The following is a 230686-nucleotide window of genomic DNA, read 5'->3' as shown; positions in this document are numbered from 1 at the left end:
CCCACCCGGAACTGGCTGCCGAGTTCAAGCGCCGCGTCGCCGGTGAACTGCCGTCGGATTGGTCGTCCAAGGTCGATTCGTTCGTCGGCCAGTGCAACGAAGAAGCCAAGTCGCCGGCAACCCGCCAGGCCTCGCTGGCTTCGATCGAAGCCTACGCCGCTGCGCTGCCGGAACTGTTCGGTGGTTCGGCCGACCTGGGTTGCTCTAACCTGACGGAGTGGTCGGGCTACAAGCCGATGCGTGGTGACATGCCGGCGGCCAACTATGTGAACTACGGCGTGCGCGAATTCGGCATGTCGGCCATCATGAACGGCATCGCCCTGCACGGTGGCTTCATTCCGTTCGGCGCGACCTTCCTGATGTTCTCGGAATATGCACGTAACGCCATCCGCATGGCGGCACTGATGAAGATCCGCTCGATCTTCGTATTCACCCACGACTCGATCGGTCTGGGCGAAGACGGTCCGACCCACCAGGCGGTCGAGCAGATCCCGACGCTGCGCATGATCCCGCGTATGGATGTCTGGCGCCCCTGCGACACGGTCGAAACGGCCGTTGCCTGGAGCAAGGCGGTCGAGAAACAGGAAGGCCCGACCTGCCTGATCTTCTCGCGCCAGGGTCTGCCGTTCCAGAACCGCAGCAACGATCAGATCGCCGCGATCTCGCGCGGTGGTTACGTGCTGCGCGACTGCGACGGTACGCCGGACGTGATCGTGATCGCGACTGGTTCGGAAGTCGGCATCGCGGTTGAAGCCGCCGAGGCCAGCAGCAAGAAGGTGCGTGTCGTCTCGATGCCATGCACCAGCGTCTTCGACGCACAGGATGCTGCGTATAAGGAATCGGTATTGCCTGCTGCGGTCACCGCACGTGTCGCCGTCGAAGCCGCCTGCACCGGCGGCTGGTGGAAGTACGTCGGCAGCAACGGCAAGGTCATCGGTATCGATACCTTTGGGGAGTCGGCGCCGGCCGGCGAACTGTTCAAACTGTTCGGATTCACGGCGGAAAACGTCGGCAAGGCTATCGACGAAGTCGCGGCTTGATCGAATCCCGCGGCGGACCGGCTATTGCAAATGCATGGCCGGTCCCGCCGTACCTACATTTAGAAAGCATCGCTAACGCTCTGAGGAGAATTCAACTATGGCAATCAAAGTAGGCATCAACGGCTTTGGTCGTATCGGTCGTATGGCCTTCCGCGCAATCGCCAAGGACTTCGCCAACGATTTCGAAGTCGTTGCAATCAACGACCTGCTCGACGCCGACTACCTGGCATACATGCTCAAGTACGACTCGGTACACGGTAACTTCCCTGGCGATGTCAGCGGTGAAGGCAACACCATGACCGTCAACGGCAAGAATATCCGCCTGACCGCCGAAACCGATCCGGCCAAGCTGGCTTGGGGCGACGTCGGTGTCGATCTGGTCCTCGAGTGCACCGGTTTCTTCCTGACCGCAGAAGGCTGCCAAAAACACATCGACGCTGGCGCACCGAAGGTCGTCATGTCGGCTCCGTCAAAAGACGGCACCCCGATGTTCGTTTACGGCGTCAACCACGAAACCTATGCCGGTCAGAACATCGTTTCGGCTGCATCGTGCACCACCAACTGCCTGGCGCCGGTTGCCAAGGTTCTGAACGACAACTGGGGTATCAAGCGCGGCTTGATGACCACCGTGCACGCTGCCACCGCTACCCAGAAGACCGTTGACGGCCCGTCGAAGAAAGACTGGCGCGGCGGCCGCGGCATCCTTGAAAACATCATCCCGTCGTCGACCGGTGCAGCCAAGGCCGTCGGCGTCGTGCTGCCGGAACTCAACGGCAAGCTGACCGGTATGGCTTTCCGTGTGCCTACCTCCGACGTGTCGGTCGTCGACCTGACGGTTGAGCTGGAGAAAGCAGCCAAGTACGAAGACATCTGTGCTGCGATGAAGAAGGCATCCCAGCAGCCGGGTATCGGTGAGACGCTGGCCTACACCGATGAGAAGGTCGTTGCGACCGACTTCCGCGGTAACAGCAACTCGTCGATCTTCGATGCCGAAGCCGGTATCGCACTGGACGGCACCTTCGTGAAGGTCGTCTCGTGGTACGACAACGAATACGGTTATACCTGCAACATGATGCGCTTTGCCAAGCATGTAGCCGGCTAAAACCGCTCAGCGATTGCTCGGGCATGCGTCGCATGGCGCATGCCCGACAGCGCTGCCTCGCGATGGACACCGCAACTGTTCACGCTGTGGCGAGAGCGTTCAGGCAAGGCCAGCTTTGGCTGAACGTTTTTGCATCAATTCCAGTTAGGAGACCCTCATGGCTTTCATCAAGCTGACGGATCTTGATCTTTCCGGTAAGCGCGTACTGATTCGCGCCGACCTCAACGTGCCGGTCAAAGACGGCAAAGTGACTTCCGACGCGCGCATCACCGCCTCAATGCCAACCGTAGAGCACTGCGTCAAAGCGGGTGCCAAAGTGATGGTCATGTCGCACCGTGGCCGTCCCGAAGAAGGCACGGTCGACGAAGAAAACTCGATGCAGCCGATTGCCGAAGACATGTCGGCCAAGCTGGGCAAGAACGTACGCCTGATCAAGAACTACCTCGATGGCGGCTTCGAGGTCGCTGAAGGTGAAGTCGTACTGCTCGAAAACGTGCGCTTCAACAGCGGCGAGAAGAAGGACAACGAAGACCTGGCCAAGAAATACGCCGCGCTGTGCGATGTATTCGTCATGGATGCCTTCGGTACGGCGCACCGTGCCCAGGCGTCGACCCACGGCGTTGGCAAGTTCGCTCCCGTCGCCTGCGCCGGTCTGCTGCTGGCCGAAGAACTCGACGCGCTGGGCAAGGCTTTGGCCAATCCGGCACGCCCGATGGTCGCGATCGTCGGCGGTTCCAAGGTGTCGACCAAGCTGACCGTGCTCGAAGCACTGTCTGAGAAGGTCGATCAACTGGTTGTCGGCGGCGGCATCGCCAACACCTTCCTCAAAGCTGCTGGCCACAATGTCGGCAAATCGCTGTGTGAGGATGATCTGGTACCCACCGCGCAGGCGCTGATGAAAAAGATGCAGGAGCGAGGCGCGAATATCCCGATCGCAACCGATGTCGTTGTCGGCAAGAACTTCGCTGAAGACGAGCCGGCGGTACTGAAAAGCGCCGACGAGGTCGCGGACGACGAGATGATCTTTGACATCGGTCCGAAATCGGCTGGCGAGTTGGCAGAAATCATTGGCAGAGCCGGTACGATCGTGTGGAACGGCCCGGTCGGCGTGTTCGAATTCGACCAGTTCGGCGAGGGCACCAAGACCGTATCGATGGCCATCGCCGGCGCCCCGGGTTTCAGCCTTGCTGGTGGCGGGGACACTATCGCTGCAATTCAGAAGTACGATATCTACGACAAAGTGTCGTATATCTCGACCGCGGGCGGTGCCTTCCTCGAGTACCTCGAGGGCAAGACGCTGCCGGCGGTGGCGATGCTCGAAGAAGCGGCAAGCAAGTAATTACAACAGCGGGAAGGCGTAGGCTATCCCGCGAGAAGGGCAGATGCTTAGACGCACGAAAATCGTAGCGACGCTAGGTCCGGCCACCGATGATCCGAAGGTGTTGGACGAGGTAATCGCCGCCGGCGTGGATGTCGTGCGGCTGAATATGTCGCATGGCACCCACGAGGATCACGAGCGCCGCGCCGATTGGGTGCGCAATCGCGCCCGTGCCTGTGGTCGCCAGGTCGGCGTGCTGATCGACCTGCAGGGACCGAAGATTCGCTGCGGCAAGTTCACCGACGGCAAGATCGAACTCGCACCCGACGACCGGTTCGTGCTCGATACGGCTTGGGATGTCGACAAGGGTAACCAGGAGCGTGTCGGCGTCACTTACCCGACGCTGCATGAAGAGGTCTCGCGCGGCGACACCTTGTTGCTCAACGATGGCCTGATCGTGTTGTGGGTCGACGAAGTGCAGGGCACCGAGGTGCGTTGCAAAGTGGTCGTCGGCGGAACCTTGTCCAACAACAAGGGTATCAACAAGCTCGGCGGCGGCCTGTCGGCGCCGGCACTGACCGACAAAGACAAGGCGGACATCAAGTTCGCCGCACGCATCGAGGCCGACTATGTCGCGGTGTCGTTCGTGCGCTCGGCCGAAGATGTTCACATCGCGCGCCAGTTGCTGCAGGAAGCCGGCGGCGACGGCGGCATCGTGTCCAAGATCGAACGCGCCGAGGCATTGGATGTGATCGAAGAGATCATCGATGCGTCGGATGTGATCATGGTTGCGCGTGGCGACCTCGGTGTCGAGATCGGCGATGCGGAATTGCCGGCGGCGCAAAAGCGCCTGATCAGCCTGGCGCGATCGATGAACTGCGTGGTGATCACCGCCACCCAGATGATGGAATCGATGATTCAGAATCCGATCCCGACCCGCGCCGAGGTGTTCGACGTGGCCAACGCGGTCATCGACGGCACCGATGCGGTCATGTTGTCGGCCGAATCGGCAGCCGGTAAGTACCCGGCGAAGGCGGTCGAGGCGATGGACCGGGTGTGCAAAGAGGCCGAGAAGCAGTCGCAGACGCGGCGTTCCGATCACCGCCTGCACTCGGTGTTCGGTCGTATCGACGAGGCGATCGCGATGTCGACGATGTACACCGCGAACCACCTTGGCGTGACCGCGATTGCCGCGCTGACCGAGTCGGGCGCCACCTGTAAATGGATGTCACGCATTTCGTCTGGCATCCCGATCTACGCCTTGACGGGGCAGGTGGCCACGCGTAGAAAAGTCACGCTGTATCGCGGGGTCTACCCCGTCAGCTTCGATCTCGAAGCCGGTATCGATTCGCGTCAGGCGAATACCGAGGTTATCGAAGAACTTCAGCGCCGCGGGGCGGTGCGTGATGACGACCTGGTCATCATTACCAAGGGTGACCTGAACGGCGTCTCGGGCGGAACCAACGTGATGAAAATCCTGCGCGTTGGCGAACATATCATGCCCAGCCACGATTGATTAATTTGATTGAGACTCTCAGAACAAGGAGCAGACCATGGCACTGATTTCCCTGCGTCAAATGCTGGATCACGCCGCCGAACACGGCTACGGCGTACCCGCTTTCAACGTCAACAACCTCGAACAGATGCGCGCGATTATGGAAGCCGCCGACGAAACCGACTCGCCGGTTATCGTTCAGGCCTCGGCCGGTGCGCGTAGCTACGCCGGTGCGCCTTTCCTGCGCCACCTGATCCTGGCGGCGATCGAAGAATTCCCGCATATCCCGGTGTGCATGCACCAGGACCACGGCACCTCGCCGGCTGTCTGCCAGCGTTCGATCCAGCTGGGCTTCAGCTCGGTGATGATGGACGGCTCGCTGGGTGAAGACGGCAAGACGCCGGCTTCGTACGAGTACAACGTCGACGTTACCCGTCGCACCGTCGAGATGGCGCATGCCTGCGGCGTTTCGGTTGAAGGCGAGCTGGGTTGCCTGGGTTCGCTCGAAACCGGTATGGCCGGCGAGGAAGACGGCATCGGTGCAGAAGGCAAGCTCGATCACAGCCAGCTGCTGACCGATCCGGAAGAAGCGGCCGACTTCGTTAAGAAGACTGGTGTCGACGCCCTCGCGATCGCCATCGGCACCTCGCACGGCGCCTACAAGTTCACCCGCCCACCGACCGGCGACATCCTGGCGATCGAGCGCATTAAAGAGATCCATGCGCGCATCCCGAACACCCACCTAGTCATGCACGGTTCTTCTTCCGTGCCGCAGGATTGGCTGGCGATCATCAACGAGTACGGCGGCGACATGGGTGAGACCTATGGCGTGCCGGTTGAAGAGATCGTTGAAGGCATCAAGCACGGCGTACGCAAGGTCAACATCGATACCGACCTGCGCATGGCGTCGACCGGTGCGATCCGCAAGCACCTGCACGACAATCCGTCGAACTTCGACCCGCGCAAGTTCCTGATTGCCGCAACCAAGGGCATGAAGGACATCTGCAAGGCGCGCTACGAAGCCTTCGGCACCGCCGGCAACGCATCGAAGATCAAGGCGCTGAGCCTGGATGCGATGACCGAGCGTTACCTGTCGGGTGAGCTCGATCCCAAAGTCAACTGATCGTCTTTTCAGTTGATCGAAAAAGGGCGCTACGGCGCCCTTTTTCGTTGTTCGCTGCGAACGCAGTACAGCGTTCAGTTATGTATTCTCTGGCGACGGTTGCCAACACCCTACATATGTCGATCGCTCATTCCGCCGGTAGCGACAACAACGGCAGTTTCAATTCGCGCAACACGAGGTCGACGATGCTGTCGCGCACCCGTGTCAGTACGCCGCGCGGTTTGCGGGTAACGATGGCGACGAGTTCGGCTTTGCTTTCACGAACGCCTTCGCTGATGCGTTGCCGGATGTCGCCACTCGATTGCGCGTAGCGCCAGTACTGTCCCGGCGGTTCCGGCAGCACGGCCGTCATTTCATGGTTGTCGTTCATCGCGATAACGATCACGTCGACTTCGCGTCCGCCGAGCGTCGGCAGCCATTGCGTCAGGTAGGCGAACGCGTGACGCGGATCGGTCGCAGGGTCTACCAGGCACAACACGCGTTCCAGGCTCGATTTGCCCGTTGCGCTATCAACCAGGCCGCTACCACGCTTCGGCAGCATCAGGGTATGACTGCGAGTGCGCCGACATACCGTCTCGGCAACCGAAGAACTGAATAGACGCCCCAGGCCACGTCGACCTTCACTCGCCATGACCAGCAAATCGGTCGGATGGCGTCGCAGGTAATCGGTGATGCCTTCGCGCGGGTTGTCGTCGCGCATCGCCATCTTGGCGACGTCGAGATTGAGTTGCTCGATAACGGCGGTGCGTGATGCGTCGGCCGAAAGCAGGCCCCACTTGCACAAGGTATCGCGCACGCCGGGAAACCGTTCCCACGGCACACTGTTGCGGCTTTCTGCGCCGGTGTGCAGCAGCGTCAGGCGCGCCTGTTTGGCGACCGCAAACGACAGCGCGTGATAAAACGCCCGTTCGCTTTCTTCGCTGAAGTCCGTCGTCACCAGAATTCGTGGGGTCAACATTTGCGGCTCTTGCACTATGCTCTCCTGCTATCGACCGGTTCCATGGAATCGCGGCGAGGACAGCGAAATTTTCCGGCGCTTTCCCTAAATCGTTATAGTGGATGCGTCACGAATCAGGGAGATGCCGGTGTATTCCAACAAGTTTCCTTGTCCATGCTGTGGACACAGGGTGTTCGATTACCAACCGGGCTTTAATCAAGAGTGCCCGATCTGTGGTTGGGAAGACAGCCTGGATCAGCTGCGGTTCCCGAACATGCCGGGTAGCGCAAATCATGTCAGCCTGGTGGAAGGGCAGAAGAACTATGTTGCGCACGGCTCGTGCGAACGGCGCAAACGTGGGCTGACGCGCGAGCCGTTCGATGGTGAACCCAGGGACGAGCAATGGCGTCCGATCGACGTCAAGCGCGACAATATCGAAGAGCCGCAACGCGGCACCAAATACGCCGATTCATACCCCTACGAAGATACCACCGTGCTGTACTACTGGCGGTCCACCTATTGGCGGCGGGTCGTTGGCTGAAGGTGTCGGTCAGTACAGCACCAACGGCGGCTGGTCGAGTTCGTGGAGTTGATTGCGCAGATCCTGGATATGTTGCGACCAGTAGTGCGGTGACGTCGCCCAGGTAAAGGCGGCGGGAAAGGCCGGGTCGTCCCAACGCCTGGCCAACCAGCCGGCGTAGTGAATCATGCGTAACGCGCGCAGCGGTTCGATCAGCGCCAGCTCGCGCGTATCGAAATCACAGAACATGCGATAGCCATCGAGCATCGCACTCAGTTGGATCGTTCGTTCGGTGCGGTCGCCGGACAGCAGCATCCATAGATCCTGTATCGCGGGGCCATTGCGGCAGTCATCCAGATCGACGAAATGCGGGCCGTCGTCGGTCCACAGAATGTTACCGTGGTGACAATCGCCGTGGAGTCGCAGCTTGCGATAGGTTGTATCGGCGAGGTGGCGTTCTATCTCGCGGAGCAACTGTTCGCTGGTCTCGGAGTAGGCGGTTTGCTCGTGCGCGGGCAGTAGAGGGCTTTGCAAGACATTGTCGCGCGCGGGCCAGCCCATGTCGGCGACGTCGACCGGTGGGCGGTCGGTGAATGGCTGGGCTGCGCCGACCATATGGATGCGACCGATGAATCTGCCGATCCATTCCAGCTGGTCCAGATCGCCGGGCTCCGGTGCGCGCCCGCCGCGCCGCGGAAACAGGGCGAAGCGAAAACCTTCGTGGCTCAGCAGGGTGGCGTCATCGCCGAACTGCAGTGGCGCTACAACCGGAATTTCGTCTGCCGCCAGGGCCAGCGAAAACCTGTGCTCCTCGATGATCGCCGCATCGCTCCAGCGCTCCGGCCGGTAAAACTTGGCGATGATCGGGGTTTGTTCATCGATGCCGATCTGGAACACCCGGTTCTCATAACTGTTGAGCGTCAGCAGGTGGCCGTCGGGCTGCAAGCCCTGGGCGGCCACGGCATCGAGTATCAGATCGGGCGTCAGGCGTTCATACGGATGGCTCAAGGGCGATCGACCTTCGCCAGGGCCTGATCGAGGCGTTTGCGATCGAAACCGTCGATCCGCGTTTCGCCGACCATGATCACCGGCACGCCGCGCGCCCCGAGTCGGCTGAATGCCTTCTGTGCGCGGGCGTTCTGTTGCACGTCCAGCTCCTGAAAGCGCACGCCTTTGTTCTGCAGGTAGGCCTTTGCCTGCCGGCAATGCGGGCAGTTGCGGGTGCTGTACAGCGTGATGCGTGTCATGGAGTTCAGCTGCCCGTCAGGCGTGACTCGGCCTCGCGGTATTTCTCAGCGGTTTTGTCGATGATCTCTTGCGGCAGTGTCGGGCCGGGAGGCGTCTTGTCCCAATCGAGCGTTTCCAGATAGTCGCGCACGAACTGCTTGTCGAAGCTCGGCGGACTGGAACCGGGTTGATATTGATCCGCCGGCCAGAAGCGCGATGAATCAGGCGTCAGCACCTCGTCGATCAGGTGCAACTGCCCGTCGTCGTCGAGACCGAACTCAAACTTGGTGTCGGCGATGATGATGCCGCGCTGCAGAGCGTATTCGGCACACTCACTATAGATACGCAGGCTGGCGTCGCGCACCTGTTCGGCAAGGTCTTTGCCGAGCAGGTCGACGGTCTGTGCGAAATCGATATTGATGTCGTGATCGCCGACGTCGGCCTTGGTCGACGGGGTGAAGATCGGCTGCGGCAGCTTGTCCGCCATACGCAGGCCCGCGGGCAATTGGATGCCGCATACACCGCCGGTGGCCTGGTAGTCCTTCCAGCCCGAGCCGATCAGGTAACCGCGCACGATCGCCTCGACCGGCAGCGGTTTGAGTTTGCGCACGATCATCGCCCGGTCGCCGAGCGTTGCGCGTTCGGTGGCATCGGGTACCACTTTGTTGAGTGCCAGATCGCTCAGGTGGTTGGGGATTATTCCGCGCGTGCGATCGAACCAGAAGTTTGCCACCCGGGTAAGCACTTCGCCCTTGCCGGGGATCGGTTGCGGCAGAACCACGTCGAAGGCAGAAAGCCGATCCGTGGTGACGATCAGTAGGTGATCGGCGTCCACCTCGTAGATGTCACGGACCTTGCCGCGATTGATCAGTTTGAGTCCCGACAGTTCGGACTGATGCAGGGCTTTCATACGGGAGCAACCTACCATTCGGAAAACGCGCAAGTATAGCGTTGCGCCTCCTATGATGGCATCTTTCACCGAACGCTTTGCAGGGAACCCGATCTTGAGCAGTCCAGCCGTAGAACAACCGCCTTATCTTGCCGCATTCCGCGGCAGCTTCACCTCCGCCCTGCGGTGGCCGCAGCTCGATGCGCTGTGGGAGCGATTGCGTGCGGCGCCGGATGGCTGGTTCGTATACGCAATCGGTGAGCCTCCGCCCGACACCGTTGTCGATGCCGATGCCCTGCTCAGGTTCATCGATGAGATCGATCAGCTGTTGCGAAAGGAGCACGACGAAGACTATTGCGGCATCGTTTATGCCGACAGACCGGACGCGCCGACCATGGTCAAGATCTACGATCCAAACAACCTCGGCGTGTCGTGCGGTTACAGCGACAATCCGCCGTTGCCTGGCTGGGTGCTCAGCCGGATTGCGCCGGTAGACCTCGAGGCCGCGCGCCAGCCGGCCGGCCGTCGGCGCTGGTGGCAGCGCCTGTTCGGTTGAAAAGCCCGGGAGCGAAAGGGGTAAAGCCTGCCGGGCCCCGGTGTTAATATCCGAGTAATTTACAAGGTTTCGACACCCGGTCGACGCCCACCGACGGCGGGAAGCCTCCCCGCGGAGCAGGAAATATGAGCGAACAGCAACAGCAGCAAGCCCTCGGCGACATAACGCAAGCCGTCATGGGGCTGCTCGATTCCTGGGGGCTGGACAGCAAGGAGATCCAGGGCGTGCTGTGCCTGCCGGAAAAAATGCGTGCCCGCGCGCTGAACAAATTTCGCGAAGGAACCGACGTTTTCCCCGACGATCCCGTGATTCTGCGCCGTGCCAGCTACCTGCTGCGTATCTCGGACGCGCTGCGCACTACCTACCCGCGAAACCCCCGTATGGCGGGGCGCTGGGTGCGACAGGGACACCGCCGTTTTGGTCGGCGCTCGCCGCTGTCGATCATCCTGCGAGACGGTGAGAGCGGCCTGATTGCCGTGCTGTCTGAACTCGACTGCACCTTCTCCTGGGACCTGACCGGCTCTCAATCGATGGGCTACCGTTCTCCTAGTTCCTGATTCCCGAAGGCGGTTACTCAAGCCGCCCGCCATTTGGTCGCTACACCCCGGTAAGGCCGACAAGAGCCCGAAATTCTGATACGGGATGGTGTGACAATGAAAAAATTGATGGATGCCCTGTCCATTAAGCAGAAGCTGGGGGCGGCGTTCGGCGTCGTGCTGGCGGCGCTGTTGGCGGTCTCGCTGGCGGGCTTGCGTGGGGCAGCAAATACCGAAGAAAACACACACCGGGTGGTCGAACAGATCCAGCCCGCGGTTTTTGCCTTGATGTCGCTCGAAAACCAGGTGCACAGCACTGCGGCGTCGATGGGCTTTTACCTCAAAAGTGGTGAAGAAGGCCACAAGCAACGTTATCAGCAGGACAACGACGCGCTGAAAACCGCCACCGACCGGGCGCGCGAGACGCTGCAGGTACTGGGCGATCAAGCGGCGTTGACGGCATTCGATACCGTCGCCGGCAAGGTCGAGACCTTCCGCGGCTACGAGCAGAAAATCCTCGATCTCACCAGCTCGAACGTGAAGAACATGCCGGCCATGTTGATCGCTGAGCAGTCGCTCAATCCGCGCCACATGGAGATTCTGCAGGCCCTGGGCGAGATGCTCAGCTCCGAGAACGACGCCCAGTCGGAGGCGATCGACGATCTCGAAGCCCTGGTAACCGCCGATCCGCAATACGACGCCTTCGGCAACGCATCGGCCAACCCGGAGAGCGCGGAGGGCGTGGAGGCGCTGCGCGGCCGTATCGATGTGCTGCGCGCGATCCAGGACCTGCGTTACTCGTGGGGCCAGGTCATCAACGGCATGCGCGGCTTCCTGGCCTTCCGTGACGCAGCGCTGAACGAAAACACGATGCTGTATCTCGAACAAAACACCGGTGCCCTGCAACGCCTGCAGGCGGCTGCTGAAGCCGATCAGTTGACCTTTGAACAGTCTGACGCCCTGGAGCGGCTGGTTGTGGCGCGCGAATCGTATGTCGAGGCGCTGCACAACATGTTCGAAGTACACGGCAGCGAACGCGCCTACACCGACGTCTACCTCATTCGTACCGAGGTCGGCCCCCTGATGAGCGACCTGTCGCGCGAAGCGGACAAGCTGGTCACCATGCTGCGTGAGCAGATCGCCAGCCAGAGCGCCGCATTGGTCGAGTCGGCCGTCGACACGCAAAGCGTCGTCTGGACCCTGCTGATCGCCGGTTTCAGTATCGGATTGGTGGTTTCCTGGCTGATCGCCAGCAGTATCAGCTGCAAGTTGAACGCCGCGGTCGGTGCGATGGAAGAGATCGCCAACGGTGATGGCGACCTGACCCGCGAGCTGACTTTCCAGGGCAGAGACGAAGTTGCCAAGCTGGCGACCGCCTTCAACAGCTTCCTGGCGAAGATCAGGCACACGATCTCCGAGGTGGCCGAGACCGCGCAGCGTGTCACTGCCGCCGCCGACCAGCTCTCTCTGGTCAGTCAGCAGGCGAGTTCCGGGACCATGCGCCAGGCCGAGGAAACCGAGCGTGTCGCCGCTGCCACCACCGAACTGCGCGCGACCGCGCACGAAGTGCAGGGCATGGCGCAGACCGGTGCCGATGCGGCCCTGTCGGCGCAACAATCGGCCGAACGTGGCCAGACGGTACTCACCGCCACGCAGTCGGAAATCGACCGTTTGGCCGCAGACGTCGAGCAGGCGTCGACCGTCATCCACGAACTCGAACAAGACAGCGACCGCATCGGCGGCGTACTCGACGTGATCCGCGGCATCGCCGAGCAGACCAACCTGCTGGCGCTCAATGCCGCGATCGAGGCCGCCCGTGCCGGTGAACAGGGGCGTGGCTTTGCCGTGGTTGCCGATGAGGTTCGCAGTCTGGCCAGTCGTACCCAGGAGTCGACCGAAGAGATCAACGGCATGATCGAGCGCCTGCAGACGGCATCGCGACAGGCCGTAACCGTGATGGAGACCGGGCGCACCCAGGCTCGCGGTACTGTCGAACGTGCCGACGAGGCCCGTCAGAGCCTCGAAGCGATCATTTCGAGCATCTCGACGATCACCAATACGTCGACCAGCATTGCGGCCGCAGCCGGCGAGCAGAGCGTCAGCGTCGACGAGATCAATCGCACCATGGTGGCGATCAGCGAGATCGCCGAACAGACCAGCCAGGGTGCCGGCGATCTGCAGGCATCGACCGCCGACCTCGGCTCGATCTCGACGCACCTGCAGCAGATGATCAGCACCTTCAAGACCAATTGATAGACGCCGCCCTGGCGGGCGGGTCTTGCAGAACGGAGTTTGCTCTAATAGAGCGAACTCCGTTTGTTTTTTTAAGCTGGCGGTCGCGGTATGTTCTGTCTGACCATGCTTTAGACAGTCCACGTGACTGCAAGAATCGACACTCAAGGGAATGCAATGACCAAAGAAAACCGGGACTACCTCGAAATGACTTTCCGCTCAATCCAGTGTTTTGCCGACGACGGCGTGTTGCAGGTCGACGAACTGGACCGACTGGTAGCGATTGCGCTGCGCGATGGTGTGGTCGACGCCAACGAGCAGCGTGTCCTCAAGAATATCTTCGGTCGTCTGCGTCCGACCGATCTGACTGACGAGTTGCGTGCCAGGATCGAGCAGATTCGCGCCCAGCACGGCTTCTGAACACTTCCGGCGGCGTGCTTCGGGCATGCTTGCCGAGCGCGCCCTCCCGCTTGCGCAGTGGGCCGGATGAAGGGCGGCACGCGCAAAGTTATTCACAGTCTGGAGCGGTGCAGCCGTCTGCCAAATCTGCACCAACGCGGTGAGAATTTTGTTCGTTTCGCGTTAATTTATTGAAATTAAAAGCTAAATCTGCGGATATTTGTTGAGAACAATGAATTGTCGGCGTGCAATCTGGCGGTCATGAAGTCATCCACAAAGTTTTCCACAGGTTTTGCAGGCTGCCTGTCCAGCGCTCGTCGGCGTGTGGTTGCCGGTGCGGCGCTATGGCTGCTGTGCTGGGTGGGTGGGGCGGTGGCTGAAACGGCGAATGCCGAGCCAGAGGGGCGTCTGCAGGCACGTGCCGAGGCCGGTGAGCCCTGGGCGCAGCTCAATCTCGGTGCGGCTTACGATCACGGCATCGGCGGATATCCGCGCGACCCGGCCAGAGCCGTGGCCTGGTACCGGCGGGCCGCTGAGGCCGGCGTGGCGCAGGCGCAGTTCAATCTCGCGCATTGCCTGGCAACCGGGCATGGCGCAGCGCCGGATGGGGTTGAAGCTCGCCATTGGATGGCGGCGGCAGCGCGCCAGGGGCTGGCCGATGCCCAGTTTCTGTTGGGCGTGATGTTGGCCGAAGGCATGGGCGGGGCGGCCGACCGCCGGGCGGCGATCGATTGGTTGGCGCGGGCCGCGGCTCAGGGGCATGCCGAGGCCGGGCGGCTGCATCAGGCGTTGAGCCGGTCGGCGCCGCAAGAGTGACGCGCGCATTCTCGCGGCCATATCGCACGGCCGCATCGATAGGTATAATTCCGCGCCTTTTCCTTACCTGCGGTGCAGTTCCGTGATCCAGAATCTTCGCAACGTGGCGATCATCGCCCACGTCGACCATGGCAAAACCACGTTGGTCGACGAACTTCTCAAGCAATCGGGTACGCTCGGCGAGCGTTTTGGCGCGGTCGAGCGGGTCATGGACTCGAACGACCAGGAAAAGGAGCGCGGCATCACGATCCTGTCGAAGAACACCGCGATCCGCTGGAACGACTACCGCATCAATATCGTCGATACGCCCGGACACGCCGATTTCGGTGGCGAGGTCGAGCGCGTGTTGTCGATGGTCGATTCGGTGCTGTTGCTGGTCGATGCGCAGGAAGGCCCGATGCCGCAGACGCGCTTCGTCACGCAAAAGGCATTCAAACACGGGCTGCGTCCGATCGTGGTCATCAACAAGGTCGACAAGCCCGGTGCGCGTCCGAGTTGGGTCATCGATCAGGTGTTCGACCTGTTCGACAACCTCGGCGCGACCGACGAGCAGCTCGATTTCCCGATCATCTACGCGTCTTCGCTGAACGGCTATGCCTCGCTTGAGGAAGGCGTCAATGAAGGCAACATGACGCCGTTGTTCGAGGCCATCGTCAAGCATTGCCCGGTGCCGGATGTCGATCCCGACGGTCCACTGCAGATGCAGGTATCCAATCTCGACTACAACAGCTACGTCGGCGCGATTGCGGTCGGACGCGTCAAACGCGGCACGATCAGGCCGAATCAGCAGGTCACCGTGGTGCGTCGGGATCATACCTTCAAGGCGCGAGTGGGCCTGGTGTACGGCTATCTCGGTCTGGAGCGTCACGAAGTCAGCAGCGCATCGGCCGGCGATATCATCGCGATCACCGGTATCGAGGCACCGATGGTGTCGGATGTGTTGTGTGATCCGGAAAACGTTGAAAACCTGCCTGCACTGACGGTCGACGAACCGACCGTCTCGATGACCTTCCAAGTGAACTCCTCGCCGTTTGCCGGCAAGGAAGGCAAGTACCTGACGTCGCGCCAGATCAAGGACCGCCTCGAACGCGAGTTGATCCACAACGTGGCACTGCGTGTCGAAGAGGGTACCGATCCGGAGAAGTTTAAGGTGTCGGGGCGCGGCGAACTGCACCTGTCGGTGTTGATCGAGAACATGCGCCGCGAAGGCTTTGAGCTGGCGGTGTCGCGACCCGAGGTCATCTTCCGCGAGATCGATGGCGAGGTCTGCGAACCTTACGAACAGGTCACGATCGACATCGAGGAACAGCACCAAGGCTCGTTGATGGAGGCGCTCGGCGAGCGTCGCGGCGAGATGAAGAACATGGTGCCGGATGGCAAGGGGCGTGTCCGTCTCGACTACATGATGCCTTCGCGCGGCCTGATCGGTTTTCAGACCGAGTTCATGACCATGACCTCGGGTACCGGTTTGATGTACCACGTGTTCGATCACTATGGGCCCGCGCAGAGCGGTGGCATCGCCTCGCGTAAGAACGGCGTATTGATCTCCAATGGACAGGGCAAGGCGCTGGGTTATGCGCTGTTCAACCTGCAGGAGCGCGGTCGCCTGTTCAGCTCGCACGGTGACGATGTCTATGAAGGTCAGATCATCGGTATTCACTCGCGCGCCAACGACCTGGTCGTTAACCCGCTCAAAGGCAAGCAGCTGACCAACATTCGCGCCGCGGGCAAGGACGATGCGATTGCGTTGACTCCACCGATCAAGCTCACCCTGGAATACGCGCTCGAGTTCATCGAAGACGATGAGTTGGTGGAGATCACGCCGGCGGCGATCCGCCTGCGCAAGAAGTTCTTGAAGGAACACGAGCGCAAGCGTTCTGCGCGCGGCTGATCGTAGGTCGGGTCCGGAGGCAAGGCTTTCGGTCTGGTCTAGAAGGCAACCCGGCCGCGAGCAGACCGGGTTGCCTAGGTTGGCTGTCATCGCTGCGGCTCGATGTTGCTGCTGCAACACCTACGGGCGTCGACCCTGCGTGTCGTCCTGTCGATGACGGTGTTCAGTGTGCACGCGATCCTAATTCCGGGTTAGGGGCAAACTCGACCGGCCATGTAGGACAAATCCGATGGCCGCGTCCCGATACGCCACGGCGGCTTGGCGAATTTCGCGTTAGACTCTTTCACCATGAAAGACTTGTACCCCGAGATCCGGCCTTATCGCAGCGAGATGTTCGCTGTCGACGACGTCCATACGCTCTACATCGAAGAGGTCGGCAACCCGGAGGGTGTGCCGGCCCTGTTTCTGCACGGCGGGCCGGGTGCTGGTTGCGAACCGTATCATCGGCGCTTCTTCAATCCTGAGGTATACCGCGTGGTGCTGTTCGACCAGCGCGGCGCCGGCAAGTCGACGCCGCATGCGGATCTGAACAACAACACGACCTGGGACCTGGTCAGCGATATCGAGAAGATCCGCGAACGCCTCGGCATCGACAGGTGGTTGGTTTTCGGCGGCTCGTGGGGTTCGACGCTGGCATTGGCTTACGCACAGACGCATCCGGAGCGCGTCAGGGCGATGGTGTTGCGCGGGATCTTTTTGTGCCGCCCGCACGAGATCCTGTGGTTTTACCAGGAAGGTGCCAGCCGGCTGTTCCCGGATTACTGGGACGACTTCGTCGCACCGATCGACCCCAACGATCGCCACGCTATGCTCTCGGCCTACCATCGGCTGTTGACCGGCCAGGATGAACTGCGCCGTCTTGCTGCGGCCAAGGCGTGGTCCATTTGGGAAGGGCGTACGGCCACCCTGCTGCCGGACGAACGCGTTGCCGCACACTTCGCCGACCCACACGTGGCGTTGAGCATGGCGCGCATCGAGTGCCACTACTTCAATAACGATTCCTTTCTGCGTCCCAATCAGCTGTTGGAAGACGCGGCCAAACTTGAAGGCATCCCCGGCGTGATCGTACACGGACGCTACGATGTGATCTGTCCACTGGAGAACGCCTGGGCCTTGCACGAAGCCTGGCCGGGTAGCGAGCTTTCGATCATCGCCGACGCCGGTCATTCGGCGGCTGAGGCGGGAACCCGCCGGCGCTTGGTGGAAGCAACGGATTATTTCGCCGGGGCCGACGACTAGGCAATGCCGGCTGCCGATCCCGCAGGGATCGTCATCTGCTCGGAAACAGCGCCGCCGCCATCTCCTGTGTCCGTTTGCTCGTCTGCTGCAGGTGTTCGAAACCGGCCGCTTGCGTGCTTTCGTCCATACCCAGTGAGAGCAGGGCATCGATCGGTGCATCGAACGCCTGGCCGCGGCGCAGCGCGCCGGCCATATGCGCGGCGGAGTGCACGATAAGGCTGAGAATGTCGGCATCGGCTGCCGGTGACACCAGGTTACCGATGGCAGTGCACAGGGCTTGTGGCAGCTTCCAGGCCTCGGCGAGCAACTGGCCGGCTTCGTCATAGCCCATGCCGCAGGTCTGCTTGAGTATCTCGTTGAGTTGCCCGAATTCGCCCTCTGCCGATTCGTTCAGGGCGGTTGCCGTTTCCTGCGGCAGCGTCTCGGCCATCCACAACAGCCCGAGGTTGCTGATCAATCCGCCGGTTCGCGCCGCCGACACCCGATCGCTCGCAAGATGACCTGCCAGCCAGGTGCCGCTCTCGGCGCACAGCAAGGCGGTGTGCCAGAACAAGGGGGCGTCGAATGGCGGGCAACGCTGGGGGTTGAACGGTTGCGACACGACCAGCGCCACACCTGCCGTACGCACCACGCCAAGGCCGAGGCGGCTGCAGGCATGCTCGATCGACATGATCGGGCTGGCCGGTGACGACCACGCCGAATTGGCCAGCGACAACAGGCGAGCGGCGACCGTCGGTACGCGCTCCACCACACGGGCCACTTCGGAAAAATTCAGACTTTCGTCGTTCAGCGCCTGCAGCAGAAACGGCGCCCCGGGCGGCAGCACCGGCACACGGTCTTTTTCCAGCGGCTTGCGCGTGGCGGATGCGCCGGGCGTCGGCATCGCGTCAGGTCTCCCCGTTGCCGACGCGTGCTGCCGGGCTGGGTTCGGTAGCGTCTGCGGCGGTTGTGAAGAAGGGCGGTTCATTCAGCAGCGCCGGAACCTCTGCCGCCGGCGCCGGCCGGGAGAAGAAATAGCCCTGTGCCTGGTCGCAGAACAGGCCGGCCAACACGACCGCCTGGTCGCGCACCTCGACACCTTCGGCGACGACCGTGTAGTTCAGTGCATGCGCCAGGGAGATGATCGTACCGAGCATAACCGCGTCTTCGCTGCTGTTGAGCACATCGGCGACGAACAGGCGGTCGATCTTCAGCGTATCGATCGGCAGGTGCTTGAGCGAACCCAGCGACGAGTAACCCGTGCCGAAATCGTCGATCGCAATACGTACGCCCAGCTTGCGCAACTCATCCAGAACACCAAGGGCCTGGCTGTCGGATTGCACGCAGCTTTCGGTAATCTCCAGTTCCAACAAGCGCGGCTCAAGCCCGGTATCTCGAAGCACCTCGGCAACCGCGTCGACGATCAGCGGGTTGCGGAAGTGCAGCGGCGAAATGTTGACCGCCACCTGCATCTCGGGCACGCCGGCGTTCATCCAGTCTACGAGTTGCTGGCACGCGGTATGTGTGACCCAGTTGCCGAGTTGTTCGATCAGGCCGATGCGCTCGAGCGTTGGGATGAACTCGCCGGGCGAGATCACGCCGCGCTCCGGATGGTGCCAGCGGGCGAGGGCCTCTACGCCGATGACCAGCCCGGTCTGCAGATCGACCTGGGTCTGGTAGTACACCTCGAACTGATGCTGTTCGATGGCGTCGCGCAGCATCTGCTCATCCGCCAAGCGACGCTCTGCCTCGTCGGTCATTTCCGGACGATAGAACGCGTAGCGATGTTTGCCGGCCTTCTTCGCCGCGTACATCGCGCTGTCGGCCGCCTTCAGCAAGGCGTTGCCGGTAGTCCCATCATCCGGGAAGCGCGCCAGGCCGATACTCACGTGCGGCCGCCAGCCCTGTGTGCCGAATTCGATGGGTTGATTGATCGCGCCCAGGCAGCGCGTGGCGACTTCGGCGGCATCGACTTCGTCGCCGTTGTCATTGAGCAGGATGCAGAACTCGTCGCCGCCGAGGCGAGCGACGAAGTCGACGTCGCGGATCACGCTTTGCAGGCGACGCGCAACACTGACCAGCATGAAGTCGCCGACATCGTGGCCGAGGCTGTCATTGACGTCCTTGAAACCGTCGAGGTCGAGGAACAGCACGGTGAAGCTCTCTTCCCGCCGACGTGCCACCTTGATGGTGTCTTCGAGGTGTTGCATGAGATGGCTGCGACTGGCGAGCCCGGTAAGCTCGTCGAAGTAAGCCATCTTGCGGATACGATCGTCGGATTGGCGCTGGCGGGTCACATCCTGCACGGTACCCAGCACATTCAGCCCGCTGTTGCTCGTGACCAGTTCGAGATCCTGGCTGACAACGATGGCGTCTTTGCGCTTGCCGATGATGCGGTAGTCGAACAGCTCCGGCTGACGCTCGTGCAGTGCGCCCATGATGCGTGCCTTTACCTTGTCCCGGTCATCTTCGGCGATCAGTGCGATAAACGCATCGAGCGTGGTATCGAACGTCGATGTGTCGATGCCACACATCTCAGCGAGGTTGTCGGAAATCTCGAAGCGGCCGCCGGCAGGATCCCAGCGCCAGTAGCCGAGGCGCGCCACGCGCTGCGCCGTCTGCAACATCTGTTTGTGGCTGCGCAGTTCGGCCTCGTTGTCGCTGGCGCGCAAAATGAAGCGCACACGTTGCAGCAGGTAGGCGTAGTTGACCGGCTTGGTCGTGAAACCGGTCGCACCGGCATCGAACGCCTTGTCGATCGATTCGGTGTCATCCAGGCCGGTGACCATGATGACCGGTATGTCGTGTGTGTTGGCGTCGGCGCGCAGTCGGCGGCAGGTCTCGAAACCATCCGCGCCGTGCATCACGGCGTCCAGTAGGATCAGGTCGGGTTGGCGCCGTTGCGCCAGCACCAGTGCCTGTTCGCTGTTGGCAGCCTCGGTCGCGGCAAAACCCTCGGCACGCAAGACTTCGGCGGTAGTCAGGCGGAATCCCGGATCGTCGTCGACGACCAGTATGTGCTTGTCGTTGTGCCCGACAGGATCGCTGTCGCTGGGTGCCGCCATCGCCGCGGTGCCCGCAACCAGGTATTCGATGGCGCTGATCGCGTCGTTCGCTGACGTTTCAAGATTCGCAAACAGGGTGTCTATCAGTTCGCCGCGGTTGTTGTGTGCGGCTGCCTCCAACTCGGTGCAGGCTTGGGAAAGCTGGGTGGCCCCGAGATTGGCACTGGCCGACTTGAGCGCATGGGCCTTTTGACGAACAGCCTCGAGTTCTTTCTGCTGGGTGAGCTGTCGCAGCTGCGTCAACGCCAATGCAGCGTCTTCGAGGAACAGGGTGGCCACTTTGCCGAGCATGTCCTTGTTGCGCGCTTTGCCGAGCGCGCGCAGCCGTTCGATCACATCGCGATCGATCACGACTGGCCAGTCTGTCTCCGCCGGCGACTCAAAGGATGCATTCAGGTGTGGCGACGATGTTGCCAGCCATTGCTGCATTACCTCGGCCAGCTTCTCCTGGCGGAAGGGTTTGCTCAGGTAGTCGTCCATACCGACCGAGCGGCATTGCGCATCGGTACCCTTTTGCACATCGGCGGTCAGCGCGATGATAGGCGTACGCTCGCGGTTAAGGCGTTGTTCGAGTTCGCGTATCCCCTTGGTCGCCGCAAAGCCGTCAACCACCGGCATGTGGCAGTCCATCAGTATCAGGTCGTATTCCTGCTCTTTGAACGCCTCTATCGCCTGCTCGCCGTTTTCCGCCACGTCGACCTCGCAGTCCATGAGTTCGAGCATGCCCAAGGCGACTTCCTGGTTGACGTAGTTGTCTTCGGCAAGCAGCACGCGCCGGCCGCCCAGTTGCGGCACATTGGCGGTTTCGGTTGGCGTAGCGGAAAGCTGACCAAGACCGCGTTGTGCGTTCAGCAGGCAGGCAAGCAGCCGGTCCTGGCGGGCGGGTTTGGTCAGGTAGCACTCCACGCCGGCGTCTTTCGCCTGCGTAGCGATATCGTCGTCCCCGGCAGAACTCAACATGATGAGCGACAGCGGCGGTATCAGCGGGTCTGCCTGCAGGCGTTTCACCAGTTCTATGCCGTCGACTTCGGGCATCTGCCAATCGATGATGGCGATACGGTAGGGGTCACCCTCGCTGGCCGCTTTGCGCGCCAGGGCCAGTGCCTCCGCTGCGTCGGCCGCTGCATCGCTGCGCAACGACCATACGTTGGCCTGACCGGACAGGATGTCTCGATTGACCGGGTGATCGTCGACGATCAGGATGCGTAGCCCGCTGATCGTGCGCAGCGACATGTCGTCGTCGTTGTCGGACTGTGCCAATTCGACCATGACCGTCACTTTGAAGGTCGTACCCTCACCCGGCACGCTGTGTAGCGTGATCTCGCCACCCATCAGTTGTACCAACCGCTGGGTGATGGTCAGACCGAGCCCACTGCCGCCGAAGCGACGCGACGATGAGCTGTCGGCCTGTACGAATGCGTCGAAGATGTACTGGCACTGTTCTTCGTTGATGCCCGGCCCCGTATCGGCAACGTCGATGTGCAGTTTCAGTCGGCCGTCTTGTGCCGGCTCGGTGGCAACACGCACCGTGACTTCGCCATGCTCGGTGAACTTCACGGCGTTGCCGATCAGGTTGATCAATATCTGCGGCAGGCGGGTGACGTCGCAGCGCACCCGCGGCGGCAGGTCGGGGGGGATGTCGGCGATGATCTCCAGACCCTTGCGGTGGGCCTGGTCGGCGAAGATCTCCAGGGTGTCGTCGAACAAGGTGCGCAGGTCGGCATCGTCGAGTTGCAGATCGAGCTTTCCTGCCTCGATCTTGGAGAAGTCCAGAATGTTGTTGATCACGCCGAGCAAGCGTTCCGCCGATCGATAGGCCGTTTCGGCCAATCGTTGCTGGCGCGGTACCAGGCCGCTGCCGAGCAACAGTTCGGTCATGCCGAGTACGCCGTTCATCGGTGTGCGTATCTCGTGGCTCATCGTCGCGAGAAACTCGCTCTTTGCCCGGCTGGCGGCCTCGGCGAGAGTCTTGGCTTCTTCGAGGTCGTGGGTGCGCGCGTTGACCTTGGATTCGAGTTCTTCGTGGTGTGCCTGGATCTCGCGGTCGCGTTCTTCGATCTGATGCAACATGTCGTTGAAGCCGTTGATCAGGTCGCCGATCTCGTCGCCGGAGTGTTGCGGCAAGCGCAGCTGAAAGTTCTGCTCTTCGGTTACCCGCCGCATACCCTTGGCGAGGTCGCGCAGCGGTGTGGTGATGCTGCGTTGCAGCCTGCCGACCAGTCCGGCCACGATCAGCATCACGACCAGAAAGACCAGCAGGGAGAATGCGAAATACCACTTGAACTGGTCGTACATCGGACCAAGGTCCGTTTCGACGTGCAGATATCCGATCACGTCGTCGCCGCGATGGATGGGTACGAGCAAGTCGAGGTCTTCGGCATCGAAGCGGCTGGTAGCCTTACCGTCAGCGATCGCCTGCTTTATCCAGCCGTCGTCGTTTTCGGCGGGCTCATCTTTCTCGACCCAGTCCTCTTCAACGAACAGGCTCCCGTCCGTGAGGTAAACGGCGGCGCTGTGTGCGTCGCCTTCGGCCCTCAAGGCCTCGAGTACGCGTGTCGCGGTTTCGGGATTATCCAGCTCGATCGCGGCTGCGGAGCCGTGCGCCACGACGGAGGCCAGTTTGTCGACATGGTTGACCAATGAGCGGCGCGTGTCGGCGTATTCGAGCAGGGCATAGGCGACGAACGAGGCCAGCAGTGCCACCGCGGTGACAGCCATTACCAGCATGCGTATCTTGGTGCTGACGCTGCATCGCTTGTTGCTGACGATGGGCACGCTCAATCGGCTCCAGCGTGGCGGCGAGTCGTCGATTCGGCGGCATGCAACGAGGCATCCGCCCGACGATAGCGCCGCGGCAGAAACCGATCCCTGCAGATGTAAAGCGGATGCATTTTCATGATTTGCCTGGAAGCGTCCTGCATCAACAGTGCGCACCGACCATGGTTGATCGACGATGCCGCCGGAATACAGACGCCCTTCAGAGGTTGTCGGCGGCGGGTGTCAATCATTTAGTGCCTGAAACGGCGGTGAAACCTTTCGGCGAGGGCGGGATTGCCGCCGATGGAAACGCTCGGCTCAGCTGTTGGCTGCGAGGAAGGCGAGCAGTTTTTGAATAGCCTTGCGGCCGGTATCGCTGATATCGATGATTTCCAGCCCGACCCAGAATTCATTCGGCGAGTTGGCGGGTGTGCACCACAGTACCTTGGCGCCGACGCTGATCGATGGCTCGTTCAGGTACTGCGGCATGTCGACACGCATTTGGAGAATGCCGTTCGCGAACAACTCCCGATGGGTGATCAGCATCAGGCCTTCGTCGCACAGGTTGCCGACGAGACCGAGGGGCTGGTCGTCGATCACATTGAAGACACGCAGGCCCTCGTTATGTGCGTCGACACGATCGCTTTTGCGGCGTTCGTCCACGGTAGATTGATTCTCCAGTTCAGCCATTCACTGTCTCTTCCAACGCGCGGCGGATGCGCCTGAGCGAACGCGCCACAAAACTCGATGTTTCCTGGCGCATCGGACGGACACTGCCGCTCCGGATCTTGCGCGCCACTGCGACAGCAGGCATCAGTGCGATCTTTGCACCGTGTTGGTCAACGAACAGGACATTCTTGGTATGCGGGTTGACCCACAAGAGCTTCACTGCCTGTTCGTCTTTTCCATCCTGGTCCTGCATCACAAACCAGCTGCCGGCCTCGCGCATCAGTTTCTCGGAGATCCTGATGTCTTCCATGGTCGGCTCGACTTCATCGTGGTCGTGCGCCGCCTGCGATACGGAGGCGGTTGCGGCGACCTTCGGTTTAGCCGGTTGTGCTGCTGCCGTCGATTTCTTAGCGGCCACGACCGTGGTTTCTGGAGTTTTATCCAGTGCTTCGATAACCCGTCGGATGTTCTGTTCGTGATGCGGGATCAGGCTTCCCACCGTGGTTTCGAGACGGGTGGTCAGGTCCTTGCGGATGTCGGCACCCAGCGGCTGGCCTTTGGCGGCGTAAACAGCGGCTGCGACCAGCGCCTCGCCCACGCTGTAGGCGTTGCTCCACGCGCGTGATTCGGTATCGAGGTCATTGCGCAATAACAGCAGGGTGAGATAGTCGGCATAGGTGGTCGACAGGAAGGTGATGACTGCCGGCGCAACCTCGATGTCGCCACTGATGTCGTCGATGGTGTTCTTGACGATATCTTTCGCCTGTTCCAGGCGCGCGCGTCCACGCTCGCTCTCGAGGGTGCGCTCTTCGGCCGCCGTAGTCTGTTGTTCGAGTTTCTTTTCGGCGGCTTCGAGTTCGGCAATCTGTGTGTTGAAGAACGGCTCGTCGAGCGTCTCGCGTTCGAGAATGCGGGTGACGATCTCCTGCAACTGCGGATAGATGCCTGCGCGCAGGTTTTCTTCGCGCACCCAACGCATCCCGGCATCGACCATGCGCTCGAACAGGCGCCGCGCCGGGTGCTTGTTATTGTCGAGGAAGTGTGGATCCTGCACCGCTATCTTCAGATAGCGTGTATGCAGGTGGCTGAGCAGGGTCTTGACCGAGTTCGGCAGCAGTTTCTCGTTCAGCATGGCCTCGAACAGCATGCCGACGATATCGATGACGTCCTCGTCCTTGCTTTCGAGTCGATCGCGACCGACCAGGCCCTTGATGATCTGGCGTTGTTTCTCCAGCGCGCCCTTGACCTTCAACAGCAGAGCGGCATCGACCGATACCTTGGTGCCGATCGGTCCGGTGGGTATCGGCACCGGGTGCGGTGCTTCCTGCAGGACGCGCACATCCGCAATCGCCTCGCCGACATTCGCAGCACTCGGCGTGATCGGTACCGAGGTCTGCAGCGGAGGCGGCGGCGACTGGCGCCGGCGCTTCTCCATCAGCAGCGAGCTGATCGCGGCCAGTGTTTCCGCCGAGGTCGGGGTTGCCGGGCGCAGGCGTTGCGCAGGTTCGGTATATCCCCAGTCGGAGTCTTCGTCGGCTGCGTATGCCGCAGGATCGTATTCGGGGGTGCGCTCGCGCGATTCGTCGATCTGCTCGTCCGCGGCGGAGCCGGCAGCGCTGCTCGACGGTCCGAACTTCTGGTAGTCGTACTTGACGTTGGGCAGGATGCCCATCTCGACCAGACGCTCGTTGAACTCGTTATACAAGCCGCCCAGGCGCCCGACGACGTAGCGATCGAACAGGGTGTAGAAGACCAGCCTTACTTCTTTCTCGACCTCCAGTTTGCGACTGGCTGGGTCGAATGCGCGGATCACCTGCATTGGATTGCCGGGCACGTGTTCGGCGTCTATCGGGCGACCGCCGAGCAGTACCGACAGGCGTTGTGCCAGACCGTGAAGCTGACTTTGCTGTTTGTCGACCGCGCGCTTGGCGATGGTTTCGAGAGCCAGTGAGCGCTCGTAGTCTTCGACGTCCACCAGGCTGAGCGTGTCGGCGCCGAGCTGTTTGCTGGTGTCGGTGATTTTGGAGAAAGAACGCATGCGTTCGAGCAGCTGGTTCTGAAACTCGGTAACGATGATTTCTTCTTTGAGGTAGAACTCTCGTTGCGCGTCGAAGAACAGACGCTGCAGCCGATTGTTTTCGGCAGCGTCAGCGAACTCGAGCAGCACTTGGCTGGAAGAATCGAACAGTTGACGCAGGCCTTCGATGAGCGATTTGCTGACGTCTTCTTCCCACTCGGAGAGGGTCTTCTGAATCGTTGTTTGCATATTTTTCCGGTTCAGCGGGGCACTGGGGAGCGGCGCTAAAAGGTAGAATACTAACCGTTAATTCGACGTGCCAGCGATTATATTGAGGGAATTCGCTTCGAAATCGCCCACTTCAGCCGGGAGGATCGGGTATTGATCGGACTGCTTCAGCGCGTGTCTCATGCCTTTGTAGAGGTCAATGGCGAACGTATTGCGGAGATCGGTCGCGGCCTGCTGGTGTTGGTCGGTGTGCAGAAAAACGATAGCGAGGCGGAGGCGGATCGTTTGCTGCAGCGCCTGCTGGGTTACCGGGTGTTTGCCGACAGCGAAGACAAAATGAACCTCAGTGTTGCCGATATCGGCGGTGGGCTGTTGTTGGTGCCGCAGTTCACCTTGGCGGCGGATACCCGCAAGGGACGTCGGCCGAGTTTTTCGGGTGCAGCGCCACCGGATGAGGGAGCGCGCCTGTTTGCCTATCTGTTGGCACACGCCGCAGCGCAGGCCAAGGGCGTGCAGAGCGGGCGATTCGGCGCCGATATGCAGGTCGGGCTGGTCAATGACGGGCCGGTCACGTTCTGGCTGGAGACCTGATCGGTCCCGCACTGCGAATTTGCCCCGATGCGTGCTATTTGGCGTAGAATTCCCACGAATACAGCGGCATATCTTTTGGAGCATGAAAGTGGCTCGTAGCGCCAGCATCAAGCGCGACACTCTGGAAACTCAGATATCGGTAAGCATTGCCCTCGATGGCACCGGCAAGGCGTGTTTCGACACCGGCGTGCCGTTTCTCGAGCATATGCTCGACCAAATCGCACGCCATGGTCTGGTCGATATTGAGATCGTCGCCAAGGGCGATCTACACATCGACGCGCACCACACGGTGGAAGATATCGGTATCACTCTCGGTCAGGCGTTCAGCCAGGCGGTGGGTGACAAAAAGGGTATCCGGCGATACGGCCATGCCTATGTGCCGCTCGACGAAGCCCTGTCGCGCGTGGTGCTCGATCTTTCCGGCCGGCCGGGCCTGGTATTCGATGTCGATTTCACCCGCGGCATGATCGGCGGTTTCGATGTCGACCTGTTTCACGAGTTCTTCCAGGGATTCGTCAACCATGCGGGTGTCACCTTGCACGTCGACAACCTGCGCGGCAGCAACGCCCACCACCAGGCCGAGACCATATTCAAGGCTTTCGGGCGCGCCCTGCGCATGGCGATCGAACCGGATGAGCGTCTCGGCGATGTGATTCCGTCCACCAAGGGCAGTCTGTAGGGGATTACGCTCGTGGTTCAGAAGATTGCCGTGATCGATTACGGCATGGGAAACCTGCGTTCGGTATCGAAGGCGGTCGAGTACGTTGCCGATGGCGCCGAGGTGCAGGTAAGCAGCGACCCACGCTATATCGGCGAGGCCGACCGCGTGGTGTTCCCCGGTCAGGGTGCGGCGCGCGATTGTATGTTGGCGATCAGCGATCACCACCTCAACCAGGCGGTTCTAAGCGCCGCCGCGAACAAGCCGTTTCTCGGTATCTGCATGGGCATGCAGGTACTGCTGCGCCGTTCCGAGGAGAATGGCGGCACTGAGCTGCTGGGCCTGTTCGACGGCGAAGTGCGCCGCTTCGACAACCTGCCGCTCGGTGACAACGGCCTGCCGCTGAAGATTCCGCACATGGGGTGGAGCCAGGTACGACAGGAGCAGGAACATCCGCTGTGGAACGGTATCGACGACGGCAGCCGGTTTTATTTCGTGCACAGCTACCGGGTGATGCCTGAAGATGCGTCGTTGGTCGCGGCGACCACCGACTACGGCGTGCGTTTCACCTGTGCGATCGCGCGCGACAATGTGTTCGCAACCCAGTTTCACCCAGAGAAGAGCGCGGACGCGGGACTGCAACTGCTACGCAATTTTGTGAACTGGCAACCCTAAGGTTATGAGTGGCCGGCCATCGCCGGCGATGAGCGCTGAGTAGAGACACGACGATGATTTTGATCCCCGCTATCGACCTTAAAGACGGCAAGTGTGTTCGCCTGCGCCAAGGCGTTATGGAAGACGACACGGTGTTCTCCGACGATCCGCTGGAGATCGCCCAGCGCTGGGTCGACGCCGGCGCGCGTCGCTTGCACATGGTTGACCTCAATGGCGCATTCGAAGGCAAGCCGGTCAACGCCGAACCGGTGCGGCGCATCGCCGATGCCTTCCCCGACCTGCCGATCCAGGTGGGTGGCGGTATTCGCAATGCTGAAACGGTCGAGGCCTATCTGGATGCCGGTGTGAAATGGTGCATCCTGGGTACCAAGGCGGTCCGCGAACCGCATTTCGTGTCGGAGATCTGCCTGGCTTTCCCCGGTCACATCATCGTCGGCCTGGATGCCAAAGACGGCAAGGTGGCGGTTGAGGGCTGGTCGAAGCTGTCGCGCCACGACGTGATCGACATGGCGCAACATTTCGAGAACGACGGTGTGGATTCGATCGTGTACACCGATATCAGCCGTGATGGCATGATGCAGGGCGTCAATGTCGAAGCCACGGCAAAGCTCGCCAATGCGGTGCGCATCCCGGTCATCGCATCGGGCGGTATCACCAATATCGACGATGTGCGCCGCCTGTGTGAAGTCGAGAGCGACAACATCATCGGCGCCATCACCGGCCGGGCGATCTACGAAGGCACGCTCGACCTGGCCGAAGGGCAGAAGCTGGCCGACGAACTCAGCGCCTGACGGGGCCAGCGAGGCGAATACGATGGGACTGGCAAAACGCATTATCCCCTGCCTGGATGTCGATGCCGGGCGCGTCGTCAAGGGCGTCAAGTTCGTCGATATCCGCGATGCCGGCGACCCGGTCGAAGTCGCCCGACGGTACAACGAAGAAGGCGCCGACGAGATCACCTTTCTCGACATCACCGCGACCGCGCACGAGCGCGACACCATTGTGCACGTGGTCGAGCAGGTGGCCTCCGAGGTCTTCATTCCGCTGACCGTGGGCGGCGGTATCCGCAAGGCGGAAGACGTGTTGCGCATGCTGAACGCCGGCGCTGACAAGGTGGCGATCAACTCGGCTGCGGTGTTCAACCCGGAGTTCGTCAAAGAGGTGACGGACCGCTTCGGTTCGCAGTGTATCGTGGTGGCGATCGATGCCAAGCGGGTCGACGATCACTGGGAGATCTTCACCCACGGCGGGCGCAAGCCGACCGGAATCGATGCCCTCGAGTGGGCGCGCAAGATGGCCGACTTCGGTGCCGGCGAGATCCTGTTGACCAGCATGGACCGTGACGGTACGAAGATCGGTTTCGACAATGAACTGACCCACGCGGTAGCCGCGGCGGTGCCGATCCCGGTCATTGCCTCCGGCGGCGTAGGCAACCTGCAACACCTGGTCGACGGCGTCAAAGTCGGCGGCGCCGATGCGGTGCTGGCTGCGTCGATCTTTCACTTCGCCGAGTATTCGATCGGCGAGGCCAAGCAATTCATGGCCGAGCAGGGCGTCGAGGTCCGTCTGTAAGCGCGGTTTGCCGGCGCCCGGGCCGAATGTTAAGTCGGTCGATTACTTCAACAGCCTTTGAGCGAGCCTTTCATGAGTGACACCCTGAGCCAATTGGCCGACGTGCTTGAGCAACGCAAACAGGCAGACCCGGGCGAGTCCTATGTCGCCAAACTGTACAGCAAGGGTCTCGATGCGATCCTGAAGAAGATCGGTGAAGAGGCTACTGAGACGGTAATGGCCGCGAAAGACGGCGATCGAGACAAGATCGTGTACGAAGTGGCCGACTTATGGTTTCACTGCATGGTGCTGCTGGCCGACCAGGGGCTGCATCCCGACGATGTCGAGAAAGAGCTGCAACGGCGTTTCGGCCTGTCGGGACTGGAAGAAAAGGCCCAGCGCGGCCAATAAAACCTTTTTCTGCAACCAAATTATGCGCTTACTGCCTAACCGTGGTGGGCGTCGACAGGATGTCGGCAAAACACAGCCGTGCGGGCTTGAGGTATCATGCCCGCTTGAATTTTTAACCCGCCCCTCCAGTGGTCGGGCAAATACCGGAGAGAGAGATGGGTATTGGTGGAATCAGTATCTGGCAGCTGCTAATCATCCTGGTGATCGTGTTGTTGCTGTTCGGTACCAAGCGTTTGCGCAACCTGGGCGGTGATCTGGGCAACGCAGTCAAAGGCTTCAAGAAAGCCATGGGCGACGAAGAAAAGAACGCCGAAAAGAATCCCGAAAAACTCGAGCAGGCCGACGAGAAAGTCATCAACGGCGAAGCCACGCGCGAAAAAGAAAAGCAGTAACGCTCACAAGGTCGTAACCAGCCATGTTCGATGTCGGTCTACTCGAGCTGTTGCTTGTCGGCGTCGTGGCGCTGTTGGTCGTTGGGCCGGAAAGACTGCCCAAGCTGGCACGCACCGCCGGCATGTGGCTGGGTCGCGGCAGGCGATTCATCAACTCAGTCAAAGACGACATCGATCGTGAAATGAAGGCCGACGAACTGCGCCAGATCCTGGAGAAGCAGAAGCAGAGCAATCCGCTGCATGAGATCGTCGACGACACCAAGAAGACCTTCGACCAGATCAAATCGGATACCGAGGCGGCGGTGAATGTGAGCGACAAGCCGAAGACCTCCGACGCCAAACATGAGTGACGACTCGAACCTTTCCGAACAACCTTTTGTCAGCCATCTGATCGAACTGCGCGACCGCCTGCTGCGCATGGTGTTGGCGGTGGTGGTTCTGTTGCTGATCCTGTTTCCGTTCGGCAACGATATCTTCCACGTGCTCGCTCAACCGGTGATGAATGCCTTGCCCGAAGGCAACTCAATGGTCGCCACCAAGGTGCTGTCGCCGTTCCTGACGCCGTTGAAGCTGGCCTTCGTTGCCGCCGTGTTTATCGCGATGCCTTATCTGCTCTACCAGCTGTGGAGCTTTATCGCGCCCGGCCTCTACCAGCACGAGAAGCGCCTGGCGTTTCCATTGCTCGCGTCGAGTATCGTGTTGTTCTATGTCGGCGCGACCTTTGCCTATTTCGTCGTCTTGCCGCTGCTGTTCCCGTTCCTGGTCGGCGTGACACCGGACGATGTCATGGTCATGCCCGATATCGCCGACTTCCTCGATATCGCCATTCGTTTCTTCTTCGCCTTCGGTATGGCGTTCGAGGTACCGGTGGCGACCATTCTGCTGGTGATGGCCGGCATCTCGACGCCGCAATCGCTGGCGGAGAAGCGGCCCTACGTGATCGTCGGTTCGTTTGTCATCGGCATGCTGCTGACGCCGCCGGACATCATTTCGCAGACCTTGCTGGCCGTGCCGATGTGGCTGTTGTTCGAAGTGGGATTGCTGCTATCGAAGATGCTGCTGCGCAAGCGCCGTCAGCGTGGAGAGCAGGGCGCCGAATCGACGTCGGATACCCCGCCCTTCGTCGGCACCATGCCGGTTGCCGCAGGTGCGGCCTCGGCGGGCGCAGCGTCGGCAACGCCATCGGACCCGTCTCCATCGGGCGCACCGGCGGCCGCCAGTGAGCCATCGGGTGAGTCGTCGGACGATGAGTCGAGCGAGGCGATGACCGAACAGCAGATGGAGGACGAGTTCGACCGGATCGAGGCCGAATTCGAGGCGTTGAACGAAACGCCGGCCGAAGGTGTGCCCGACGTCGACGCAGACGACTATGACGAGTCGGAAGACAACGAAGCGGTCAACGGCGTCGATGAACTCGTGACCTCGTCCGCCGATGATGACGCGGCCAACATGCTCGATGAAGAGGAGACCTTCCCGCAGCGTTCCGCAACCGAAGCCCTGGTCGATGCCAAGATCGAACAGATCGCGGCGTTGTATGCGACCGAGGCCTATAGCGAGGCGCGTCGCCTGCTGTACGAGGTGCTCGAAGACGGCAACGAGCAGCAGAAGAAGGTGGCGCGCAACATCCTCGGCCAGTTGGATAGCTGAGGCAGGGTTTTACGCCCGTGGCCAGATTCTTCTGTTTGTTGCTCCTGACGGCGATCCTTTCGCCCGCCTCGGCACTGCACAATCAATTGGCCGGACATGCGTCGCCCTATCTCGCGATGCACGGCGAAGACCCGGTGGCGTGGCAGGACTGGAACGCCGATGCGGTGGCGCTGGCACGTGAGCAGGACAAACTGCTGTTCATCTCGAGCGGGTACTTCTCGTGTCATTGGTGCCACGTGATGCAGCGCGAGAGCTACCGCAATTCCGAGATTGCAGCACTGCTCAACGATCACTTCATTCCGGTCAAGCTCGACCGCGAACTGCACGGCGCGCTCGATGCGCACCTGATCGACTTCGTCGAACAAACCCAGGGGCAGGCAGGCTGGCCGCTGAACGTCTTTCTGACTCCCGAAGGTTATCCGCTGATCGGCGCAACCTATCTGCCGCCGGAGCGTTTCAGCGAGTTGCTCAAGCGGCTCGATGCCACCTGGAAGAAAGAACCCGGGCGCATGCGCAACCTGGCGCGCCGCACCCTGCTTAAGCTTTCGATGCAGGATACCGAGTCGCTAGATGAGCCTTTGTCGGCAGATGCCTTGCGACAGGCGCTGCTGGAGCAGGCGTTTACCATCGCCGACATGCTTGAAGGCGGATTCGGCAATCAAAACAAGTTTCCGATGGTGCCGCAGCTGATGGTGCTGCTGGAGCAGCAGGCCTCGCATCCTGACCCACGCCTGGCCGAGTTCCTGACACTGACACTCGACAAGATGGCCAACGAGGGACTGCGCGATCACCTCGCAGGCGGTTTCTTCCGCTACACGGTCGATCCATCGTGGCAGGTGCCGCATTTCGAGAAGATGCTGTACACGCAGGCCATGCTTGGCGAACTCTATCTGCGCGCTGCCGACGTCTTCGAACGCGACGACTATGCCGAACTCGCCTTGCAGACCTTACGCTTCGCCATCCGCGAGATGCAGAACGAACAAGGCGGTTTCGTGGCCAGCTTCTCCGCGGTCGATGGCGAGGGCGTGGAAGGTGGTGTGTATCTATGGCATGTCGACACACTGCAGCAGGTGTTGGGAAAAGACGATGCGGCGCTGGCACAGCGCTATTGGCGGATGTCCGGCCACGCCGCGTTCGATGATGGCCATCTGCCGCGCCGTGGCGAATCGGCGGCCGATATCGCAGCCGAACTGAACCTGCCGGTCGATTCGGTCGAGGCAAGGATCGACAAGATCCGGTCGACTCTGCTTGCGGCGCGCCATCAACGCGACCTGCCGATCGACGACAAGGTGTTGGCGGGATGGAACGGCTTGATGCTGGCGGCGTTGGCGCAGGCGGCTGCGCGCACTCACGACCCGCTGTTCGAACAGGCCGCGCAGCGGGTGAACGATTACCTGCGCGAACGTCTGTGGGATGGTCAGCGGTTGTTGCGTGCCGCAGACAATGGCCGGGAACTGGGCAGGGCGTCGTTTGAAGACTATGCCTATGTTGCCTACGGCCTGTCATGGTATGCGCGTACCCGCCAGGACAAAACCGCCGCATCACTCGCCGATCAGCTGTTGCAGTCGGCGTGGGAACGGTTTCACGGCCCTGCCGGCTGGCGCCTCGACGATCAGCCACTGATCCCGGGCATGGGGGATGAAGCCGCCGTAACGGAAGGCGCATTGCCGTCTCCGTCGGCGACCTGGATCAACATCGCTGCGCGCAGCGGCGAGGCGGATATCCGCGGCCAAGGGGCGCAATCCGCGCTGCTGGCGCGCAACAAGGTGCAGGCGGAGCCTTTCTGGTACGCTGGCCACGTTCAGGCACTGTTGCAGGTGCCGCGTCAAAGCCGGACCGAAAAGGCCGTGAAGAAATCCGATGAATAATAACAGCGTGCCCCTCAAATCCTTGCGCGATCCGTTTGGACGTAGCGTGACCTACCTGCGCCTGTCGGTCACCGATCGCTGCAACTATCGCTGCAATTACTGCATGGCGGAAGACATGACCTTTCTGCCACGCAAGGATCTGCTGACACTCGAAGAATTGCAGCGGATCACAGCGGTGTTTATCGGGCTCGGGGTCGACAAGGTGCGCATTACCGGTGGCGAACCGCTGGTACGGCGCGATGTTATGTCGCTGTTCGAAGGTCTGTCTCCCTATGTTGCGGAGGGCAGTCTCAAGGAACTGACGCTAACGACCAACGGCACCCTGTTGGAGAAGTATGCGCACGAGTTGTATGCCAACGGCGTACGTCGCATCAATGTGTCGCTGGATTCGATGGATGCCTATACTTTCGGCGAGGTCACCCGTGGCGGCGATCTGCAGACCGTACTCACAGGGATCGAAACGGCCAGTGCCGCGGGCCTTGCGGTAAAGATCAACGCGGTGGCCCTGCGCGGGATCAACGACGGCGAACTGTCATCCATGCTCGGCTGGGCCGGTGAACGTGGTTACGACCTGACGCTGATCGAATCGATGCCGATGGGCGAGATCGGCGATTGTCGCCAATCGCATTTCATGTCGCTGGATGAGGCACGCGCCGTGCTGCAGAAAGACTGGACGCTGACCGCCAGTGAGCATACGACCGGTGGACCGGCGCGCTACATGCAGGTCGCCGAGACAGGCACGCGCGTTGGTTTCATCACACCCTACAGCCATAACTTCTGCGAATCGTGCAACCGCGTGCGACTGACGTGTACCGGTACCTTGTACATGTGCCTGGGCCAGGACGATGCGACCGATCTCCGCCAGCCGTTGCGTGACGGTGCGAGTGACGATCAACTGCGCGACGTGATCGTCGAGGCGATCACCCGCAAACCCAAGGGTCACGATTTCGATGAAACCCGCCTGCAGGATGGGGCGCAGGTGATTCGATTCATGAGTACCACCGGCGGGTGAGTGGTTCGGACGATCGACCCGGCATCGCTACCGGATCGGTCGTCAGCAACGCAGTGGTTGATCAGGTGGTGCGATTGGCGTCGACAGTCGCCTGGATCTGTTGTGCCAACCCCGGCTGCAGGCCGAGTGCCCCGGCCAGCGTATCCAGATAGATCTTCTCCGGCGGGGTCGGTGAGTCCAGCATCAGGGCCGACGCCGCATACACCTCGGCTGCGTGCTCCGGCGAATCGACGGATTTTGCGAGACCGTCGATGTCCAGCGGCTTGCCGTATTCTTCGAACAGGAAGGCCTTGTCGTCTGCCGGCAGATCGAGCCCGTTGATCTGGTTCATGATCGCCTGGCTCTCTGCCGTATCGATCTGGCCATCGGCCTTTGCCGCCATGATCATCGAGCGCGCCAGCAACATGCTCAGGGCCTGTGCGCCGGCAGCGTCGTTTTGCCTTGGGAGGAAGGCGCCGTCTTCCGGCGGTACATCGACCCCGGCCTGCGGCATCACGTTGCCGTTGGCCTGGTAGTTCTGCCAGGCCTTGTAGGCGAGGCCGCCAACCAGCGCCAAGCCGCCGAGCTTCAACGCATTGCCGGCCATCTTCGATGCCTTCTTGCCGGCCAGCAGGTTGCCCAAGACACCGCCCGCCAAACCGCCGGCGAACCCACCGGCTGCGCCACTGCCTACGAATTGGTCGAGTAGTCGTTTCGCGTCAAACATCGTCTTCCCCGTTGATTGCCTGACACGTTACGACCGCAGCCGATGGTCGCGGGTTCCCCGTCGGGTTCAGCGTTTGCGGTGCTTGTGCATCGCCGCTGCTCCGATGGCGAGCAGCACCAGCGTTGCCGGCAACGGCACAGCAGAAACCGCGTAAAGCGTGGTGGTACCCGAGACCTCGTTGGATACGACCACATATCCCGCACCACCCGTGTTGGTTTGGTTGAGCAACGCAAACGCGATGCCTTCCGGGCTGATGTCGTCGGTATTGAAGATATAGTCCTGGTACACGGGATTGTTCGGATCGGTCACGTCGAACACCATGAGGCCGCTGGTGCGCTCAAGACCGACCAGGGCATAGAACCAGCCGTTGATCTCGGCGATTGTGATGGCTTCGGGCTCCGGGCCTTTGTTGTCCGAGCGGCCTTCCTGCCATAGCTCCGGGTATTGCTCGGCGATGATGCGCTCGATCAGGTCGCCACTGTCGTACACCTGCTCGCCGGTCGCTGCATCCCAGATTGAGAAAGAGCGCGCGCCGAATGCATAGATTTCTTCATAGGCGCCGTTGTTGTCGGCGTCACCCAAAGTTGTCGTTGCATTCAAGCGACCGAGGTCGTCATTGCCGTCGGTGCCCGCGACCGCGCCCTCGAGGTTGAGGTCTTTCACGCGCGATTCTTCGTTGTATTCGATCGCGCCGAGGTTACCGGCGTTGTATGCGTCTGCCCCGGCGTCTTCGTAGTCGCGTGCATCACCTTCGTTGGCAGTAACGTAATAGGTTTTGCCACCGACGGCATAGCTGCTGATGGCGTCCGGTTGATACATGCCTTTCAGGCCGTTCCAGGTTTCGATCTCGCCGTCGCTGTCGCGATCGGAGGCATCCAGGCCGTTGCCGGCAATACTATGGTCTTTGAAGCCCAATGCGTCGACGCGGGTCACGCTGTTGCTGGCGATATCGATTACCGCGACGGCGTTGTTTTCCTGCAAGGTAACGTAAGCGGTGTTGCCGTCGGGTGAGACACTGATGTATTCCGGCTCGATATCCTGTGCCTGGCTCGCGCCCGGTCCGAAGATACGGACATCGCCCGGCAATGCGACCGACGCGAAGTCGATCGCGGTGGCGGCGGTCTTCGAGGCGACATCGACGACGGAGACCGAACCTACCGGGTCGGTATTACCGGCTCCATAGAAGTCGGGTTCGCCTTCATTGGCGACGATCACCTTGCTGCCGTCCGGGGTGAACGTCAGCATATCGGGCAGGGCGCCGACGCCGACCCGCGATACTGTGGGCGCGGCAAAGTTGGTTTCGTTGGCATCGAAAAACCACACCTCGCCGGTGTCCTGCTTGTTCGCACCGTTCTCGACCGCGATGGCGACAACGCCGTTGCTCACCGCGACGCTGTTCGGTGAGCCAAAGCCTCCGACATCGAATGATCCCAGCAAGGTGCCTTGTCCACTGCCTGACAGCTGCAGCACGTCGACGCGGTCATTCTCGGCATTGGTGACGAAGGCGCGATTCGACGCAGTGTCGACAGCGACGATTTCGGCACCACCTTCGAGATCGGTGCCTTGTATGCCGCTCGACCAATAGGTCCAGACGGAGGTGAATTCGAGCTTAGGTGCGGCATACGCCGACGAACCCATGAGCGACAATGCGCACACAGCGGCGGCTGCGGTTTTGATTCGGGGAAACGACATCAGAGACTCCGGCAAGTGTTGTTATTGCTTACTCAGCATGCCGTGGACGGATGCGATGCGTTTCGGCATCGCGTCGGGCGCCACGAAGGCGCCCGACCGCTACATGCTAGAGGTCGGCAAATGCTAAGCAGGGTCTATGACAATGACGTGACGCCAGCATGACCGCGTCGGGCCTTACCGCTTGTGCTGTGGTGGATTGATTTTGCACTGGCCGTCGGCACAGCCGTCGTCGAACCAGTGGCCAATCCGTTTGGATATCACGTAGCGCCGAGCAGCAAATGCCTGGTAGCAGAGCTCTGCCAGGCTCTTGGGCAGTACGGACAAGGGCAGGTGAAGCCACCACCATCCCGCTGCTCGGTAGCTGGCAAGCACGGTGTCGAATCCAATCAACATCCGGCCGTCATCGGTGACGGCATGCAGCGAACCCATCAAGGCCTTCATCGTTGTGCCATAGCGCGACGGATCGAAGCCATGCGCCTGAATGTCGATGAACGCGAGTTTGCCTTTGTGATCGGCATGGGCGAGCTTGTTCTTCTCCCATCGGCAGATCGGGCAATTACCGTCGTAAAGCAGGGTGATTTTTTGATTCGGCATCGGGGTTGTCCTCAAAAGGGTTTGGCCACCATCAGGAAGAACACAACGATCATGGCGCTGAATGCGGGTATGCCGAGCAGCGTCCAGGTGCGTGCGTACGACCAGTAGATGGGTGGAAGGGGTGATTGTGTGGTTTGTGCCTCGGCGGCAAGTTTATGCATGCGGATCTGCAGCCAGACGACCGGTAGCCAACATAGCCCGGCAAGGGCAAACAGCCCGAGGCTCCAGGCAATCCAGCCGGTCAGTGGCAGGCCGGCAAGAATCATCAGGGCATAGCCGCTCGCCGGCTGTATGACGACTGTCGGCAAGGTGAATAGCCAATCCGCCAGCACTACGCGTTTGGCGGTGTGCGCGATGGCCGCGACGTCTTTGCTGCGGTTGGCCTGCCACATGAAAAAGGCCGTGCCCAGGCCGGTGCCGAACAGCAGCGTGGACGACACGATATGCAGTGTCTTGATGATCGCGTAGTCCATGTCACGCCTCGCTTGCCGAAGCCGACAGCAACAGCAACATCGCGACGATCGGCAGGTTCTTCACCAGGCTGCCGAAGGGGTCGGTCCACAGCTGCGGTGCGACGATCGTCAGCGCAGCGGTATAAAAGCCGATGACGGCGATCTGTGCCAGCCACAGACGGCGACCGGGGCGCAGCAGTGTCAGCATGCCGAGCATCACGTCGGTGATGCAGGCAGCGGCGAACGCCGGCTGCGCCGCGTTGGCCGGTAGGCCGAGATCGCGCAGCAGCGCCACGCCGCTGTCTTGCGCATACAGCCAGCTCACAACACCGGCCGAAACCCACATCGCTGCCAGTGCCAGCAACAGTACCGGCTGCGTCCAACTCCTTACCGCTTGCTCGCGCAATCGGACGACGTTAGCGGGCGAAAAGAACTGCGGCAGTGCGCGCGGCGGTCTGCCGAGCACGCAGCGCGTATCGTGTGCATCGGCGCTATTGCCTTTGAGCAGCATTCCAAGTGTCTCGCCACTCAAGGCCCCCATGCCGCTGATGTCGCCGGCCCATGCCACGAGGCGAATCACCGGAACGGGTATAGGAATCACCAGCCCGTCGCGCATGCGCATGCTGCGACGCAACTGCATGAGCAGCGTGCGCAGCGTCACCGGTTCGGCGCCGACCGCGGTTACGATCTGTTGCATGGCCCGGTCGGACTCGACCATGCCGACGATCATCTCGACCAGGTCGTCGCGATGTATCGGTTGCAGTTGCTGATTGCCGCGACCGACCAGCGGGATTAGCGGCAGGCTGGCGAGGGTAGCGAACAACTGCGTGCTGGGGCTCTCCGGCGCCATCACCAGCGACGGCTGAACGATGGTCCAGCCGGCGTTGCTGCATCCCTGCAAAACTTTGTCGGCCGCGTGTTTGCTCTGATGGTAGGCGCTGCTCGCATCGGCATCTGCCCCCAGCGCAGAGATCTGGATACAGCGCGCCACGCCCGCCTTGTCGCAGGCACGAAACAGCGCTGCGGGTGCACGGTAGTGCAATGCCTCGAACGATTGTGTGCGCGTCTCGCGCAGGATGCCCACGGCGTTGATCACGACATCGACGTTCAACAGCCGCGGCAACCAGGTTTGCTCGTCCTGGTCCTGCATGAAATCGACTTCAAGGTGGCGGAGCGAGCCGACACCGGGCACAACCGGCTTGCGGTGAACGCAGGCGACGACGTCATGGCCGCGTGCCGCCAGGGCGTCGACCACGGCGCTGCCGATGAATCCGCTGGCTCCGGTGACGAGTACGCGCATCATGCCACCTCTTTGGGCAGGTTGAACGGCTTGAGTCGAACCGCTTTGAGCAGGCTGCGGCCGATCAGCGCGAAGCCGATGAAGTTGCCGAGCAACACGGCGAGCACGATCTGGCGGATGGCGTCGGCGATGCCCACGGTGGACGATGGGCTGAAGATAACGGCAAGCGATAGCGGCGCGATCAACAACATCAGGAAGGTGTAGCGCGACCAGAACTCGGTGCTGCCTCCCCGGTCGCACAGTTGATCGAGCAGGGCGTTCAAGGCGGATTTCATCCATGCCCACATCGACAGACTCACTGTAACGCTGGCTGCCATGCTGAATATCATCAGGTTCAATTCGCTCATCGTGTTGCTTCCTTCTTTACTTTCCAATATTTCTGTAATGACAGAAATTAAAGTGCAAAAAAACGCCGGCGCTCAGCTCAGCAGTTTTTTGGCCTTCAAACTGGTTTTCAGCCATTGCGTCAATCCGGCGTTCGGCAATGCCTTGACCTCTTCAAACACGTTGGCCATCAGTTCCATGAAGTCCAGCGTATCTTTCATCCGGCCGCGGGCGACCTTGGGCGTTTCGCCGCCGGCCTCCGACACACAGGCGCGCAATGTGGTCAGCGTCGGATCGATCTCGCGGCGTTTACGGCCTTCGGCGACGGTGCGGAAGATCTCGCGCACGTCGTGCTGCGCCTCGAAGTGGTCGCGCCGGTCGCCTTTCATATGCACGATGTGCACAAGCTCCCAGCTTTGCAGTTCGCGCAGGCTGGTGCTGACGTTCGACCGCGCCACGCCGAGCGTTTCCGATATCTCTTCGGCATGCAGCGGCGCCTCGCTGAGGAACAGCAGGGCATGGATCTGCGCCACGGTGCGGTTGACGCCCCAGCGGCTGCCCATTTCACCCCAGTGCATGACGAAGCGTTCCATGGTGGACGAGAGTTTCATCGTCTAAATTCGATCTTTCGGTAATTTCTGTTATTACAGAAATAGCCGTTTTGCCAGGCTCAGTCAAGAAGATTTTCGTGCGTACTTCGGCGGGCCGTGTCTGAATCGCCGAATATCAAGCCTGGTTTCGCGAAGTAGAAGCGACGCCGGGGAAGACAAGGCGCGCTGAGACATGCAGCGCCACCGGGGGCGTGGAGGCTTGCGGCAATGGTCGCCGGCAAGAGGAAGGCCGACGCGATACGTGTAGTCGCCTGACCTCGGTGATCCCGGCAGCGTTGGCCGCACTCAGAACCTGACCGAGATCGACAGGCCGATGATATGTTGATCGTAGCTCGGGTTATCTTCGTCGAGCAGCAGTACCTCGGGAATCGAATCGGCGTTCACACCGTCGATCGACCAGTCGTCCGCGTCGTACTTTTCATAGCGGTAGTCGAGCCGCAGCTTGGTGTTCTTGCGAATCTCGCGTTCGGCATACAACCGCAGGCTTTGTTGCTTGGCCTTGAGATCGGGAAATAGTGTGACGGGAGGCAGCGTATTGTTGCTTCGGATATCGATCTTGCCGGTCGAGTCGCTCAGTACATAGTCGGCGCCGATCTCGGTGCGGTAATCCTTCTTCCAGCGCACGCCCAGCCCGATGGAGTCGACCGTATCCTCGTTGCGCACGAACCAATCCGGTTCGTCGGGCACCTGGCTGCCGGCCTGACGCGATTCATAGATCTCGCGACCGATGAAGGCGTAGGTGGTCAGATCCTGGTTAGGGTTGTACGCGGCATCCAGGGTCAAGGATGTCGATTGTGCATCCCGCAGACCTACCCGGGTATCGTCGTAGTCGTCGTCAGACAGTGACAGGTTGGCGCTGAGCGCGAGTCGATCGGTGGGTTGCCACGAGATGTCGAGTCCCTGGGTTTTGCGATCGCGGTCCGAGATATTGTATTTGCGCAGCAAGGGGTTTTCGCCTGCGATCGGCTCGTAATCCGAGCCGATGCGCGCGGACAGGCCGCCGCTGAGCGAGACGTGCAGGTTGTCGAGGGCGGACAGACGTAGCTTGAGTTTTCCCTGATCTTCCGTGGTCTTGTCGACCTCGGACGGTGAGCGCTCCATGGTTTCACGACTGACTTCGCCGCTGAGACGCGCCTTGCGGTGTAACCGATAGCCGGCATGCAGTTTGGCGGTGCGCTTATCGTAGCTGTACGGTTGATTGGTGCTCGTCTGCGGCGAATTGGTCAATCCGCCGAAACTGTCGTTGACATAGTAGGTGTAGCTGTCGCTGGATGTCTGGTTGTCGCGCTTCTGCATGCGGTAAGAGGCTTTCAGGTCCAGGCCGCGTAGCGGTCGCGATGTTACCGCCAGGCTGGCGTTGTACAGGTAGATTTCGCCGTCCAGCGAGCTGCGCGGCAAGTTGTGGGCGGTGAGTGCGGGATCGACGGTATCCGGCAGAAAATCTTCATCCTGCAACATGACGCCGACCGAGGCGATGCCCGTAACATGCGTGGTGTTCGAGAGCGCATGGACACCGGATACGGAGAGCTGATGAAACTGGTTGTCGGGCGGCAGGGCAATCGCGCCGTCAGTGCCGCGCGGCCCGGTGGCATCGAACGGGCTCTCCCATTTGAGCGTCTCGAGGCTGTCGTAGAAGAACGAGCCGTGGTATGCAAAGCTCATCTGCGTCTGCTCGCCGTTGAAGCCGAGTGAGGCATCCAGCGTGTTGGTCGTGTAGTCGACCGGCTCGGGCAACAACACCGATCGACCGTTGCCGGGCGAGGTGCCGATCATCCCTGAGGTCTGACGCAATCCCTCCTGGCTCTCGGTCTGGTACGACAGTTTGGCGGTCCAGCGGTTGTCGCTGGCGTACACCTTGGTACCGGCCGCCAGTCGTTTACGCATGGTGCCGATCTCCACCTCTTTGAGACTCGATGTCAGGTTGGTCATGTCGGCCGTGCTGTCGCCGCTTACCCACAGGTCGGGCAGCGAAAGCTGATCGCTGTCGATGCCGTCGAATATGCTGCGGCCCGAAAACTGTCTGAACGGTATCTGCCGATAGTTGATGGATGTGTCGTACGCGCCCTGCGAGCCCCAGCCGATCTCCAGCGAGCGGTTGTCCAGCCCCAGGTTCTCGCCCTTGAAGCGGGCATAGCCGCTCTCGCCGTCGGTGCTGCGGATATCCACATCGCCGTTCAGCTCAACGCCTTCATCCCCGAGGCCGTTGTAGCGACCGAAGAACAACGCATCGTCGCTCAGTGACAGCACGCCTACGTCGATCTCGCCTTCGGTGCGGTACTTGGATATGTAGGGCTCGAACAGAGGGTAGCCTTGCGTGGCGAACGTCAGGAACAGCGTGTTCTTGGTGAAATCGTTGCTACCCGAAACGCGATCGGCGTCGTTGGAATCCCTTGCATAGTGACGCACACCGGTCACGAGATAGGTGTTGCGGGTCAGGAAATACTTGAGACCCGCTTCGGCCGACAACGAATCGTCGTCGCGCGCCGATTGCAGGTAGTCGGCAACTTCGTAGGCAACTGAGGCGTAGGGAATGAAGCGCGGCGTTACACGGTACTCGATCTTACCGGCCAAGCTGGTGCTGAGATAACCGGGACTGCCGGTTAGCGTGGTCTCGTTGAGTGCTCGTTGAAGATTAGCGGTGATCTTGGTGGCAGGAGTCGGGCGCAACGTCAGCTTGCCGCCGAAGTCCGGTTTGCGCACTGTGTCGAAGCGATCGTCTTCATAGTTCTGTTCGAGTACGCCGACATAGGCCTCCGCCTTGTTGCCGCCGCCGAACTTGCTGATGAAACCGACCGCCGCGCGATAGCCGTCGGAATCTCTGTCGAAACCGGCGATGTCTTCACCCAGGTCGTAATCGCGTCGATCATAGAGCGCCTGAAGAAAGACCTGATCCTGCTCGGTCAATGCGTAACTCAGACGAGCACCCAAGCCGAACAGATCGCGGTCGCGGTCGTCATTGATCAACAGGCCGGTCGCTGCCGGCACGTTGTCGAAATCAACGCGTTCAAACGTGGCGCCCGTGCGTAACGTCAGTGCATCGAATACGGTTTTGACGCCGGCGTGGGCGCTCAACGTCGAATAAGTGGTCGGGCTTTGTCCAGCGATCTCTGCCTCGGGCGAGTCGCGTCCTTCATGGTCTGACGCCATGCCCAGCCCGCCGAATAGCTCTATCGTGTCGGTCGCGTTGTATCGCCCTTCCAGGTTGACCCAGTAGTCCTGGTAGTTTTCGGCATCGTATTCTTTGTAGCGGCCGATCTCGGCACCCGCATTGAATTTCAGCGAGTGCTCGGGCCAGGTTGAATCGACGCGAAGCTGGGGCGACAGCACGCTTATCCAATCGGACGTCTCGCCGGTATCGGTGGCAAAGATGTTGTCGTCATAGGTTTCGGTCAGGCTGAGCGACGGTCTGAAGCGGAAGTTCGTTGTGTGGTACCCGGGTTTCTTTGCTTGTGTGCTGACCTCATTCGCATCGTCCGCTTCGACGAGGGTGTCAACTCCCGTGTCTGTCGCGAGGGCAGGCGCAGATAGCAATATCAGTGACAACAAGCCGGATCGCCATTGCTGGGTTGGCCTTGGTGAGCGCGTTGCTGTTTTCTTCATTGTGCTGGCCCCGTCAACCTGTTGTTCAGTGTTTCGGGTTGTGGTTGTTCTTATTGTTCTTTCATTGCAAGCTCGCGTACTACCGTCTACTCCGATTGTGAACCTCCCAGTCGAACAATATTTGTTCAACGTCAAAACAGTTGGCAATTTGTTTCAGTAGGAAATAGCGCCCCGTACGCAGCCAACGCTCAAATGTTTCCAATTGTTTCAGCCGTTTTTTTTGGCGTTGTGAAGTGCGTGCATCAGGCATATGGTTTTAATAGAAGTACATAACGACATGACGCCGAGGGCGACATGCATAGCCGAAAGTCATCTACCCACGAACTGGCCTTGCTGGGCCTTGTGATGGCGTTGAGCGGTTTTGCTTCAGGTGATGAGCAGGGCGCGGCACAACAACCGCGACCCATCATCGAAGAGCATGCGCAGATAGAAGGTCCTTTTGCCGATGGTCCGGATGTGACGGATACCTGTCTGGATTGTCATGAGCAGGCTGCGCACGACGTGATGCAGACGTCTCACTGGACCTGGTCGGTCAATCAGGAGGTTTACGGGCGGGGCAGCATCGCGGCCGGCAAGCGTCACGCAATCAACAATTTCTGTTATGGCGTGGCATCCAATCTCAGTAAATGCACTGAATGCCATATCGGCTACGGATGGAAAGACGACGCGTTCGACTTCGACGACCCGTCGCGTATCGATTGCCTCGTCTGCCATGATACGACCGGCACCTACAAACGCATCGGCGGCGATGGCGGGATGGCCGACCCGGCGACCGACTTTGAATTCGTCGCGCGCAATGTCGGATCGCCGGGTCGGGCCAACTGCGGCGCCTGCCACTTCTACGGTGGAGGTGCGCATGCGGTGAAACACGGCGATCTCGAGAAACTCCTGATCGACGCTGATGCAGCCATCGATGTGCACATGGCGTCTGACGGCCTCAACTTTCGCTGCCAGCAATGCCATAAGACCGAACGGCATGAGATCCCCGGTCGCAGCATGGCGGTCTCGCCCGGTGGTACCAACGCGGTGGCGTGCACCGACTGCCACCAGGGCAAACCGCTGCACAAGCATGCCTTGCTGGATCAGCATGCGTTGAGCGTGGCATGCCAGACATGCCATATACCGATCTTCGCCAAGGGCGAGGCGACCAAGACATACTGGGACTGGTCCGCAGCCGGCACCAAACCTGAATCCGAGGTGCGGGATGACGGCAAGCCCCTGTATGTGCCGGTCAAAGGGCGTTTCAGATGGGAAAGAAATATTGTTCCGGCCTATCGCTGGTTCAATGGCAAAACCGGCGTGCATCGTTGGGGTGAAGATATCCCCCAAGGCGACGAATTGGTGTTGAATTGGCCGGTCGGCGACAGGTCGGATCCGGAGGCGAAAATCTATCCTTTCAAGCTCAACCGAGGCAGACAGATCTTCGATAAGGTACATCGCTACCTCATAAACCCGCATCTCGTTGGTGATGACGGGTTTGTCTACACACTGGATTGGGATACCGCATCGCGGCTCGGTATGCAGGCACGCGGTTTGGACTACAGCGGGCAATATGGCTTTATCGACAGCCTGATGTATATCCGCATCAATCACATGGTGGCGCCTGCCGACAACGCCTTGGGTTGCAGGGATTGCCACGGTCCGACGCAGAAGCGTCTGCCTTGGAAAGAGCTCGGCTATGATGCAGACCCGCTATACGTACCAGGACAGGCGCGTTTCCCGTTGGACCGGTGATCTCGGAGGCAAGTCATGAAACTGTTGGCGAGAGGTGAAGGCAAGTGACCAGGTCTGCTTGGTGGGTGTTGATTGCGGCGTGCCTGTGGGTTCAGCCCTCGCTGGCGCAAAGCGCCGAAGGGATGAGCGAGAAACAACAACAGCGAATCCGGCTGGAGGTCTGCCTCGGGTGTCACCGCGCGCAGTACGACGCGATCCGCAATACGCCGCATTGGATGTCGGGTGATCCGCGAACGCCAGCCAGCGTACACGAGTGCTCGACCTGTCATGGTGAGCTGGAAGAACATGTGCTGTCGGCCGGCAAACAGGGTGGGCAGGACGGGGCGCAGACCTTTGGCAAGGTCACGACCCTGTCTGTTGCTGAACAGAATGCGGTGTGCCTGGGGTGCCACAAGACCAGTGAGATGATTCATTGGCCCGGGAGCGGTCACGATCTCGAAGAGGTCGGATGTGTGGGATGTCACCGCATACACTCGCCCGATGATGTCGTCGAGCGGTCGTCGCAGCAGCAGGTGTGCTTCGACTGCCACGCGGAGATGCGTGCCAAGAGTCATAAACCCTATGGCCATCCGTTACGCGAGGGCGAGATGGCGTGTACCGATTGTCATGGCGCTCACGGCGGCCCGGGAGATGCCGGCCTGAAGGCATTCTCGGTGAACGAGGTGTGTTATGAATGCCATGCCGAGAAGCGCGGCCCGTTTTTGTGGGAGCATCAGCCCGCCAGTGAAGATTGCCTGTTGTGTCACGATGCGCACGGGTCGATCCATCAAGGTATGCTCAGCCGGCGTGAACCACATCTGTGCCAGTCGTGTCACGAGCCGACCGCGCTGGCCAACAATCCCTTGGGGCCGCATGCCCGGCATTCACGCCTTGCCTTGAGTTTCCGCGAACCGGGTCAAGCCGACCAGGGACCGGACCCGGCGCCGGGCTCGCGCGGCATATCGCGGTTTGTGTTGGGCGAAGCCTGCTCGAACTGTCATAACCAGGTGCACGGCAGTAATCACCCGGCGGGCGCCAAGCTCATGCGCTAGGTGCTGAAACGAATACAGGCGCCGTGCTGCGCCTGTTTCCATCCGGTCGGGCTGTCGGTGGTGTCAACGCTGCCCGCGTTGCAATGACCCATTCGTCGGTGTCTCGCTGACACGCGCATCGCTGTCGATCGCGAAGCGATTGACAGACCGCGCATCACTTCCCATACGTACGAATTCGACGAAGTCGTCATTGTCATCCATCGTGTCGAGACGTGTGTTGTGGATGTCGCTGGGCATGTTGGCCCAGCCTTCGCCCCAAACACTGTTGTGGTCGGCGAGTGCGCCCGTTGAAGCGCACAGCGAAGCGATCAATGTGAATGGTAGGCCGATTCGTAAGGTCATCGGATGCGCTCCCGGTCGATAGCTGACTTTGATTGGTTTGGGAATGAATTGATTGGCGTTTGAAAGGCCAGGATACCGATCGGGAGTTTCACGAGGATTTCGCGACGGTTTCATCAATAAACGGATATGTAACCAATTGTTTCGAGCGTTTCACCGAGCGCAATACATGCAACATGCTGAACCGATTCGGTAGTCATCCGCGCCATACACTGAACGTGAGAGGAGGACGTTGAGAAACCTCCGCTTGCAGGCGCCGGGAGGTGACGCTTGGTCAAAACACGACTGAAGGGAGTTGCAATTAAGGGAGTAGCGGCCATGAAAAACACAAGGCGTTTATTCAACAAGACAGCGTTGGCTGCGGCCATGGCTGTCGCAATCGGTGGCATCGTGTCGATCGATCAATCCGTTGATTTATCGAGCGGTGTGTCGTTGTTCGTATCGACTGCCTATGCGCAAGATGATGGCGGTCATGGCGGCGGAAAACACGGCGCGATGGGCCAAAAAGGCGGTGGCCAAGGTGACCGGGGTGCCGGTGGCCAGGGTTACCGTGGTGGCAAATCCATGCGTGACGTGTTGTCGGATTCCGACGAAGGTGAAGAAGACTCAGACCGGCCGGAGTGGGCCGGAACGCCGGGCCGAGACGGCAAGCCGGGCGGCGGTAACGCCGGTGGCGATCGCAAGAAAGGCGGCGACTACGGTGACCTGTTCGTGGTCCTGCGTGACGCCGACGGTAACCCGGTTATGGCAGGTGATGAGTACTACATCCTGTTGTCGGACGGCACTGTCGTGAAAACCGTCGACGGCGAAGTGCCTTCTGCCTATCTCGATCTGGCAGTACCGGTCGAGTTCGGTCGCATGAACATCGCACGTTCGCCGGCCAGCGTGCTTGAGCACGCGCTGACCGAGGCATTGAGCAAACTGGTGACCCTGCCGGCCAATGAAGACGGTCTGGTCGTCATCGACGCCAGCAACCTTGCTGCCGTCACTGATGCCTCCGGCAGGTTCGTTATCGGCGATGCATCCATCGACTCGCCGCTGGAGAACCTGGCGATCTACGAAGCATTGCTGACCGCGAAGGAAGTCACCGTCGACGATCGTACCTTGCTTGAACTGAGCGTGACCGCGTCGAAAGACGGAGCCGACTCGGTCTACACGATCTATGTCGACCCCGCAGTTCGGCTTGATCTCGCTGCGTCCGCTATCGCGGCCAGTTCCGACAAGACCGGTGAGCTGACGGCCGATGAGATTATGCTGATCAGCAGCTTCCTGGGTGTCGACGACGAGCTGGCTTCGTTGATGGAGTCTTACACCTACGACAAGGCGGCTGCGTTCGATGGTGAGATCGTTTCGGTGTTGGTCGACCCGGAAGGTGATGGCACCTACTTCACTGCAACGGGCGACGTGCTGAGCCTGATCGATCAGTACGCCGGCGACATCTGGAACACGGTGTCTCAGCCGGAGGTAATGGCTTACACCGACGAGCAGTCCGTTCAATATGAGGATGCGCTGAGCGGCATCTACCTGTTCACGCAAGCCGCAGACGATGCGGTTCAGGTACTTGAGTTCGTACACGATTACGAACCGCCTGAGTAACAGGTGAGTCCTAGCCAGGCGGTCGCCACGCTGTCAGTAGAAGGCGGCGTGGCGGCCAGATCGAAGAGGAGCGAAGAGATGCTGCGAATCAAGAAGCGTTCGCTGCTGTGGGTCTCTGCCGCCGTGGTGGTGTGCGTATTCGGCACTTGGCCGGCACAGCCGCCAATCGTTGCCGGTTTGAATATGCCGTCGGTGGCCTATGCCGCCGGCGGCAAAGGCGGACACGCCGGGGGTGGCTCGAGTCACGATTACACCAGTAGCGATCACACGGGCCATGACTCAGACAGCCATGATCACGACACGGATAGCCATGACGACGGCGACCATGCATCCGGTGGGCACGAGTCCGGGGGCGCTAAAGGCAAAGGTCGGGCTGATCGTGGTGGTCGTGCGCTCAGCGGCAAGGGCCGGGGCGGTCCGAGTCGTACCGTGGTCGAGGTCATCTTCGAGCACGAATGAGGTCGAGTCCGTGACGAACGGTGTTGTTTTCACCGTGCAAGGTGGACAGTGAACTCACTGCCGCCTTGCGCGCGGTTGCGATGCGTTACCCGCCAACCGTTCGAGTCGCATAACTGTTGAACGATCGCGAGCCCCAGGCCGCTGCCTCCGGTGCGGCGGTTGCGTGAACCTTCGACGCGATGAAACGGTTGAAAGATGGCATCGCGCTCACTTGCCGGAATCCCAGGCCCCTGATCGAGTATCTGCACCTGCAGGTTGCCGCCCGCTTGTGTGCAGACAATCGCTACCGGCTTGCCTTCCCCATAGGCGATCGCGTTTTCGATCAGGTTGCCGATGACGCGTCGCAGCGCGTTCGCACGCAGCGTGATGACGCACGAGGTGACAGCCGAGCTGTCGAGCGTGATCGATCCCCCGCGCAGACTGTATCCGCCTGCGACGTCGTTGAGCAGAGCGACAACGTCGGTTGCGACCGGATCTTCTCCGCCGCTGCCACGCGCCAGTAGCAGGGTCTGCGCGATCAGGTGTTCCATCTCGTCGATGTCCTGACGCAGGCCGTCGACCAGGGCCTGGTCGTCGGCCGTGTGCAACAGTTCCAGTTCCACCTGCATACGCGCCAAAGGGGTTCGCAGATCATGCGAGATGCCGGCAAGCAGCGTCGTGCGATTCTCGACCAACTGCCTGATCTGCGATTCCATCTGGTTGAGTCGTTGCGCCAGGTTGGCGATCTCTCGCGGACCGGACTCGGGCAGGCTGACGGTGAAGTCGCCTTCACCGATGCGATGCGTTGCCTCTGCCATTTTTGCCAGGGGGCGGGTGATGCGGCCAACGAGAACCACCGACACCACGAAGGCGATGAACAGCGCAATGGTTGCCAGGAGCGGCAAAATCACATGCAGGCTGTTGCGCACACGGTCCGCCTTGAAGCCCAATCGCATGACACGCCCACCCATCGGAAAGTCGGCCCACAGCCACTCGGGGTGATTGGGGTGGGCATGAATCAACACCGGTTCGCCGATGTGTCTGCTCAACGCGGATGTCAGGTACTCGAGATACGGACTCGGATCGGAATCCGTCGGATGCGGTGCTTCACTGGCGATCACCTTGATCGAGTGACGTTCGAGCAGCTCTTTCTCGTAGTCGGCGCGGGTGTCGGGTGGGAGTTCCACCCAGATCTGTGCGACCAATACCAGGAATGATGCAAGATCGTCGGCGGCCTGCTTGGTATGCGGTTTGATCAGTGAATAGTGAAGCAGCGATACGGCCACGATCGCGAACAACAAGAACGCGACGGCCAGGGCCATCGCGGTCCGGCCGAGCAGGGTGGAGGGCAATGGCGAAATCTTCACTGCGGCGCCGGGTTACCCTGCGGCGTGAACATGTAGCCCTTGCCCCACACGGTACGGATGAACTGCGGATGCTCCGGGTTGGGTTCGATCTTCTTGCGCAGACGCGTCACGCGGACGTCGATGCTGCGATCGAAGGGTGAACGCTCGTAGCCTTTGAGGTTCTCGATCAGCGAATCGCGGCTGAGCACCCGGTTGGGCTTGGTGACCATCGCTTCCAGAAGTGCCGAGTCGCCCGGCGTCAGTTCGATCACCGTGTCCTCGCGGATCAGGCTGTGTGCCAGCAGATCGAACGTGAAGCCACCGAATCGGTAAAGGTGGCTTTCGTGCAGTGTTTCCTGGTTGGCGGCGTGCATATCGCTGCGACGCAGCACGGCGCGAATGCGCGCCAGCAGCTCGCGTGGATTGAACGGTTTCGCCAGGTAGTCGTCGGCGCCAACTTCCAGGCCGACGATGCGATCGACTTCATCGCCGCGCGCAGACAATATAACGATCGGTATATTGACCGAACCGCGCAGCCGCCGGGCGATCGACAATCCATCTTCCCCGGGCAGCATCAGGTCGAGCACGACCAGGTCGACGTCATGATCGGCGAGGTAGGTGTCCATCTGCTCTCCATCGCCGGCGCCGGCAACGCTAAAGCCTTCGCCGCCGAGGTAGCGGATCACCAGGTCACGCAGTTTGTCGTCGTCGTCGACAATAAGGATGTTTTTTGCGGTGTTGTCCATGTTCGTCGAAATCGCTCCATCTGCCGGAGAAACACATCGAAACAATTTCAAGGTCAGCGGGAAACAGGGGGGAAACAGGTTTCGGCCATGCTTGCGTTGAACAACTCAACATCACGGTGGTGATATGACCAATTCGTCCAGCATGCGTTTTACCCTTCTCTCGCTGATCGCAGCGGTAGTCGTTTTTCCAACCTTGACCATCGCGGAGACTTCTTCATCTCCTAGAATAGAGTCTTCGGCGACACAAAGTGTTGTGCGAACGCAAGAAGAGTCACGATACCGCTACCAGACCGACAGGCAACTGCCGTCGGAGTATTATGGCGGCGGTGGGCAACAGCAGCGTCTGCGTAAACAGGAGCGTAATCGCTACCAAAACCGGCTGCATAGCGGCGATGGTTTTGGCGGGGCATCCCGCGGCGGCTCTGCAAATAGCAGCGGCCGGGGCGGTTTCGGTGGTGGATCGGCCGGACGCGGTTCAGGCGGTGGTGGTCGCCGATAATCCCACCATCTGCATGTAACGTCGGAGGGGCAGGTGAGGTATTTCGGTTTGTTGATTGCGATGGTTTGTGTCGGTCTGCTCGGCCTGCCTGCTGCCGTCGTCGCCGAACCTGCCGGTCAGACAGAACCCCAGGCGTCGCCGAATGGCGACGTTTGGGGCGATCCGGAAGACAATGAAGGGGAATCGTCGGACGAATCCTGGACGTGGTTCGGTATGGGATATGAACGCCGAAGAGCGATCAAGGATGTCACCGCCGATGGAACACCCGCGGGCGATAGTGGTTCGCCCGGCAACAACCCGGGCAAACCGGGTAAATAACCCGCTATGCCGCCAGCAGCCGCGAGTCGGCCGGATCGGGGCGTCTGAGACTACCGATTACCTGACCAACCCAAGCATCCGTCAGGCTGCCCTGCTGCAAACAGCGTAGGCCGTTAGTTCCTGTAAATTTCCCCGTGTGTGCCTGTCGCCGAATACGGTGTGTGCGATAAGCGTGTTGTATCGACAACGGTTGTGCTATCAGTTCAGCTTGTCCAGAATCCGACCAAGGCCAAAACGGAACCGCGAAGTTCCGCGACTGATTCCCCGCTTGTCGTTGTATAGCCGCAAGGGCAGTCGATCCACGAGGGCGTGATTGTCCGGCTTCGCGTGGCCTGCCGGTTTTGGTTGTCCCAAGGTCGTAGAGCAATAAGGACGGAGCGCTGTGGATCCACGGCTGAGCAAGGATATCGAGGAACAATTGTTGGCGGCGAAGCTGCCGACCCTGCCGGCTGTTGCCATTCAATTGGTGGCATTGGCGCGTTCAGCGACTGCTGATGTACGTGATCTCGTCGATATCGTCGCCTCCGATCCGGCGATCTGCGTGGCCTTGGTTCGGCGCGCGAACGCCGCTTCGAGCGCACGTGCGGCACAGGCTGAAACGGTTTCTCAGGCAGTCACCTATCTGGGATTTGAGCCCGCGCGCACCCTGGCGCTGTCTGCCTCCCTGGTGCCGGAGCTCGCCCGCACCGGGCAACCCGCCTTCTGCTATCGCCCCTATTGGCGACGCTCGTTGATCGCGGGCGTTTGCGCGCGCGCCATCGCCAAGCGTCTGTGGCCCGACCAGATCGAGCAACTCGGCCTCGCTGCGCTGGTGCAGGATATCGGTATCCTGGCGCTGGCGCAGACGACACTGCCGATCTATCACACGCTCGACTATTCGAGCTTTACCCACAAACGCGCAATTCAACACGAACGCCACGCGATTCACGATGACCACGCCGCCGTGGGCGGCTGGTTGCTCGAACGTTGGGGATTTCCGCCGGAGATGGTGCGTGCCATACGCCTGTCGAACAATCTCGCTTGGTGGAAGGCCGTCAGCGATGAAGGGGCCGACTTTGCAGCCGGCGTGATGGCGTCGGGACTACTGGCCGACCTGTGGACGACCCAGGGCACGACCGAGGTGCAGGAAAAGCAAGGCGACGTGATCGCTTTGTTACGTCTGCCCTGGTCGGACATCATCGAGATCTTCACCGACGCTGCCACCGATATTCCACGCATGGAGGCACTGGCCGGTATGCGGATCGAAGACATCGGGCAGTTGCAGTTGACGCTGGCAATGCTGTCGAAGTCGGATTATTGATCGCTCGATTCAACCAGCCAGCCATTGCGTTTCGTTTGGTGTGCCGACATGCAGCGCGTTTCCGTATAGCTAGATAGTTTCCGATGGCATGCGTTGCGGCAAAACTCAAAAAATTGTCAAAAGAAAACGCGAGTCAGCGGATATCGCGCCATTATTCTGGACGTGTCGTCGCTGATGTGCTTTTTTTGGTAGGAACAAACCATAACGGCTGCAACAACAATAATTGAATCCCACCATAGGCTGATGATGGCGTGGTTTCTGAAAAATTCTACAAACAGGTACTTGATGCGATTGCCGAACGTCTCGTCGTAATCGATAAGCAAGGCAATATCGTTTTTGCCAACAAGGCATGGTCGGACTACGACAGAGCGTACGGCGAAGGCTCACCTACCGATTGGGCGAAACAGAACTACATCGAGGTCTGTGACCGCGCTGCAGCAGACGGTGACCCGCATGGTGCCGAGGTCGCGGCAGGCATACGCCGCACGATCAGCGGTGAACTCGATTCTTTCTACTACGAATACCCATGCCATACGGCGACGGCAGAGTTTTGGTACATGATGCGCATTGTTGCATCGGACGAGAACCGGTTCGTCATTTCGCACCATGATATTACGGAAAGAAAACGTGCCGAGCAGGAGGCATTGCGCCTGTCCCGTGTGGATGGATTGACCGGTGTGTCCAATCGGCGTTGTTTCGACGATTTCGTGCAAACAGAATGGAAGCGCTGTTCCCGATTTGCCATGCCATTGTCGTTGGCGCTCCTCGATATCGATCACTTCAAGCTGATCAACGATACCTACGGTCATCAGGTCGGCGACGATAGTCTGCGTGCTGTTGGCGGAGTACTGGGTGGTCTGGCGAAACGCCCGACAGACCTGTGTGCACGCTACGGCGGTGAGGAATTTGCCTTGGTATTCGGCGGTACGCACCTGCACGAGTCGAAAACAATGATCTCGAACGCCGTCGCAAGGATCTGCGACTTGAAGATTCCCAATCAGCACAGTCCTATCGAGGGAAGACTGACGGTTAGCGTAGGGGTCGCATCGATTAGCCCCAACAAGAACGATGATCTACATGCCTTCATCGGCGCGGTTGATGCTTTGCTCTACCAAGCCAAGTGCGACGGTCGAAATTGCGTCGTCGCGCGTCATCTCGACGATTGTGAACCTGCCTGACAACAGCATGCTTCGAAAAATTCGAAGCGTTGCCTGCTGAATCCCGAACTTCGATCTCCCGCCTTGTTGCTAGCATTTGATGCAACTACGTAGGGAGCGCAGCGCATTGCATTCCTGGATTAACCTTCCGCGCTATGGGGAACGCACAGGTGAAAAACGACGAGAGCATATCGAGAAACGAGAAAGTTGCGGTCGATGAGGGTAACCCGACTGCATGGGGGTTTCTGAAGACCAGCGCCGCTTACCTGGGTGTGGATTGGTGCCATGCTACACCGTTGGCCGTTACGCCCGCTGCGGCCTATGGCAGGGGTTTGCCAAGGCAGGAGTACGCGCTGATCGATAAGCCGTACGCTGCGTGTACTTAGTCATCGATAGCGGCCAGACGTTGTCCTTGGGCCACACCTGCCGCTTCGATCAAGGTTTGTCGATCCGGCTTGTGCGGCGGTAAACCCGGATAAACCGCGGGATATGTCGAAGACGCGCAGTTCGGCTTTTGCCAACCCACATAGCTTGTCGCTTCGTGATGCGTCGTTGGACAAGAAGTGCCGTCAATGACACTCGCGGGCGAGACTGAATGGGTGAGTGCAAGTGCAATGCATTGCGTGATGCCAGAGCATACGTGACTTGCGTCGAGTATTTCGCGTGAGTCTCAAGCTGATCCGGCTCAGGTCACGAACAATTGTTTGCGCGCTGCTTCGGTCACCACGGTGACCGCTGGATTCTTGATGCGGCGTTCCGGCGAAATAATGAAAAACTGTTCTTTGATCTCGGTCGTTCGACCGATGACGTCGACGCCGTACTTATCCATTACATCCTGATCGACCGCGGTGGGCGAGGTAAAGATGCCGGTGCCGCGTTCACCGAACGCCTTCATCAGCGCGCGATCGTCGAACTCGGCAACCACCATCGGTTTGATACCCTGGTGTTCGAACCAGGACTCCAGATTGCGGCGCAGACTGCTACCGCCGGTCGGCATCAACATGCGCTCGTTATCGAGGCTTTGCGGAAAACCTTCGCGCAACGCCGCGGCTTTCTCGGGCGTGCCGAAGAAACTGATACCGGAATCGCCCAGCGAGTGATTGTAAGCGCGGATGTTGAGCGTCGGACTGACCGGCACATCGGCCAACACGGCATCGAGCTTGTGCACTGACAGATCGGCAAGCAGATCGACCAGCGGTGCCTCCTGGCAGATCAGCGTTACCGGTTCAGCCATCTGCAAAACAGGCTCCAACACGCGATAGGCGAGCAGCTTCGGCACCACCATCGCTACGCCGACGCGTACCGTGATCGAAGCGCCTGCGGTGTTACCATCCAGCGTATCTTGCAGTTCAAGACCGAGGCGAAACATCTCGTCGGTATACGAGAACACCAGCCGGCCGGTGTCGGTCAGCACCAACTGACGACCGTCACGCGAGAACAGCTTGGCGCCGAGTTGTTGTTCGAGTTCGTGTAGTTGACCGCTGATCGTCTGTGGCGTGACGTACAGGGCCTCGGCGGCGCGTGCGATGGTGCCGTGGCTGGCTACCGTCCAGAAATAGCGCAGGTGTTTCAGGTTGAGTTTGAAGTTCTGCATATTGCCTGGTGTTCTTGTTGTTTATCGCCCAATCGTCGGTCGGTCACTCGACCGGCGATACGAATCCTGCCGGTTTCACTGCAAGCACCGACGCATGAGTCTTTTGTAGCACCTCCTCGGCGGTGTTTCCTATGAAAAGTCCGGGGATACCCGTGCGCCCGACCGTGCCCATGACGATCACGTCCGCATCGATCTGTGTTGCGACATCCAATATGGCCGGTGCAGCCGCGCCTTTCACCAGATGGATGCAAGGATCGCCGGACGCGAGCTGATAATGCTGCAACAACCCGGTCAGCGCGTCGTCGTGCTGCTGTTGCGTGGTTTCCAACAGGTTGTCGAGTTCAACCTGCGGCAGTCGGAAGCGCCCGTTCCTCAAGATCGACTCACCGTCGAGACGCCAGGCATGCACGATCGCCAGCTCGGCCGATTCGCGTACCGCCAGGCTGTGCGCCAGGTCCATCACCTGTTTGGCGCAGCCGTCACAGGCCTGTGCCCGCGGATCGACTGCGGCGAGCACATGGCGGTAGGGTGATGCAGCTTGCGGATGGTCTATCCATACCGGGCAGGGACACTTGCGCAACAGGTGCATGTCGATACTGCCGAACAGGTGGTCGCCGACGTCCAGATCGCCCTGCGCGGTCTTGATCAACAGGTCGTAATCACGACGTATGACCGCGCGTATGGCTTCGACGAAGGGGTTGCCGGTCAGTACCTCGGTATACAGCAGCGTGTCGTCGCGCCGGAACGGTTCGGCCAGTTGGTCGAGGGCGGCTTGGCGGCGGTCGCGCAACACTTCGTCGAGTTCGACGTCCAGATGCTCGCGCACCTGTGCAGGGGTTTCGATCGACGGCAATACGTCGATGATGGTCAGGCGTGCGTCGTTGCTCTCGGCCAGGGCGACTGCGCGCCGCAATGCGGGCGAGGGTTGTGTTTCACCCGCGGCGAAAAACACGATGTTCTTGAAGCGATGCATGATGTCCTCCTTTGGAATCACCCGGATGCTGCGCCGGCGATCAACAAGACCACGAACACGGCGAGCCAGCGCAGACCGGCGACGAACAGGCTGTTGCCCTCGTTGGCCGGCGTGGCACGTGGCGCCGGTAGCGAAAATTCGGGGAACGCGACCGGTCGAAGCAGGGTGCGTAGTCGGGTAACGAACAACTGTGCGGTACGCACCGCACCCGGCAACATGTCGCCCGGTGCGATGTACGGCGAAGCCAGATTGAGGCTGCGGACGATGCCGGCGGCCAACACCGCAATCACCAGCGCGGCCAGCAGGGGCAGCATCTCCGACAGTTTTGGTGTGATCTGCCACGGCAGCCAAGGCGCCCACAGGGCCATGGCGACCAGGGTCAGCCAGGCGGCAGGTGCGGCCGTGCTGCGCTGGTCGTGCGCGGTGGGCTGTGTATGCAGCAGCCACATCAGGCGCAGCATCAACAGGGCAGTGCCCAATGCCGCACCGATGAGCAACACGCCGAGTTGGTTGTTCAGAGCGGCGGCTGTCAGCGCTTGCTTGGCCGCTGCGCCACCGCTCAGCGGTGCACCGAGCAACGCCAGGGCCAACAGGCCGGTGCCGCCAAGCACGACCCAGGGCGGCGCGCGCCCGTGCCGGCGCAGATCCACACCGAGGAACAACGCCGGTTTGACCAGCAGGTGGTGCACGGCAAACAACACGATGGCGGTGAGCAACGCGGTAGCCGGTACCAGCCCGGCCAGCGCCGCGCCGAACAAGGCCGTCATCAGTCCCATCTTGGCGATGCTGGAATAGGCGAGCAGTGCGCGCGGTTCGCGTTGCGCAAGCCCGAGCAGGCTGCCGAAGACGACGCCGACGCTGCCGATGATCAACAACGCGTCGCCCCAAGCCGGGTCGACCGAACCCGGTGGTAGAAAGCGCAGCCAGCCGAGCAGGCCCGCCTTCATCATCGGACCGCTGAGCACCGCGACGGCGACCACCGGCGCGAACCGATAGGCACCCGGCAGCCACAGGTGAAGGCCGGGTAGGCCGAGCTTGATGCCAAAGCCCAGCAACAACAGGCCGACCGCGGTTGCAGGCAGCGCATGTCCATGCAGGTCGGCGAACAGGGTCGAGCCCAGGCTCGTGGCGACGATGACCAGCGCCGCGAACAGCGCCAGTTCGCCAACCAGGGTAAACACGAGATAGACGCGACCTGCATGCCGAGCACGTTGGCTGCGTGGTGCGATCAACATGCCGTAGGCGGCAATACCCATGACCGCGAAGCCGAGGTAGAAGCTCACCATGTCGGCGGCGAGCAGCAGCAGGAAGTTGCCTGCCATGGCAACCAGGAAGCACACACCGAACTGACGGTAAGAACGCGCGGCGAACTTTGTCGTGGCGGCGTACACGCCGGCGGTGAACCAGATAAACGCACTGAACGGCAGCAGTAGCGACGTGGTCGCGTCATAGCCGAGATAGGTGCCTAGCAACAGCCAATCGAGGTGCAGGGTGCTGCCGGTCTCGACCACCAATGGTGCCGCCAACGCCGGCAGGGTGCCCAGCGGCAGCCACCAGTGGTTCGGCCGTATCGTGCTCAATACCGCCGCCAGCCACGGCCAGCCTGCAATCGCGATCAACCAGGCAGCGTCCATCAACGATACTCCCGCGCAGCGATCAACTCGGCCCAGGTGAGCGGGCTGTATGGCGCGGCGGCGAACAGACCGGCAGCCAGCGCCAAACCGGCAGTTACCAGCGGTGGCCACAGCAGGGCCGCCGGCATCTCCCAACGACCCTTATGCGGGTGTTCTTCAGGCCATGCCGCCGGCGCCGGTCGGAACCAGGCGCGGTATAGGATCGGTAGAAAATAGGCGGCGTTGAGCAGGCTGCTGGCGATCAGTACCGGCAGCACCCAGGCCGCGACACCGGCCTCGACCGCACCCTGGCCGAGATACCACTTGCTGACGAAGCCGGCCACCGGCGGTATGCCGATCATGCCGAGGGCGCCGATCGTGAAGGCCAGCGTGGTGCCCGGCATGCGTTTGCCTACGCCGTTCATCTGGCTGACCCGGTGAATACCGAGTGTCTCGGCGTAGTTACCGGCGGCAAAGAATAGCGTGATCTTCATGATGCCCTGGTGAACCAGGTGGACGACGCCGCCGATGGTTGCCAGCGGTCCGAGGATAGCGGCGCCGAGCGCGATGTATGACACCTGGCTGACCGTCGAGTAGGCGAGGCGCTTCTTCAGATGATCCTGGGTCAGTGCCTTCATTGAGCCGTACACGATCGTGATCGCCGCCAGCCCACCGAGCAGCGGCAGCAGACCGAGCGATGCGGTGAACTCGATGCCGAACACGTCGTATACCACGCGTACGATGCCGAAGGCGCCAGCCTTGACGACGGCGACAGCATGCAGCAAGGCGCTCACCGGTGCCGGCGCCACCATCGCCTGCGGCAGCCAGCCATGCAGTGGTACCAGTGCGGCTTTGACGCCGAGGCCGATGATCAGCAGGATGAAGATGCTGCGCAGCGCCCACGGGTCGAGCTGTGGCAACTCGGAAAGGATGCCGCCCTGCACGAACTCCAGCGGGCCGGCCAACGTGCGCAGCCATACCGCACCGATCAGCAACAACACGCCGCCACCCAGTGTGTACGCAAGATAGATGCGTGCACCGCGCACCGCCTGCGGCGTGCCCTTGTGGGCGACCAGCGGATAGGTCGCGAGTGTCAGCAGTTCGTAGAAGATCACGAAGGTGAACAGGTTGCCGGCCAGGGCAAGGCCGACCGTTGCCGTCACACACAGGCTGAAAAAGCCGAAGAAACGGCTGCGGTGCGGTGAGTCCTCCAGGTAGCCGATCGCGTAGATGGTCGTCACCAGCCACAGCAGCGTCGATAGCGAGACGAACAACACCGACAGGGCATCGGCGTGCAGCACCAGATCGAGCCCGGGCATCAGCGTCCAGCGCGTCTCGAAAACCCGCTCGTGGAACACGCCCCAGATCAGCACCGTGACCAGCACCAGTTTGAGCACGGCGCCGAACAGGTTCAACGCGGTACGCAGTCGATGGCTTTGTTCATGCAGCAGAAAGATCACCAGGCCGGGCAACAATGAACTGGCAAGGATCAGCAGCAACAGACTGTTGGATGCGTTCATGTCGCACCCCAGACCATTGGCCCGGTACGACCGAGGAAGGTCCACACGCCGTTGCCGGCCAATCCCAATCCCAGCGTGGAGACCAGCGCGAGCAGCAGGGCCGGTACTTCCTGGCGTCCCCATCGCAAGGTCGGACCGAGGCGCTCGCCGGGTCCGAAGGCATGGCCGAGTACGCGAAACACATAGGCGGCCGCGAGCAGACTGCCGACGCCGACCACCGGAATCCAGAGCCATTGGCCGCTGCTCACCGCGGCCGCCAGCAACTGCCACTTGGCCAGAAACGTGCCGCTCGGCGGCAGGCCGATCAACGCGACACCGGCCAGCGCCAACACGAAGGTGGTCACCGGCAGGGCGCGTGCGGTACCGCCCAGGTCGGTGATCCTGTCGTGTCCGGCGCGTTGCTGGATGATACCGGCGGCGAGGAAAAACGCGCTCTTGGCGAAGCCGTGGGTCAGCGCGAGCACGACCAGCGCGCCGAACACGATGTCGCGTTGTAGCCCAGCCGGCGTCGCCAAAAGCAGCGGGAGGAAAACGAACAGGTAACCGAGTTGGGCGACCGTTGAATACGCGGCCATCAGTTTCAGACGGGTCGCACGCAGCGCTAGCCAAGAACCCCAAACCACGGCAATGGCACCGAGTACGCCAAGCACGCCGGCGTGCGCCGGTGTGAGTACCGGCGCGAACAGGTCAAGCCACAGGCGTACGATCAGGTATACCGCGACCTTGACCACCAGCGCAGACAACGCCGCGCTAACCGGTGCCGGCGCATTGGCGTGCGCTGCCGGCAGCCAGAAGTGCAACGGGAACAGGGCGGCCTTGACCAGCACGCCGGCCGTCATCAAAGACAGAGCAACCCAGGCGGCCGGCTGCTGGTCGAGACGCGTCGCCAGTGTCGGAATATCGAGTGTTCCATAGGCGGCGTACAGCAATGCAACGCCGGCCAGATAAGACATCGAGCCGAGCAGGCCGACCGTGAGGTAACGCAATGCGGCCTCGACCGCTGCACGCTTGCCGCCGAGCGATGCCAGCGCCACGGCGCTCAAGCCGAGCAGTTCGAGGGTGACGTACAGGTTGAATACATCGCCGGACAGCAACAGCGCCTGGACAGCCGCACCCATCAGCAACCACAGCGGCCAGAAGTGCGTCTTGATCTGCGGTTCGGCGAAGTATGAAGTTGCATACAGACTGGCGGCCAACATCACCAAGGCGCTCATGATCAGCAGCAGGGTCGACAGCGCATCTGCGCGCAGCGCGATGCCGAGCCCCGGCTGCCAGCCGCCGAGCGCGAGCTGCAGTTGCCCGCCATGCAGCACCTGCCATCCGATCGCCAGGGTCGCCACCACGCCGCCTGCCGTGGCCAACAGGCCGATGTGTTCGGCGCGTCGCGGAAGGGCCAGCGCGATGATGCTGCCGAGCAGGGGCAGGGCTACCGGCATGATCAAGAGCACGTCATTCATCGTCGTTGCTCTCTCGCAGGCGACGCGCCAGCGCGAGTGCCAGGGCGGTTGCGCTGATCGCGACGACGATGCCGGTCAATACCAGGGCATGCGGCACCGGGTCGGTCGGTTCGTTGCGTCCCTGGTAAGCGGTCGCGACGAACATCAGGAACACGCCGGCGCCGCAGACGTTGAGTGCCAGGATGCGCGCCAGCAAGGTGGTGTGCAGCAGCGTGCCGCGCAGCCCCAAGGCGAACAGGCCGACACCGGTCAATGCAAAGATGAGCTCGGTCGAGATCACGCTGTATCCCCGCGCGAGGTTGAAGGCATCTGCGCTGTGGTTTGGTCCCAGCCTTGCGGGCGACCGCCGAGATAGGCGAGGGCGAGCGCCGCGGCGATCGACAAGGTGGCCGCGGTTTCGATGAGCAGGATCAAGCCACCCGCCCAGGCCGGCGGATACTGCAACACGTTATGGCCGGCCAATACGACCAGCAGGCCGACTGCGCAGAACACCGCAATGCCAAGGCCGAGTACGCCACGCAACATCGCGTTGCCCGGCAGACCGGCGCGCGACATGCCGCCAAGGCGCAGCAACACTGCCGCTGCGGCGAGTGTGGCGCCGGCCTGAAACGCGCCGCCGGGCGCATGCCCGCCGACCCACAACAGGTAGCCCGAGGTAACGATAAGCAGCGGTACCAGCCAGCGGACCAGGCTGGACAACACGGGGCCGGCGGGGCGGAATGCGGCTTGTGCCGGTGCCAGCGACAACACGCCGAGCACCGCGGCAAGGATCACCGCCAGCTCGAGCAAGGTATCGTAGGCGCGGTAGTTGAGCAGTACAGCGGTAACCGGGTTGCTGACACCGCTGGTATCCAAAGCTGCATAGGCCTGGGATGCGAGACGTGCCGGGTCGGCAGCGCGGAAGGATTCAAGTAGCGCCCATGCCATGGTCGCGCCCAATACCAGGATCAGCATATCCAGCGCGCGTGGCGGCACAGCTACCGGCGACGGTCGCGGCTGCTCGATGGCAACCTCGTTGCGCAGCGCCGCCAGCAGCAGCGCGCCGGCCACGCCGGCACCAATCGCGGCCTCGGCCAATGCCAGATCGGGCGCCCGCAGGCGTGCCCATACCACGGCCAGCAGCAGGCCGAAGGCAATAAACAGCACCACGCCGCGTTTGAGGTCGCGGGTCAGCGTTGCTGCCGCGGCGAGGCCGAGCAGCAGGCTGGCGAGGGTTAGATCGACCAGTAGCCACAGCGTGTTCATTCGCTTTCCCCGCGTGGCCGCGCGTGCTGTGCGATCAGGTGCGCCGATGCCGCACTGGCCGCCAGTACCAGCAACCAGACCAACAGCAACTGCAAGGCCTCCACCACGCTGCGTTCGAGCAGCGCCACGCCGGCGACGAGCAGGCCGAGACCTAGGTTGTCGGCCTTGGTGAGTGCATGCAGACGCGAATGCAGATCAGGCAGCCGCAGCAAGCCGACGCTGCCGGCGATGAAGAACACGAGCCCCAGCATGATCAGCGCGATCGCGACGGCATCAATCATGTTTTACCTCGCGGCGTGTCATTGCTGCGGCGAGTACTGCGGCAAGCAGGGCGAACACAAGGGCGACGTCATATAACGCACGGTTTGCCAGCAATTGCCCAAGCAGCAGCATCGTGGCAACCCCGCCGGTGCCCAGCAACAGCACCGACATCAGGCGGTCTTCGACACTCGGCCCGCGCATAGCGCGCAGCAGGCCGAGCAGCACACTCGCTACCAGCACCAGCAGGCAGCCGAGCAACAGCATGTCGTGGGTGACGGTCGGCAATAGCTCGCTCACGGCTGCTCCTCGTCGAACAGGCGGGCAACCGCCGACTCCAGGTGCCGCAACTCGTCGTCACAACCCTGGTTTGTGTCGAGCGCGTGTATGTCCAACCGGTCGCCGACCATGTCGACCGCAAGCGTGCCCGGCAACAGGCTGACGCTATTGGCGAACAACAGGCGCGCGGCCGGTTGTTGCAGCCGAATACGGTAATGCGTGAAGCCGGGCGCTACGCGTAGTTGCGGCAGCAGCACGCGACGTGCGACGTCGATACCGCCACGCATCGATTCCCAGGCAAAGAAGAACGCAAAACGCGGTAGCCTGGACCACACCAAAGTGGTCGGTCCGTCGGAGCCGAGACGTCTTGCGGCCCAATATGCTGCCAGTACGGTGGGTATGCCGATCAACCAGGATGCCATCATGTCGTCGGTCAGCACTCCCCAGCCAATCGCCAGTGCCAGCAACAACAGCATCGGGCTTACGTAGCTGTTGGCAGATTCAGTGCGCACGACGGCAACGCACATTGCGTAGATAAACGCAACGCGTGCTGTGGCTTAAAAGCCGATGATTGTTAGGGCTGAATGCTGTCGATAGCGCCAGTGCTTCTTTAGGGTTGAACATCGTTCCCTCCGGGTGATGCGTTCGTTGCGTCGTTAGCAACAGATTGTCGGGGTGCCATCGGCAAAACAAAATTCGAATAAAGAAGACGCAATGCTCGGTTTTTTCGAAGCATCGCCGGCGACTCGCAAGTCGCTACGCTTGTCAGGCGTTGAATACGATGCTGCACACCTGTTTCCGGATGGCGACAGGTGAGAATTCATTCAGAGAGTGTTGAAGGCCTGGGAGGCGAATCGCACAAAGCGGGATCGATTGGTGCGGTGTAGGCGCAGGGCGGCGTCGCGAATGACAGGCGTGATCGCTCAACCTGTGACGCTACCGCTTACGCAAAGGGAATCAACGCAGACGTTGTCGTGCCGCCCAATGGGAACGGCGGTGCACGGTGCGTACCGTACGGTCGAGAAGCCGGGTGACGACCAGCGTGAGATCGGCCTGGATCTCGTCGACAACGATGGTTTCACCATCCGTGCAGAGCACCTCGGCGCGACATCGGTACAAATCGTTGTCGAGGCTGTCGCGCACGCTGTCTACGCTGATCGTCAAGGTTGCGACATTGCGTTCCAGGTCGCCGAGGTAGTAGCTCAGCAACCTGTCCGTCTGCTCGCGAAGTTCAGCTTGATCGCTGACGACGAGGGTCTGCATAACGGCGAACGCTATGTTCAGGCGACCAGGTCCAACTGGCCGTATCGGGGGATCGGCAGAGAAGGATTCTGCACGCTTTCAACCTGCTGATGCAGCAGGCAAGCTATCCCGCCGCAGTCGTTCAAAGCGGCACTGTCGGCCTGCACGATGCGTACGCCCTGACGGCGTGCGATCCGGCTGAGCTCGATCTTGGGGTTCCACAATGCCTGATCATCGAGCGGTTTATCCTGCGCGATGATCAGCGTGTCGACCATCGAGCGGTGCAAGGCAACCAGCGTCGGTGCTTCGCCGATCAGTGCGTTCAGATGGGCATGGCCTGCGCCCAGGGCGCGCGAGGCCATTTTGGCGGCGTCGAGCCTGACATTGGCGATCAGCGCCGCGCGTGCATACCCGGCCGCTGCATGATGGGTTACCGCGAAAGGAATCGGCAGGGTCTGTGCAATACGGCACAGGGCTCGTTGTGGCAGCGCTTCATGCAGTGCAGTGAGCGAGTCGGGGTTGCCGACGAGGGCCAGCGGTACGTTGGACCCCATCACCACCTTGCGGATCAGGCGTTCCCACTGGTTCAGCCTCACCACCGCTCGTGAATCGTCGGCTCGACCAAACGGAGCTGCTGATGTCAGGTCAGCGCGCTTGATCCATGCGTGGTGCTTCGCATGACCAAGGTTGTGCTCGCTGATATCGATGCCCTGTTCAGTGGCATGCAACAGCATGTAGGTGACTTCGTGCTGCAACATGTTGAGAAGCGGAAGTGTGTCGGGCACCCGATATGCAGTCAGACGATTTTCGAATGGCACTGTGGTGGGTAAGCACAGAGTAAATCTGTCGGCGCCAAAGCCCCGCGCATATACGGCCAGACCTTTCACCCGTGCCGTGTCGGCTATGCGTAACTGGCAGCGTATCGTACGCAGTGCATGATCGAACTCGAACCTTGCCGTGGGGCTGAGCCCCAACCTGGCCTTTTCCGCACTCGATTGCAGAAATGCTTCGCAGGCGGATTCTCCGGCGCTGAGGTCGACGAAGAAACTGATCAACACCTGGCCGTTGTCTTCGATGGTCGACAGTAGGTCGATCGCGTCGTTGAGGCCTTGGGTTGTCATCGAGTCTGAAGAGAGGTTCGCTTGCATGTCAACGCTCCTACGTGTGCATGACGTTATCGTGGTCGATCTTGCGGAAGCGGACCATTCGGATAACGCCGACGGGATGTTCGGTTTTTTCGAAGAGCGGTGTTTGCTGGGTTCGGATAAATCGAGGTGTTCGTTGCCGAAATCCGAATGACCCGGGCTGTCCGCAGCGAATGTTGCTTGCCACAATGGTGTCGGCTATGAATCAAGTCGGATCAGAGGAGGTCGCCATGTTTGCCTTTATTTCCACCGTTGAACCGCGCGCTTTATTCAATTGGACGCGAGCCGGAGAGAGGGCTTGTCTGATCGATGTGCGCGATCGAGAAGAATTCGCTGCGGCTCATGCCGTAGGTGCGCTATCCATGCCCGCTCATACCGTCGATGCAGACGGCATTGCTCGGCTATTGGATCGCGAGGCCGGTTGCGACAGGCCGATCTATCTGCTCAGCGAGAGCGGCGTGCGTGCCGAACAGGTCGCCTATCGTTTGCATCGCCAGGGCTTGCTGAACGCAATGCCCGTGGAGGGAGGATTTGCCCGATGGCGAGCGGAAGGGCTGCCGCATCGCCGGGTTGAGCGTATACCGTCGATAGAGCGTCAGGTATGGATAGCAGTTGGTGCCGTGCTGCTGATCGTGTTGGCAAAGGCCGCACTGCTCACCCCTTGGTTCGCCTTGTTGATTGGTGTTCTCGGCGTCGGGCTTGTCGTTGCGGGTGTTGATCGTAGCCAGTGGTTGGCGAAGTGGTTCTGTCGCATGCCGTGGAACCGCACGCGCTCGCCGACATTTGGTTATTGAAAGCGCGGGTGTCGCAGGTGCCGGTCGAAAAGCAGGGGGTATGCGGTCGGCTGCCGGAAGGTTCCGTTTCAACTGGCGCGAGAAACTTGCCTGCTCGTGCGTATAGGCGCGAGGTCGGAAATTGGTGGGCCCACCTGGACTCGAACCAGGGACCAAGGGATTATGAGTCCCCTGCTCTAACCAACTGAGCTATAGGCCCAAACTGTGTTTACGTCGCATTCAACCCATCCATGGGGTCGAGGACCAGCTCGGTCGTCCTGACCTCGCGTTCGGCCCGCTGCGTTATGCCACTGGCATAACGGTCGGGCCTCACCCAACTGAGCTATAGGCCCAAACGTTGAATACGACGTATACCCGCAAAACAGCGGAGACGGATAATAGCAAAAAGGCCGGCAATGCCGGCCTTTTTCGTTCGGCTTAGTTGTCGCCGTCGAGGAAGCTGCGCAGCTTGTCGGAGCGTGACGGGTGACGCAGTTTACGCAGTGCCTTGGCTTCGATCTGACGAATACGCTCACGGGTGACGTCGAACTGTTTGCCGACCTCTTCGAGGGTGTGGTCGGTGTTCATGTCAATGCCGAAGCGCATGCGCAGCACCTTGGCTTCGCGCGAGGTCAGGCCGGCCAGCATGTTCTGCGTCGCTTCGGCCAGGCCTTCCATCGTGGCCGAATCGATCGGCGATACGGCCTGCTGGTCTTCGATGAAGTCGCCGAGGTGCGAGTCTTCGTCGTCACCGATTGGGGTTTCCATCGAGATCGGCTCTTTGGCGATCTTCAGCACTTTACGTACTTTGTCTTCCGGCATCTCCATACGCTCGGCCAGTTCTTCAGGCGTGGGCTCGCGACCCATCTCCTGGATCATCTGGCGCGAGATGCGGTTGAGCTTGTTGATCGTCTCGATCATGTGCACCGGGATACGAATGGTGCGCGCCTGGTCGGCGATCGAGCGGGTGATTGCCTGCCGAATCCACCAAGTCGCATAGGTCGAGAACTTGTATCCGCGACGGTATTCGAATTTGTCGACTGCCTTCATCAGGCCGATGTTGCCTTCCTGGATCAGGTCGAGGAACTGCAGGCCGCGGTTGGTGTACTTCTTGGCAATCGAGATAACCAGACGCAGGTTGGCCTCAACCATCTCTTTCTTGGCGCGGCGTGCCTTGGCTTCGCCGATCGACATGCGACGGTTGATCTCTTTGATGTCGCTGATCGACATGCCGCACAGTTCTTCGATCTCTGCCAGCTTGCGCTGACCACGAATGATGTCTTCGCTGCGCGATTCGAGATTGCCTGCGTAGGCCTTCTTGCTACCGATCTGCTCGGCGACCCAGTCGAGATTGGTCTCGTTCTTCGGGAACGAGGCGATGAAATCGCGGCGTGGCATGCCACATTCGTTCACGCAGATATCGAGAACGGTGCGTTCCTGTTCGCGGATGCGGTTGACCACGCTGCGCAGCACGTCGGTGAGGTCGGCGAACAGCTGCGGCACCAAGCGGAACTCGAGGAACGCGGAAACCGTCTTGTCGCAGCACTTCTGCGACTTGTCGCTGGTGCCGTTCTTTTCGAGTTCGCGTTTCCATGCCTTGTACTGCTTGCGCAGATCGTTGGCCTTTTCGGCGACCAGCTCGAGATCGAGCCCGGTGTCTTCCGGCTCTTCGTCGCTGGAATCGTCGTCGTCCGAGTCGCCGTCTGAATCGTCGTCGTCTTTTGACGTCGCATCGGCAACGGTTTTGGCCGGTTTCGGAATCGTGTCGCCGATATCGGGCAGGGCGAAGCCGACGATGACGTCATTCAGACGGGCATCACCGGCATCGACCAGATCGAATTGTTCGATCAGTTTTTCGACCGCCGGCGGAAATGCGGCAAGTGCCGCGCTGACCTGGTTCAGGCCGTCTTCGATACGGCGGGCGATGCGCAGCTCGCCTTCGCGGGTCAGCAGCTCGACCGTGCCCATTTCGCGCATGTACATGCGCACAGGATCGGTGGTGCGGCCAAATTCGCTGTCGACGGTGGCCAGCGCCGCGGCGGCGGCTTCGGCGGCGTCGTCGTCGGTCGACACGGCATTGTCGGACAGGGTCTGGTCGTCGGATTCAGGCGCCGTCTCATGGACAGAGATGCCCATGTCGTTGATCATGCGAACAATATCTTCGATCTGCTCCGGATCGACGATCGAGTCGGGGAGGTGATCGTTGACCTCGGCGTAGGTGAGGAAACCTTGTTCTTTGCCTTTGGCGATCAGGTCTTTAATACTGGATTGCTGCTCTTGGCGGTCCATCTGATCCTCAGTGTTCGACACAGAAATCCCTGCACCCAGCCGCGTGGCGGGTGAAGGGAAGAAAAATTGAATCGGGCATAATAGCAGTGATTGTCATTTGATGCTAGCTGAACATGGTTGCCCTATTGGGCACCCGGCGCACGATAGAGTTCCCTAAGTCGTTGTTTTTCCTCTTCCGTGAGCTCGGAGGCACGACTCTTCGTGAGCAGCGCTTCGCGTTCTGCGCGGGTTTTCTCGGCCCCCAGCATGCGCAGCGTGCCGAGGAACTGTTCGGCGGCGTCGTCGAGAATGCCGAGCTCCAATACGGCCAGTTTTGCCAGAGTCTGTCGGGTCTGCGCGTCGTCGGCCCGTTCCACCAGCGCGCCGGTAGACATCTGCGGGCTGGTGCGCAGGGTGCTCAGCAGCTCGGCCAGCAGCGCGATGCCCGGCGATTCGAAGCTCTGCCAACCTTCCGGCAGGTCGAGCTGGGCGAGTTCCGGGTTCTGAATCAGCAGGGCCACAGCGCGTCGAACCGGCGGAACACTGCCCTGCGGCCGGCGAATCGGAGCGCGCCGGGCCGGTTTGGGGGCTGCAGCCGCCTGCACCGGAGCTGCCTGCAGTCCGATACGTTCATTGAGCGCTTGAAACATCATGTCGCGATAGAGGCCCGCCGGCAGCCGTTCGAGTAAGGGTTTGGCGAGCTCGCCGAGGCGTGCGCGACCATCTAGAGTACCCATATCGGTCTGGGTGCCGATTTTTTCAAATAAAAACTCCGACAATGGCTGTGCTTGGGCGATTCGTTCCAGAAATGCCTCGCGGCCGATGCTGCGCACCAGCGAATCGGGGTCTTCACCGTCCGGCAGGAACAAGAATCTGGCCTGGCGGCCGTCACGCATCAGGGGCAGCGCGGTCTGCAGCGCCTTCCATGCGGCATCACGTCCGGCGCGGTCGCCGTCGAAACAGAAAACCACTTCGGGGGTTGCGCGATACAGCTTTTCGAGATGATCGCTGGTGGTTGCGGTGCCGAGCGTGGCGACGGCGTTGTCGATGCCGTATTGCGCCAGGGCGACGACGTCCATATAGCCCTCGACGACCAGCAGGCGCGCGGGGTTGGCGTCGGCCTGGCGTGCCTCGTATAGGCCATACAGCTCGCGCCCTTTGTGGAAAACCGGGGTTTCGGGGGAGTTCAGGTACTTGGGTTTGCCGTCGCCGAGCAGGCGGCCGCCGAAGCCGACAACCCGCCCACGGGTGTCGCGGATTGGGAAGATGATGCGCTCGCGCAGCCGGTCGTAGCGCTTGTTGTCCTGCTCGGTGATCAGGCCGGCGTCGCGCAGCCAGCCGATGTGTTTGTCGTCTGTGCCCAGTGCCTGCAGCAGATTATCCCAGCCGGGTGGGGCATAGCCCATGCGGAAGCGGGCGGCGACCTCGCCGCTGACGCCACGGCCGCGCAGGTAGTCGATCGCCGTGGGGGCGTCCGGGTGCTGGCGCAGATTGTTGGCGAACAGCTGGGCCGCGCGTTCGAGCATGTCGTACAGCGGGCGGTTGTCAGGACCCTGTTCGAAGCCGACTTCGCGCGGTACTTCCAGCCCCATCGAGGTCGCCAGTTCCTCGATCGCCTCGGGGAAGCTCAGGCGGTCGTATTCCATCAGGAAGCCGATGGCAGTGCCGTGCGCTCCACAGCCGAAGCAATGGTAGAACTGCTTGGTCGGGCTGACGGTGAACGAAGGGGTTTTTTCGGTATGGAACGGACAACAGGCCTGAAACTCGCGCCCGGCCTTTTTCAGTGGTACGCGGCGGCCGATGATCTCGACGATATCGGCGCGCGATAACAATTCATCGATGAAATGCTGGGGGATGGCACCGGGCATGGTGCAAGCCTAGCACGCGGCGTTCGGGGAGAATCAGCCGAGCTTCTGCTTGACCAGCGCGCTGACCTGGCCGACATCGGCGCGGCCCTGCACCTGGGGTTTGACGATGCCCATGACCTTGCCCATGTCGCGCATGGATTCGGCGCCGGTCTCGGCGATAGCGGCATCGATGATCGAGGCGATTTCCGCCTCGGACAGGGCTTCGGGCATGAAGTCCTGGATGACGTCGATCTCAGCGGCTTCCTGGTCGGCCAGCTCGGTACGGCCGGCGTCGGTGTATTGCTGAATCGAGTCGCGGCGTTGCTTGACCATTTTGTCGAGCACCGCCAGCACCTGTGCGTCGTCGAGCTCGATGCGCTCATCGACCTCGCGCTGTTTTACTGCGGCCAGCATCAACCGGATGACGGCCAAGCGTGGCTTGTCGCCACCTTTCATGGCCGCCTTCATCGCGTCGGTAAGCTGTTGCTTCAGCACAGGGGAAATGCCTGCGATCAGTAAAGGCGTTCGAAGCGGCGGCTGTCGCGGCCAACCTTCTTCTGCCAGCGCTTAACAGCGGCAGCGGCCTTGCGCTTGCGCTCCCAGGTGGGCTTTTCGTAGAACTCGCGGCGACGGACTTCGGCCAGAACACCGGCTTTCTCGCAGGAGCGTTTGAAGCGGCGCATGGCTACTTCGAAGGGTTCGTTTTCTTTGACGCGGACGTGCGGCATTGCTTCCTCGAATCGACAAACAGTTAAAATGGGCTTTTCGCGGACACGGAAAAATCAAGCCGGAGCCCACAAAGGCGCGGAATTTTAAAGCGTCCTCATCACAAATGCAAAGGTTTCAATGAGATGAATGTGCTGGGTATCGAAACCTCGTGCGACGAGACCGGTGTGGCGGTCTACAGCACCGATCAGGGCCTGCTCGACCACGCGGTCTACAGCCAGATCGCGCTGCATGCCGACTACGGCGGCGTGGTGCCGGAGCTGGCCTCGCGCGACCACGTGCGCAAGCTGGCGCCGATGGTGCGCGAGCTGCTCGCCGACCTGGGCCTGTCGGCGCAGGATTTCGGCGGCGTCGCCTATACGGCCGGCCCCGGCCTGGCTGGCGCGCTGCTGGTCGGCGCGGCGTTTGCGCGCAGTCTGGCCTGGGCCTGGCAGGTACCGGCGGTCGGTGTTCACCATATGGAAGGGCACCTGCTGGCGCCGATGCTCGAGCAGGATGTGCCGCAGTTCCCGTTCGTTGCGCTGCTGGTGTCTGGCGGGCATACCCAGCTGGTGCGGGTTGCCGCGGTCGGCGAATACGAGCTGTTGGGCGAGTCGGTGGATGACGCCGCCGGCGAGGCCTTCGACAAAACCGCCAAACTGTTGGGCCTGGGTTATCCGGGTGGCCCTGCGCTTGCCGCGCTGGCCGAGCAGGGTGATCCGGCACGATTTTCGTTCCCACGGCCGATGACCGACCGGCCGGGGCTGGATTTCAGCTTCTCAGGACTCAAGACCTTCGCCCTGACGACCTTGCGACAGCAGGAGGCCGAGGTCCCGTCCGCCGAGCACGGGCAATTGCATGCCGACATCGCACGTGCCTTCGAGGACGCCGTGGTCGACACGCTGGCGATCAAGTGCCGGCGCGCCGTCGAACAGACCGGTAGTAAGGCGCTGGTGATGGCCGGCGGCGTGAGTGCCAACCGACGGTTACGCGATCGTGTCGATCGTTTGATGCAGGACCTCGGCGGCCGCGCCTATTACCCGCGCGCCGAGCTGTGTACCGACAACGGCGCCATGATCGCGTATGCCGGCTGGCAGCGTCTGCGCGCCGGTCAGCACGAGCAGCTGGAGTTCGCGATCCGCCCGCGCTGGCCGATGCAGGATCTGGTCGCCGGGGGGTGAGGTGGCTTAGTCGCCGGACTGTTTCGAGATGCGCCCTTCGCTGCCGTCGAGCAGCTTGCGGATGTTGCTGCGGTGCCGCCAGAACAGCACCACGCTGACGAAGATCTGCATCGCCAGCAGTTCGTTGGATGGCCACAGAAACCACAGGTAGACCGGGGCGAGCGCCATCGAGATCAACGCCGCCAGCGACGACACGTTGGCCACCTTGGCCATGAACAGCCAGGTGGCGCCGACCGCGGCGCCGAAGGCCCAGTAGAGTCCGAACTGCACGCCGAGTGCCGTCGCAACGCCCTTGCCACCGCGGAAGCCGAAGAACACTGGGTATAAATGGCCTAGAAACGCCGCCACTGCGGTTAGCGCAAACACCGATTCGCTGCGATCGAACAGGTGGCAGGCGAGCATCGGAATCACCCCTTTCAGACTGTCGCCGAGCAGCGTTATCGCCGCGGCCTTTTTGCCGCCGATGCGCAGCACGTTGGTCGCGCCGGGGTTGTTCGAGCCCTCGGTACGCGGATCCGGCAGTCCCATCAGGCGACATACGATGATCGCGCTCGAGATCGAGCCGAGCAGGTAGGCGCCAACGATGATGACGGGATCGAGCATGGTCACGTGTGTTTGCCGAATGAGCGCGCATTAGGCGACAGCTGTCTGTCACGGTCAAGGAAACGACCTGATAACATCCCAACCTTCAGACTACATCCGATGCAACTGCCACTATGGATATCGTTTTTCTGCGTGACCTGCGTATAGATACCGTGATCGGCATCTATGGCTGGGAGCGTCGCACCCGCCAGACGCTGATTTTCGATCTCGAAATGAGCGCGGATATCGCGCGGGCAGCCCAAACCGACGACATCAAGGACACGCTGAACTACAAGTCGGTCGCCAAGCGCCTGATCCAGTTCGTCAGCGAGAGTGAGTTCCAGTTGGTCGAAACATTGGCCGAACGCTGCACCGAGATCATCCGCGAAGAGTACGGCGTGCGCTGGGTACGCCTCACGCTCAACAAGAAGGGCGCGGTACGCAGTGCCACCGACGTCGGGGTGATTATCGAGCGTGGAGAACGCTACTAGTGCCGAGAGTGTGGGTCAGCATCGGCAGCAACATCGATCGTGAGAATAACATTCGTGGTGCGCTGACCGAATTGCGGCATAGTTTCGGTGATGTGATCGTGTCTCCGGTGTACGAGACACCTGCGGTTGGTTTTTGCGGCGACGCGTTCTTTAATCTGGTAGTGGGGTTCGACACCGAGCTGCCGCCCGCCAGGCTGCATCAGCTGATGCGCGAGATCGAGGCGCGTCACGGACGCGAACGCAGCAGCCCGAAGTTTTCGTCGCGAACGCTGGATCTGGATCTGCTGACCTATGGCGATGCAGTGACGAACGAGGGCGGCAAGGTGCTGCCGCGCGACGAGATCACGCGCTATGCCTTCGTGCTGGCACCGCTGGTCGATGTGGCGGGTGACGAATTGCATCCCGAACTCAGGGAAACTTATCGCTCCTTATGGGAGCGGATGTCGATGGAAAACAAGGAAGGTTTGCAGCAGCTGGATGATCCAGCATGGCTGTTCAAAACCGGCTAGGAGGCGGATTGAGCCACGATGATGGTGCGGATCGAAAAACGGTCTTGATAACCGGCCTGAATCGGGTCGGGCTTTTTATCGTATTTATCGGCGGATACTACCTGCTCGGTATGGCCGGCTTGCAGTTGCAGTCGGCGCAAACCGGTATCAGCCCCGTGTGGCCGGCATCCGGGTTCGCATTCGCGATGGTGTACTGGTTCGGCTGGTCGCTGCTGGCGGCGATCCTGCCGGCCATGCTGTTGCTCGGCTGGCAACTGGGCGTGCCACTGGAGATTGCGGCGATCTCGGCGGTGGCCAGTATGCTTGAAGCCGGTGTGCCGAATTACCTGATGCGGCGGGTGAACGTCGACCCTGGTCTGCGTCACCTGCGCGATGCGCTGATGTTCGTCGCGGTCGGCCCCGTGCTCGGGCCGGTATTCAGTGCGACCGCCGGCAGCATCGCGTTCGTGCTGCTCGGCGGCAGCGATCTCGACCTGGTGCGTTTGTGGCTGTTGTGGTGGCTGGGCAACAGCGTCGGCATTCTGCTGGTCGGTGGCTTCGGTCTGGTGGCTGTCGCGCGGCGTTCGCTGCGCGTGACCGGCCGGCGATTGATCGAGCTGTTGGCCGGTCTCTCCCTGGTCGTGATCGTCAGCACCTTGGGGTTGCTGCAGGTCGTCGATATCACATCCCCATTGGTGCTGTTTCTGTTGATCCCGGTTTTTGTCCTGATCGCCCAGCGCGGCGATCAGTTGCCGGTGTTGACCCTGGGTATGGCGGCGCTGGTTGTGATCCTGCTGTCGTCCTTGTGGCTGCCACGGGAGAGCCTCGCACAGACCAAGCTGGGTATCATCTATCTGGATATCAGCCTGCTGTGGGTCGTGACCTTCACCGGCATGATCGTCAGCAGTGCCCGCCAGGAGATGAACGCGCGCGAGCACGTTACCTGGCTCGCAAGGCATGATCCGTTGACCCGGCTGGTGAACCGTCATGCGTTCATGGAGCGATTGGAAAAGATCCTGCCACGCGTCAAGCAGAAGCGCGCGTCGTGCATCCTGCTGTTTCTCGACCTCGATCGTTTCAAGGATCTCAATGATGCCGAGGGCCATCGCGCCGGCGATCGCGTTCTGCGCGATGTCGGTGTGTTGCTGAGCGAGGAGGTGCGCGCGGTGGATACCGTCGCGCGGATCGGCGGCGACGAGTTCGCGGTGATCCTCGAAGACTGTCAGCTTCTGGATGCCTGCGCGATTGCCGAAAACATACGCACCGTGGTCGAGCGCTACGAATACACGGGTTCACGCGGACTGCATCGCATCGAGGTGAGTGTCGGGCTGGTCGCTATCTCGCCCGAGCACGGCTCGCCCGAAGACGTGCTGCATGCCGCAGACAGCGCCTGTTACGAGGCCAAGCGCGGTGGCCGTAACCGGGTATGGGTGGGCTCTCAGGACGCTGCAACCGAGCCTCTCGGCGGCACCAAGCGCTGACGTCTCTGCGTGCCGCTATTGCTGCACGCTGCGACCGCCGTCGACGGCGAGAATCTGGCCGGTGATGTAGTGCGGCCCGGTCACCATGAACATGACCGCCTCGGCGATCTGCTCGGCGCCTGCCGGCTCGCCCATTGGGATGCGTTTGAGGATTTCCTGTTTGTCGGCATCGGCGAGGTAGCCTTCCGGCCACAGCGCCGCGCCGGGTGCAATCCCGTTGACCCGCACGTCCGGCGCAAGGTCGCGTGCCAGTGCCTTGACCATCATCGCATTGGCCGCTTTGGCCATGCAGTAGATCGGATGGTCGGCGTTCGGCCGGTCGGCATGGATGTCGACCATATTGACGATGCAGCCGCGCCGCTCGCGCAACGCCTCGGCTGCTGCCTGGGCGAGAAAGAACGGTGCGCGTGCATTGCTGCCGACCAGGTCGTCCCATTGCTCGGGGGTGGCTTCACCGATCGGCGTCGGGTAGTAACTCGAGGCGTTGTTGATCAGGATGTCGAGATGGCCGTTGATGGTCTTGCTCTCTGCAACCAACTTTGCCCAGCTTTGCGGTTCATTGAGATCGCCCTGCGCGACGATCGCGGACCCGGCCCGCACCGCGAGCAGTTCGTCGCGCAGTGCCGCCGCCTTGTCCGCCGAGTTGCGATAGTGGATCACGACATTGGCGCCGGCCGCGTGCAGGTAGCGCGTCGTGGTCGCACCAAGGCGTGCTGCTGCGCCGGTAATCAACGCCGTCTTGCCCTTCAGACTGTCGGAAACCTGCACTCGCTGCCTCCCTTGTGGACCCAAGCGCACACTACACCAGATCGCGCCTGGAACGTCACGCCGCCCGGAATTCGACCGCGTGCCGTGCGCGCTCCTGCGGTTTTTCTTAAACTGCGCGCAGTATCCCGCCACGCAACCCGTATCCATCGCGACAACAAGTTGAGTTGTCGCCTGCTTCAGAGAGCCGACGACTTGCAGTTACCGACGCTGAGCGACGACGAACAATCGGTATTCCAGGCGATGCACGCACATTTGAGTGCGGCGATCGAGACAAACAGCGGCAGCCTGCCGTTCGATCGCTTCATGGAACTTGCGCTCTATGCCCCCGGACTCGGTTACTACGTCAACGGGCGGCAGAAGTTTGGCGAGCAGGGTGACTTCATCACGGCGCCGGAGGCCTCGCCGCTGTTTGCACGCTGCCTGGCGAACCAGGTGGCCGAATGTCTGCACAAGCTCGACGGTGGTGATGTGCTGGAGTTCGGCGCCGGCTCCGGCATCATGGCGGCCGGACTGCTGGCAGCGTTGCAGGATCTGGATTGCCTGCCCAATCGCTACCTGATTCTCGAGTTGAGTGCCGAGCTTCAGCAGCGGCAGCAGGAGACGCTGCAGCGCGAAGTGCCTGAATTGGTGTCACGCGTGCATTGGCTCGACGCGCTGCCGGCCAGCGGCTTCAACGGTGTTGTCATCGGCAATGAGCTGCTCGATGCGATGCCGGTGCATCGTTTCCGCCGACAGGATGACGCATGGCAGGAGTTATCGGTCGTGGTCGATGGCGCCGGCTTTGCGGACGACTGGCATGCGTTGCGCAGCAGCGGTCTTGGCGAAGCCCTGCAGTCGATCTGGCCCGACGGGCAACTGCCGGGCGATGGCTATGAGTCGGAGATCAATCTGCGTCTGCGACCGTGGTTGGATGCCGTCGGGCATCGCATGCAGCGCGGGTATGTGTTGCTGATCGACTATGGTTATACGCGGCACGAGTATTACCATCCGGAACGCAACAAGGGCACCTTGATCTGTCACTACCGACACCGCGCCTACGCCGATCCTTACCTGCTGCCCGGATTGCAGGACATCACCGCGAACGTGGATTTCACGGCGCTGGCACGCGCTGCGCTCGCCACGGGCTTTGACGTCGCCGGCTACACGACCCAGGCGCACTTTTTGATCGATGCGGGTCTGGACCGTCATCTCGGCGCGTCTGATCCGAACGATCTGCAGCGGCATCTGGAGCTGATGCAGGGCGTCAAAAAGCTTACGCTGCCGACGGAGATGGGCGAACGATTTAAAGTCATGGCGCTGGCGCGCGATACCGATAGTCAGTTGCTGGGTTTTCGCACGAGGGATCTGCGTGATCGTTTGTAAACGGGTTTGCTTGATGGTCTTGGTGCTCACGTTGGCGGGCTGCCAGTCGTATTCGGGGCGCGATGAGCCGGTGCGCGGCCGCGGTTTCGAGTTTAGCGACATCGCCAAGGCCGACGTCGACATGGTCGCCGAGGTCAATGTGCGTCACAGCATGAAGTACCTGCGCGAGCTGGCACGCAAGCTGTACGTGCGCAATCCGAATGAATGGCGGCGCGCCGGTCATGCGTCGCCCGCCGCTGCGCTCAAGACCCTGTTCGGCCCGGCGCGCAAAAATCCCTATCCCGGTCTGCAGAACAAGCGCTCGTCGGATGCGATCAGCCTGGCCTTCGACGAGACATTTCACGGTGACCGGGTCGCCGCCTTCACCTACGGCATGTACACGATGTTGCTCGACGGCTACGGCGGCAAGAGCCGTTTCTACCTGCCGGACAGGCTCGACCCGCAGAAGCTGCACTACCTGGCTCGAAACTTCGAGATCGCCTTCTGGAAGCTCGGCCACGACCGGCGCGTCGACGGCCGACTGTTCCTGCTGAGCAATTCTTTTGAAGGCAGCGGCAATCTGAGTTTTGAGCGCATTGCCGGCAAGCTGATCGGCCTGCAGGACCACATGGCCCAGGTGGTCGCCGAGAGCAGTAATCGCAAGATCAAGAACGTGATCCAGAGCGTCGCATCGGCGGTGTTCTTCCCGATCTGACATGGCGTGGCCACGATGCCTCTTGATCGTACTGCTGCTCGCGACCGGCGGTTGCAGCAGCGTTTCGTATTACGCCCAGACCATAAGCGGGCAGATGGGCGTGATGTCCGCTTCGCGTCCGACTCCGGACGTTATCGCCGACCCGCAAACTGACGCCGGCTTGCGTGAGCGCCTTGCCGAGATCGGCCCGCTGCGCCGCTTCGCCATTGATCAATTGGCGCTGCCGGAGAGCGGTAGTTTTCGCCACTACGCCGATGTGCACCGCGAAGCCATGGTGTGGAGCCTGGTGGCGGCGCCGGTCGACGACCTGCAGCCGTACGAGTGGTGTTTTCCGTTCGTTGGCTGTACCGCCTATCGCGGTTATTTCGACAAGCTGGATGCGACCGAGCATGCCGAGCAGATGCGAGCTGAGGGGTGGGATACCGCGGTCGAACCGGTGCCTGCCTATTCGACGCTCGGCTGGTTCGACGATCCGCTGCCCAGCACCGTGATCCACTGGCCGTTACCGGATATCGCCGGCCTGATGTTTCACGAGTGGGCGCACGAGGCCGTATATGTCATGGACGACAGTGCCTTCAACGAGGCGTACGCGACAGTTGTCGAGAAGGAGGGCGTGCGCCGCTGGTTGGCATCGCGCAACGATGCGGCGGCACTGGCCGAGTACCAGGAACACGAACAGCGCCGCCTGGCTTTCCTCGATCTGCTCGCCGGTGCGCGCGAACAACTTGGCGAGCTGTATGCCTCACGTCAGGTAAACAGTGAGTTGCTGGTGAACAAGCAGGCTGCGTTTGACCAACTGCGCTCCGACTACGAGCTGCTGAAACAACGTTGGGGCGGCTACAGCGGCTATGATCGTTGGTTCTCACAACCGCTCAACAATGCCCGGCTGGCCAGCGTGAACACCTATTATCGCCTGGAGCCCGCGTTTCGCCGCCTGCTGCATGTCGCGAGTGGTGATATGGCGCGTTTTCATGCCGCCAGTCGACAGTTGGGGGCTGAAGCGCCGGAAAGGCGTGAGCGTTGCCTGCAAAGCCTGCTCGCGGCAACGAACTCGTCCGGTCATGCCGACCTTGACTGCTCGCCGGCGGTGCTGGAGATCGCTAGCGGCCGCTGAACATGCGCCGATGGATTCGGCTGCGGTTCTTGTCCTCGCCGCGCAGAAAGCGTGCGCCGGCGTTCGCCAACGATGTGGCGTCGATACCCAGTTCGGAAAGGCCGTCGGAGGTGCACACGCTGGGCGTTTGCAGTGACTGGTAGTTGTCCGGGGTGAATGGCTTACCGGGCGCAAACTGCAAGACTGCTGCCTGCAGGCGTGACAGCCAGTCGGGGAGTCCGATGATCATTTTGCGGCGACCACTGTGCTGCGCGATGAACGCCACCAGCTGTTTCAGCGTGTAGCTTTCGGGACCGCACAATTCGTAACGCTTGCCGTAGGTGGCCGGGTCTTCGAGGGCATTGGCGAATGCCTGCACGACATCGCCGACGTAAACCGGCGCCATAAGTGCTTCGGGGCAGGCCAGGGGCAGGGGGCCAGGGATGCGCAGCAGTTGCGCGAATCGATTCAAAAAGCTGTCGTCCGGGCCAAAGATCACCGAGGGGCGGAAGCTGGTCACCGCCATCTGCGATTGCCCCAGGGTGTGCGCACGATTCTCGCCTTCGCCTTTGGTTCGCAGGTATTGGCTGCTGCCGCTTGCCTGGTCGGCGTTGAGTGCGCTCATGTGCAGAAAACGCTTGATACCTGCGGTTTGGCACGCGCCGACCACGTTCTCAACGAGTTCGACATGCACCCGGCGGAAATCCTGTTTTCGCCCGGCGTTCAGTATTCCCACCAGATGGACCACGGCGTCGCAACCGCGCAGTGCGGAGCTCAAGGCTCTTGCGTCGAAAGGGTTTACTTCGACCAGGTCGGCGACCGGTTGCAGCTCTTTGTGGCGGTGGGCGTGCCGTGTGACGACCGTGCAGCGATAGCCGCGATTGTGCAGGTGATGTACCAGGTGCCGGCCGACGAATCCGGAGCCACCGATCAGGGCAATGCGTTCAATCCTCATGGGTGCGTGTTCAACCTTTCGTCTTGATCCTGATTCGGGCCTTGGGGTATCGAATATCGGCGAAGCGCGCCCGTCAGCTCATTTGCGGCGACGCAGCAGCAGGTAGTTGCCGTCTGCATCACGCATCACCATGCGCCCGTCGCGCATCTCGTATTGATAGGTATTGGCCGTGCCACCCTGGTAGGGCTTCCACCACAGATGCGACCGATCATAGCCGAGCGTGAAGTCCTGATATTGTTCGCGGTCGAGGTAAAGCCGCGCAAGGTTGCCGCGAATGATGACCACGCCACCCTTGTCGGTCTCCCAGGCTCCATCGAGGTAGGCGCGTGCGGTCGGCGCCTGTTGGCCGTAGCTGCCGAAATTTCCATAACCGGTCATCGGATAGGACGGCATCGGGTAGCCGCCACCCGGCCACCCGCCGGGGAAACCGCTCATGCCGGGATAACCGGACATTCCCGGGATCCCCGTCATTCCCGGAACTCCCGTCATCCCCGGGAACCCTGTCATGCCGGGGAAACCCGACATGCCCGGATAACCGCCGAACGCGCTTGGGCCGTAGCCGCTCATGCCGTACATCATCGGCGTGCCGTAGCTCGGCAGGTAGGGAACGCCGAGCGGCAGCCGGCTGCGGTCGATCAGGCCGAACACCTCCATCATTCTGAGCATGGCTTCGACGAAGGGGTTGTCTTCGGTGTAGCCCGAGTAAGCCAGTGCCGTGCCTTGGATCGACGACATCGACGAGACCAGAACAACGATCGGGAGGAGCTTTTTCACAACCAAAATATTCCGTACGGCGGCCGCATCGAAAGCCTTCCGACCACAGCTTGGTGTGACTGCTTTCAGGGCCCGGTTTACGCCGATGCGTTTCAGGGTAAACTAAGGCTGCGGGAGAGAATAGGGTAAAGACGAGCAAAAACAATGACCGTGAGTGAGCCAAAAGAATCAGATCGTCGTGGCGGCACACATGAAATGGTGCGTAAGCTGCTCGATGAGCGCCAGGAAATGTTGATGATGTTCTGTCGGGTTGCGGGGCTGGAACCTTTTTCCGATTCGACGCCCAACCCTAATGTTTTGCAGGAGTTCTGCCAGGTTCTGGTCGATTATTCTGCATTCGGGCACTTTGAAATCTACGAACGCATCGTCGCCGGCCGCGAAAGACGGCTGCGCGTGGTCGAGGTCGCCCGCGAGGTCTACCCGCGCATCGCCGAGGCCTCCGAGGTCGCTGTGGAATTCAACGACAAGTACGACGCCTCCGATCACGAACTGAACCTGCATCAGCTCGACCGGGATCTCGGCAAGCTCGGCGAAGAGATTGCCGTGCGGATCGAAATGGAAGATCGGATTATCCAGGCACTGACCGCGCGCTGATCGCGCCCGGCCCCTAAACCATGTTCTCAGCCGACCGCGACGCGTATCGCGACCCCGAACGCCGGCGGTCGCCATGATACGGCCCTTCGCGCGACCGCTGCCCAAACCGGACGAGATCAAATCCGGTTTCGATCGCCCGAAATTCCGGCGCCTGCGTCTTGAGCGCTTTCCGCGCGGTGCCGACGGCTTCCACATCGATGTCACCCTCAATCCCTTGCTCGAAGAGGCGATTGCCACGTTCGCCCGGGCCTTGGTGCGCGAACGCGTCAATCGCCTATGGAAGCGCCCGGAGACCCCGTTCAGCGACGCCATCGTCGAAACGTTCGACCGAGTCGTCGTCGATCAACATGCGCTGGTCGTGAAGAAGTCGCGCGAGTCGCATGGCATCGAGCGCGTTCAGCTGTTCCAGGTGGCGGTCACCAAGGTGCTGCTGCAGGCGGTCGATGACGAAATGGATGCCTTGCGCGACGAGTTGGAGAACACGCGCAACGATACCGTCACCCAATCGGCCGGCCGCAGCCTGAAACTGCACGAGCTGTCGGTGACGCTGGCACGCCATGCGTCCACGGTACGCTTCGAGGTGGCGCGCAAGCTGTTCGCCGAGCTGATGCGGCTCGAACGCGGCGAGATGAAGAATATCCGCAAGGCGGTGCTCGGCGTGTCCTGGCCGATTGCGGATCAGATGTTGGCCAATCCGGTGTTGCAGCTCGACGGTGTCGGCGGAATCCGCGACTTCAATCGCGTGTATCCGATCCTGCTGTTCGACACCGAGACCATGTGCAAGGTCAACCGTTGCCTGCTCGAACTGTTCGAACCCTGGCTGCCGGAGAACGTCGAGCTGGCCAACGCCAACCAGCAGATCGATCGCCTGGTGGTCGCTGTACGTCGCGATCGGGGCATGGCCAAGGGATTCGTCGAAACGGAGAATCGGGTGCGTTGCCTGGTGGGACCGAGCGAACTGAGCGACGTATCGGGTAACTGGCTCGACCTGCCGGATAATGCCGTGGCTTTGCTCGGCGGCAGCGATGCGGTATGGCCGCGATCGGATCGCTGGCACCACCGCGCGGTGGATTCGCTGCAGCGCAAACTCAACAGACAACTCAGCACGGCACTGACCAATGCGGGATTGATCGACGCGGTGTACGCGGCATATGAGCTTTCCGCGATCTACCCGACACTCGGCCTGAGCGATGCCGAGACACCGGTCTTCGATTTCCTCAAAGGCGCGATCAACCGACGCGACCTGCTGCGCCGGTTGGCTGCGCTCGAAGGTAACGCCGACCCGCAGGCCGTCATTCGCCAGATCGAAACGTTGCGTCGCAAGTATCGGCGCAAGGCCACAGCCGGCAAGCAACAGGTGCTGGCGCGCTTCGTCGGTGACTTTCTGAGACTGCGCCGCGATCTGAAACTTGCCTGGCGATTCATGGTGGGGGCCGATGCGCTGCGCCTGCTGCACGATGAGCAGGAAAAGGCCCTGTCGCGCGCCAACAATACGCTGCAGAGCTTCGTGCCCTCGACCGAGCCGGTCGATGCGCGTGGCAGCGTGGTCGGGCATGTGACGATCCATGTCGACGTTCGCGGTGTGTCCCGACTGGTCGGCGATCTGCGTGAGCGCAATCTCAACCCTGCGGCGCATTTCAGCCGGCACTACTACGACCCGGTTTCGACGCTGGCCCACCGCTTCGGCGCGCTCAAGGTACTGATCGAGAGCGATTCCCTGCTGTTTTCGATCGACGAGCACGGTGGCGGCGGTGGCGCGTTTCCTTCCGTTGCCCGTGCCTGCTGTTTCGCGCGCGCACTGCTGGACCTGGTCGACCTGATGAATTCGACCAACGACCGCCTGGGCCTGTCGCCACTCGAATTGGGCATCGGTATTTCCTACGTTGATCAGCCGCCGACCTACCTTTTCGACGAAGGGCATCGCGTGATGATCTCGCCGGCAATCCTGCGCGCGAAGCACCTGGCGCAGTGCCACGTGCCCCTGCGCAAGGCGTGTCGCACACCGAGCGGGCGAGGTCTGTGCGTGGCCATGCCGGTCACCGGTGAGGACGCTGACCGCCTCGGCGAGAGTGTGGTGCGCTACAACGTCAACGGTATCGAGTTGGATGCCGCGTCGTTCGCCCAACTGCATGTGGAGGTCTCGCTGCACAAGGCGCGGTTGAAGCGTAAGGGCAGCAAGGCGCCGGAAACGCTATGGGTTGGGCAATGCGCCGAGGTCGACGGTGACAGTCATTGGCTGGTCATCCGCGAGCAATTGGTCAAGCTGTGGATGGGGCGTCGCCTGCTGGATACCGACGACCAGGGACGTCGTTTCTATGAAGTGGTCTCCGAGCGCAAGCTGATCGATGCGATCAGCGCCCAGTTCACCCGCCGCACCGCCAAAACCCCGCAAAAAAAGGTGTCTTCGGCCTAGCTCGCAAACCCGGCGGCGCGAAATGCCGGCTGGGTGTGGGGCTGAGTTATACGACGTTTCATTCAAGGCTGGCGAGATGGGCGAAAGCGAAGTCTGCGGCATACGTTGCTGTGTCAAAGGCCTCGCGGTCTCCTGTAGGTCGAGGCCGGGTTGGCGTTTTACCTCAATCCCACATCGCGGTTACGGCAAAACGCCCAGGTGCTGCGACAAGCGGCGCAACATGTGGACTATTCGCGCCCATGTGGGCGACATGCGAAGATGTTGCGCATGTCAGATCAAGAACACATCGCAACCTTCAATCCCGACCAGCTACGCGCCGAGGCGGCAATCCGTAAGGCGGCCAAGGCGGGCAATCCCGAGGCCCAGTTTCGCTTGGGTGTTATGTACGGCAACGGAGACGGCGTAGGGCTCGACTACGACCAGGCGCGCGCCTGGTTCGAGAAGGCGGCGGTGCAGGGCCATGAAAATGCCCTGATCACGCTGGCCTGGATGTATGCCAACGGCACCGGCGTCGAGGCCGACGAGGGGCGCGCCCGCGATTTCTATCTGAAAGCCGCCGAATGCGGTTCGGCAAAGGCGCAATACGTGGTCGGCACCATGTATCGCTTTGCGCAATTCGGCGTAAAAAAAGATATCGCCAAGGCGGTTGACTGGTACATGAAGGCCGCCGATCAGGGTATGCCGACGGCGCAGTTCGCGCTGGGCAAGATGCTGATGGAGGGCAAGGGCGTTGCACAGGACGATGTGACCGCCCTGCAGTGGTTGACGCTGGCCCACATCAACGGCAGCAAACGCGCCGAAGACTACGTGACCCACCTCATCAAACGCATGGACCCCGCCGAGGTCAAGGCCGTGCGCGATCGTATGCTCGGCACGGCCGGAGACGGATCGTCAGCCGGCTGAATCACCGTTGCGTTTGGCGGTCTGCGAAGATCCCAAGCGGTTTAACGACGGCGGAACCGGATGTAGCCGGTCGTTCAGGCGCGTCGGGTTCTTGCCCATGCGACTTTCGTAGATGACCGTGTAGGCCAATACCCGGCGCAGATAGCCGCGCGTTTCGCTAAACGGCACCAGTTCGATCCAGATATCCGCAGGTAACGTACGTTGCGGCAACCAGCGGTTCACGCGATGAGGTCCGGCGTTGTATGCCGCCGTCGCCAGCATGGCGCTGTCGCCCAACTCGCTTTTGACGTGCTTGAGATAGGCGCTGCCGAGTTCGATATTGGTATCCGGCTGGAGCAATTCGTAGCGGCTCGGCGGCGTGCGATTGAGGATCTTGCGCGATACCGTGCGTGCGGTCGCCGGCATCAACTGCATCAGGCCCATGGCGCCGACGGGTGAACGGGCATTGCTCATGAAGGCGCTTTCCTGGCGCATCACCGCGTAGATCCATGCCTTGTCGATACCCTGACGTGCGGCGTTTTGGTCGACCAAGCCGGTGTGTTCGAGCGGGAAACGCAGCTCGAGGTCATCCCAATAGTCGGTGCGTGCCAGGGTGAAGATCGCGCGGTCGTGCCAGCCGTTGACCTTGGCCAGTTTGGCGGCCGCCTTCAACTGATCGGAATCGAGGTCTTTGGTCGCGATCTGCCATTCCGCGCGGGCATCGCTCCAGCGCTCCAGCGCAAACAGTTCGCGCGCACGTTTGACCCCGGGCATGGCCTCGATCATCTTCAACAGTTGCGGCGATGCCGGCGTATCCGCGTGAAACAGGTGGTAGGCCACGCCGATGCGGTCGGCCGCGAGGAAGCCGTAATAGCTGCGCTCTTTCGCCACCCGCTGATACAGCGCGTGGGCCACGTCGTTGTCACCTTTGCCTTCCAATGCGCGTGCCAGCCAGTACAACCAACCTTCCTGGTTGCGCTCGTCCTGCGGCAGAGCGGCGATCCACTCGATTACCTGTGGCCAGTCTTCACGCAACAGCGCGGAACGGATGCGCGCCTCGTGTGCCGGAAGGTCCTGTTTGCCGACGTCGACGCTGTGAATGAACTCATACGCCTCGTCGCCCGGCACCCTGACCAGGTTGCGCACGATGTATTGCTCGGTTTCGCGGACCTGTTCCGGCGTGAAATCGTAGCGCGCCTTCAGCGTTTCCCAGGCGTGCATCGCCTCGGGGCCGTCCCAGCGCGCCAGGCGACGAATTGCCGCCGGGAACATGGCCTCGCGATATGGATGTTTCTCGCTGAAGGTCACTTTCGTGACTGTGCGTGGCTGTTGATACAGCTTTGACCAACGCTGCACCCAGACCTGATCACTCTTCGGCAACGATTTGCCCAGATACTCAGCCAGGCGCCACTGGCCCGCATCCATCGCGAGCTTGATGCGCTGCCAGGTCATGTCATGCGTGCGCTTACCGGCCTTGGTCCAAGCGTTGAACACCGGGTCGCAGGATTCAGGGCGCGACTTGCCGTACAGCCACAATGCCGGCACTCCCGCGAACCCGGCTTTCGTATTGCCGGTCGCGATCAGCGCATTGGCGTAATAACACTCTCGGTTTTCGTTGGCGCTCGATGACTCGTAGAACGCGAGGTATTCGTTCCACCGCTTCTGTTTGCCGAGCTCGTTGAGCCACAGCATGCGCAGCAGGCGGGACAGGCGGGTGCCTTCGTGTTTCTTCAGGAAGCGCGACACGTCGCCGGCCTTTGCCTTCGACAGCTTCTCCCGTAGCAGGCGATATTCAAGGTAGGGATGCAGCGGATAGTCGCGCAGTTGCTTTTCCAGCTTCGCGAAGGTGTGATGATCGTTGCGTGCGAGCGCCTGTTCGGCGGCGAGGAACAGCTCGCGTTGTTCTGCGAGGCTCGCGGCGGTGGCTGCACCGGCGAATACGCAGACAAAGGCCAATACCAAAGCGGATACGGGGCGCTGAAGCACCATGGCGTCTTCCTGATTGACTGGAAGTCTTCAGCGTAGGTCGCGCAGCAGTCGATAGCAATAGGGGGTTTCCCTTTTTGCTCATTGGGTTATGCGGCGCAAGGGCAGTAAAATATAAAGTTAATACCTAAGTTTTGAGATTCATTTGGTTCAGATGTTGGATGTAAACGACCTCGAGCGCATAAGGCAGATGGTTCGCACCGCGGCGATCGACGAATTGATGTCACGTTTCAACGACGTGAGCGCAGCGACCAAGGCCGATGGATCGGTGATTACCGAAGCCGACTACGCCATGCAGCACCGACTGCAAGACGAACTGGCGTCGCAATGGCCGGACTTTCAGTTGTTGGGCGAAGAGATGTCCGCCGCCGAACACCAGCGCCTGTTGGCGAATCCCGGTGCGGGCCTGTGGTGTCTCGACCCGCTCGACGGCACCAGCAACTTCGCTGCCGGCATCCCGTTCTTCGGCGTCTCGCTGGCCTTGATCCGCCAGGGACAGGTGTTGGCCGCCGTGGTCTATGATCCGGCGCGCGACGAGTGTTTCAGTGCCCTGCAAGGCCAGGGTGCCTGGTTGGACGGCGAACCCCTGGTCGCGCAGGCGATGCCCGAGACCTTGAAGGCGTCGATGGCGATGGTGGATCTCAAGCGGCTACCGGAATCGCTGATCACGGCACTCGCCCGGCGCGCCCCTTATCGCTCGCAGCGCAGTTTCGGTTCGGTCGCGCTCGACTGGTGTTGGGTCGCAGCGGGACGGTGTCAGATCTATCTGCATGGCGGGCAAAAGTTGTGGGATTACGCGGCGGGTTACCTGATTCTGCGCGAGGCCGGCGCAGCCGGCGGCCTGGTCGACGACTATCACGGGGATTGGTTGCCGGCCGATTCGTTGACGCCGCGCATCGCGATTGCCGCAACCCATGAGCCTTTGCTGGCGCAGTGGCGTGAGTGGATTACGCAGCACCTGGAAGACTAGCGTCCGCGTTCAGTCGAGATGCAGATCCTCGGCCACGATGGTCAGCCAATGACGCACCGGCACGCCGCCGCTCTCGCCGAGGTGCAGCAGGCAACCGATGTTGGCCGTGGCGATCACGTCCGGGTGGTCGATCTTGAGTGCCTGCAGCTTGCGCGCCCGTAAGCGTTGCGACAGTTCGGGTTGCAGCATCGAGTAGGTGCCGGCCGAACCGCAGCATAGGTGGCTCTCGGCCACCGTACACAGCGAGTAGCCCAAGCGGGTCAACACCTGCTCGGCCAGGCCGCCGAGTTTCAAGGCGTGTTGCAGCGTGCAGGGCGTATGCACGGCAACGCGCTCGCTGCGCGGGTGCAGTTTCAGATCTTCCAGCGGCTCGGCGGCGAGCAGTTGCAGCGGATCGCGTGTGGCGCTCACCAAGCGCTGTGCCTTTTCGGCATACGCCGGGTCGTCGGCCAGCAGGCTGGGGTAGTCATGGATGTGCGCACCGCAACCGCTGGCGGTCACGATCAATGCCTCGGCGCCCTTGTCGAGCGGCGGCAGCCAGGCATCGATGTTGCGCTTGGCCATTTCGCGCGCACGCTGCTCGTCGCTCAGATGATGCGCCACGGCGCCGCAACAGCCGGCCTGCGGTGTGCGCTCGATGGCGATGCCGAGCGCCGCGAGCACGGCCTCCAGCGCCTGGTTGATCTCCGGCGCCAGCCCGGGTTGTACACAGCCGTCGAGCATCAGTACCCGTCGGTCCGCCGACTTCGGTACGACCAACGGTGCGTCGAGCGTCTGTGCGACCGGCACTTTGGCGCGCAGGTTCTGCGGCAGCATCGGCCGCAGCCAGCGCCCAAGACCGATCAGTGGCGTGAAACGGCTGCGATACGACAGGGTTTCGATCAGCACGCGGCGCATCAGGCGTTGTGTGAATGGTCGCGGCGCCTGGCGCTCGACCTGTACGCGGCCGATGTCGAGCAGCCGGTGGTAGTTGACGCCGGACGGGCAGGTCGTCTCGCACGACCGGCAGGTCAGGCAGCGATCGAGATGTTCACGCGTCGTCTCGTTGGCCGGTGCACCTTCGAGGACTTGCTTGATCTGGTAGATTCGTCCTCTCGGGCCGTCGAGTTCGTCCCCCAGAAGCTGGTATGTTGGACAGGTCGCTGTACAAAAACCGCAGTGCACGCAGGCGCGCAGAATCTGGTCGGCTTCCTTGCCGGCGGCGGTATCGCGGATGAAATCAGCTAGCGCGGTCTGCATCGATCTTTGGTGTTGTTGGTAGGGCCCGGCAGTTTAACCGGCGTTGCAATCGCTTGCGCGGTGCCAGGCGGCGATATTTCCCGCCGCTTTGCGACGTTGGTTGGAGCGGGCGCGATGGTATAAGTCTATGCGTATCCCGGAAAAGATTCGACGGCTGTTGCCCGCGCACAAGCGCCTGGAATGGTATCCGCCGTTTCGCGCCTTGCGGGTGAAGGTCGTCGACCTGAGCGATGACTGGCGCACGGTGCGCTTGTTGTTGCCGCTGGCGGCAAATCGCAACCCCGGCGGTGGTATGTTCGGCGGGTCGATGGCCTGCTTGGCGGATCCAATCGCCGCGCTGGTGTGCAACCGGCATTTTCCAGGGCACCAGTTGTGGACGCGCGACCTGTCGCTGGATTTTCAGCACGAGAGCCGAACCGACATGGAACTGCGTTTCGTGCTCGATCCGGCGCACGAGGCTGCGATTCGAACTGAATTGAGCGAACGCGGGCGGGCGACGCCGCGTTTCGAATACGGGTTTTACGACGCGCAAGAGCAGCTATGTGTGAAGGTGCACTGTCGCGTCGCGATCCGACCGCACGATTACCGGCCGGCCGCCGGCCTGAAGAGGAGTACAAGAGCCGAATGACTGACAACGATGATGGCCTGGACATGGATTTGAGCAGCGGCATCGCTGCGTTCGAATCGAAACATTTCAGTACTGCGACCCGCCTGCTGGCGCCGAAGGCCGAGGAAGGCAACCCGGAAGCCCAGTACCGCATGGCGATCATGGCGCAGAACGGACTCGGCATGGTGGAGAACCAGCTGATGGCCTATCGCTACATGAAAGCCGCTGCCGAATCGGGCATGGGCTTGGCGCAGCACGGGCTTGCCTTTATGTACATGCAGGGCGAATGCGTCGAGCAGAACGGCGAGAAGGCGCTCGAGTGGTTCAAGAAGGCGGCCGACCAGGGTCTGCAAGGCGCCATGACCACGATCGGCATGATGTATCGCGAAGGCAACGGGGTCGAACGCGACGAAGAAAAGGCCAAGGAATGGTTTCGCAAGGCGGGCTTTGACGACTTCTGATCGCCGGTCGCCGGGAAAAGGCGGCGCTCCGGCCGCCTTCGCCCTAGTGTGCCTTGCTCAATCGGTGGATTCGGTTTTGGCCGTTTCGCGACGCTTGCGAACGGCTTCGGCCAGCTTCTCCAACAGCGGCACGCTGTCTTCCCAGGCCAGACAGGCATCGGTGACGCTCTGGCCATAGGTCAGATCGCCTTCGCCCAGGTCCTGACGGCCGCCGATCAGGTGGCTCTCGATCATCACGCCGACGATGTTGTGGTTGCCGCGCCGGATCTGGCGGGCAACGTCTTCGCCCACGTCGATCTGTTTTTCGTGCTGTTTGCGGCTGTTGGCGTGGCTGAAGTCGATCATCAGGTTCGGCGTTACGCCGCCCTTGGTCATCTCCTGCACGGCTTCAGCGACCGATTCCGTATCGTAATTGGGGCGCTTGCCGCCACGCAGGATGATGTGCGTATCGGCGTTGCCGCGCGTATTGAAGATCGCCGAACGCCCGTCTTTGGTCAGCGACAGGAACACGTGCGGCCGTTCGGCGGCGCGCATGGCGTCGACCGCGATACGCATTGTGCCGTCGGTTCCGTTCTTGAAGCCGACCGGGCACGACAGGCCCGACGCCAGCTCGCGGTGGCCCTGGCTTTCCGTGGTGCGCGCACCGATCGCGCCCCAACTGATCAGGTCGGCGACGTACTGCGGGCTGATCAGGTCGAGAAACTCGGTACCGGCCGGCAATCCCATGTTGTTGATCTTGAGCAGCAGCTCGCGCGCCAGGTTCAAGCCCTTGTTGATCTGGAAGCTCTCGTTCAGATCCGGGTCGTTGATCAGGCCTTTCCAACCGACGGTGGTGCGCGGCTTTTCGAAATAGACGCGCATGACGACGATCAGGTCGTCTTTGAGGCGGTCGCGAACAGGGATCAATCGATTGGCGTACTCGATCGCGGCTTCCGGATCGTGCACCGAGCAGGGGCCGATCACCACCAGCAAGCGGTCGTCTTCACCGGATAGGATGCGGTGGATGGCGTTACGCGCATTGAGCACCGTCTGCGCGGCTTCTTCCGTTAATGGGTGGCGTTCGTGCACTGAGGCCGGTGGTTCGACCTGATGAATGGCCTCGATACGAAGGTCGTCGGTTTGTTGCATGTTTTGTCGGTGTTTTGTGCTTGTGGGACGAAATTATAGCGGGGCCGGGCGTTCTGTCCGGCGTTCGGCATCGTGAAACGACGCAAAGCGCCCAACTATGCGCGTTTTTTGGCCCGCCTGACAAGCCAGACGGCAAGTCCTTGGGCGTTCAGATCGATGTCGGAGGCGAAAATCGAACGGACCTCTTCCTCGCTCAGGTTGCTATGGGCGCAACCGGCGCTGACCAGCACGTTGTACACGGCACCGTGCAGGCGCTCCGAACGCCCCTCGAGGGGCAGCGCTTCTTCGTCGAGCGCGATCTTCACATGTGCCTCGATGCTGGCGCGCAACTGTGCGACGCGTTCCCCGGGTTTGTCGATCTTGCCGAAATGGGTCAGGCAACAGGCCTGCGGATTCATGGCCATCATGTGATCGAGGCTGTCGAACCAGGCCTCTGGATCGAATGCCACGGGTGTGGTTGTGGCGACCAGCAGCGGTTCACCGTTGTTTCGAAACTCGGTGTAGCCGAGGCCGAAGGTGTCGCCGGTGTACAGGTAGCCGCTCTGTTGATCGAAGATACAGCCGTGGTGGTTGGCATGACCCGGCGTGTGCAGGAACTGCAGGCGGCGGTTGCCGAGCTCGAAGGTCTGCAGGTCGTTGGCGGCCACCGTGCGTTGCTCATCGGTCGGCATCAGGGTGCCGAAATCGCGTCGGAAGGCGTCTTCACCATAGACCTCGGTCGCGCCGGCCTGCAGCTTCGACGGATCGATCATGTGTTGTTGACCTTTAGGATGGACCACCAGCGTTGCGTTCGAGCAGGCCTCCATCAATTGCCCGGCGCCGCCGGCGTGGTCGAGGTGCACATGCGTCGGCATCACGTAGCGCACCTGCTCGGGCGTGGCCCCCAGCGATTCGATGGCGTTCAGTACCCGTGGCAGCGAGTGCTGGGTACCGGTATCGATCAGCGCGAGTTCGCCGGCGTCTTCGATCAGATAGCAGGCAGCGTGGTTGGGGCGGTACAGCCCCGTGTCGATCAGATAGCTGTTTTCACCGATTGCCTGTTTCATGTGCCTGCCCCGATGCGATCAAGGTATGTGGAACGACGCATGGCGGTCGCGGCGGAGATGCGCCTGCGACCGTCGCGCTATCTATCCACCTTAACAGTTGGCGCGAGCCGAACCTAAGGCGTGGATCAAGCCCAAGCCTTGGAAAGCTAAATGGTGAAAATCGTAGCGGCGACGTGCGACGACATATTCAGGCGTTGCTGTCGGGCTCGGCAGGAGCTTCGGGCTGTTCGATGCGTGACTTGAGCTCTTTCAGACCGCGATCGTACGAGGTGCCGATCATCGTATCGAGCATCAGGCCCACGTAGCGGCCGAACAGGTCCCAGCCAAACTCGGTTTCGAACTCCCAGCGGATACGGGTGCCCTGTCCCTCGGGTTCGAGCACGAAGCGTGCATCGCCTTCGCCCTCGTCGCCGAACACCAGGTGGGTATCGACGCTCTGGTTGGGGGCGCTGGCGGTGATCTCCTGGCTTCCCTGGCCGACACGCTCATCGCCGCTGCTCCAGGTCATGCGCGATCCGACACCCTGTTCGGGGCCTTCGAAGGTGTAGCTGGTGTCCGGATCGACCTGTGTCCACGGCGACCAGGCGTGAAACGCCCGCATGCTGTTCAGGTGGGGGAAGATCTTGTCGGCCGGTGCATTGATCACAATGCTGCGCTCGACCTGCGCGGTATCCGGCAGAAACATGCCGATCACCGCCAGCAGAATCAGGGTTCCGAGCAAAACGCGAAATATCAAGCGGGCAAACGCCATCTGTCAGGCTCCTGGTTCCGTCTGGGCAATCTGAGCGCGCAGTTTACAGGCTCGGGCGCCAATTGTGATGGATCAGGCGGGCGCCGGCCCCATCGACGGCGAAGCGCGACAATGCCGCATAGTCGACCTGTGCCTGGTACCAATGGGTCGCCGGCGCCTGCAATACGTGGCCGACGGTCGCACGGATCACGCCGGCATGGGCGACGATCAGCACGTGCCGCCCTGCATGTGCTGCGAGTACGCGCTCGAAGGCCTCGCTGATCCGCCGCCCGAAGTCAGCGAGCGGTTCGGCACCGGCCGGCCGGTTGTTGACCGGGTCGCGGTAGAACGCGAGATACTCCTCGGCCCGGTCGCGTCGCAGGGTCTCGCGGTTCTGCCCCTCCCAGGCGCCGAAGCCCACCTCGCGGAAGGCCGGTTCGATCGCCAGCGCCAGCTTGCGTTCGGCAGCGAGATGCGAAGCAAATGCCTGACAGCGCTGCATGGGCGAACTGATGATCAGGTCCCAGCCGGTTAAGGCGTTGGTCGTTTGTTGCATCTGCTGCCAGCCGTCCTCCGACAAGGGGTCGTCGACGCCATTGCCGCGAAACCGGCTGCCGCCGACCGGTTCGCCGTGGCGCAACAGGTCGACGATGGTTAGATTGTCTTGATTCATGAAGGGGCGGGGGTCAATGCGGTGTTTGCTAGAATATCGAATCTGCAATATCCAGTGAGCTGAACCGGCATGCAAGTCAAGAAATACATGGGCATCGACAAGGACCCGAAAGGCGCGATGAATCCGACCGGAAATGTCATCCGCGATGCCTGGTTGTTCGGCCTGATCCCTGAGACCGAGACCTGTGAAGGCTGGACGGTGCAAGGGATCGATTCCCTGTACGACAAAGTGACCATCGAGTGGAACAAGTACGGTCATCTGGTTTCCAACCTGCCGCCCGAACTGCGCGAGCGTCACCAGGCGATCTACGATGCAGCCGTTGCGCGGGCGCGCGAACTGGGTTGGGACCCGGAACTGGGCGACGACGACTGAGTTCCACCCCTGCGGCCTGGGCAACCTTGTGACAGAGACATTCTTCAAACCCAACGAGATCGCGCGCGAGCGACTGACGATTCCGGCAACGTTGTACAACCGTTGTCGCCTGATGCTCAGCCGCTGTCAGTACGAGCACGTGTTCGTACCGATTCGCAGCATGCAGATGCAATCGGTGATCGACGAGGAAGAGGTGATCTTTGTCGATAACCAGGCCTACGCCGTGCGCGGCGGGCAGGGTGGGCGTTTGATCATGTTGGCGTGGGTGTTCCGTTACGACCAGCATCGCGACGACCTGACCGAGCCCGCGCAGATCGAGCTGGTCTACTATCACAACGACGCACGCGACCTGCACCAGCGCCTGATCGGCGAATTCGGCAAGGCCTTGGAACTGGCCGAGAAGCGTCAGCGTGAAAACGGTTGCGATCCCAAGGGCAAGAAGGTGTTGCCGTTCAGGGACTAGCTGTCGTTTGACGATTTGCGATCAGTGGGTGTAATCGCTACCCATGATGAATCGACGAGATGCTGCACCCGGTTGCTGAGATGCTTGAAATCCTTGTGTTGGCGTAGATCACGAAACATCGGGTCGGTGTTCAGCAGGCCGATATTGGTGAAACCGCTGTCTTGCAGTGCGGCCAACATTGTCATGGCCGATGTCCGGTGGCCGCGGCAATACTCCAAGCGGGCGGCCATGTAGCGCAGTCCGATCGTGTTCCAGCCGTGATTGACGGCGAACCGGTAGCTTTGCGTGCATTGGTTCAGCCAGCGTTTGCTTTCGCTGTCGTCCTTCTCGCTGCGGTAGGCATCGACCAGCGCAGTACACAAGAACAGGTCGAAATCGGTGCGCTCGATCGGGTAGGTGCGCCCTTCCAGCGCACGTTTTAGATGGGTCTTCGTCTGTTCGATATCGCCGGCGAAATAGGCATTGAGGCCGGCCCTTGCGTGTGCCTGCCGCCATTCGATCTCTGGTGTCGCCAGTTTGTCCTGCAGTGCGACAACCCGTGATGGATCGATCAGCGTGCCGAGGATGCGCGGGGCTGCAATCGCAGCCCGATCGAGATAACGCTGCACGGCATGTGATGGCGTAGGGCTCTCGGCGAGAATGCTGGTGGCGAGACGTTCGGCCGCATCGGCCTGTTGCAGGTAGGCCAGTATCATCACGTGGCCGGCACGTATCAGCTGCGATTCCGGGGTAAGCGACATGGCTTTTTCGGATTCGCGGTAGGCGTTCGCCAGCTGTCCCGATTCAAGAAAGAGATCCGACATCGCCCTGTTGACGCGCGCATCGGGTGGAGTCAGCGCGGCAAACTTCTGAAGTTGTGTTAAACCGGTTTTGACCTCACCGCTGAATGCCAGCGCGTTGGCCAGGTTGACGGCAGCCGTGGGCATCAGCGGCTCCAGCCTGGTCGCTTCGCTGAACGCGGGTAGCGCCTCATCGAGGCGACCTTGTTGGCGTAGCGCCAATCCAAGCCACATCCAGGCCTCGGCAAAGTTGTGTTCCCTATCCAATGCCTTGCGCAGCTGCTCTTCGGCCGCGCCGTAGTTGCCCTGAAGATAATGCGACAGCCCCACCGCTGCGCTCAGTCTTGCCGCAAAGAGTTGATCGCCTTCGGCTTTTTTGAGGTGCGGCTCGGCCTTTTTCATCGCTTCGGACAATGGCAGATCGGCGTAGAAAGATAGCAGCAGGTACGACTTCGCGAGCCCGACGTGGGCGCCGGCAAAGTCCGGTTCGGCTTCGACCGCTTTCTCGAAGTGTTCCGCAGCCTTCCAGAGGTCTTTGGGCGACCGCTGAAAGCGGTAGTAGCGTGCCGCAAGAAATTCTTCGTAAGCGCCATCCAGGTGCGCTACCGTCGCATCATTGCCGCCGATTCGCTGGGTGTAGCCAAGGCGTTCGAGATTGTCGGCCAGGGTTTCGCTGACGGTCATCTGCAGGCGGAAAACGTCGCGATCGTCCCGTTCGAATGCCTGGCTCCACACCTGCTCCTGGGTGCGCAGATCGGTAAGAACCGCGACGGCACGCAGTTTCCCGCCGGCATGGCGCAGGCTGCCGGTTACCAGCATGTCCGCACCGAGCAATGTCTGCATGTCGCCGATGGCCAGGTTTTTCTTGCTCACGAGACTCGCCGATTGCGGCCCCAGCACGCGCAGGTCTTCGAGTTGTCCGAGCCTGTTCGCCATCTCTATGGCGAATCCGGCGGCAATCACGTCATTGTCCTGGGTCGTGGACACATTGCTGAACGGCAGGACGAGCACGGACAGGCGGTCGTCTTGCGGTGGGCGGCTGGCTAAGAACAGCAGCGCGGCGGCCGCCGCCAGTATCAGCGACGTGGCGATCCACGCGACTTTGCGATGGCGCACCGGCGGTGCCGCCGTTGCGGGCGGCGCGGTTTCCGGCCGGGCTGTGTCGGCGATTTGCTCATCGGTTTGCTCGTCGGTCTGGTCCGGGGGCACATGGCGGACCTCGCAGATCAGACGATAGCCGCGCTTGGGCACGGTCTCGATGAACGCCGGGGAGACGGCATTGTCGCCCAGTGTGCGCCGAAGCCGGGCGATCGCCTGATATACCGAGTGATCGCCGACGAACTCGCGATTCCAGACCTTATCGATGATGTCGTCGGTTGCGACGACTTCGCCCTTGTGCTCGGCAAGGTAAACCAGCAGGTCGACGTAACGCGGCTCGAGGCGCGTGATCTCGTCGCCCAGCTTCAGGGAATTGAGCCGTGGCAGCAGCTCCCAGCGGCCGATCCAGTAGCGGTTTTGCGTGTCCATCTGCTCCAAGAGACAATCCGTAAATTATTGTTTTATAAAGTAAAAAATAACGACAGGAAAAGCTTAGATAAAGATTAGACGTTGCTGAGAACTTTGTCTTTGGTGCATGACAAGCTGTTTGCGATACATCAGCAAACTCTGCACAAGGAACTCTACGATGGCCACTCTCAGCGATGAGGACAAGACTGCGAACGGCGGCGACTTCGAGCGCTTGATGCGCCGTCGTCTCGACGAGATCGCATCGCTTCCGCCGATACCTCGGCGTTCGCAGGAACTCATCATGTTGCTGGCCGATCCGGACATGAGCATGGTTCAGCTGATTGAACTGATCGAGCAGACGCCGTCCCTGGCAGGGCGGGTGTTTGGTGTTGCCAACTCGGCGTACTTCGCTGCCGCTCAGCAGGTGAGAAGCATCTCGGATGCCGTGATACGGGTGATGGGGCTGCACCTCGTCCGCGATCTGTGCATGTCGCTGGTGCTGAGTCAGCCATTTACGACGAGCGCCAGCCCGTCGTTCCTCCCGCTTCGGTTTTGGCGGCACGCGATGTTCTCGGCCGCCCTGGTCCATGAGTTGTCGAGAGTCGTGGACGACGCCGGCCGGGGGAAGCTGCCGAATGCTTACCTGGCGGGCTTGTTGCACTCACTTGGCATGTTGGCACTGGTGCACATCGCGCCTGTCGGCATGGAGCGGGTGTTTGCCGGGTTGAACGAGGATCAACAAGCCAAGTTGTCGTACCTGCAGGCTCGAATTCTTGGTATCGACTATGCGCAGGCAGGCGGCGAGCTCGCCCGTGCGTGGAAGCTGCCGGCACCGATCGTCAATGTGCTTTCTCACCACCGCAATTCCGGCTACCGGGGAAGCGACTGGCAACTCGTTGCCTTGGTCGGCTTCGCCGATCAGATGAGCAAACAGCACATCGATGGCGAAGACAGCGCCGCGTGCGTCGATCGGCATCGTAGTTTGCTCGACGAATTGGCGATCGGCGAAGAAAACCTGGCGCTCGCGGTTACCACCTGGCAGGCACGACTGCAGAACATCGAGCAACTGGCGATGACATTTCAGAGGCGGCCGTCATGACTCTGAACACCGATGTATACGCGGTCGGGGAAGGCGCCGGCGTCGTGATGTTGGTCGAGTCGCTCAGTCTCATCCGTCAGTTGGCTTCGAGTTGTGTCGCGGTGCCCGCCGAGGGCATTCCGCAATTGGTCTCCGGGATCGTCACCGGACACGCCGCGTTCCACGGCTGCGCGGTATTCCTCGCCGGCGACTTGCAATCACCGTCAGGTGGGATCCAACCCTTGACCGTCGCGAGTTCTCCACACTCTTTCGTCGAAGAGATCAGCCTGCCTAAGGTCGTGGACGTTATCCAAACCGGTGGTGCGTATCGGTGGCCGGGCGCGCGTGAACGCGCAGGCAAATCGCAGTCCGGTTTGTTGATTCAGTCGATATCGGTCGGTGGCCGGGCGGTGGGTGCGATAGCCGTTCACCATCCTGATCCTCGCGTGTTTCAGGTTTGGCACGAAAACCTGTTGGGTTTGATCGCCGACATACTGGGGCTTGCCTTGTGTCGGTGCGATGTTGGTCAGCCGGCCTTGACCGGACCGTCCGAAGAGACACCGGTCGAGCATGTGATGCCACAGACGGGGGAGTTCGCCGATATGCCCGTAGATCTGGACGCGTTGACCGGCTTGGCGACTCCCGAGACTTTCCAGCGGTGTCTGGAAAAGTCGCGCGAGTTGACCGGGCCGATGCCCTACCTGTTCTTTCTGGACATCGATCGGTTTCGCATGATCCGTGAGTGCGGCGGTACCACGCTCTCTGATCATGTTATCGAGGTCCTCTCCGGTGTGCTGTTGCGTCTTGCCGGAAGAGACTGTGCGGTTAGCCGCATCGGCGTCGATCAGTTCGGCATGATTATGCGTCTGGCGGGGCGCGAGCAAGCCCTCGAAAAGGCAACGATGCTGCTGGAGAGTGTCGAGGCCTTGCGCTTCAGTCATGACGGCGAGCGCTACGAACTGACCGCCAGTGTCGGTATCGTGCGCCCCAATCGCTACCAGGACACGCCTGAAGAAAGTATCCGCAAGGCGCGCGATGCCTGCCGAGAGGCCAAGCACCTGGGCGGTGGGCATGTCCAGTTCTACCAGGATCAACTGGTCGCCACGGCGCGCCTGGAAGAAGATGGGCGGATACTCAATCAGTTGATTCGGGCTTTCAAAGACAACGACCTGTTGCTCTACGCTCAAGAGATTCAACCCTTGGAGCAACCGAAGAACCCTGCAGCCAGTCGCTTCGAGATACTGCTGCGCGCGCAAGGCCACAAGGGCAGCATCTACAGCGCCGGTATGTTTCTGCCGGTTGCGGAACGCTACGGCTTGTCGGCCAAGCTCGATCGCTGGGTCGTCGGTGAGGCGCTGCGTCAATTGTCGGAGTTGCCCCGGGAGCTGCTCGCGAACCGCTCGTTTGCGATCAATCTGTCCGGCCACTCGGTCGATAGTGCCTGCTTCCTCGATTTTGTACTCGACGCATTCGCGGTTACCGGTTTGCCACCACAGCATGTCTGTTTCGAGATAACTGAAACTGCGGCGATATCGGATATCCAGGCTGCACGTGCGTTCGTTGACGCGCTGCAGGCAATCGGGTGTGAATTCGCGCTCGACGACTTCGGCAGTGGACATACGTCCTTTCTCTATCTGCGAGACCTGCCGGTCGACTACCTAAAGATCGACGGCAACCTGGTGCGCGATATCGCCAACGATGCGTTCAGCCGGTCCATTGTCCGATCGATCCACGACATCGCCAAGACGATGGGCAAGTGCACTATCGCCGAGTACATCGAAACCGATTCGATACTGAATACGGTAAAGGAGATCGGCATAGACTTCGGTCAGGGCTACACGCTGGCCGTGCCGAAACCTTTGATGGAGGCGATCGGCTGAGCTTTGCCTGTGGTCAGAAGGCAGGCGCGGGTATCTGCAAACGCGCGGAAGCCGCGCAGAGGATGACTACCCGGTGAGTGCGGCGAATACGTTGGGGTGAGTATCGACCGTTATGCCGGTGGCATAACGCAGCGATGCGAACGCCCCGCCATGGAGGGCGGGGCTGGGGATTAATCAGTGCGCGGACGTCGCGCCAGGGAAGGCTACCCCGTTAGTGCAGCGAATACATTGGAGTGAGTGTCGACCGTTATGCCGGGGGCATAACGCAGCGATGCGAACGCCCTGCCATGGAGGGCGGGGCTGGGGGTTAATCAGTGCGCGGAAGTCGCGCCAGGGATGGCTACCCCGTTAGTGCAGCAAATACATTAGGGTGAGTGCCGACCGTTATGCCGGTGGCATAACGCAGCGAAGTGAACGCCCCGCCATGGAGGGCGGGGCTGGGATCAAATCAGCGCGCCGAAGTCGCGCCAGGGACGGCTACCCGGTGAGCGCTGCAAACACGTTGGGCAATCTCTCCGGCAACCGCTCCACATCATCCACGATCGAATAGTTGTTCTCACCAAAGATACGTGCAACGTATCGATCGGCATTCGGATCGAGTGTCAGGCAATAGGTGTACACGCCCTGCATTGCCAGATCTTCGACTGCCTTCTTCGCGTCGTGCCGCAGGTATTGCGGGTCGCGCTCGTCGATATCGGCAGGCTCACCGTCGGTGACCAGCAACACAAGGCGCTTTTGCGCATTCTGCTGGGTCAGGTGCCAGCCGGCGTGGCGCAATGCCGCACCCATGCGGGTGGAAAGGTTGCCCTTCATGCCGGCCATGCGTGACTTGGCTTCTTCGTCATAGTGCTGATCGAAGTCTTTGAAGCGGTAGTACTGCACATCGTGGCGGCCATCCGAGGCAAAGCCATGGACCGCGTAGTTGTCACCGATCGAATCGATTGCCCAGGCGAGCAGGCCGGCAGACTCACGCGTAAGGTCGAGGATGCTCGGTTGATCTTCGTAACCTTCTTCGCCCTCGGCGATGTCGCCGATCTTGTCGTTGGTCGATTCGGACAAATCGAGCAGCAGCACGATGGACAGATCGCGGATGTGTCGCGTAATACGAATGTTGATGCGCGGGTCGGGCATGATGCCGCGACGAATATCGATCATCGCGCGCACGGCAGCATTCAGGTCGAGTTCTTCGCCTTCTTCGTAGCCGCGTCGACGCACAATACCCTGCGGTTGCAATGCGTCGATGATGTGTCGAATACGCGATGCGACCGGCTTGTGCTTGGTCAGGATCTCGTCCATGACATCCGGGTCGCCACGCCCTTGTTTGCGTTCGAGCACAGTTGCCCAGTCAGGACGCGACAGCTGAACGTGGTAGTCCCATTCGCTGTAATGGTAAGGGTCGGAGACTGGCTCGACGCCTTCCATTTCGTTGTAGCTGATACCCATGTCTTCGTACGGGAACAGCTCGGTATCCAGTACCCAGACTTCCTGCGGGTTGTCGTCCTTCATCTCGGAGTCGATCTCGTTGACGAACTCCATCAGGCTGACATTCTTGCGCACCGTCTGCTGCGAAGAAGGAAGGTAGTCGACGCCCTGGGTCTCGAACATGTTCTCCGAGAAGTCCCAGAAGTAACGGTTGTCGTCACGATAGGGAATCGGCCATTCAGAGAGGATGCGCACGCTTGGGATCTTCGCGATCTCGACCATCTTGTTGTAGAAGTCGACGCCGGCCATCCATGACAGGCGGGGCGCATAGGGATCTTCTTCGAGTTTGGCAACGAAGTCGTCGGCAATCTCGTTGATCGCCTGAATCTCATCACGGTATTCACGGTCCATGATGGCGCGCGTGGCGCGCATCATCAGGTCCATGGTCTCGTGCGGTTTGCCGTAGGCGTCGTCTTTGTCGGGCTCCGACGTGAAGAACTGCAGCCACAGTTTGCGTAGACCGGGGAACTCGCTGTAGGCGAGGTATTCCACGCGCGCATCTTCGAACAGTTCAATCATGCGCATCTGCGCCTGAGACAGCTGCTCAGCCGAGATGGGGTCGCGCGTATAAACCATGTGCGCCGCACAGTGAGCAGCGGTGGCACGGTACAGGTCCATACCATCGATGCCGCGGAACGGGTCGAACGCGTCCGGGACGTGGATTTGGAAGTTCTCGATGTACGGACGAATACCCTGGCGCGATTCAAAGTCGCCGGCCGTCGGTCGCATGTAGAACGAACGGGCCCACAACGCGCGCAGGTAGAAGTTGAGCTTGCGCTGGTTGTTGACGAACAGGGTGCCGCGACGCTCGGACTTGAGAATCGCTTTCGATGATTCGGTCTTCAGGGCGAAGTAGGCCAGCTGGCCATCGAGGTCGCGCTGATGCGCCTGTGCGCCGAACATCACCCAGCGACGCAGGCCACCCAGCGTCAGCTTGGATAGCAGCTCGTCCAGGTTCTCCATCATCGGGCGCAGACCACGTGGTGCCTTACCCGTCATCTGGTGCAACAGCTTGAGGAAGCCGCGCAATACTTCGGCATCACCCAGTCGCTGCGCTGCCATCGGCAGGTTGGCAACGATCAAGGTGATGACGCTGCCAGAGGTGTGCGACGACAGCTTCATCATCGCTTCGACAACATCCGGAATGATGTCTTCGCCGACTTCTTTGACGACGCCGGGAATCTCCTGCACGTAAGTCAAGACCAAATCTTGGCCGCGTCCCAACGTGCAGAACGCGCGCATGCCTTCCAGATAGTTCTGCAGGCCGCGCGGCGACATGACGCGCTGCGCTTCATGGTAAGACGTTTCGAGCGCTTCGACGTGCTCGTGATCTTCGTCGTTCAGGCAGGTGACGTATTCCGAGAAATCGACTGACATACAGGATTCCGAATCAGTGCTTTTGGTTCATGCGATCAACCAGGGCCATGCCGAGCGCCGACAAGACGAAGGTGATGTGGATGATCACGTACCACATCAGCAAGGTATCGTCTCTGTTGTCGCCGTTACCCAGCAGTTGCGGTGCATTCATGAACGCTTTGAGAAGATGGATCGACGAGATCGCGACGATCGATGCGGCGACCTTCTGCTTGAGTGAACCCGCGTCCAGCTTGCCGAGCCAGCTCAGCTTCTCTTCGCCTTCCTTGATGTCGATCGCCGAGACGAAGTTTTCGTAACCACTGAGCATAACCATGACGATCAGGCCGCCGACCAGCGCGATATCCACGAGACTGAGGACGACCAATACCAGGTCGGCCTCGTTCATCGCCAGGATGCCGGGCAGGATATGGAAGACCTCCTGGAAGAACTTGATGCCAAGCGCGACCAGGGCAAGGCTCAGGCCGATATAGATCGGTGCCAGCAGCCATCGGCTCGCGTACAACAGGTTTTCAAGTGTGCGTTCCACAGTGTCTATGCTCGGCTCGCTCAGAAGTACGTGTTGACGGCGGCACTCAGGGTGTCGCGCATATCCGGATCGTCCGTGAGCGGGGTGACCAATGCCATTTGGCAGGCCGCTTGTGCATCGATGCCCTTCGAAACCAGCTGTGCCGCGTAAACCAGCAGGCGGGTGGACATGCCTTCGTCGAGGCCGTGACCCTTCAGGTTACGCGAACGCTGTGCGATCTGAACGAGCTTGTGTGCGGTCTCTTTGTCGACGCCGCCTTCGTGCGAAACGATCTCGGTTTCGATATCGGTTTCCGGGTAGTCGAAGTCCAGGCCACCGAAACGCTGCTTGGTGGACTGCTTGAGATCCTTCATCAGCGACTGGTAGCCCGGGTTGTATGAGATAACGATCTGGAAGTCGTTGTGCGCCTTCACCAGTTCGCCTTTCTTTTCCAGCGGCAGTTCGCGGCGGTGGTCGGTCAGCGGGTGGATAACAACGGTCGTGTCCTGACGTGCTTCAACAACTTCGTCGAGGTAGCAGATGGCGCCAATGCGTGCAGCCACGGTCAGCGGGCCGTCCTGCCACTTGGTGCCATTGATATCGAGCAGGAAGCGACCGACCAGGTCGGAAGCGGTCATGTCTTCGTTACAGGCAACGGTGATCAGCGGCTTTTGCAGCTTCCACGCCATGTATTCGACAAAGCGCGATTTACCACAACCGGTCGGGCCTTTGAGCATGACGGGCATGCGCGCGTCGTAGGCGGCCTTGTACATGTCGACCTCGTTGTGCACGGGACGGTAGTAAGGCTCATTGCTGATCAGGTACTGGTCGCGGTCGATATCGCTCATGCTCGTGATCCTTTTTATCTGGACGGCTACGGGAATCGGATCCCGGTTCGAATGTTCAGGCCGGAATGGCGATCGCACATCGTTGGGCGCTCGCCACTCGGGGCTGAAAACTCGGTTGCCCGAAACGAAAAGCCCCCGCCCCGTGAAGGGCGGGGGCTTCCCATACTGATTGTGGCAATCAGTACTTAGACGGCTTTACCACGGTAGATAACCATGGATGCACCGGCGCACTGGGCATAGTTGTCCAGGCCGAGCAGGCGCACGTGGTTTTCCGGGTGAGCCTTGTGGCATGCCTCGCACTCGGCCAGGATGGCGTCGACGTCGGTCTCACCGAACATCGGCAGCTTCCACATGTACCAGTAAGAGCCACTGGCGTTCTGCGGCTCGGTGTGCTCAATCGAAGGGTTCCAGCCCTTGGAAACGATGAACTCGATCTGCTTGCGGATCTGTCCAGCGTCCATCGACGGCAGGTAAGAGAAGGTCTCGAACTTGCGGCTGCCGGCATCGGCAAGGCTCGAAGCGTAGTCCTGCATATCACTCATTGGTATATACCTCTAAAAAATTCGAATTCGTTGCTCGAGGCCCCCGCCACGTAAGGCGAGGGCAGGTGGACATTACTTGTGCGAAACGTCCAGCTTGTCGACGGTGTCGAACTCGAACTTGATTTCTTTCCAGGTCTCCATTGCAGCTTTCAGCTCCGGGCTGGACTTGGCTGCGTTGGTCAGGATGTCTTTGCCTTCCTTCTCGATCTCGCGACCCTGGTTGCGTGCCTCGACACAGGCCTCGACCGCTACGCGGTTGGCTGCTGCGCCAGCGGCGTTGCCCCATGGGTGACCCAGCGTGCCACCGCCGAACTGCAGGACGGAGTCGTCGCCGAAGATCGAAACCAGCGCCGGCATGTGCCATACGTGGATACCACCGGAGGCAACCGGCAGAACGCCCGGCATTGCGCCCCAGTCCTGGTCGAAGAAGATACCGCGCGAACGGTCTTCTTTGATGTAGCTGTCACGCATGATGTCGATCCAGCCCAGGGTTGCATCGCGGTCGCCTTCCAGCTTGCCGACGACGGTGCCGGAGTGCAGGTGGTCACCGCCGGACAGACGCAGGATCTTGGTCAGTACGCGGAAGTGGATACCGTGGTGCGGGTTACGGTCGAGTACGGCGTGCATAGCACGGTGGATGTGCAGCAGCATGCCGTTGTTCTGACACCACTGTGCCAGCTGGGTGTTCGCTGCCCAACCGCCGGTGATGTAGTCGTGCATGATGATCGGCGCGCCGATTTCTTTGGCGTATTCCGCACGACGCATCATTTCGTCAGCGGTCGGAGCGGTAACGTTCAGGTAGTGACCCTTGCGCTCGCCGGTCTCGGCTTCAGCCTTCTGGATGGCTTCCATGACGAAGTCGAAACGGTGACGCCAGCGCATGAACGGCTGCGAGTTGACGTTCTCGTCGTCTTTGGTGAAGTCCAGACCGCCGCGCAGGCCTTCGTAGCACGCACGACCGTAGTTTTTGGCCGACAGACCCAGTTTCGGCTTGATGGTGCAGCCCAGCAGCGGACGACCGTACTTGTTCAGCAGGTCGCGTTCGACCTGGATACCCTGGGGCGGGCCATTACAGGTCATGACGTAGGCGACCGGGAAGCGGATGTCTTCCAGACGCAGTGCGCGCAGTGCCTTGAAGCCGAACACGTTGCCGACCAGCGAGGTCATGACGTTGACTACGGAGCCTTCCTCGAACAGGTCGATCGGGTAGGCAACAAAGGCGTAGAAGCAGGTGTCGTCACCCGGTACGTCTTCGATCGCGTAGGCGCGGCCTTTGTAGTAGTCGAGGTCGGTCAGCAGGTCGGTCCACACGGTGGTCCAGGTGCCGGTCGAAGACTCAGCTGCCACGGCGGCGGCGACTTCCTCGCGCGGCACGCCCGGCTGCGGGGTAACTTTGAAGCACGCCAGGATGTCGGTGTCCTTCGGCGTGTAATCGGGCATCCAATATGTTTCGCGGTACTCTTTTACGCCCGCGTCGTATTTCTTGGCCATTACCTAAAACCCTCTGTTTTGGAGTTGATCCATTTCCGGTTGGACCGGAGCTTTCGGCCCCTGATGGCCGCGCTTTATTAGCCGGTCCTGTTATGGGGTTGGACGAGTATAGAGGGCCAACCTATAATTAACAGTCAATAATACTGATAGATCGCATAATATAGGTCTTATGCATCTGACCCTGAGACAATTAGAGGTTTTCGAGGCCGTGGCGCGTCATTTGAGCTATACGCGGGCGGCCGAAGAGCTGCATCTCAGCCAACCGGCGGTGTCGATGCAGATCCGCCAACTGGAGGAGGCCGCGGGCCTGCCGCTGTTCGAAAAGCTCGGGAAGCAAATTCGTCTGACCGAGGCCGGCGAAGAGTTTTTCCACTACAGCCAGGCCATCGGCCGGCAGCTCGAAGAGCTCGACGAGGTGATCGAGGCGCTCAAGGGCGTGCAGACCGGCCACCTGCGGATCAGCGTGGCGACCACCGCCAACTATTTCGCTACCCGCCTGCTGGCGGCGTTCTCGCAACGCTATCCCGGCACGACCTTCTCGCTGGACGTGACCAACCGCAAGACGCTGCTCGAACAGCTGACCCGCAATGAGACCGACCTGGTCATCATGGGCAAGCCGCCGGAAGACCTCGACCTGGACGCGACCGCGTTCATGGAGAACCCGCTGGTCATCATCGCGCCGGCCCGTCACCCTTTGGCGGGGCGCAAAAACATCCCGCTCGCCGAGTTGCGCGACGAGGTGTTCGTCGCCCGCGAGCAACAGTCGGGCACGCGCATCGCGATGGAGCGTTTCTTTCAGGAACGCGGATTCCATCTCAAAACGGGCATGGAGATGACGTCGAATTCGGCGATCAAGCATGCGGTCGAGGCCGGGCTGGGCCTGGGGATCGTGTCGATCCACACGCTCGAGCTCGAGCTGGAGGCCGGCCGCCTGGTGGTGCTTGATGTCGAGGGTTTCCCGATCGAACGCCATTGGTACCTGGTGACCACCAAAGACAAACGCCTGCCGCCGGTGGCGCGGGCGTTCTTCGATTTCCTGATGGGTGACGACGCGGCCGGGCTGATGCTGCCGGGTGTGGCCGCCTGACCGGGGCCGCGCCAGTCTGTCGTCGGGGCCTTTCGATCGATTGTCCGTTGCGGCGTGTCTGCGACGCGGTACCTAATCGATAGGAATGACGATCCAACCGGGCCGTCATGACTGTCATATGATCCATCCATCTATATAGAGAGTGATCCGGCATCGTCGGGCTCGACCCGGTCTCGGCAGGGGGGGTTGCAAAAGCCGTCGTGTCGTCGGGTTCTGTGTTGCCGTCAACGGGAGTGCGTCCTGGAGCAAGTTTCGCCGACCGCTGCTTGTAGAACGAAGCGACATCGCTGGCTGTCCGCGGTGCTGGGCCTGCTGTGTCTCGTCCATGCGACCGCATCTGCTGCGGGCGTGGATGGTCAATGGCGGCTGCAGCTAACCGGTCACCAGGACTTCTTCCTCGGCGAAGGCGGATTCGGCGGCGGTATTCGCATGCCGTGGGAAGTCATCATCCAGTTCACCATCGCGAACGGCGAGTTTCTGGTCGGCAGCGGTAGCGCGCGATGGGTCGACAAGGTGTCGGGGCTGTCGGGGCCGCAGAACTGGTTCGATTGCCACCTGGTGGCCGGCACCTATCTCGACAGCAACCTCACGATGCACGAAACGCCGCGGGTACGATTCGCCGGATTCCCGTTGGCCGGCGAACTCGAGGGTGATCGTGTCCGGCTGCAGCCGGGTTACCGCGCGCCCGGCAACTACTTGGCGTTGACCTACGAATGCGAGACTGACAATCAGGTCGCCGACAACTGGCTGGCGCGCGCCGAACTCGGCAAGCAGATCCTGGGCAAGCGCCAGGATGTCGAGACCCGGCATAGCGGGATGCAGCGCATCGCGCGGGTCCGCGAGGTGGTCAGCCTGCCACCCGAAAACAGTGTCGATCTACCGCTGCAGGACGGCTGGACCTTCTCCCAGGGCAGTGAGGACAGCAGCAGCCAGGTCACCTACCGGTTAGATCGCGTCGACTGAGCCCGTCGATGGCTGAGCACGCCGCACCAGGTACAACCAGGGACCGGGCGATTGCAAGATCTCGATCTCGTAGCCGTCGTTCAAACCCTCGATCCATTGCGTGACGGCGGCAATCTCGGCCTCGGCGCCGGGGTGTCCGCGGTACAGCATCAGCGACAGCAGTCCACCGGGGCGTAGCATGTCGAGTGACTGCTCGAGCGCGCTCACGGTGGTGTGCGGTTGCGTGATGATCGACTTGTCGCCGCCGGGCAGATAGCCGAGATTGAACATCACGACATCGGCGTTGCCGACCCAGTCGTCGCCCAGCAGATCGCGCATACGCTCGTGTCCTGCATCGATCAATTCGACGTGTTGCTCCAAACCGGCAGCGTGCAGGCGTTGCCGGGTGTGATCGAGCGCCGATGGCTGAATATCGAAACCGGCCACATGGCCGTCGGGTGCCACGCAACGCGCGAGCAACAGGGTGTCGTGACCATTACCTACCGTGGCATCGATTGCACGCCCGTGTGCACGGCATGCTCGACTTACCGCTTGTTGCGCGATCTTTGTGAGTGGTCGGCGATTCATTTGAGGCGGGCGATATCGGCTTCCGCTGGTAACGGCGCATCTTCAATCAGATGGTTGACCAAGGCATCGGCGTACCAGGGGATGCTCAACGCGCCGCGTGCACCGAAGCCGTTGAATACCCATAGCTGCGGAAACTCAGGGTGTCGGCCAAGGAACGGGTAGCGATCGGGTGTGCCTGGGCGCAGGCCCGCCTGGTGGTCGACGACCTCGTTGTGTGGGTTGTTCTTGCACATGGCTGTAAAGCCCTGCAGCAAGGTGGCGCGACCCTCGGCCGTTGCTTGCACATCGAAGTGCTTGTGATCGTGCGTGGCGCCGAAGCGAACGGTGCCGTTGGCCAGCGGCACCAACCAGTGCGCTCCGTTGACGATGTGTTTGGGGTGCCGGTCGGCCAGCTGCAGGTTCAATATCTCGCCTTTTTCCGGTTGCAGCGGCAGATAGCTGAACCAGGGGTTGTCGCGCAGCTGAGCGCCTTCGCAGAACACCACGCGGCGCGCACGTAGGTCGCCGATCTCGACGTCTTGCGGTGATATCCGAAGGCTGGAAGCATCAAACGAGGCCTCCAGCAGTGCACGATCCTGCTGCAGCCAATCCCTGATCATCGACAACAGCGACGGCAGGTCGACATAACCGGTGCGATGCTGCATGAATCCGCCGAACGGTGCGTCGACCGGCTCCGGTGGCTGCGCCGCATCGAATGCTGCGCCGATCAGGTCTGCGGATTCGTCGTCTTGCGTGCGTTTGTCGTAGAAGCGTTTCTGCTGCTCTGAGCGGAACAAACGCATCATGGGTATCGGATGAAAAAACGGCCGGTCGAAGTGCTGCGCGAGCTGCGCATACCAGCGGTCGGCGGCGCTTAGCCAGTCGCGCAATTCCGGGCGGCGGTTGAAGCGCATGCCGGCCAAAGGATTGATCAGGCCGGCGGCCACGCGCGATGACGAGGTTTTGTGGCCGTCGTCGATCACGCACACGCGTTCACCGGCGGCGCGCAGTTTCCAGGCGAGCGCGCTACCGGCCAGCCCCTGGCCGACGATCAAGGTATCGATTGGGTGTTGCGGCATGAGCGCATTGTCTCATGCCGACGAAACGCAGCGCAGTCGCTCAGACCAGCGGCAGAAAGCTCAGCCAGGCCATGCCGCCGCCGATCACGGCACCGACGATCACGTCGCTCGGATAGTGCAGGCCCAACACCAGGCGCGACGAGGCGATCAACAATGCCATCGGTACGATGAAGATGCCGATCTCGGGGAAATGACCGAGGACGACAGCGGTGAATCCGACCGCATGCATCGTGTGGCCCGACGGAAAGCTGTATAAGTCGAGCATGGGGGCATGGCGGCGGATGTCGGGGAAGGCCTCGCACGGGCGCTCGCGTACGGTCAGCGTCTTGAGCGTCTTGTAGATCAACAGCGAACTGATGCCGACCAGCAACATCTGCAGCGATACCTGTAGGCCTTCGTTGCCGTACAGTGCCGGCAGCAACAGCATGATCAGGTACCAGAAGACGCCGTCGCCCAGGCGGCTGATGATGCCGAAGAAACGCTGGGTTTCGAGGTTTTCGCCGCGCTGGCTGGCAACCCGGCAGATCGGTGCTTCAAGGACGCTCAGTTGATGTAGCAGTGTTCTCACGGTCATCGACGGTTGCCTCGCGCTGGACTGCCAAAAACAGTTTTTCCAACCTGTCGATGAGTTTCGGCCAGTCCTGTTGCAGCGCGGTTTCACGTGCGTGAACTTTTAGTGTCTGCCGGAGCGCGGCGTCGCCGGCACAATCGAGCGAATGCTGTATGAAGGCCGCCTTGTCGTCCGCCGGCGCGAGCAGGCCGTTGTGACCATGATTTATCAGTTCGTGCGCGGCCGCCAGGTCGTACGACACCACCGCGAGGCCGCTGGCCATGGCCTCCAGCGTGACGTTGCCGAAGGTCTCGGTCACGCTGCTGAACAGAAACATATCGCCGCTGGCATAGTACTCGGCCAGTTCGACACCGGTTCTCGGTCCCGCAAAGATCGCCTCGGGGTGCGTGGCCCTGAGTCGCTTCTCGGCCGGGCCGTTGCCTACCAGCACCATGCGCGCGGTTGGATGCCGTTCGCGAATGGCCGAAAAGGCCTCGAAGGTGGTGTCGATGTTTTTCTCGGGTGCCAGCCGCCCGACATAGACCACAACGATGTCGTCGCTGCCGATGCCCCAGCGGGCACGCAGTTCTTCATTGCGCCTGTCCGGGCTGAACAGATTGGCATGCACGCCGCGCGGCCAGACATGCAGATTGCGAAACCCGCTGTCTTCTAACTCGTCGGCCATGGCGCCGGTCGGTACCAGCGTACCGGCCAACTTGTTGTGGAAGCCACGCAGATAGCGCCACAGGGCGGGCGCCAGCATGCCGGCGTTGTAGTGACCACTGTATTGATGAAAGTTGGTGTGCATCCCCGAGAGGCACGGCACGCCGGCCCGATGGCAGGCGCGCATTGCCGAGTGGCCGAGCGGTCCTTCGGTGGCGATATAGCAGGCGTCGATCTGTTTGTGCGCGATCAGTCGTTTGATCAGGCCGCCGGCCGGCATGCCGAATTGCAGGCCCGGATAACCGGGCAGTGGTAGCCCGCGCACCGGATGGATTTCGGCCGGCTCGTCATCCGACGGGCGTTGTTTCTGCTTCGGACACACCAGCGTGATGCGGTGGCCGAGCTTGCTCAGTCCGCTGACCATCTGTGCCAGGGTGCGGGCAACGCCGTTGATCTCGGGCGGGTAGGTTTCGGTAACGATCAGGATGTTCATGCCGGTTTCGCTGTCAGGGGGAGGGTGGCCGGCCGGGAATACAGTCGCAAGTCGCTATCCTGCTGCCGGCGCCGGAACGCGTTCACCGAGGGGTGTCTGTTCGTGGCTGTGCAGCGCCATGATGATGGCATTGCGTGCCTCATCGGCGACCTGTTTGCGGCTGTGTCCGCTCAAGGTGATCGGCTCGCCAAAGATCACCATGACCTCGGTCTTGGCCCGCGTGATCAAGCCGCGCAGGTTCTCGCCGAGTGATTGATCGTCGGTATAGGGCGCGACGGGATCATGGTGGCCGTTGATGTGGTAGCGGACCGCAACCGGCACGACATCGGTGCGCGTATCGATCGGTGCAGCGAACAGTCGCGAGAAGAACGGCCGCACCAGGGTGCCGTCGGTGGTGGTGCCTTCGGGGAATACGGTCAGCATGCCGTTGTCGCGCAGTCGCTTGGAGATCTGCTCGGTGATCTGTGCAGCTTCGCCGTTGCCGCGGCGGATAAACAGCGTGCCGGCGCGCGCCGCCAACCAGCCGATCAGCGGCCAGCGTCTTACCTCGTACTTGGACAGGAAATCGGTCGGTGTCAGCGCGCCGAGCACGATGACATCGAGCCACGAGATATGGTTGGCAACCAGGAACGCCGGTGCTTGCGGGCGGTAGCCGGCCACCGTGATGCGTACTCCCAAGATGTCGGCCACGCGGTTGTGCCACCACGACTCGATCCGCGGGTGGGTGCGCAACACGCCGCCCGGATGCCGTGACAGCACCAGGGGGGTCAGGATCAGACCCAACAGAATGTGCAGGGACAGCAGCAGTGTTCGCAGCGCTATCCGCCAGGTACTTATCAATGTCAGCCCTTCATCACCCGATCGAGAAAGTGTCGGGTATAAGATGCGTCGATCTCGTTGACGTTCACCATGACCAGGATATCAGCGCAGTTGAACGCCGGATCGTAACAGGGTTCACCACATGCCCGAGCACCGAGCCGGAAGTAGGCCTTCAGCAACGGCGGCAACGGCGCGGCGACCGTTTCGTGTGTCCCGGCCGGCAGCGGCGGCAGCGGATTGCGCGGCGTGACCCGGCAATCGGGTTTGGTCATCGCATGCTGGCGAACGCGGTTCATGATCGCCTGCGCGACGGTGCCGCCATCTTCCATCTCGACGCTGGCACAGCCGAACAGCATGTCGATGCGGTTTTCCTTGATGTAGTCGGCCAGTCCCGACCACAACACGGCGATGGCAGCGCCCTGGCGGTAGGTCGGGTCGATGCAGGTGCGACCGACTTCCAGGCGGCGGCCGGGCAGCGTCAGCAGCGGGCCGAGATCGAATTCGCTCGACGAATAAAAGCCGCCGGCCTTTTCGGCCTGCCGGTCGAGCAGCAGACGGGTTGAGCCGACCACCCGGTCGGTGGCGGCGTCGCGCACCAGCAGGTGTTGGCAATAAGGGTCGAAACGGTCTTCGTCGATCCCACGATCGGCGCCTTCGACCTGTGCACCCAGTTCTTCGCCGAAGATGCGGTAGCGCAGCGCCTGCGAGGCGTGGATATCGTCCATGGTTGTAGCGAGTTCGACGTAGAGTCGGCTTTTCGATCGCCGGGCGTCGAGATCTGGAACAACGGCACTCATTGACTTGTTTCCTTGGCGTCAGGTTCACGATCAGCCTAAGTCGGCTGCGTGACACGTCCTTGTCATCGCGATGACAGATAAATTGCGGAAATCCGCCATATCGCGACCCGATTGCGCAGCGCGCTACCGGGTTTGCGCCCTGGGTAGCGTGTTCTGCGTCTCGCCGTAGGTGCGGTTGAACAGTGAAATTTTCAAGAGTGACTGGCGCACAATGTTTATCGCGCCACGACAAATATCGATCTGAACTTGCAGCGGGTGCGTTAGAATAAGTGTCCGTTTGTGGATCAGGTTTGCAGCAATGCCTCACAGCCAGTCAGGCGCCCCGTACCGACTGCTCGACGAAATCGATTCGCCGGGTGGTTTGCGCGCGTTGCCGGCAACTGAGCTGCCTGCCCTGGCAGCCGAGGTGCGGCGGTGCCTGGTGAATGCGGTGTCGCAGACCGGTGGGCATCTTGCGGCTGGCCTCGGCGTGGTCGAGCTGACGGTGGCGCTGCATTATGTGTTCGACACGCCGAGCGATCGGCTGGTCTGGGATGTCGGGCACCAGGCCTATCCACACAAGATTCTGACCGGTCGGCGCGATCGCATGACGACGCTGCGCAAGAAGGACGGTCTGTCCGGTTTTCTGAAACGCGACGAATCCGAATACGACCCGTTCGGTGCCGGTCATTCGAGTACCTCGATCAGTGCCGCCCTCGGCATGGCGGTGGCTGCCCAGGCTGCAGGCGAGCAGCGCGAACATATCGCGGTAATTGGCGATGGCGCCCTGTCTGCCGGTATGGCCTTCGAGGCGCTGAATCACGCCGGTGCCTTGGACCTCGATCTGCTGGTGGTGCTCAACGACAACGACATGTCGATCTCGCAGCCGGTCGGCGCGATCAGCAACTACCTGGCGCGGGTGCTGTCGAGCCGTTTCTATAACCGGGTTCGAGAGGGCGGCAAACACGTGCTGAGCGGTCTGCCCGGCATGAAAGACCTGGTGCACCGCTGGGAAGAGCACATGAAGGGCATGGTGATGCCCGGCACCTTGTTCGAAGAACTCGGCTTCAACTACATCGGCCCGATCGACGGCCACGACCTGCCGCTGCTGGTCAATACGCTGCGCAATATGAAGCGCATGCGCGGTCCGCGTTTTCTGCACGTGGTTACGCAGAAGGGCCGGGGCTATGCGCCGGCCGAGGGCGATCCGTGCGTTTATCACGGGGTGACGCCGTTCAACCCGTCGACCGGCCAGATGCAGAAGAAGGCTGGCGGCAAGAGCTTCACCAGCGTGTTCTCCGATTGGATCTGCGATGCGGCCGAGCAGGATCGGCGGCTGATGGCCGTGACGCCGGCGATGTGCGAGGGATCGGGCCTGGTCGACTTCGCTGCGCGCTTCCCGCGACGCTATTTCGATGTTGGCATCGCTGAACAACACGCTGTTACCTTTGCTGCCGGTATGGCCTGCGACGGCCTGAAACCGGTGGTCGCAATCTATTCGACCTTCCTGCAGCGCGCCTACGATCAGTTGTTGCACGATGTGGCCTTGCAGAACCTGGATGTGACCTTCGCTGTCGATCGTGCCGGCCTGGTCGGTGCCGATGGCGCCACCCACGCCGGTGCCTATGATCTGAGTTACGCCCGCTGCATCCCCAATATCGCAATCCTGGCGCCGGCCGATGAGGCCGAATGTCGGCGCATGTTGCAGGCCGCCTATGAGCACCAAGGTCCGGCCATGGTGCGCTACCCGCGCGGCTCGGGTATCGGCACGCAGCCGTCGTCGGAGCTTGAGACGTTGCCGTGGGGGCGCGGCGAGATCATGCGCGAAGGCAAAGACATCGCGATCCTGGCCTTCGGCACACTGTTGGCATCCGCACTGAAGGCGGCGCAGAATCTCGATGCGTCGGTCGCCAATATGCGCTTCGTCAAGCCGCTCGATGAGGCCCTGGTCCTGCGACTTGCCGGCAGCCATCGATTGGTCGTCACGCTCGAGGAAAACGCGGTATCCGGCGGCGCCGGTTCGGCGGTTAACGAGTTGCTATTGGCCTCCGGCGTGCAGGTAAAGGTGCTGAATCTCGGCCTGCCCGACGAGTTCATCGAGCAGGGCACCCAGGCGGAACAGTTGGAGATCGCCGGTCTTTCGGTCGCTCAGATCGAAGCGCGCATCCGCGAAGCCTTGCACGGCGCCCAGCCTGGTTCGAAAGCGGTTCACGCAGGCTGAATCTCAGCCGCTATTCAACTGAACAGCGTCAGCACACCGGTATAGCCGTACAGGCGGTGATGTGAAATCTCGCCGTTGGCGTAGAAGCCGGCCAATGGGACGTCGCCAAGCAACTCGCCGATCAACTTGAGTTCCTCGGAATCGTCGCCGAACTGGTTGCGGCCACGACCCAGGCATGAGTGATACAAAGCACCGCGTGGTGGCGACGGCAGACGTTGCAGCAATCCTTCGATCATCTGCTGCAGATCGTCGCGCGCGGTATTGGCGTCGCGCCTGGCAAACTGGATCTCCATACCGGGTTTTACGTAGTCGCCGATCGCCAGCAGGCCCTGGTCGGGGTCGATACCGATCAGATTGCGCACCAGGTAGTCGCCGGTATCCGAGCCGGCGATGGGCAGGGCGACGAAGATATAGCCCCCCACACGGCGCAGATCGCGCGCCAGGACTTCGCCGATCTCTTCCTTGAACACGTCCAACGCCGGCTGCCCGTCGATGCTCTCGATGATGTTGCGTTGACCGGCATCGATCTGGTGACGGTCGCCGATCAGGCTGCAGCCCTGGCTGAGCCCGGTGTTGACGGTGATGTTGCCGCTGAACAGCACCCCGGACAGACCGCCGCTGACCGCCTTGTCGGCAATCTGAACGGGCAGCTTGTCGGCCGAGGCAATGCCGCCGACCAGAAAACCACCCTGCAGCCCGTCACTGATGCGCACCAAAAGGTCGGGCAACTCGGAGCTCGAGGGATCACCGTGAACCACGGCAACCGACGCCAATGATTGGTTGCGCCAGCGCTCGGTTGCACTCAACCATTCGGCCGGAGAGTGTTCGATCGGTGGCATCAGGCGGAAGTCGTCTGTGGCGAACGGCGTTACGAGCACACTGGCGGCCGTTTCACCGTAGGTTTCGCGGCCGTTGCTGCACAGTCCCATACCGACGCAGCCCACCCAATGGGTGATGCCGGATTGCTCGCGCAGTTCATCGATGATGCGATCGGTGTCGGCTGCCAGGTCTTCCGACAGATAGATAAAGGCCAGATCGCCGGCATTGTCGCCATCGATCCGGTCGAGCACGCCCGCACACACCGACTGCCAATCGGCACCGGTGACATGTGCGCTGCTAAAGGTTTTCATGGCGGGACGAGGTGGCGGACGGTCGCCGCCACCTCAAAGGCCTTACAGGCCGCGGTCGTCCATCATCTGATCGATGATCGGGCCGAAGATGACTTCCATCGCGAAGCCCATCTTGCCGCCCGGCACCACGATGCTGTTGCGACGAGACATGAACGAGTCATTGATCATCGACAGCAGGTAGGGGAAGTCGGTGTTGAACTTCTTCGGGTCGGCGAAACGAATGACGACGAAGCTTTCGTCCGGCGTCGGGATGTCGCGCGCGATGAACGGGTTCGACGTGTCGACCAGCGAGACGCGCTGGAAGTTGATGTCGGTACGCGAAAACTGCGGCGTGATGTGATTGATGTAGTCGGGCATGCGACGCATGATCGTGTCGACGACCGCTTCGGGCGAGTAGCCACGCTCGGCGTTATCGCGGTGGATCTTCTGAATCCATTCCAGGTTGACGATCGGCACCACGCCGATACCCAGGTCCACGTGCTGCGCCACGTCGTGTTCACCGTCCTGCGCCAAGCCATGCAGGCCTTCGTAGAACAGCAGGTCGGTTCCTTCAGGAATCGGTTCCCAAGGGGTGAATTCGCCGGGCTTTTTGTCGATGCCCAGGCGTGCGTTGTGCTCTGCGGCCTCTTCTTCGCTGTGCAGGTAGTAACGCTTCTCGCCGGTGCCCGATTCGCCGTAGGTTTTGAACAGTTCGGCCAGTTTGTCGAAACGGTTGGCCCCCGGGCCGAAGTGGCTGAGGCCTTTCTCCGACATCTTGACCTTCATCTCGGCGCGTTCGTAGCGGTGGAAGCTGTCCCCCTCGACCACCGCGGCATTGATGCCTTCGCGGATGAAAATGTGCTCGAAAGCGCGTTTCACGGTGGTGGTTCCAGCGCCGGACGAGCCGGTTACCGCGACGACAGGATGCTGTTTGGACATAGTGTCCCCCCTGGAATTTTGCGTTTTAGTCTTTGGTTAGCGATGAGGAAACTGCTGGATGGTGTGGGCTATCCATGATCAGGACGATCAAGCTGCCAGAGCGCCCGCGACAGGTTGAAGGTGTTTGATGCAAGGCTATCCAGATCTGAAATGATCATTCAAGAATTGCGGCAACGCCTTCAGAATCAGCACTTCCTAATTTAAAGCTGCGCGCGACTATAGCACAGCCTTTGTAAAGCTCCGCAGCCGTCCGATTTCGCCCCAACGGGGGCTGACCGGCGTTGCAGATGCCGGGTAAACACCGCAAACCCAATGCGCATCAGGCTATCCGAAGGCGTCGCCGGGGGCATTGACGCCGGCCAAGAAGTGGAAGGATTGCGATGCAAATCCGGGAAATTGGGGCACACTTTGCAAATCCGCGGTATCCTTACGCGCTTGCGGGTTTGTGCGAATCGGCCGTCGGCGGTGAAACGCCAGGACGATCCGGTTGGCGCGGCCAGGAGAGTTTGCTCCATTTCGGCCACCCGTTTCCTCAGCGAGGCATGGAATGATAGACCTGGGTTCGCCTGGCGGTGGGCCTGTGGTTTTTTTTTTGTTCGGCGACAGCGATGGAAGATTCTTACCCTTTTCCGGTTGCGCGTATCGGCCTAATCGGCGGTGGCCAACTCGGGCGCATGATGGTTAAGGCGGCCAAGCGCCTCGGGTGTACCTGCGTAGTGCTCGATCCTCTGCAGGGTTCGCCGGCGGGCCAGGTGGCGGGGCACCAGATCGTCGGTGACTACAGCGATCCGGCAAAGCTGCGCGAGCTGGCCGAATCCTGCGATATCGTCACCTTCGAACTCGAAGATATCGAAACCGAAACCCTGCTGGCGCTCGAAGGCGAGGGTCACACCATCTTTCCGCGCCCGGCGCTCCTGAAAATGATTCAGGATAAGTTCACCCAGAAAGAATTTCTGCGCGATGCCGGCATCCCGACATCCGCGTTTCTCGACATGCCGGCACCGGATGCGGCGGCATTCGAATCCTTCGGTTACCCCTTGGTGCAGAAGGCGCGCCGTGGCGGTTACGACGGCCGCGGGGTCGTCGTTATGAAAGATGCCGGGGCCTTTGCACGCAACCTGCCGGTGCCCAGCTACATCGAACGTTTCGTCGAGGCGGACAAGGAACTGGCGGTGATGGTGGCGCGTAATGTCGGCGGCGAGTGCCGTGCCTATCCGACCGTCGAGATGCGTTTTCACGAAGACGACAACGTGCTCGATTTTCTCGTTGCACCGGCCAATGTCAGCGACGACATCGCGCGTCAGGCCGAGGCATTGGCGGTACGTACCGTCGAGGCGATGGACGGTGTCGGCGTGTTCGGCGTCGAGATGTTTCTGACCACCGACGGCGAACTGTTGGTCAACGAGGTGGCGCCGCGCACACACAACTCGGGGCACCACACGATCGAGGCCTGTGTGACCGATCAGTTCGAACAACACCTGCGGGCGATTCTCGGTCTGCCGCTGGGCGAGACGCGACAGTTGTCGCCGGCCACCATGGTCAACCTGCTGGGCGAAGAGGGCTATCACGGGCGACCGATCATTTCAGGCTTGCGTGCGGCGCTGGCGATTCCCGGTGTCTGCGTGCACGTATATGGCAAGGCGGTTACCAAGCCTGGCCGCAAAATGGGGCATGTCACGGTCATCGATGACACGATCGAGGCCGCTTGTGACAAGGCCAGGCAGGTCAAGACGCTTATCAAGATTCTCGGAGACAAGAAGTTATGACGGATGCAAAAGTCGGCATCATTATGGGCAGCGATTCCGATCTGCCGGTGATGCAGGATGCGGCAGCGATGCTGAAAGAGTTGGGAATTCCTTTCGAGATGACGATCGTGTCGGCACACCGTACCCCCGGTCGTCTGTACGACTATGCGCAGAACGCCCGCGGCCGCGGCATTCGCGTGATCATTGCCGGTGCCGGCGGTGCCGCCCACCTGCCGGGCATGGTGGCTGCCGTCTCGCCGTTGCCTGTTATCGGGGTACCGGTGAAAACGTCGACCCTCAACGGCCAGGATTCGCTGCTGTCGATCGTGCAGATGCCCGGTGGCGTGCCGGTGGCGACCGTGGCGATCAATGGCGCGAAGAATGCCGGCATCCTCGCGGCGCAGATCCTGGGTACCAGCGACGACTCGGTAATGGATCGCGTGCAGCAATATAAGGATGATCTCGAGGCCATGGTGCTCGAGAAAGCCGAGAAGATGGAGAACGATCACCGTTGATCGTGCCGTCTCGACTGGCTCGCGGTTTATGATGCCGAGTCTGGCGTTCGCCGAAAGGCTTTGACAGAATACCGGCACTTAGGGAGCTATTTGGACAGGAAGTCCGTGGACAAAACACATCACCGGCATCGATTGCCGGGGCGCCGACATGCAGCGCGGGAGATGTGTTCGTTGACTTGAGGGTCTGACATGGATCTGTTGTTTAGCGCGGAGACGCGCTTGTACGAGCTTGAGTGGCCATCGGGTGCACCGGGCTCGTTGCTGGTGGAAGCCTGGTGGGGGCGCGAGGCGCTGTCCGCCGGTTTCGAAATCGTGATCGACGGCCTGTCGACCGATGCCTTTCTCGAGCTCAAAGCCTTCATGGGCCAGCCGGTTACGCTGGTCACGACCCTGGCCGACGGCACCCTGTCACGCCGCAGCGCCCTGGTGCGCGCCGCCGACAAGCTCGGCGCCGACGGCGGCTTCACCCGCTACCGCCTGACCCTGGTGCCCTGGACCTGGCTGCTTGGGCGCGGCCGCCACAACCGGGTGTTCCAGGACAAGAGCGTGGTCGAGATCATCGACCTCGTGTTCGGCGACTATGCCGCCCACGCCGCCTGGCAGTGGTCCGACGAGGTCGGTGAGTTTCTCGCCGACACCCGCCCGCGCAGCTTCTGCGTGCAGTACCGCGAAAGCGACTACGCCTTCGTCTCGCGCCTGCTCGCCGAAGAGGGCCTGGCCTGGTGCGTCGAAGAGGATGAGGCCGCCCCGGCCGGCCACCGCATCCGCCTGTTCGCCGACAGCGTCGCCTGCCCCAGCGATGAGCAATCCGATACCCAAGGCGCAATCCGCTTCCACCGCGTCGACTCGCAAGAGACCGAAGATGCCATCACCGCGCTGGGCAGCCGCCGTCAGCTCGATACCACCGTCATGACGGTGCTTAGCTACGACTACAAGGCCAAGCGCGCCGTCACCGCCCAGGTGCCGACCCACCACAGCTTCGGTGGCGAGCATGCCCCGGTCCTCGAGCACTACGAGCCCGCCGGTCAATACGCCCATGCCACCCGTGGCGAGGCCGACCGCTACCTGCGCCTGGCGATGCAGGCCCGCGAGGCCCGCTACAAGTCCTTCTTCGGCCGCGGCAGCGTGCGCACCTTCCGCCCCGGCTTCGCCTTCGACCTGAGCGAATCACCGCTGGACCTGCTCGAAGAGGGTGAGCAAGCCGGGCAGGACACCGGCGACAACCGCCGCTTCCTGCTGACCGAGCTGACCCATGTAGGCATCAACAACCTGTCCGGCGAGTCGATCGACAAGGTCGCCAAGCGCCTGGCCGGTCCGCTCGGCGGCGACGACCTGCCGACCGGCGACACCCTGGCACCGCTCAGTGCCCCAACCCAGCTTCCAGCCGAGCTGCTCGACCTGGCCCGTCAGCGCGGCTACGGCAACCGCTTCGAGACCCTGCGTGCCAAGGTGCCGTGGCGCCCGCGCCTGCGCGACGACACCGGGGTACGGATCAATCCGCGACCCTTGGCCCCCGGCCCGATGACCGCGATCGTCGTCGGTCCGCACGGCGAAGACCGGCCCAACGGTGTCGACGAGATCTGGTGCGATGCGCTCGGGCGCATCAAGGTGCGCTTCCACTGGCAGCGCGGTGAGCGTGCCGACGACCGCCTGACCTGCTGGCTGCGGGTTGCCAGCCGTCAAGCCGGCAACGGCATGGGCTGGCAGTGGCTGCCGCGCATCGGCCAGGAGGTGCTGGTCGACTTCCTCGAGGGCGATATCGACCGACCGCTGGTGATCGGCGCCCTGTACAACGGCCAGGGTGAAGGTGGCGTGATCCCGACCCCGGGCGGCGACAACCACAAAACCGCCGATACCAGCGTTTTTAACGAGGCCACCGACCACAGCCCGAGCGGCCAAGGGAACCTCGCCGCCGGCCACAGCCCAGCGTGGCACGGTGCTGCATCCACCAGCCATGCGCATGCCGCGGCCCTCAGCGGCTTCAAGACCAAGGCCTTTGGCGGCGAGGGCTACAACCAGCTGGTCTTCGACGACACCGACGATCAGCAGCGGGTGCAGCTCAAGACCACCCAGCACCACACCGAGCTCAACTTAGGTCACCTGGTCCACCAGGCCGACAACTACCGCGGCAGCTTCCGTGGCGCCGGGGCCGAGCTGCGCACCGATGCCTACGGCGCACTGAGAGGGGGGCAAGGCGTGCTGATGAGTACCTGGGCACGACGCACTCCCGCCGAGCCGGCCGGGGACCTGACCGCCGGTATGGCCCTGCTCAATCAGGCCAAGACCCTGGCCAGCACCCTCTCAAAGGCCGCCAAGACGCACCAGACGGTCGAACTGGCCAACAGTGTCGGCAGCAGCCAAGCCAACGGCAGCTTTGTCGACCCCAAACTCGCACCCATCCCGGCGATGCACCAGACCGCCAGCGGCATGGTCGAGCACAGCGCCCTTAACCCGGCCGAGAGCGACGCCAACAACAAGAACACCCAGGTCTCAAGCGACAAGGTGCCGCACTTTACCGACCCGGCGATCATCCAGGCGGCCAAGGCCGGCCTGGCCAATGTCGCCGGACAACACCTGCAGTTTGCCAACGGTGAGACCTTCACCGCGATGAGCGGACAGGACACCGACATTGCCGTCGGCGGCAAGGCACGTGTCCACACCGGGCAGGCGATCGGCCTGCTCGCCGGCGCGATCCAACCCGGCGAGGGCAACACCGGTATCACCCTGATCGCGGCCAAAGACCCGGTCGACATGCAGGCGCAGAGCGACCAACTCAAGCTCCAGGCCAAGCAAGACCTCAAACTGGTCTCGGCAAGAGCCGACATCGACTTTGCCGCGGCAAAGAAGGTCCACCTGGCCGTCGCCGGCGGGGCCAGCATCACGATCGATGGCGGGATCACCGTGGAGTGTCCCGGGACCATTACCGTGCATGCGAGTAAGAAGAGTTTCAGCGGGCCGGTGCAGGGCGGTTACTCGTTACCGAACTTCCCGCGCAGCGATTTCCGCATCAAAAAACGTTTCTCTTTTTCGAGCTGAGCGTCTGGGCGCTCACCACGGAAGGTAACAACACGATCAGCAGCCGATCTCCAAGATGATAATTAGTCCTCCTTTTCTGCTACCACGGAATCAGAACGAAACTGACGCCGAATATGTGGCTCGATGCATGCCCAACACCGACGTCACTGTAAAGAATACAGGTGTGCCGGAAGGCTCATATCCGGTATCTCTTAAGCTGGGCTGGCATGGCGGTCTGCATTTAAGAGCCCCGCAAGGCGCGGATAGTGTTAGAGCGATTGCCGACGGTGAGATTGTCTATGCGCGAAAGCCCACGGCACGCAACGACAACGTGACGGATTGGCTTAACTACAACCCCGATGGTGGTAGCGATCCAGCCTGGACTGACGATGGTTGTGTAATTATCAAGCACACCACCGAGATCGGTGCCGGTGCACAGAATAAACCTGTGGAAGTGACGTTTCTATCGATCTACATGCACCTGAGCAAACTATTGGGTGTCGCCAGCCGAGTAGCCGGAGGTGCCAAAGACCGCGCGGTTTATCGCAAAGACAAGATCGGCATGCCGGGTATTGTCTACGGCAAGAACGATCAATTGCATCTTGAGATCGTGTGTGACGACGAGAACCTCAAAACCCTAATGGGTCGTAATACCGGCGAGTTGTCGACCGCAAGCGACGGTCGTACCGATGTCTTGTATGGCGATGTATATTTTCAACTGCCTGCTGGTACCCAATTTTTTGCCGACAAGCCGGGCGCAACTGAGGTCACGCCTAAAGCCAAGCCGGCCTACACCCTCAAAGGAACATTGGACGAGATTGCGCCCTTTATTTCCGCAAAACCCGATTGGGGCAAACTGGAAGAAGCCTGGAAGACTGGAAAAGCACAGATGCCTGCCGCTGAATTCCCACTCTACGTTGGATTGCGTTATCGCGCAGGCGATGGCCCGACGAACGAACGAGGGGACGCATACTTGCATTCCTATGTAATGCAGGGCCATGAACTTGGCAAACCGATTGTAGAGCGTGACACAGAATATGAGCTTTACCAGGCGGCGACCGAAATCAGCAAGGCCTATCCGGCAGGTTCCCGTCCTGCGCCGAGTGCAGTCTACGAATTGTTACGATTCGGCCGCGTTGTTGGTCCTGACCCGCTTGTTCCAGCAGACGTGCCGCATTGGCGCGAGGCCCGCTATCCGGGCGGTACAGGTTGGGTAAACTTGAATGCTACCGGCGTCAAGAAATTCAGCGACGCGGACTTTCCCCAGTGGCGTGGATGGCAGTTGGTGGATGATGACGGTGACGTAGATAGTCGATGCGAGTCTGCATCCATCATCGGAACCATCGAAGACCCGCATAGCTGGGAGCGCATACATAATCGATTAGGCTTGCCGGCACTGCGGATGGACAGTAAAACTTTCCCGACGCTTCAAGGTGCGGAACGCACCCTCAAACGCCAAGAACTCGAGCGTCGATTAGCCGGTGCGGACGTGCGCAAAACGCTTGAACGAGCCGTCTGCAAGTTTCCCTCGGAATGGGATCAAGCGACGATTCGTGCGCGTTGGTCATGGCTAAAAAGTGACCCCGAGTTCAAACTGGAGCCAATCGATTGGGAGGATTTTGTCTCGCATGGCACCGCATTGGCAATCGATTGGGGTGCGGCTAATACAGGTATCCCGGCGAAGCATTGGCATTTTCATCCAAGAGCGTTTGTTGCTCATTTCCGGTCTAACAGATGGTTGTCGACTGACGAGCTTGAACGAATTTACCCTAATGCGGCATCGGTGAAAGTCACAAAGTATCATGTGCATCTGAATTTGTGCACACGAAAGTATGGCCTAACCGCACCACTACGAATGGCTCATTTTTACGGGCAGGCAGGAGTGGAAACATTGGAGCTCAAATATATGAGCGAATTATATAACGGAAATCCGCACAACTATTTTCGACATTATGCCAAAGCTCTTAACTATAAAGGTTGGCTAGGGAATGTCGAGTGGAATGATGGTGGAGATTTTCGTGGACGAGGGTTTAAGCAACTAACAGGGCGCGCAAATTATGCAAACTATTGGGTGTATCGCGGCTGGCTTGATCCCGCGTCGTTTAACGACAGATGGTGGAGAGATCTTGGTTGGTGGGGCTTGTCAGGAACTTCTTTGCCTAAAAGCAGTATCAACAACCTTCCAATTACCAATGCTAGCGTGGTTTCGCAGCTGAAAATGAAAATGAAACCCCCTGCCATAAGCAATGCCGATGTTGTTGCGAATGACGAGTATACATCTATTGATACAGCGGGATGGTTCTGGGCTAGTAATACTATTGCAGAAATAGCAGATACCGATGATGTGGCGGAGGTTACGCGAGTTATTCGCGGTGATTCGAGAAGTGTTGGTGTCACTCGTCCTTGGCCTAAGCAGGCTCATTTTCCAGAGCGACAAAAAAAGACCCAAACTGTCAAATCTATAATTGACGACACGATCTAAGGGATAAGCTAGTGAGACGCAGTCGGGCCAACAAGTTGATGGTGGTGCTCCATGCTTTCTCCATTTCCTGTCTGGCATCAAACTCGGGAGTCGCTGAACTCCAGCACGACGAGAATGCTCCGTCGCCAATTCATTGCGAGTCAGTTGATAGCCATGTCTTTATGGTGTGGAAATCCGCTGGCACTCAGAAGAAGGTGATGGTGAGTGGCGTAGAATCGTGCGCCAGCATCTCCGATTATGTTGCCGACCAAGAGGAGTCAGGCTGTTGGTATATTATCGTTGAGCCAGATGTAATTGGGCTGAATGCTCATTCGCGTGTCTACTACTATTGCGTAGGGAGCAGAGGTATAACACCGATTGGTGACTTGCCTATTGCTGCCGAGCCGTCAGGCAGTTTTGGTGAGTATAAGGAGATCTATCAAGAGCGAGGATCCATTTGGTTGAATCGTTATCTGTTGACGCCAAATCGTGTTGAATTAGGCGAGTCATCTATTGAAATGGTGATCGACGGTGATATCTGTGTCGACGATTGTAATGACCCTTGGGACTTGAGTGTCGCTGACGGGAGAACATGTCATTCTTCAATTAAAGCGAGTTATGAATCGCCTGTGTGTATTGTGCACAAGAGAAACACTGCAAGCTTAGGCCGCCAAGGTGAATGTGATTTTCTTCGGAGTAATGTGGAAAACTGGTCAAAGGATTGAAGTTTAGCAGATTCAATTGTCGTGATGCTTCCCCATAGTAAGCAACGGGGACAGATATATTTATCTTCGTATAAGGGCCTTCTAAGCTGTATTCGGGCGTGATAAAACTCCATCGGCGTCCTTGCCAGCGGGGTTCTACGGATTTGACAGCACCCCTTTAATCCGAGCCATGTGTGATCTGGAAATTCCTTTTTTTGGTCCCTGGGAGGTCCAAATATGAAGCGTATGCGCTACACAGAAGAACAAATCTTCTCGATCCTCAAGGAACACCCGGCCGGTGCCTCAGTGCCCGACTTGGCCCGCCGCCACGACATCGTCGAGAACACGATCTATCGCTGGAAGTCGAAGTACGGCGGCTTGGAGGTCTCGGAAGCCAAGCGGCTGCGTGATCTAGAAAAGGAAAATGCCCGGTTCAAGCGCCTGCAGGCTGAGCTCGAGTTCGACAAGGCTGCGCTCAAGGAGTTGGTTGAGGGAGAGTGGTGATGGCCGCGCAACGGCGGTGAACTGCAGAACACCTCAAGGATCGCCGTTTCAGTGAGCGCCGGGCCTGCCGGCTCTCAGGCTTCAGCCGTTCTACCACCTGGTCACCGCTAAAGGGCCACGATGATGCGGGGGGTACGCGAGAGGCTTAAGATGCTGGCCGAGCAATACCCGCGCCATGGTTGCCCGACGCTGCATGACATGCTGCGGGCCGCGGGGCACGTGAGGAATTACAAGCGCACCTACCGGATCTGCTGCGAGGAAGGGCTCCAGGTACGCACCAAGCGCCGTAAGAAGCTGACGCGGCCGCGCGTGCCGATGCCGGTGCCAGACAAGGTGTATCAGCGTTGTTCGATGGATTTCGTTTCGGGCCAATTGTCCAATGGACGACGTTTCCGCGTCCTCAATGTCGTCGGCGATTGCTCATGGGAGTATGTGCTGCAAGTCGTCGATACATCGATTGCCAGCCAACGGGTTGCTCGCGCTCTTGATCGGCTGAACAAGCCGCTACCGAAATCCATCGTCGTCGACAATGGCCCGGAGTTTACGTCGAAGGCAAAGTTCTTTTGGGCGAAGCGTGCCAAGGTGAAGTTGAGTTTCATCCAACCCGGCAAGCCGACGCAAAATGCTTACGTTGAGAGCTTCAACGGTAAGTTTCGAGATTGCTGTCTCGATCTGAGCTGGTTCACCGGCTTGGCGGATGCGCGCGAAAACATCGACACCTGGCGAGACCATTGCAACCATGTCGGCCCACACCGATCGCCGGGCAAGAATCCGCCCGCCGTGTTCGCGTGGGAAGTGGCCTGATATGCTCAGATTCCCACATCAAACGTGGCTCACGTCAAGGGGTGTGGTCAAATAGCAACGGGCGGGTGGCGGCTGCCCGACCTGGCGTTTTGACCGACTTGTAGTTGCTTGGTCGGAGGAGCCTAACTGAGGTTAAGGTGGTCGACGCGAGACTACGATTCAACGTTGCCAGCAGGCACTTAACTAATTTGAGTTAATAAAGTGTCGAGCGTCAAAATTAAATCCTGCTGTTCGATTGATAAATATCAATTTGTAAACGCGTTCAGTCAGAAATTTATTTTCCGTTTGCTAGCTTGCTCGTAGAAATCCCATGTCGGCACAGGGGGCTGCGCATATGTCACGGTCGAGCGGACGTTTCTCTGTTTTCCTTTCTATTGCTGTCGTTCTTGTCGCCTTGGGACTATTCGGTATGCCGAGCGACCACCCGGGCCCGCATGCTGCGGAGATGGAGAGCGACGAGTCTCCCGGCGGTAGTGGTGCAGGCGGGGATGGCAACGGCGACGTTGACGGAAACGGTGGCGGTAATGGAAATGGCGAAGGTGATGGCGATGGGAGCGGAGGCGGTGGCGGTGACCACAGCCAAGTGCATGTCAATTACTTCACGGCCAACCCCTACTTGGGTACGGAATCGTGCATCGAATGCCATGCGGACGAGGCGGCCGAGGTGCTCGATAGCGGGCACTGGAACTGGCAGGGGATTGCGGCCAATGTGGTCAGCGTCGAAAGCGAGTTCCACGGCAAACGCGACTTCATGAATAACTTCTGCGTTGCCGTACCGACCAACGAGGGGCGGTGTGCGCAGTGCCACATCGGCTATGGCTATGTCGATGACACCTTCGATTTCACCAACCCGAACAATATTGACTGCCTGGTTTGTCACGATCAGACCGGCACCTATCAGAAGGCGCCGACGACTGCCGGTGCACCCGATCCGTCTGTCGATCTGCAAGCGGTGGCAATGAGCGTTGCCGACAATGGCGGCACTCCCGGTCGCGCCAATTGTATCTTTTGTCACGCCAATGCCGGCGGCGGCGACAACGTGAAACACGGCGACTTATCGATGGCGTTGGCTGATACGACCCGTGAGTACGATGTGCATATGGGTACCGATGGTGCCGACATGGCATGCGTCGCCTGTCACGATGTCGATCGCAACAACGGCGGCAAACCTATATCGCATGGCATCGGGGGTATGCCCTTCCATTCGGTGGAAGAGGGCGAGATGAAGCAGTGCACGGACTGCCACGCCGAAGATGGCTTGCACTCCGGGCGCGTTGCTCAGATGGTCAACACACACGATCGGTTGGCTTGCCAGGTCTGTCATATACCGGCGATTGCCCGGCAGGTGTCGACCAAGGTGGAATGGTACTGGTCAGACGCCGGCCAGGATATTGATCCGATCCCGGTCGATCCGGTGACGCAGCGGCCGACTTATGACAAAAAGAAGGGTACGTTCGTCTGGTCGTACGACGTCAGGCCGACGCTGCGATTCCACAACGGCAAGTGGAACAAGGTGATGATCAACGTCAACGATCAATACACCTCGGTCCCGGTTGACATGGGTTCACCGGCGGCCGACCGTTCCGACCCTGAAGCCAAGATCTATCCGTTCAAGAAGATGATCGGCAACCAAGTGGCCGATGCCTACAACTACACCATGCTGGTTCCGCACCTGTTCGGTCTGGCAGGCGGGCCGTATCCGTACTGGGTTTTCTATGACTGGCATCTCGCCCTCGAAGATGGCGCCGCCTACACGGGCCAGGCTTATTCAGGCGAGTTCGAGTTCGTCGACACGGAGATGCTGTTGGCCGTCAATCACGAGATCGCGCCGAAAGAGCAGGCACTCGGTGCGGGCGGCAATTGTCGGGACTGTCACGCCGAGGGCGTGATCGATTGGTCGGCCCTGGGTTGGGAGAAAGATCCGTATCGCGGCGGGCAGGGACGGCATCACCACAAGCGTCGGCACGGTCATCATCGCGGGCATCAGCATGCCTCGAAGCGGCGGTGGTGGGATAGAAGCGGTCGTGATGATGGCTAGAGGGCGGCGACGCGGATAGTTACCGTATTCAACCTTATGGAAAAAGCCACATGCGCTGTTTGCAACCGACGCATGTGGCCGTACCTGATCGGGCTAGAACGCGCTGCCGTTGATCCACATGTGAGTCGCGATGCTCGCCGCATAACCCAACGCGATTACCGGCGCCCACTTCAGGTGACCGAAGAAGGTGTACTTGCCGCGCGCCTGTCCCATCAATGCGACGCCGGCCGCCGAGCCGATCGACAGCAGCGAACCACCCACACCGGCGGTCAGCGTTACCAGCAGCCACTGGCCCATCGACATATCGGGCATCATGGTTAGCACCGCAAACATCACGGGGATGTTGTCGACGATGGCCGAGAGTATGCCGACCGCGATGTTGGCGTTGGTGGCGCCCCAATCCACGTACATCAGCTCGGATGCCACCGCCAAGTAGCCGATAAAGCCAAGGCCGCCCACGCACAGCACCACGCCGTAGAAGAACAGCAGCGTATCCCACTCGGCACGCGCGACTTTGTTGAAGATATCGAACGCCACCGGGTCGCCGAATTTCTCTTCGTCGGTGCCGTTTTCGTTCTTGCGATGGGTCTTCTTCAGGTAGTAGCCGAAGAACTGCAGATAGGCCAGACCAGTCAGCATGCCGATGACGGGCGGCATATGCATGAAGTTGTGATAGCCCACTGCAGTCGCGATGGTCAGCAGGAACAGGCCAATGATGCGCTTGGCGCCGCGCTTCATCTTGACGGCATCGCCACCGGCCTGTGGCTTCTCGTTTGGCACGGCCATGACCATGATCGCTGCCGGCACCAGCCAGTTGACCAACGATGGAATGAACAGGTTGAAGAATGCCCAGAAGTCCACCATGCCTTGCGCTGTCTGTACCTGCTTTTGCCAGACCATCAGGGTCGTGATGTCGCCGAACGGGCTGAAGGCACCGCCGGCGTTGGCTGCGACGACGATGTTGATGCAGGCGATCAATACGAACTTGGTGTTCTCGCCGCCGACGGCGAGCACCACCGCGCACATCAGCAGGGCGGTAGTCAGGTTGTCGGCAATCGGTGAGATGAAGAAGGCGAGTACGCCGGTGATCCAGAACAATTGGCGAAAGCCAAAGCCTTTCTTCACCAGCCAGGAGCGTAATGCCTCGAAAACGTTGCGTTCGTCCATCGCGTTGATGTACGTCATCGCCACCAACAGGAACAGCATCAACTCGGCGTATTCGAGCAGGTTGTGTCTTACTTGGACTTCGGCCGCATGGTCGATGCCGTTGGTGTGGTACACGATCGCGATCAGCGCCCAGATGATGCCGGCCGCAAGAATCACAGGCTTGGACTTGCGCAGGTGGGTGAACTCTTCCGCCATCACCAACAGGTACGATACAGCGAAAATCGCGATGGCTGCGTAACCAACCCAATGGTCGGTCAGATCCAGCACTTCTCCTTCTCCGGTCGCGGCCAACAGCACGCTAGGGAAAAAACACAGTATCGGAACGAACAGACGCGATAAATTCGTCATTGCTTTCTCCAGGTACCAAGACGCACGGTCATCCCGTCTTTATCGGTCAAGAAATTGGATTGTTGAACGGGCTTTATCGAAAATGCCGGCCGCCAGATGGTCGGCATTTTCGTTTGACGACGGCGGCGTCAGGCGTCGGGGAATCCCACGCCAGGATTTAGAATACCATCCGGATCGAACTGGCGCTTCACCGCAGACATCAGCTGTAGGCTGGTGGCGTCCAACTCGCGGTCGACAAAGGTGCGTTTCACCAATCCGATACCGTGTTCACCGGACAGGCTACCGTCGAGTGACAGTACCAGGTCGAACACGTCGTTGAGGCACGGTTCGGCCGCGGCCATCTGTTGCGGATCGTCGGGGTCGACGAGCAGGTTGACGTGGATGTTGCCGTTGCCCGCATGGCCGAAGTTGACGATGGTGACGCCGTACTGCTTCGCCAGCCCTTCCAGCCCGCTGATCAGGTCGGGTATACGTGAGACCGGCACCACGACGTCTTCGTTGATCTTCTTCGGCGCGACGTTGCGCAACGCCGGTGACAGCGCCTTGCGGGTACGCCACAGGCGTGCCACATCCTCGTCGCTGTTGGCGACATCGATCTCGATACAGCCGTCGCCGTTGGCAGCGGTGGATATGCGGTCGACTGCATCGCCGAGCCCGGCGTGCGTGCCGTCGACCTCGATCATCAGCAGGGCACCCGCCTCGGCCGGTAGTCCGAGGTCGGAGAAATTGCGCACCATCTCGATGGCGGTGCCGTCCATGAACTCGAGCGCGCAGGGAATGACCGGCTGCGCCATGATGCGTGACACGGCGGCCGCCGCGCTGTGCATGTCGCGGTAGATCGCCTGCAAGGTGCGTTTGGATTCAGCGATCGGCGTCAGTTTCAGCGTCGCTTCGGTAATGATCGCCAGCGTGCCTTCCGAGCCGATCAGCAGCCGTGTGAGGTCGTAGCCGACGACGCCCTTGGTGGTCGATACGCCAGTTTTCAACACATCGCCCGCGCCGGTAACGGCACGCAGGCCCAGGGTGTTCTCACGCGGCGTGCCGTATTTGACCGCGCGCGGGCCGGCCGAGTTGTACGCCAGATTGCCGCCGATGGTGCACACGGCGGCGCTGGTTGGGTCCGGCGGCCAGAAAAAGCCATGTTGCCTTGCGGCATCCTGCAGTTCCTGGTTGGTGTATCCGGGTGAGACGAACGCGATACGGTTTGCAGGATCGATCTCTAGCCGCGTGCGCAGTCGTTCCATCGACAACACGATGCCACCGTTTATCGGCACCGTCGCGCCCGTGGTGCCGGTGCCCCGTCCCCGGGTGATCAGCGGGAGCCGGTGTTCGCGGCACAGGTGCACCAGCTTGACGATCTGATCGACGTTGCGCGCGAAACAAACCGCCTGCGGTACCGCATGCTGCCGGCTGTTGTCGTAGCCGTAAGACCAGCAATCACCGGGCTCGGTAAACAGGTCTTCCTTGTCGAAGATCTGCGATAGCGAACTGACCAGTGCCGCCGCTAGTGGCGGCACCGGCGCGGCGTCACTCTTCGAGATATTCAAACAGTTTCACCACGCGCTTCACACCGCTGACGAAACGAACCTCTTCGGTCACTGCGTCGGCTTCGGTGGGTGTCAGCAGGCCCATCAGGTAGACCGAGCCCAACGAGCTGGTCACCTTTACGCGCGTTGGGTCGAACCCGTCGAGCTTGACGTTGAACAACGCGACTTTGACCTTCGACGTGAGATAGGCGTCGCCGGTCGCCTCACCCCAGGTGGATTCGGCGCCGATCAACACCTCGTTGAACACCGTGCGTACCCGCGCGATCGTTGCAACGCGCTGGCGGAACGCTTCAACGATCTCTGCGTTCTCCGCCTGGCCGGTCAGCAGCACCTGCATGTTGAACACATCGATGTTGATGTTGGCTTTCTGTCTCAGTTCTTCGTCCTGTTGGCGCATGGTGATGGCGCGCAGCAGGATTTCCTGATCTTCGACGAACGTGCCCGTTGTGCGTCGATCATGTGCGACCGCTGCACCGGTGACGGCGCCGCCGACAACCACAGCGCCGCAGCCGCTCAGTCCGGCTGCCAGCAGTCCAATAAGCAGGTTACGCGCTAACTTGGCGTTTCGTTTCATTGTTGGTTAACCACCCATAAGTTGAAGGTCGATCAGGTCGCACAGGCAATGCAGCACCAGACGATGATTCTCCAGCGTGCGTGCCACGGAGGTCGCGGGCGCACGGATCTCGATCACGTTGTCGCCGGGCAGGCCACTGAGGCCGCTGTGCACACCGGTCAGCAGAATGACCGGCATCTGGCGTTCTTGCGCCGCCGCCGCGGCACGCACAAAGCTCTCCGCAGTATCGCGTGCGGTCAGCGCCAACAATACATCACCGGGATGGCCCAGTGTGCTGATCTGCTTGGCAAAAACCGCGTCGAATCCCTCGTCGCAGGCAACTGTGGCGAGGGTTGTCGTATCCCCGTTGAGGGCGATCGCCGGCAGGCCGGGGCGTTCGCGTTCGAAGCGATGCTGCATCAGGGTTGCAAAGTACTGGGCATCGACACCGCTGATACTGTTACCGCAGCTCAGCACCTTGCCACCGCCGAGCAGGCTGCTGACGATGCAGTTGGCAGCGGCTGCAATAGCCTCTGCCTGAATTTGCAGCGCGTCGCTCTGCACCTGAGCGTTCTCGGCGAAGATCGATGCCACGCGATCAATGGTTTCCACGACGGCACACTTTAGTGTTCTGAACCCGGCGATTAGTTTCGCATGCCTGAGGGTGGCGGTCGATGTCAGGCGCTGAATGCGTCCTTGATCCAGTTGGCTTCGTGACTGCCGTCGAAGCCGACCACATCGAAACGACAGGGGCCTTGCCACCGCTGCCGCTGCAGGTAGTGCTGGGCGGCGATGATCAGGCGGCGTTGCTTGCGCTGATCGATGCTCGACAGTGATCCGCCGAAGTCTTTATGGCGGCGCAAGCGTACCTCGACGAACACCAGCGAATCGCCATCGCGCATGATCAGGTCGATCTCGCCGCCTTTGCAGCGATAGTTGCGGTCGACGGTAGTCAAACCGCGACCGGTCAAGAGGGTTTCTGCGCGACGCTCGGCCGCGTCGCCGCTTTGCTGCTTGGGGCTCTTCAAATGGTCGGTGCGCTTGAGGCGGTGTTGTCGGCACGCGGCTCGTTGTTGTTCTGCAGGTCCAGGCGCGGCGAGTATCCCAACACCTTTGGTTCGGTATCCAGCGTCACCCAGATCATCTGCCGATGAACGGTGTTGGAATCATCCATGTACAGATTGCCGGTGCTGCCGTCGAGCGACTCCAGCGGACTCGCCTGCAATCGTCCGAGGTGTGGGGCCAGGCGCAGCGCATCCATGCCCATGGCATACAGCCGCGAGTAGGCCGAGCCCGAGCCGGGCAGGTATTGCTGCACCGACGGTTGTGCCATCAGCTCTGGGTCGGGCGGGGTTACCAGCCACGGGATCTCCGGCAACATCACGCCGCGCAGGTCTTCCAGCTGTGAGCGGGTGACCCTGCCGGTCCAGGCGTGCGACGTGGCGTAGATCGGTAGGTTGGCGGCTTGGTGGTAGCGCAGTTGCGGGCGGATGCTCTGTACCTGCGCGGGACGCGCCGCGAGAAAGATCGTGTCGATGTCGTCGCGGCGATTGGGCTCGAACTCGACATTGCGGCCAAGCCAGGTCTGCATCTCCTGGCGGCGGGCCTCGCTGCGATCGAGATGCAGCAACTGGGTGATCGTCGCGGTGTAGTCGTGCGCTTTCGGGTCGTAACGGCCGATGCCGGCGAGGTTGCCGCCCAGCGATCGCCAGCGCGACTCGAAGGCGAACGCGAGGCGGTCGCCCCAGCCGTCCTGCGGCGCGAGGATGATCGGGCGGCGTTTGCCGTCAAGCCAGATGCGCTCGGCTGCCTGGCGGGCCTCGTCTTCAGGCGACAAAGAGTACATATAGAGATTGGTGGGCGGTGCCGAGTCGATAGCCACCTGATTGAGTGCAAGCACCGGGACCGGCAATTCACCGGCACGCATCAGCTGCGCGACACTCTCTTTCTGCAACGGGCCAATAACCAGTTGCGCACCGTCGGCGACCGCTTGGTTGTACTGCGGCCACAGACCGGCCGGATCGGAGGCGTCATAGAAGCGCAGCTCCGGGCGTTTGTCTTCGGGAAATTGGAAACGGCTGATGACGATACCGTCGCGAATCGCCGCGGCGACGTTGGCGTAAACACCGGATTGCGGCAGCAGTACGGCGATACGCTCGACGTAACGCACCTGGTTCAGCAGTTGGTCGCGGTAGTCGGTCAGCAGTTCGGGCAGCGCCGGATGGTTGGGGAATTGCTGCCGCCAGGCCGACATGGCCTGGTCCAGCTCATCCGGCTGGGTGCCATGGCGCTTGACCAGCAAGGCCAGCTCCATCCAGCCGCCGGTGTTGCCCGGCGGCGACGGCTGCAGATTGGTCAGCGCCGAGTCGGTCAACAGCGTCAGCGTGCGCAGGATTTCGATCTGCGTGCGCAGGCGCCCATCATTGTCGCTCTGCAGCGCATCGACCTGCTGCAGGGCGTTGGCCGCTTCGAGTGGATTGCCCATCTGCCGGTAGGCATCGGCCAGCGCGGTGTAGTAACGCAGCTGCAGTCGGCTTGGAACACGTTGCCCGTCTGCATTCAGGAACTCGATGGCCTGTGTCGGCCGCTTTGACTGCAGGGCATACTCAGCCTGCAGCAGGCCGTACTCGAAGGTCTGCTCACCGGATTTCGGCAAAGTCGCCAGCTGTTCGAGCGCCGATTGCACATTGGCCCAGTCGCCACCCAGGCGCGAGGCGTTGGCAGCGGCGAGCAGCATTGCCGAGCGCCGTTCCGGCAGTGGGGTGCGGACGGCCATCTGCCGGTAGAGTTCTGCTGCCTGCAGGTATTGTTCGGCCTGCATCATCTGTGCGGCCCGCGCGATGTCCGGATCGTTGCCGGTCAGGCCTCCCCGGGTCTGCCGGGTTTCACAACCGATCGCCAGCACAAGCCAGGCAATAACGAACAATAGGCGATAGAACGGGGCAACTTGCATGGAATACGGTGTGCAGTCAGGATGGGACGACGAGTATCAGAGGTGGGCCTAGAGGTGTCAAACGCAGCCGGCCGGTTGTTTGTGATCGCGACCCCAATCGGCAATCGTGATGACATCACGTTGCGTGCGATCAACGTTCTGCGCGAGGTCGACCGTATCCTGGCCGAAGACACCCGGCATAGCCGTCGCCTGCTCGATCACCTCGGCATCCAGCGGCCGATGCTGGCGTTGCACGAGCACAACGAGGACGAGGCGTCGCAGCGCATCATCGACCTGCTGTTGCAGGGTGAATCGCTGGCGCTGATCTCGGATGCCGGCACCCCGCTGATCAGCGATCCCGGTTTTCCTTTGGTTAGACAGTGTCGCGAGCACGGCATCGCGGTGATTCCGATACCCGGTGCAAGCGCGGTGATAGCGGCCCTGTCGGTGTCGGGTCTGCCGACCGATCGGTTCCGTTTTGAGGGCTTTCTGCCGCGCAAGCAGCAGGCTCGATTGACCTATCTGCAGACCCTGCGCCGCGAAACGGCGACCGTGGTGTTTTACGAATCTTCGCATCGCATTGAAGAATCGTTGAAGGATATCGCCGAGGTGATGGGCGCGCAGCGTCACGTGGTGGTGGCGCGGGAGTTGACCAAGGTCCACGAGACGGTCCTTGCCGGCGCGGTCGACGATGTCTATGCGCGGGTTTGTGACGACGAAAATCAGCGCAAAGGCGAGTTCGTGGTCGTGATGGCCGGCATGCCGGCGGACGACGGTGATTCACCGGGCGACGCCGATGCGCTGTTGAGCGTTCTTCTCGAAGAACTGCCGGTCAAGCAGGCAGCCGGTCTGGCGGCGCGTATCACCGGCCTGAAGAAGAATGCCCTTTATCAGCGCGCACTGGCGCTGAGCAAGGGGTAAGCGGCTTGCCAATCTGCCGGCGCTGGCCTAGGGTGTGCGCCGGAGTCGGCCAGACGATCGCGGTCGCCATCGGCGGCGGAGGAAAGTCCGGGCTCCACAGGGCAAGAGGCCAGGTAATGCCTGGGCGGCGCGAGTCGACGGAAAGTGCCACAGAAAGTAAACCGCCGATGTCGCCGAACCCGTTTCGGCGGCAGGTAAGGGTGAAAGGGTGCGGTAAGAGCGCACCGCGTCTGCGGTAACGTGGACGGCACGGTAAACCCCCTCTGGAGCAAGACCAAATAGGGAGGCACGCCTTCGGGCAGCCTGCGGCCCGCAGGTGTCTCCGGGTAGGTCGCTCGAGGCGTCCGGTGACGGGCGTCCCAGATGAATGATCGTCCAAGACAGAACCCGGCTTATCGGCCGACTCCTTTTCCCCACCTCGCTGCCGCTGCCGAAGTCGATCCACCACTTTCCACCACACCGCCAATCGCGCGGCTCGTGATCGGAATCACAATCGTTTTTCAGGCGTCTCTTTCCTCTCGATCTTGATAATCCACTTTAAGTCGCTGTTTTAGCTGACTGTTTTCCGGCTGTTTCTTTGAATTTTGGAATCTTTCCTAAGTCACTGAGGCATAAGCATTTTTTTCGCATATCCAGCTTGACCGAGTGGGGTGATCAACCTAATATTGAACTTCAGGTGGATGATTGTGGGGAAATGGGGGGAATCGTCCACCCCAATGGAGGAGGCGGCACAGCCGTGTTTTTGGGGGTTAGTACACTCAATTTGGATGCCAAGGGGCGCATGGCGATTCCGGCCAAGCACCGGGAGACGCTTGCGCAGTGCTGTGCATCGCGCCTGGTCGTCACGATCAATCCGAATCGCGACGACCGTTGCCTTTGGCTGTACCCCGAGAACGAGTGGCGCGAGATCGCGCGCAAACTTTCCCGCCTGCCGACGATGAATCGTCAGAATCAATTGATCCAGCGTTTGATGCTGGGTCATGCACAGGAGATGGAGCTGGATAGTCAGGGACGCATCCTTCTGCCGCCGGAGCTGCGCAGCTTTGCCGGGCTCGGCAAGCGTGTCGCGCTGATCGGGCAGGTACACAAGTTCGAGATCTGGGACGAAGAGGTCTGGACCGGCAACCGCGAGAAGTGGCTGGACGAGGCGCTTGGCGAGGGTTCTGATCTGTCCGACGAGCTCGGGGGTATGTCACTGTGACCCAAGCGGTGGCACACGCCCCGGTGATGCTGGACGAGGCGGTTGCTGCACTGAACATCCGGCCCGACGGCATCTATATAGATGGCACCTTCGGTCGCGGTGGTCACAGCGCGCGCATTCTGCAGGCGCTCGGTGAGCAGGGCGCGCTGCTGGCGTTCGACAAGGATGCGCAGGCGGTGGAAGTTGCCGCACAGCGTTTCGGTGCCGACCAGCGTTTCTCGATCGTGCATGCCAGCTTTGCCGAGCTGGCCGAGGTGGCCGCGCAGCGTGGCTTGTCGGGCAAGGTCGATGGCCTGCTGCTCGACTTGGGCGTGTCCTCGCCGCAGCTCGACGATCCTGAGCGCGGTTTCAGCTTCATGAACGATGGCCCGCTCGATATGCGCATGGATACCACACGCGGGCAGAGTGCCGCCGACTGGCTGGCGACCGCCGAGGATCAGGAAATCGCCGACGTGCTGCGTGAATACGGCGAAGAGCGTTTCGCCTTTCGCATTGCGCGCGCTATCGTCGAGCGCCGCCAGACCCGGCCGTTCACGCGTACGCGCGATCTCGCCGATCTGGTTGCACAGTCGTGCCCGTTCAAAGAGAAGTTCAAGCACCCGGCAACGCGCACCTTCCAGGCGATCCGCATCTTCATCAACCGCGAGCTCGAAGACCTGCAAGTCTGCCTGCGTGATTCGTTGAACGTGTTGGCCCGCGGGGCACGCCTTGTCGTCATCAGTTTCCATTCGCTGGAAGACCGCATCGTCAAGCGCTTCATGCGTGATCAGGCCAAGGGGCCGAAGTTGCCCAAGGGCCTGCCGGTAACCCATGTCGAGACCCAGGGTGCGCTGCGCCTGGTCGGCAAATCACAACGTGCATCCGAGGCCGAGATCGAAAACAACCCGCGTGCACGCAGCGCGGTGCTGCGTATCGCAGAGGTGCCGGCATGACGCGTGGGCAGTTGTTCATGGTCAGTTTCCTGGGTGTCGCAGTCGTGCTCAGTGGCATCGGCGTGGTGTATGCCAAGTACGAGTCGCGCGCGATGTTTGTCGAATTGCAGGATCTGCGCGCCGAGCGCGACCAAGTCGACATGGAGTGGGGCCGTCTGCAGCTCGAACTGGCGACCCGTGGTGCGCTCGGTCGGGTGATGTCGATCGCGCACGAGCGTTTGGAGATGCGCGTGCCCCCGGCAGAACAGATTGTGGTGGTGAAGTAGATGGCCGCAAAAAGGGACAAGCGGGCGCGCCAGGCGCGACGCCAGGAAAAGGCGCTGCCGAGTTACGCCGGGCGGCGCTACACGGTACTCGGTATCTTCGTTTTGGCCGGTGCTGCGCTGATCTGGCGCGCCGTCGACCAACAGATTCTCGAAAAAGATTTTCTGCAATCGGAAGGTGCAGACCGCTACATCGCGCGCGTCGACGTGCCGGCCCATCGGGGTCTGATCACCGATCGTCGCGGCGATGTGCTCGCCCTGAGCACGCCGGTCGATTCGATCGCCGCCAACCCGCGCGTGCTGGGCAGCGATACCCGGCAGTTGGTTGTGCTCGCCAAGGCATTGCGGATCGACCCTGAAGGTCTGCGGGCGCGCCTGGCGCGTTACAGCCAACGTCACTTTGTCTACCTCAAGCGGCGTATGCCGCCGGCCGAGGCCGCGCATGTTCTGCAGGTCGCCAAGGCGAACGATATCAACGGTGTGCACGTAGAGCGCGAATACAAGCGCTACTACCCGGCAGGCGAGGTGTTTGCACATGTGCTGGGCTTCACCGACGTCGATGATTTCGGCCAGGAAGGCCTCGAACTGGCATTCGACCCGGATCTGCGTGGTGAGCCAGGTGCCAAGCGTGTGATGCGCGATGGTCGTCGCCAGGTAGTGGACGACATCGAAAACATCAAGAGCCCGCGCGCCGGCAACCATCTGGCCCTGAGCATCGATCAGCGACTGCAATTCATCGCGTATCGCGAGCTCAAGACGGCGGTCAAACGCAATCGCGCCAAGTCCGGTTCGGCGGTGCTGCTCGATGCACAGACCGGTGAGATCCTGGCATTGGTGAACCAGCCGTCATTCAATCCCAACGGCGACCGCTCGAACCGTGCCGGTCGTCTGCGCAACCGCGCCTTGACCGACGTGTTCGAGCCGGGCTCGACGATGAAGCCTTTTACCGTCGCCGCAGCGCTCGACAAAGGCACTATTCACGCCGACTCGATGATCGATACCGCGCCGGGTTACTACTATCTGGGCCGTTCGCAGGTCAAGGATTCGAAGAATCTGGGCATGATCGACGTTGCGACCGTGCTGCGCCGGTCGAGCAACGTGGGTGCCAGCCGGATCGCGCTTGGCTTGGAAAAACGCGACCTGTGGCGAGTGATGCAACAGCTCGGTTTCGGTAGCCAGGTCGGTACCGGTTTCCCGGGAGAGGTCGCCGGCCAGTTGAGCGACTACCAACGCTGGGCGCAGATCGACCAGGCGACCTTGTCGTTTGGGTACGGCATTTCGGTGACCACGCTGCAACTGGCTCAGGCTTACGGCGCGCTGGCTAACGACGGGGTGCTGATGCCGGCGACCTTGCTCAAGCGCGATGCGCCGGTAAAGGGGCGTCGCGTGTTCAATGCGCAGAACACCCGCCACATCCGACGGATGCTCGAATCGGTGGTCGGCGACGAAGGTACCGCGCCGCAGGCGGCAGTGCCCGGATATCGCGTCGCCGGCAAGACCGGTACGGTCAAAAAGTTCGGGCCCAACGGTTACAGCGATGCGCGTTACCTGTCGTTGTTCGCCGGTATGGCGCCGGCTGAAAAACCGCGTTTCGTCATGGCGGTAATGATCAATGAACCACAGGCCGGCAAGTACTACGGCGGCAGTGTGGCTGGACCGGTGTTCTCGGCGGTGATGGCCGAAGCGCTGCGCCTGTTGAACGTAACGCCCGACGTGGCGATCGATCCTGCGCTGCGTGTCGCGCACAGTGGTGAGAATCGATGATGGCGCAACGTCCGGATCACAAAAGCATTCTGCTCGCCGATCTGTTGCCAGGATTGTCCGGAATGGATTGGGCGCGCCACCAGGTGGTCAACTCGCTGACGCTGGACAGTCGCGAAGTGGAAGAGAAGGGGCTTTGGCTGGCTTTGCAGGGCACCCGTGGGCACGCACTCGATTATTTCGAAGAGGCACGCAAGCGCGGTGCGGTTGCAGTGATCGCCGAGCCAAGCGACAAATGGAACCGTGATCGAATCGCGCGTCTGTCGGCCGATGTGCCGGTGGTGACCTTGCCGGGCCTGCGTCGCCAGGCCGGTGAAATCGCGGCGCGTTTCTTCGGTCAGGCAGCGCATGCGATGCGCATCGTTGGTGTGACCGGCACCAACGGTAAGACCACAGTCACGCATTTTCTCGCGCAGGCGCTGTCGACCAAGGTGCCGACCGCCGTGCTTGGAACCGTCGGCAATGGTTTTCCCGGCGCTCTCGAGCCCGCTTCGCATACCACGCTGGATGCCGTCTCTCTGCATGCCATGTTGGGACGGCTCTTCGGGCGCGGCGCTCGCGCGGTGGCGATGGAGGTGTCGTCGCATGCCTTGCATCAGCATCGCGTTGCCGGTGTGCCGTTTCATACCGCGGTGTTCACCAACCTAAGTCGTGACCACCAGGACTACCACCCCAGCATGCAGGACTATGCCGACGCCAAGGCGCGCTTGTTCCGCAGCGCCGGTCTGAGCATGGCCGTGATCAATGTCGACGATCCGGTCGGTGCAAACCTCGCAGCCGACGTTCGCAAGCGGGTGTTCACGATCGCGGTGGGCAGTTCATCGAAGGTTACGCGCCTGGGCGATCGTTTCGTTTATCTGCGCAATGTCGAGGCGCGTGCCGATGGCTTGGTGGTGGACTTTGCCTCGAGCTGGGGTGCCGGCGAGTTGAAGACCCGTCTGCTCGGCCACTTCAATGCCGAGAATCTGGCGCTGACGTTGGCCGTGCTGTTGGCGTGGGACATGCCGTTGAGCACCGCGGTTGCCGCGCTGGAAGCGGTCGAGCCGGTCGATGGGCGCATGCGGGTGTTTCTGGCGCCGAACCGTCCACGGGTCGTCGTCGACTATGCGCATACACCGGCCGCTCTGGAGAACGCACTTGAAAGCCTGCGCGCGCACGTCAGCGGGCGCTTGATCTGCGTGTTCGGCTGCGGCGGCGATCGCGATCGCGGTAAGCGTCCGCAGATGGGCGAAGTCGCATACCGTTTGGCCGATCGGGTTGTGCTGACCGACGACAATCCGCGTTCGGAGAATCCGCAGGCCATTGTGTCCGAGATCCTGGCCGGCATGGAAAACCGCCAGGGCGTCGAGGTGGTACACGACCGCCGCTCGGCGATTCAGGGCAGCATCGCGAGTGCCGGTCCGGGTGACCTGGTGTTGATTGCCGGCAAGGGTCACGAGGATTACCAGGAAATCGACGGTCGTCGCCTGCCGTTCAGGGATGCCGATGTTGTCGATGCCGCCTTGTCGCGAGGTGTCGCATGAGTCGCCTGCAGATGTCCGAACTCGCTGCGATGGTCGACGGCAAGCTGCATGGCGACGACGTGGTCTTCGACGGCGTGAGTACCGATTCGCGTACGCTGCAGCAGGGCGAGTTGTTCGTCGCGTTGCATGGCCCGAATTTCGATGGCCACAACTATCTCGAAGTTGCCCGCGCGCGCGGTGCAGCAGGCGCATTGGTCGCACGTCCGCAACCGGCGGCGATGCCGACCGTCGAGGTCGCCGATACGCTGCTCGGCCTCGGCAAGCTGGGCCAGCAGTGGCGCCTGCGTTGTCCTTGCAAGGTGTTGGCGATTACCGGCAGCAACGGCAAGACCACGTTGAAGGAAATGAGCGCGGCCATCCTTGCGCAGTCCGGCAGCGTGTTGGCGACGCGCGGCAATCTGAACAACGATATCGGCGTGCCGCTGACCTTGTGTCGTCTGCGCGACGAAGACTTCGCCGTCATCGAACTGGGTGCCAATCATCCGGGCGAGATCGACTACCTGACACGACTTGCTGCACCCCATGTGGCGGTGCTGAACAATGCCGGTCGCGCACACCTCGAAGGTTTCGGCAGTGTCGAGGGTGTGGCGCGGGCTAAGGCCGAGATCGTCAATGGGCTGGATGGCGATGGCGTGTTCGTATTCAACGCCGACGATACCTATGCCGGTCTGTGGCGCGAACTCGGCGCAGACTATCAACAGCGTACCTTCGGTGTGCAGCAGGTCGCCGACGTGTCGAGCCCGCCGGACGCCTACGAGATCGTTTGGCAAGGTGCGAGCTTCACTGCACGTTTTGCCGTACACACCGATCGCGGCGATGCGACTGTCAGCCTGCGGTTGGCTGGTGAGCACAATCGCATGAACGCGCTGGCTGCTATTGCTGCCACCCAAGTGCTTGGCGCCGACCTGGATGACGCGGTCACTGCGCTGTCCAGCCTTGAGCCGGTGGCCGGCCGGCTATGTCCGTTTGCGGGCGTCAACGGTTCGCGCCTGATCGACGACAGCTACAACGCCAATCCGGATTCGGTGATTGCTGCGCTGCGCGTGTTGTCGTCGGCGCCGGGGCGTCGAACCCTGGTGTTGGGCGATCTTGCCGAACTCGGCGACGACGCGGCGCAAATGCATAGGCAACTGGGTGAGCTGGCCACGCAGTCGGGTATCGATCGATTGCTGACGGCGGGCACGTTGAGCGCCAAGGCCGCACAGGCTTTTGCCGGTGAGTCTAGGCATTTTGACGGTCGCCGCGAGCTGGCGGATTTTCTTGCGCACGATCTATCGGCTGAAGACAGCGTGTTGGTCAAGGGCTCGCGCTCGGCGCGGATGGATGAGGTGGTTGGCTTGTTGAAGGCGGAAGGTGCGGCATGCTGATCCTGCTTGCAGACTACCTCGCCCAGTTCGACCCCGGATTTTCGGTATTCCGTTACATCACGCTGCGCACGATTCTTTCGGTGCTGACGGCATTGCTCATTTCGTTCATGGTCGGTCCGGCGATGATCCGCCGGCTAAGCCGTTACAAGATCGGTCAGACCGTGCGCGACGATGGTCCACAATCGCATTTGTCGAAATCCGGCACGCCGACCATGGGTGGCGCATTGATTCTGGTGGCTGTCGCGGTCGCAACCTTGTTGTGGGCAGACCTCGGTAATCGTTACGTATGGATCGTGTTGTTGACCACGTTGGCTTTCGGCGCTGTCGGAATGTGGGACGACTACCGCAAGCTGGTGTTGAAAGACTCCCGTGGGCTGGCGGCGCGCTGGAAGTACCTGTGGCAGTCGTTGTTCGGCGCCGGCGCGGCGATCGCGTTGTACGTGACCGCTTCTGCGCCGATCGAGACCCAATTGATCTTTCCATTCGTCAAAGACCTGGTCTGGGACATGGGCCCGATGTTCATGGTGCTGGCCTATCTGGTCATCGTCGGTTCGTCGAACGCCGTCAACCTGACCGATGGTCTGGATGGCCTGGCGATCCTGCCGACCGTTCTGGTCGCCGGTGCGCTTGCGGTGTTCGCCTATGTTTCCGGGCACGCGCAGATCGCCAATTACCTGTTGATTCCGCACCTGCCGGGCGTCGGAGAACTCGCTGTGCTCTGCGGCGCCTTGGTGGGGGCGGGTCTTGGTTTCCTGTGGTTCAACGCCTATCCGGCCCAGGTGTTCATGGGTGATGTCGGTGCACTCGCGCTCGGCGCGGCACTCGGTACGCTGGCGGTGGCGGTAAGGCAGGAGGTTGCGCTGTTCATCATGGGCGGCGTGTTCGTCGTCGAAACGGTTTCGGTGATGTTGCAGGTGGCTTCGTTCAAGCTGACCGGCCGGCGCATCTTCCGTATGGCGCCGCTGCATCATCACTTCGAGCTGAAGGGATGGCCCGAGCCGCGCGTGATTGTGCGCTTCTGGATCATCACGGTCATTTTGGTGCTGGTTGGCTTGGCCAGCCTGAAGATCCGGTGAATCGAAACATGGTGCAAGCGATGCAGCAAAACGATTCGACCACCAAGACGCTGATCGTGGGATTGGGTGTTACCGGTCTGTCGTGCGCCCGCTTTCTGGCGGCGCGTGGCGTGCAGGTGGCGATTGCCGATAGCCGCGATGTGCCGCCATGCCTCGACGCTTTGCACGCCGAGTACCCGGATATCGCCGTGTTTCTCGGGCCGTTTGATGACGTCCTGTTCGACAGTGCCGATCGCCTGGTTGTGAGCCCGGGCGTCCCCGTCGCCACGCCGCAGATCGACGCTGCACGTCAGCGCGGCGTACCGGTGGTCGGTGACATCGAGTTGTTTGCCGGTGAGGCGAAAGCGCCGATCGTTGCGATCACCGGGTCCAACGGCAAGAGCACGGTCACCACGCTGCTGGGCGAGATGGCCAAGGCGGCGGGTGTGGCCGTCGCAGTCGGCGGCAATCTGGGTACGCCGGCGCTCGATCTGCTCAACGACGATGTCGCGCTGTACGTGATCGAACTGTCGAGCTTTCAGTTGGAGACCACGTCTTCACTGCAGGCAGCAGTGGCAGCGGTGTTGAATGTCAGTGCCGATCATATGGATCGCTATCCCGACATCGAAAGCTACGCGGCGGCAAAGGCGCGCGTGCTGAACGGTGCCGGAGTCGGCGTGATCAATGCCGATGACCCGGTGGTCGCGGCGATGGGCGGTGCAGATGACATTTGGGCCTTCACCTTGGGTGAGGCCGAGCACGACAAGATGTTCGGTGTCTGCCGGATCGACGATCGAGCCTATCTGTGCCGCGGTGAACGGCCGCTGATGCCGGTCGACGATCTGCAGATCCCGGGACTGCACAATCGGGCGAATGCGCTGGCGGCGTTGGCGATGGGTGCCGCCCTCGGCTTCGGCGAAGAGGGGATGGTCTCGGTTCTGCGCAGCTTCCGCGGTCTGCCGCACCGCACCGAGTTTGTCGCTGAAATCGATGATGTGCGTTGGTACAACGACAGCAAAGGCACCAACGTCGGTGCATCGATTGCTGCGCTTGAAGGGCTGCACGGCGACGATGAGTCGCGCACCGTGCTGATCGCCGGTGGCGATTGCAAAGGCGCCGATTTTTCGGCCCTTACGCCGGTACTTGAGCGATGCGCCAGAGGCATCGTGTTGATCGGCCGCGATGCGGCGCATGTGGCGGCAGCCGTGCCGGCGAGCGTGCCAAAGCTTGTCGCCGGTGATATGGCTTCAGCGGTTGCACAGGCTGCGAAGCTGGCGCTACCTGGTGATCGCGTGCTGTTGTCACCGGCCTGTGCCAGTTTCGACATGTTCACCGGCTATGCACAGCGCGGTGATCGATTCATGCAGGCCGTGCGGGGGTTGTCGCAATGACCGCCATGGCACGCCCGAGAGGAACGATCGAGCTGCGCCTGCCGGGCGTTGATCCGGTCTTGATCGCCGCCGTGCTGACCCTGCTGGGGTTGGGCATCATCATGGTGGCGTCGGCATCGATGCATCTGAGTGAGCAGAATGGCGACATCCTGCGCTATGTGAACCGTCACCTGTTCGCGCTTGGCCTGGGTGCGGTAGCGGCCTGGCTGGTCTTCAGAACGCCGACGGATTGGTGGCACAAGTCGAGCACCGCGCTGTACTTCTTTGGCTTGTTCCTGCTGGTACTGGTATTCATCCCCGGTCTGGGGCGTGGCGCCAACGGGGCACTGCGCTGGGTTGCGGCCGGCCCGCTCAGCCTGCAGACGTCCGAGTTCATGAAGATCTTCGTCGTCATGTACATGAGTGGTTACATGGTGCGTCGCCAGCTCGAAGTTGCCCACACGCTGTGGGGCTTTGTCAAACCGATCATTTTGCTGATTCTTGCCTGCAGTCTGCTGATGCTGCAGCCGGACTTCGGTACTACCGCCGTGTTGTTGATGACCGCCTTCGGCATGCTGTTTCTCGGTGGTGCGCCTTTGTGGCAGTTCGCGGTGCTGCTGACGATGGCAATCGGTGCGCTGTTGGCCTTGATCTGGATCTCGCCATACCGACTGGAGCGGGTGACCTCGTTCCTCAATCCTTGGGAGCACGCACAGGATTCGGGTTATCAGCTATCCCAGGCACTGATCGCCTTTGGCCGCGGTGAATGGACCGGTGTCGGGCTGGGTAACGGTATCCAGAAGCAGTTCTACCTGCCCGAAGCGCACACCGATTTCGTCATGGCGGTGATCGGTGAAGAGTTCGGCCTGATGGGTACCTTGTTGGTGATCTGTATGTTCGGTCTGATCGTGTGGCGGGCCTATGCCATCGGCAGCAAGGCCGAGTCGCGCGGTGATCGCTATTCGGCCTATGTTTGCTACGGTTTGGGTCTGTGGCTCGGTATGCAGGCGTTCATCAACGTTGGAGTGAATGTCGGCATGTTGCCGACCAAGGGGCTGACCCTGCCGTTCCTCAGCTACGGAAGCAACAGCCTGATCGTGTGCTGCATGGCTGTCGGCATGCTGCTGCGCGTTCGCTACGAAAACCAGACCGCCGGCGACGGCAAGGGGGGTAAGTGGCAACGCGCATAACCATCATGGCGGGCGGTACCGGTGGACACGTGTTTCCTGCGTTGGCGGTTGCGCACGAGCTGGCGGCGCGCGGTTGGCAGGTCAACTGGTTGGGTACGCCTGACAGCTTTGAGGCGCGCACCGTGCCGCAGCACGGTTTCGCACTGGATACGATGAACGCACACCGCTTGCGCGGCAAAGGGCTGCTGAACCGTATGCTCGGTCCGGTATATCTGCTGCGCGCCATGTTGCAGGCGTGGAAGGTGCTGCGCATGCGCCGCCCACAGGTGGTGTTGGGTATGGGTGGCTTCGTCAGTGGCCCCGGTGGTCTGGTAAGCCGCTTGATGCATACGCCGCTGGTTGTACACGAACAGAACGCAATCCCTGGATTGACGAATCGTTGGCTGGCGCGTGTTGCATCGCGCGTGCTCGAGGCCTTCCCGGGTAGTTTTGCTGCCTCGGCGGGCGCGATCGCTATCGGCAATCCGATCCGCAAAGAGATCGCCGACCTCGGCGAACCGCAACCGATCGATGCGCAGCGGGCGTTGCGGGTACTCGTACTCGGCGGCTCGCTTGGTGCGCAGGCATTGAACGAGCAGGTGCCGTTGGCCCTGGCGCAACTGGCTGAGGACTTGCGGCCAGAGATTCGTCATCAGGCCGGCCGGGGTAAGGAAGCCGCAACGGTACAGGCCTATGAACAGAGCGGCGTCAGCGCCACCGTCACCGAGTTTGTTGACGACATGGCCGAGGCCTATAGCTGGGCGGACCTGGTGATCTGTCGCTCGGGCGCGCTTACCGTCTCGGAGCTGATGGCGGCCGGCAAGGCCGCTTTGTTGGTGCCGTTCCCGTTCGCGGTCGACGATCACCAAACGGTAAATGCCGGTTTTCTGGTTGATGCCGGTGCCGCACAACTCATTCAGCAACGCGATATCACGACCGAACGGCTTGCCGATTTGTTGCGTGAACTGTTGTCCGATCGCGAGCGTCTGCATGCGATGGGTGCGAAGGCCTATGCGATTGCGAAACGCGACTCGGCACAGCGTGTCGCCGATGTCTGCGAGGAGTTGGCGGCATGAGTGACGTCGCGATGGCAACCCGCCGCTACGCAGCCGAGACCATGGGGCGCGTGCGACGCCTGCACTTCGTCGGCATCGGTGGTGCCGGTATGAACGGCATCGCACAGGTGATGCTCAACCTCGGCTACGACGTGCGCGGGTCGGATATCAAAGAGAACGCAGCTACCAAGCGGTTGGCCGATCAGGGCGCGACGATCCACATCGGCCATGCCGCAGAGCACGTGGCTGACGCCGACGCAATCGTCATATCGAGCGCGGTCAACGATAGCAACCCCGAGGTGAAAGCGGCGCGCGAGCAACGCATCCCGGTGGTGCCGCGCGCCGAGATGCTGGCCGAGATCATGCGCTTCCGTTACGGCATTGCGGTTGCCGGTACGCATGGCAAAACGACGACGACCAGCCTGATCGCCAGCCTGTTGATCGAAGGTGGCCTGGACCCGACCTATGTGATCGGCGGGCGGTTGAATTCTCGCGGTAGCTACGCGCATCTCGGTGAAGGCGAGGTGTTGGTGGCCGAGGCCGACGAGAGCGATGCCTCGTTCCTCTACCTGCAGCCGATGCTCGCGGTGGTGACCAACGTCGATGAAGATCACATGGTCACCTACGGCAACGACTTCGCGCGGTTGCGCGCGACCTTCCTCGAGTTTCTGCATCACCTGCCTTTCTACGGGCAGGCGGTGATCTGCATCGATGACGAGAATGCCCGCAACCTGCTGCCGGAAATCACGCGCAAGGTGGTGACCTACGGCACGCACGAGGATGCTGATGTGCGTGCGGTGGCTATCACCCAACAAGGTATGGAAACGCGTTTCACCGTGCAGATGGACGAGCTTGAGCCGTTCGAAGTTGCGCTCAATATGCCGGGCCATCACAACGTGCTGAATGCCTTGGCGGCCATCGCCGTGGCGCGCGAAATGGGCGTTGAGGTCAAGACGATTCAGTCGGCGCTGGCCGCCTTCGAGGGCATTGGCCGGCGCTTCCAGGCCAAGGTCGGCTGCCGCATCGGTGATAGTGATGTGATGCTGGTCGATGACTATGGCCATCACCCGCGCGAAGTGGCGGCCACGTTGCAGGCTGTGCGCGCCGGCTGGCCGGAGCGTCGCTTGGTGCTGGCGTTTCAACCGCATCGCTTCAGCCGAACGCACGATGCATTCGACGATTTCGTCGCCGTGCTGTCGACCGTCGACGTGCTGGTGTTGACCGAGGTTTACGCGGCTGGAGAGGCGCCGATTGCCGGTGCCGATGGGCGGGCGTTGAGCCGGGCGATACGGGTGCGCGGTCAGGTCGACCCGGTGTTTCTGGAGAATGTCGAAGAACTGCCCGAGATCCTCGGTGATCTCGTGGCCGAAGGTGACATCGTCGTCACGATGGGTGCCGGCAATATCGGCGCTGTCGCAGCAAACCTGGCGGAGGCCGTTTGCCAATGAAACGTGAACTATCGATGACGCAGTTGCATATGGGGTGCGGCGAAGGGCTGACCGGGCGTATTCGTCTCAAGGTGTCACGCAGGCTTGTGTTCACCGGCGCCGGCGTTTCGACCAAACATGCATCAAGCAAGGTGGGAAAAGGCAAGCGATGATGGCGGCGCCTCAACAACCGGCTTTGCGAGGTGAACTGCGCATGGGCGAATCGCTCAAGCGCTACAACACCTGGCGCATCGGCGGTGCAGCCAAGCAGATGTATCGGCCGGCGGATCTGCAGGATCTGAGCATGTTCCTGCAAACCCTGCCCGGCGACGAGCCTTTGTTGTGGTTGGGTCTCGGTAGCAATCTGTTGATCCGCGATGGCGGGTTCAATGGCACCGTGATCCTGCTACAGGGACAGCTGAATGCCATGGAGATCACCGATGATCAGGTGATTGTCGAGGCTGGCGCAGCGTGCGCCAAGGTGGCGCGTGAGAGCGCACGCGCCGGCTTGGTCGGGGCGGCGTTTCTGGCCGGTATTCCGGGCACGATGGGCGGCGCATTGGCAATGAACGCCGGTGCGTTCGGCGGTGAAACCTGGCCGATCGTGCGCTCTGTGACGACGATCGACCGTGATGGCATCGTGCATGAGCGCCTGCCGCAAGAGTTCAAGATCGGGTACCGCGAGGTGATTCGACCGGCGGAAGAATGGTTCGTCTCATGCGTGCTGCAACTGGCTGATGGAGACTGCGAAGCGGAGCAGGCTGCAATTCGCGCCTTGCTCGACCGGCGCGCCGCGACGCAGCCGACCGGTCAGCCGAGCTGCGGTTCGACGTTCCGCAATCCCGACGGGGATCACGCAGCCCGTCTTATCGAGGCCTGCGGATTGAAGGGATATCGCATCGGCGGCGCCGAAGTCTCGCCAAAGCATGCGAATTTCATCATCAACACCGGCGATGCAACGGCGGCCGACATCGAGCAGTTGATCGCATATGTACATGATGAAGTGAAACGGCAACAGGGCATCGACCTGCAGACGGAAGTCCACATGGTGGGAGAAGCCGCATGACGATTGACGCCAAAGATTTCGGCAAGGTGGCCGTGCTGATGGGTGGCTGGGCTGCTGAGCGCGACGTGTCACTGGTCAGTGGCAAGGCGGTTCTCGACGGACTGTGCCGCAAAGGCGTCGATGCCCACGGCATTGATGCTGGCAAGGATGTTCTGCAGGTGCTGCAGAACGGCAATTACGACCGTGTGTTCAACGTGCTGCACGGACGCGGTGGTGAAGACGGCGTGATTCAGGGCGCACTCGAGATTCTCGGTCTGCCGTATACCGGCAGTGGCGTGATGGGTTCGGCGATCGCGATGGACAAATATCGCACCAAGCTGCTGCTGCAGTCGCTGGGTCTGCCGACCCCCGGTTTCGCTTTGATACAGAGTGAACAAGATCTGGAAGCGGCGGCCGAGCTTGGTTTTCCGCTGATGGTTAAGCCGGCGCTGGAAGGGTCGAGCATCGGCATGTCGCGTGCCGACGATATAAAACAGCTGCGTGCCGCGTGGAACAAAGCGGCCGAATACGATAGTCACGTCATGGCCGAACGTTGGATCACCGGCGCCGAATACACGGCCGCCATCCTGGGCGACGAGGCGTTGCCGCTGATCAAGCTGGAAACCGACCATGACTTCTATGACTACGACGCCAAGTACGTCGCCGACGATACGCGTTACCTGATTCCCTGCGGTCTTGATCAAGAGGCCGAGTCGCGCCTGCAGTCGCTTGCGCTCGGTGCGTTCAACGCGGTCGCCGCGAGTGGCTGGGGGCGTGTCGACATTCTGGTTGATGTTGAGGAACAGCCCTGGGTCATCGAGGTCAACACCGTTCCGGGTATGACCGGCCACAGCCTGGTGCCAATGGCGGCAAAGGCGGTCGGTATCGATTTTGACGAGTTGGTCTGGCGCATCCTGGCGCAGACGTTGGAGGCCAACTGATGGCAACGACGTCGGCAAAGCGCAAGCAAGCGAAACAGGCGCAGACGATATCGACCTCGTGGATGCGTTGGGCGATCAGTGTGGCGCTGCTGTTGACGCTTGTCGGCGGCAGTTGGGTAACGGTTCGCTATCTGTCGCAGCCGGGCAAGCTGCCATTACGTGTTGTAGAAGTGAACGGCGAGTTTCGTTATCTGCAACGCGGCGAGATTCAACAGACTGTCGTCAAGGCGATCGACGGCGGCTTTTTTACCTGCGATATGCAGAAACTGCGACGTGCCGTGCTCGATATGCCGTGGGTTGAAGAGGTGAGCATCCGTCGGGTGTGGCCCGACAAGCTGAGTATGAACGTGGTCGAGCAGGCGCCGCTGGCGCGCTGGGGAGACGATGCCTTGATCAGCGTGCAGGGTCGCGTTTTTACGCCGTCGTCGGTAGCGGCTTTTGGTGAGCTCGTTCGCTTGAACGGCCCTAAGGGCAATGAAAAGCGCGTCGTCAGTTTCTATCGCGCTGTCGCGTCGCGCGCGACCAAGCGCGAACTGCGCGTGACCGAAGTGGAACTCGATCAGCGGCGCCATTGGTGGTTGCGGTTCGAAGGTGGATTGACGGTGTCGCTCGGACGCGAAGACGTGGATGAGCGCCTGACACAGTTCTTCCGTGTCTACCCAAGTCTTGCTTCGCAGTCGGCGCGCCAACCCGAACGCGTGGATATGCGATACGCGCATGGATTTGCAGTGCGTTGGCGCGAGATTGCCGACGATGATGAAGCGGCAAAGGCCGAGAAGTTGCAGGAAAAGGTTTAATGGTCAAACGTACCGACAAGAACATAATCGTTGGCCTTGATATCGGCACCTCCAAGGTGGTGGCGATTGTCGGCGAGGTGCGCCAGGACAACGAGATCGAGATCATCGGCATCGGTTCGCATCCGTCGCGCGGCCTGAAGAAAGGGGTCGTCGTCAATATCGAATCGACGGTGCAATCGATCCAGCGTGCCGTAGAAGAAGCCGAACTGATGGCCGGCGTCGAGATCGACTCGGTGTATGCCGGGATCGCCGGCAGTCATGTGTCGAGTCTGAACTCACACGGTATCGTCCCGATCAAAGATGGCGAGGTGTCGCATACCGATGTCGAGCGTGTGATCGATGCCGCGCGCGCCGTTGCCATACCCGCTGATCAGAAGATCCTGCACATCCTGCCGCAGGAATTCATCATCGATAACCAGGAAGGTATTCACGATCCGGTCGGCATGTCGGGCGTGCGACTCGAGGCGCGGGTGCACATGGTGACCGGTGCGGTTAGTGCGGCGCAGAACATCATCAAATGCGTGCGCCGTTGTGGGCTCGAGGTCGAAGACCTGATCCTGGAACAGCTGGCGTCGAGTTATTCGGTGCTGGAAGACGATGAAAAGGATCTCGGCGTCTGCCTCGTCGATATCGGTGGCGGTACCACCGACATCGCCGTATTCACCGGCGGTTCGATCCGACATACCGCGGTCATCCCGATCGCAGGCGATCAGGTCACCAATGATATCGCGGTCGCGTTGCGTACGCCGACGCAGCACGCCGACGAGATCAAGCTCAAGTACGCCTGCGCGTTGACCCAACTCGCCAGCCCCGATGAAACCATCGAGGTGCCGAGCATCGGTGATCGTCCGCCGCGTCGTCTTTCACGTCAGACGCTGGCCGAAGTGGTCGAGCCGCGCTACGAAGAGTTGCTCACTCTGATTCAAATGGAACTGCGTCGCTCAGGTTATGAAGACCTGGTTGCCGGCGGCGTGGTGCTGACTGGCGGTAGCGCCAAGATGGAAGGTCTTATCGACCTCGCTGAAGAGGTTTTTCACATGCCGGTGCGGCTCGGTATCCCGCAGTACGTGACCGGTCTCGTTGATGTGGTTCGCAATCCAATTCACGCCACCGGCGTGGGCTTGCTGTTGTTTGGACATAGAAACCGGGCCGTGCGGGTGCCCGAGATCGCCGGTGGCGGCGGAATCAAATCGGTTTGGAACCGGATGCGAAGCTGGTTCCAGGGAAACTTTTAATAAAAGCAGACACGACTTTCATGATGTCTTGTCTGGGTTTGGAGGATAGCTAAATGTTTGAATTGATGGATGTGGACAGCCAGAGCGCAGTAATTAAGGTCGTCGGTGTCGGCGGCGGTGGCGGCAACGCCGTCAATCACATGCTGCGTTCCAATATCGAAGGCGTTGAGTTCATCTGTGCCAACACCGATGCGCAGGCTTTGAAGAACACCGAGGTCAAGACAGCTTTGCAGCTGGGTGCGAACGTCACCCGCGGACTTGGTGCAGGTGCCAATCCGAATCGCGGCTTCGACGCAGCGATGGAGGATCGCGACCGCATCTACGAAGCCATCGAAGGTGCCGACATGATCTTTATTACCGCCGGTATGGGTGGCGGTACCGGAACCGGTGCGGCGCCCGTTGTTGCCGAGGTGGCGAGAGAGCTTGGGATCCTGACCGTTGCGGTGGTCACCAAGCCGTTCAGCTTCGAAGGCGCCAAGCGTATGCAGGTAGCCGAAGACGGCATCGCCAAGCTTTCCGAGCATGTTGATTCGGTGATCACGATTCCGAACGAAAAATTGTTGGCCGTACTCGGCAAGACAACCTCTTTGCTGGATGCCTTCAAGGCAGCCAATGATGTACTGCTCAACGCCGTTCAAGGTATTGCCGAGTTGATCACCAAGCCTGGTCTGATCAACGTCGACTTTGCCGATGTGCGCACCGTGATGTCCGAGATGGGTGTGGCGATGATGGGCACCGGTCGTGCAACCGGCGAGAAGCGCGCTCGCGAAGCGGCCGAAACGGCCATTCGCAGCCCGCTGCTTGAAGACATCAATCTTTCCGGCGCGCGCGGCATCCTGGTGAACATCACCGCCGGACTCGATCTGGCGATCGGTGAGTTCGACGAGGTCGGCAACACCGTTAAGGAATTTGCACGTGATGACGCAACGGTGGTCGTCGGTACGGTCATCGACCCGGATATGGTTGACGAAATGCGGGTGACCGTCGTTGCGACGGGTCTTGGTGAAGACCTGCCGGTTGCGGCCCCGCAGCCCGAGGTTGAGATCAAGCCGGTGCGTCTGGTCAGCAATGATGCGGGCGAACAGGAAGAATCCGATTACAATGCCCTGGAAATGCCGACGACCGTCCGCCGCGGTGCAAAGACTGCGAACGACTTCGTCAAGGCGGCCGAGGCGAAAGATATGGAGTATCTCGATATCCCGGCATTCTTGCGGCGCCAGGCTGATTGAGCGCCGGGGTATACCCCAGCCTGCCCAATGGGAACTATTGACATTTTAGCTTGATCTAATGGTCACAAATGCCGACAATAAGGGTAATCCCTAAGCAGGTGTCGGGGGATCACTAGCTACTGCGTCGTTGAGATTCCGCGATGTAGGAAGTCTAATTGACTGAATTTGCAGGAATTTCGACTCGGAGAGTCTGAACCGATGATCAAACAGCGCACTTTGAAAAACGTGATCCGTGCTACCGGGGTTGGTCTGCACACCGGCGAGAAGGTCTATCTGACCTTGCGTCCCGCGGCCCCCGATACCGGCATCGTGTTCCGTCGGGTTGATCTCGATTCACCTGTCGACATCCCTGCGAAAGCTGAAAACGTGGGTGATACCCGCCTGTCGACCACGCTGATGAAAGACGGCGTGCGCATTTCGACGGTCGAGCACCTGTTGTCGGCCTTTGCCGGCCTCGGCATCGATAACGCTTATGTTGACGTCAGTGCGCCCGAAGTGCCGATCATGGACGGCAGCGCCGGTCCGTTCGTCTTTTTGATCCAATCGGCGGGTGTTGAGGAGCAAAACGTTGCCAAGCGTTTCATTCGCATCAAAAAGCCGGTCGAGATCAAGGAAGGCGACAAGATTGCGCGCTTCGAGCCATTCAACGGTTTCAAGGTGAGCTTCGGTATCGACTTCGACCACCCGGCGATGAGCAATGAAAGCACCCGCTCAGTGATTGACTTCTCGTCGACGTCCTTTGTCAAAGAAGTCAGTCGTGCCCGTACGTTCGGTTTCCTGCGTGATATCGAGATGCTGCGTGAAAACGGCCTGGCACTGGGCGGCAGCATGGACAACGCCATCGTTGTCGACGATTTCCGCGTGCTGAACGAAGACGGTCTTCGTTACGAAGACGAGTTCGTAAAGCACAAGATTCTGGACGCCATTGGTGACCTGTACCTGCTGGGGCATAGCCTGATTGGCGCGTTCAGTGGCTACAAATCAGGGCATGAATTGAACAATCGATTGCTCAAGGCGTTGATTGCTCAGCCGGACGCATGGGAAGAAGTAACGTTCGATAACGCCGAGCGTGCTCCGATCTCCTATATGCAGCCGGCGCACGTTTCCTGATAGGTAACTTATTGTTATTTCGAGCGTTTTAGCGCATCCCCCAGGCGCTTCAACGCTTCGCGGAGCTGCGGCTGTTTGGTTTCAGCCGCCGTCTCGTGGATAATCTCCGCCGCGACATCCGATCTGACGGCGCGGCGGGGTTTCTTGCTGCGTCGTATCTGCGGGATCAACATCTTGATACTGACGGATTGCAGATTCGGATAATGCAGTCGCAGCAGACTGGCGATTTCCGGCGCCAGATAGCGTAATCGGGTTGCCCATACGGGCGAATCGGTATGCAGAACCAGCCGCTGCTCACGGAACTGAGCTGCTAAGCAATGATTGGCTAGGTCAACGGGCAAGCATTGCCGAACCTGCGCCAAGAGGGTTTTCTGCGCGCTTATCTCGCGTTCGAGAAATCGAAGCGTTGGTTTGTCTTTAAGCAGGTGGCGAACCGACTTAGGGTTGTGGGACATCGTGATGGGTCTCGCAACGCAAGGTCTTGATTCTAAAGACTTGACGCTTAGGAGTCGATAAGGCTGAAAAGCTTTGCGAGAAAACCAGAATGAATGACAGTCTATTTGCCGCATTCTGCAAAAGGACCCGCAGTTTCGATTTTTGTGTGCCGAAAACCGCCGTATTGACCGGGGTTGCCGTGCTGGGCATGACCGCACTGGCAGCCTGGGGTGGCTATAGCCTCGGGGTGCAGGAAGGCGCCAGCAACCGCGCCGAGCTCGCTGCCGCTGAAGTTCGTCAGCTCCTTGCGGACGAACGCCGGGAAATCGCCGACGCCAGGACCGAGCAGCGCGCGCATCTCGATGCTATGGCGCTTCGCGTCGCCGAAATCCAGGCTCACCTGATGCGCCTGGACGCGCTCGGCGGTCGCTTGGTCGAAGTCGGCAAACTGGATAGCGAGGAATTCGATTTTGCGTCGCCGCCCCCAATGGGTGGTATCGACGACTCGATTCCGGCAGACGACCTGAGCGTGTCCGAGCTCACCAACGAGATGGATCTGCTGTCGGCAATGCTTTCGGATCGCGAAGAAAAACTCTCGGCCCTCGAGGATGTGCTGATCGACCGCGACCTGATGGCCGAAGTGCTGCCTTCCGGCAAGCCGGTGAAGAAGGGTTGGATCTCGTCTGTTTACGGCCGCCGTACCGATCCTTTCAAGGGTCGCAAATCGTTCCACCGGGGTGTCGATTTTGCCGGTAAGCGCGGTGCTGAGGTCGTGGCGGTTGCATCCGGCGTCGTGGTTCGCGCCAAGCGCGCCAGCGGGTACGGCAATCTCGTCGAGATCAAGCATGCGGATGGCTACACAACCCTGTATGCCCACAACAAGGAAAACCTGGTCAAGAAAGGCGACGTGGTGAACAAGGGCCAGACGGTTGCGCTGCTTGGCAGCACTGGGCGGTCCAGTGGTCCTCACGTGCATTTCGAAGTGCGCAAAGACGGCAAAATCGTCAATCCTCTGCGCTTTGTGCGCGTCAAATAGAGGCTTTGCCCAACACATCCCGAAAAGACCCGCAGTAGCGGGTTTTTTCTTATGTCTCCGGCCGTTCGATCGCCCGATTGGGTTATCATTCTGCCCTTTGTATTAGCTCGTCCGGGAAGGTCGCAGGTTTATGCTGAACAAGCTCATCAAGAAGGTCTTTGGCAGTCGAAACGATCGACTGGTAAAGAAAATGCTCAAGTCGGTGGAGCAGATCAACGTGCTCGAACCTGCATTGAGCGAGCTGAGCGATGAGGCCCTTGCCGCCAAAACGGCAGAATTCCGTAAACGCATTGCCGAAGGCGCGTCGTCTAACGATTTGCTGCCTGAGGCGTTCGCCGTGGTGCGCGAAGCCGGCAAGCGAGTGCTCGGCATGCGCCACTTCGATGTGCAGATGATCGGCGGCATGGTGCTCAATGATGGCAAGATCGCCGAGATGCGTACCGGTGAGGGTAAAACCCTGGTCGCAACCCTGGCGGTTTACCTGAATGCGTTGGTCGGTCGCGGCGTACATGTGGTGACGGTCAACGACTACCTGGCGCGTCGTGATGCCGGCTGGATGGGCCAGCTTTATCACTTCCTCGGCATGACCACCGGTGTAATCAATTCTTCCGGCGGGATGGGGCCGGACAGCTCGTCCTATGAGTTTGATCCTGCCTTCCAGGGCGACGCCGGCGGGTTCTCGCGTCTGCGTCCGGTGAGCCGCGCGGCCGCCTATGCCTGCGATATCACCTATGGCACCAACAACGAGTTCGGCTTCGATTATCTGCGCGACAACATGGCGTTTTCTGCCGATCAGCGGGTGCAGCGTCGTTATTTCGCGGTGGTCGACGAGGTCGACTCGATCTTGATCGACGAGGCGCGTACGCCGTTGATCATTTCCGGGCCGGCCGAAGACAGTTCCGAGATGTACCGTCGGGTCAGTGGTATCCCGGCCCAACTCACGAAACAGGACCCGATCACCAACGACGAAGGCAAGCCGGATTTCGGTCCCGGCGATTACTCCGTCGACGAAAAGGCACGCCAGGTCTTCCTCAGCGATGAGGGGCATGAAAAGGTCGAGCAGATGTTGTCGGAGTACGGCCTGCTGGCTGAGGGCGAGAGCCTGTACGACCCGTCGAACATCATGCTGATGCACCACGTGATGGCGGCTATGCGGGCACATGCCTTGTTCCAGCGCAATGTCGATTACATCGTGCGCGACGGCCAGGTAATCATCGTCGACGAGTTTACCGGTCGTACGATGCCCGGGCGGCGCTGGTCGGACGGCCTGCACCAGGCTATCGAGGCCAAAGAAGGCGTGCAGATCCAGGCCGAGAGCCAGACGCTGGCCTCGATCACCTTCCAGAATTACTTCCGCCTGTACGACAAGCTCTCGGGTATGACCGGTACAGCGGATACCGAGGCGTTTGAATTCCAGCAGATCTACGGCCTCGAGGTGGTTGTCATACCCACCAACAGACCGATGCAGCGCGACGACCAGACCGACCTGGTCTACCTGACACAGGGTGAGAAGTATCAGGCGATCGTTGAAGACGCGCGCGACTGTGTTGAGCGTGGCCAGCCGGTACTGGTGGGCACGGCATCAATCGAGGTCTCGGAGTTGGTGTCGAACATGCTTAACGAAGCAGGCGTCGAACATCAGGTACTGAATGCCAAGCAGCACGAGCGGGAAGCGCAGATTGTCGCCGAGGCCGGGCGCCCTGGGGCGGTCACCATCGCCACGAACATGGCCGGTCGTGGTACCGACATCGTGCTTGGTGGCAACCTCGACGTGGAATTAGGCCAGCTCGGTGACACTGCGGATGAGCAGGCGATCGCCAAACATCGCGAAGAATGGCAGAAACGCCACGAGCATGTGCTTGCGGCCGGTGGACTTCGCGTGATCGGCACCGAGCGCCACGAGTCCCGCCGAATCGACAACCAGCTGCGCGGGCGCTCCGGGCGGCAGGGTGATCCGGGTTCGTCACGTTTTTATCTGTCGCTCGAAGACAGCCTGATGCGCATATTTGCGTCTGAGCGTGTCTCGAATCTGATGCAGAAGCTCGGTATGAAAGAGGGCGAGGCGATTGAGCATCCGTGGGTCAACAAGGCCATCGAGAACGCGCAAAGAAAAGTCGAAGGTCGCAACTTCGACATCCGCAAACAGTTGCTTGAGTATGACGACGTCGCCAATGACCAGCGCAAAGTGGTCTATCAACAACGTGACGAGTTGATGAATGTCGAGGATATCTCCGACACGGTAGCCAACTTGCGTATCGATTCGCTTAACAGCGTGATCGACCAATATATCCCGCCGCAAAGCCTCGAAGAACAATGGGACGTACCGGGTCTGACCGAAGCGCTGCAGGAAAACTTCGCCCTGGATGCGCCTGTTCAGCAATGGCTTGACAGCGACGACAGCCTGCACGAGGAAACGTTGCGGCAGAAGATCCTCGACCAGATCGTCGCGATCTACGACGAGAAGGAATCACAGGTCGGTGTCGAGCAGATGCGCCGCATCGAGAAAGAGGTGATGCTCTATACCCTCGATTCGCATTGGAAGGAGCACCTCGCGGCGATGGACTATCTGCGCCAGGGTATTCACCTGCGTGGTTACGCGCAGAAGAACCCGAAGCAGGAGTACAAGCGCGAGGCCTTCGACATGTTCTCGTCGATGCTTGACGCCATCAAGCTCGAGGTGGTGCAGATTCTCTGTCGCTTGCAGGTGCAGGCACCCCCCGATTTGCTAGAGCAGGCCCGCGATCCGAACGAGTTCGAGTTCAGACACGAAACGTTCGAAGGCCTCGGGGGCGAACCCGAGCCGGCCGAAGCGGAGGCGGGAGCGGCGGAAGAGAAAAAGCCGTTTGTTCGACCAGACCGCAAGGTCGGCCGCAACGATCCTTGTCCGTGCGGTTCGGGCAAAAAGTACAAGCATTGTCACGGAAAACTGAGCTGATTCAGAGGCTTATCTGAGCCTGTTCCGAATGCCTCGGCCTGGGCAAAGACGGTGTGAGCGTTCAGCGCGGCGGTGACAGACGGTAGTCTGCTAGATCGAGTTCGAACATTTTTCCGCTAGCAGCGATGTTGTCGGCAACGCGCTTAAGGATCCGCTCTGATGCGCCGGCGAACAGGTGGTCCGAGCGGTCGAGGGTCATCCGGTCGATGTCGGCGCGGATTCGAGGTCGAATCGGCAGTGGCACGATATCCGTCAGCGTCTCGCGTACTGTCTTGATCAAACTGCCACGCGACCGGACCAGGTAGTTCGGCAGGCGGGACGGACGGGATGGCAAATGCTGATGACAATCAGTGCATCCGGGCTGGCTGCCGCAATCGCGTGCGCCGACGCGGTGCCGTTGAGATAGCTTGCCGATGCGTCGACGGTTCGCTTGTCACCTGAGCCTGCGAAGTTTCCCCATATGCCCGTGCATCCCTGATTCGACTGGCGTCGAAGCCTTGCGCAGTCGTGCCGCATTTGGCGGCGCCAGCACTGACAAGGCCGGGACGTTCCATCAGAACTCCGGGTGCGATCGTCCTTCCGCGCGATCTCATCGAGCGCGTCGCGGGCCGGATATGTGGATAAACCTGTATTGACCGTTGTCGGCTGTTTATTATGGGGCGCCGACAAAGTGATCTGTCGGCGGCCAAGTTTACTGCTCGCGGCCGGTAAGCAAACCGGGGTGGGTTGATCCGGGTTTCTACTTCTGACGGCGGCTATTCGATTGCCATAGGGGATGAAATGAGATGAACAACGAACTGTATTACGGGGACAACAAATGACCACAGCTGCCGGTACCCCGGTTTCCGGTGTGCGCCTTTCCGCATTTGCCGCCGGTATTCGCTACAAGAACCGTGATGATCTGGTGTTGATCGAAATTGCGGAAGGAGGGCAGGTCGCGGCCGTATTCACGCGCAATGCCTTTTGCGCCGCCCCGGTCATTGTGGCTCGAGAACACTTGGCGAAAGGCAAGATCCGTTTTCTGCTGATCAATTCCGGCAATGCCAACGCAGGAACAGGCGACACCGGTTTGCGCGCCGCGCGCGAGACGTGTCGACTATTGGCAGGCATGGCCGGCTGCGCGATGAGCCAGGTGATGCCATTTTCAACCGGCGTGATTGGCGCAGACCTTCCCGTTGATCCGTTCGCACAGGCAGTGCCTTCACTGATATCTACGCTTGATGAGGCGAACTGGCCGAAGATCGCCCGCGCGATCATGACAACCGATACCGTGCCGAAACTGGTGTCCAGATCGGTAGAACTGTCTGCTGGCAGCGTGACGGTTACGGGAACTGCCAAGGGCTCGGGGATGATCTGCCCCGATATGGCAACCATGCTGGCTTACGTTGCTACGGATGCGGCTGTGCCGCAGGTGGTATTGCAGCAGATGTTGGAGAACGCCGTCGATCCATCGTTCAACGCGATCACCGTGGACGGCGATACCTCGACGAACGATGCCTGTGTGCTGATGGCAAGCGGTGCCAGCGGTTGCGCTGTCGATTCGATCGAATCCGAGGACGGACAGGCGCTCGGTTCGGCGGTCGCAGAGGTGTGCCGCGAACTGGCCGAGATGATCGTGCGCGACGGTGAAGGCGCGACCAAGCTGGTACGCATTCATGTTGAGCACGCGTCAACCTATGAGGAAGCGCGCAAGGTTGCCTATACCGTGGCCCATTCGCCCTTGGTAAAGACTGCATTGTTTGCTTCTGACCCGAACTGGGGGCGGATCCTGGCAGCCGTCGGCCGTGCCGGCATCGCCGATCTGCAGATCCAACAGGTCCAGCTTTGGCTCGGCGACGTTTGTATTGTGAGTAACGGTGGACGTGACCCGGCCTATACCGAAGCCGCAGGCAAGGCCGTGATGCAGCAGTCCGAGATCGATATCCGAATCGACCTGGCACGCGGCGACGGCGAAGCCACTGTGCTTACCTGTGATTTCTCGTTTGATTACGTGAAGATCAACGCCGAGTATCGCAGCTGAGCGGAGAGGGCGGATGGGTGCAATCGTACATGTGGTCGCCGGCGCATTGATCGATGCCAAAGACCGTGTTCTGCTGGCTCAACGCCACGCGGATGCGCATCAGGGCGGCCTGTGGGAGTTTCCCGGGGGAAAGCTCGAACCTGGTGAAGCGCCGGCCGACGGACTTCGTCGCGAGCTCGACGAAGAGTTGGGGATCGACATGGTCGCCCACCGTCCGCTGATCCGCGTGACCCACCATTATCCCGACAGGAGCGTGCTGCTCGACGTCCATCTGGTTACCGAATGGCGTGGGGATGTCGTCGGGCGCGAGGGGCAGCCGTTGGCTTGGTCCGCGCGCAATGCGCTCGATGGCTATGCCATGCCTGCGGCGGATGTGCCGATTGTGAAAGCGCTGCAATTGCCATCTGTCTACCTCATCACGCCGCCAAGTGTGGGAAAGGCAGACCGTTTTCTTGCTTCGCTGGACAATGCGTTGCAAGCGGGGATTCGCCTGGTCCAGCTGCGCCTGTTCGATATCGTCGACGCGCCGTTGGAGGACATCGGCACAGCTGTTGTACAGCGCTGTGACGCGTATGGCGCTCGCGTGTTGTTCAATGGCGACCCCCAGCTCGCCCGGCGCATCGGCGCCCACGGGGTGCACCTGAGCGGCCGCCGGCTTTACGAGGAGCCCGCCAGTGGCACGCAGCGCCATGGTTTGTTGGCGGCATCGTGTCACTCACCCAAAGATTTGCAACAGGCGGCGCGCATCGGTGCCGATTTCGCCGTGCTGTCGCCGGTGTTGCCGACGCGCAGTCACCCTGATCAAGAGCCCCTGGGTTGGGAGACTTTCGCGCAGTGGGTCGAAGCCGCGCAGCTTCCCGTCTTCGCGCTTGGGGGGATGCAGCCGTCGTTCACCGAGTTGGCTTGGCAAAAAGGCGCCCAGGGCGTCGCCGGTATCCGCGGAATCTGGTCGGATGAGCCGGCTGGGTAGGTATTGGCTGTTCTTTGTGATCGTCGCGGTTGGCCTGGCGTTGAGCTGGGGGCAGGTTGGCCGTAAAACAGAACGCGTGTTGCAACAGCAGTCAACGGTCTACCTGGTCGCAGAGGCAACATGTTCACCCCGCCAGAATCCCTGCGCGGCGGTCGCCGCGGATCGTGCTCTGGTGCTTGGACCGGCCGGAAACGGCCTTGCGTTGAAACAGGCCGGATTCGAGACGTCGCGGATCGTTCGCATCGAGGCAGCGTTCTACGGGGCTGGTGAAGAGCCGCTAAGTCGGACGACGATCGACCCACGGACCGAGCACTGGCTCCTCGACGATGTATCGTCCGCAGCAGGCATGGTGCGTATCAGCGTGGTCGGCAACGCGATGCTGACGGTGGCCGAGTTCCCTTTATAAAGGTCTCATCGAGACCCTGGGCGAGTTTCAATGCTCGTTATCGGCGTCCGGTACGGGTGCCGGCTCGCCCGGAATGCGTTTTTCTTCACTGAGCCATTCGCCCAGATCGATCAGCTTGCAACGTTCACTGCAGAATGGCCGCCAGCGCTCGCTGGGGGTCCAGTCGACGGATTTGCCACAGGTAGGGCAGCTGACCTGTATGACGTCTGCGGCAGTCATATCACGCAGGTGCTCAGGGTGAAGGGGACTGCTCGATCGATCTGGGTTGGGTGCTGCCAGTCTGTGCATTCCATGAAGCGGATACTGAACCGGTGCTTGCCGCCACTGATTTCAGCAAACAGGCCGCTGTTCGACGGGATGCCCACGCGCACCATCTGGACGTTGACGCTGGTCGACAGGCTTTTCTGGAAGAAGCCGTTTGCGGCCTGTTCGGTCGATGGGACCGCACTGGTTCTGATCAGGCCGAGCAGCAACTCGACGGCGTCCTGCACGGGGGAGACTTCGTGACGCCAGTCGTCCAGCTGCATCAGGCGCTCAGCCTGCGGCATGTTCAGCCAATAGTGAAACTGGGGTAGGTCGAAATCGAAACTGCCTCCCGGGATGCTGCTGCGCTGCACGATGCTGTTGAGGAAATCATTGCCGCGCAGGGCCTGTCCCAGTTGTCCGCTGACCTCGCGGATGCCCTCGCAGGATCGCAGCAGGTTCTGCAGAATGTGCTTCAGACGGTCGTTGTCGACGCCGGGGGAGTCGGCCATTTTCGACAACGATTGGCGATAACGGTCCAGCTCCTTGAGCAGCTCGGATTTGATATCGGCCCGCGCCAGTACGTTGGCGACGTCGAGCAGTGCCGACATTGCGGCCCGCGCGTGCCACTCCTCGTGGTGAGGCTGATGAAATTCGAGCTGTTCGAACAGGTGCGAAAGACGCAGCCAGGTCCGGCACTTCTCGGTCAGCGGGTGCTCGAAGATTGTCGTCTCAGGCAACAGAGGGTCCGATTGCATCGATACAAATCGGTATTGTCGAACAGCAGGGTTCGTTACGTAAAGCGCATCGCGTTCAATCTTGGATGTGGCGCAGATATTTCCGGTGCAGCTCAGCAACGGCCTTGACGAGTGCATCGCGATCGCGGTCGTTGCAGATGATGTCGTCAGCGTGGCTCAGGCGGGTCGCGCGATCGGCCTGCGCCGCCAGTATCTGATCGATCTGCTCTGTCGAAAGTCCATCGCGCCGGGCAACCCGTTCTCTCTGCAGCGCCTCGGGCACATCGACCAGTAGAACCCGATCGACGAGGTTCTGTTGGCCGGTTTCGACCAGCAGTGGAATAACGAAAATAACGTACGGTGCCGCCGATCGTGCCGCCCGCGCGAGCATTTCTTCGCGAATCTTCGGGTGCAGGATCGCTTCGAGCTTTTTTCTGAGCGTGGCGTCGGCGAACACCTTGCTCCGCAGGGTCTGGCGGTCCAGGTGTCCATTGGGGTCGAGAATTTCGCGGCCGAAGGTCGCAACGATCTCGTCGAGGGCCGGCCGGCCCGGCTGGACAAGTTCTCTACTCAGTAGGTCGGTATCGATGACTTCGGCGCCGAGTTCGGCGAACAGGTCGCTCACCGCCGTTTTACCGCTGCCGATACCGCCGGTCAGACCGATTTTCAGCCTCTTAGCCAAATCCCGCCAATTGCAGATAGCTGCGGTTGATTTCGTCGCCCCACAATAGCGCCACGAAACCCGCTCCGGCAAGGTAGGGGCCGAACGGGATAGGGATCTGCCTGTCTCGCCCGCGCACCACGACCAATGCGATCCCTACGATTGCGCCAATCAGCGACGACAACAGGATGACCTGCGGGAGCAATTGCCAGCCGAAAAAAGCGCCGAACGCCGCCAGCAGTTTGAAGTCGCCGTACCCCATGCCTTCGCGGCCGGTGAGAAAGCGAAACAGCTGGAACACAAACCACAACACCAGGTAGCCGGTTGCGGCACCGATGACTGCAGAGGTCAGGTCGGTAAACAGGCCCTGCGTATTCACCAGCAGGCCAAGCCACATCAGCGGCAGAGTGAGCTGGTCGGGCAGGAGTTGTTCGTCGAGATCAATGGCCGTCAGCGCGACGAGCCCCCAGGTCAGGATCAGCGCCGCGGCCGCCTGCATCGTAGGCCCGAAGTGCATGACGACGACCAGGCTGAGTACCCCCGTGATCGCCTCGACGATCGGGTAGCGGATGCCTATCGGATTGGAGCATTCACTGCACTTTCCGCGCAGCAGCAGGTAACTGATGATCGGGATGTTCTCCCAGGCCTTGATGCCGTGACCGCACTTTGGGCAGGTTGACGGAGGGGAGATCAGGAAGTCCAGGCCAAACAGGCGACTCGGCAGGGGAGTCGATTCCTCGCCGCGCAGATCAGCACAAGCGTCAGCAAGCTCTGCCTGCATGCGCTTGGGGAGCCGCAAAATAACAACGTTGAGGAAGCTGCCGATCACCAAGCCGAACAGCAGCGCCACGTAGGGCGCTGCCTCGACGACCAATGGGTCGAACTGCATCGTCAGTTTCCAGAAACGACGGAACCCAACTGGAAGATTGGTAGATACAGAGCGATGACGAGACCACCGATCACGGTGCCCAGCACAACCATGATCAGCGGCTCGAGCAGGCTGCTCAGTGCATCAACCGCATTGTCGACCTCTTCTTCGTAGAAGTCCGCCACTTTCGACAGCATGTCATCGAGCGAACCCGACTCTTCGCCGATGGTGACCATCTGGATCACCATGTGCGGAAACAGGCCTTGTTGGCGCATTGATAAGGTCAGTGATTGACCGGTGGCGACGTCATCACGCATCTTGAGGACAGCCTTTTCGTAGACCGCGCTGCCGGTAGCACCGGCCACGGACTGAAGGGCCTCGACCAACGGAACACCCGCCGCAAACATTGTGGCAGTGGTACGACAGAACCGCGCCAGTGCAGCTTTGTGCATGATCATCCCAATCACCGGCACCTTGAGCAGTAGCTTGTCCAGCGTTTCGCGGAACTTGGGTGATCGTTTCCAGACATTGGCCGCTGTGAAGACGGCAATTACCACGACGCCGAGGATTGCCCACCACCATCCGGCAACGAAGTCAGAAATCTTGATCACGACCAGGGTGAAGGCGGGGAGATCGGCACCGAAGCTGCTGAATAAGTCCTTAAACTGCGGAATCACAAAAATCATGATGATCGATGTGATTAGTATCGCCACGAGTATGACAGCAGTTGGATAGAAGAGGGCTTTCTTGATTTTTGCCTTCAGCGACTCGGTTTTCTCTTTATAGGTTGCAATTTTGTCGAGCAGGGTTTCAAGCACGCCTGCTTGCTCTCCGGCTTCGACCAAATTACAGAACAGGTCGTCGAAATACAAAGGGTGCTTTCTTAGCGAGCCGGTCAGCGAAGTACCGCCTTCGACGTCGGCTTTAATCGACAAAATCATCTCTTGCATCGATGGGTTATTGTGTCCTCGCCCGACAATATCGAAGGCCTGCACCATCGGCACGCCGGCCGCCATCATGGTTGCGAGTTGGCGTGAAAATATGGCGATGTCTTTACTGGTGATCTTCTTTTTGCGATTAGAGAATATCGAAGAAGCTTTCTTGCGTACTTTCAGAGGATTGATGCCCTGTCGGCGCAGTTCGGCACGTGCCATCGCAACGGTCGATGCGCGCGTCTCACCCTTTACCCGGTTGCCTTTCCGATCCGTCCCTTCCCAGGAAAAAATCAATGCCTTTTCTGGTTTCGGCGCTGCCGCTGCTTTGGTAGCCATGATCTTGTTCTATTAATCCTTGGTGACTCGGTTGATTTCTTCGAGGCTTGTGATGCCGGCTTTCACTTTTGCAAGGCCAGAGGCGCGTAGGTCTTGCAATCCTTCCGACTTCGCCAAGTCGCGAATTTGAATGGAGTTAGCACCCTCCATAATCAGCTTGCCCATGGCATCACTGACCGGCATGACCTCGAACAGGCCGACTCGGCCCTTGTAGCCTTTGGTGCACTTGTCGCACCCAACCGCTTTGTAGACTTCCAATCCATCGCGGACATCTTCGTCGGTAAAGCCTTCTTCGATCAGTGCATCGTGTGGTACTTCGTCCACTGTCTTGCAATGTTCGCAGAGTCGGCGGGCCAAGCGCTGCGCAAGGATCAGGTTGACCGACGAGGCGATATTGAACGGTGGAATGCCCATGTTCGCCAATCGCGTCAGCGTTTGGGGCGCATCGTTGGTGTGCAGTGTCGACAGGACCAAGTGACCGGTTTGTGCCGCTTTTACTGAGATCTCCGCCGTTTCCAGGTCACGGATCTCACCGACCATGACGATGTCCGGGTCTTGGCGGAGAAACGCGCGTAACGCTTCGGCGAACGTCAGGCCGGTCTTGGGGTTGACGTTGACCTGGTTGATCCCGGCAACCTGGATCTCGACCGGGTCTTCTGCGGTCGAGATGTTGACTTCGGGCTGGTTGAGAAGATTCAGCGCCGTATAGAGACTGACCGTCTTACCGCTACCGGTCGGGCCGGTTACCAGCACCATGCCGTAGGGTTTCTTGATTGCTTCGAGGAAATGTCGTTGTTGGGCGTCGTCGAACCCTAAAGCCTCGACACCCAGCTGCGCAGCCGACGAATCGAGGATACGCAGCACGATTTTCTCGCCATACAACGTCGGGCAGGTGTTGACACGAAAGTCGATCGAGCGATTGCGCGACAATACCATCTTGATACGACCGTCCTGCGGTACCCGCCGCTCGGCGATATTCATCCGAGCCATAACTTTGAGGCGAGCCGAGAGGCGTTGTGCGATATTGATCGGCGGCGTGGCTTTTTCGTGCAGCATGCCGTCCTGCCGGAAGCGCACGCGGTAGACCTTTTCGTAGGGCTCGAAGTGGATGTCGGACGTGCCCGAATTGATCGCATCGAGCAGGATCTTGTTCACATAGCGCACGACCGGCGCATCGTCGACATCCAGGTTCGCGTCCTGGTCTTCGTCGACCTCGTCGCCGGTGCTGATGTCCAGATTCTCGAGATCTTCGTCAAGAAGATCCGTCATCGAGGTGTCTTGGGCATCCAGCGCACGATTGATCGCCGCGGCGAGTTTGTCTTCCTCCACCAAAACGGCGTCGGTCGTTAGGCCCGTATGAAATTTGATCTCGTCGAGGCCTTGGTGGTTGGTCGGGTCAGAAACCGCCAGGAAAAGGCGATTCCCTCGTTTGATCAACGGTAGTGCGTGGTGTTTGCGTACCAGTTTTTCTTCGACGAGATTACCGGGCATGGTTTCCGGATCTATCGCGTCGAGGTCGAACAGTGGCACGCCGTATTCGGATGACGCGGCAAGGGCGACTGCCTTGGCGTCCACGGTTCGCTGGCTAACCAAATAGGATACCAGCGGCAGTTTGGCCTCGGAGGCGGATTTGGTGGCACTGTTTGCTTCTTCTTCAGACAGCAGGCCGTCCTGCACGAGACGTCGTGCTAGACCACCGAGGCGGACTATTGGGCTAGTAGTTGCCATAGTTGATTAAAAGCCGGTTGCGCTAAATTCTTCCAAGTATATCTTCGGGGCGACCAGATTGTTGGAATGCCGATAGATGATACTCGTGGGAGATTCATCGGCCGCACGTTCACTGACTTTAGGAAGAAAGGGCGGTATCACTTATCAGCGTGGCGGCAAGCCCTATGGGGGGCAATTGTTGCTCACAGCAGTGGCGCTTGGCGTTGTTGAGTCGCAACAGTTGGAAAAACGTGCGTCGCACCTCACCCAGATGTTTGAGTTGAATACTCCCCAAACATCATACGACCCGACTGATGTGACGGAAACCGCATAGGTGTAGTTACCGATGTCTCCGCTGGGTTGCCATCCGAATCGGCCGTTGATTGCCGTTACTCCGGTCAGAGTGCCCGTAGCCCCGTAGTTTGCGTTCTCCAAGCGGTAGTCTTCTATGGGAACTCGCAAACCGTCGAGCGAAGCGCGCATGGTCGCAAAGTGGCCTTCGCGCACGTAGCCGTTGTAGGCTGGAATTGCGATAGCCGCGAGGGTTGAAATGACAGCGACGGTAACCATCAATTCGACGAGATTGAAACCCTTATTGTTGGTCATGTGTGCCAATGCTTGATACCTCCGCTTGCAACGAAAATTGAAGACCGAATCGTCAAAAACAGAGCAACCGGCGTATGGATTCCACACGCCGGTTGCCTTGATTCAGTCTGGGGTTTATCCCCTTACTGATTACAGGTCGGTTGCGTTGACGCCGATGGTCTCGACCGCGGTAAACTCAAGGTAGATCGGACGGTGGATAACGACGTACAAGTCATCTACGCGACCGGCGGTACCGGTAACCTGCAAACCGATTTGGCCTGAGGTAGAGGTACCAGCGTTGTCACCGAAAGCGTCATCTGCGCTGGCGCCCGGAGCCGACTGGCCTTCAGGGTTAACGATGTCCTGCCAGTAAGCAAACGCGTTCACACCGGTGGGGGCTGTGGCGCCACGTGCGTCAGCAGCGGTCAGACGCGACATTTCGGCTTTGATCGCGCGGTAGGCTCCGTCGTAGTGCTCGGTGACTTTCGCCATGCGAGCTTCAGAGATGTAGTTGTTGTATGCCGGGATAGCGATCGCGGCGAGGATAGCGATGATCGCGACAACGATCATAAGTTCGATAAGCGTAAAGCCAGACTGCTTCTTCATGGGTTTCTCCTGGTTTAAGGTCAGCGGTCGCCGTTACCTAACGGCTGCCGGGTTTCAAACTTTAGGGACTAATTTCTGATTCGCTTGGCGTGTCTTGTTAGCCCTTGACAGCCTTAAAGCAGTAGTTGTGCCAGCTCGTGTTGTATGAGGAGCGGGTCTTTATAAGACATTGAAAATCAATAATAAAATATTTCGTTTTGCAGGGATTAACGCCTGTGCAAAACCTCTTTGGGCGCGAACGCAAATCCACTGCTGACGTGCGGCGTCACTTACTGACCTTGAGCGTCAGTGCCGTCGTCCTCGGCATCCAGGCCGAGCTTCTCGAGACGGTATCGCAGTGCCCTGAAACTGATGCCGAGCGCCTTGGCGGCCGCAGTTCGGTTCCACTTGTTGGTTTCAAGGGCTTGCACGATGGCCTGGCGTTCCACATCGGCCAGGTAGCCCTCCAGACCCTGGTCGGCGAGCGGTGAAGGGGGTGTGGCGTGACCGTTGCCGCTCGGGGCATTGGCGAGGCCCAGGTCATCCAATGTAATGGTCTGCTGTTCACAAAGCGCAGTGGCTCGCTCCAACAGATTCTCCAATTCGCGCACGTTTCCGGGAAAGTCGTGCCGATACAGGGCCTCCAGCGCACTGCGTTCCAGTTTCGGTGGGTTCGCGCCCATGCGCTGAGCAAGCCGGCTGAGGATGTGCTCGATCATGACCGGGATATCCTCCGGCCGCTCGCGCAGCGGCGCCATGATCAGCTCGATGACATGGATGCGGTAGTAAAGGTCCTGCCGAAACTCGCCGCCGGCGACCATGGCAGCCAGATCCTTGTGGCTGGCACTGATGATACGGACGTCCACCGACTCTTCTTTCTCGCCACCGACGGGGCGTACCGATTTCTCCTGGATTGCGCGCAACAGCTTGACCTGCATTGACAACGGCAGGTCGGCGACTTCGTCGAGAAACAGGGTGCCGCCGTCGGCCGTCTGGAACAGCCCGGGTTTGTCGCGCACTGCGCCGGTGAAACTGCCTTTCACATGGCCGAAGAACTCGCTTTCCATCAGGTCTTGCGGGATCGCGCCGCAGTTGACCGCAACAAAAGGGCGGGATGCCCTCGGGCTGCGGGAATGGATCGAGCGCGCCGCCAGTTCCTTACCGGTGCCCGACTCGCCGCTGATGAACACCGGTGCCTGGTTGCGCGCGAGCTTTTCGATCAGGCGGCGAATTTCCTGCATCGCCGGCGATTTTCCGAGCAGGTCGCCGTGGCTTTTCGGCGATGCAGGCGCCTGGTCGTTGCCATCGAGACGCAGCGCTGTCTCGACCAGGCGGCGAAGCACCGGTAGATCGACCGGTTTGGAGACGAAGTCGAACGCGCCCGCTTTGAGCGCCTCGACGGCGGTTTCCATGTTGCCGTGCGCGGTGATCATCGCGATCGGCGTTTCGGGGTGGTCTGCGGCCACCTTGCGCACGATGTCGATTCCGTTGCCGTCGGGCAGACGCATATCGACGAGACACAGATTGAAATGTGTTTCGGCGAGTTGTCCGAAGGCCTCGCGCAGCGAACCGGCCAGTCGACAGTCGACATCCATGCGGGCCAGCGTGATTTCAAGAAGTTCACGAATATCGGGTTCGTCGTCGATGATGAGGGCGAGCGGGCGAGTCATAGTTTGCGGGTGCGTTTGGGGTTGGGGAAGCTTAGCCTAAAGCAGCTGCCGCCCGTGGGTTGGCGCAGGTACTCCAGACGAATGTGGTTGGCTTCGCACAGCTGGCGGGCGATATACAGGCCCAATCCGGTGCCTTCGTTGCGCGTGGTGAAAAACGGTTCAAACAGGTTTTTTTCGGCATCGAGCGGGATGCCCGAACCATTGTCGCGTACCTCGAGAAACGGCCCGCCGGATTCGACGGTGATGCCGCCGGCGATCTTGAGCTGCAACTGCGGCAGGTCACGATCGAAATGATGGATCGCGTTGTCGCACAGCACATCGATGACCTGGCGCAGCTGGCCCGGGTCGGAGAACACCGTGGTCGTTTCCGGGTCGATCTGCTTCTGCAGCTGGTTTTCACTGAGCCGGTGTGTCTGGCGGATCTCCACGATCTGTTCTTCCAGCCATGGCCCGAGCACCAGGGGTTTAGGGTGCGGGTTGTCCTGGCGGGACAACTTGAGAATGCTCTCAACCACCTCGTTCACCCGGCGCGAGTTCTGTTGGATGATTTCGATCATCCGCTTATCCGTCGAAGGCAGTTGCGGTGACTCGTCGAGCAGCTGCGAGGCATGACTGATCGCGCCCAGCGGATTGCGGATCTCGTGGGCGATGCCGGCGGTGAGCCGGCCGAGCGAGGCAAGCTTCAGCTGTTGCACCTCGGCCGTCAGTTGCGCGGTGTCCTCCAGCACGATCAGCGTGTTCGAGCTGTCGTCGTCGCCGATCGGGGTGAAGGTGGCACGCAGGTCGCGCCCCCCTGCCGTGGGTCGGAAGTCCGGTCGTGGCCCGCCCGGCGTATCCAGCCATTGGCGATATTGCTCGGCGAGTCCCGGCGACGACTCTTCCAGCGGATAGTGGCGCATCGCCACCGGCATGCCGAGCAGCACCCAGGCGGCTTCATTCATTACCTGGATGGTTTCCTGCTCGTCGATAACCAAAATGCCGGCGCGCATCTGCTGAATGACGAAATCGTTCAGCTGGGCCAGATTCGCCAGGTCGAGGCCGCGCTGACTGGCCAGTTGTTCGCTCTCGGTAGCGCGCTGGCCGAGACGGTGGGCCAGCAACGCCAACGCGAAATACAGGGCGCCGAGCAGGCCGGCCTGCATGTAGGCCGTATCCTCGAAGGCGCGGGCGACCTGGGAATAGATGCGCTCCGTCAGCACCGCCAACGACGCCAGTGCGGCGAAAAACAGGGCGGTGTGGCCGACCAGACCCAGACTGCCGAGGGCGATCGACACCGCAATCAGCATCCCCAGGCCGGACTGCACGCCGCCGCTGGCATGCATCATGACGGTGATCAGCACGATATCCAGGAACAGCGCGAGCTGCCCTTGCCGCTGGTCATCGCCAACCTGGCGCAGGTGCATGATCAGCGCGATGATCGCCAGCCCCAGGTACAAATGGACGGCGACCGTGAACACGCCGGGCAGATAGGTGCCCAACGGTCCGCGACCGAATCCAAAGTACATCAGCAACAGCGCAACGCCGAGTGCCGAGCGATAAAGAAGATATAAACGGAGGTGGCCGATCTGGCTTTCGAGTACCGGCATGTGTGCTTGCTTGTCGACGTCTAAGGTTTGTGTCGTCGCTTTAGCGTGATTCTGTAGCGTTGTGTCGCTCAAATCGCACTCTCGGTGGGGGGTAATAGTCAGCAGTGATTTGTCTTTTTGCGCTTCGTCAATTTCTGCACCAGAATGCACGAATCGTCGCTACATAGGGTCTAGCCGTGAACCTACACGAATTCCAGTCCAAAAAGCTATTCGCCGGTTACGGAATACCCGTGCCCATGGGGTACGCGGTGGAAAGTGCCGACGAGGCACGGCGTGCCGCCGAAGAGATGGGTGGCGGCAAATGGGTCGTCAAAGCCCAGGCGCATACCGGTGGTCGCGGCAAGGCGGGCGGCGTGGTGTTGGTCGACTCGCCCGACAAAGTCGAAAGTGAGTCGGCGCGTATTCTCGCCAATCGCATCGTCACCAAGCAGACGGGTGCGGATGGTTTGCCGGTCAGCTACATCCTGGTCGAAGAGCCGACCGACATCGGCGAAGAACTCTACCTCAGTGCGCTGGTCGATCGTGCGACGCGCCGCGTGTTGGTGATGGCATCGCGTGCCGGCGGCATGAATATCGAGGAAGTCGCGGAAGAGACGCCCGAGAAGATCATCACGACGCTGATCGACCCGGCTGCGGGTGTTCAGCCCTACCAGGCGCGGCGTCTCGGGTTTGCGCTTGGTTTCAACAAAGACCAGGTCAAGCAGTTTCAGAAGATCCTGTTCGGCCTGATCGAACTGTTCCTCAAAGAAGATGCCAGCCTGGTCGAGATCAATCCGCTGGTCGTGACGCCGGCAGGTGACCTCATAGCGCTGGACGCAAAGATCAACCTCGACAGCAACGCCCTGTATCGCCACTCCGACCTGTTGGCGATGCGCGACATCAGTCAGGAAGACGCGCGCGAAGCAGCCGCTGCCGAACATGATCTGAACTACATCACGCTGGACGGCAACATCGGTTGCATGGTCAACGGCGCCGGACTGGCGATGGCCACCATGGATCTCGTGCAATTGCACGGCGGAACGCCGGCCAACTTCCTCGATGTCGGTGGTGGCACCACCGCGGCGCGCGTTGCCGAGGCCTTCAAGATCATTCTCTCCGATGGCAAGGTCAAGGCGGTGCTGGTCAACATCTTCGGTGGCATCGTGCGCTGTGACCTGATTGCCGAGGGCATTATTGCCGCAGTGCGCGAAGTGGGTATCAAGGTGCCGGTCGTTATTCGCCTGGAAGGCACCAACGCCGAACAAGGCCTCAAGCTGCTGGATGAAAGCGGGCTTGCCTTGGAAACTGCATCTGACCTTACCGAAGCCGCAGAGAAAGTTGTTGCGGCTGCAGCCTGATAACCGACGGAAATTATCATGAGTATCTTGATCAACAAGAACACCAAGGTGATCTGCCAGGGCTTTACCGGCAAGCAGGGCACCTTTCATTCGGAGCAGGCTATCGCCTACGGCACCCAACTGGTCGGCGGCGTTACGCCGGGCAAGGGTGGTCAGAAGCACTTGGATCGGCCGGTCTTTGATACGGTTCACGATGCCGTCGCTGAAACCGGTGCGGATGCAACGATGATCTATGTGCCGGCGGCGTTTGCCGCTGACGCGATCCTCGAGGCGGCCGACGCGGGTATCAAGGTTGTCGTCTGTATCACCGAGGGGATACCGGTACTCGATATGCTGAAGGTGCGCGCAGCACTTGCCGGTAGCGATGTCCGCCTGGTCGGACCCAACTGTCCCGGCGTGATCACTCCGGGTGAGTGCAAGATCGGCATCATGCCGGGTTCGATTCACAACGCAGGCAAGGTCGGCATTGTGTCGCGATCGGGTACCTTGACTTATGAAGCGGTCTTCCAGACCTCGCGCCAAGGCCTGGGGCAGAGTACCTGCGTCGGTATCGGCGGTGACCCGATTCACGGCATGAACTTCATCGATTGCTTGACCCTGTTCAACGAAGATCCGCAGACCGAGGGCATTGTTATGGTCGGCGAGATCGGCGGCAGTGCGGAAGAGGATGCGGCAGAGTTCATCGCCAACAACGTCAAGAAACCGGTAGTCGCCTACATCGCCGGTGTCACTGCGCCACCGGGAAAACGCATGGGGCATGCAGGGGCCATCATCAGTGGCGGCAAAGGCACCGCCGACGGCAAGTTCGCTGCGCTCGAACAGGCCGGTGTCGCCACCGTGCGTTCGCCGGCCCAGATCGGCGCACGTATGGCCGAGCTTTTGTCTTAATTGCTTAGCGCCGCCCGGCCTGGTCGGGCGGCGCTGTTTCGTCTACGTAGCTGATCTCTTTAGCCGGCCACATTCCGCTCGGCCGCGTCCGCCCTCTAGCAAAATCCTCGAGCGAACGAGCCCGCGCCAAGTGTGCTTGCCAGCAATCACTGTCCTGTCTGCTCCTCGGATGTCGCCTATGCCGCGGTTGGTGTACTCTTGAGTCCTTGTTGTTCGCCGTTTTCCGCTCGGTTCATCGCTTAGCGGGGCCGGCGTCGTCTTTATAAGGGGAGCCCGAACAAAGGTGTCAATCACAGTTGCGTTGGCGCAGGTCAATCTGCTGGTTGGCGATATCTCAGGGAATGCGCGGCGGGTCGTCGAGACGGCTGAACGTTTGCGTGGTGCGGCGGATATCGTGGTGTTTCCCGAACTCACGCTGACAAGCTATCCGCCCGAAGACCTGTTGTTGCGTCGTGCCTGCGACCAGCGCGTCGCGCAGGCGTTGCGCGAAATTGCCGGAGCCGCGGTCGGCATCACCCTCATCGTCGGTTACCCCGCCATGCGCGACGGCGTTCGCTTCAATGCCGCAGGTGTGTTCCGCGATGGCGTGCTCGAAGCGGAATACCTCAAGATGCAGTTGCCCAACTACAGCGTCTTCGATGAGCGTCGCTACTTTGAGCCCGGTGTGCAAGCCGTCGTGTTCGAGCAGGCCGGAGTGACCTTCGGTCTGACGATCTGCGAAGACATCTGGTTCGATCTGCCGGTACAGCGAGCGGCTGCTGCTGGGGCCGAGGTGTTGTTGAATCTCAATGCATCGCCCTTTCACCAGGGGAAAGCAGCCGAGCGCGAGCAACTGGTGTCCCAGCGCGCCGCCCGCTTTGGCGTGTCGGTCGTCTATGTAAACCTGGTCGGTGGCCAGGACGAACTGGTGTTCGACGGCGGTTCATTCGTCGTTGACGCGCAAGGCTCCATCCGTCATCGGGCGTGCTTCTTCAGAGAATGCGAAACGCTCGTGCAACTTGACGATGCAGTTCCCCAACAATCTGAGGTAAAACCATTTCTCGACAGCGAGGAAGAGGTCTACCAGGCATTGGTCGCCGGAACGCGCGACTATGTGCATAAGAACGACTTCTCTTCTGTGGTGCTTGGTTTGTCGGGCGGTATCGATTCGGCGCTTACTCTGGCGATTGCAGTGGATGCGCTGGGCAGCGAGAACATCGAAGTCGTGCTGATGCCATCTCGCTATACCGCGGATATGAGCAACCAGGACGCAGTGCGCCAGGCTGAGTCGCTGGGCGTCCCACACCAGACGATCCCGATCGAGCCGGCATTCAGTGCGTTTCTGCAGATGTTGTCAGATACGTTCGCCGGCACCGAGCCTGATATCACCGAAGAGAATATCCAGGCGCGTTGTCGCGGCATCATTTTGATGGCCATCAGCAATAAGCGGGGGCGGATGTTGTTGACGACGGGTAACAAGAGTGAAATGTCGGTAGGCTATGCGACCTTGTACGGCGACATGGCGGGCGGTTTCGCGCCGTTGAAGGATGTGCCGAAAACGCTGGTTTACCGATTGGCGAGATGGCGCAATCGAGAGCAGGAGGTGATACCGCAGCGCGTGATCGATCGTCCGCCGTCTGCCGAACTGCGCCCGGACCAAAAAGATACCGACAGCCTGCCCGATTACGATATCCTCGATGCTATCCTGCTGCTCTACGTGGAGCAGGACAATGCCCCGGAGGAGATCGTTGCTGCCGGCTATGATCGCGCTACCGTGGAAAGGGTAGTGCGGTTGGTTGATCAAAACGAATATAAGCGGCGGCAGGCACCGCCCGGTATCAAGATCACGCGTCGTGCCTACGGCCGGGATCGTCGCTATCCGATTGTTAACGGATTCTGATTTACACTACACAAGCCGGCCCAACGTGCTGCAATGACCAAATGAACTGGGAGATTCAGTCATGAAAAAAGTCGAAGCCATCATCAAGCCGTTCAAGCTCGATGACGTGCGTGAAAGTCTTTCCAATATCGGTGTTACCGGTATGACCGCGATCGAAGTGAAGGGCTTTGGTCGACAGAAGGGGCATACGGAGTTGTACCGTGGCGCCGAGTATGTGGTCGATTTTCTACCGAAGCTGAAAATCGATGTGGTGGTCAGTGACGACCAGGTTGATGCCTGTATCGAAGCGATTACGTCGGCAGCCCGTACCGGCAAGATCGGTGATGGCAAGATTTTCGTGACGTCGGTTGAAAAGGTTGTGCGCATTCGCACCGGGGAGCAGGACGACGAAGCAATTTAGGCCGGCCCCGCGCCGGCCGGTAACGAAAAAAGCCCCATTACGGGGCTTTTTCGTGTAGCTGCGAGAACCCTCAGCTCAGTTTTCGTCCAGTTCGAAGAACTCCCATAGCTTGCGACCGAACGGCTTTTCGACAAGATCCCGCGGATCGTCGATCAGGCTGCCGTTGCTCTCGTTCATTGCCAATACGCGCTTGGTATCGTCGGCCAGCTGGTCCATACCGAGTTTGGTGTAGGCCTCGATCATGATCTCCAGCGCATCACGTAGCGCCGGCGTTCGCTGGTAGTTCTGTACGACGTATTCCGCGCGATTGGCGGCGGCAAGGTAGGCCCCGCGACGCAGGTAGTAGTCGGCAACCCGGACTTCGTAGCGTGCCAGGTTGTTGCGCAGGTACAGCATGCGACGCACCGAATCCTCGGCATACTCGCTGTTCGGGTAGCGTTGCACGACCTCTGAAAAATCATTGAAGGAGTCGAGCGCCGCGCCGGGATCACGCTGCGAGGTGTCCGTCGGCAGGAAGCGGTCGAGGAAGCCCAGCGTTCGGTTGAAGTTGATCAGCCCCTTCAGATAGTAGGCATAGGCCGCTGCCGGATGCTGGGGGTGAAGCTTGATAAAACGGTCGGCAGCAGCCAGCGCCGACTCGGGCTCGGCAAACCGATAGTAGCAATACGCCACGTTCAGCTGCGCCTGGTGGGCGTATTTTCCGAACGGATAGCGGGATTCGAGAATCTCGTAGTACTTGATTGCGCGCTCGTAATTGCCGGCGCGCATCTCGTCGGTAGCTTCGGTATAGAGTTTTTGCTGACTCCAGCCTAGCGTTTCGTCTTTTTCGTCGCCGGCACAGCCTGTGAGGAAAAGCGCAATCAGTATAATGGGCCAGATGGCACGCCGCATGGGTCATCGTCCGCGATCAGATAATTGGCCACGCATTATACCGGAACCGCATTGACGGATCAGAATCACGACGAAAATCTGCTGGAGAATACCGTTGGGCCGGACCTTGCCGGTGCTCGGCTGGACCAGGCGCTGGCGACCCTGTTTCCTGATTTCTCGCGCAGCCGCCTGCAGGCCTGGACTCGCGACGGACGCGTTCTGGTCAACGGAGAGGTGCGCCGGCCACGCGACAAGGTCGCCTCGGGAGATCGCCTGCAGGTACGTACCCTGGTGGAGGACCAGGTGGCATGCGTTCCGCAGCCAATACCGCTGAATATCGTGTTCGAAGACGAGCACATCCTGGTGGTCAACAAGCCTGCAGATCTGGTGGTCCATCCGGCCGCCGGCAACCCCGACGGTACGCTGCAGAATGGCTTGCTGTATCACAATCCGTCGCTCATTGAGTTGCCACGCGCGGGCATCGTGCACCGTCTCGACAAAGACACCACCGGGTTAATGGTCATCGCCAAATCACAGGCAGCCCATAAAAGGCTGGTCGATGCCATCGCGGCCCGGCAGGTGACGCGTGAATACCGCGCGCTGGTCGTCGGCAGCATGCCTGCCGGCGGCACGATCGACCTGCCGATCGGCCGTCATCCGACACAGCGGACCCGCATGGCGGTCAATCCGCTGGGAAAACCCTCGGTAACGCATTTTCGGGTGCTCGAGCATTTCCGCGGCCATACCCTGCTCAAGGTCCTGCTGGAAACCGGCAGAACCCACCAGATTCGCGTGCACATGGCGCACTTGCGGCACCCGGTTTTCGGTGATCCGGTCTACGGCCGGCGATTGCAGCTGCCGGCCGGGGCGTCAGAAGAGCTTAAGGGTGCGCTGCGCGGTTTCAAGCGGCAGGCTTTGCATGCGAAACGTCTGCAGCTGGATCACCCGGTGACCGGCCGGCCGATGCGATTCGAATGCGCCATTCCCGATGACATGCGTGCGGTGATCGATGCCCTGGCTGCCGATGCGAACATCCACTGGCACGATCCCGACTACGAGGACTACTTCGAATTCGAAGACGAATATGAAGGATTCGAAGATTGATTTGATTCGGCCGGATTGGCCGGCGCCGGCCAACGTCGGGGCGGTATCGACCACGCGGGCGGGCGGCGTCAGCTCAGGTGCCTGGTCGACGCTGAATCTCGGCACCCACGTGGGTGACGTCCCGACCGATGTTGAAGAGAATCGCCACCGGCTGACCCGTGCTGCCAACCTGCCGAGTGAACCGCAGTGGCTGCAGCAGGTCCACGGTACCCGCGTGCGCCTGAATCGATCAGGCGATGTCTGTGCCGATGCGGGCATCACCGATGTGCCGGGAGTCGTATCCGTGGTCATGACGGCAGATTGTCTGCCTGTGTTGTTCTGCGATGTGCGCGGTACGCAGGTGGCCGCGGCACATGCGGGTTGGCGCGGACTTCAGGCCGGAATACTCGAGCAGACTGTGCGTGCGTTCAACCAGCCTGCCGACCAGTTGATGGCCTGGATGGGGCCGGCAATCGGCCCCGCTGCGTTCGAAGTGGGCGATGAGGTGCATGCGGCGTTCACCGACATCGAACACGACGATGGCCGACATTTCAGCCCGCATGGTCAGGGGCATTGGCTTGCCGATTTGTATGGGCTGGCAAGGGCCAGACTGCATCGGGCCGGCGTGGGGCGCGTCTTTGGCGGTTCTTATTGCACCTATTCGGAAGCCGAACGGTTTTTTTCCTATCGTCGCGATGGGGTTACGGGCAGAATGGCAAGCCTGATCTGGCTGCGCAGCTGAACACCGAGAGAGCACGGTCATGACCGAAAACTGGTACATGTTGACATTGATTGGCGAAGACAAACCCGGGATCGTCGCGGCGATTACAAGGGCCCTGTACGAGCTGGGTGTGAATTTGGGTGAAACGTCGATGATTCGTCTCGGCGGTAACTTCACGGTCATGATGATGGTGACCGGCGGGCTCAGCGAGAACGAACTGCGTGGTCAACTCAAGCCGGTGCTCGAGGCGCAGGGTATGTGCCTGCATGTCGATCCCATCAAGGCCCATTTGCACGAGCATCTGCTGCCCAACGTGCAGGTGACCGTCAGTGGCGCTGACAGGGCCGGCATCGTTTCGCAGGTGACGGCAGCGCTGTCAGCGTGCGGTTTGAATATCCTCGATCTCGAGTCGGATGTCGCCGGTACCAAGGATAAGCCGGTTTACATCATGCAGATCGCGGCGATTGCCGAGGTACCCGTCGAGACGGTTGAAGAGGCGCTTGCACCGCTTCGCGATGATGGTGTCGACGTTAACGTGAATACGGTCGAGACATACATCGGGTAACTGCTGGCGTGGCGATTCTGGATATTCTTACGCTGCCGGACGATGCGTTAAAGCAGGTCTCGGAACCGGTGACGGATTTCGACGACGCGCTTCGCGCATTCATCGCCGACCTGGAAGAAACGCGTGTGAACGGACCGGCTGCGGTCGGTATCGCGGCCCCGCAGGTAGGTTGCTTCAAACGCGTCGTCATCATCGATTGCTCGACGACGCGCAAACCGGTACCCAACCATGGCTACATGGTGTTGGTGAATCCCGAGATTACCCATTGGGAAGGTTACGAGATGGGTAGAGAGGGTTGTCTTTCCGTGCCGGATTACACCGGCAACGTGATTCGTGCCACGCGTATTCACCTGGTCGCAAAGGATCCTTACGGTGAGCCGCTGGAGTTCGACATGGAAGGTTACGAAGCGCGTGCGGCGCAGCACGAAATCGATCATCTCGACGGCATGCTGTTTGTGGACCGCGTGGTAAGCCGTCGAACGGATCTGTTCAAGCGGAAGGTTTACCAGAAGGGCGGGAAGAGCAAGTGAATCGTGGCGGATATTGACCGAGGTTCATTGAAATTGCTGTGGTGTCGAAAAGCTTTCTTCGGTCGAAAGTTTCGTCACAGGGACTAAGAAAGGCACCCGGATCGATCCCCGCCCGATGGGCACGAACCTCAGTACAGCGTCCAGTACGCGGTCGCCGTTGAGGTCGGCGTAGTCGACATTGATCAAGCGCAGCGTTGGTTTGTTGCCGTTGCTGCGGCATATGAGTGTGTCGTTCTCGATGTGGATTCTCGCCCTGAGAACACCGTCATCCAGTTGGCACCGAACGGGTGAATCGACGCCCGGATCGAGCATTGAATGATCCTGGGCGGCGGCAATCGGTGTTTCATCCGACGTCAGGCAGGTTGCCAGGCTGCCGTTCTGCCCGAGTCGACGGCAGGCGTCGGTGAAGGGAAGCGCCTGAAGGTCGGCGTTCATGAAATCGAAACCTGAGACGAAATCTTCGATCGGATTCAACGGGTAGCGGTTCAGAAAACGGTAGTAGTGACAGTCCGACTCGACCTTGTGCCACAGGCGGCGATCGACAATGCTGCCGCGGAACATTGAACCCTGGTCAACCGCGCGGACGATGGCGAGACAGTCGCCGGGTATGTCGAACGTCTGGAGTTCGCGTTTGCTGACGGGTAGCTCGATCGCATACCTTTCCACTTTGCGTCCGGTACTCGGTTCCGCAAAGTAGAGTGTGTTTTCCGCGCCGAATGCCATCACGCTGCACAGGCTGGCGAGCAGTGCCGTTGCATAGACTTTGTTTGAACCTGCCAGGCTGGGGATCGCCGTGCGAACCACTCCGGTCAGTGCGCGCCATAGCGTTGATACGAGGTGGCTCATCGAAAATCGTCTCCTTCGGAAAGATCGTTCTTGGCACTGCGGACACGCAGAATGAAAGCGACCCAGCGACAACTGACGTCGCGAGCCAGGTTCAGAAACAGGCGGGATGCGATGAAGGGATGAAACAAGGTGACGTTGGCGATGGCTTCCCTGCTCAACACCATCAACGTGGTAGGGGTTAACGCAACAGCGTCAGTCTTGCGTCGCTCATCGGCAAGCAATGCGACGTCGCCAAAGATCTGGCCGGAGCCGAACTGATCCACAATCGGGTCTTTGCCTTCGCCGCCGTCTTTGCGCGGCACGGTAATTTCAACGACGCCTTTCATGACGAGATAGAGCGCTGTACTTTCGTCATCGCGACGGTAGACGTGCTCGCCGGGACGGAACTCCAGCAGTGTGCTAGACAGCACGAAGCGCCGAATCTGCCAGGGTCGCATGTCGCGGAACAGCGGGCTTCGCGGGATGACCTGGTTGCGAACGCGGTTCGACAGCAGGTCCCACAAGGTGACCAGACGTAGCGACGAGATCGCCAGCGGCGTGATGACGAAATCGGCGAGCAAGGCGGTGCTGATTACCAGCGCACTCAGCATGCCGAACTGCGCGACCGGGGCGAAGCTCGACTGTGAGAACACCAGGAAGCCGACGGCCAGGGCAACCGACGTTGAGACTACGGGTAGTGCCTCTTCATAGATCGTGCGCTCCATCGCCAGCGACTGGCTCTTTGAACTGCGCAGTTCCTGGTTGTAGCGCAACAGGAAGTGCAGGGTGTCGTCGACCGCGATGCCGATGGCGATGGCTGCTGCCATCGTCGTGCCGATGTTCAACGGGATCTCGGCATAACCCATCACACCGAACAGGATGATCACCGGGAAGATGTTCGGCGCGGCTGCAATCAATCCGACGCGAAGGTCGGTGAAGATGAAAGAGATGATCAGAATGAAGAAGGTCAGTATCAGCAATACCGACTGCAACTGGCCGAATATCATGCTGTTGGTTGCAGACAAGGTCAGTACCGAGTCGCCGGTAATGCGCGCTCGCAAGCCGTCGTCGAGGTTCTCGTCGAGAAAGCGGCGGATGGTCTTCAGCATCGACTCGAGTTGTTCTGTCGTGGCGATGCTGTGTCTGACCAGTATCCGTGTCTGACTGTAGTCTTCGGTGATGTAGCCGCGCACCCGCTCATAGTCGAGAAACAGCATCAGCTCGGCGATCTCGTCGTTCGAAGCAGGAACGCCGGCGTCTTCCGATTCCAGCATCGCGATGTTCAACAGTTCCAGGTAGTCGGCGAATGAGGTAACTGACATTGCCTCGTTCTGTTGGCGAATAAAGTTTTCGACCTCGACAATTTCGTCCAGATAGCGCGATTGCAGAAACGTATCCTGGATACCCGATTCGATGACGATGGAGAACGATTCGAGACCGGCAAACTGTGTGTTGAGGCTTTCGATGTGTTGCGCCACCGGCGAGTTGCCGCCAAGGCTGTCGGTGGGATTGTGGTTGATCTGGATGCGCGGTATGCCGATCGCCGCGATGATCGAGCAGGTCGCCAGAAACACGAAGGCATGCCAGCGGTGCGTGGTCAGAAAGCGCCAGTAGCTGGCAGACCAGCGATGTGCTCGTTCGTCGAACATCCGCGAGCGGCCGTCGATCTGCCATCGCCCCGCGAGCGCCAGCGCCGCAGGGATAAAGATAATGGTGACAAGGAAATTGAATAGCAGGCCGGTCGAGGCCACCAGTCCGAATTGACGCAACACCTCGATGCCACTCAAACCCACCGAGAGAAACCCGGCATAGGTGGTGATGAACGTCAGCAGTACCGTTCGCCCCATCTTCTTCGCCATATGCCTGAGTGCAACAGTGGTGTTGTCTCCTCTGCGCTGGGCATGTCGAAACTCGGCGAGCAGGTGGATGTCTTCGGTCGAGCCGACCACGATCAGCAGGATGGGAACGGTCGATGTCACGACATTGATAGGCACGCCGAGCCACCCCATTAGGCCGAACGTCCACAGGATACTGACGCCTGCTGTGATCAATGGGGTAACGATGTCGATCAGTTGGCGCAACAGCAGGAACAAAGCGATCAGTAGCGCGCCGATGGCCAGCGGCATCAACGCGGTCTGTTCGGCCATGATGCGTTCGGCGATCTCGTTGCGCACCATCGGAAAACCGATCGCGTAGGCGTTGTCATAGGTCTCGCCTAATGGGGCGATGGCGGTATTGATGCTGTCGGTCAGTGTCTGATCATCGACCGGCATCGCGCCTTCGCGCAGCACGATGGCCAGCGCCAGCGCCTTGCCGTTCGGCGCTACCAGGATGTTGCGTACCAGTGGGTTGCCGACCGCCGCATCCAACACTTCGCTTGCCGCGGCATCATCGTCCGGCAGTTTGTCGAGATAGGGCTTTTTGTCGAGATAGCCATCGACGCTTTTCACATGCGGGACACTGAAAAGACTCTCCACCCGGTCGACGAAGCTCAATGCCTCGAGCTCCGCGATGACGGCTTGTTGTATCTTGAGCTTGGCAGGTGCAAGCGGGTTCTGATCTTCGATAACCGCCAGAATCACTCGCTCTTCGCCGAATGTCTGCTTGATCTCGTCGAAATACGCGCGCTGCGGATCGTTCGAAACCAACATCTCGTCGGCGGCGATCCGGACTTCCAGTTTGGGAATCTGGGTGGCGGCAAGCACCGACGCAACAACCAGAAAAGCCAGCCACATCCATGGCCGCTGAGAGATGAGGAGAAGCAGGCGCTGCATCCGGTTTGATTCGTCCCGAAGTTGATTTTGATATTACCGCCTAAACTCTGGCTAGACGGATATGAGCCGGGTCAACCGGGGTGAAAGTCGGTCAACCGGAACGCTCGGATTTTCTTGATTTTCTTGTTCCGCACCCCATATGGGCGGTAACCATAGATTTTATCGGAGTTTTCTCCCATGCGGATGGATCGACTGACAAGTAAATTCCAGATGGCTCTGGCGGATGCCCAGAGTCTCGCGGTAGGGCGCGACCATCAGTTTATCGAGCCGGCCCACTTGCTGACGGCCTTGTTGGACCAGGAAGGCGGCACAGTGCGCCATTTGTTGGCCCAGGCTGATGTTAACGTCAATCAATTGCGTTCGGCGCTCGGTGAGGCGCTCGACCGTTTACCGTCGGTGCAGGGTGCCGCGGGCGACGTGCATCTGTCCAACGACCTTGGACGCCTGCTCAACCAGACTGACAAGCTCGCCCAACAACGCAAAGACCAGTACATCTCCTCGGAGTTGTTTGTCCTGGCAGCGGTTGAAGACAAGGGCAGTGTCGGCGAGGTGTTGCGCAACGCGGGCGGCAGCAAGGGCGCGCTGGAGAAGGCGATCGACAAGGTGCGTGGTGGCCAGTCAGTAGACGACCCCAACGCCGAAGAACAACGCCAGGCCCTGGAAAAATACACGATCGATCTGACCGAGCGGGCCGAGCAGGGCAAGCTCGACCCGGTCATTGGTCGCGATGACGAGATCCGCCGCTCAGTGCAGGTGCTACAGCGTCGCACCAAGAACAATCCGGTGCTGATCGGTGAGCCGGGTGTCGGCAAGACCGCCATCGTTGAAGGTCTGGCGCAGCGTATCGTCAATGGCGAGGTGCCGGAGGGGCTGAAGAACAAACGCCTGCTGTCGCTCGACATGGGTGCGCTGATTGCCGGTGCAAAATTCCGTGGCGAGTTCGAAGAACGTCTCAAGGCCGTGCTCAACGACCTTGCCAAACAGGAAGGTCAGATCATCCTGTTCATCGACGAGATCCATACCATGGTGGGCGCCGGCAAGGCAGAGGGTGCGATGGATGCCGGCAACATGCTCAAACCGGCGCTGGCGCGTGGCGAGCTGCATTGCATCGGCGCAACCACGTTGGACGAGTACCGTCAGTACATCGAAAAAGATGCCGCGTTGGAGCGTCGCTTCCAGAAGGTATTGGTGCAGGAACCGTCGGTCGAAGACACCATCGCCATTCTGCGCGGCCTGAAAGAGCGCTACGAGGTCCACCACGGTGTCGAGATCACCGACCCGGCGATCGTCGCTGCCGCGACGCTGTCGAATCGCTACATCACCGATCGCCAGTTGCCCGACAAGGCAATCGACCTGATCGACGAGGCTGGGTCGCAGATCCGCATGGAGATCGACTCGATGCCGGAAGAGATGGACAAGCTCGATCGCCGTCTCGTGCAGCTGAAGATCGAACGTGAAGCGTTGAAGAAGGAATCCGACGAGGCCTCCAAGAAGCGCCTGTCCAATCTCGAGCAGGAGATCGGTGAACTCGAACGTGAGTTTGCCGACCTCGAAGAGGTCTGGAAGTCGGAGAAGGCAGCCGTGCAGGGCACGACGCATATCAAGGAGGCGCTTGAGCAGGCGCGCCTCGAGTTCGAGACCGCACGCCGCGCCGGCGACCTACAGCGGATGTCCGAGCTGCAATACGGACGTATTCCCGAACTCGAACACCAGCTCGATATGGCGAGCCAGGCCGAGATGCAGGAGACCCATCTGCTGCGCAACAAGGTCAGCGATGAAGAGATCGCCGGTGTCGTGTCGAAGTGGACCGGCATCCCGGTATCGAAGATGCTCGAAGGCGAGAAAGACAAGCTGTTGCGCATGGAAGGCGTGTTGAGCAAGCGTGTGGTCGGTCAGCAAGAGGCAGTGACCGCGGTGTCCAACGCCATCCGTCGTTCACGCGCCGGACTTGCCGATCCCAATCGGCCGAATGGCTCGTTCCTGTTCCTTGGGCCGACCGGTGTAGGTAAGACCGAGCTGTGTAAATCGCTGGCTGAGTTCCTGTTCGACACCGAAGACGCCATGGTGCGTATCGATATGTCGGAGTTCATGGAGAAGCACTCCGTGGCTCGCTTGATCGGTGCGCCGCCCGGTTATGTCGGCTATGAAGAGGGCGGCTATCTGACCGAAGCGGTGCGCCGTCGCCCGTACAGTGTCATCTTGATGGACGAGGTGGAGAAAGCGCACCCGGACGTGTTCAACGTGCTGTTGCAGGTATTGGACGATGGTCGCTTGACCGATGGCCAGGGCCGCACGGTCGACTTCCGCAACACGGTCATTGTCATGACGTCGAACCTGGGTTCTGACCTGATTCAGACCCTGGCGGGCGAAGAGCGCTACGAAGAGATGAAGCGCGCGGTGATGGAAGTGGTCGGCCAGCATTTTCGCCCGGAGTTCATCAACCGCGTCGACGAAGCCGTCGTGTTCCATCCGCTGGGCCGTGAACAGATCCGTGCGATCACCGAGATCCAGATCGCTTATCTGCACAAGCGGCTGGCCGAACGCGACATGGGCCTCGAGGTCAGCCATGGTGCACTCGACCGACTCGGTGAAGCAGGCTTCGACCCGGTGTATGGTGCGCGGCCGCTCAAGCGTGCAATTCAGCAACAACTGGAGAACCCGCTGGCCCAGCAGATCCTGGCAGGGGTATTCCATCCGGGTGACGTGATTCACGTCAATGTTTCGGGCGAGAAACTGACTTTCTCACGCGGTGACAGTGTCGACGTTGACGAAGAAGGGGCCGTGATAGAAGGTGAACTGGTCGACTGAGTGTGACCGGTTGGCGGTCATTCCATGTTAATTGACGGGGCCGGCGCAATCGCGCCGGTCTTGCGCGTCCAGGGAGAGGATATGTCGCAGCTCGGGAGTCTGATCCATATAGCGGATGATGAAGACGGCGAGATTCACGTCTATCAGGACGATCGCCATCGCTACCTGACGTTCGGCAATCAAGTTGAGCAGAGTTGCATGGATCTGGCCAACCCGGCGCGCCTGGTCCATGTCTATACCCAGGCCATGATGCTGGCGCTGTTGTTCGGCACGGAACCGCGCGATGCACTGCTGCTGGGCGTGGGGGGCGGAAGCCTTGCGCGCGCGTTGCGCCGCGTGCGTCCTGGTATGCGAATAACCGGCGTGGACGCACGGGAAGCCGTCATCGATACCGCGCGCAGCCATTTCGAGCTGCCGACCGACAAGAATCTGCGCGTTGTACGGCAGGATGCGCGCGAGTTTCTGGGTCAGCGCAGTCGTGGCTATGATTTGATTTTTGCCGACCTCTACCGGGCCGACGGGGTGCATCCCGACCAGGGCGACGAGGGATTTCTACGTTTGGTGCGTTCGCACCTCTCGCCAGTCGGCATACTGGTAACCAATCAATGGGCCAGCGAATATGCACCGACGCACGATGCATCGCTGAAGCTGGACGGCGCCTTCGACGGTCAGGTCATCAGGCTGCACGTGCAGGGTGGCAATATCGTCAGCTTCGCTTTCAATGGCGAGTTACCCGACCTGCAACGCAACGATTTCTTCGAGCGTGCACGCTCGGCCGGCGCAAAGCTCGATATCCCGCTGGAGAGACAGGCGCGCAACTTGTGGCGCCAGAATGCAGAAACCTTGGGCGTCGGTAGATTCCGCAATCGCACTCGGCGCGATTCGCCCGGCGGGGGCCGCTGAACGGCCCCCACGAGGTGACGCTCGATCAGTAGATCTTGCTCAATGAAAATGCACCGCGGATATCGCCCGTTTTGAATCCACGCGCCTGATCGGTCGGATAGATCTCTTTGATCTTGGCTTCGACCTCCGGCTTGATCTCGGTTGCATGGCAGTTCAGGCAAACTTCGCCGGTTGCGATAGCCTTCATGTAACGGAAGCGGCGTTCCTCTCCGCTGCCGACCAACTCGGCGAACTCGAGCGACTGGACTGGTTCCCCGGCGTTTTTACGTGCCTCGAACTGTTCCAGCACCTCACGCTCCCATTCGTCCGGCGAGTTGCCTGGGTTACGGTATTTCAGGCTGGTACGTGCCACCTCCCAGCCTGATTTTTCCGAGATGTCTTTCGCGATATCCGGCGCCTTCTTCGAGCAGACATCAATCGTGTGCACCGGCCCGCCTTCCTTCATGCCTTTCTGTACTTCACCCTTCAGCGTCGTGCCGAACTCTTTGACCAGCGCGCGCGCTTCATTGAGTTCGGGGCTATCGTCGGCGGCTTGCAAGTGGAAAGCTGCGGCGGCCATAACTACTGCGGCCATCGTCTGAGTGATCTTCATCGTGTCTCCTGTAGATTCGAGCGGTTATCGTCAAGATCGCGCATACTGCTGAAATGCTGGTTCGACAGCATTGATCGAGCGCATTTTCTCGTCGACCATGCCCCTGCGGCAAGTCGGGTAAACGCTAGTGGGCGTTACCGAACGTTCTGCTTGATCTGGCAGCCTATCCGCCGCTGCGCATAAAAACACCGCCGCGACGTGGATCGCCTGCGCCAGTAAATGTCTTGCCGTCCCAACACACCGTATGGGTGCCGCCGAAAAACAGGTTGTGCGATGTCCACAGGCGGTGCGCCGGGTACCAAGCGCTCAGCTTTTGTACGGTTTCATCAGGTAACCCGGGCTCGATATCGAGGTGGTTGCGTTCGAAGTGGATGCGCGGCGAACCGACGGCCTGTTCCGGCGGCATCGAGAAATCAATCAGGTTGCTCAGCGTCTGCAGAATGGCGGTCCGTAGTCGATTTGAGCCGCCAGACCCAATGGCGATCAAGTGGTGCCGGTCTTCCGCCAGCGTCGGCGCCATCATGGAACTGACCCGCACATCGAACGGCCATTGATTGAAACCATGTGGATTCAGGTCTTCCTCGCCCAGCATATTGTTCAGCATGATGCCGGTGCCGGGCAGCAACTCACCGCTGCCTTCACCGTTTGACAGTGTCAGCGAGGCACTGTTGCCCTCTGAATCGATGGCGCTGATGTGTGTTGTGCCGCGATTGTTGACCGGGTGGCCGTCGATTGTGCTGAGATATTCCTCGAGCCAGGCCTTGTGTTGACGGGTACGAGATAACAGGCCGTCGTCTCTTGCCAGGTTGGTGTGCGCCATGACCGAGGCGAGAACTTTCATGTGATCGGGACAACCGAAGGCCAAAGACGAAAAGTCCTGATTGTCCAAGGCGCTCAATGCGAAGTTGATCAGCGTACCGCCGGACGACGGTCCAGGGTTCGTTTCAACCTGGTAGCCGCGATAGCGATGCCGCAGCGGTTGGCGCGCAATGACGGCATAGCTGCGCAGGTCGTCGAGCGAAAGGTGTCCACCATGCGTGTCGCCGTGGTCGACCAGTAGCCGGGCCACATCGCCTTCATAGAAAGGTGCATCGCCTTCTTCGGCCACGCGACGCAGCGTATCTGCAAGGGCCGGTTGGTGGAACAGGGTGTTCTCGCCGCATAGCGCCTCACCGCCGTACAAAGCCTCTGCCTCTGGCGTGGCCCGGTATATGGGGGCGACGATGCTGAAGATATAGGCCTGCAGCGCATTCACCTCCACCCCTTGCTCGGCATATTCAATCGCCGGCGCAAGCACCTCTTGCAGTGGCAGGCGGCCCAGGTGCCGCTGGGTCGAGACCAGCCCGCGGATGGTGCCGGGCGTTGCGATCGAGCCGGCGCCGATATGAAATTCCTGTTGCGCCGTACCGAAATCGGCGGTGATGGGATAGAACGAGGCGTCAGAGGCTTCACGTCGCTGGCGCGGCGTCTGCACGAAAAAATCGTACAGCACCGCATCGCGATCCGCCTCGCGTGCGAGCAGGAATCCGCCGCCGCCGAGTGAGGTCAGCACCGGTTCGACCACGCAGGCCGCAGCGAGCGCGGCAGCCACGGCGTCGAACGCATTGCCGCCGAGTTCGAACATGCGCATCCCGGCTTCGGCTGTTTTTGGATGCCCGGCGGCGATAGCGCCTTTCATGAGTGGGTCCGAGTTCGCATCACCGAGGATTATGCCGGGTGATTACGGCTCGTGCATAGCCAACAAAAAAGCGCGCCCGAAGGCGCGCTTTCCCGAATCGAAAGCGATGTTCTTATTTCTTTTCGGTAGACTTCGCGGCAGGTTTTGTCGTGGTCGACGTGCTCGGATAAGCGTAGCCGCCATAGTAGGGCGCATAACCACCATAGCCGCCGCCGTAGTAGGGATAGCCGCCGCCCCAGCCGCCGTAGCCGGGATAACCGCCGCCCCAGCCGCCGTAGTACGGGTAGCCGCCGCCATAGTACGGTCCGCCGCCCCATCCCCATGGGCCACCGCCGCCCCAGCCGTTACCCCAGCCATTTCCCCAACCGTTGTTCCAGCCGCCCCAGTTGAATGGGCCGCCCCAGCCGCCCCAGAAGGCGCTGGCGCTGGATGTCGCGAGGATGGCCGCTGCGCCGACAAGTCCGGACAACAGCAGTTTGCGAGTTTTGTTCATCGAAAGTCCCTCCCGTTAAGGATTGGTTGATCGTCGTTAATGATCGAATCGAGACTGCGGTCGACGCTTGCCGGTCTTGTACTGCTTGTTTCATACCCGCTGCATCCGATCGCCGTGAGGCACATCGGATGTCACCGAATATTCAATCCGTTCCTACGCGATCCGCAGCCGCAGTATAGCTTTGCGTTGCGCTAGCCTTGAACCCCGACGTTGCGGGGCGCTGGCGGTATTGTTTCAACAGGCGCTGACACTGCCGCAAGCTGAAATCAATGCCGTAACGCTCAGCCAGGTGCGTCTGCAACAGCTTGCCTTGCCACTTTTTGCCTTCCAGCCCGAACATCGTGGGCGGTTGGCTCAAGTCGGCTTGCAGACGCTTCCACTCATCACCCGACAACTTCGGCGGACGCCCAGGACTGGTTTCGTCCATCAGGCCGTCGAGACCGTTGTCGGTGAAACGCTTACGCCAGCGTTCCAATGTTCGAGTGTGCTCCCCCAGCCACTCGGCCACTTGGTTCGGTCGATGTCCTTCGGCGATCAACAGCACGCATAAAGCACGGTAACAAAACCTCTGTTCCCGCGACGCGCTGACATGTTGCCGAACTGCATTGCGCAGTTTGGCGATTTCGGATGTATCCATGTTCCTTTCTTCCCGGCGCTATCGGTGACGCCGTTCGTTTCGTCCGATTCAGTATGTACATAGATTCGGATGCTGCTCAGTCCAAACTGGGGATAAATTGACCCCGGTCAGGAAATCAGGGCCTAATGAGAAGTATTGCGATCAAAACGCATATTTCAGTTTGTCTGTCACGAGGTATGGGTGTGCTGGAGTTCGTATTTTTTGATGAGCGACCACTGCAGGGTTTTGTCGATTTTCTACAGGCAAAACGAGTTTCGCACGAGCGCAGCGATGAAGACGAGACGTTCGTGGTTGCCATTTCTGAGGATACCGACGATGCCTTGCTCGAAGAGATCGAGTCGCACTACGACGAAATGATGGCGTTCAACCAGAGCCTGTTCGAGGCCGAAGACGGCACGGTCGATACGCACAGCGCGGGCGTCGTGTTGAATCTTAAATCCGGCGAAACTGTCTACGCACAGGTCGATCCTTTACTTTTGGGCAGGGTCATGGAAGTGCTGACGCCACAGGAGTTCGGCGATGTAGTCAATGCCATCGTGGATGCGGTAGAGAATCCGGACAGTCGGCCGTTGTGTAAACGTACCTGATTTACCAATTATCGCGACAGTCGCCGCCGACAGTCTTTACTCGTTGGCGGGTGGGGCCACCACCGTTGTTGTTGACTGTTCGCTGTATTTCAGGCGCTGCGCGCGTTTCTTCTCGACCAGGTCGATATATTCCTTCGGCGTCATCGATGCGCCGGTCTCCGGACGCTTGGTCGGCAGGTAGTAACCGGCGATGGCCGCAACCAGGATTGCGATCAGCAGGATGTAGACGTTGGTTCGGTCTCGGTAGCGCGCCATAGCCTGATCTTAGCAGTGTCGGTAGCGTGGCGATAAGCGGTGTAAGTCTGCAGCGCGATTACCAATCCGCGATGAACAGCGGGCCATGTGCGGTCTCGGTGCGCCGGATGGTTTGCTGAAACAATTCGGACAGCAATTCGCTATCGCCCAACGCATCTCGATCGCCCATGTGCCATTGGCCGTTGCCATCAAGAATCAGCCAGCGATCGCAGACGCGATACGCGAGATTGAGGTCGTGCATGACCAGCATCATGGCGCGCGACGCCGACACGCAGTGTGTGCCGACCGCCTGCAGCGCCGCCGTTTGCTGCGCCAGGTCGAGGTGATTGATCGGCTCATCGAGTAACGCGAGAGGTGCCTGCTGAGCCAGCAGGCGGGCGATCTCGACGCGCCGCAACTCGCCGCCGGACAGGCTATTGAGGGCGCGCCGTTCAAATCCATTCAGCCCGACGGCGGCAAGCGCATCGCGTGCGAATTGCAGATCGTTCTCGCTTTCCCAGGCGAGCGCCGACAGGTGGGGGTGTCGGCCGGTCAGCACCGTATCCAGGACGCTGCCGCCGAATGTCGGATCGCTATGTTGAAGCAGGGTCGCCACGCGCTGTGCACGTTGGCGCGGACGCAGTGTGGCGATCGGTGTCCCGGCAAGCAGGATCTCACCTCGCTGCGTACGGCGCAGGCCGGCCAGATGATGCAGCAGCGTGGACTTGCCCACGCCGTTGCGTCCCAGCAGCGCCCAGGATTCGCCTACCTCGATACACAGGTCGAGGTCGGTGCACACGGTATGGCCGCCGATTTCCACCGTCAGTTGTCTGGTCTCGAGCAGTGTCATCGACGACCCCGGCGCGACAGCAGAAACAGGAACACGGGCACGCCCAACAGCGCGGTCAATACACCGACCGGCAGTTGCATTGGGCTGATCAGGGTTCGCGCCAACGTATCGGCAACGCTGAGCAGGGCGCCACCCAGCAGCACAGCGGCGGGCAGCAGCACGCGATGATCGGTGCCGCCGAGTGTACGCACCAGGTGCGGTGTGATGAGCCCGACGAAACCGATGGCGCCGGCAATCGAAACTGCCGCCGCGGTCAATACGGCGCTGACGAAATACAGCTCGATCCGCAGACGCTGAGTATCGACGCCCAGCGCTGCAGCCTGCAGCATGCCGTGAGTCGCGATATTGAGATCGCGGGCGCGCAGCAAGGCCAGCAGCAGGCCGATGGTCAGCACCGCCCACGCCAGGCCGGGCCTCGTCGCATTGGCCAGGTCGCCCATCAGCCAGAACAGCATGCCGGGCAGGTGGGTCGCCGGGCTGATGCTGAGCACGAAGCTGATCAGCGCCGACCAGCCGGCCGCTACCACCACGCCGGTCAACAGCAGGTGTTCGCTGCGCCAGTCGTCGCCGTGGTGGGTCAGGCCGAAAACCAGCAGCGTGCTGGCCAGGGCGCCGACAGTAGCCACCGGGGCGTACCAAGCGGCAGGCAGGGCGACCAGCATGGCGATGAGGACGGCGATCGATGCGCCACCCGAAACGCCCAATATATAAGGATCGCCCAGCGGGTTGCGCAGCAGCACCTGCATCAAGGCGCCGGCCAAGGCCAGCAGACCACCGACCGCGAAGGCGCTGAGGGCACGCGGCAATCTCAATTGATCGACGATCAGGTCATCGGTGCTGCCGTCGTTGGCGACCAGGTGGTGCACGATGTCGGCAATGCCGATATCCACGCTACCGTTGACAACGGCCATCCCCAGGCCGATCCCGGCAAGGACAAAACTGAGCAATAGCAGAACAGCGGGACGGAAGGGGGGCATCAGTCTCGTGATGCCTCGCCGCGAGTCTGCTCAGGCATCGGGTTCGACGGGAGCATCGCCGCGCAGGCTGATGATCGGCCAGCCCTCGGCGCGTGCATAGTCGGCGAGCTGACGGTCGGGATCGACCGCGACGGGGTGGGTGACCCGCTCGAGCAGCGGCAGGTCGTTGTGTGAGTCGCTGTAGAACCAGGCTTCGTGCAAGGATGCGCCGTGTGCGCCGAGCCAGGCTTCGAGGCGTGTCACCTTGCCTTCGCGAAAACTCGGTACGCCGGCGACTGCCCCGGTGTAGCGATCGCCGGCCTGTTCCGGCTCGGTGGCGATCAGGTGGGGAATGCCGAGGCGCTCGGCGATCGGCGCCGTCACAAAGGCATTGGTCGCCGTGATGATCATCAGGGTGTCACCGGCCGAGCGATGGCGATCGATCAGTTGTTCGGCGGCCGGGGTGATCAGCGGCTCGATCTTTTCGCGCATGAAACGGCTGTGCCAGGCATCGAGCGTGCTGCGCGGATGCTGCGAGAGCGGCTTCAATGAGAATGCGAGGAATGCCATGATGTCCAGGCGGCCTTCTTTGTAATCCTCGTAGAACTGGGCGTTCTGCTGTTCGTAAGACGCGCGGTCGACCACCCCGATCTCGCCCAGAAACTGGCCCCAGAGGTAGTCCGAATCGCCTGCCAGAAGCGTGTTGTCGAGATCGAAAATTGCCAGGGCCATTGCAAATACTGCGTGTGCGTCATGGTGCTGTGAGGATCGCCCGGACTATACAGGATTTCTTTTATAAGCAATAGCTTATGCAGTTTGCTCGCTTGCCGCAAAGGTGCCGGCTGTGGAAGAATCGAGCGCAAGCGAACGTTAAATTTTGGTTTCAGTTGTGATTGACGCGGACGGTTTTCGGCCAAACGTGGGGATTATCCTCTGCAATGACCAGAACCGCCTCTTTTGGGGGCGTCGCGTAGGTCAGAACGCATGGCAATTCCCGCAAGGCGGCATTAACCCCGACGAGACCCCGGAGCAGGCGATGTACCGGGAACTCCACGAGGAAGTCGGCCTTTTGCCGGAACATGTCGATCTGCTCGGCTCGACGCAGCGCTGGCTGCGGTACCGTCTGCCGAAGCGTTTCATCCGGCGGCATTCCCACCCGGTCTGCATCGGCCAGAAGCAGCGCTGGTTTTTGCTCCGTGTACACTGCTGCGAGAACGACTTCTGTCTGGATTCGTGCGACAAGCCCGAGTTCGACAACTGGCGTTGGGTGAAGTACTGGCAGCCGGTGCGCGAGGTGATCTACTTCAAGCGTCGGGTTTACGAGCGCGCGCTCGAAGAACTGGCGCCGCTGCTGTTTCCCGACGGTGTGCCGGCGCGTCCACAGACCAATTTTCTCCGTCAACAACGTCGCTGATTGTCCGTAGAACCTCGGCCTTCGCCCCGATTGTCTGGGAGATGGCCGGCTGCGGCAGGTGATTGCCTGTCTGAGGAACTGTTGAATCCATGCTCGAGCTGTTGCACCGCATCGTCAAAGAGGTAAACGCCGCGCCGGATCTGGAAAAGGCGTTGTCAATGATCGTGTCGATGGTCAAACAGGCGATCGGCTGCGACGTCTGCTCCGTGTACCTGACCGACCCGGACACGCGCACTCATGTGCTCGCCGCCACCGACGGTCTGAACGCCGAGGCGGTCGGCAAAGTCGCCCTGCCGTTGGGCCGTGGCCTGGTCGGCCTGGTGGCCGAACGTGCCGAGCCGCTCAACCTCAGCGATGCGCCGTCGCACCGGCGGTATATGCGCATCACCGAGACCGGTGAGACCCAGTACAACGGATTCCTCGGTGTGCCGATCATCCAGAATCGCAAGGTGCTCGGCGTGCTGGTCGTGCGCCAGCAGGCGCAGCGCGAATTCACCGAAGACGAGGTGACCTTCGTCTTCACCCTGGCGGCACAGCTCGCCGGCGCCATCACCTTTGCCCAGACCAGCGGTGAACTCGATGCGCTGACCACTCAGCCGCGTATGGGACGCTATCTTGAAGGTCGCGCCGGCAGCACGGGCGTGTCGATCGGCGAAGGCGTTGTCGCCTACCGCGCCGCCGATTTGGACGCCGTGCCGGATCGTCAGGCCGAAGATATCGATGCCGAATGCAAGGCGTTTCGTGACGCTGTCGACGCGGTTGAAGACGACCTGCGTACGCTCAAGGCACGCCTGAGCGGTGAGATACCGGAAGAGGACATCGCGCTGTTCGATGCCTTGCTGCTGATGCTCGGCAGCGACACCCTGGTCACCCAGACCATCGAGCTGATCGAAAAGGGAGACTGGGCCCCGGCGGCGCTGCGTCAGAGCATCGATGCGCATGCCCAGGTATTCGAAAACATGGAGGACATCTACCTGCGTGAGCGCGCATCGGACGTGCGTGACCTCGGTCGGCGCATCCTGATGCATCTGCAGAGCGACAGCCCGCGCAAGGTCGAGTACCCGGCGCAGACCGTGCTCGTCGGCGAAGAGGTCAGTGCGATCCAGCTGGCGGAGGTGCCGCACGATCGTTTGGTCGGCGTGGTCTGTGCCGCCGGTTCGAGTTCCTCGCACGTCGCGATTCTGGCGCGTGCGATGGGGCTGCCGGCCGTCATGGGCGTCAGCAACCTGCCGGTCGCGCGCGTCGAGCGCCGCGAGCTGATCGTCGATGGTTACCGCGGGCGGGTCTATATCTCGCCGCCGCAATCGGTGCGCCAGGAGTACGAGCGCCTTGCCGAAGAGGAGCGGGCACTGACCGCCGAGGCCGAGGCGTTGCGCGGTCTGCCGGCCGAATCGACCGACGGCGTTGCGTTTCCCCTGCACTTGAACACCGGCCTGGTCAACGAGACCAACAACATCGGCAACGATGATTTTGCCGGTATCGGCCTGTACCGCACCGAGCTGCCGTTCATGGTCCGTGACCGTTTCCCGGCCGAATCGGTGCAGGTCATGAATTATCGCCGGGTGCTGGAAACCTTCGCCCCCCGGCCAGTGATTCTGCGCACGCTCGATATCGGCGGCGACAAGCCGCTGCCGTATTTCCCGGTCGAAGAACAGAACCCGTTCCTCGGCTGGCGCGGCGTGCGCATCTCGCTGGCGCATCCAGAGATCTTTCTGACCCAGGTGCGCGCGATGCTGCGTGCCGCGGTCGACCTCGACAATCTGCAGATCATGCTGCCGATGATCAGCGGCGTGGCCGAGGTCGATGAACTGAAGATGTTGATCACGCGTGCCCACGACGAGTTGCTCGAAGAAGGCTACAAGGTCTCGATGCCGAAGATCGGCGTCATGATCGAGGTGCCGTCGGCGGTGTACATGATCGAGGAACTGGCGCGTCGGGTCGACTTCGTGTCGGTCGGCACCAACGATCTGACGCAGTACCTGCTCGCCGTCGACCGCAACAACTCGCGGGTGGCCGAGCTGTATGACGATCTGCATCCGGCAGTGTTGCGCGCGCTCGAACAGGTGGTGCGCGGCGCGCGGGTGTTCAACCGGCCGGTGGGAATCTGCGGCGAGCTGGCCGGCAACCCGATGGCAACCATCCTGTTGATGGGCCTGGGCGTCGACAGCCTCAGCATGAGTGCCGGTAGCCTGATGAAGGTGAAGTGGGTGGTGCGCAGTATCAGTGTGTCGCGTGCACGGCAGCTGCTGCATGCCGCACTGCGCATGGAAGACGCGATGCAGGTGCGCCGATTCATGGAAGGCGCGCTCGACGATATGGGTCTTGGTGGCCTGTTCCGCCCGGGTCGGTGAGTTCCGGCGAGAGCGTGCTTGCGTTCGGCACTGGATTTGTCGCTTTTTGATACCCGTCAACCGCAGCGGGCATGTTGTGGCGCACAATGATTCTTTAGATGACGAACCTGGGGGAAAGGGATAATGGGAGATTCGGTAGTCAACGTTGACAGTGCCAACGACGAAAATAAGGAGAAGGTCGAGAACCCGCAGGTTTTCGACGGCGACCTCAGCAAGCTCGATAAGACCGCGCGCCGCGAGCTGTTTCGCAAGAACATCTACCCGTACAGCACCAAGCTCGGCCGCAAAGACTACGAGGCCTTCAAATACGAGCTGCAGATCGAGCTGTTGAAGCTGCAGAACTGGGTGCGCGATACGGGCGAGCGCGTACTGATCCTGTTCGAAGGCCGCGATGCGGCGGGTAAGGGCGGCACCATCAAACGCATCATGGAGCACCTCAATCCTCGTGGTGCACGCATCGTGGCATTGGAGAAACCGTCGCCGCGTGAAGCCGGTCAATGGTATTTCCAACGCTATATTCAGCATCTGCCGAGTGCCGGTGAGATCGTGTTGTTCGACCGCTCCTGGTACAACCGGGCGGGCGTTGAGCGTGTCATGGGTTTCTGTTCGTCCTCGGAATACCTCGAGTTCCTGCGTCAGACGCCGGAGCTCGAACGTATGTTGGCGCGCAGCGGCATACGTCTGTTCAAGCTGTGGTTCTCGGTCAGCCGCGGCGAGCAGCTGCGCCGCTTCAAATCCCGTGAACACGACCCGTTGAAACAGTGGAAGCTGAGCCCGATCGACTTGGCATCGCTCGACAAGTGGGACGACTACACCAAGGCCAAAGAGGCGATGTTCTTCCACACCGATACGGCCGACGCTCCCTGGACCGTGATCAAGTCGGATGACAAGAAGCGCGCGCGCATCAATGCCATTCGTCACTTGTTGAACAGCATTCCGTACGACAACAAGGATGAAAAGATCGCGTGTCCGCCGGATCCGCTGATCGTCGGTACCGCTTCGGACATCTACGAAGACGGCGAACATACCCAGTTGAGTTAATCAGCGTTCATAAGCAGGAAGGGCTAAGAACATGAGCGAACACTACGAACGGCATGCCGTGCAGGTCAGTAATGCCTTTATGGACCTGCTCGATGAGAATGCCAAGGCGGCGATCACGGAAGAGCACCGCAATGAACTGGCGATGCTGGTCGAGGCCGCGATCAGTACCGCAGTGCTGGAGGAGATGGAGCGGGCGGCCGACGAGGTGGCAGCGCTGTCAAAGCGCTTGCGTCAACACGCAGAACACTACGACAAGGCGTGATCTCGGCTCGGCCGGTTGGGTGAGGCGCACGCTTCACCCAACCGCGTTGAGTGCACCGCACTTCAAACATCGACAGGCTGGTCAATAATAGACCCATGGCCGTCGTTTCCTTCGAAATCAGAAGTTTCTACATTCAGCCGGTTATCTGGCACTGCGAGGTGCGATGATCGGGCGTTTCGTCCTGCCCGTTATCCTGGCCGGCCTGGCGTATGGCTTCTGGCGCAGCGATGTATTCGGCGATATCGCTGCCGGCGTCGCCATCTTCCTGTTCGGCATGTTGTGTATGGAGGAAGGCTTCCGCGCCTTCTCCGGCGGTGCGCTCGAGCGCGTATTGCGCGTCAGCACCGACAAGACGTGGAAGAGCCTGCTGTTCGGCATCGTGACCACGACCATTATGCAGTCGTCGTCGCTAGTGTCGGTGATCACCATCAGCTTCATCAGTGCCGGTCTGCTGGGCCTGGCCGAGGGCATCGGCATCATCTTCGGTGCCAATCTCGGCACGACCACCGGCGCCTGGATCGTCGCCGGCTTCGGCCTCAAGGTGAACCTGTCGACCTATGCCATGCCGATGCTGGTGTTTGGCGTGGTGTTCATCCTGCAAAAGCCGCGTGCACTCAAAGGCATCGGCTGGATTCTGGCCGGGCTGGGTTTCCTGTTCCTTGGCATCCATTACATGAAGGTCGGTTTCGAGGGTTTTGCCGACCAGCTCGATCTGACCCGGTACGCCATACCGGGCATCAAAGGGCTGTTGTTGTTCACGCTGTTCGGCATGCTGGCGACTGTCGTCATGCAGTCGAGCCATGCCACCCTGGTGCTGATCATCACTGCGCTGGGGGCCGGGCAAATCACCTATGAAAATGCCCTGGCGCTGGCGATCGGCGCCAATGTCGGCACGACGATTACGGCCGTGCTGGGGGCGCTGAGTTCACCGATCGACGGCAAGCGGCTCGCGGGCGCGCATCTCATCTTCAATATCGGTACCGGTGTCATCGCGTTGGCCTCGATCAGCTACCTCGTGCTCGCGGTGGACGCGATTAGCGGTGCGGTCGGGATACCGAGTGACGATTACACGCTCAAGCTGGCCGTGTTTCATACCCTGTTCAACGGCATTGGCGTCTTGGTCTTCACGCCGTTGATCCGCGCGCTGGAACGGATGTTGACCCGGTTCTTGCGTGGTCCACGGGTCGAGCGCGACATGCCCAGGTACCTCAGCGAGGCCGCGTTGGCGTTTCCGGACGTGGCTTTGCCGGCGCTGCGCCGCGAGACCCAACACCTGTTCAACAACGCGTTCTCGATCATCGCCCATGGCGTTAACCTGCGCCGCGCCGATATCAGTTCAGACAAAGATCTCATGGCGTTGCTCGACGAGCCCGGAGAGCACATCGAGATCGACATCGACAAGCAATACGAGCTGATGATCAAAGACATCTACGGTGCCAACGTACTGTTCTACACCCGTGCATCGGCGAACATGGACGATGAAAAGTCCCGCAAGATGCAGGGGCTGTGGCAGGCCAATCTCGACATCGTGGCCGCGATCAAGGCGACCAAGCACCTGCGCAAGAACGTCGAACGTTACACCGGCGCGCCGAACCGCTACATTCGGCGGGAATACAACCGCTTCCGTGCGCGGATCGGTGAATTGCTGCGCGAACTGGCGGTGCTGCGTGCGGCCGATGATGAGGCTGTCGCATTACTGTCACTTGATGCGATTAAGGTAGACATTGCGGACAACTATCGCTTCAGTCACCAGATCGTCGACGGATTGATCCGGGACGGCGCCATCACCGCCCAGATGGCCACTTCCCTGATGAATGACAGTCTCTACGTGAACGAAATCATGGCGCGTCTGCTGAGCATGGCGAAAGGTTTATTGGCGTCGTCTCCGTCCATGGACGAAGTGACCCCCGACCTCTCGCTGACCCCGGAAGAAGTCGAACAGATGGTCGATCAGCACCGGCGCGAGGCCCCAACCGTCGAGCGTCAGGAGCGATCGCAATGAAAACCATGAAGCTTGTTGCAAAGATTCAAAGGCTGTTGAAGCGCCCTCCTGAGGAGATGCGCCTTAAAAAGCTGCGTAAGACGATCAAGTCTCTCAAGGACAAGCAGGAAGAACTCGAGGACAAGCTCAAGCGCACGCGCGGCAAGCACGCCCGCGAGAAGCTCAAGCGCAAGATCGATGTACTTTACGCCCAGCGCTGCAAGGGTGCCGAGGTGTACCGCGGGCTGAAGAAACAGACCGAGGCACAGCAGTCCTGACGTCGCTCAACCGGGGTCATTGTGCAGCAGCTCGCTGCGCTTGAGCAGTGGAGGTACCAGCGGTGCCTGCACAAACAGGCTGAAGATCACCACGCCGAACGCGATTGATTGTACGGTCCACCAGTAGGGCAGGCTGACCGGCAAAGACAGACACAGCGCTAGCACCACGGCGCCGCGCAGACTGCCCACGACCAACACTTGCTGGTAACCGCGCGGTACATCGTCTATCCACGGCAAACGGTTGATCAGCGGCGCGGTGCCGAACACACCGGTCGCGCGCGAAATCAGTACGGCGACGATTCCGATCAGCATGGCGAGCCAGCGTTGCTCAAACATGGCGAAGGTGACCGTTACGCCCATCAGTAGAAAGACCAGTGCCTCGGCGACGTAGACGTTGAATGCCCAGAAGTTGTCGACGAAGCTGCCGCGTTCGTCCTGAAAGTCGTTGTGGATCACGCGCCCCATGATCAGGCCGGTAATCAATACCGCCATGACGCCGGAGACCTGCAGGATCTCATTGGCTACCAGGAATGCGGCATAGGCCGAGATCAGGCTGACCAAGGCCTGTTGAATCGAGTCCTCGAACAGCCGCGAAACCAGCAGAAAAGCCAGGCCTACCAGCAGGCCGATAAAGATACCGCCGAAAAACACGACGGCGAACGATGCGACGGCATCTGCAACCGTGATGTGTTCTTGCGGGTACATGGCGATGTACAGCACGATATTGAACATCACGATGGCGGTCGCGTCGTTGAACAGGTCTTCTCCTTCCATCAGGATTCGCAAGCGCTTGGGTACGCCCAGCTTGGCGAAGCGTGCGGTAATGGGCGAGGCGTCTGTCGCCGCCAGCACGGCGCCGGTCAGCATCGCGGCAATCCATGGGAATCCTTCCGGGTGACCGATGCCGATATACACCAGCGACGCGGTGACCAATATAGAGAGCAGCAATATCGGGATCGACAGCAGCAGGATGACGAACAGGTTCTTGCGCAGCATCAGCGCATCGATCTTGAATGCCGCTTCGAACACCAGCAGCGGGAGAAACACGTAGAAGATCAGGTCGTGGAACGACTGGTGACGTACGCCGGTATCGATGTCGAACCACAGCAACAACTCCGAGCCGACAAAGCCCGTGGCCACCAGCAAGGCGGCAAACGGCAGGTTGCGGCGCTCGGCGAAGGGGCGCAGCATCAGCGCCACGAGCAACAGCCCGGCCAGCATCATGATGGTGTGACTGATGCCCATGCGCTCCGGGCCTAGCCCGTCTTTTTGTCGATACCAGGCCGCAACGGCGGCACCGGATGAAGCTGATCGAGTCCGATCGACAAGCCGCTCTCCTGGATCACCCGTGCGTGTGCGCGATTGAGCTCACTCGGGGAGCGAACGCCGCAGGCATGGGCGATAACGCCGACTTCGTTGATCATGTTGCGCACATAGGCGGCGACCCGTTCTGCCTTGTCGGGTGGGTAGAGACCGCGTTGCAGACGCTCATCGTGTGTCGTGATGCCGGTCGGGCAGGTGTTCTTGTTGCATTGCAGTGCCTGGATACAGCCCAGCGCAAACATGAAGCCACGCGCGCTGGTCACGAAATCGGCGCCCATACACAGGGCCCAGGCAATGTCTTCTGGGTTGATCAGCTTGCCCGATGCGATGACTTTCACGCGCTCGCGCAGCCCGTACTCGGTGAGCTTGTCGACAAGGATCGGCAGGCTCTCGCGCAACGGCAGGCCGACCGCATCGATCAGCGGCATCGGCGCCGCGCCGGTGCCGCCTTCGGCACCGTCTATGGTGATGAAGTCCGGCGCAGAATCCGCGCCGCGTTCGACGATCTCGCTGAACAGTTCGTCGAGTACGGCGGGTGAGCCGACCACGGTTTTGAACCCGGTGGGTTTGCCGCCCGCGTTGCGCACACGCTCGATCATATCCAACAGGTCGGTATTGTTGCGTACATCGGGGTGGCGATTCGGGCTGAACGCATTCTCGCCGACGCGGATACCACGAATCTTGGCGATCTCTTCGGTCACCTTGGCCCCCGGCAACATGCCGCCCTTACCGGGTTTTGCGCCTTGGCTGAGCTTGATCTCGAACATCTTCACCTGTGGGTGCGCCGAGATCTCGCGGATCTTGTCGTCGTTGAGATTGCCGTCGAGGTCACGTACCCCGTTCTTCGCCGTGCCGATCTGAAAGACGATGTCGCAGCCGCCGTCGAGGTGATAAGACGACAGGCCGCCTTCGCCGGTATTCGTCCAGCAACCGGCCTTGTTGGCGCCGCTCGACAACGCGAGCACCGCAGGCTTGGATATGGCGCCGTAGCTCATGCCGGAGATGTTGAACAGCGAAGCCGTTGTATAGGGCGAGCGACAACCGGGGCCGATGGTTACCGGTCGGGGCGGCACGGCATCTTCACCCAGGGTGGGAAACGGGCAGTTCACGAACACCACGGTGCCGGCCTTGCGCAGATCGCGGGTCGAACCGAAAGCGACCGTGTTGTTGATATCCTTGGCGGCGCGATACACCCAGCTTCGCTGCGCGCGGTTGAAGGGCAGCTCTTCGCGATCCATGGCGAAGAAGTACTGGCGGAAGAATTCTCCCAGGTGCTCGAAAAAGTAGCGAAACCGCCCGATGACCGGATAGTTGCGTCGTATCGCATGACGCGTCTGGGTTACATCCAGGATGTAGGCAACGACTATCCAGAGAATGATCGCGCCGAGGATCATCAGGAACGCGGCGGCAAACAGTTCCAGGCTGGCGATCAAGAAATTGCCGAAGCGTTCAGACATACCCTGCATAGCGAATCCAAAACCGAGGTAGTTGTTATCTCTCGCGGCGCGGCTGCCGTCCCGTTCGGGAGGTGCGCTCCGGGCCTGATGACATGATAGACCCGCTGCCCGACATTTTTCTGTCGCACGCCTTACTTTCCTGCGTTCGCGGCGTTGTACCGGGGGGCAGTTCAGAACTCGTCGATCCGGTCGCTATGCGATCAAAGCGGACCTTTGATCGTGTTGACTCGACTTCGATGCGGGCGGGTTTCCTGTTTACCGGCTGTTGCCCTCCGTGCCGAAGCCCCGGGTCGTTCGGCGCTCACCGCGACAAGGAGCTACCATTGAACGCCGCACTCAGTTTTGAAGCCACTAACGAAATTCTCGGTTCGGTCAAGATTCCGGCCACACCTGCCGTGTTCATGGAACTGCATGAGTTGATGCAGAAGGACGAGCCCGACATCGACGAGGTGTCGGCGGCGATTTCAAAGGATATGGGTTTGGCGGCGTTGGTGCTGAAAACGGTCAACTCGCCATTCTTCGGGTTGCGCGCCAAGGCGAAGTCGATTCGCCAGGCGACCACATTGCTCGGCCTTTTGAACATCAGCAACATCGTCGCCGGCCTGGCCTTGCGCAGGGCCATGGAAGATTCCGGCGCACCAACCCCGGAGCACTATTGGGAATCGCCAGTGAATATCGGCATGGTGTCGGCCAAGCTATCGCGCCAGTTCGCCGGCGTGAGTCCGGACGAGGCCTACATGCTTGGCCTGTTCCACAATGCCGGCGTGCCGCTGATGATGATGCGGTTCGACGACTATCTGAAGACGATGGGTGACGCCGAAGCGTCAATGGTCGACGTCACGCAACTCGAAGACGAGCGCTACAAGACCAACCACGCGGTCATCGGGTATTTCGTCTGCAGGAGTTGGGGGCTTCCCGAGCATGTCGGCGAGTTGATCCTGCGGCACCATGATGTGGTCGAGGTATTGGCGGAGAATGGCGGCGCCATGTCGAAGACCGGGATCTCGCTGGCGGTCCTCAAAATGGCCGAACATATCGACCGCCGCTACTGGGGCAAGGCAGACGATCCTGAATGGGATCGATGGGGCGAACAGGTGCTCGCCTACGCCGGTATCAGCTCAACCGACTTCGAAGACATCGTCGAAGATATGACCGAGCTGTTGGCCGCGGGCTGATCATTTTGCGAAACCATTTCCTCTGCTAGGGTGTCTTATCGACTGTGCCCACCGTTTGAGGAATCCGGCCATGAACGCCAAAGCCGTCCTGGTAGCGCTCGTATCCACGTTTCTTGTTGCCGGATGCATGAACAGCGCCACGGTGCGCAACGAAACCGGTCGCCAGGGCTTCGTGCAACTCGAAGGCAGCACGCTGGTATTGAAGTCGGCGTTGACCGTGCCTGCCGGAAAGGCCCGGGTGTTCCTGCAAAGCCACGGGGAATCCGGGGTGCCGACCAGTGCCCGTTATAGCGCCTTCGATCACTACTCCACGCATTGCAGTCTGGAAATCGATACGGTCGACCACAAGGGGTTCGTGATCGAGCCGGACCGCTTTGTCGTAACGCGCGTGCAGAGCACCCTGGTGCCGGTCGTCATGGCGAAACCGGTACAGGTCGCGGCGCTCGGCGCCTTGAACCTGATCGCCGGCGATATGGATGATGCGGGAAGCAGCGCCTACTACGAGGGTTATCACTTCTGGCTCGCATCGGACAAACAGCCCAATGTGCGACGCCTGAGTTGCTACGGCGCCTATGCCGAGCCGCCCGACTTGCGACCGCCCAGCTTTGCCGAGATTCGCGAGGCCTTGGGGGATGTCGTAGAGATCGTGCGCTGAAGCGGTTCGATGATTGGTACGCCCTCAGGGGGCGTGTACATGACCATCGTTGAGTAGCTTGGCGAAGGCGCGAACCAGGTCGGCTTTGCTGATGATACCGACCAGGTGGTTTCCCTTGTCGAGCACCGGCAGCGCGCCGAACCCGTGTTCATCGATCAGCGCACACGCCTTGGCCAGCTCGTCATAGGTATGCACCGTAACCGGGTTGTGCGACATCAGGTCGCCGACCGACAGGTTGTCGTCGAGCTGGTATTCGTGCGACAGATCCGGCGCTTCGTCGACCCAGTCGGGCCTCCGCAGGTCGCGGTCGCTGATCATGCCTACCAGTTGCGCGCCCTCGAGCACCGGCAGATGCCGAATCCCTGCTTCGCGCATGCGAAAGAATGTCTCGCGAACGCCATCGTCCGGCGCGGCGCTCAGCACTTTCTGGGTCATGTACTCACTCACTCGCACGTGCTTGCGGTTCCTGCTCGGTCGAACGGACGATGCATAGCGCCAGTGTCTGGGCCGCTTCGGTTTCGCGCATCTTAGCGCAAGTGGTCAGCGTCGCGTCTTGCGTTTACCGCTGCGGCTCTTCGTCTGAACTCCGTGGGTGTGCTGTGTGCGAAACGTCGACGGTTTGCCGCCTCGGTGCTTGCCGGGTGTGCGCGAGCCCTCGGGTCGCTTTCCGGTACCTGCCGGCTGGTAGCTGGGTACGAGGTGACGCTTGCCGTTGCCGATCAGGTCGGCGCGTCCCATGTCTTTCAGTGCTTCACGCAGCAAAGGCCAGTTGTTGGCGTCGTGATAGCGCAGGAATGCCTTGTGCAATCGACGCTGCTTTGCGCCTTTGGGGATCGACACCTGTTCCGAAGAGCGCGTGACCTTCTTCAAGGGATTGCGTCCGGAGTGCCACATCGCCGTGGCCAGTGCCATCGGTGACGGCAGAAACGCCTGCACCTGGTCGGCGCGGAAGCCGTTGCGCTTGAGCCACAAGGCGAGGTTCAGCATGTCTTCATCGGTGGTGCCCGGGTGGGCAGCGATGAAGTAGGGGATCAGGTACTGTTCTTTGCCTGCCTGCTTGGAGTATTTGTCGAACATCGCCTTGAAGCGATCATACGTCCCCATGCCGGGCTTCATCATCTTCGACAAGGGCCCGTCTTCGGTATGCTCCGGTGCGATCTTCAGGTAGCCGCCGACATGGTGGGTGACCAGCTCCTTGACGTATTCCGGCGTTTCCACCGCGATGTCGTAGCGCAGGCCGGAGGCGATAAACACGCGTTTGACGCCGGGCAGTGCGCGCGCCTTGCGATACAACCGCACCAACGGCATCTGGTCTGTGTTGAGATTGTCGCAGATCCCGGGATACACGCACGACAGGCGGCGGCAGCTCGATTCGATCTTCGGGTCTTTGCAATGCAGGCGCCACATATTGGCGGTCGGGCCGCCAAGGTCGGAGATCACACCGGTAAACCCGGGGGTATGATCGCGGATGTTTTCGATCTCGCGCAGGATGCTCTGTTCGGAGCGGTTCTGGATGATGCGACCTTCGTGTTCGGTGATCGAACAGAACGAACAACCGCCGAAGCAGCCGCGCATGATGTTGACCGAGAATCGGATCATCTCGTAAGCCGGTATCCGGGCCTCGCCATACGTCGGGTGTGGCACCCGCTGGTAGGGCAACTCGAACACGCGATCGAGTTCAGGCGTGCGCAGCGGTAGCGGAGGTGGGTTGATCCATACCTCGCGGTCGCCATGCTGTTGAATCAAGGCGCGAGCGTTGCCCGGGTTGGATTCGAGATGCAGCACGCGCGAGGCATGTGCGTACAGTATGGGATCGCTGCGCACGGTCTCGAATGCGGGAATGCGTACCGCCGTCTTGCCGCGATCGAGATTCTTCGGGCGACGATGCAGGGTGACGACCTGTGGGGCGTCCGGCGGCGCGGCCGGCGGTGCTTCGGTCGATGCCTTTGTCGTATCCAGATAGGGATCGGGATGCGGTTCGACTCGCCCGGGTTCGTCGACCTGGGTGGAGTCGATCACGGTCCAGTCAGACGGCAGGGCGTGGCGCACGAAAGCGGTGCCGCGAATATCGGTGATGTCGCCGATGGCTTCGCCGGCGGCCAGGCGGTGGGTCAGCTCGACGATTGCACGTTCGGCGTTGCCGAACAGCAGCATGTCGGCCTTGGCATCGACCAGTACCGAACGCCGGACCTTTTCCTGCCAATAGTCGAAATGGGCGATCCGCCGCAGACTCGCCTCGATGCCACCGATCACGACAGGCACGCCCTTGAAGGCCTCGCGGCAGCGCTGCGAATACACAATGACGGCCCGGTCCGGTCGTTGGCCGCCGACGCCGTCAGGCGTATAGGCGTCGTCCGAGCGCAGCCGTCGCTCGGAGGTGTAGCGGTTGACCATTGAATCCATGTTGCCGCCGGTCACGCCGAAATACAGGTTCGGCGGGCCGAGCCCGGCGAAGTCGTCGGCATTCTGCCAGTCGGGTTGCGCGATGATGCCGACCCTGAAGCCCTGCGCTTCGAGAACCCGGCCGATCACCGCCATACCGAAGCTCGGGTGATCGACATAGGCATCGCCGGTCACCAGGATTACGTCGCAACTGTCCCAGCCGAGCACGTCCATTTCATCACGCGTCATCGGCAGGAAGGGCGCCGGGCCGAACTTGTGAGCCCAGTGGCGTCGGTAGTCGAAGAGATTGGGCGCGGGTGGGTTCACGTGATCGTGGCGAGAAGCGGTGAGGTCAAACCGCAAATATATCATTTGACCTGCGCCAAAACCCTTGTAGTGGTTCAGGGCATCGCGCGCGGCATGTGCTAGCTTTGCGCTGCATATCCCCATGGAGGCGACGCGTGCGGCGAACGATTCTTGCGGCCAGTCTCGTCATTGCCGCCTGCGAAGGCCCCGACGAGCATGACCACCCGACGCTGACCACCGGCAAACAGTTGTATGAGCATCACTGCGCACCCTGTCATCAGCAAGGGGGTGACGGGGCCTTCCTGAAGGGCGTGCCGCCGGTCAGCGGGTCGACGATGGACTACCGGCAGATGGTCGAGCACATCCGCGGCCAATCGCGGCAAGAGGATACCCGGATGCCGACGTTCACGGCGATGTCGCAGCAGGAGGCCGGGAAGATCGCCGTTTACATGCGACACGCCTTCCCCACGCCCTAGCGGTGATCGGCAGCGGTGCTGTTCGAGTTTGGCGTGGTGCCGGTCGAATCGAAACGCTCACCCGCCAAACCGCGGTGCAATGCAACCCGCACGCCCTGTCATCCATTCGCTGCATCCGATCCGGTATCATCTGATCGTTGCTGCCGCAGTTGTGCGGTGGATTTCGCGGGCGGACGTTCGCGAACGGAAAATTCGACGGTGACCCAATGAAACTTCGCTATCTCTTGCTCAGCACCATGCTACTCGCCGGTGCCTGTACCCAGGAAACGCAAAACAAATTCGGGCGGGCGATTCAGAACTGGACCGGAACCAACGGCGTGCTGGAAGTCTACGCCGGCGACAAACTGGTGCGCCGCTTCATTGAGATCGACAAGCTGAGTACGGCGGTCGCAACGCAGGGCAGCGACCCGCGGCCGTATCGCTTTGGCTACGGCGTCTTCGACGAAAATCTGAACATGCATAAGGATCCCGGCGAGAAGAAGGTGTACTTCGAGTTCAGCGATTACTCGACGTCGTACATCTTCTTTGAGCATCCGCATCGCTGAGCTACCGGATGCAGGTGCTCAGTGGTCTGAGCGGCTCAGTCGCCGTTGGGCCCGCGCACAAACACGAAACGCAGCAGAAAGTAGCCGGCGAAGCCCGAGGCCAGTGATCCGAGAATGATGCCGATGCGTTCATCGAACGCTGTCTTACCGGCCGTTTCGAAGGCCAGCGAGCCGATGAACAGGCTCATCGTGAAGCCCACGCCGCATAACAGGGCGATCGCATAGAGCCCGACCCAGCCGCTGCCTTTGGGCAACGCCGCCCAACCCAGCCGAATCGTTGCCCAGCAGAACAGGAATACGCCGATCTGTTTGCCCAGAAACAATCCGGCGGCAATGCCGAGCGGAACCGGGTGGATGATGTTGTCGATCGACATGCCCGTCAGGTTGATCCCGGCGTTGGCGAACGCGAAGATCGGCAGGATGGTGAAGGCGACCACCGGGTGCAGATCGTGTTCGAGTGCGCGCAACGGCGAGTGGTTCGGCCTTTCGCTATGGCGCATCGGAATGAACATCGCCAACACCACGCCCGCGAGTGTCGCGTGCACGCCGGATTTGAGTACCGCCACCCACAGCATCACGCCGACGAACACGTAGGGGGTGATGCCGCTGACATGACGCCTGTTCATCAATGTGAGAATGGCAATCGCGACCGAGGCGATGATCAACGCCTCGGTTGACAATCCATCGCTGTAGAACAGCGCGATGATAATGATTGCGCCGATGTCGTCGAAGATCGCCAGCGACACCAGGAAGACCTTGAGCGACGTCGGCACCCGCTTGCCGAGCAGTGACAGGATGCCCAGGGCAAAGGCGATGTCGGTAGCGGCGGGAATCGCCCAACCCGACAGCGCAACCGGATCTCCCCAGTTGATGTAGGCGTAGATCAGCGCCGGTACCAGCATGCCGCCGACGGCCCCGATGGCCGGCAGGATGATACTGCCCGGTTCCGACAACTGTCCCTCGATCAACTCCCGCTTCAGCTCGAGGCCGACCAGAAAGAAAAAGATGGCCATCAGGCCGTCGTTGATCCACAGCAGCAGGGGTTTCGCAATCGCCAGCGGACCGACCTGGATCGCCACCGGCATTTCCAGCAGCCAGGCATAGACTTCGGAAAGGGGAGAGTTGGCCAACAGCATGGCCGCGACGGCGGCGGCTACCAGAAGGATTCCCCCGGCGGACTCGAGCCGAAGGAAGTGCTGCAGATTGATCATGCGTAAATTTCCCGAACTACCGGTTGACCTTGATGTGGTTTTTTCGTGGTGCCTGCCTGGGCAATGTTATCCGTGCGGGGCGCGCGCGGCATACCCGACCACCTCTAGTTTAGTAAGGTTCTTGGCAGAGGGTGACCTCGCCGTGTTGCGGGTTGCCGGCGCAGGCGAGCTAGGCGATTGATAAAAAAATGTCAATAGCCGTCGAGACCTGCGTATAATCCGCGCCCCCGCTACGCTGTTGAGCGCTGTCTTCCCTACGGGCCCACGCCATGTCTTCAGAAACGACCGATTTTGCTTCGCTGGGGCTGCCCAGTTCGATTCTCTCCGCGCTCGCCGAACTGGGCTACGAAAAGCCGTCGCCGATCCAGGCGCAGGCCATACCGCTGCTGCTGGACGGCAGAGACCTGCTGGGTCAGGCGCAGACCGGTACCGGCAAGACTGCCGCTTTCGCGCTGCCGCTGCTGGCGCGAATCGATCCAAAGCAGAAGTTTCCGCAACTGCTGGTCTTGGCGCCGACGCGTGAGTTGGCCCTGCAGGTGGCCGAGGCCATGCAGGCCTATGCGCGTTTCATCGACGGCTTCCACGTGTTGCCGATCTATGGCGGGCAGGGCATGGGCATGCAGCTCAATCACCTGCGACGTGGTGTGCAGGTTGTCGTCGGAACCCCCGGTCGCGTGATGGACCACATGCGCCGCGGTACGCTGGATATCTCGCGCCTGCAGTCGCTGGTACTGGACGAAGCCGACGAGATGTTGCGCATGGGCTTCATCGACGATGTCGAGTGGATCCTCGAGCACACGCCGGCAGAGCGCCAGATCGCGTTGTTCTCGGCCACCATGCCCGATGTGATCCGCAAGGTCGCCGAGCGCCATCTGCGCGAACCCCAGCGGGTAAAGATCGCCGCCAAGACGACGACCGCCGAGAACATCCGGCAGCGCTACTGGCCGATCAGCGGTCTGCACAAGCTCGATGCCTTGACGCGCATCCTCGAAACCGAGGAGATCGACGGCGCCATCGTGTTCGTACGCACCAAGACGCAGACGGTCGAACTCGCCGAAAAGCTCACTGCCCGGGGGTTCGAAGCCGAGGCATTGAACGGCGACGTCCCTCAGGCGCAGCGTGAGCGCACCGTCGACCGTCTGCGCGACGGCAAGACCGATATTCTGGTCGCGACCGATGTCGTGGCCCGCGGCCTCGACGTCAAGCGTGTGACCCATGTATTCAACTACGACATCCCGTACGACACCGAATCGTATGTGCACCGCATCGGACGCACCGGTCGCGCCGGTGCGTCGGGCGAGGCCATCTTGTTCGTCGCGCCTCGCGAACGGCGCATGTTGCGTGCGATCGAGAAGGCGACAGGCCAACCGATCGAGCCGATGGATATGCCGAGCGTGCATGACATCAACTCCAAGCGCACCGACCGCTTCAAGCAGCAGGTGCGCGACATCATCGAAACGGAAGAGCTGTCGGTTTACTACCGTCTGGTCAGCGAGCTTGAACAGGAAGATGCACTGGATGCCTTGCAGATCGCGGCGGCGCTGGCGCGCCTGACGCAGGGCGACGCACCGCTGCTGCTCGATCCGAAAACCGATGTGCGATTCGCCAAACAGGATCGCGGGCATGACAGTAAGCGCAGCGGTCAGGAACGCCCGCCGGCCGGCCCGCCGCGCGCGCGTGGGCCCAAGACGGTCGAACCGCACGCGCTACCGCTCAAGGCCTTCCCCGACATCCCGATGGAGCGCTTTCGCATCGCAGTGGGCTACGAGCATGGTGTGAAACCCGGCAACATCGTTGGTGCCATTGCCAACGAGGCCGAGCTGGAGAGCAAGTACATCGGTCATATCGAGATCTACGACGATTTCGCGACGGTCGACCTGCCGGCGGGCATGCCGACGGAAACCATGCGCGACCTGCAGAACGCCTGGGTCTGCCAGCGTAAGTTGGCGATCGAGAAGCTCTCGGCGTCGGACAAGCCACCTGCCGAGGACGACGGCGGCGGTTCTGCAAAAGCGCCGCGCGCGGATCAGCAGCCGGCGAAGAAGTCGGGCAAACCCAACAAGCCCGCGAAGCGGAAGGCCGAAGGCGATCGATTCAAGGGAAAAGCCCGGGGCCCGGCCGGCGGCGGAAAGGGGCGCAAGCATCCGGCGGATGAAGCCGCCAAGGCCGGCAAAGGTCACAAGCCGCGTCGCGGTCCTGCCAAGGGTGCCGAGCAGGGCTCATCCGACCGTCCGGGAAAAATGAAAAAAACGACGAAACCTGTCGGAAATCGGCCACCGAAAAAACGTCTTTCATTGAAGGATCGTTCAACAAAATAAGCGGGTTCTTTTGGCCGGGCACGCGACGGAAATTGTCGACGTGCCGTCGGTCGATTTGAACCCGCATGTGCTGCCGATCTCGCGCGCCTTGCTTTCGTCCTTGACCGACTTTTCCACTCGGATAGACAGCTGACGTCTGTCCACGTTGCACGAACAAATTGAACATTGTGTTGGTTTGCCTGCAGCATGTCCGGCTCGAGCTCGGCGTGTTGCAGTTTGCTCATATCGGATAACCTGTTAGATCGTATCCAACACATCCGACTAGCTGTTGTTGTATCGCTTAGTAACCCACCGCGCGATGTCGTCGATGCGGTTTCACCATTGATCGTTTTCGCCGAATAACGCTTCATCAAGCGATGAAAGTGATCATCGCTCGTATCAGTTCGCGCCTTTCCCGACGGGCTTTGCGTGGCTTGAGATCAGCATGCGATGTGCCGCATTGCCTTGGTTTGTTGCCTTGGTCACGACACCATCGCACGTCTACACAGCAGCACTAGTGTGTTGAATCTTTGCAAAGATTAACTTTTCGTGTGCGCCAAATTGCTTTGTTGTGTCTCAGCTGTCCTTCGAATCGAAGCGGCAATCAGCGGTGACGATATCGATGATGAGAGCCTTGTGTGCGGCTCGATGTGCAAGCCTTTGACAACATTAGTTTGTTTTCACAATGCCCATTCAATATTTCAGCGTGCATACTGTGCCGCCAGAACGGTATTCGGCCGAGAAAAACGAGTGCTGGTGGAGCTGCAATTTTGCCGCTGATCGAAGTCTCTTCGAAGCGGATTCACGTTGCGAACATTGCTTTGATTCAAGACACCTTTTCAGCGCGCACCCCTCGTACCTTCACGGCTATACTTTATGTCGCAAAGAACACAAACAAACAGTAATAGGGGAAGTCTTTACGCATGGCTAGGCCAGTGAGTTTCGATCGCAATGAAGTGCTGGGGCAGGCGACGGCCTTGTTCCTCGAGCGCGGATATTGCGAAACGAGCATCGCACAGTTGGTAAAAGCGACGCATCTGCAGCCTGGTAGCTTGTATGCCGCATTCCAATCAAAAGAAGGCTTATTTCTTGCCGCACTGGATTATTACGCTCAGCAGAAACTGAAACGTGTGCGTGACGCTTTCGCGCAGGCAGCCGATCCCCTTCAGGGGGCGGAACGTTTTCTGCAGATCGCCGCCAGTGATTGCGGTGTTGAAGACACCACGTGTGGTTGTCTGTTGGTCAACACCGTACTCGAGGCTGCCAGACATAATCCGAGGGTTCGTGAACGGGTACAAAGCCACCTGGGTGAAGTGAGACAGGTGGTAGTGGCTGCATTGACCGAAGCGCAAAGACAAGGATTGTTGGCTGCTGACAAATCACCGGATACATTAGCAACTTTCTTGATGACGACGGTCTGGGGGTTGCGCGTGTTCGGAGGATCTGGCGGCGGAGAGCAAGCAGCTCAAGAAGTGGTGGCTTACGCAGTACAGGTAGTGCGTAGCTGACGACGGTAGCGTTTGCCGAACGAAGGCATTGAATTTGCCTTTTTACCCGGCGCTGGTTTTTCTGGCAGCGCTATGGGGAGCATCGTTTCTGTTCATGCGGCTGGCCGCACCCGTTCTCGGGCCGGTGTGGTTGATCGCACTGCGCGTCTTCATCGCGGGTTTGGTGTTGCTGCCCCTGGTCATTCGCCGTGGACAGCTTCCGGTGTTGCGGGCCAACCTGGGCCGTTTGGTTGCCGTGGGCGTGATGAGTGCGGCGCTGCCGTTTACCCTGCTGGCGTACGCATCGCTTGAGCTGTCAGCCGGACTCACCTCGATCCTGAACGCCACGGTGCCGATTTTTGCGGCACTGATCGGCTACCTGGTCTTTGAGGAGCGACTGGATGCGGCACGTATCTTCGGTGTCGTATTGGGGTTCGTCGGTGTCGTGATCCTGATCGGACTGCCGACGGATGCCGGGACGCCGCCGCTGCTGTCGGTATTGGCGGGTCTGTGCGCCGCCGTGTCTTATGTGTTTGCCGCCAATTTCGCGCGCCGCCGTCTGCACCACGTCTCGGGTATCGTTTTCGTGACCGGCGGTCAGCTGGGCGCAGCACTGGTTATGTTGCCCTTGCTACCGTTCTTTCCAGTCCGCGAAATGCCGGGGCCGGCCATCGTGGTTGCGGTGACGGCGTTGGCGGTGTTGTCGACTTCGCTCGCCTTCCTTATCTATTTCCGCCTGATTCGCGAAGTCGGCCCGATGCGGACCCTGACGGTGACCTACCTGATCCCGGTTTTTGCGATCGTCTGGGGTGCGGTTTTTCTCGATGAAGTGGTTACGTTGGCCATGGCGGTCGGGGGCGGTCTGATACTCAGCGGTGTTGCCCTGGCCAATCGGCGTACTGCGATCTCTTCACGCCCGCCGGACGTAGGCGACTGATAGAGAAGACCTATCGATTCGAAAGGCATAATTCATTTGATAGTTAAATAAGAATAATTATTATTTGTATCAAGTGATGTTTCGGGTAGGGAGATCGACAATGATCAAGACAGCCAGTTTTGCGGTGATGCACTTCGGTATCGCATTCACGGTCACCTACATGCTGACCGGTGACGTGCTGATCGGTGGCGCGGTTGCGCTGGTCGAGCCGGCTATCAACACCGTCGCTTACTACTTCCACGACCGTGTATGGGAACGTTTGCGCCGACGCCGTGTGCTGCCGGGGGTTGGCGTTGCAGCCTGAATTTGAACGAGGGTTCAGATTCGGGATGGCATGGGCCTGGCCTCGACAACTTGATGTAGATCAGTATTGTTACACAAATATAAAGGTTTAGTTCGTTTTGCCCTTGAGGCCGGTGACTTCGGTACTGCAGCATCGGTCGACGTTGTACTCCGGGGCGATCGCGTCGCGCCGAAGTGAGGCCGCGATGTTTAACTCTTCTTATTCTTGTTGTCGGCGTTTGCGGTGAGCACCTCGCTGCAACTGATCGAATCGATCGCCGCTGAGTGTCCTGCAGAACCGCTGCGGATCATGAATCTCAGCGCGGCGCAGGAGCGTGTCGTCACGCTCTCGTCGTTGCGCGCCAATCTCCCCGACAAGGTCCAGCTGGTTACCGGGCCGGGCTGTGTCGCCAGCATCTGTCCGGTCCAGGACCTGCATCAGGCACGCTGCCTCGTTGAGCATCACCGAGTCACCCTGATCGTGAGCGAGAACCTTTTCCGTTTGCCGATGGCGCAATCCGAGGGGCCGGCTTCGTTGGCGGCAATGCAGGCGAAGGGTGCGGATATCAGGCCGGTATCGTCACCGATGGAGGCGGTCATGCTCGCCGTGTCCGAGCCTCAGCGCGAGATGGTGTACTTGGGTGCAGGCTTCGAAACGTTTCTCGCGCCGTTGGCCGGGATGGTGCTCGAAGGACTGCCCGCGAATCTCAAACTGATGGTGTGCGGTCGTCGCGTTGAGCCCTTGCTTACCCGTCTGTTCGAGAATGCGGGTGGCAATGTCCAGGCGCTGATTCTTCCCGGAAACCGTTGTGCCGTCACCGGCATCCGGGGCTGGGAGGCGATGGCGCGGCGCTTCGAGATACCTGCGGCCGTTTGCGGTTACACCGCAACCAGTATCCTGACCGGTATCCTCGGGCTGATACGCCAGGTCACGCTTGGTCAGGCGAACGTCGACAACCACTACCGCGCCCTGGTGAAGCCGGACGGCAACGCCATGGCCTTGGATCAGATGGATCGGGTGTTCGAATTGCACGACGGGTTGTGGCGGGGGATCGGCACCTTGTCCGACAGTGCCTGGCGCTTGCGTCATACCTACGCGGTGGTCGACGCCTACAACCATTATCCGGACTATCGTGATGAGTGTCCGCCGCAGCTCGATGACGTGCCTGCCGGCTGTGAGTTTGTCGATGTCGAGCTGGGTTGTAAATCGCCGGAGCAATGTGCGCAGTTCTTCAAGACCTGTACGCCGGCAATGCCGGTGGGGCCGAGCATGGCATCGGACGATGGCGCCTGTTATCTGCGTGGCAGCGAGCGCGCGGCGATCTGAGCATCCGCCATCGCTCGCTGTTGCTCGCCCGACACCTCTGCGCCTGATCGCTACTTCTGCCAGAAACGCTTGGCCGCTTCGCGCTGCGCCTGCTCGCGGCTGATTCCGATATCGTCGAGTTGCCGGTCATCCAGTTCGGCGAGGGCGCGGCGCTGGCGCGCGCGTTGGAACCACAACAGATCCGGCATGATTCGGCGGCCGGTCCAAACCGGCTGGCCCACCCCGGACAGCGTTGTATCCAAGATCCCCGTTATTGCACTCATCACTCTTCCCCAGTTCACCGTGATTGCCATCTTTCATCGAAAGGTTGAGATCGCAATGTCAGGGTAGTTGGGCTACTGTTATAGCAACAGTTGCAAAGTTGCAGAAAAGTAACCAGAACAGTTCTGAGGGTGGCATGACAGTTTCAATGCACGCGGCGAGCGATGGGTTTCTCTACGATCAGGTGACCCGGCATGTGCTCGATCTGGTCGAGAAGGGCACGCTTAAGCCGGGTGACCGCGCGCCGTCGCTGCGCGGCCTGAGCAAACAGCTCAAGGTCAGCATCTCGACCGTCAACCAGGCCTACAGCGCCCTGCAGGACCTCGGGGTACTGCGCGTGCGGCCGCAATCCGGCTACTACGTGGACGGCCAGGTGCCGCAGAGTCAGCAGGCCCAGTTGCCGCGCAAGACAACGAACAGTCGCAAGCCGCGCAAGGTGCGCTTCGGCGAATTGTTCGAAGAGATCTTCACGGTGGCCAACGATCCCGACGTGGTGCCGCTGGGCGCCGCCGTGCCGGCCACTGAGCTGATGCCGGTCAAGGGACTGCTACGCGCAACTCAGCGCGCCGCATCGCGTCATCCGGAGAAGGCGTTGGAATACTGTTTTCCACCCGGCAACCGCGATCTGCGCCATGAGATCGCGCGTCGCTACGTCGACCTCGGCCTGTCGGTGGATCCTGACGATATCATCGTGACGTCGGGCTGCAGCGAGGCGCTGGCGCTGAGCCTGGAAACCGTGACCAAGCGCGGCGACATCGTTGCCGTAGAATCGCCCACTTATTTCTCGGTGTTGCGCCTGATCGAACGCATGGGGCTGTTGGCCGTCGAGATCGACAGCGACCCGCAGACCGGCATCTGCCTGGACGCCCTGGAAAATGTGCTCGAGACAATGGATATCAAGGCGGTCGTCGGGGTGCTCAATTTCAGCAATCCGATCGGGTCGATGATGCCGGATGCGGCAAAGCAGCGCCTGGTCGAGATGCTGAGCCAGGCCGACGTGCCACTGATCGAGGACGATATCTATGGCGACATCCACTTCGGCGACCAGCGTCCCGGCATCGCCAAGTGCTATGACAAGCGCGGGCTGGTGCTGACTTGCTCGTCGTTTTCCAAGTCGATCGCCCCCGGATACCGCATCGGATGGGTGATCGCCGATCGCTATCGAAAGGATCTGATGGAGTGGAAGCAGGCGACGTCGTCAGCGATGTGCAGCCTGACGCAGATGGCGATGGCCGACTATCTGCGCAGCGGTGAGTACGATCGCCACCTGGTTCGCCTGCGCAGCGCCTACCGCCTACAGGTCGAGAAGATGCGCTTCATGTTGCTCAAGCATTTTCCGCCCGGCGCGCGCATAACCAGCCCGCAGGGTGGGTTCGTGTTGTGGGTCGAGCTTCCACGGGGTGTCGATGCGTTGGAACTGGTCAACCGCGCGTTGCGCGAGAACATCAGCCTGATGCCGGGCATGATGTTTTCGGCTACCCGTAAGTATCGCAACTACGTGCGGGTGAATTGCGGCACGCCCTGGGATGCACGCATCGAAAATGCGGTAGTGCGCCTCGGTGAATTGCTGCGCGAGATGGACGGGGAAAATGCCGAATCCTCATCCGCCGCCTTGGCGGACGGATGAGGATCGATCGCTACCGTCAGTAGTACTTCGGCGGCTCGTAAGCGCGTTGCTCCTGGCCTTCGACGATCGGCTTGACGAAGATCTCGACGCGTCGGTTGAGCTGGCGGCCCGCCTCGGTGGCGTTGGTGGCACGCGGTTCGGTCTCGCCGCGACCTTCGGTACGGATACGATCACGGGTTACGCCATATGATGCCAGGTAGTCGCCCGTGTTCATCGCGCGACGCTCCGACAGTTCCTGGTTGAAGGCATCGGAACCCACGCTGTCGGTATGACCGACCACGTGCACCACGGTGCGGTCATACTTCTGAATCAACTGGGCCAGCTTGTCGAGTGACGGGCGAAACGCCGGCTTGATATCGGCCTTGCCGAAGTCAAACGATACCTCGGAGTCGACCGTCAGCTTCAGCGTGTCGTCCTTGAGGCGCTCGATCTCCATTTCGTTGGCTTGACGTTCTTGCTCCAACGCCGATTCGAACTCCTGCTGCTGGTTGTCCATGTAGTGGCCGACGGCACCACCGGCCAGCGCGCCCGCGACAGCGCCTACCCAGCGTCCCGACTTGCCATCCACCTGGTGACCCAGCACTGCGCCGGCCACGGCGCCGGCGGCGGCGCCGACTTTGGCGCGTTTGTGCGGATCGTCGGTCGCGCACCCGGCGACGCCAACGGTGACGGCGCAGGCGAAGACTGTGCTGGTTAGGAGTTTGTTCATGGTTCTGACCTCAACATCTTGTTCGATAGTTATTGTGACCGTCCATTTCCGTGACCATTCCGTGCGTTTTGCATGCGGGTGTTCGACGCCGGGAACAGTGTTGCTTCCTTTACCGATCATTAAATACCGGTCAGCCTGAACGGAAGCTGAACGTCGTCGCCGCACATCCGGTCTGCCGGTTGGACGGGCGGCATTGGCCGCTCGAGTGTATTACGCGTCGACACCCAGGAACGCGGCCGCAAGGCCGAGAAAGATAAAGAATCCCAGACTGTCGGTGATGCCTGTGACCAGGATCGCACTTCCGTAGGCGGGGTCTTGCCCGAGGCGGCGCAACAGCGACGGGGTGAACGCGCCGGCGAGCGCGGCGAACGTCAGGGTGAGCACCATCGCGGCGAACATGATCAATGCCAACCCAACGTCGGCGTAGAGCAACAAGGTGATGGCCGCCATGGTGCCGCCCCAGATCAGGCCATTCACCAGCCCGACCGCCGATTCTTTGAGCAGCAAGCGACGGAAGGCGGTATCGCTGATCTGGCCGAGCGCAAAGCCGCGAATCACCAGCGCGAGCGTCTGGTTGCCGGTGTTGCCGCCGACTGCGGCAACGATCGGCATCAGCGTGGCCAGGGCAACGATCTGTTCGATGGTGTGTTCGAACTGGCCGATTACCCGCGAGGCGATGAACGCGGTCAACAGATTCAGCGCCAGCCAAAAGCCGCGGTTGCGTGCCGAACGCCACACCGGGGCGAATAGATCTTCATCATCGCGCAGACCGGCCTGCGACAGCAGGCCCCGCTGGCTGGTGGCCTGCAGATGATCGACTACCGCCTCGACCTTGAGCAGGCCGACCAGCGTGCCATGGATGTTGATCACCGGGGCAGCGATCAGATCGTAACGCTCGAACGCGTGCGCGGCATCGGCGGCGCTGTCATTGCTGTGAAAGGCCACGGGATCACCGCGCATGATATCGCTGACCAATGCGTCGCCGGGGCAGGTCAGCAGACTGTTGAAATGCAGAACACCCTGCAGCACGCCGGCCCGATCGACCACCGGCAACATGTCGGTGCCGACCGGCAGACTGCCGCGTCGCCTGAGCCAGCGCAGCACGACGTCGACCGATACATCGGCGCGCACCGCGGCGACATCGAACTCCATCAGGCTGCCGACGGTACCTTCGGGAAACGACATCGCCGAACTGAGACGCTCGCGCTCGCCCGGTGCGAGGCCTTCCAACAGGCTGGGTACGACGTCATCCGGCAGGTTCGGTACCAGGTCGGCGATCTCGTCGGTATCCATGTGACGGGTCGCGTCGAGTACGGTCTTGCTGTCCATCTGGTCGAGTAGATGGGCGCGCACCGCATCGCTGACCTCGAGCAGCACGGCGCCGTTGTGGTGCGGTGCTACCTGCTTCCATACGGCGCTGCGCTCATCCAGCGGCAGATTTTCGAGCACGTAGGCGATGTCGGCAGGGTGTAGTTGGTTGATCTCACGCCACAGGGTGCCGCGTTGCTGGCGCAACAAAAGTTCATTCTGCAGGTCGTGGCGCGGGCCGGCGCTGCGCCCGGCAAGATCGCGTTCGACCGCCTGTGAGGTAAGAATGCCGCGGACGTGTTTGAGGGCCTCGATGGGCTTTATTGCAGAAGGTAAGGGGTGTTGCATCTGGGCTGCCGACTGAGCGGTCGTTGTCGTTGGGGCAAGGCGGACGTTCGCCCGCCGCTTGGGTGCGCGGGTTCGGACGATTGAAGGCGGTTGGTGTTACGGTTTTATGACACCGTGCTCGTCATCGACGATCGTTGTCGAGGGCCGGGCTTTGCCGCGGATGATCGCGGTCACTGACGGGGTAGCCGTCGGCAACGTACGCAGGCCCCTTCATGATCCACACGACCGCGCAGCCGATGGCGACCGTGAGGATCGCGGTCCACAGGGTCACAACCAGGGCAATAGCCAGGATGGCGATGGTAGTCAGTTGTTTCTGATCGGTGTCGGCACCGGCAGCCAGCACCGTCAGCAGGTAGGCGCCGGCCGGGATCAAGGTGGAGGCAAGCAACACCAGTGGCAGTTTCTTCATGATCCGCCACTCGAGTCCGGCCGGTGAACGCACGCTGTTGGGCAGAATCCGCAGAAACGGTGAACCGGGGTTGGGGGCGGGATTGCGGTTGTCGATCATCGAACTGGTCCGTTTGTGCGGCGAATACTTAATAATGAACGCTGGTCGGACGAAGGCAAGCGGCGCCGGCATCCGGCGCCATCGACAACACATCGTGCTTTGTAGGGTTGGTCGTAGGCGTAATTCAGGCATCGACGGTTGCCGGGAACTGAAGATGCCGCGTTCGGTCAACAGCTTGAGAGAGCGAAAAGGAGCGTTGCGTGAATCAGAACCGACGAACTTTTGTCCTGGGCGGTGCTGGCCTGCTGCTGTCGGCCGCCGCGCCTGCAGCATCTCTGCTCACGCCGCGACAGACCGCGGGACCTTTCTATCCGCCTGAACTGCCGCTGGACAACGATAACGACCTGGTGCATGTCGAAGACCAGGCCGGTGTTGCGAAAGGCCTCGTCACAGACCTGCGCGGGCGCCTGCTCGACAGCAACGGTCGGCCGATGTCCGGCATGCGCATCGAGATCTGGCAATGCGATGCCAATGGCCGCTATCGGCATCCGCGAGATCCCGGTGATGCGCCGATCGATCCGGCATTTCAGGGGTTCGGTCACACCATCAGTGACGCGCAGGGCCGCTATCGTTTCCTGACGATCAAACCGGTGCCTTACCCTGGGCGCACACCGCATATCCATGTCGCCGTCTATCCGCCCGGTGAGCGGCCATTTGTAACCCAGCTCTATGTCGCGGGCGAAGCGCGCAATGGCGAAGATTTTCTGTACAACCGCATCCCGACTGAACTGCGGCCGCTGGTTACTGCCGAGTTCTCGCAATCGGCATCTGCGGGTTCGGATCTGCGGGCCGACTGGGACCTCGTGCTCGGCGTCGCGTAGTGCACGCTGTCCGCGTTCGTTAAGCGATCGTGCTGAGGGTTGCTATGTGAAGTAGCGCTCGATGATGGCCGGCAGATAGGTCTCCGGCGTGGGCAGCGTAAGCCGCGCCTTGCGGCCCAGATAGTCACGCGTGTTCTTACCGTCGAATACCTGCGGAGCGTGCAGATAGTCGAGTAGCACCGGGAGCGTTGCCAGACGTTTCTTCGCGTCTTTGGGCGCGAGCAGCATCAGCAGCTTTGTTGCGGCCGTGAACAAAGACGGCGGCAGTGCATGTACCGGCGGAAGGCGTAATCCCCTGTCGCCCATCGTTGAACGTACCCAGCGCTGTACATCGCTGAGCTTTACCTCGTGTCCAACTCCGGAACACAGATTGAAGATCTTGTCATCGCGCTGGTGTTGTACGGCCCAGGCGACCGCGTCGGCAACATAGTCGACCGGGATCGTATCCAGGCTCATGTCGCCCAGCTTGGGTTGGATACCTTTGGTATGGCGACCGGATAGAAACTCGCACAGGTAATAGAACACTTGGTGTCGCAACAGCTTGCCGTCCGAGGCGCCGACCACCATGCTCGGCCGGTGAACCGTCAAGGTAACGTTGTCGCGGCGTGACCATTGCCGCAACCTGTCTTCGGCTTCCGCTTTCGACTGCTCGTAGGTGTTGTGGAAACCGCGCGCCTGTATCACCCAATCGTCGACAAGCGGTTGCGATAACCGTCCGATGACGCCCACTGTACTGACATAGGCGATGTGCACGTTGCGATGCTTCGCTATATGGTCAGCGAGCGACATGAGATTGTCTGCCGAACCGACAGCGAATCGGCGCGCCTCTTCAAGCGGCAGATTCATGCGCACCACGCCGGCCGCATGGATCAAGGTGTCGCACTGCGCGGCGATGGCCGACCAGTCGCTGTCTGCAAGGCCGAACCTTGGCAGTGCCATATCACCGCGCAGCGGCGTCAGTCGCAGTGCGGCTTCGCGTTGTTGAGCGGGCGTCAGTTGCCACAGCTCGAACAGTCGGGCCAGGCGATCGGGCAGATCGCCGTCACCAGCCGAACGCATCAACAGCCAGATATGCCCGCCTTCAATGCTGAGCAGGCGACGTGCAACGGCGCTGCCGATATTGCCGGTAACCCCGGTCAGGAATACGTTCATAGTCTTGCCAGAAAGCTCGAGTCGCCCCACGGAAGCAAGGTGTCGGCATCGAATTGGTTGTGTTCGATCTTGGCATACAGCGCATCGATGCGATCGGCATATTTCTGCGCGACCGCACGGCGTTTCAGTTTGAGGTTGGCGGTCAGCTCGCCGTCGCTCGGTGAGAAGGTGTGTTGAAGCAGGACAACGCCGGCTGGTCGCTTGTAGTCGGCCAGTGTGCGTGTGGCGCGGCGAACCTCCCCGACGATAGACAGCATCCCTGTCGTGTCGGGATACGGGGGGCGAAGGGTGACCAGCAGTGTGATGAATTTGCGGCTCGCGCCGAAGGCAACCGCTTGGTCGATCGCTGGTATGCCCGCCAGGCAGGCCTCTATCTCGGTCGGCGCGATCAAACGTCCGGTACTGGTTTTGAAACCCTCGGATTTGCGACCGGTAAGCCATAGATAGCCATCGGCATCGAGTTTGGCATAGTCGCCCGTGGCCAGGAATCCGTCTGGGTCGAGCGACGGCTGCTGCTCGCTCTTCAGATATTGCCGGCATACCCCGTGGCCCCGACACCATAGCTCGCCGTCACTGGCGATCTTGAGTTCGTTCTGACCGAGCGGTTTGCCGACGCTGCCGAAACGGTAGGCAGCCGGTCGGTTTACGGCCACCGGCACGATGTTTTCGCTCAGACCGTAGGCCTCGAAGATCGGCAGGCCGAGGGCGTCGAAGCGTTGCAGTAGTCGTGGCTGCATCGGGGCGGAGCCGCTGATGAAGAATGCGATCTGTCCGCCGAAGGCGTTTCTGACCGGGGAGAAGAAAGGCTTCGCGAGCATTGCCCAAAAGCGCCCTGCTGCGGTCCGTGAGCCGGCATGTCGCAGCAGAAAGTCGATCACGCCCGCCAAGGGGGCAGGCAGTTTTGCAAAGCGTGCGCTGATTGATTCAAACGCCTTTTCGAAGAAACGCGGCACGCCGACCAGCACGATCGGTCGGATCTGCGGCAACAGTTGCATGATCTTGCGCGGGTCTTCGACGAAATAGATCGGTGCACCGGCCTTGAGCGCACACAGGTTCACGATCTGTTGAAAAAGGTTCGACAAGGGCAGCCAGCAGGCGGTGCGCCGCGTACTGTCGAGTTCGGGGAATGCGTCCAGTATGGCGGATACGGCAAGGATGATCTGTGTTGCCGAGTAACCGATGCCTTTCGGTTTGCTACCGGTGCCCGAGGTGAACACGATTGCTGCAACATCGGCGTGCTGGTCGCTTTCACGGTCACGATTTCGAGCGTCTTCGCCAGCCGGCTGCGTTGAACTTATCAGTCTGGCGCGAGCTTCGATGGGCAGGGTTGGCTGATCCGTGTCGATGACGACGGCGGCCGTCACGCTCGCGTAGTCTGCGAGATTGAGTTGCTGGTGAGCTGCCTCGTCGGTTATCAGGTATTGCGCCTGACTGATGGCAACGACATGGGTGAAGGTGTCTCCCAGATCGTGATGGTCGAGCCCGACAACGGTGGCGCCGATCTGCAGACAGGCAAAACGCACGACCTCCCATGTCACGCTCGATGGCAATACGATGCCGACGATGGCGCCGCTGTGGATACCGCTCGACTGCAGATAGGTTTGCATTTCCTCGACCAGCGAATGCAGCTTCAGGCAATTGATGGCATGCCATTCTCCGCGAACCGTGTCTCGATGGAATACGATCTGTTTGTCGGGCGTCGTACGCGCGGGCCTGCCGATCAACTCGTCGACCAGTCGGGCGCCATCCATTTGCATGTCTATCGTCCTGCTCAAAGTGCCGGTGGGTCGTATGCACCATGTGGCTTGTTGATCGACAGTTGGTCTTCGCTCAGGCCCAGCCAACGAAGGCTGCGCCTGACCTCGGCGGCCAGCAGAACCTTGTGTTTGATCATGAAGTCGACGATCGGGCCAAGGACCTGCCATTGCTTTCGGTTAGCTTTGCCTTCGCGAATCAAGGTGGCGAATTCGGGCAGGTAGGGGTTGTAGCCGAAATGCTTGAGATCGGAGTACATCAGCAACCAGTTGATGGGATAGTTGCTGAATATCGGGCTGGCATGTCGACTGCTGCGCACCAGGCCGAGTTGTACCACCTGTTTCATGATGGCCTCTTGGTCGTAACGCCAGGCATGAAACGGTGCAAGGTAGCGTGGAAAGCGCGTTTCTTGCGCATAGCATTGCGGATCGAAGAAGCGGTGCAGTTCGTCGTTCGAGAATTGATCGCTGCGTGCGAGTTCGGGTGGTAACCACGACACCTGTTCGATCAGCGTGCGTGAAAACTCGTAAAGCATACGCTCGGGTTCCGGTTGTCCCGGCGAGTAGCCGGCCAGCACCAGCGGCACCTGTTTCTCGATGGCCAGCTTGATGGCATCGCCTTCGAACAACGGTGCGTAGACATACGATACGGAATACACGGCGCCGCGTTCTTCCTGGTGCGTCAGGATGTAGCGGAACAGCTTGCGATAGAAAGTCTCCGGCGGTCGATAGACGACATGATCGATAGCTAGTTTGGCGATGACGCGACGTATGTTGTCCCATGCGATCGGCGGGATGTTGATGTCCGTCGTGAAGGCGAGCAGGCGGAGATGTGGGTAGTCGGTTTTCAGCTTGTACAGTAGATAGACACTGTCTTTGCCGCCACTGAGCGGCACGATGCAGTCGTATTCACCCGCGCCGCGAGTTGTGGTGAGGGTTTGTTCAAGATTGGCCTCGAAATCCAATCGTTGCTGGTCAGAGGCGGCGTTGTCTTGCGTATCGTGCGCGGTGCACAGGTTGCAGATGCCTTGGTTGTCGATCCTTACTCCGGGTACCTTGTCCGTGATCAGGCATCGCTTACATTTTCGAATCGCCAACTCGCTTCTCCATCTGCTGCTCGGGGAGTCTAGACCACACTGTGGTGATGTGAAGGCCAGGGTTCGTTGTTGAGCGACGTCGAGCCGGGTGATCCAAGATCGACCGGTGTGCGTAAACTGTTCTTAAGGTACTGCGTTTGAATTGAGGGCGATTGGCGTGAGGCGATGCTCAGCGGTGTGTTTGTTGGTGCTGTTGATGACGGGCTGCTCGAGTCCGGCGCTTTTCGTCGCGAATGGGCTGGCGCGTTGGGATGGTTATCAACGCACGTCTGGACTGCAATACGGCCCGCACGACGCCAATCTGCTCGATGTGTATGAACCGGGTGGCGATGTCGCCGGTGTGGTTGTTTTCTTCTACGGTGGATGTTGGGGCGCCTGCACGAGCTATCCGCGCGAGTACTATCGCTTTGTCGCACAAACGCTCGCCTCGCGCGGCTATGTGGTCGTCGTTCCGGACTACCGACAGTATCCGATTGCGCGTTTTGCGCAGATCAGGGATGACGCCGTGGCGGCCGTCGCCTGGGTCCAGGACAATGCCGGGTCATTCGGTGCGAACAGTGCCCCATTATTCTTGATGGGCCATTCGGCGGGCGGTCATATCGCGGCGATGTTGACCGTTGATGAGCGTTTGCTCGGCGATGACCGGCATGCACGACTTGCGGGTTTCGTGGGCCTGGCCGCGCCGTACGATTTCGATTTCGACCGCCCCTATCTGCCGAAGGTGTTCGCCGGCTTGCCGTATGCCGATTCGCAGCCGAGCCGCTTCATCGAGGGCAACGAACCGCCGCTGTTGCTGTTGTGGGGACGTGCCGACGAACAGGTCTACGAGCGCAATATCGTGACAATGCAGCAGACGCTTGTGCAAGCGGGGGGCGATGTCGAGGCGCACCTGTACGATGACCTTGACCATACCGACCTGCTGGCGGCGTTCGCCATCCCGTCGAGGGATACATCGCCGGTCGTGGCTGATATTCTTGGCTTTCTGCAACGGCATCGCGACTCCCCCTGATTGAAGCGAACGGGGTGGGTCGGCCCGGCTTGGGAGAACGGTCCACCATGCGTCTTCTTGTCACGATCGGATGGGTGATGTTTCTGGCGTTGTCGGCGAGTGCCGAGCAAAACGTCAATCCCGATATCAACCGCAATTATCAGAACCCGAATGTCACGCAATGGCGCGGCGTGTTCGAACGTGACGGCCGCGAGGTGTGGGATCGGCGAGACGACATCATTCGCCAGCTGCGCCTTAAGCCTGGACAGAAGATCGCCGACGTGGGGGCCGGTACCGGCTTTTTTACCTTGATGATGGCGCAGGCCGTCGGCCCGACCGGCAAGGTATATGCCGTCGATATCGCCAAGAACTTCGTCGATGCCAGCGTGCAGCGCGCCAAGGATCATGGCCTGCAGAATGTTGCCGGCGTGGTCAACGATGCGCACAGCGTGCGACTGCCGGCGAACGCGGTCGACCTGGTATTCACCAGCGACACCTATCACCATTTCGAGTATCCGCAATCCACACTGGCGAGCATCCATAGTGCCTTGGTGCCCGGCGGGGAAATGGTGGTGATCGATTTCAAGCGTGTGCCGGGTATCAGCAACCCCTGGGTGCTGCAGCACGTGCGTGCCGGTGAGGCGACGGTGACGGCCGAGATCGAGTCGGCAGGTTTCGAGCTGGTTGAACGCCTCGACTTTATGCAGACGCAGTATTTTTTGCGGTTTCGTAAGCGCTAGCAGGGCTGCCGGGAAAGGGCGGGCCTCTGTGAAGGCCCGCCGGTCGACGGATGTGACGGTCAGATGAAGTAGGTTTTCAACGGTGGGAAGCCGTTGAACTCGATCGCCGAATAGCTACTGGTGTAGGCGCCGGTCGAGAACCAGTACAAACGGTCTTCAACGGACAGATTCAGTGGCAGCGGATACTTGTAATTTTCGTACATGATATCGGCGCTGTCACATGTCGGCCCGGCCAGCACGACTTCTTCGAGTTCGCCCTTCTTCTCGGTCCAGACCGGAAATTTGATGGCCTCGTCGAGTGTTTCGATCAGCCCCGAGAACTTGCCGACGTCGGTAAATACCCAGCGGTTGAGGCCGGTGCGCGATTTACGCGAGATCAGCACAACCTCGCTGACCAGGATGCCGGCGTTCGAGATCAG

The 230686-nt window shown here is 60.6% G+C and carries 213 protein-coding genes, 1 tRNA gene, 1 other RNA gene and 2 pseudogenes (2 of these 217 only partly in view); 115 read left to right on the top strand and 102 right to left on the bottom strand.

What is annotated here, in order from left to right:
* From tkt to fba, 5 genes are all read left to right on the top strand, one after another.
* On the top strand, positions 1 to 1040 hold the 3' portion of the coding sequence (tkt, locus tag B1781_RS18875) for a transketolase (RefSeq protein ID WP_078121142.1). The gene continues 949 nt to the left of window position 1, outside the view; 1040 of the gene's 1989 nt are visible here — the last part of the coding sequence; its start codon lies off the left edge, out of view; its stop codon occupies positions 1038 to 1040.
* 97 nt (positions 1041 to 1137) lie between these two features.
* The gene (gene gap, locus B1781_RS18870; protein ID WP_078121141.1) at positions 1138 to 2142 is read left to right on the top strand and encodes a type I glyceraldehyde-3-phosphate dehydrogenase; all 1005 of its coding nucleotides are present in this window, start codon (positions 1138 to 1140) and stop codon (positions 2140 to 2142) included.
* 157 nt (positions 2143 to 2299) lie between these two features.
* Complete coding sequence (locus tag B1781_RS18865) at positions 2300 to 3481, top strand: phosphoglycerate kinase (RefSeq protein ID WP_078121140.1); 1182 nt, start codon at positions 2300 to 2302, stop codon at positions 3479 to 3481.
* Between the two features lie 43 nt (positions 3482 to 3524).
* Positions 3525 to 4976: a pyruvate kinase gene (gene pyk, locus B1781_RS18860; protein ID WP_078121139.1), complete on the top strand. Its 1452-nt coding sequence runs from the start codon at positions 3525 to 3527 to the stop codon at positions 4974 to 4976.
* A gap of 37 nt (positions 4977 to 5013) precedes the next feature.
* The gene (gene fba / locus B1781_RS18855) at positions 5014 to 6078 is read left to right on the top strand and encodes a class II fructose-bisphosphate aldolase (protein WP_078121138.1); all 1065 of its coding nucleotides are present in this window, start codon (positions 5014 to 5016) and stop codon (positions 6076 to 6078) included.
* 127 nt (positions 6079 to 6205) lie between these two features.
* On the opposite strand, the gene B1781_RS18850 is transcribed toward fba, so the two are convergent.
* Positions 6206 to 7036 (bottom strand): universal stress protein, encoded by an 831-nt coding sequence (locus tag B1781_RS18850; RefSeq protein WP_078121137.1) that lies wholly within the window; start codon positions 7034 to 7036, stop codon positions 6206 to 6208.
* Positions 7037 to 7157: 121 nt separating this feature from the next.
* Here B1781_RS18850 and B1781_RS18845 point away from each other — a divergent pair, with 121 nt between their 5' ends.
* A complete protein-coding gene (locus tag B1781_RS18845; RefSeq protein WP_078121136.1) occupies positions 7158 to 7556 on the top strand; it encodes a CPCC family cysteine-rich protein in 399 nt (132 codons plus the stop codon).
* Between the two features lie 9 nt (positions 7557 to 7565).
* On the opposite strand, the gene B1781_RS18840 is transcribed toward B1781_RS18845, so the two are convergent.
* Genes B1781_RS18840 through B1781_RS18830 form a run of 3 tightly spaced genes read right to left on the bottom strand, consistent with a single transcriptional unit; the run spans position 7566 to position 9672 of the window.
* Positions 7566 to 8543 (bottom strand): serine/threonine protein kinase, encoded by a 978-nt coding sequence (locus B1781_RS18840; protein WP_078121135.1) that lies wholly within the window; start codon positions 8541 to 8543, stop codon positions 7566 to 7568.
* Positions 8540 to 8782 (bottom strand): glutaredoxin family protein, encoded by a 243-nt coding sequence (locus B1781_RS18835; RefSeq protein ID WP_078121134.1) that lies wholly within the window; start codon positions 8780 to 8782, stop codon positions 8540 to 8542. Before B1781_RS18835 ends, B1781_RS18840 begins: the two co-directional genes overlap by 4 nt.
* Before the next feature lie 5 nt (positions 8783 to 8787).
* Positions 8788 to 9672, bottom strand: coding sequence for a phosphoribosylaminoimidazolesuccinocarboxamide synthase (locus B1781_RS18830; protein ID WP_078121133.1), 885 nt, complete (start codon positions 9670 to 9672; stop codon positions 8788 to 8790).
* A 94-nt stretch (positions 9673 to 9766) separates the two neighbouring features.
* Between B1781_RS18830 and B1781_RS18825 the strand changes: the two genes are divergently transcribed.
* The 7 genes from B1781_RS18825 (at position 9767) to pip (ending at position 17320) form a co-directional block, all read left to right on the top strand.
* Complete coding sequence (locus B1781_RS18825; protein ID WP_174575418.1) at positions 9767 to 10207, top strand: hypothetical protein; 441 nt, start codon at positions 9767 to 9769, stop codon at positions 10205 to 10207.
* Between the two features lie 125 nt (positions 10208 to 10332).
* Positions 10333 to 10764 carry an antitoxin Xre/MbcA/ParS toxin-binding domain-containing protein gene (locus tag B1781_RS18820; RefSeq protein ID WP_078121132.1) on the top strand — a complete coding sequence of 144 codons (432 nt, stop codon included), beginning with the start codon at positions 10333 to 10335 and terminating at the stop codon, positions 10762 to 10764.
* Positions 10765 to 10860: 96 nt separating this feature from the next.
* The gene (locus tag B1781_RS18815; RefSeq protein WP_078121131.1) at positions 10861 to 12996 is read left to right on the top strand and encodes a methyl-accepting chemotaxis protein; all 2136 of its coding nucleotides are present in this window, start codon (positions 10861 to 10863) and stop codon (positions 12994 to 12996) included.
* Positions 12997 to 13152: 156 nt separating this feature from the next.
* Positions 13153 to 13395, top strand: coding sequence for a hypothetical protein (locus B1781_RS18810; protein ID WP_078121130.1), 243 nt, complete (start codon positions 13153 to 13155; stop codon positions 13393 to 13395).
* A gap of 240 nt (positions 13396 to 13635) precedes the next feature.
* On the top strand, positions 13636 to 14190 hold the full coding sequence (locus B1781_RS18805) for a tetratricopeptide repeat protein (RefSeq protein WP_125932177.1): 555 nt from the start codon (positions 13636 to 13638) through the stop codon (positions 14188 to 14190).
* Between the two features lie 82 nt (positions 14191 to 14272).
* Positions 14273 to 16081, top strand: a complete 1809-nt coding sequence (typA, locus tag B1781_RS18800) for a translational GTPase TypA (RefSeq protein ID WP_078121128.1) — start codon at positions 14273 to 14275, stop codon at positions 16079 to 16081.
* 288 nt (positions 16082 to 16369) lie between these two features.
* Positions 16370 to 17320: a prolyl aminopeptidase gene (gene pip / locus B1781_RS18795; protein ID WP_078121127.1), complete on the top strand. Its 951-nt coding sequence runs from the start codon at positions 16370 to 16372 to the stop codon at positions 17318 to 17320.
* 31 nt (positions 17321 to 17351) lie between these two features.
* Here the strand turns inward: pip and B1781_RS18790 are convergent, their stop codons facing one another.
* The 4 genes from B1781_RS18790 to B1781_RS18775 form a co-directional block, all read right to left on the bottom strand.
* The gene (locus B1781_RS18790; RefSeq protein WP_164513465.1) at positions 17352 to 18203 is read right to left on the bottom strand and encodes an HDOD domain-containing protein; all 852 of its coding nucleotides are present in this window, start codon (positions 18201 to 18203) and stop codon (positions 17352 to 17354) included.
* Between the two features lie 4 nt (positions 18204 to 18207).
* Positions 18208 to 23139 carry a response regulator gene (locus B1781_RS18785; protein ID WP_125932176.1) on the bottom strand — a complete coding sequence of 1644 codons (4932 nt, stop codon included), beginning with the start codon at positions 23137 to 23139 and terminating at the stop codon, positions 18208 to 18210.
* Positions 23140 to 23439: 300 nt separating this feature from the next.
* Complete coding sequence (locus B1781_RS18780; RefSeq protein WP_078121124.1) at positions 23440 to 23811, bottom strand: PilZ domain-containing protein; 372 nt, start codon at positions 23809 to 23811, stop codon at positions 23440 to 23442.
* Positions 23804 to 26056, bottom strand: coding sequence for a DUF1631 family protein (locus B1781_RS18775; protein ID WP_078121123.1), 2253 nt, complete (start codon positions 26054 to 26056; stop codon positions 23804 to 23806). The genes B1781_RS18780 and B1781_RS18775 overlap by 8 nt, the downstream gene beginning before the upstream one ends.
* 132 nt (positions 26057 to 26188) lie before the next feature.
* On the opposite strand from B1781_RS18775, the gene dtd reads away from it, so the two are divergent.
* The 11 genes from dtd (at position 26189) to moaA (ending at position 34840) form a co-directional block, all read left to right on the top strand.
* Positions 26189 to 26626 carry a D-aminoacyl-tRNA deacylase gene (dtd, locus tag B1781_RS18770; protein WP_078121122.1) on the top strand — a complete coding sequence of 146 codons (438 nt, stop codon included), beginning with the start codon at positions 26189 to 26191 and terminating at the stop codon, positions 26624 to 26626.
* 88 nt (positions 26627 to 26714) lie between these two features.
* On the top strand, positions 26715 to 27305 hold the full coding sequence (gene hisB / locus B1781_RS18765) for an imidazoleglycerol-phosphate dehydratase HisB (protein WP_334223788.1): 591 nt from the start codon (positions 26715 to 26717) through the stop codon (positions 27303 to 27305).
* Positions 27306 to 27317: 12 nt separating this feature from the next.
* A complete protein-coding gene (hisH, locus tag B1781_RS18760; protein WP_078121120.1) occupies positions 27318 to 27959 on the top strand; it encodes an imidazole glycerol phosphate synthase subunit HisH in 642 nt (213 codons plus the stop codon).
* 53 nt (positions 27960 to 28012) lie between these two features.
* Entirely contained in the window at positions 28013 to 28750 is a 738-nt protein-coding gene (gene hisA, locus B1781_RS18755; RefSeq protein ID WP_078121119.1) for a 1-(5-phosphoribosyl)-5-[(5-phosphoribosylamino)methylideneamino]imidazole-4-carboxamide isomerase, read from the top strand.
* Positions 28751 to 28772: 22 nt separating this feature from the next.
* A complete protein-coding gene (hisF, locus tag B1781_RS18750) occupies positions 28773 to 29531 on the top strand; it encodes an imidazole glycerol phosphate synthase subunit HisF (protein WP_078121118.1) in 759 nt (252 codons plus the stop codon).
* A gap of 72 nt (positions 29532 to 29603) precedes the next feature.
* A complete protein-coding gene (locus B1781_RS18745; RefSeq protein ID WP_078121117.1) occupies positions 29604 to 29921 on the top strand; it encodes a phosphoribosyl-ATP diphosphatase in 318 nt (105 codons plus the stop codon).
* A gap of 155 nt (positions 29922 to 30076) precedes the next feature.
* The gene (gene tatA / locus B1781_RS18740) at positions 30077 to 30313 is read left to right on the top strand and encodes a Sec-independent protein translocase subunit TatA (protein ID WP_078121116.1); all 237 of its coding nucleotides are present in this window, start codon (positions 30077 to 30079) and stop codon (positions 30311 to 30313) included.
* A 23-nt stretch (positions 30314 to 30336) separates the two neighbouring features.
* Entirely contained in the window at positions 30337 to 30663 is a 327-nt protein-coding gene (gene tatB, locus B1781_RS18735) for a Sec-independent protein translocase protein TatB (RefSeq protein WP_078121115.1), read from the top strand.
* Positions 30656 to 31960, top strand: a complete 1305-nt coding sequence (gene tatC / locus B1781_RS18730) for a twin-arginine translocase subunit TatC (RefSeq protein ID WP_078121114.1) — start codon at positions 30656 to 30658, stop codon at positions 31958 to 31960. Before tatB ends, tatC begins: the two co-directional genes overlap by 8 nt.
* A gap of 17 nt (positions 31961 to 31977) precedes the next feature.
* The gene (locus B1781_RS18725; RefSeq protein WP_125932175.1) at positions 31978 to 33828 is read left to right on the top strand and encodes a thioredoxin domain-containing protein; all 1851 of its coding nucleotides are present in this window, start codon (positions 31978 to 31980) and stop codon (positions 33826 to 33828) included.
* Positions 33821 to 34840: a GTP 3',8-cyclase MoaA gene (moaA, locus tag B1781_RS18720; protein ID WP_125932174.1), complete on the top strand. Its 1020-nt coding sequence runs from the start codon at positions 33821 to 33823 to the stop codon at positions 34838 to 34840. Before B1781_RS18725 ends, moaA begins: the two co-directional genes overlap by 8 nt.
* A gap of 61 nt (positions 34841 to 34901) precedes the next feature.
* On the opposite strand, the gene B1781_RS18715 is transcribed toward moaA, so the two are convergent.
* From B1781_RS18715 to B1781_RS18685, 8 genes are all read right to left on the bottom strand, one after another.
* Positions 34902 to 35546, bottom strand: coding sequence for a tellurite resistance TerB family protein (locus B1781_RS18715; RefSeq protein WP_078121111.1), 645 nt, complete (start codon positions 35544 to 35546; stop codon positions 34902 to 34904).
* Positions 35547 to 35612: 66 nt separating this feature from the next.
* Positions 35613 to 37238 carry a choice-of-anchor I family protein gene (locus B1781_RS18710; protein WP_174575417.1) on the bottom strand — a complete coding sequence of 542 codons (1626 nt, stop codon included), beginning with the start codon at positions 37236 to 37238 and terminating at the stop codon, positions 35613 to 35615.
* A 174-nt stretch (positions 37239 to 37412) separates the two neighbouring features.
* Positions 37413 to 37832, bottom strand: a complete 420-nt coding sequence (locus B1781_RS18705) for a thiol-disulfide oxidoreductase DCC family protein (RefSeq protein ID WP_078121110.1) — start codon at positions 37830 to 37832, stop codon at positions 37413 to 37415.
* An 11-nt stretch (positions 37833 to 37843) separates the two neighbouring features.
* On the bottom strand, positions 37844 to 38305 hold the full coding sequence (locus B1781_RS18700; RefSeq protein ID WP_078121109.1) for a DUF2269 family protein: 462 nt from the start codon (positions 38303 to 38305) through the stop codon (positions 37844 to 37846).
* Between the two features lies 1 nt (position 38306).
* A complete protein-coding gene (locus tag B1781_RS18695; RefSeq protein ID WP_164513464.1) occupies positions 38307 to 39587 on the bottom strand; it encodes an NAD(P)H-binding protein in 1281 nt (426 codons plus the stop codon).
* Positions 39584 to 39931 (bottom strand): hypothetical protein, encoded by a 348-nt coding sequence (locus B1781_RS23270; RefSeq protein ID WP_164513463.1) that lies wholly within the window; start codon positions 39929 to 39931, stop codon positions 39584 to 39586. Before B1781_RS23270 ends, B1781_RS18695 begins: the two co-directional genes overlap by 4 nt.
* Before the next feature lie 72 nt (positions 39932 to 40003).
* Positions 40004 to 40519, bottom strand: coding sequence for a GbsR/MarR family transcriptional regulator (locus B1781_RS18690; protein WP_078121107.1), 516 nt, complete (start codon positions 40517 to 40519; stop codon positions 40004 to 40006).
* 285 nt (positions 40520 to 40804) lie between these two features.
* Positions 40805 to 44119, bottom strand: a complete 3315-nt coding sequence (locus B1781_RS18685) for an MtrB/PioB family decaheme-associated outer membrane protein (RefSeq protein WP_078121106.1) — start codon at positions 44117 to 44119, stop codon at positions 40805 to 40807.
* Positions 44120 to 44413: 294 nt separating this feature from the next.
* On the opposite strand from B1781_RS18685, the gene B1781_RS18680 reads away from it, so the two are divergent.
* Positions 44414 to 45853, top strand: coding sequence for a tetrathionate reductase family octaheme c-type cytochrome (locus tag B1781_RS18680; RefSeq protein ID WP_078121105.1), 1440 nt, complete (start codon positions 44414 to 44416; stop codon positions 45851 to 45853).
* 44 nt (positions 45854 to 45897) lie between these two features.
* A complete protein-coding gene (locus tag B1781_RS18675) occupies positions 45898 to 46884 on the top strand; it encodes a DmsE family decaheme c-type cytochrome (protein WP_125932173.1) in 987 nt (328 codons plus the stop codon).
* A 63-nt stretch (positions 46885 to 46947) separates the two neighbouring features.
* On the opposite strand, the gene B1781_RS18670 is transcribed toward B1781_RS18675, so the two are convergent.
* Positions 46948 to 47226: a hypothetical protein gene (locus tag B1781_RS18670; protein WP_078121103.1), complete on the bottom strand. Its 279-nt coding sequence runs from the start codon at positions 47224 to 47226 to the stop codon at positions 46948 to 46950.
* A 315-nt stretch (positions 47227 to 47541) separates the two neighbouring features.
* Between B1781_RS18670 and B1781_RS18665 the strand changes: the two genes are divergently transcribed.
* Positions 47542 to 48819 (top strand): hypothetical protein, encoded by a 1278-nt coding sequence (locus B1781_RS18665; RefSeq protein ID WP_125932172.1) that lies wholly within the window; start codon positions 47542 to 47544, stop codon positions 48817 to 48819.
* 3 nt (positions 48820 to 48822) lie between these two features.
* Entirely contained in the window at positions 48823 to 49278 is a 456-nt protein-coding gene (locus B1781_RS18660) for a hypothetical protein (RefSeq protein WP_125932171.1), read from the top strand.
* Positions 49279 to 49307: 29 nt separating this feature from the next.
* Here the strand turns inward: B1781_RS18660 and B1781_RS18655 are convergent, their stop codons facing one another.
* Both B1781_RS18655 and B1781_RS18650 read right to left on the bottom strand, forming a co-directional pair.
* On the bottom strand, positions 49308 to 50624 hold the full coding sequence (locus B1781_RS18655) for an ATP-binding protein (protein WP_125932170.1): 1317 nt from the start codon (positions 50622 to 50624) through the stop codon (positions 49308 to 49310).
* Positions 50621 to 51349: a response regulator gene (locus B1781_RS18650; protein ID WP_078121099.1), complete on the bottom strand. Its 729-nt coding sequence runs from the start codon at positions 51347 to 51349 to the stop codon at positions 50621 to 50623. The genes B1781_RS18655 and B1781_RS18650 overlap by 4 nt, the downstream gene beginning before the upstream one ends.
* 124 nt (positions 51350 to 51473) lie before the next feature.
* Here B1781_RS18650 and B1781_RS23020 point away from each other — a divergent pair, with 124 nt between their 5' ends.
* The 4 genes from B1781_RS23020 to B1781_RS18630 all read left to right on the top strand — a co-directional run bounded on the left by B1781_RS23020 (position 51474) and on the right by B1781_RS18630 (position 54644).
* Positions 51474 to 51848 (top strand): hypothetical protein, encoded by a 375-nt coding sequence (locus B1781_RS23020; protein ID WP_125932169.1) that lies wholly within the window; start codon positions 51474 to 51476, stop codon positions 51846 to 51848.
* A 33-nt stretch (positions 51849 to 51881) separates the two neighbouring features.
* A complete protein-coding gene (locus tag B1781_RS18640; RefSeq protein WP_125932168.1) occupies positions 51882 to 52166 on the top strand; it encodes a hypothetical protein in 285 nt (94 codons plus the stop codon).
* A gap of 382 nt (positions 52167 to 52548) precedes the next feature.
* Entirely contained in the window at positions 52549 to 53466 is a 918-nt protein-coding gene (locus B1781_RS18635; protein ID WP_078121096.1) for an HDOD domain-containing protein, read from the top strand.
* A gap of 251 nt (positions 53467 to 53717) precedes the next feature.
* Positions 53718 to 54644 (top strand): sensor domain-containing diguanylate cyclase, encoded by a 927-nt coding sequence (locus B1781_RS18630; RefSeq protein WP_078121095.1) that lies wholly within the window; start codon positions 53718 to 53720, stop codon positions 54642 to 54644.
* 664 nt (positions 54645 to 55308) lie between these two features.
* On the opposite strand, the gene nhaR is transcribed toward B1781_RS18630, so the two are convergent.
* The 12 genes from nhaR to B1781_RS18565 all read right to left on the bottom strand — a co-directional run bounded on the left by nhaR (position 55309) and on the right by B1781_RS18565 (position 65952).
* Positions 55309 to 56217, bottom strand: coding sequence for a transcriptional activator NhaR (nhaR, locus tag B1781_RS18620; RefSeq protein WP_078121093.1), 909 nt, complete (start codon positions 56215 to 56217; stop codon positions 55309 to 55311).
* 43 nt (positions 56218 to 56260) lie between these two features.
* Positions 56261 to 57190 (bottom strand): universal stress protein, encoded by a 930-nt coding sequence (locus B1781_RS18615; protein WP_125932167.1) that lies wholly within the window; start codon positions 57188 to 57190, stop codon positions 56261 to 56263.
* Between the two features lie 17 nt (positions 57191 to 57207).
* On the bottom strand, positions 57208 to 58824 hold the full coding sequence (locus B1781_RS18610; protein WP_078121091.1) for a complex I subunit 5 family protein: 1617 nt from the start codon (positions 58822 to 58824) through the stop codon (positions 57208 to 57210).
* The gene (locus B1781_RS18605) at positions 58824 to 60323 is read right to left on the bottom strand and encodes a complex I subunit 5 family protein (protein WP_078121090.1); all 1500 of its coding nucleotides are present in this window, start codon (positions 60321 to 60323) and stop codon (positions 58824 to 58826) included. The genes B1781_RS18610 and B1781_RS18605 overlap by 1 nt, the downstream gene beginning before the upstream one ends.
* Positions 60320 to 61780, bottom strand: coding sequence for a complex I subunit 5 family protein (locus B1781_RS18600; RefSeq protein WP_078121089.1), 1461 nt, complete (start codon positions 61778 to 61780; stop codon positions 60320 to 60322). Before B1781_RS18600 ends, B1781_RS18605 begins: the two co-directional genes overlap by 4 nt.
* Entirely contained in the window at positions 61773 to 62057 is a 285-nt protein-coding gene (locus B1781_RS18595; RefSeq protein WP_078122133.1) for an NADH-quinone oxidoreductase subunit K, read from the bottom strand. Before B1781_RS18595 ends, B1781_RS18600 begins: the two co-directional genes overlap by 8 nt.
* Positions 62057 to 63025, bottom strand: coding sequence for a hydrogenase subunit MbhD domain-containing protein (locus B1781_RS18590; RefSeq protein ID WP_078121088.1), 969 nt, complete (start codon positions 63023 to 63025; stop codon positions 62057 to 62059). The genes B1781_RS18595 and B1781_RS18590 overlap by 1 nt, the downstream gene beginning before the upstream one ends.
* Positions 63022 to 63306, bottom strand: coding sequence for a cation:proton antiporter (locus B1781_RS18585; RefSeq protein ID WP_078121087.1), 285 nt, complete (start codon positions 63304 to 63306; stop codon positions 63022 to 63024). Before B1781_RS18585 ends, B1781_RS18590 begins: the two co-directional genes overlap by 4 nt.
* The gene (locus B1781_RS18580; RefSeq protein ID WP_334223786.1) at positions 63299 to 63583 is read right to left on the bottom strand and encodes a monovalent cation/H+ antiporter complex subunit F; all 285 of its coding nucleotides are present in this window, start codon (positions 63581 to 63583) and stop codon (positions 63299 to 63301) included. Before B1781_RS18580 ends, B1781_RS18585 begins: the two co-directional genes overlap by 8 nt.
* Positions 63580 to 64074, bottom strand: a complete 495-nt coding sequence (locus tag B1781_RS18575; RefSeq protein WP_334223785.1) for a Na+/H+ antiporter subunit E — start codon at positions 64072 to 64074, stop codon at positions 63580 to 63582. The genes B1781_RS18580 and B1781_RS18575 overlap by 4 nt, the downstream gene beginning before the upstream one ends.
* 445 nt (positions 64075 to 64519) lie before the next feature.
* Complete coding sequence (locus B1781_RS18570; protein ID WP_078121085.1) at positions 64520 to 64825, bottom strand: hypothetical protein; 306 nt, start codon at positions 64823 to 64825, stop codon at positions 64520 to 64522.
* 17 nt (positions 64826 to 64842) lie between these two features.
* Positions 64843 to 65952: a hypothetical protein gene (locus B1781_RS18565; RefSeq protein WP_125932165.1), complete on the bottom strand. Its 1110-nt coding sequence runs from the start codon at positions 65950 to 65952 to the stop codon at positions 64843 to 64845.
* 20 nt (positions 65953 to 65972) lie between these two features.
* Here B1781_RS18565 and B1781_RS18560 point away from each other — a divergent pair, with 20 nt between their 5' ends.
* The gene (locus B1781_RS18560; protein ID WP_078121083.1) at positions 65973 to 66743 is read left to right on the top strand and encodes a rhodanese-like domain-containing protein; all 771 of its coding nucleotides are present in this window, start codon (positions 65973 to 65975) and stop codon (positions 66741 to 66743) included.
* Positions 66744 to 66865: 122 nt separating this feature from the next.
* Here B1781_RS18560 and B1781_RS18555 read toward each other — a convergent pair.
* From B1781_RS18555 to rpsU, 5 genes are all read right to left on the bottom strand, one after another.
* A tRNA-Ile gene (locus tag B1781_RS18555) sits at positions 66866 to 66942 on the bottom strand.
* Positions 66943 to 67160: 218 nt separating this feature from the next.
* Complete coding sequence (gene rpoD, locus B1781_RS18550; protein WP_334223784.1) at positions 67161 to 69032, bottom strand: RNA polymerase sigma factor RpoD; 1872 nt, start codon at positions 69030 to 69032, stop codon at positions 67161 to 67163.
* 101 nt (positions 69033 to 69133) lie between these two features.
* A complete protein-coding gene (gene dnaG, locus B1781_RS18545; protein WP_078121081.1) occupies positions 69134 to 70858 on the bottom strand; it encodes a DNA primase in 1725 nt (574 codons plus the stop codon).
* A gap of 33 nt (positions 70859 to 70891) precedes the next feature.
* A complete protein-coding gene (locus B1781_RS18540; RefSeq protein WP_078121080.1) occupies positions 70892 to 71332 on the bottom strand; it encodes a GatB/YqeY domain-containing protein in 441 nt (146 codons plus the stop codon).
* A 17-nt stretch (positions 71333 to 71349) separates the two neighbouring features.
* On the bottom strand, positions 71350 to 71565 hold the full coding sequence (gene rpsU, locus B1781_RS18535; RefSeq protein ID WP_078121079.1) for a 30S ribosomal protein S21: 216 nt from the start codon (positions 71563 to 71565) through the stop codon (positions 71350 to 71352).
* Between the two features lie 123 nt (positions 71566 to 71688).
* On the opposite strand from rpsU, the gene tsaD reads away from it, so the two are divergent.
* Positions 71689 to 72723, top strand: a complete 1035-nt coding sequence (gene tsaD, locus B1781_RS18530; protein ID WP_078121078.1) for a tRNA (adenosine(37)-N6)-threonylcarbamoyltransferase complex transferase subunit TsaD — start codon at positions 71689 to 71691, stop codon at positions 72721 to 72723.
* Between the two features lie 6 nt (positions 72724 to 72729).
* Here the strand turns inward: tsaD and plsY are convergent, their stop codons facing one another.
* Complete coding sequence (gene plsY / locus B1781_RS18525) at positions 72730 to 73326, bottom strand: glycerol-3-phosphate 1-O-acyltransferase PlsY (protein ID WP_078121077.1); 597 nt, start codon at positions 73324 to 73326, stop codon at positions 72730 to 72732.
* A 113-nt stretch (positions 73327 to 73439) separates the two neighbouring features.
* Between plsY and folB the strand changes: the two genes are divergently transcribed.
* The 3 genes from folB to B1781_RS18510 are packed head-to-tail and all read left to right on the top strand — an operon-like array spanning position 73440 to position 75765.
* Entirely contained in the window at positions 73440 to 73796 is a 357-nt protein-coding gene (gene folB, locus B1781_RS18520) for a dihydroneopterin aldolase (RefSeq protein ID WP_078121076.1), read from the top strand.
* Complete coding sequence (folK, locus tag B1781_RS18515) at positions 73796 to 74305, top strand: 2-amino-4-hydroxy-6-hydroxymethyldihydropteridine diphosphokinase (protein ID WP_078121075.1); 510 nt, start codon at positions 73796 to 73798, stop codon at positions 74303 to 74305. The genes folB and folK overlap by 1 nt, the downstream gene beginning before the upstream one ends.
* An 8-nt stretch (positions 74306 to 74313) precedes the next feature.
* Entirely contained in the window at positions 74314 to 75765 is a 1452-nt protein-coding gene (locus B1781_RS18510; protein WP_164513461.1) for a sensor domain-containing diguanylate cyclase, read from the top strand.
* Positions 75766 to 75780: 15 nt separating this feature from the next.
* Here the strand turns inward: B1781_RS18510 and B1781_RS18505 are convergent, their stop codons facing one another.
* Positions 75781 to 76533, bottom strand: a complete 753-nt coding sequence (locus tag B1781_RS18505) for a pteridine reductase (RefSeq protein WP_334223783.1) — start codon at positions 76531 to 76533, stop codon at positions 75781 to 75783.
* A 192-nt stretch (positions 76534 to 76725) separates the two neighbouring features.
* On the opposite strand from B1781_RS18505, the gene B1781_RS18500 reads away from it, so the two are divergent.
* Genes B1781_RS18500 through B1781_RS18490 form a run of 3 tightly spaced genes read left to right on the top strand, consistent with a single transcriptional unit; the run spans position 76726 to position 79703 of the window.
* Complete coding sequence (locus tag B1781_RS18500; RefSeq protein ID WP_078121073.1) at positions 76726 to 77895, top strand: class I SAM-dependent methyltransferase; 1170 nt, start codon at positions 76726 to 76728, stop codon at positions 77893 to 77895.
* 13 nt (positions 77896 to 77908) lie between these two features.
* Complete coding sequence (locus B1781_RS18495; RefSeq protein ID WP_334223782.1) at positions 77909 to 78589, top strand: hypothetical protein; 681 nt, start codon at positions 77909 to 77911, stop codon at positions 78587 to 78589.
* Position 78590: 1 nt separating this feature from the next.
* Positions 78591 to 79703: an aminopeptidase gene (locus B1781_RS18490; RefSeq protein ID WP_078121072.1), complete on the top strand. Its 1113-nt coding sequence runs from the start codon at positions 78591 to 78593 to the stop codon at positions 79701 to 79703.
* On the opposite strand, the gene B1781_RS18485 is transcribed toward B1781_RS18490, so the two are convergent.
* Positions 79690 to 80637 (bottom strand): complex I NDUFA9 subunit family protein, encoded by a 948-nt coding sequence (locus B1781_RS18485; RefSeq protein WP_078121071.1) that lies wholly within the window; start codon positions 80635 to 80637, stop codon positions 79690 to 79692. The two genes, B1781_RS18490 and B1781_RS18485, sit on opposite strands and share 14 nt — an antisense overlap.
* A 78-nt stretch (positions 80638 to 80715) precedes the next feature.
* Complete coding sequence (locus tag B1781_RS18480; RefSeq protein ID WP_078121070.1) at positions 80716 to 81411, bottom strand: hypothetical protein; 696 nt, start codon at positions 81409 to 81411, stop codon at positions 80716 to 80718.
* Between the two features lie 144 nt (positions 81412 to 81555).
* Between B1781_RS18480 and B1781_RS18475 the strand changes: the two genes are divergently transcribed.
* The 3 genes from B1781_RS18475 to B1781_RS18465 all read left to right on the top strand — a co-directional run bounded on the left by B1781_RS18475 (position 81556) and on the right by B1781_RS18465 (position 85321).
* A complete protein-coding gene (locus B1781_RS18475) occupies positions 81556 to 82005 on the top strand; it encodes a sigma D regulator (RefSeq protein ID WP_078121069.1) in 450 nt (149 codons plus the stop codon).
* A gap of 73 nt (positions 82006 to 82078) precedes the next feature.
* On the top strand, positions 82079 to 84418 hold the full coding sequence (locus tag B1781_RS18470; RefSeq protein WP_078121068.1) for a hypothetical protein: 2340 nt from the start codon (positions 82079 to 82081) through the stop codon (positions 84416 to 84418).
* Between the two features lie 267 nt (positions 84419 to 84685).
* A complete protein-coding gene (locus B1781_RS18465; protein WP_164513460.1) occupies positions 84686 to 85321 on the top strand; it encodes a tetratricopeptide repeat protein in 636 nt (211 codons plus the stop codon).
* On the opposite strand, the gene B1781_RS18460 is transcribed toward B1781_RS18465, so the two are convergent.
* The gene (locus tag B1781_RS18460; RefSeq protein WP_078121066.1) at positions 85310 to 87289 is read right to left on the bottom strand and encodes a transglycosylase SLT domain-containing protein; all 1980 of its coding nucleotides are present in this window, start codon (positions 87287 to 87289) and stop codon (positions 85310 to 85312) included. The two genes, B1781_RS18465 and B1781_RS18460, sit on opposite strands and share 12 nt — an antisense overlap.
* Before the next feature lie 151 nt (positions 87290 to 87440).
* Between B1781_RS18460 and B1781_RS18455 the strand changes: the two genes are divergently transcribed.
* Complete coding sequence (locus B1781_RS18455) at positions 87441 to 88256, top strand: inositol monophosphatase family protein (protein ID WP_078121065.1); 816 nt, start codon at positions 87441 to 87443, stop codon at positions 88254 to 88256.
* Between the two features lie 9 nt (positions 88257 to 88265).
* Here B1781_RS18455 and glcF read toward each other — a convergent pair whose 3' ends face one another.
* Positions 88266 to 89495: a glycolate oxidase subunit GlcF gene (gene glcF / locus B1781_RS18450; protein WP_078121064.1), complete on the bottom strand. Its 1230-nt coding sequence runs from the start codon at positions 89493 to 89495 to the stop codon at positions 88266 to 88268.
* A 127-nt stretch (positions 89496 to 89622) separates the two neighbouring features.
* Between glcF and B1781_RS18445 the strand changes: the two genes are divergently transcribed.
* Together B1781_RS18445 and B1781_RS18440 are read left to right on the top strand one after the other, a co-directional pair.
* Positions 89623 to 90123 (top strand): PaaI family thioesterase, encoded by a 501-nt coding sequence (locus B1781_RS18445; RefSeq protein WP_078121063.1) that lies wholly within the window; start codon positions 89623 to 89625, stop codon positions 90121 to 90123.
* Positions 90120 to 90563, top strand: coding sequence for a tetratricopeptide repeat protein (locus B1781_RS18440; RefSeq protein ID WP_078121062.1), 444 nt, complete (start codon positions 90120 to 90122; stop codon positions 90561 to 90563). Before B1781_RS18445 ends, B1781_RS18440 begins: the two co-directional genes overlap by 4 nt.
* Positions 90564 to 90620: 57 nt before the next feature.
* Here B1781_RS18440 and aroG read toward each other — a convergent pair whose 3' ends face one another.
* The 4 genes from aroG to B1781_RS18420 form a co-directional block, all read right to left on the bottom strand.
* Positions 90621 to 91691 carry a 3-deoxy-7-phosphoheptulonate synthase AroG gene (aroG, locus tag B1781_RS18435; RefSeq protein ID WP_078121061.1) on the bottom strand — a complete coding sequence of 357 codons (1071 nt, stop codon included), beginning with the start codon at positions 91689 to 91691 and terminating at the stop codon, positions 90621 to 90623.
* 95 nt (positions 91692 to 91786) lie between these two features.
* The gene (locus B1781_RS18430; RefSeq protein WP_078121060.1) at positions 91787 to 92737 is read right to left on the bottom strand and encodes an MBL fold metallo-hydrolase; all 951 of its coding nucleotides are present in this window, start codon (positions 92735 to 92737) and stop codon (positions 91787 to 91789) included.
* A 187-nt stretch (positions 92738 to 92924) separates the two neighbouring features.
* Positions 92925 to 93488, bottom strand: coding sequence for an SRPBCC family protein (locus tag B1781_RS18425; protein ID WP_078121059.1), 564 nt, complete (start codon positions 93486 to 93488; stop codon positions 92925 to 92927).
* A gap of 43 nt (positions 93489 to 93531) precedes the next feature.
* Complete coding sequence (locus B1781_RS18420) at positions 93532 to 94140, bottom strand: histidine phosphatase family protein (protein WP_078121058.1); 609 nt, start codon at positions 94138 to 94140, stop codon at positions 93532 to 93534.
* A gap of 69 nt (positions 94141 to 94209) precedes the next feature.
* On the opposite strand from B1781_RS18420, the gene B1781_RS18415 reads away from it, so the two are divergent.
* Both B1781_RS18415 and B1781_RS18410 read left to right on the top strand, forming a co-directional pair.
* Complete coding sequence (locus B1781_RS18415; protein ID WP_078121057.1) at positions 94210 to 94512, top strand: hypothetical protein; 303 nt, start codon at positions 94210 to 94212, stop codon at positions 94510 to 94512.
* Positions 94513 to 94540: 28 nt separating this feature from the next.
* Positions 94541 to 94975 (top strand): hypothetical protein, encoded by a 435-nt coding sequence (locus B1781_RS18410; protein WP_078121056.1) that lies wholly within the window; start codon positions 94541 to 94543, stop codon positions 94973 to 94975.
* Here B1781_RS18410 and B1781_RS18405 read toward each other — a convergent pair.
* Positions 94972 to 97281, bottom strand: a complete 2310-nt coding sequence (locus B1781_RS18405) for a winged helix-turn-helix domain-containing protein (RefSeq protein ID WP_078121055.1) — start codon at positions 97279 to 97281, stop codon at positions 94972 to 94974. The genes B1781_RS18410 and B1781_RS18405 overlap by 4 nt on opposite strands.
* Positions 97282 to 97438: 157 nt before the next feature.
* Here B1781_RS18405 and B1781_RS18400 point away from each other — a divergent pair, with 157 nt between their 5' ends.
* Both B1781_RS18400 and B1781_RS18395 read left to right on the top strand, forming a co-directional pair.
* The gene (locus B1781_RS18400; protein ID WP_164513459.1) at positions 97439 to 98359 is read left to right on the top strand and encodes an HDOD domain-containing protein; all 921 of its coding nucleotides are present in this window, start codon (positions 97439 to 97441) and stop codon (positions 98357 to 98359) included.
* Positions 98356 to 100218: an EAL domain-containing protein gene (locus B1781_RS18395; protein WP_078121053.1), complete on the top strand. Its 1863-nt coding sequence runs from the start codon at positions 98356 to 98358 to the stop codon at positions 100216 to 100218. Before B1781_RS18400 ends, B1781_RS18395 begins: the two co-directional genes overlap by 4 nt.
* 477 nt (positions 100219 to 100695) lie before the next feature.
* Here B1781_RS18395 and B1781_RS18390 read toward each other — a convergent pair whose 3' ends face one another.
* From B1781_RS18390 to B1781_RS18370, 5 genes are all read right to left on the bottom strand, one after another.
* Positions 100696 to 103077: a nitric oxide reductase activation protein NorD gene (locus tag B1781_RS18390; RefSeq protein WP_078121052.1), complete on the bottom strand. Its 2382-nt coding sequence runs from the start codon at positions 103075 to 103077 to the stop codon at positions 100696 to 100698.
* A gap of 13 nt (positions 103078 to 103090) precedes the next feature.
* A complete protein-coding gene (locus B1781_RS18385) occupies positions 103091 to 103603 on the bottom strand; it encodes a TIGR00645 family protein (protein ID WP_078121051.1) in 513 nt (170 codons plus the stop codon).
* A gap of 20 nt (positions 103604 to 103623) precedes the next feature.
* A complete protein-coding gene (locus B1781_RS18380) occupies positions 103624 to 104430 on the bottom strand; it encodes a CbbQ/NirQ/NorQ/GpvN family protein (RefSeq protein WP_078121050.1) in 807 nt (268 codons plus the stop codon).
* A 185-nt stretch (positions 104431 to 104615) separates the two neighbouring features.
* Complete coding sequence (locus B1781_RS18375; RefSeq protein ID WP_078121049.1) at positions 104616 to 104972, bottom strand: ribulose bisphosphate carboxylase small subunit; 357 nt, start codon at positions 104970 to 104972, stop codon at positions 104616 to 104618.
* Between the two features lie 72 nt (positions 104973 to 105044).
* The gene (locus B1781_RS18370; RefSeq protein WP_078121048.1) at positions 105045 to 106463 is read right to left on the bottom strand and encodes a form I ribulose bisphosphate carboxylase large subunit; all 1419 of its coding nucleotides are present in this window, start codon (positions 106461 to 106463) and stop codon (positions 105045 to 105047) included.
* A 169-nt stretch (positions 106464 to 106632) separates the two neighbouring features.
* Here B1781_RS18370 and B1781_RS18365 point away from each other — a divergent pair, with 169 nt between their 5' ends.
* Together B1781_RS18365 and B1781_RS18360 are read left to right on the top strand one after the other, a co-directional pair.
* The gene (locus B1781_RS18365) at positions 106633 to 107550 is read left to right on the top strand and encodes a LysR family transcriptional regulator (RefSeq protein ID WP_078121047.1); all 918 of its coding nucleotides are present in this window, start codon (positions 106633 to 106635) and stop codon (positions 107548 to 107550) included.
* A gap of 300 nt (positions 107551 to 107850) precedes the next feature.
* Positions 107851 to 108513, top strand: a complete 663-nt coding sequence (locus tag B1781_RS18360) for a hypothetical protein (RefSeq protein ID WP_078121046.1) — start codon at positions 107851 to 107853, stop codon at positions 108511 to 108513.
* On the opposite strand, the gene B1781_RS18355 is transcribed toward B1781_RS18360, so the two are convergent.
* Genes B1781_RS18355 through B1781_RS18330 form a run of 6 tightly spaced genes read right to left on the bottom strand, consistent with a single transcriptional unit; the run spans position 108496 to position 113460 of the window.
* Positions 108496 to 109080, bottom strand: coding sequence for a tRNA (mnm(5)s(2)U34)-methyltransferase (locus B1781_RS18355; protein WP_078121045.1), 585 nt, complete (start codon positions 109078 to 109080; stop codon positions 108496 to 108498). The genes B1781_RS18360 and B1781_RS18355 overlap by 18 nt on opposite strands.
* Positions 109077 to 110138: an NAD(P)/FAD-dependent oxidoreductase gene (locus tag B1781_RS18350; RefSeq protein WP_078121044.1), complete on the bottom strand. Its 1062-nt coding sequence runs from the start codon at positions 110136 to 110138 to the stop codon at positions 109077 to 109079. Before B1781_RS18350 ends, B1781_RS18355 begins: the two co-directional genes overlap by 4 nt.
* Before the next feature lie 40 nt (positions 110139 to 110178).
* Positions 110179 to 110712, bottom strand: coding sequence for a phosphatase PAP2 family protein (locus tag B1781_RS18345; protein WP_078121043.1), 534 nt, complete (start codon positions 110710 to 110712; stop codon positions 110179 to 110181).
* Positions 110672 to 111844 (bottom strand): glycosyltransferase family 4 protein, encoded by a 1173-nt coding sequence (locus B1781_RS18340; protein WP_078121042.1) that lies wholly within the window; start codon positions 111842 to 111844, stop codon positions 110672 to 110674. Before B1781_RS18340 ends, B1781_RS18345 begins: the two co-directional genes overlap by 41 nt.
* Before the next feature lie 54 nt (positions 111845 to 111898).
* A complete protein-coding gene (locus B1781_RS18335; protein ID WP_164513458.1) occupies positions 111899 to 112684 on the bottom strand; it encodes a lysophospholipid acyltransferase family protein in 786 nt (261 codons plus the stop codon).
* A 2-nt stretch (positions 112685 to 112686) separates the two neighbouring features.
* The gene (locus B1781_RS18330; RefSeq protein WP_078121040.1) at positions 112687 to 113460 is read right to left on the bottom strand and encodes a GNAT family N-acetyltransferase; all 774 of its coding nucleotides are present in this window, start codon (positions 113458 to 113460) and stop codon (positions 112687 to 112689) included.
* A gap of 298 nt (positions 113461 to 113758) precedes the next feature.
* Here B1781_RS18330 and dxs point away from each other — a divergent pair, with 298 nt between their 5' ends.
* Positions 113759 to 115660 carry a 1-deoxy-D-xylulose-5-phosphate synthase gene (dxs, locus tag B1781_RS18325; RefSeq protein WP_078121039.1) on the top strand — a complete coding sequence of 634 codons (1902 nt, stop codon included), beginning with the start codon at positions 113759 to 113761 and terminating at the stop codon, positions 115658 to 115660.
* A gap of 14 nt (positions 115661 to 115674) precedes the next feature.
* On the opposite strand, the gene B1781_RS18320 is transcribed toward dxs, so the two are convergent.
* Together B1781_RS18320 and B1781_RS18315 are read right to left on the bottom strand one after the other, a co-directional pair.
* Positions 115675 to 116790 carry an FIST signal transduction protein gene (locus B1781_RS18320; protein WP_078121038.1) on the bottom strand — a complete coding sequence of 372 codons (1116 nt, stop codon included), beginning with the start codon at positions 116788 to 116790 and terminating at the stop codon, positions 115675 to 115677.
* A gap of 42 nt (positions 116791 to 116832) precedes the next feature.
* Positions 116833 to 117708: a phosphoribulokinase gene (locus B1781_RS18315; protein ID WP_078121037.1), complete on the bottom strand. Its 876-nt coding sequence runs from the start codon at positions 117706 to 117708 to the stop codon at positions 116833 to 116835.
* A gap of 608 nt (positions 117709 to 118316) precedes the next feature.
* On the opposite strand from B1781_RS18315, the gene purK reads away from it, so the two are divergent.
* The 7 genes and pseudogenes from purK to B1781_RS18285 all read left to right on the top strand — a co-directional run bounded on the left by purK (position 118317) and on the right by B1781_RS18285 (position 129494).
* Positions 118317 to 119474: a 5-(carboxyamino)imidazole ribonucleotide synthase gene (gene purK / locus B1781_RS18310; protein ID WP_078121036.1), complete on the top strand. Its 1158-nt coding sequence runs from the start codon at positions 118317 to 118319 to the stop codon at positions 119472 to 119474.
* A complete protein-coding gene (gene purE / locus B1781_RS18305) occupies positions 119471 to 119968 on the top strand; it encodes a 5-(carboxyamino)imidazole ribonucleotide mutase (RefSeq protein WP_078121035.1) in 498 nt (165 codons plus the stop codon). The genes purK and purE overlap by 4 nt, the downstream gene beginning before the upstream one ends.
* Before the next feature lie 189 nt (positions 119969 to 120157).
* Complete coding sequence (locus B1781_RS18300) at positions 120158 to 123004, top strand: type VI secretion system Vgr family protein (RefSeq protein WP_078121034.1); 2847 nt, start codon at positions 120158 to 120160, stop codon at positions 123002 to 123004.
* A 127-nt stretch (positions 123005 to 123131) separates the two neighbouring features.
* A complete protein-coding gene (locus tag B1781_RS18295) occupies positions 123132 to 125465 on the top strand; it encodes a hypothetical protein (protein WP_078121033.1) in 2334 nt (777 codons plus the stop codon).
* A 38-nt stretch (positions 125466 to 125503) separates the two neighbouring features.
* Positions 125504 to 126169: a hypothetical protein gene (locus B1781_RS23015; protein ID WP_164513457.1), complete on the top strand. Its 666-nt coding sequence runs from the start codon at positions 125504 to 125506 to the stop codon at positions 126167 to 126169.
* 216 nt (positions 126170 to 126385) lie between these two features.
* A pseudogene (locus tag B1781_RS18290) lies at positions 126386 to 127456 on the top strand (IS3 family transposase).
* A 409-nt stretch (positions 127457 to 127865) separates the two neighbouring features.
* Entirely contained in the window at positions 127866 to 129494 is a 1629-nt protein-coding gene (locus B1781_RS18285) for a tetrathionate reductase family octaheme c-type cytochrome (RefSeq protein ID WP_078121032.1), read from the top strand.
* Between the two features lie 93 nt (positions 129495 to 129587).
* On the opposite strand, the gene nhaD is transcribed toward B1781_RS18285, so the two are convergent.
* The 6 genes from nhaD to B1781_RS18255 all read right to left on the bottom strand — a co-directional run bounded on the left by nhaD (position 129588) and on the right by B1781_RS18255 (position 136062).
* Positions 129588 to 131009: a sodium:proton antiporter NhaD gene (gene nhaD, locus B1781_RS18280; protein ID WP_078121031.1), complete on the bottom strand. Its 1422-nt coding sequence runs from the start codon at positions 131007 to 131009 to the stop codon at positions 129588 to 129590.
* A gap of 128 nt (positions 131010 to 131137) precedes the next feature.
* Positions 131138 to 132550 (bottom strand): FAD-binding oxidoreductase, encoded by a 1413-nt coding sequence (locus tag B1781_RS18275; protein WP_078122129.1) that lies wholly within the window; start codon positions 132548 to 132550, stop codon positions 131138 to 131140.
* Positions 132537 to 133130, bottom strand: a complete 594-nt coding sequence (locus B1781_RS18270) for a BON domain-containing protein (RefSeq protein WP_078121030.1) — start codon at positions 133128 to 133130, stop codon at positions 132537 to 132539. The genes B1781_RS18275 and B1781_RS18270 overlap by 14 nt, the downstream gene beginning before the upstream one ends.
* Before the next feature lie 6 nt (positions 133131 to 133136).
* Positions 133137 to 133721, bottom strand: a complete 585-nt coding sequence (locus B1781_RS18265; protein ID WP_164513456.1) for an SIS domain-containing protein — start codon at positions 133719 to 133721, stop codon at positions 133137 to 133139.
* Positions 133722 to 133786: 65 nt separating this feature from the next.
* Positions 133787 to 134137, bottom strand: a complete 351-nt coding sequence (locus tag B1781_RS18260) for a YraN family protein (RefSeq protein ID WP_078121028.1) — start codon at positions 134135 to 134137, stop codon at positions 133787 to 133789.
* Positions 134134 to 136062, bottom strand: a complete 1929-nt coding sequence (locus tag B1781_RS18255) for a penicillin-binding protein activator (RefSeq protein WP_078121027.1) — start codon at positions 136060 to 136062, stop codon at positions 134134 to 134136. Before B1781_RS18255 ends, B1781_RS18260 begins: the two co-directional genes overlap by 4 nt.
* 81 nt (positions 136063 to 136143) lie before the next feature.
* Here B1781_RS18255 and rsmI point away from each other — a divergent pair, with 81 nt between their 5' ends.
* The 20 genes from rsmI to lpxC all read left to right on the top strand — a co-directional run bounded on the left by rsmI (position 136144) and on the right by lpxC (position 156442).
* Positions 136144 to 136962 (top strand): 16S rRNA (cytidine(1402)-2'-O)-methyltransferase, encoded by an 819-nt coding sequence (gene rsmI / locus B1781_RS18250; RefSeq protein ID WP_456300666.1) that lies wholly within the window; start codon positions 136144 to 136146, stop codon positions 136960 to 136962.
* A gap of 41 nt (positions 136963 to 137003) precedes the next feature.
* An RNA gene (gene rnpB, locus B1781_RS18245) (RNase P RNA component class A) lies at positions 137004 to 137373 on the top strand.
* 325 nt (positions 137374 to 137698) lie between these two features.
* Positions 137699 to 138163: a division/cell wall cluster transcriptional repressor MraZ gene (gene mraZ, locus B1781_RS18240; protein WP_078121025.1), complete on the top strand. Its 465-nt coding sequence runs from the start codon at positions 137699 to 137701 to the stop codon at positions 138161 to 138163.
* Positions 138160 to 139095: a 16S rRNA (cytosine(1402)-N(4))-methyltransferase RsmH gene (gene rsmH, locus B1781_RS18235; RefSeq protein ID WP_078121024.1), complete on the top strand. Its 936-nt coding sequence runs from the start codon at positions 138160 to 138162 to the stop codon at positions 139093 to 139095. The genes mraZ and rsmH overlap by 4 nt, the downstream gene beginning before the upstream one ends.
* Entirely contained in the window at positions 139092 to 139361 is a 270-nt protein-coding gene (ftsL, locus tag B1781_RS18230; RefSeq protein ID WP_078121023.1) for a cell division protein FtsL, read from the top strand. Before rsmH ends, ftsL begins: the two co-directional genes overlap by 4 nt.
* Entirely contained in the window at positions 139362 to 141122 is a 1761-nt protein-coding gene (locus B1781_RS18225) for a peptidoglycan D,D-transpeptidase FtsI family protein (RefSeq protein ID WP_078121022.1), read from the top strand.
* Entirely contained in the window at positions 141119 to 142642 is a 1524-nt protein-coding gene (locus tag B1781_RS18220) for a UDP-N-acetylmuramoyl-L-alanyl-D-glutamate--2,6-diaminopimelate ligase (RefSeq protein ID WP_078121021.1), read from the top strand. The genes B1781_RS18225 and B1781_RS18220 overlap by 4 nt, the downstream gene beginning before the upstream one ends.
* A complete protein-coding gene (locus B1781_RS18215; protein WP_078121020.1) occupies positions 142639 to 144009 on the top strand; it encodes a UDP-N-acetylmuramoyl-tripeptide--D-alanyl-D-alanine ligase in 1371 nt (456 codons plus the stop codon). The genes B1781_RS18220 and B1781_RS18215 overlap by 4 nt, the downstream gene beginning before the upstream one ends.
* Positions 144003 to 145085 (top strand): phospho-N-acetylmuramoyl-pentapeptide-transferase, encoded by a 1083-nt coding sequence (gene mraY, locus B1781_RS18210; RefSeq protein WP_078121019.1) that lies wholly within the window; start codon positions 144003 to 144005, stop codon positions 145083 to 145085. The genes B1781_RS18215 and mraY overlap by 7 nt, the downstream gene beginning before the upstream one ends.
* 20 nt (positions 145086 to 145105) lie before the next feature.
* The gene (gene murD, locus B1781_RS18205) at positions 145106 to 146455 is read left to right on the top strand and encodes a UDP-N-acetylmuramoyl-L-alanine--D-glutamate ligase (RefSeq protein WP_334223781.1); all 1350 of its coding nucleotides are present in this window, start codon (positions 145106 to 145108) and stop codon (positions 146453 to 146455) included.
* Complete coding sequence (gene ftsW / locus B1781_RS18200) at positions 146452 to 147624, top strand: putative lipid II flippase FtsW (protein ID WP_078121017.1); 1173 nt, start codon at positions 146452 to 146454, stop codon at positions 147622 to 147624. Before murD ends, ftsW begins: the two co-directional genes overlap by 4 nt.
* Entirely contained in the window at positions 147609 to 148679 is a 1071-nt protein-coding gene (gene murG, locus B1781_RS18195) for an undecaprenyldiphospho-muramoylpentapeptide beta-N-acetylglucosaminyltransferase (RefSeq protein ID WP_334223780.1), read from the top strand. Before ftsW ends, murG begins: the two co-directional genes overlap by 16 nt.
* A complete protein-coding gene (gene murC / locus B1781_RS18190; RefSeq protein ID WP_078121016.1) occupies positions 148676 to 150106 on the top strand; it encodes a UDP-N-acetylmuramate--L-alanine ligase in 1431 nt (476 codons plus the stop codon). Before murG ends, murC begins: the two co-directional genes overlap by 4 nt.
* Positions 150103 to 150258, top strand: coding sequence for a hypothetical protein (locus B1781_RS23265; protein WP_164513455.1), 156 nt, complete (start codon positions 150103 to 150105; stop codon positions 150256 to 150258). The genes murC and B1781_RS23265 overlap by 4 nt, the downstream gene beginning before the upstream one ends.
* Complete coding sequence (murB, locus tag B1781_RS18185; RefSeq protein WP_078122127.1) at positions 150258 to 151151, top strand: UDP-N-acetylmuramate dehydrogenase; 894 nt, start codon at positions 150258 to 150260, stop codon at positions 151149 to 151151. Before B1781_RS23265 ends, murB begins: the two co-directional genes overlap by 1 nt.
* Complete coding sequence (locus B1781_RS18180) at positions 151148 to 152071, top strand: D-alanine--D-alanine ligase (protein WP_078121015.1); 924 nt, start codon at positions 151148 to 151150, stop codon at positions 152069 to 152071. The genes murB and B1781_RS18180 overlap by 4 nt, the downstream gene beginning before the upstream one ends.
* On the top strand, positions 152071 to 152868 hold the full coding sequence (locus B1781_RS18175; RefSeq protein WP_078121014.1) for a cell division protein FtsQ/DivIB: 798 nt from the start codon (positions 152071 to 152073) through the stop codon (positions 152866 to 152868). The genes B1781_RS18180 and B1781_RS18175 overlap by 1 nt, the downstream gene beginning before the upstream one ends.
* Positions 152868 to 154103 carry a cell division protein FtsA gene (gene ftsA / locus B1781_RS18170; RefSeq protein WP_078121013.1) on the top strand — a complete coding sequence of 412 codons (1236 nt, stop codon included), beginning with the start codon at positions 152868 to 152870 and terminating at the stop codon, positions 154101 to 154103. The genes B1781_RS18175 and ftsA overlap by 1 nt, the downstream gene beginning before the upstream one ends.
* Before the next feature lie 53 nt (positions 154104 to 154156).
* Entirely contained in the window at positions 154157 to 155332 is a 1176-nt protein-coding gene (gene ftsZ, locus B1781_RS18165) for a cell division protein FtsZ (RefSeq protein ID WP_078121012.1), read from the top strand.
* A gap of 198 nt (positions 155333 to 155530) precedes the next feature.
* Positions 155531 to 156442 (top strand): UDP-3-O-acyl-N-acetylglucosamine deacetylase, encoded by a 912-nt coding sequence (lpxC, locus tag B1781_RS18160; RefSeq protein WP_078121011.1) that lies wholly within the window; start codon positions 155531 to 155533, stop codon positions 156440 to 156442.
* A 14-nt stretch (positions 156443 to 156456) separates the two neighbouring features.
* On the opposite strand, the gene B1781_RS18155 is transcribed toward lpxC, so the two are convergent.
* Positions 156457 to 156897, bottom strand: coding sequence for a DUF721 domain-containing protein (locus tag B1781_RS18155; protein ID WP_164513454.1), 441 nt, complete (start codon positions 156895 to 156897; stop codon positions 156457 to 156459).
* Positions 156898 to 156986: 89 nt separating this feature from the next.
* Between B1781_RS18155 and B1781_RS18150 the strand changes: the two genes are divergently transcribed.
* Entirely contained in the window at positions 156987 to 157913 is a 927-nt protein-coding gene (locus B1781_RS18150; RefSeq protein ID WP_078121010.1) for a M23 family metallopeptidase, read from the top strand.
* A 130-nt stretch (positions 157914 to 158043) separates the two neighbouring features.
* On the top strand, positions 158044 to 160848 hold the full coding sequence (secA, locus tag B1781_RS18145) for a preprotein translocase subunit SecA (protein WP_078121009.1): 2805 nt from the start codon (positions 158044 to 158046) through the stop codon (positions 160846 to 160848).
* 61 nt (positions 160849 to 160909) lie between these two features.
* On the opposite strand, the gene B1781_RS18140 is transcribed toward secA, so the two are convergent.
* Positions 160910 to 161128, bottom strand: coding sequence for a hypothetical protein (locus tag B1781_RS18140; protein WP_125932161.1), 219 nt, complete (start codon positions 161126 to 161128; stop codon positions 160910 to 160912).
* A 537-nt stretch (positions 161129 to 161665) separates the two neighbouring features.
* Between B1781_RS18140 and argJ the strand changes: the two genes are divergently transcribed.
* Genes argJ through B1781_RS18125 form a run of 3 tightly spaced genes read left to right on the top strand, consistent with a single transcriptional unit; the run spans position 161666 to position 164244 of the window.
* On the top strand, positions 161666 to 162868 hold the full coding sequence (gene argJ, locus B1781_RS18135) for a bifunctional glutamate N-acetyltransferase/amino-acid acetyltransferase ArgJ (RefSeq protein WP_078121007.1): 1203 nt from the start codon (positions 161666 to 161668) through the stop codon (positions 162866 to 162868).
* Positions 162869 to 162881: 13 nt separating this feature from the next.
* Positions 162882 to 163838, top strand: a complete 957-nt coding sequence (locus B1781_RS18130) for a Nudix family hydrolase (RefSeq protein ID WP_078121006.1) — start codon at positions 162882 to 162884, stop codon at positions 163836 to 163838.
* On the top strand, positions 163822 to 164244 hold the full coding sequence (locus B1781_RS18125; RefSeq protein WP_078121005.1) for a hypothetical protein: 423 nt from the start codon (positions 163822 to 163824) through the stop codon (positions 164242 to 164244). The genes B1781_RS18130 and B1781_RS18125 overlap by 17 nt, the downstream gene beginning before the upstream one ends.
* 27 nt (positions 164245 to 164271) lie before the next feature.
* Here B1781_RS18125 and yacG read toward each other — a convergent pair whose 3' ends face one another.
* The 10 genes and pseudogenes from yacG to B1781_RS18075 all read right to left on the bottom strand — a co-directional run bounded on the left by yacG (position 164272) and on the right by B1781_RS18075 (position 174157).
* Positions 164272 to 164463, bottom strand: coding sequence for a DNA gyrase inhibitor YacG (gene yacG / locus B1781_RS18120; protein ID WP_078121004.1), 192 nt, complete (start codon positions 164461 to 164463; stop codon positions 164272 to 164274).
* The gene (gene zapD, locus B1781_RS18115; RefSeq protein WP_164513453.1) at positions 164460 to 165245 is read right to left on the bottom strand and encodes a cell division protein ZapD; all 786 of its coding nucleotides are present in this window, start codon (positions 165243 to 165245) and stop codon (positions 164460 to 164462) included. The genes yacG and zapD overlap by 4 nt, the downstream gene beginning before the upstream one ends.
* A gap of 55 nt (positions 165246 to 165300) precedes the next feature.
* Entirely contained in the window at positions 165301 to 165906 is a 606-nt protein-coding gene (gene coaE, locus B1781_RS18110) for a dephospho-CoA kinase (RefSeq protein WP_334223778.1), read from the bottom strand.
* Positions 165899 to 166735 (bottom strand): prepilin peptidase, encoded by an 837-nt coding sequence (locus tag B1781_RS18105; RefSeq protein ID WP_334223777.1) that lies wholly within the window; start codon positions 166733 to 166735, stop codon positions 165899 to 165901. Before B1781_RS18105 ends, coaE begins: the two co-directional genes overlap by 8 nt.
* Before the next feature lie 41 nt (positions 166736 to 166776).
* Positions 166777 to 168024, bottom strand: coding sequence for a type II secretion system F family protein (locus B1781_RS18100; protein ID WP_078121001.1), 1248 nt, complete (start codon positions 168022 to 168024; stop codon positions 166777 to 166779).
* 12 nt (positions 168025 to 168036) lie between these two features.
* A complete protein-coding gene (pilB, locus tag B1781_RS18095; RefSeq protein WP_078121000.1) occupies positions 168037 to 169752 on the bottom strand; it encodes a type IV-A pilus assembly ATPase PilB in 1716 nt (571 codons plus the stop codon).
* A 162-nt stretch (positions 169753 to 169914) separates the two neighbouring features.
* Complete coding sequence (locus B1781_RS18090) at positions 169915 to 170337, bottom strand: type IV pilin protein (protein WP_078120999.1); 423 nt, start codon at positions 170335 to 170337, stop codon at positions 169915 to 169917.
* Between the two features lie 485 nt (positions 170338 to 170822).
* Positions 170823 to 170922: pseudogene (locus tag B1781_RS23645) on the bottom strand (prepilin-type N-terminal cleavage/methylation domain-containing protein); the annotation flags it as partial.
* A 269-nt stretch (positions 170923 to 171191) separates the two neighbouring features.
* Positions 171192 to 172571 carry a sigma-54-dependent transcriptional regulator gene (locus tag B1781_RS18080; protein ID WP_078120998.1) on the bottom strand — a complete coding sequence of 460 codons (1380 nt, stop codon included), beginning with the start codon at positions 172569 to 172571 and terminating at the stop codon, positions 171192 to 171194.
* Complete coding sequence (locus tag B1781_RS18075; RefSeq protein ID WP_078120997.1) at positions 172568 to 174157, bottom strand: sensor histidine kinase; 1590 nt, start codon at positions 174155 to 174157, stop codon at positions 172568 to 172570. Before B1781_RS18075 ends, B1781_RS18080 begins: the two co-directional genes overlap by 4 nt.
* Positions 174158 to 174333: 176 nt before the next feature.
* Between B1781_RS18075 and sucC the strand changes: the two genes are divergently transcribed.
* From sucC to B1781_RS18055, 4 genes are all read left to right on the top strand, one after another.
* Positions 174334 to 175494 (top strand): ADP-forming succinate--CoA ligase subunit beta, encoded by a 1161-nt coding sequence (gene sucC / locus B1781_RS18070; RefSeq protein WP_078120996.1) that lies wholly within the window; start codon positions 174334 to 174336, stop codon positions 175492 to 175494.
* A gap of 18 nt (positions 175495 to 175512) precedes the next feature.
* Positions 175513 to 176382 carry a succinate--CoA ligase subunit alpha gene (gene sucD, locus B1781_RS18065; protein ID WP_078120995.1) on the top strand — a complete coding sequence of 290 codons (870 nt, stop codon included), beginning with the start codon at positions 175513 to 175515 and terminating at the stop codon, positions 176380 to 176382.
* Between the two features lie 283 nt (positions 176383 to 176665).
* On the top strand, positions 176666 to 178261 hold the full coding sequence (locus tag B1781_RS18060; RefSeq protein ID WP_078120994.1) for an NAD+ synthase: 1596 nt from the start codon (positions 176666 to 176668) through the stop codon (positions 178259 to 178261).
* Positions 178262 to 178322: 61 nt separating this feature from the next.
* A complete protein-coding gene (locus B1781_RS18055; protein ID WP_078120993.1) occupies positions 178323 to 178661 on the top strand; it encodes a P-II family nitrogen regulator in 339 nt (112 codons plus the stop codon).
* Positions 178662 to 178736: 75 nt separating this feature from the next.
* Here B1781_RS18055 and B1781_RS18050 read toward each other — a convergent pair whose 3' ends face one another.
* On the bottom strand, positions 178737 to 179552 hold the full coding sequence (locus B1781_RS18050; RefSeq protein WP_078120992.1) for an outer membrane protein assembly factor BamD: 816 nt from the start codon (positions 179550 to 179552) through the stop codon (positions 178737 to 178739).
* A 51-nt stretch (positions 179553 to 179603) separates the two neighbouring features.
* Here B1781_RS18050 and rluD point away from each other — a divergent pair, with 51 nt between their 5' ends.
* The 4 genes from rluD to def are packed head-to-tail and all read left to right on the top strand — an operon-like array spanning position 179604 to position 182430.
* On the top strand, positions 179604 to 180635 hold the full coding sequence (gene rluD / locus B1781_RS18045; protein ID WP_334223775.1) for a 23S rRNA pseudouridine(1911/1915/1917) synthase RluD: 1032 nt from the start codon (positions 179604 to 179606) through the stop codon (positions 180633 to 180635).
* Positions 180616 to 181356 (top strand): peptidoglycan editing factor PgeF, encoded by a 741-nt coding sequence (gene pgeF / locus B1781_RS18040; RefSeq protein ID WP_078120991.1) that lies wholly within the window; start codon positions 180616 to 180618, stop codon positions 181354 to 181356. The genes rluD and pgeF overlap by 20 nt, the downstream gene beginning before the upstream one ends.
* Positions 181357 to 181375: 19 nt before the next feature.
* The gene (locus B1781_RS18035; RefSeq protein ID WP_334223774.1) at positions 181376 to 181900 is read left to right on the top strand and encodes a glycine cleavage system protein R; all 525 of its coding nucleotides are present in this window, start codon (positions 181376 to 181378) and stop codon (positions 181898 to 181900) included.
* An 8-nt stretch (positions 181901 to 181908) separates the two neighbouring features.
* Complete coding sequence (gene def / locus B1781_RS18030) at positions 181909 to 182430, top strand: peptide deformylase (RefSeq protein ID WP_078120990.1); 522 nt, start codon at positions 181909 to 181911, stop codon at positions 182428 to 182430.
* A gap of 24 nt (positions 182431 to 182454) precedes the next feature.
* On the opposite strand, the gene B1781_RS18025 is transcribed toward def, so the two are convergent.
* A complete protein-coding gene (locus B1781_RS18025; RefSeq protein ID WP_078120989.1) occupies positions 182455 to 183276 on the bottom strand; it encodes a hypothetical protein in 822 nt (273 codons plus the stop codon).
* Positions 183273 to 186029: an MMPL family transporter gene (locus B1781_RS18020; RefSeq protein WP_078120988.1), complete on the bottom strand. Its 2757-nt coding sequence runs from the start codon at positions 186027 to 186029 to the stop codon at positions 183273 to 183275. Before B1781_RS18020 ends, B1781_RS18025 begins: the two co-directional genes overlap by 4 nt.
* 177 nt (positions 186030 to 186206) lie before the next feature.
* Between B1781_RS18020 and clpB the strand changes: the two genes are divergently transcribed.
* Together clpB and B1781_RS18010 are read left to right on the top strand one after the other, a co-directional pair.
* Complete coding sequence (clpB, locus tag B1781_RS18015; RefSeq protein WP_078120987.1) at positions 186207 to 188837, top strand: ATP-dependent chaperone ClpB; 2631 nt, start codon at positions 186207 to 186209, stop codon at positions 188835 to 188837.
* A gap of 24 nt (positions 188838 to 188861) precedes the next feature.
* A complete protein-coding gene (locus tag B1781_RS18010; RefSeq protein ID WP_078120986.1) occupies positions 188862 to 189740 on the top strand; it encodes a fused MFS/spermidine synthase in 879 nt (292 codons plus the stop codon).
* A 25-nt stretch (positions 189741 to 189765) separates the two neighbouring features.
* On the opposite strand, the gene B1781_RS18005 is transcribed toward B1781_RS18010, so the two are convergent.
* The 4 genes from B1781_RS18005 to B1781_RS17990 all read right to left on the bottom strand — a co-directional run bounded on the left by B1781_RS18005 (position 189766) and on the right by B1781_RS17990 (position 193140).
* The gene (locus B1781_RS18005) at positions 189766 to 190332 is read right to left on the bottom strand and encodes a Tll0287-like domain-containing protein (RefSeq protein ID WP_078120985.1); all 567 of its coding nucleotides are present in this window, start codon (positions 190330 to 190332) and stop codon (positions 189766 to 189768) included.
* Positions 190333 to 190495: 163 nt separating this feature from the next.
* Positions 190496 to 192010 (bottom strand): gamma-glutamyltransferase, encoded by a 1515-nt coding sequence (gene ggt, locus B1781_RS18000; protein WP_078120984.1) that lies wholly within the window; start codon positions 192008 to 192010, stop codon positions 190496 to 190498.
* Between the two features lie 112 nt (positions 192011 to 192122).
* Complete coding sequence (locus B1781_RS17995; RefSeq protein WP_078120983.1) at positions 192123 to 192503, bottom strand: hypothetical protein; 381 nt, start codon at positions 192501 to 192503, stop codon at positions 192123 to 192125.
* 142 nt (positions 192504 to 192645) lie between these two features.
* Positions 192646 to 193140 (bottom strand): helix-turn-helix domain-containing protein, encoded by a 495-nt coding sequence (locus B1781_RS17990; protein ID WP_078120982.1) that lies wholly within the window; start codon positions 193138 to 193140, stop codon positions 192646 to 192648.
* Between the two features lie 182 nt (positions 193141 to 193322).
* Between B1781_RS17990 and B1781_RS17985 the strand changes: the two genes are divergently transcribed.
* A complete protein-coding gene (locus B1781_RS17985; protein ID WP_125932160.1) occupies positions 193323 to 193727 on the top strand; it encodes a hypothetical protein in 405 nt (134 codons plus the stop codon).
* A 36-nt stretch (positions 193728 to 193763) separates the two neighbouring features.
* Here the strand turns inward: B1781_RS17985 and B1781_RS17980 are convergent, their stop codons facing one another.
* From B1781_RS17980 to B1781_RS17965, 4 genes are read right to left on the bottom strand one after another with little or no spacing between them, the layout of a single operon-like run.
* A complete protein-coding gene (locus tag B1781_RS17980; protein WP_078120980.1) occupies positions 193764 to 193982 on the bottom strand; it encodes a hypothetical protein in 219 nt (72 codons plus the stop codon).
* Positions 193983 to 194040: 58 nt separating this feature from the next.
* Positions 194041 to 194811 (bottom strand): ABC transporter ATP-binding protein, encoded by a 771-nt coding sequence (locus tag B1781_RS17975; RefSeq protein ID WP_078120979.1) that lies wholly within the window; start codon positions 194809 to 194811, stop codon positions 194041 to 194043.
* Positions 194808 to 195788, bottom strand: a complete 981-nt coding sequence (locus B1781_RS17970) for a FecCD family ABC transporter permease (protein ID WP_078120978.1) — start codon at positions 195786 to 195788, stop codon at positions 194808 to 194810. The genes B1781_RS17975 and B1781_RS17970 overlap by 4 nt, the downstream gene beginning before the upstream one ends.
* Positions 195789 to 195818: 30 nt before the next feature.
* Complete coding sequence (locus tag B1781_RS17965; protein ID WP_078120977.1) at positions 195819 to 196499, bottom strand: histidinol-phosphatase; 681 nt, start codon at positions 196497 to 196499, stop codon at positions 195819 to 195821.
* Between the two features lie 157 nt (positions 196500 to 196656).
* On the opposite strand from B1781_RS17965, the gene B1781_RS17960 reads away from it, so the two are divergent.
* The 6 genes from B1781_RS17960 (at position 196657) to B1781_RS17935 (ending at position 203094) form a co-directional block, all read left to right on the top strand.
* Complete coding sequence (locus tag B1781_RS17960) at positions 196657 to 197181, top strand: RNA pyrophosphohydrolase (RefSeq protein WP_078120976.1); 525 nt, start codon at positions 196657 to 196659, stop codon at positions 197179 to 197181.
* Between the two features lie 89 nt (positions 197182 to 197270).
* On the top strand, positions 197271 to 199532 hold the full coding sequence (gene ptsP / locus B1781_RS17955; protein ID WP_078120975.1) for a phosphoenolpyruvate--protein phosphotransferase: 2262 nt from the start codon (positions 197271 to 197273) through the stop codon (positions 199530 to 199532).
* 123 nt (positions 199533 to 199655) lie between these two features.
* Complete coding sequence (gene ppk2, locus B1781_RS17950; RefSeq protein ID WP_078120974.1) at positions 199656 to 200573, top strand: polyphosphate kinase 2; 918 nt, start codon at positions 199656 to 199658, stop codon at positions 200571 to 200573.
* Between the two features lie 31 nt (positions 200574 to 200604).
* Positions 200605 to 200835: a hypothetical protein gene (locus B1781_RS17945; protein ID WP_078120973.1), complete on the top strand. Its 231-nt coding sequence runs from the start codon at positions 200605 to 200607 to the stop codon at positions 200833 to 200835.
* Positions 200836 to 200998: 163 nt separating this feature from the next.
* Positions 200999 to 202837, top strand: a complete 1839-nt coding sequence (locus B1781_RS17940) for a Na/Pi cotransporter family protein (protein WP_078120972.1) — start codon at positions 200999 to 201001, stop codon at positions 202835 to 202837.
* Complete coding sequence (locus B1781_RS17935) at positions 202834 to 203094, top strand: hypothetical protein (protein ID WP_078120971.1); 261 nt, start codon at positions 202834 to 202836, stop codon at positions 203092 to 203094. The genes B1781_RS17940 and B1781_RS17935 overlap by 4 nt, the downstream gene beginning before the upstream one ends.
* A gap of 6 nt (positions 203095 to 203100) precedes the next feature.
* Here the strand turns inward: B1781_RS17935 and B1781_RS17930 are convergent, their stop codons facing one another.
* Complete coding sequence (locus B1781_RS17930; protein ID WP_078120970.1) at positions 203101 to 204339, bottom strand: cation:proton antiporter; 1239 nt, start codon at positions 204337 to 204339, stop codon at positions 203101 to 203103.
* 11 nt (positions 204340 to 204350) lie between these two features.
* A complete protein-coding gene (locus B1781_RS17925) occupies positions 204351 to 205883 on the bottom strand; it encodes an FMN-binding glutamate synthase family protein (protein WP_078120969.1) in 1533 nt (510 codons plus the stop codon).
* 314 nt (positions 205884 to 206197) lie between these two features.
* On the opposite strand from B1781_RS17925, the gene B1781_RS17920 reads away from it, so the two are divergent.
* Together B1781_RS17920 and B1781_RS17915 are read left to right on the top strand one after the other, a co-directional pair.
* Complete coding sequence (locus B1781_RS17920) at positions 206198 to 207049, top strand: HDOD domain-containing protein (protein WP_164513452.1); 852 nt, start codon at positions 206198 to 206200, stop codon at positions 207047 to 207049.
* Positions 207050 to 207119: 70 nt separating this feature from the next.
* The gene (locus B1781_RS17915; protein ID WP_078120967.1) at positions 207120 to 207704 is read left to right on the top strand and encodes a hypothetical protein; all 585 of its coding nucleotides are present in this window, start codon (positions 207120 to 207122) and stop codon (positions 207702 to 207704) included.
* Positions 207705 to 207728: 24 nt separating this feature from the next.
* Here the strand turns inward: B1781_RS17915 and B1781_RS17910 are convergent, their stop codons facing one another.
* Together B1781_RS17910 and B1781_RS17905 are read right to left on the bottom strand one after the other, a co-directional pair.
* On the bottom strand, positions 207729 to 208139 hold the full coding sequence (locus B1781_RS17910; RefSeq protein ID WP_078122122.1) for a CBS domain-containing protein: 411 nt from the start codon (positions 208137 to 208139) through the stop codon (positions 207729 to 207731).
* Between the two features lie 105 nt (positions 208140 to 208244).
* Entirely contained in the window at positions 208245 to 210458 is a 2214-nt protein-coding gene (locus B1781_RS17905; protein WP_078120966.1) for a YgiQ family radical SAM protein, read from the bottom strand.
* A gap of 89 nt (positions 210459 to 210547) precedes the next feature.
* Between B1781_RS17905 and B1781_RS17900 the strand changes: the two genes are divergently transcribed.
* Both B1781_RS17900 and B1781_RS17895 read left to right on the top strand, forming a co-directional pair.
* Positions 210548 to 210868 carry a c-type cytochrome gene (locus tag B1781_RS17900; protein ID WP_164513451.1) on the top strand — a complete coding sequence of 107 codons (321 nt, stop codon included), beginning with the start codon at positions 210548 to 210550 and terminating at the stop codon, positions 210866 to 210868.
* A 206-nt stretch (positions 210869 to 211074) separates the two neighbouring features.
* Positions 211075 to 211413: a hypothetical protein gene (locus tag B1781_RS17895; protein WP_078120964.1), complete on the top strand. Its 339-nt coding sequence runs from the start codon at positions 211075 to 211077 to the stop codon at positions 211411 to 211413.
* 35 nt (positions 211414 to 211448) lie between these two features.
* Here B1781_RS17895 and nhaA read toward each other — a convergent pair whose 3' ends face one another.
* On the bottom strand, positions 211449 to 212624 hold the full coding sequence (nhaA, locus tag B1781_RS17890) for a Na+/H+ antiporter NhaA (protein ID WP_078120963.1): 1176 nt from the start codon (positions 212622 to 212624) through the stop codon (positions 211449 to 211451).
* Positions 212625 to 212893: 269 nt separating this feature from the next.
* On the opposite strand from nhaA, the gene B1781_RS17885 reads away from it, so the two are divergent.
* From B1781_RS17885 to hypD, 5 genes are all read left to right on the top strand, one after another.
* Positions 212894 to 214942 carry a DEAD/DEAH box helicase gene (locus tag B1781_RS17885; RefSeq protein WP_078120962.1) on the top strand — a complete coding sequence of 683 codons (2049 nt, stop codon included), beginning with the start codon at positions 212894 to 212896 and terminating at the stop codon, positions 214940 to 214942.
* Positions 214943 to 215856: 914 nt separating this feature from the next.
* Positions 215857 to 216429, top strand: coding sequence for a TetR/AcrR family transcriptional regulator (locus B1781_RS17880; RefSeq protein ID WP_164513450.1), 573 nt, complete (start codon positions 215857 to 215859; stop codon positions 216427 to 216429).
* A 28-nt stretch (positions 216430 to 216457) separates the two neighbouring features.
* Positions 216458 to 217345 (top strand): DMT family transporter, encoded by an 888-nt coding sequence (locus B1781_RS17875; RefSeq protein WP_078120960.1) that lies wholly within the window; start codon positions 216458 to 216460, stop codon positions 217343 to 217345.
* Between the two features lie 100 nt (positions 217346 to 217445).
* Positions 217446 to 217649, top strand: a complete 204-nt coding sequence (locus tag B1781_RS17870; protein ID WP_078120959.1) for a DUF2061 domain-containing protein — start codon at positions 217446 to 217448, stop codon at positions 217647 to 217649.
* 222 nt (positions 217650 to 217871) lie between these two features.
* Positions 217872 to 218954: a hydrogenase formation protein HypD gene (gene hypD / locus B1781_RS17865; protein WP_164513449.1), complete on the top strand. Its 1083-nt coding sequence runs from the start codon at positions 217872 to 217874 to the stop codon at positions 218952 to 218954.
* A 50-nt stretch (positions 218955 to 219004) separates the two neighbouring features.
* Here the strand turns inward: hypD and B1781_RS23505 are convergent, their stop codons facing one another.
* On the bottom strand, positions 219005 to 219217 hold the full coding sequence (locus B1781_RS23505) for a DUF1127 domain-containing protein (RefSeq protein WP_164513448.1): 213 nt from the start codon (positions 219215 to 219217) through the stop codon (positions 219005 to 219007).
* Positions 219218 to 219351: 134 nt separating this feature from the next.
* On the opposite strand from B1781_RS23505, the gene B1781_RS17855 reads away from it, so the two are divergent.
* Positions 219352 to 220842, top strand: a complete 1491-nt coding sequence (locus tag B1781_RS17855) for an aminotransferase-like domain-containing protein (RefSeq protein WP_078120956.1) — start codon at positions 219352 to 219354, stop codon at positions 220840 to 220842.
* Between the two features lie 16 nt (positions 220843 to 220858).
* Here the strand turns inward: B1781_RS17855 and B1781_RS17850 are convergent, their stop codons facing one another.
* The 3 genes from B1781_RS17850 to B1781_RS17840 form a co-directional block, all read right to left on the bottom strand.
* Positions 220859 to 221551 carry an OmpA family protein gene (locus B1781_RS17850; protein ID WP_078120955.1) on the bottom strand — a complete coding sequence of 231 codons (693 nt, stop codon included), beginning with the start codon at positions 221549 to 221551 and terminating at the stop codon, positions 220859 to 220861.
* Between the two features lie 210 nt (positions 221552 to 221761).
* A complete protein-coding gene (gene mgtE, locus B1781_RS17845) occupies positions 221762 to 223207 on the bottom strand; it encodes a magnesium transporter (RefSeq protein WP_078120954.1) in 1446 nt (481 codons plus the stop codon).
* A gap of 121 nt (positions 223208 to 223328) precedes the next feature.
* The gene (locus tag B1781_RS17840; protein WP_125932159.1) at positions 223329 to 223715 is read right to left on the bottom strand and encodes a hypothetical protein; all 387 of its coding nucleotides are present in this window, start codon (positions 223713 to 223715) and stop codon (positions 223329 to 223331) included.
* 200 nt (positions 223716 to 223915) lie between these two features.
* Between B1781_RS17840 and B1781_RS17835 the strand changes: the two genes are divergently transcribed.
* Positions 223916 to 224536, top strand: coding sequence for a dioxygenase family protein (locus tag B1781_RS17835; protein ID WP_078120952.1), 621 nt, complete (start codon positions 223916 to 223918; stop codon positions 224534 to 224536).
* A 42-nt stretch (positions 224537 to 224578) separates the two neighbouring features.
* Here B1781_RS17835 and B1781_RS17830 read toward each other — a convergent pair whose 3' ends face one another.
* The 3 genes from B1781_RS17830 to B1781_RS17820 are packed head-to-tail and all read right to left on the bottom strand — an operon-like array spanning position 224579 to position 228539.
* The gene (locus B1781_RS17830; RefSeq protein WP_164513447.1) at positions 224579 to 225688 is read right to left on the bottom strand and encodes an SDR family oxidoreductase; all 1110 of its coding nucleotides are present in this window, start codon (positions 225686 to 225688) and stop codon (positions 224579 to 224581) included.
* Positions 225685 to 227445 carry an AMP-dependent synthetase/ligase gene (locus tag B1781_RS17825; protein ID WP_078120951.1) on the bottom strand — a complete coding sequence of 587 codons (1761 nt, stop codon included), beginning with the start codon at positions 227443 to 227445 and terminating at the stop codon, positions 225685 to 225687. The genes B1781_RS17830 and B1781_RS17825 overlap by 4 nt, the downstream gene beginning before the upstream one ends.
* A gap of 14 nt (positions 227446 to 227459) precedes the next feature.
* Positions 227460 to 228539, bottom strand: a complete 1080-nt coding sequence (locus B1781_RS17820) for an adenine nucleotide alpha hydrolase family protein (protein ID WP_334223772.1) — start codon at positions 228537 to 228539, stop codon at positions 227460 to 227462.
* A 196-nt stretch (positions 228540 to 228735) separates the two neighbouring features.
* Between B1781_RS17820 and B1781_RS17815 the strand changes: the two genes are divergently transcribed.
* Both B1781_RS17815 and B1781_RS17810 read left to right on the top strand, forming a co-directional pair.
* Positions 228736 to 229548 carry an alpha/beta hydrolase gene (locus B1781_RS17815; RefSeq protein ID WP_125932158.1) on the top strand — a complete coding sequence of 271 codons (813 nt, stop codon included), beginning with the start codon at positions 228736 to 228738 and terminating at the stop codon, positions 229546 to 229548.
* Between the two features lie 47 nt (positions 229549 to 229595).
* A complete protein-coding gene (locus B1781_RS17810; protein ID WP_078120949.1) occupies positions 229596 to 230267 on the top strand; it encodes a class I SAM-dependent methyltransferase in 672 nt (223 codons plus the stop codon).
* A gap of 59 nt (positions 230268 to 230326) precedes the next feature.
* On the opposite strand, the gene B1781_RS17805 is transcribed toward B1781_RS17810, so the two are convergent.
* Positions 230327 to 230686: the 3' end of a type III PLP-dependent enzyme gene (locus tag B1781_RS17805; RefSeq protein ID WP_174575415.1), read on the bottom strand. It continues 804 nt past the right edge of the window; the window shows 360 of its 1164 coding nt (coding positions 805-1164); its start codon lies beyond the right edge, outside the window; the stop codon is at positions 230327 to 230329.

The sequence above is a fragment of the Thiosocius teredinicola genome (assembly GCF_002009425.1).
GTDB classification, from domain to species: domain Bacteria; phylum Pseudomonadota; class Gammaproteobacteria; order Chromatiales; family Chromatiaceae; genus Thiosocius; species Thiosocius teredinicola.
The sequence above is the reverse complement of the archived record's forward strand: the minus strand, read 5'-3'. Positions and strand labels throughout refer to the sequence as shown.

What these genes read in the sequence shown, in the direction of transcription:
- B1781_RS17990 (WP_078120982.1), bottom strand. Translation starts at nt 193,140, where the DNA reads ATGGATACATCCGAAATCGCCAAACTGCGCAATGCAGTTCGGCAACAT.
- B1781_RS17885 (WP_078120962.1), top strand. Translation starts at nt 212,894, where the DNA reads ATGTCTTCAGAAACGACCGATTTTGCTTCGCTGGGGCTGCCCAGTTCG.
- nhaA (WP_078120963.1), bottom strand. Translation starts at nt 212,624, where the DNA reads ATGATCAATCTGCAGCACTTCCTTCGGCTCGAGTCCGCCGGGGGAATC.
- B1781_RS18035 (WP_334223774.1), top strand. Translation starts at nt 181,376, where the DNA reads ATGACCGAAAACTGGTACATGTTGACATTGATTGGCGAAGACAAACCC.
- glcF (WP_078121064.1), bottom strand. Translation starts at nt 89,495, where the DNA reads ATGCAGACCGCGCTAGCTGATTTCATCCGCGATACCGCCGCCGGCAAG.
- tatA (WP_078121116.1), top strand. Translation starts at nt 30,077, where the DNA reads ATGGGTATTGGTGGAATCAGTATCTGGCAGCTGCTAATCATCCTGGTG.
- B1781_RS18355 (WP_078121045.1), bottom strand. Translation starts at nt 109,080, where the DNA reads ATGAATCGCCGACCACTCACAAAGATCGCGCAACAAGCGGTAAGTCGA.
- B1781_RS18330 (WP_078121040.1), bottom strand. Translation starts at nt 113,460, where the DNA reads ATGAGTGCCGTTGTTCCAGATCTCGACGCCCGGCGATCGAAAAGCCGA.
- B1781_RS18600 (WP_078121089.1), bottom strand. Translation starts at nt 61,780, where the DNA reads ATGAATGACGTGCTCTTGATCATGCCGGTAGCCCTGCCCCTGCTCGGC.
- B1781_RS17930 (WP_078120970.1), bottom strand. Translation starts at nt 204,339, where the DNA reads ATGGGCATCAGTCACACCATCATGATGCTGGCCGGGCTGTTGCTCGTG.
- purK (WP_078121036.1), top strand. Translation starts at nt 118,317, where the DNA reads ATGGAAGATTCTTACCCTTTTCCGGTTGCGCGTATCGGCCTAATCGGC.
- B1781_RS18665 (WP_125932172.1), top strand. Translation starts at nt 47,542, where the DNA reads ATGAAAAACACAAGGCGTTTATTCAACAAGACAGCGTTGGCTGCGGCC.
- nhaR (WP_078121093.1), bottom strand. Translation starts at nt 56,217, where the DNA reads ATGCAGAACTTCAAACTCAACCTGAAACACCTGCGCTATTTCTGGACG.
- B1781_RS18705 (WP_078121110.1), bottom strand. Translation starts at nt 37,832, where the DNA reads ATGCCGAATCAAAAAATCACCCTGCTTTACGACGGTAATTGCCCGATC.
- B1781_RS18320 (WP_078121038.1), bottom strand. Translation starts at nt 116,790, where the DNA reads ATGAAAACCTTTAGCAGCGCACATGTCACCGGTGCCGATTGGCAGTCG.
- ftsZ (WP_078121012.1), top strand. Translation starts at nt 154,157, where the DNA reads ATGTTTGAATTGATGGATGTGGACAGCCAGAGCGCAGTAATTAAGGTC.
- B1781_RS17810 (WP_078120949.1), top strand. Translation starts at nt 229,596, where the DNA reads ATGCGTCTTCTTGTCACGATCGGATGGGTGATGTTTCTGGCGTTGTCG.
- plsY (WP_078121077.1), bottom strand. Translation starts at nt 73,326, where the DNA reads ATGCTCGATCCCGTCATCATCGTTGGCGCCTACCTGCTCGGCTCGATC.
- B1781_RS17935 (WP_078120971.1), top strand. Translation starts at nt 202,834, where the DNA reads ATGAAAACCATGAAGCTTGTTGCAAAGATTCAAAGGCTGTTGAAGCGC.
- B1781_RS17905 (WP_078120966.1), bottom strand. Translation starts at nt 210,458, where the DNA reads ATGATATATTTGCGGTTTGACCTCACCGCTTCTCGCCACGATCACGTG.
- hisF (WP_078121118.1), top strand. Translation starts at nt 28,773, where the DNA reads ATGGGACTGGCAAAACGCATTATCCCCTGCCTGGATGTCGATGCCGGG.
- B1781_RS18475 (WP_078121069.1), top strand. Translation starts at nt 81,556, where the DNA reads ATGACCGTGAGTGAGCCAAAAGAATCAGATCGTCGTGGCGGCACACAT.
- B1781_RS18225 (WP_078121022.1), top strand. Translation starts at nt 139,362, where the DNA reads ATGGCCGCAAAAAGGGACAAGCGGGCGCGCCAGGCGCGACGCCAGGAA.
- B1781_RS17840 (WP_125932159.1), bottom strand. Translation starts at nt 223,715, where the DNA reads ATGATCGACAACCGCAATCCCGCCCCCAACCCCGGTTCACCGTTTCTG.
- B1781_RS23505 (WP_164513448.1), bottom strand. Translation starts at nt 219,217, where the DNA reads ATGAGTGCAATAACGGGGATCTTGGATACAACGCTGTCCGGGGTGGGC.
- B1781_RS18650 (WP_078121099.1), bottom strand. Translation starts at nt 51,349, where the DNA reads ATGGACAACACCGCAAAAAACATCCTTATTGTCGACGACGACGACAAA.
- purE (WP_078121035.1), top strand. Translation starts at nt 119,471, where the DNA reads ATGACGGATGCAAAAGTCGGCATCATTATGGGCAGCGATTCCGATCTG.
- B1781_RS18605 (WP_078121090.1), bottom strand. Translation starts at nt 60,323, where the DNA reads ATGAACGCATCCAACAGTCTGTTGCTGCTGATCCTTGCCAGTTCATTG.
- ptsP (WP_078120975.1), top strand. Translation starts at nt 197,271, where the DNA reads ATGCTCGAGCTGTTGCACCGCATCGTCAAAGAGGTAAACGCCGCGCCG.
- ftsA (WP_078121013.1), top strand. Translation starts at nt 152,868, where the DNA reads ATGGTCAAACGTACCGACAAGAACATAATCGTTGGCCTTGATATCGGC.
- B1781_RS18005 (WP_078120985.1), bottom strand. Translation starts at nt 190,332, where the DNA reads ATGAAGATCACTCAGACGATGGCCGCAGTAGTTATGGCCGCCGCAGCT.
- B1781_RS18155 (WP_164513454.1), bottom strand. Translation starts at nt 156,897, where the DNA reads ATGTCCCACAACCCTAAGTCGGTTCGCCACCTGCTTAAAGACAAACCA.
- B1781_RS17980 (WP_078120980.1), bottom strand. Translation starts at nt 193,982, where the DNA reads ATGGCGCGCTACCGAGACCGAACCAACGTCTACATCCTGCTGATCGCA.
- B1781_RS18100 (WP_078121001.1), bottom strand. Translation starts at nt 168,024, where the DNA reads ATGGCTACCAAAGCAGCGGCAGCGCCGAAACCAGAAAAGGCATTGATT.
- B1781_RS17965 (WP_078120977.1), bottom strand. Translation starts at nt 196,499, where the DNA reads ATGGCCCTGGCAATTTTCGATCTCGACAACACGCTTCTGGCAGGCGAT.
- dxs (WP_078121039.1), top strand. Translation starts at nt 113,759, where the DNA reads ATGCCTCACAGCCAGTCAGGCGCCCCGTACCGACTGCTCGACGAAATC.
- yacG (WP_078121004.1), bottom strand. Translation starts at nt 164,463, where the DNA reads ATGACTGCCGCAGACGTCATACAGGTCAGCTGCCCTACCTGTGGCAAA.
- B1781_RS18430 (WP_078121060.1), bottom strand. Translation starts at nt 92,737, where the DNA reads ATGAAACAGGCAATCGGTGAAAACAGCTATCTGATCGACACGGGGCTG.
- B1781_RS18690 (WP_078121107.1), bottom strand. Translation starts at nt 40,519, where the DNA reads ATGAAACTCTCGTCCACCATGGAACGCTTCGTCATGCACTGGGGTGAA.
- B1781_RS18710 (WP_174575417.1), bottom strand. Translation starts at nt 37,238, where the DNA reads ATGTCGTTTCCCCGAATCAAAACCGCAGCCGCCGCTGTGTGCGCATTG.
- fba (WP_078121138.1), top strand. Translation starts at nt 5,014, where the DNA reads ATGGCACTGATTTCCCTGCGTCAAATGCTGGATCACGCCGCCGAACAC.
- B1781_RS18585 (WP_078121087.1), bottom strand. Translation starts at nt 63,306, where the DNA reads ATGATTGATGCCGTCGCGATCGCGCTGATCATGCTGGGGCTCGTGTTC.
- B1781_RS17915 (WP_078120967.1), top strand. Translation starts at nt 207,120, where the DNA reads ATGAACGCCAAAGCCGTCCTGGTAGCGCTCGTATCCACGTTTCTTGTT.
- B1781_RS18615 (WP_125932167.1), bottom strand. Translation starts at nt 57,190, where the DNA reads ATGCATCGCTTCAAGAACATCGTGTTTTTCGCCGCGGGTGAAACACAA.
- B1781_RS18680 (WP_078121105.1), top strand. Translation starts at nt 44,414, where the DNA reads ATGCATAGCCGAAAGTCATCTACCCACGAACTGGCCTTGCTGGGCCTT.
- B1781_RS23015 (WP_164513457.1), top strand. Translation starts at nt 125,504, where the DNA reads ATGGTGGTGCTCCATGCTTTCTCCATTTCCTGTCTGGCATCAAACTCG.
- zapD (WP_164513453.1), bottom strand. Translation starts at nt 165,245, where the DNA reads ATGCAATCGGACCCTCTGTTGCCTGAGACGACAATCTTCGAGCACCCG.
- B1781_RS17850 (WP_078120955.1), bottom strand. Translation starts at nt 221,551, where the DNA reads ATGAACAAACTCCTAACCAGCACAGTCTTCGCCTGCGCCGTCACCGTT.
- B1781_RS18490 (WP_078121072.1), top strand. Translation starts at nt 78,591, where the DNA reads ATGGCGTGGCCACGATGCCTCTTGATCGTACTGCTGCTCGCGACCGGC.
- B1781_RS18815 (WP_078121131.1), top strand. Translation starts at nt 10,861, where the DNA reads ATGAAAAAATTGATGGATGCCCTGTCCATTAAGCAGAAGCTGGGGGCG.
- B1781_RS18560 (WP_078121083.1), top strand. Translation starts at nt 65,973, where the DNA reads ATGACGTTATCGTGGTCGATCTTGCGGAAGCGGACCATTCGGATAACG.
- B1781_RS18350 (WP_078121044.1), bottom strand. Translation starts at nt 110,138, where the DNA reads ATGCCGCAACACCCAATCGATACCTTGATCGTCGGCCAGGGGCTGGCC.
- ppk2 (WP_078120974.1), top strand. Translation starts at nt 199,656, where the DNA reads ATGGGAGATTCGGTAGTCAACGTTGACAGTGCCAACGACGAAAATAAG.
- B1781_RS18570 (WP_078121085.1), bottom strand. Translation starts at nt 64,825, where the DNA reads ATGCAGACCCTCGTCGTCAGCGATCAAGCTGAACTTCGCGAGCAGACG.
- B1781_RS18820 (WP_078121132.1), top strand. Translation starts at nt 10,333, where the DNA reads ATGAGCGAACAGCAACAGCAGCAAGCCCTCGGCGACATAACGCAAGCC.
- aroG (WP_078121061.1), bottom strand. Translation starts at nt 91,691, where the DNA reads ATGCAACAAACCGACGACCTTCGTATCGAGGCCATTCATCAGGTCGAA.
- B1781_RS18175 (WP_078121014.1), top strand. Translation starts at nt 152,071, where the DNA reads ATGGCAACGACGTCGGCAAAGCGCAAGCAAGCGAAACAGGCGCAGACG.
- B1781_RS17975 (WP_078120979.1), bottom strand. Translation starts at nt 194,811, where the DNA reads ATGACACTGCTCGAGACCAGACAACTGACGGTGGAAATCGGCGGCCAT.
- B1781_RS18445 (WP_078121063.1), top strand. Translation starts at nt 89,623, where the DNA reads ATGCGTATCCCGGAAAAGATTCGACGGCTGTTGCCCGCGCACAAGCGC.
- B1781_RS23020 (WP_125932169.1), top strand. Translation starts at nt 51,474, where the DNA reads ATGACCAATTCGTCCAGCATGCGTTTTACCCTTCTCTCGCTGATCGCA.
- B1781_RS18390 (WP_078121052.1), bottom strand. Translation starts at nt 103,077, where the DNA reads ATGTCAGTCGATTTCTCGGAATACGTCACCTGCCTGAACGACGAAGAT.
- B1781_RS18455 (WP_078121065.1), top strand. Translation starts at nt 87,441, where the DNA reads ATGTTGGATGTAAACGACCTCGAGCGCATAAGGCAGATGGTTCGCACC.
- B1781_RS18090 (WP_078120999.1), bottom strand. Translation starts at nt 170,337, where the DNA reads ATGACCAACAATAAGGGTTTCAATCTCGTCGAATTGATGGTTACCGTC.
- rpsU (WP_078121079.1), bottom strand. Translation starts at nt 71,565, where the DNA reads ATGCCGCACGTCCGCGTCAAAGAAAACGAACCCTTCGAAGTAGCCATG.
- gap (WP_078121141.1), top strand. Translation starts at nt 1,138, where the DNA reads ATGGCAATCAAAGTAGGCATCAACGGCTTTGGTCGTATCGGTCGTATG.
- B1781_RS17925 (WP_078120969.1), bottom strand. Translation starts at nt 205,883, where the DNA reads ATGCAGGGTATGTCTGAACGCTTCGGCAATTTCTTGATCGCCAGCCTG.
- mgtE (WP_078120954.1), bottom strand. Translation starts at nt 223,207, where the DNA reads ATGCAACACCCCTTACCTTCTGCAATAAAGCCCATCGAGGCCCTCAAA.
- B1781_RS18375 (WP_078121049.1), bottom strand. Translation starts at nt 104,972, where the DNA reads ATGAGTGATATGCAGGACTACGCTTCGAGCCTTGCCGATGCCGGCAGC.
- B1781_RS18775 (WP_078121123.1), bottom strand. Translation starts at nt 26,056, where the DNA reads ATGCAAACAACGATTCAGAAGACCCTCTCCGAGTGGGAAGAAGACGTC.
- B1781_RS18285 (WP_078121032.1), top strand. Translation starts at nt 127,866, where the DNA reads ATGCCGAGCGACCACCCGGGCCCGCATGCTGCGGAGATGGAGAGCGAC.
- B1781_RS18300 (WP_078121034.1), top strand. Translation starts at nt 120,158, where the DNA reads ATGGATCTGTTGTTTAGCGCGGAGACGCGCTTGTACGAGCTTGAGTGG.
- B1781_RS18010 (WP_078120986.1), top strand. Translation starts at nt 188,862, where the DNA reads ATGTTAATTGACGGGGCCGGCGCAATCGCGCCGGTCTTGCGCGTCCAG.
- tatC (WP_078121114.1), top strand. Translation starts at nt 30,656, where the DNA reads ATGAGTGACGACTCGAACCTTTCCGAACAACCTTTTGTCAGCCATCTG.
- B1781_RS17895 (WP_078120964.1), top strand. Translation starts at nt 211,075, where the DNA reads ATGAAACTTCGCTATCTCTTGCTCAGCACCATGCTACTCGCCGGTGCC.
- B1781_RS18865 (WP_078121140.1), top strand. Translation starts at nt 2,300, where the DNA reads ATGGCTTTCATCAAGCTGACGGATCTTGATCTTTCCGGTAAGCGCGTA.
- B1781_RS18340 (WP_078121042.1), bottom strand. Translation starts at nt 111,844, where the DNA reads ATGAACATCCTGATCGTTACCGAAACCTACCCGCCCGAGATCAACGGC.
- B1781_RS17830 (WP_164513447.1), bottom strand. Translation starts at nt 225,688, where the DNA reads ATGAACGTATTCCTGACCGGGGTTACCGGCAATATCGGCAGCGCCGTT.
- B1781_RS18025 (WP_078120989.1), bottom strand. Translation starts at nt 183,276, where the DNA reads ATGAGCCACCTCGTATCAACGCTATGGCGCGCACTGACCGGAGTGGTT.
- B1781_RS18020 (WP_078120988.1), bottom strand. Translation starts at nt 186,029, where the DNA reads ATGCAGCGCCTGCTTCTCCTCATCTCTCAGCGGCCATGGATGTGGCTG.
- lpxC (WP_078121011.1), top strand. Translation starts at nt 155,531, where the DNA reads ATGATCAAACAGCGCACTTTGAAAAACGTGATCCGTGCTACCGGGGTT.
- B1781_RS18610 (WP_078121091.1), bottom strand. Translation starts at nt 58,824, where the DNA reads ATGGACGCTGCCTGGTTGATCGCGATTGCAGGCTGGCCGTGGCTGGCG.
- tatB (WP_078121115.1), top strand. Translation starts at nt 30,337, where the DNA reads ATGTTCGATGTCGGTCTACTCGAGCTGTTGCTTGTCGGCGTCGTGGCG.
- folB (WP_078121076.1), top strand. Translation starts at nt 73,440, where the DNA reads ATGGATATCGTTTTTCTGCGTGACCTGCGTATAGATACCGTGATCGGC.
- B1781_RS23265 (WP_164513455.1), top strand. Translation starts at nt 150,103, where the DNA reads ATGAAACGTGAACTATCGATGACGCAGTTGCATATGGGGTGCGGCGAA.
- B1781_RS18850 (WP_078121137.1), bottom strand. Translation starts at nt 7,036, where the DNA reads ATGTTGACCCCACGAATTCTGGTGACGACGGACTTCAGCGAAGAAAGC.
- B1781_RS23270 (WP_164513463.1), bottom strand. Translation starts at nt 39,931, where the DNA reads ATGAGCGAATTGAACCTGATGATATTCAGCATGGCAGCCAGCGTTACA.
- B1781_RS18810 (WP_078121130.1), top strand. Translation starts at nt 13,153, where the DNA reads ATGACCAAAGAAAACCGGGACTACCTCGAAATGACTTTCCGCTCAATC.
- argJ (WP_078121007.1), top strand. Translation starts at nt 161,666, where the DNA reads ATGACCACAGCTGCCGGTACCCCGGTTTCCGGTGTGCGCCTTTCCGCA.
- B1781_RS18075 (WP_078120997.1), bottom strand. Translation starts at nt 174,157, where the DNA reads ATGCCGGTACTCGAAAGCCAGATCGGCCACCTCCGTTTATATCTTCTT.
- B1781_RS18695 (WP_164513464.1), bottom strand. Translation starts at nt 39,587, where the DNA reads ATGATGCGCGTACTCGTCACCGGAGCCAGCGGATTCATCGGCAGCGCC.
- pip (WP_078121127.1), top strand. Translation starts at nt 16,370, where the DNA reads ATGAAAGACTTGTACCCCGAGATCCGGCCTTATCGCAGCGAGATGTTC.
- B1781_RS18470 (WP_078121068.1), top strand. Translation starts at nt 82,079, where the DNA reads ATGATACGGCCCTTCGCGCGACCGCTGCCCAAACCGGACGAGATCAAA.
- B1781_RS18315 (WP_078121037.1), bottom strand. Translation starts at nt 117,708, where the DNA reads ATGTCCAAACAGCATCCTGTCGTCGCGGTAACCGGCTCGTCCGGCGCT.
- B1781_RS17945 (WP_078120973.1), top strand. Translation starts at nt 200,605, where the DNA reads ATGAGCGAACACTACGAACGGCATGCCGTGCAGGTCAGTAATGCCTTT.
- moaA (WP_125932174.1), top strand. Translation starts at nt 33,821, where the DNA reads ATGAATAATAACAGCGTGCCCCTCAAATCCTTGCGCGATCCGTTTGGA.
- nhaD (WP_078121031.1), bottom strand. Translation starts at nt 131,009, where the DNA reads ATGACGAATTTATCGCGTCTGTTCGTTCCGATACTGTGTTTTTTCCCT.
- mraY (WP_078121019.1), top strand. Translation starts at nt 144,003, where the DNA reads ATGCTGATCCTGCTTGCAGACTACCTCGCCCAGTTCGACCCCGGATTT.
- B1781_RS18805 (WP_125932177.1), top strand. Translation starts at nt 13,636, where the DNA reads ATGAAGTCATCCACAAAGTTTTCCACAGGTTTTGCAGGCTGCCTGTCC.
- B1781_RS18715 (WP_078121111.1), bottom strand. Translation starts at nt 35,546, where the DNA reads ATGTTTGACGCGAAACGACTACTCGACCAATTCGTAGGCAGTGGCGCA.
- B1781_RS18220 (WP_078121021.1), top strand. Translation starts at nt 141,119, where the DNA reads ATGATGGCGCAACGTCCGGATCACAAAAGCATTCTGCTCGCCGATCTG.
- B1781_RS17825 (WP_078120951.1), bottom strand. Translation starts at nt 227,445, where the DNA reads ATGCAAATGGATGGCGCCCGACTGGTCGACGAGTTGATCGGCAGGCCC.
- B1781_RS18380 (WP_078121050.1), bottom strand. Translation starts at nt 104,430, where the DNA reads ATGAGCGATATCGACCGCGACCAGTACCTGATCAGCAATGAGCCTTAC.
- B1781_RS17940 (WP_078120972.1), top strand. Translation starts at nt 200,999, where the DNA reads ATGATCGGGCGTTTCGTCCTGCCCGTTATCCTGGCCGGCCTGGCGTAT.
- B1781_RS18565 (WP_125932165.1), bottom strand. Translation starts at nt 65,952, where the DNA reads ATGCAAGCGAACCTCTCTTCAGACTCGATGACAACCCAAGGCCTCAAC.
- B1781_RS18495 (WP_334223782.1), top strand. Translation starts at nt 77,909, where the DNA reads ATGGTCTTGGTGCTCACGTTGGCGGGCTGCCAGTCGTATTCGGGGCGC.
- B1781_RS18295 (WP_078121033.1), top strand. Translation starts at nt 123,132, where the DNA reads ATGCCCAACACCGACGTCACTGTAAAGAATACAGGTGTGCCGGAAGGC.
- B1781_RS18745 (WP_078121117.1), top strand. Translation starts at nt 29,604, where the DNA reads ATGAGTGACACCCTGAGCCAATTGGCCGACGTGCTTGAGCAACGCAAA.
- B1781_RS18420 (WP_078121058.1), bottom strand. Translation starts at nt 94,140, where the DNA reads ATGAATCAAGACAATCTAACCATCGTCGACCTGTTGCGCCACGGCGAA.
- B1781_RS18485 (WP_078121071.1), bottom strand. Translation starts at nt 80,637, where the DNA reads ATGAGGATTGAACGCATTGCCCTGATCGGTGGCTCCGGATTCGTCGGC.
- B1781_RS17910 (WP_078122122.1), bottom strand. Translation starts at nt 208,139, where the DNA reads ATGACCCAGAAAGTGCTGAGCGCCGCGCCGGACGATGGCGTTCGCGAG.
- B1781_RS18125 (WP_078121005.1), top strand. Translation starts at nt 163,822, where the DNA reads ATGAGCCGGCTGGGTAGGTATTGGCTGTTCTTTGTGATCGTCGCGGTT.
- B1781_RS18835 (WP_078121134.1), bottom strand. Translation starts at nt 8,782, where the DNA reads ATGACACGCATCACGCTGTACAGCACCCGCAACTGCCCGCATTGCCGG.
- B1781_RS18780 (WP_078121124.1), bottom strand. Translation starts at nt 23,811, where the DNA reads ATGGCTGAACTGGAGAATCAATCTACCGTGGACGAACGCCGCAAAAGC.
- ftsL (WP_078121023.1), top strand. Translation starts at nt 139,092, where the DNA reads ATGACGCGTGGGCAGTTGTTCATGGTCAGTTTCCTGGGTGTCGCAGTC.
- B1781_RS18590 (WP_078121088.1), bottom strand. Translation starts at nt 63,025, where the DNA reads ATGAACACGCTGTGGCTACTGGTCGATCTAACCCTCGCCAGCCTGCTG.
- pilB (WP_078121000.1), bottom strand. Translation starts at nt 169,752, where the DNA reads ATGGCAACTACTAGCCCAATAGTCCGCCTCGGTGGTCTAGCACGACGT.
- tsaD (WP_078121078.1), top strand. Translation starts at nt 71,689, where the DNA reads ATGAATGTGCTGGGTATCGAAACCTCGTGCGACGAGACCGGTGTGGCG.
- B1781_RS18180 (WP_078121015.1), top strand. Translation starts at nt 151,148, where the DNA reads ATGACGATTGACGCCAAAGATTTCGGCAAGGTGGCCGTGCTGATGGGT.
- ftsW (WP_078121017.1), top strand. Translation starts at nt 146,452, where the DNA reads ATGACCGCCATGGCACGCCCGAGAGGAACGATCGAGCTGCGCCTGCCG.
- B1781_RS18255 (WP_078121027.1), bottom strand. Translation starts at nt 136,062, where the DNA reads ATGCAAGTTGCCCCGTTCTATCGCCTATTGTTCGTTATTGCCTGGCTT.
- ggt (WP_078120984.1), bottom strand. Translation starts at nt 192,010, where the DNA reads ATGAAAGGCGCTATCGCCGCCGGGCATCCAAAAACAGCCGAAGCCGGG.
- B1781_RS18700 (WP_078121109.1), bottom strand. Translation starts at nt 38,305, where the DNA reads ATGGACTACGCGATCATCAAGACACTGCATATCGTGTCGTCCACGCTG.
- B1781_RS18215 (WP_078121020.1), top strand. Translation starts at nt 142,639, where the DNA reads ATGAGTCGCCTGCAGATGTCCGAACTCGCTGCGATGGTCGACGGCAAG.
- B1781_RS17870 (WP_078120959.1), top strand. Translation starts at nt 217,446, where the DNA reads ATGATCAAGACAGCCAGTTTTGCGGTGATGCACTTCGGTATCGCATTC.
- B1781_RS17855 (WP_078120956.1), top strand. Translation starts at nt 219,352, where the DNA reads ATGACAGTTTCAATGCACGCGGCGAGCGATGGGTTTCTCTACGATCAG.
- secA (WP_078121009.1), top strand. Translation starts at nt 158,044, where the DNA reads ATGCTGAACAAGCTCATCAAGAAGGTCTTTGGCAGTCGAAACGATCGA.
- B1781_RS18465 (WP_164513460.1), top strand. Translation starts at nt 84,686, where the DNA reads ATGTCAGATCAAGAACACATCGCAACCTTCAATCCCGACCAGCTACGC.
- B1781_RS18080 (WP_078120998.1), bottom strand. Translation starts at nt 172,571, where the DNA reads ATGACTCGCCCGCTCGCCCTCATCATCGACGACGAACCCGATATTCGT.
- pyk (WP_078121139.1), top strand. Translation starts at nt 3,525, where the DNA reads ATGCTTAGACGCACGAAAATCGTAGCGACGCTAGGTCCGGCCACCGAT.
- B1781_RS18460 (WP_078121066.1), bottom strand. Translation starts at nt 87,289, where the DNA reads ATGGTGCTTCAGCGCCCCGTATCCGCTTTGGTATTGGCCTTTGTCTGC.
- murB (WP_078122127.1), top strand. Translation starts at nt 150,258, where the DNA reads ATGGCGGCGCCTCAACAACCGGCTTTGCGAGGTGAACTGCGCATGGGC.
- B1781_RS17995 (WP_078120983.1), bottom strand. Translation starts at nt 192,503, where the DNA reads ATGAACAAAACTCGCAAACTGCTGTTGTCCGGACTTGTCGGCGCAGCG.
- B1781_RS18150 (WP_078121010.1), top strand. Translation starts at nt 156,987, where the DNA reads ATGAATGACAGTCTATTTGCCGCATTCTGCAAAAGGACCCGCAGTTTC.
- B1781_RS18845 (WP_078121136.1), top strand. Translation starts at nt 7,158, where the DNA reads ATGCCGGTGTATTCCAACAAGTTTCCTTGTCCATGCTGTGGACACAGG.
- B1781_RS18370 (WP_078121048.1), bottom strand. Translation starts at nt 106,463, where the DNA reads ATGGCCAAGAAATACGACGCGGGCGTAAAAGAGTACCGCGAAACATAT.
- B1781_RS18685 (WP_078121106.1), bottom strand. Translation starts at nt 44,119, where the DNA reads ATGAAGAAAACAGCAACGCGCTCACCAAGGCCAACCCAGCAATGGCGA.
- B1781_RS18130 (WP_078121006.1), top strand. Translation starts at nt 162,882, where the DNA reads ATGGGTGCAATCGTACATGTGGTCGCCGGCGCATTGATCGATGCCAAA.
- B1781_RS18345 (WP_078121043.1), bottom strand. Translation starts at nt 110,712, where the DNA reads ATGACCGTGAGAACACTGCTACATCAACTGAGCGTCCTTGAAGCACCG.
- clpB (WP_078120987.1), top strand. Translation starts at nt 186,207, where the DNA reads ATGCGGATGGATCGACTGACAAGTAAATTCCAGATGGCTCTGGCGGAT.
- B1781_RS18830 (WP_078121133.1), bottom strand. Translation starts at nt 9,672, where the DNA reads ATGAAAGCCCTGCATCAGTCCGAACTGTCGGGACTCAAACTGATCAAT.
- B1781_RS18790 (WP_164513465.1), bottom strand. Translation starts at nt 18,203, where the DNA reads ATGCCGACGCCCGGCGCATCCGCCACGCGCAAGCCGCTGGAAAAAGAC.
- B1781_RS18670 (WP_078121103.1), bottom strand. Translation starts at nt 47,226, where the DNA reads ATGACCTTACGAATCGGCCTACCATTCACATTGATCGCTTCGCTGTGC.
- B1781_RS18270 (WP_078121030.1), bottom strand. Translation starts at nt 133,130, where the DNA reads ATGAAACGAAACGCCAAGTTAGCGCGTAACCTGCTTATTGGACTGCTG.
- B1781_RS17970 (WP_078120978.1), bottom strand. Translation starts at nt 195,788, where the DNA reads ATGCCCCCCTTCCGTCCCGCTGTTCTGCTATTGCTCAGTTTTGTCCTT.
- B1781_RS18425 (WP_078121059.1), bottom strand. Translation starts at nt 93,488, where the DNA reads ATGGCGTTTGCCCGCTTGATATTTCGCGTTTTGCTCGGAACCCTGATT.
- pgeF (WP_078120991.1), top strand. Translation starts at nt 180,616, where the DNA reads ATGAAGGATTCGAAGATTGATTTGATTCGGCCGGATTGGCCGGCGCCG.
- B1781_RS18055 (WP_078120993.1), top strand. Translation starts at nt 178,323, where the DNA reads ATGAAAAAAGTCGAAGCCATCATCAAGCCGTTCAAGCTCGATGACGTG.
- B1781_RS18440 (WP_078121062.1), top strand. Translation starts at nt 90,120, where the DNA reads ATGACTGACAACGATGATGGCCTGGACATGGATTTGAGCAGCGGCATC.
- B1781_RS18365 (WP_078121047.1), top strand. Translation starts at nt 106,633, where the DNA reads ATGCATCTGACCCTGAGACAATTAGAGGTTTTCGAGGCCGTGGCGCGT.
- B1781_RS18395 (WP_078121053.1), top strand. Translation starts at nt 98,356, where the DNA reads ATGACTCTGAACACCGATGTATACGCGGTCGGGGAAGGCGCCGGCGTC.
- hisA (WP_078121119.1), top strand. Translation starts at nt 28,013, where the DNA reads ATGATTTTGATCCCCGCTATCGACCTTAAAGACGGCAAGTGTGTTCGC.
- murC (WP_078121016.1), top strand. Translation starts at nt 148,676, where the DNA reads ATGAGTGACGTCGCGATGGCAACCCGCCGCTACGCAGCCGAGACCATG.
- B1781_RS18400 (WP_164513459.1), top strand. Translation starts at nt 97,439, where the DNA reads ATGGCCACTCTCAGCGATGAGGACAAGACTGCGAACGGCGGCGACTTC.
- B1781_RS18405 (WP_078121055.1), bottom strand. Translation starts at nt 97,281, where the DNA reads ATGGACACGCAAAACCGCTACTGGATCGGCCGCTGGGAGCTGCTGCCA.
- murD (WP_334223781.1), top strand. Translation starts at nt 145,106, where the DNA reads ATGCAGCAAAACGATTCGACCACCAAGACGCTGATCGTGGGATTGGGT.
- dnaG (WP_078121081.1), bottom strand. Translation starts at nt 70,858, where the DNA reads ATGCCCGGTGCCATCCCCCAGCATTTCATCGATGAATTGTTATCGCGC.
- B1781_RS17815 (WP_125932158.1), top strand. Translation starts at nt 228,736, where the DNA reads ATGACGGGCTGCTCGAGTCCGGCGCTTTTCGTCGCGAATGGGCTGGCG.
- B1781_RS18050 (WP_078120992.1), bottom strand. Translation starts at nt 179,552, where the DNA reads ATGCGGCGTGCCATCTGGCCCATTATACTGATTGCGCTTTTCCTCACA.
- B1781_RS18415 (WP_078121057.1), top strand. Translation starts at nt 94,210, where the DNA reads ATGCAAGTCAAGAAATACATGGGCATCGACAAGGACCCGAAAGGCGCG.
- sucD (WP_078120995.1), top strand. Translation starts at nt 175,513, where the DNA reads ATGAGTATCTTGATCAACAAGAACACCAAGGTGATCTGCCAGGGCTTT.